The organism is Halostella limicola (assembly GCF_003675875.1).
GTDB lineage: Archaea > Halobacteriota > Halobacteria > Halobacteriales > Natronoarchaeaceae > Halostella > Halostella limicola.
The window spans coordinates 1-225,115 of sequence record NZ_RCDI01000001.1 but is presented as its reverse complement, the minus strand read 5'-3'; the positions used below and the strand labels follow the sequence as shown (position 1 = coordinate 225,115).

The following is a 225,115-nucleotide window of genomic DNA, read 5'->3' as shown; positions in this document are numbered from 1 at the left end:
GCGTTCGACGGGCCGCCGGCGGTGTCCGAGCGTCCGGCGTTCGCGGTCGAACGATCGTCGGTCGACCGAGCGGACCGCTCGTCCGTCTGTCGGTCCGTCCCGACCCAGTCCCGGACGGTTTCGCGCGCGCGGTTCACCTTGCCGGCGACGCCGCCCTCCGCGTCGGCGGACGACCGAGGGGCGTCTCGCGCCGCGGCGGCGCTCCGGGACGCACCGCTCGAACTCGCTCCGGCGGACTCGGCGTCGGCCGCGCCGGCGGAGGCCTCCGTTTCGGGTGCATCGCCCTCCGCACCGGCCGACCGGCCGGCGGGTTCGAACTGGAACTTGTTGCCGCCGCAGTCCGGACAGCCCGACAGCATCTCCTTGGAACCGTCGGCGAACGTCCGGCCGCAGTTCGTGCACTGGTGGGGCATTATCGGCGGGAGACGAGCGCGCTGATGAGCGTCTCGTCCTTGTGCAGCGTCTCGATCTGGTTCGCCGGACCGATGACCGTGAGCTTGTTCGTCGACTCGCGACCCATCAGCCGGTCGAGAAAGCTCGAATCGCTGGTCTGTGCGCGGGGGTAGGTCTCGATCTCGATGCCGTTGAAGCCGTCCGGACTGATCTCCGTCATCGTCACCTCGATGAGACGGCTCTCCTCGTCGGGGGAGAGCCCCTGTTCGAGGATGACGATGTTCCCTTCGTGGACGCCGTCCAGGATCATCCGGATCTTCTCCATGCTCGTCATACCCTCCATCCGCTCGCCGCTGATGAGGTCTATCTGAACGCCGTCGTCGTCCGGATCTTTGGTTTCCGGCATCGTATCACCCGAAGTACTCCGCGATCTTGTCGTACACTTCGTCCATGTTGTCGCCTTCCAGCGCCGAGAGCGGGATCGTCTCGTGCTGTGGGAAGGCGTTCTTGATCTTCTGCTCGCTGGAGTCGTCGAGGTCGGTCTTGTTCGCGAAGATGAGCACCGGGAGGTCCCGGCTCTCGATGATGCCGATGAGCATCGTGTTCACCTGCGTGAACGGGTCCTCCGTGGAGTCGAGCACGTAGATGACCCCGTCGACGTCCTCGCGGAGCCAGTGCATGGCCTCGGCGACGCCCTCCGTCGCCTCGCGGGAACGCCTAACGGCGTCCTCCTTCTCCATGTCGAACTCGGTGAACTCCTCGTAGTCGACCTTCGTCGTCACGCCCGGCGTGTCGACGATGTCTATCGTCACCGACTTGCCGTTGCGCTTGATCTCGACGTCTTCCTTTCGGCGCGCGCGTCGCGTCTCGTGCGGGATGTGGCTCTCCGGCCCGACCGCGTCGCCGGTCCAGTCCCGCGCGATGCGGTTCGCCAGCGTCGTCTTCCCCGCGTTGGGGGGCCCGTAGATACCGATCCGTTTCTGTTCGTCGTCCGCAAAAAGCCTCTCTGTAACCCGTGAGATACTTTCTCTGAGTCCGTTTATCAGTCCCATCCTATCTTCACGCACCCGTAGGTGCTTGTGCAGGTAACAACACCGGAAACACTTAAGGGTACGTCAGACATGTATTATCTCCGAAATAAGTACGGATCCCCCGATCGACGCTTCGGAGTCGTGTGATTACACTCGGCTTTCTTCGCTACCGATCAGGAAAAGTACCTGTTCCGTCCGCGGTCGCCGCGAGCTCGTCGCTGGGTCGCGGGTGATCGGGGGCGGACCCGACGCGGTCGAGACCCCGTATCGATAATCCGTGACATGCGGTGTCAATATATTGTTGATTTCGGTCGAGAAGCGTCGGCGTTCCACTGGAAACGTGGGGGTTGAGGCGTTCAGACGGGTCGGGTATCCCGCCGCAGTACGGCAGTTTTGAGAGTTGCTGTGTCGTTCGGACCTGAAGCATAGGGGTGGGACCAACCCTTCGACGTCGATAGCGAAGGGAAAGGGCCGAACCCGACTCCCCCGACAATCACCCGAACCCCCCCCCACCCCTTCGTTTCGGGTGGAACGCGGGAGAGGAGGGGAGGTGGGATCCCGTCTCTCTAGCATGCAGGGGTTTTATGATACAAGCGACTCAACCAAAACCGCACTAGCGGAAAACACTATTCTAGAAGAATGTGGTTTCGAAATAATACGTTAGGAACCGCTAGAGATCCGCTGGCCGGTACGGACGGCAGGCGATTCACTCCACTACCGGCACGACCCCCGCCCCCTCACTTGGCGAGTTCCACTTGAAACAGAGGGGTGGGGGTGTTGCTCGGGGTGCTCTTCGGAGACCACGTCCCGGGATTTGTGTTGCCAGTGAAACAACACTATACGCCGGGGCGCGTCGCGGATCGGCACAGCTTCGCTGATCCGAGATTCGGCCGACGCTTCCAGACGAAATAATCCCGCTGCTCGACGGTTTCCGCCAATCGTCCGCAGGAGGGGAGGCCGCTCTCACCCGCCGGTATCGAGCGCGGCGACCCAACGGTGAGCGAGCATTCCGACAGGACCGCACGGACAGAGTTCTCGCTCCGAAAGCGGCCTCTATCGCCCACGACGCGGCACGACCGCGATTACAGTTGTGCAGGATAGCACGACCGCGAACACACCCGGGACCACGCGAATCGACCGCTGACGTGACGCGTGCCCGATCGTCCTCCGTCGAGACACCGTCGTTTCCGGTCGACAGTCGTGTCCGTACAGCAACCTTCGTCGTCTAACTCCGGTACGCCCGCGAGACGCTGTGAACACCGTCAAGAAGCGGTTTCATTTCTCCAACACGTACGGAATTCTGGAGAAAGTACTCGGTGACTATATCCCCGAAATACGGTTCGTGAGGCGCTATAAATACGATTTCACTGATTTGCCGTTCGGATCGTGACCGGGAGGGAAGATTTTAAGACCCTGGTCTACCTCTGCTTCGTTTGCATCAACTGGACGGTCCACGGGGTCGGTTCGGCATCGGATCCGGCATCTGAGGCTATCACGTCGGAGACGTTCTCCTTCCGTGGCACGGGCTCCAGTCGAAACGATGGGGTGAATCAACGAAACAGATGTCCGACGAGAACACGGGAACGGGCGAACCGGCGGGACGCGTCGACGTAGACTCGTCTCGGGACTTCGACGTCGACCTGGACGACGTCGTGCTGGAGGACGACGAGGAGGAGAGCCAGGGCCTGTTCGACGATCTCCTGAGCGGCGAGCCCATCTTCGAGAACAAGGAGGTGCTGCGGCCGTCGTACACTCCGCACGAGCTCCCCCACCGGAAGGAACAGATCAACAAGATGGCGACGATACTCGTCGCCGCTCTCCGCGGTGAGACGCCGTCGAACATCCTGATCTACGGGAAGACCGGAACCGGTAAGACCGCGAGCGCGAAGTTCGTCAGTCAGGAACTGGAGAGCACGTCCCAGAAGTACAAGGTCCCCTGCGAAGTCGAGTACATCAACTGCGAGGTGACCGACACCCAGTACCGCGTGCTCGCCCAGCTGGCGAACAAGTTCATCGAGGAGAACGAGCGGCTCATCGACGAGTGGCTGGAAGACCTCCGGGAACTCCGCGAGGCGGCGGCCGACGACGCCGCGGCGCTCGCGGACGCGGAGTTCGACTCCCTCGAAGCCGTCGACGATCGCATCGCGGAACTGGAGGCGGACAAGGACGACTTCGAGACGGTCCCGATGACCGGGTGGCCGACCGACCGCGTGTACAGCGTCTTCTTCGACGCGGTCGACTACCACGAGCGCGTGGTCGTCATCATGCTCGACGAGATCGACAAGCTCGTCGAGAAGTCGGGCGACGACACCCTCTACAATCTCTCACGGATGAACTCGGAGCTCGCGAACTCGCGGGTGTCGATCATGGGCATCTCGAACGACCTGAAGTTCACCGACTTCCTCGACCCCCGCGTCAAGTCCAGCCTCGGCGAGGAGGAGATCGTCTTCCCGCCGTACGACGCGAACCAGCTGCGGGACATCCTCCAGCACCGTTCCGACGTCGCGTTCAAGGCGGACGCGCTCACCGACGACGTGATCCCGCTGTGTGCCGCGTTCGCCGCGCAGGAGCACGGCGACGCCCGCCGCGCGCTCGACCTGCTCCGCACCGCGGGCGAACTCGCCGAGCGCGACCAGGCCGAGGTCGTCGACGAGGACCACGTCCGCAAGGCCCAGGACAAGATCGAACTCGACCGCGTGGTCGAGGTGGTCCGCACCCTGCCGACGCAGTCGAAGATCGTCCTCTTCTCGATCATCCTCCTGGAGAAAAACGGCGTCCACAACGTCAACACCGGCGAGGTGTACAACATCTACAAGCGCCTCTGCGAGGAGATCGACGCCGACGTGCTCACCCAGCGCCGCGTCACCGACCTCATCAGCGAACTCGACATGCTTGGCATCGTCAACGCGGTCGTCGTCAGCAAGGGCCGCTACGGCCGCACCAAGGAGATCAGCCTCTCGGTCCCGATCGACGAGACCGAGGCCGTCCTCCTCAGCGACTCCCGCCTCGGCGACATCGAGGACGTCCAGCCGTTCGTGCAGGCCCGGTTCGACAACTAAAAAGCCCTTGCGCGTCGTTGGCGCGGCGCGCTGCGCCCTTTTTATATCCACCGGAGCGGCTTCGCCGCTCCGAGCCGCCCCTCACTCCGTTCGCGAAGACGCCAACGAACGCCGAAGGCGCTCGTTCCAGGCCGCCAGTCTGCGCGAGTCGCCGTGAGGCCGAAGGCCTCACGAGCCTTCACTCGCTTCGCTCGTGAAGACGCCGGCGGTCGCGGCGACACGCTCGGAGCGCCTGCCCTTCCCCGTCCGCTGGCGGCGCTCGTTTCACTCGCGCACGCCAGCGCGGCCGGTCGGTTGATCCGTTACGCGAACGCTTCCCAGACCCCTCTATTTCGTATGGAGATACCCACAAAACCGCGGGAAGAAGCGCCGCGTCCCCGTCCTACAGCTTCGCGAACTGGAGCCGAACCCATCCGAGCCACGGGATCCGGACCTCGGCGCGGCCCTGCACCCACTCGCTCTTGACGACGGTCGACCGGCCGGCCACCTGGTCGTAGTAGGGCGTGTCGTCGCCTTTCGTGATGAAGCCGTCGTGGGGGGCCGGGCAGTTCCGGACCTCCTCGCAGGTCTCCCCGCGGAGGTGGTCCTCGTCGGCCCGCTCCACCCAGCGCTCGTCCTCTTCGACGAACATGTGCGCCCGGTGTATTATCGGGACGCCGTCCTGCCCGTTCGGCTGGAAGACGATCACCTCGCCGTAACTGCCGAACGACCGGACGCCGTTCTCCTGGCCCTGCTGGTAGGTGACGACGCCGTCGACCGCGCCGTCGGCGGTGAACCGGTTCTCGTCAACGATGAACACCAGGTCGTTTTTCTCCATGTGCGGTTCCATGCTCCCGCTCTCGACGGCGACCAGCGGCGGCCAGATCCCGCTGACGGCGAACAGGATCAGGCCGACGACCGCCACCAGCGCGACCGTGCTCAGCAGGTCCCGGAGCGCGGCGACCCCCTCGTTGTCGCTCTTCAGGAACCACTCGACGGGGTTCTCGCCGGTGACGCGGTCCGCGCCGCCGGCGTCAGCAGGTGACCGCTCGGTCGGGGATCCGTCGTTGGCGTCAGCAGGTGACCGCTCGGGTGCGGCTTCGCCGTCGGGGCCCGTCGCGGAGCGCTCGGCCGCCGGCGCGTCGTCCCGCGTCGGTCCGTCGACGCCACCGCCGTCATCGTCTGGCGATCCGCGGTCGCCACCCGCGGTCCCGCGCTCGTCGTCTCCCGGCGGTCCGCGCTCTGGGGCGTCGCCGGAACCGGAGTCAGTCATCGTCACGGCATACTCCCCTGCGCGAAATCAACCTTCTGCTTGCCCCGACCCCGAACGGATAGTTCCGCTACGTTTTTGCACTCTGCACTGCTCGTGAGGGGTGTGCCACTGGAGGCCCCCGCCAGGATCGTCAGCGAACTCACGAGCCGGGGGTACAACGCCGACCGGGAGGCGGTGACGCTCATCGCCTCCGCCGACGACCCGGCTCGCGCGCTCGAACAGGTCGTCGACGCGGCGCCCGACGGCGCGCTCAGACTCTCGGTCGAACACGTGCGCGAGGTGCTCGACAGCGACCCGGACGCCGCGGGCGACCCCGCGACGATGAGCGACTCCGCCTCTACCCGGGCGGGGGCCGTCGATGCTCCGCCCGGTGCGGACGGCGAGACCGACGGCGCGACCGATCCTTCAGACCCCTCCGTTTCGACTGCAGGCCCGAACAGCGGCGGCGACTCAGCGGCGACAAATGCTCCATCCGAAACGACGGTATCGCCGGACGGGACCGTCGAACGGTCGCCCAGCGACCCCGACATCGCGAACGACATCACCGGCCGGAGCACCGGGACCGGCGAGTACGAGGACTTCGTCGCGGTGTTTCGCGACCGGTACGACCGCCTCGGCGAAAAGCTCCGCGGCCGCGTGAACCACCGCCCCGCGGAGGCCATCCAGTCGATGCCCGGCGGCAGCGAGGCGTCGATGGTCGGCATGGTCAGCGACATCCGCTCGACCGCCAGCGGCCACTGGCTGGTCGAACTCGAAGACCGGACCGGGACCTTCCCCTGTCTGGTGATGAAGGACCGCGACATCGCCGCCATGGTCGAGGAGCTGCTCTGCGACGAGGTGATCGCCGTCGAGGGGACGCTCGCGGACGACGCCGGCATCCTCTTCGTCGACTCGATGCACTTCCCCGACGTGCCGCGGACGTACTCGCCGAACACCGCCGACCGCCACGTGCAGGCGGCGCTCATCAGCGACGTCCACGTCGGCAGCCAGGAGTTCATGGCCGACGCCTGGCACCGCTTCACCGACTGGCTGCACACGCCCGAGGCCGAGAACGTCGAGTACCTCCTCATCGCGGGCGACATGGTCGAGGGCGTCGGCGTCTACCCCGACCAGGACGAGGAGCTCGACATCGTCGACATCTACGAGCAGTACGAGCGCTTCTCGGAGTACCTGAAGGAGGTGCCCGGCGACATGGAGATCGTCATGATCCCGGGGAACCACGACGCGGTCCGCCTCGCCGAGCCGCAGCCGGCCTTCGACGAGGAGCTCCGGAACATCATGAGTGCCCACGACGCTCGCTTCACGGGCAATCCCTCGACGGTCACTATCGAGGGCGTCTCAGTCCTCATGTACCACGGCGTCTCGCTGGACGAGATCATCGCCGAGCTCCCGGAGGACAAGGCGAGCTACGACGAGCCGCACAAGGCGATGTACCAGCTCCTCAAGAAGCGCCACGTCGCGCCGCAGTACGGGGGCCACCTCCGCCTCGCGCCCGAGGAGAAGGACTACCTCACCATCGACAGCGTCCCCGACGTCTTCCACACGGGTCACGTCCACAAGCTCGGCGTCGGCAAGTACCACAACGTTCTCTCGATCAACAGCGGCTGCTGGCAGGCCCAGACCGAGTTCCAGAAGTCCGTCAACATCGACCCCGACGCCGGCTACGCGCCCGTCGTCGACCTGGACACGCTGGAGCCGACGCTCCGGAAGTTCACCTGAAAGCCCTCGCGAGCGCTGCCAAGCGCTCGCGTCGCCCTTTCAATGTCCACCAACGAGCGCCTTCGGCGCTCGTTCCAGGCCGCTAGCTTGCGCGAGCGCCGTCGGTCGACGGCGCACGCTCTGAGTGCCTGCCCTTCCCCGTACGCTCGGCATAAACGCCGAGCGCGGCCGCCTCCCGATGTCAGTCATCGATCGGACTCTCTCAACTTTCTCGTCGCGGACCCACAACTATCGACCGCTCGACTCGAAACAGCCCCGTCTCCCCTGCGAGCTTCAGGGTTCCAGCCGGTACTTCTTCGTCGGGGTGCCGTCGAACTGCGGCCCCGGCCCCCGCTCGTCGAAGCCGACGCTTCGCGCGGCGGTGGCGACGTGCGGGACCGACTCGGGGGCGATCAGTTCGACCGACATCCCCTCCTGCTGTGCGAAGCGAACGGGTTCGGCGAGCAGTTGCTCGCAGGCCTCCTCGGTGCCGTCCACCTGCGTCACGTGCACGCAGTCCTCTCGCGCGTCGAAGCTGACGAACCCGAGCAGGCCGGGGTCCTCGTCATCCGCGTCGGCGTTCGGGTCGGTCTCTCGCTCCTCGGACTCGGCGACCCGCACCGTCCTGTCGTGGACGAGGTTCCGCATCACGTCGCTGGGGGAGTCGGCGATCGCCGCCATGTCGTCCGCGTCCGCCTCCACGGCGTCCCGTACTCGCATTACATCCATGCTATCGTTCCACATATTTAAATCCGCGGCGTGCGAGGGACGGCGGCGAGCGGCACACTTTCGGCGTGCGGGACGGTAGGGTCTGGCATGACCAGTCGACCCGACGGGCCGGACCGGTGCGACTTCTGCCGGCTCCCCGCCGCGGCGGACTCGGTCGAACTCGTCCACGAGGGGACGACCTACCGGTTCTGCTCGCGCGCCTGTCGCGACGCGATGCGGGACTCCGACCGGGTGTTCACCGAGTACCACGGCCACCGGCGGTTCTCGCCGGGCGTCTCCGCGCTCGACGCCGCGCTCCCCGAGGGGCTGCCGCGGAACTCCTTCGTCATGCTCTCCGGCCAGGCCGGTGCCCGCCACGAGGCGCTGGACGCCGAACTCGTGTGGCGGACGCTGCAGCGGGGCGAGCCCGCCGTCTTCGTCACGTTTCAGGAGCCGCCGATATCCGTCGTCGAGACCTTCCTCACGATGGAGTGGAACGTCCTCCCCTTCCTCGAGAGCGGCCGGCTCCGGATCCTCGACTGCTTCACCTACCGGATGGAGGACCGCGACCGCATGTTCCACCGGATGAGCCCGTGGAACCGCCACATCCACGAGGTCACCCGGCCGGCGACCGAAACCGTCCGCGACCCCAGCGACCTGAGCGAACTGGAGAACAAACTCGACAACTGCCTCGAGGCCGAGTCGATGGTCGACGAGGGCGTCGTCGTGGTCGACTCGCTGACCGAGTTCGGCACGCTCGTCCAGCCGGTTCAGGCGTACGACTTCGTCAAGGACGTCCGCGCCGACGTCTGCAAGGGCCGGTTCGTCCCGATCTTCGCCGGGGCGACCTACACTGGCGAGCCCGGGACCTTCCCCCACGACCTGGACTACATCGTCGACGGCGTCGTCGACCTGGAGCTCAACGCCGAGGTCGTGGACGACACGCTCGTCCGTCGCATTCGCATCCGCAAAATGAACGGCGCGCTGACCGTCGCGGAGTGGTACGCCTACGAGTTCGCCGGCGACAGCGGTCTCGTCGTGTTCGAGCCCGCCGAGGACGAGGCCGCCGCCGAGGAACCCTCGGACGAAGGCGAACCCCAACCACCGTCGGATGTCCCCGGAACCGGAGCGGACGCGTCGGACGGTCGTCCCGCCGAAGCCGACGCTTCGAACCGGGACGCGCCGGGCGCGGACGCGGCCGGGACCGACGCGGACGGCGGCAACGCCGACGCCGGCGACGAGTAGGATGATCTTCCTTCAAGGTTCTCGGAGATAGACAGGGTTATCTGCGCGGTGAGATATACGATACGCCATGAGCGTCGTTAGCACGAATTCACGGGTGGTAGGATGCGCGTAGTCGCGAAGTTCGGGGGTACCAGTCTCGGGAGCGGCGACCGGGTCAACCGCGCCGCCGACTCGATCGCCACGGCGGTAGAGGAGGGTCACGAGATCGCGGTCGTCGCCAGCGCCATGGGGTCGACGACGGACGAACTGCTCGACGAGATCACGTTCGAGACCGACGAGGCGGACCGCGCCCAGATCGTCAGCATGGGCGAACGCACCAGCGTCCGCATGCTCAAGGCGGCGCTGGCCGCCCGGGACATCGACGCTATCTTCCTCGAACCCGGGAGCGAGCGCTGGCCGGTCATCACCGACGCCGACGGCGAGGTCGACGTCGAGGAGACCACGCGCCGTGCGAAGGACCTCGCCGCGGATCTCGACGGCGTCGTCCCGGTCATCACCGGTTTCCTCGCCGAGGACCACGACGGCAACGTCACCACCCTCGGCCGCGGCGGCAGCGACACCACCGCCGTCATGCTCGGCAAGTACATGGACGCCGACGAGGTCGTCATCGTCACCGACGTCGAGGGCGTCATGACCGGCGACCCGCGCGTCGTCGAGGGCGCACGCAACGTCGGCGAGATAACCGTCGACGAGCTCCGCAACCTCTCGTTCCGCGGCGCCGAGGTCGTCGCCCCCAGCGCCCTCTCGTACAAGGGCGGCAACATGGGCGTCCGCGTCGTCCACTACCAGCACGGCGACCTGCTCACCGGCGGCACCCGCATCGAGGGCGAGTTCAAGAGCCTCGTCGACATGCGCGAGGAGCCGCTGGCCTGCCTCACGGTCGCCGGCCGCGCCATCCGCAACAGCCCCGGCATCCTGCAGCGCCTGTCGACCGCGCTCGGCGAGGCCGAGGTCAACGTCGACGCCGTCGCCAGCGGGATGGACTCCGTCACCTACTACGTCGACGAGAGCGCGTCCGAGAAGGCCGAGACGGTGCTCCACCGCGAGGTCGTCGACCAGGAGCCGCTCTCCAGCGTCACCGTCGAGGACGACCTCGCGGTCATCCGCGTCACCGGCGGCGAACTCCCGAACCGTCCGGGCATCATGCGGGAGATCGTCGACCCGATCGCCGAGGCCGGCATCAACCTCCACGACCTGATCACCAGCGCCACCTCCGTCGCCATCTTCGTCGAGTGGGACGACCGCGAGGAGGCGCTGGAGATCATGCAGTCCACGTTCTGAAAGCCCTCGCTCGGCCTCGACAGGCTCTCCTCGCGGACCTGCGGCCCGCTCGAGTGGTCCGAGGGAGCGAAACTCCCTCGCTACTCGCTGCGCCCTTTCGAGGTCCACCGTTAGAGCTCCGCTCTCCCGAGCCTTGCCTCGTCCCGCTCGGCAAGACGCCCTCGTGCTTCTAGCGCGACCCCTCCAAGTATCGGGTGTACGGACCCTCCCGACCACCAACAGTTATCCGCTCGCCCACCGTTTCCCGTCGAACATGCCCGACCGGCTGACGTCCGTTGAGACGGTCCGTGAGGAGGGATCGTGGCTGTTCACGATCCGCGACGAGTACGACGAACTGGACGAGGTGCTGTTGCTCCCCTGCGACGATGACGGCGAGGACGACGTGAAAGCCTGGATCAACCGCTGCACGCACGAGGCCCAGCGGTTCGACCGCGGGTTCGGCGCCGCCGTCCGCGACGGGCAGCTCGTCTGTCCCAAGCACGGGTCGATGTTCGACACCTGCTCCGGCGACTGCGACAACGGCGACGCCGCGGGGACGACGCTCCCGTCCGTCGATATCGCCGTGAACCGCGGGGCCGTCTACCTCGTCGACGACGACGCCTCGTTCGAGCGCGAGGGCGGCATCGACGACGGGGACGACGGCCCCGAGTCGACCTCGCACATCGGCTTCTGACCGGGCGGCGCTCCGACGCGTCCGATCCCTGACGGCCGGACCTGACGAGCGATGGATAGGTCTGTCCGTCACCGGCGCGGCGTCGCCGACGGACGACGCGTCTGGGCGCTGTCTCGCGAATTCCGCCGATTAGCTTGTTCACGGCGGCGGCCCTACGCCGTCCCATGGAAGCGTACAAGACCAAGATGGTCGAGCGGATCGAGTTACCGGACCGAGAGGAACGAGAGGCGAACCTCGAAGCGGCGGGGTACAACGTCTTCAACCTGGACGCGGAGGACGTGTACGTCGACCTCCTCACCGACAGCGGCACCGGGGCGATGAGCGACGAGCAGTGGGCCGCCCTCCTCCGCGGCGACGAGGCCTACGCCGGCAGCGAGAGCTTCGACGAACTCGCGGCCGCGGTCGAGGACGTGATGGGGTTCGAGAGGGTCGTCCCGACGCACCAGGGCCGCGGGGCCGAGAACGTCCTCTACGGCGCGCTGGTCGGAGAGGGCGACGTCGTCCTCAACAACACCCACTTCGACACGACCCGCGCACATATCGCCAATCAGGGCGCCGACCCCGTCGACTGCCCGGTCGAGGGCGCCCACGATCCCGACGAGGCCGCGCCGTTCAAGGGGAACTTCTCGGTCGAGCGCGCCCGCGAGCGGGTCGACCGCGTCGGCGCGGAGAACGTCCCGGCCGTCGTCCTCACGGTCACCAACAACTCGGCCGCCGGCCAGCCCGTCAGCGTCGAGAACACGCGTGGCGTCAGGGAGTTCGCTGACGAGATCGGCGCGACCTTCGTCATCGACGCCTGCCGGTTCGCCGAGAACGCCTACTTCGTCCGCGAGCGGGAACCCGGCTACGAGAACGAATCGATCGCCGATATCGCCCGCGAGCAACTGGGCTACGCCGACGCGCTCGTCATGAGCGGCAAGAAGGACGCGCTGGTCAACGTCGGCGGGTTCGTCGCCGTCCGCGGCGACGACCTGTTCGAGCGGGTCAAGCAGCGCGCCATCCTCTACGAGGGCTTCCCCACCTACGGCGGGATGGCCGGGCGAGACCTCGCCGCGATGGCGACCGGCCTCCGCGAGGCCGTCGAACTCCCCTACGTCCGTGACCGCGTCGAGCAGGTCCGCGACCTCGGCGCGCGCCTCCGCGAGGCGGGCGTACCGCTGTACTGGCCGCCCGGCGGGCACGCGGTGTACGTCGACGCCGGCGCGATGTTCTCGCACGTCCCGACCGACCGGTTCCCCGGGCAAGCGCTCGTCTGCGAACTGTACCGGGAGGGCGGCGTCCGGGCCGTCGAACTCGGCGAATTCGCCTTCCCCGGCGCTGACCGCCCCGATCTCGTCCGCCTCGCGCTCCCCCGGCGCACGTACCACCGCGAGCACCTCGACCACGTGGTCGACACGCTGGCGGCTGTCGCGGAGCGCGCGGACGCCGTCTCCGGGTTAGAAGTCGTCGACGAGCCGGAGATGGCGGAACTGCGGCACTTCTCCGCCCGCCTCCAGCCGGTTTAGATCGCCTCGCTCTCGTCCGACGGTTCCCCGAAAAAGCCCCGCAAGTCGTCGTAGCAGTCGAGACAGAGGAAGTGCGACGACGGGTCGACCGCTTCGCCGTCGCTCTCCACGAGTTCCGTCTCGACGGTCGCGTGCCGTGCCTGCATGTCGACGGTCGCCCCCCAGCGGCCGCAGTCGACGTCCGGCATCTACCCGAGCAGTCGCTCGGGGAGCGACCGGGACCCGCTCCGCTGACCGCCGCTCTGGTCGCCGCTCCCGCCGATGCGGCCGCGGATGCCACCGGACCCGCTCCCGCTGTCGCTCCCGCCGCCGAACTGCCGGACGAGTTCCTGCGGGAACTGACCGAGGTTGGCGGACACCTTCTCCTTGCGCCGTCGCTTGGCCTGACGGAGGATCATCCCCACCGCGAGAAACAGCGCGGCGTCTTTGAGTTCCGCCCGAAAGCGGCGCTTGTCCCCGCGGACGACGAGCGCCTTCAGCAGCGAGAGCCCCCCGATGGCGAAGTAGACTCTGGAATCCGTTCCCCCTCCCCTGAACACGTCTGTGACGGACATGGCGTCCGTTCTACCCCGTCCGGCGGGTTAACTGTTCGGCCAACCGGTCGCGCCGCCGACCGGTCGTGGTCCGGACGTTCGCGCCACTTCCCGCCCGACGGGCTCCCGGCGCCGACCGCTCACCGTCCCTTCTCCAGCCGCGACCCGATCTTCGCGGGGAGGCCCGCCTCCTCGACGGCGCGCCGGACCGCGCCGATGTCGTACTCGACGCGGTGCTCCTCGACGGTCAGCGCGTTCAGGTCGAGGACGGCGTAGGCCGCGCGCGGGTCGCCGTCCCGCGGTTGCCCGACGCTCCCGGGGTTCATCACGATCCCCTCCTCGTACTGCTCGTGGCCCTGCACGTGCGTGTGGCCCATGATCAGGACATCTTCCTCGTCGAGCAGTCGCGGCGAGAACTGGTCGGGGTAGGTGTACCGGTCCGGGTCGTCGGGGTGGCCGTGGACGATCTTCACCCGCCCGTCGCACTCGACGCGCTCGTCTGGGAGGCCGGCGAGCCACTCGATCTGGTCGTCCGACAGCGTCTCCCGCGCGTGTTCGATGCCCGCGCCGGCCATGCTGTTGAACCGGAACGCCGTCCCGGTCGCCACGGCCCGGTCGTGGTTGCCCTTCACGCAGGGCACGTCGCGATCGCGCACCGCGGCCACGCAGTCGGCGTGCCAGGGGTTGTAACCGACGACGTCGCCGGCGCAGAGGAGGCCGTCGACGGGGGGCATGTCGTCTAGCACCGCGTCGAGGGCGACGCGGTTGCCGTGGATGTCCGAAAGTACGCCCAGTCGCATACGGGGACCGACGCGTGCGGGGCCCTTCAGCGTTGTCCGGCGACGGGCGCCCCGAACCGCCCTACTCCTCGCCGTTGACGACCGCCGTCTCGAAGCCGTCAGTCGTGCGCGCCACCCCGGCCGCGCAGACGGCGTGCTCGAAGTCCAGGTCGAACGCCTCGCGGGCGGCCCCCCCGGCGTCCGTCGCCGCGAAGTCGAACGCCTCCGGCGAGTCCGTCTCGTACGTGGCGACGAGCGTCGGCTCCTCGACCCGCTCGACCAGCAGCGCGTCCTTCCGGACGGTGCCGACGTAGGACTCCTCGCCGACGACGCCCGCCACCCGCGGCGTGTCGTAGTCGTCCTTCTCGTAGTCCAGCGCGAGCAGGCTCTCGGCGAGCGCGTCCCGCGCCGGGTAGCCCAGTTCGATCTTCTCGGTGATCGGGTCGACGTGCGACCCGTTGCCGAGCACGGCGCTGTCCCCCGCGGTCCGCACGCAGTTGTACGAGATGTACGGGTTGTCCGTCTCCGGCGCGTCCTCGGTCGGGCCGACCGTCAGCGCGCCCTCGCGTTCGACGATTCGGCGGTTCGGGAACGATCGGGAAGAGACGCGGTACGCGCCTATCTCCGGGCCGACGACGACGAAGCGTCCGACGTACATACACGACAGTGTACAGAACTCGGGCAAAGAGGTGTCGATCCATGCACGTACTAGCTGAAAAGCGATAGTGAACCGCCAAGAGAAGCGATCTGACTCTTCACGACCGGGATTACGGATTCTCTGGAGGTTTCGCGCTGCATGAGCCTATATGAGAACGTCTGCACCCGATCATAATCGCGAAAATCCCCGCTAGTAACCGCTTTTCGAACGAAGATATCGGAACTAGGAACGGCGAAGCAGACCTCGCACGGCCGACGAGCGGCGTCGCAAAGACGGGGCAGACACGCCGTTCCGCCTTCTGGCAATTTCGGGGGCTTCACATTTCGGATACTCGTCCCTACGGGGTGGTTCTTCGACGCCGACAGCGACGCCTGATCGCAAGATGGGAACCGATTGTGAAAATTTCTATTCGTGATTCGGAGGGATTACCCTCTCGTTCGTCTTCCCAGCAAACCCTCGTTCCGCCGCTAAAATCCGTTATCGACCGTTTTACTCCTTTGCGGCTCTTTGGATCTCAGCTTTTCCTAGATCGATTCAGAACGATGCTGTTCTGTTTCCTAGCGGGGCTCGATCTGATCATGAACGCCGAGAGAATGGATGAGACGATTCATACCGCTCTCTCCGACCGCTTCGCGGCAAGATCCGATCGTGAAATCTCTCGATGCGTCAGTGTTCGCCTCATCCTCGTTCTGGGTCGGTTTGTATAGCGCCCGAAGGGCGGGCGCTGAGGTTCAAATACCGAAGCGTTACCAACGCTACCATGACCACCGAACAAGATTGCCTCGACGCACTTCGCGAGGCCGCACGGAAACTCGACGAATCACCAACGAAAGCGCAGTACGAGGATCTGGGACTGACGCCGTCCGCGTCGACCATCCTCCGGGTCGTCGGTGGCTGGAACGCGGCGAACGAGAAAGCCGGTCTGGAGACGACCTACTCCCGTGGACCGCGAGTTCAGGAGAAACCTGATGACGTCGACCTGCCGGAGGGAACAGATTGGGAGAAATTATCGCAGGACCAGCGGTGGCACTACAAGAACCGGGAGTGGAACACGGAACGGTCGTTGCGGCGGCGCGAGGCTCACAGAGCGTGGGCGAACGATATCCAGCGGAAACGCGGCGGCTGTGATCGGTGCGACGAATCGGACCCGGCATGCCTCGACTTCCACCACCGAGACGACGCCGAGAAGGAGATGAACGTCGCCAAGATGATCACGTACGGATACGGGAAGGACCGACTCCAAGAGGAGATCGAGAAGTGTACCGTCCTCTGTGCGAACTGCCACCGGAAGGAACACTACGACCGTCCGGCCGCCAGATCGTCGACGCAGCCGGAAGCGGACGAATAGCGGGACGAAAACTCGTTACTGTTTCTCGTCGCGAGCCGAGTTCGTAACACTCAAATATAGAAGCGGGTTACGAATGAGTAGAACGTCGGCGCACGATGCCGGCGGGATACATGTCAGTCCATTGGGGTAGTGGCCAATCCTGAAGCCTTCTGGGGGCTTCGACCCTGGTTCGAATCCAGGATGGACTACTTCTGTTAGGTTCGGTCTCTTAGGAACTTTCTGCAGTAACCGTCTTCGACGTACGGAAGATGAAGTCAATAGTACGAACCGTATGAGCGTAATTACTTAGTGTCCAGCATCACTTCGTGGCCGATTCTGACTAGTTCCGCGTACCGGTCGGCTACTTCTTCGAGAAATGCGTCGTTGCGAACGTCGGCTACGGAGTCGATGTCCCAACGCTTTGAGACGATTCGGAAGGTGTTCCGAGAGTGATTGACCTCGAACCCGGCGCGTTCGAATCGGTCGCTGGCGCTTCGAAGCCGATCAGTCAGCGATTCCTTGTCGACAGTATCGATATCTAGTCCACGAGTAGTTACGTCGATTGAGATCCGCACGTGGTTACACTCCAGCGGTTTCACGCGAAGAACGTAGCGCACTGTATCCGGGTGATCTGGGTGGAGCGACCGCATTCGCGGTTCGCGGAGGTCGAACCCACCCGGGAACAAATCATTGAGCGCAGTCGCGTGAGTTATCTCCTCAAAGGTCGGGAAAGCTTTCGACGCGATCGCCTCGTTGATATCGGGGAACGTGATGGTTCCATCCTCGTTCGGTTGAACCTGCTTTTCGTCGTAGTCGACAACCGTCGAAGCCACGAGGATCGGCGGGGTCTCCTCGCCTTCGGTGAGTCGAAACCGTTGCACTTCGACGCACTGCAGGTGTAGTCCCTCATCTCGCAGATATCGTGCATTGGTGGCGGTTCGATCGGTAATCTCTTCGGCCACGATGACCATCCGTTGATGCTGATTGAAGCCCTCTGGCTCCAGTCTCGTGCCGAAGTGAGTAATGAACGCGTCGAGCAAGGACTCGCTTCTGGACACCGACCCTTCTGCTCCGTCAGTCGAGCTACAATCCGTGCGATACTCCTGATACACGTCGTTCAACTCATCGTACGAGAACCATTGCAGGGCTTGCGCGTACTGCTGGGGCTGGCTGAGGATAGACCCTTCAGAGGCGCTCCCTGTCCCACTTTCTCCTCTCTTTAACTCGAAGACGACGATGTTGCCATACTTGTCAACGGCAAGGAGATCGAGTGTACCTGTCTCGACGCCTACCTGCTGGCCGACGATCAGGAGCTGCTCCTCCAGCAACAGGGACGGGACCTCGGCGAGTAATTCTTCGAGTTTTTCCTCTGACCGGAACGGATCAACATTACGCTTCGTCGGTGTGTCTCCCCCGAGTAACTCGTAAGCTCGCATATATGTTTGCTCGCAGTTGATTGAAGTAAAGATGACGGCTCTATCGGGAGAGCGCTCCGGTCCATGACAACTATATCCGTCATTTGAACCAGATCGCGTGCTTTGTGTTGGATTTCATCTTCCTTCGACGACCGCCCTTCTAGTCCCGACTGCGAAACGCCTCGTAGATGGCCGCGGCACGCTTCGGCCCGACGCCCTCGACGGTCATGAGTTCTTCCTCGGTCGCCGCGACGAGTTCCTCGACGGTCGGAAAGGCGTCGTACAGCGCCGCCGCGGTACCGGGGCCGACGCCCTCGATGCAGCCGTACATGCGCTTGGCGACGGGTTCGGCCCGGGACGGCACGGCGCCCGTCGATAGCGCCCGGGCCGACGGTTCCTCGGTGTGCTTGCGAGCGAACCGGACGGCCACGTCGACGAGTCGGTCGCCGTCGCCGCAGGGGATCACCGGCGTGCCGTACCGGGCGGTGATGGAGGCCATCGACCCGCGGACCGACGCGCCGGCGACGCCCGGGCGGCGGTCCTCCAGTTCGTCCAAGTGGCCCTCGACGAGGACGTAGGCGTGGTCGTACGCCGCGGCCATCTTCGCGACCTGTTCCTCGAGATCCGAGCCGCCGCGGTCGAGCACGGACCGGAGGTAGTCGTCCGCGGTCTTGCGCTCGAACGCCACGTCCCTGATGACGATGTCGCCGGCGTCCAGGCGGCGGACCGCAACCGACGCCACGTCGGCGTGGGCGCGGAGCGCCGCGGCGACGCCGGTCGGTTCCCGGTCGTCGACGACGACGGAGACGGACATTTGGTCGGCGTAGGGCGCGTGGAGTGAAGAGCGTCGCGCCCGGGGCGGCGGTCGGCTAGTCGGTCGCGGTGGTCGTCCCCCGCGACGGGTCGTAGTCGGCGCTGACCGGGGGCGAGACCGCGTGGATGACGACCGCACCGACGATGAAGATCGCGCCGAGGATCGCGACCGCGCCGGAGGTGGAGTACCACGTCGCGAGCACGCCGCTCCCGACGCGGAACGGGATGCCGGCGACGGACCGCAGCATCGCGACCGACGACAGGAGGGTGGCGCGGCCGACCGACTGCACCTGATCGTTGACGTAGCGCTGGTAGATCGGCGAGATCACGGAGTTCCCGCCCTTCATGACGAAGAACATGGGGAACGCGAGGACGGGAGCGAGCCCCGCGAGCACGTACATGACGGCGATGGTGAGGGGGATCAGGAGCATCGAGAGGCGGACGCCGAGGAGGTCCTCGACGACGCTCGCGTAGTCGCTCGCGACGGCCGAGACGACGGTGAACGCGGCGTACAGGACGCCGATGATGGCGGGCTCGGCGAGTCCCCACGCCTCGAGGGTCGGGCCGAAGCTGGCCTCGAGGCTGTCCTGGGCGATGGGCTGGATCCACATGTCCATCGTCAGGATCGCGCCGCTGAACAGCGCCAGGTAGACGATGAACGACCGGAGCCCGGGCGCGGTGAGCTGGTCGCGGATGACCGGGATGGCGTCGACGATCGTCATCCGCTCCCCCTCCTCCGCGCTCTCGGCGTCGTACGCCCGGTTCTTCGGGAGGCGGAGCACGAGCGCGAGACTGAGGAGCGCGACGGCGACGCCCGCGTAGAACGGGTAGTACCGGTTCGCGGCGTAGAGGAACCCGCCGGCGACGAGGCTGCCGGCGCTCACCCACTGCCCGATGGCCCTGCCGCGGCCCTTGACGCGCGTGAACTCGTTCTCGACATCGTGTTCCTTGAGGGTGTCGTAGAGCCACGCGTCACCGCTCCCGGAGACGAAGGTGCCGCCGAACGAGAGCATGACGAAGGTGAAGGTGAACCCGACGAAGTCTGTGGCGACCAGGTAGCTCGCGTTCGAGACCAACATCAACGCGGCGCCGACCGCGAGGCTGTTCCGGCGACCGATCCGGTCGCCGACGTAGCCAGTCGGGATCTCGGCGGTCACCACGACGACCGACTGGATCGTCGCGATGAGCCCGATCTGGGCGAAGCTCAGGCCGTTCCAGAGCAGAAAGAGCGTGTACACCGGGTAGTGAAAACCGGGTCGGGCGGTCGCCCGGTAGAGGTAGTACCGGAAGATGACCGCCGACTTCGAGAGCCGCGCCATTGTCAGTCTCGACAGAGTTTCCCCCGAACTACCATTAACTTGTTGTGAATGTGTCAATCACACGCGTACGGCGTCGCCGCTTCAGTCCTCTCGAACACGACGCCCGTCCGACCGGTCGGTAACCCCGGTGTAACGTGGTTGCGTTCGTATCGCCAAACGCACATATACGTTCGCCGCTGAATCAAGTAACGTAATGAAACTACAGTCGCCTGCCGACCAGCGGTCCGTATCGCCCGCGAACAGCGCCGTCGCCGCCGAGGTGTCCGCCTGATGTCCGCGGATGCACGAAGCGTCCTCGTCACGGGCGCGACCGGGAACCAGGGCGGTGCGGTCGTCGAACACCTCCTCGCCTCGGACGCCGAGTTCGACGTCCGCGGCCTGACGCGCGACGCGTCGGGCGACCGGGCACGGGAACTGGCTGACCGCGGGGTGACGATGGTCGAGGGCGATCTGAACGACAAGGAGTCCCTCCGCCCGCACGTCGCCGACGCCGACGCGGTCTTCGCCGTGACGAACTTCTGGACGCAGGGGTATGACGCCCAGGTCCAGCAGGGGAAGAACGTCGCGGAGGTCGCCGCCGACGAGGGCGTCGACCAGTTCGTGTTCAGCGGCGTCGGGAGCCACGAGAGGGACACCGGGATCCCGCATTTCGACTCTGCCTGGGATATCGAGCAGCACGCGCAGGACCTCGACCTCCCGATGACCGTCCTCCAGCCGGTGTTCTTCTTCCAGAACTTCGAGGCGTTCGCCGAGGACGTCGTCGACGACGGACAGATCGCCCTCCCGCTCGCAGAGGGGGTCTCGCTCCAGATGGTCGATGTCGACGATGTCGGCCGCGCCGCCGCCGTCGCCCTCGCGGACCCCGACGAGTTCGTCGGCGAGCGCTTCGAGCTCGCGGGCGACGAGCTGACGCTCGAGGAGACGGCCGACGTCCTCTCCGAGGTGACGGGCGTCGACGTCGACGCCTACCACGTCCCGATCGAGGACGCCTACGAGAGTTTCGGCGAGGAGTTCACCGTCATGTGCGAGTGGTTCAACGAGGTCGGCTACGACGCCGACGTCGACGCGCTGGAGGAGCGGTTCGGCTTCGAGTTCCGGACGCTCGAGGGCTACCTCCGCGAGAGCGGCTGGGAGGACAAGGACGGGATGGCCGCCGTGCCCGGCTGGGTCAAGGCGATGCAGTAAGCTCGCCGCCGGCCGTCGGCCCCCTATCGTTTTCCCGCACCGCGGTTCCGCGTTCCGTCGGTTTCGCGCCCGTCGCTCCCCGTCCATTCTCCCGGAGCGCCGGCCGTCGCGACACGCTCGTCCCGAACAGCGAAGGCCGTTCGTCCGAAGGTGAACGCATGGACCTCCCGGTCAGCGAACGGCGACTCCGCGAGGACATCGAGCGAAACGCCGAGTTCGGGGCCGTCGACGTCCCGGAGGGGCGCGGTCGGACCGTGCGGACCGGCACCGACGCCAACTGCCGCGCCCGCGATCACCTCGTCGAACGGCTGGAAGACGCCGGTCTGGACGTCCGCGTCGACGCCGTCGGGAACGTCGTCGGGCGCTGGTCGCCGCCCGGCACCGGCGACGCAGCCCCTGTCGCCGCCGGGAGCCACCTCGACTCCGTTCCGGAAGGCGGTATCTTCGACGGACCGCTGGGCGTGTACGCCGCGCTCGAAGCCGTCCGGGCGATACAGGACGCCGACTGCTCGCCGGAGCGCCCGGTCGAGGTGGTGTCGTTCACCGAGGAGGAGGGCGGCAGGTTCGCTTCGGGTCTGCTCGGCTCGTCGGTCGCCGCCGGTCGGCGATCCGCCGAGGACGCCCTCGAACTGCGCGACGACGGGGGAACCGCGCTGGGCGACGCGCTCGACGATATCGGCTACCGCGGCGACGGCCGCCTCGACGCGGCGGCGTGGGACGCCTGGCTGGAACTCCACGTCGAGCAGAGCCGGCGCCTCGAAGACGCCGGCGTCCCGGTCGGCGTCGTCACGACCGTCACCGGCATCACTCACTGCGAGGTGACCGTCGCGGGCGAGGCGAACCACGCCGGGTCCACGCCGATGGGCGACCGCACTGACTCGCTCGCGGCGGCCAGCGAGTTCGTCCTCGACGTCGAGCGCGCCGCGACGGACCGCGTCGCGGCCGACAGCCCCGCCGCCGTCGGGACCGTCGGCTCGCTCGACGTCTCGCCGAACGCGACGAACGTCGTCCCCGGACGGGTGGAGTTGGGACTCGACGTCCGGGACGTGGAGGCGGAATCGATGGACGCGATCGTCGGTCGGGCGCGGGACAGCCTCGCTCGCCTCGAACGCGAGCGCGGCGTCGAGACGGCACTCTCTCGGCCGTTCGACCTCGCGCCGACCCCGATGGACGACCGGTGTCGGGACGCGCTGCACGGGGCGGGCGACGACGCCGGTATCGAGACGCTGGACATGCACTCCGGCGCGGCCCACGACACGATGCACGTCGCCGACGTCACCGACGCCGGGATGCTGTTCGCGCCGTCGCGGGACGGCATCTCGCACAACCCCCTGGAGTGGACGGACTGGGCGGACTGCGCGGCCGCGACCACGGTGTTGGCGGGGGCGCTGGCGCGGCTCTCGGGGACCTGAGACGCCCCTACCGCTCCGCAGCGTCCACGACCGTCGACACCCGGGCGTTCTCCTTCAGGCGGATCCCCGCCCCGCCGACCGACAGCGGCACGCGGTCGAGTTCGGCGACGGTCAGCGTCGGGTGGAACGCGCCGCGCGCGAGCAGTTCGTCCCGCGTCTGGAGGGTGAGGCGCGCGTCGCCGGCGAAGGACTCGTTGTGCTCGATCAGGTACTGGCCGGCGTCTAAGTGCCACCACTGGTAGTCGTCGTCCTCGCTCCGCCAGGTCCGTTCGTGCGGTTCGAGGTCGGCCGCTTCGAGTTCCCCGCCGCCGAAGTCGACGCGGCCGGGGCTCTCGACTTCGTACACCTCGGCGACGGTCAGGTCGAGGCCGTCCTCGTGTACCTGCGTCTCCCGGTGGACGATGCCCTCGACGTGGCGCGCGAGATCGGTCCCTGCCATGCGGGCGACCTACGAACGCGCCGAGGAAAAGGTTAGCTCTCGCCTTCGAGCACGTTGGTCTGTTCCTGATACCGGTTCCGGATGGTCACTTCCGTCACCTGCGCGACCTCCGCCACCTCGCGCTGGGTCTGCTTCTCGTCGCAGTCCAGCGACGCGGTGTAGATGGCCGCGGCGGCGAAGCCCGTCGGGGACTTCCCGGAGTGAAGGCCCTCCTTCGCCGTCTCCTCGACGATCTCCCTGGCGCGGGTTCGGACCTTCTCGCTCACGTCGAGCTCCGAGCAGAACCGCGGCACGAACTGCTTGGGGTCGACCGGCTTCATCTCCAGGCCGAGCTCCTGGGAGATGTAGCGGTACGTGCGGCCGATCTCGCGACGGTCGACCCGGGAGACCTCGGTGATCTCCTCCAGGCTCCGCGCGATGCCCTCCTTGCGACAGGAGGCGTACAGCGTCGCGGTGGCGACGCCCTCGATCGAGCGGCCGCGGATGAGGTCCTCGTCCAGCGCGCGGCGGTACATCACGCTCGCGATCTCGCGGACGAACCGGGGGACGCCGAGCGCCGACGCCATCCGGTCGATCTCCGAGAGCGCCTGTTTCAGGTTGCGCTCGCCCGCGTCCCGCGTGCGGATCCGCCGCTGCCACTTGCGCAGCCGGTGGAGCTGTCCCCGCTTCTCCGAGTCGATAGAGCGGCCCTTGGCGTCCGTGTTGCGCCAGTCGATGTCGGTCGTGAGCCCCCGGTCGTGCATCGTCTTCGTCGTCGGCGCGCCGACCCGGGACTTCTCCTGGCGTTCCTTGTGACTGAACGCGCGCCACTCCGGCCCGTAGTCTATCGCCTCGTCGTCGACGACGAGCCCGCAGTCGGAGCAGACTAGCTCACCCCGGTCGGGGCTCTGTATGAACTGTTCAGTGCCGCACTCCGGGCACTCGGAGCCCTCCTCTTTACTCTCCGGTTCGATCTCCGCCCGACGGCCGGTTCGAGTAGTGTTCAGTCGTGACATTGTGTGCATCCGGGGGGTGACGGCGGCGACTGGCGATTTCGAGACCTCGAAAAACGCCGTCCGCGTCCGGCGGCCTCATCCCCCTCGTCCGCTTTTGCCTTACCGATCCCCAGCCTTTGTTATGAACCCGCTATGATCCCCTCGCTGACGGCAACGAAAGGTTACTCCCGACTGAGGGGAGAGCGCCGCACAGCGCGGTTTTCTCCCGGAGTTTAGTCTCCGCTAGGCGGCCGTAGGACCCCGTTTCCCCGACGGTCGTAACGCGTTTCTGTCAGTTACTGGCGGGCGCGTTCTACCAGGCAGTTGATAGAGCAGTAGTAGTGCTCGATGCGCTGGTTCTCCCCCTTGAACTCCATCGGCTTCACGACCACGACGTGCGTCTCGTCGTCCTCCGCGATCGCGTCGGTGCAGTTATTGCACTGTGTCATGGGTATGACCGTGTACGGGGCGGTAAGGGCCGTTTCGTGGATTCGATGCCTGTGAAACCATCACACTGTTGTTACTTGTTCATCCGTTATCTTTCTGACGACCGCGGTGAAAGTGACAATAGTCTAATCAGTCGTCGCGGCGATCGTACTCGCCGGCGCGGTCGAGTCGACCGCGGGCCTCCAGCACGGATGGCGTCCGGCAGACGCCGGGCGCGCCCGTCACCTGGGGGACGGTGCAGTTGTTGCAGTTCTCGCAGACCGCCCTCGCGCCGTCGCGGTCGAGCAAGCGAGCGCCGATCCGCGGTTCGGCGTAGAACGGGCGGCCGAGGCCAACGGCGTCGCAGGCGTCGCCGAGGAGGCGATCCATCTGCTCCCGCCCCCGTATCCCCCCCTCCCCGAGGACCGGCACGTCCACCCGGTCGCGGACCTCGCGGCAGAACTCGGCGTTCCAGGCCGGCTCGAAGTCGTACTGAAGCGACTGGAGGCGGTTGAGCGCGGCGACGACGCGCTTGCGCAGCGGCCCGCCGAACGCCGCGTCGTACCCCGACTGAAACCGCTCGTCCGACCACGCGCGTTCGGGGTACTCCCCGCGGACGATGCTCATGTCCCAGACGACCGACCCCTGCACGGGGACGACGGCGTCGTAGCCGACCGCTTCCAGCGTCTCCGCGATCCGGACCCCGTCCGAAAGCGAGAGTTTCCGCCGGACGACGGCGGGCGCGGCCGTCTCTGCGGGCACTTTCGTCATCAGCGGCACGTCGCCGACCCGCTCCCGGATCCGGTCGTGGACGACCGCCAGAAAGCGCGCCCTGTCACGGAGCGACCCGCCGAACTCGTCGTCGCGGCGGTTGTAAAACGGCGATAGGAACTGCTGGACGACGCCCATGTTCGCCCCCGCGAGGTGGATCCCGTCGTACCCCGCGTCGACCGCTCGCTCCACGGCGGCCGCGAAGTCCTCCGCGAGGTCGTACACCTCCTCGGTCGTCATGACGTGCGGGTCGTACTCCAGGAACCCGAGGCGGTCGAGCGCCCGGAGCGGCCGGGGGAGCGGCGACACCGCGAGCTGCTGCAGGTCGGGGTGTTCCGCCCGGTACTCTGCGTGCCACGTCTCCATGCTCCGCAGGCCGCCGTGCTCCAACTGGACGAAGATCCGCCCGCCGTGGTCGTGGATCGCGTCGGTGAGCGCCGACAGTCGGGAGACGAACTCGGGGTCGTGGACCCGCGTCATCCCCGGCGCGGCGCACCCGCCCTCGCCGCGGACGATGGTCGCGCCCTGACAGACCAGTCCGACGCCCGACTCCGCGGCCGGTTCGAGGTCTGCGATCAGCGTCTCGACGGCGTCCGGGCCGTTGCCGGCGCACTCCAGCAACGGCGCGCGGTAGAGCCGGTTGGGGACGGTGAGACCGCCGATATCGAACGGATCGTCGAGCCGCGGGGACATGCCCCCGAGTTCGGCCGCGGCGGACAAAAGCGTTCAGCCGCCCTCTACTTCTCGACGTCGAGGAGGGCGACGCGCTCGCACACGAGGTCGGCGAGCGTCGCGTCGGTCGCCGCCCGCTCGGCGTCCGTGACATCGAAGAACGCCTGCAGGCGCTCTTCGTCGGCGTGCTCGACGCCGACCGTGGGCGTCGGTTCGAGGTCGAGCGCCGCCCTGACCGCTTCCACCGCGCTCGCCTCGTCTCCGCCGGCGCCGCCCGCGTCGACCAGTACGACCGCGGCCCCTTCGCCCTCACCGACGCCCATCTCCAGTGCCTGGTTGATCTGCCGGCGGCCGGCGGCGTACAGCAGGATCTCGACGGCGCGGTCGCGAGCGACGTTCTCGCCGCGATCGATCGCCCGGTCCGCCAGCGCGACGGCGCGTTCGAGGTGCTCGCGCCCGGCGACGTAGCGGGCGTCGAACGCCTGCACCGAACAGCCGTGCTCGTCGCCGATCTCGCCGAGGCGCTCGACCAGCGCGTCGGTGTCCGCGACCGTCAGGGTTCCCTCGACGAGTTCCATCAGAAATCACCCAGGCTGGCCTGGCCGGCGTCTTCCTCCTCCGGATCGCCCGCGGATCCGGCGTCGGCTCCGCCGCTCGACTCCGCGATCCCGGGCGCCGCGTCCCCCTCGGCCTCCTCGATGCCCTCCATCGAGGCGTCCTCGCGGCCGGCGTTTTCGAGCACGTTCTCGGCGGTCTTCCGGCGACCTCGGAGGGCGCTCAGTACGACGGACTTGTCCGCTTCGCGGAGGTCGGCTCGCGTCTCGATGCCGGCCTCGTACAGCCGTCTGGCGCGCTTCCGACCGACGCTCCGCACGCCAGCCAGATCGAGCAGTTCCTCGCCGACGCCGTACTGGACGCGCTTGCGCGCCTCGCGGATTGCGGCCTCCTCGCCCACGTCGAGTTCGTTCGCCAGCTGCTCGGCGGCGTTGAGCAGCCACTCCGCGGTGTCGACCTTCCCGCGGATGTCGCCGGGACCGACGCCGTAGCGCTCGGTGATGCGGTCCTCGTCGATCTCGCTCGCCCAGTCCTCCAGCAGCTTCGCCGTCTTGAGCGCCGACAGCCAGTCCTCGAAGCGCTCGTCCTCGAACTCGCTGGGGGTCTTCCCGAGCAGCTCCGACTCGCGCTCGTAGCAGAGTTCGGTGTACTCCTCGCGGTCGCCCGAGCGGAGGTACAGTTCGTACATGTCCGGCGTGCGCGAGACGAGGTGGTAGAGGCCGAGCGCCGACGGTCGCCCCTCGACTGCTCGCAGGCCGTCGACGATCTCGGCGGCGCTCATCGGGTCGAGGTAGAGCCGCGAGACGGTGTGTCCGAGGTTGGTCGCCGTGAGCGTGCCGCCCTCCTCTTCAACGAACTCGTTGCGCTCCAGGTAGTCGAGGACGTTGTCGGTCACCGTCTCCAGTCGCCCCTCTTCCGTCGTCTGCGAGAAGTAGAGGGTCCCTTCGAGGAACGAGAGCAGGTCCTCGCGTGACGCGGCGAACCCGGTCGCGATCGTGGCGAGGACGTGCGTCCGCAGTGCCGGTTCCGCGGCGAGCTTCGACCGGACCGGTTCGGGGTCGGCGTACACGTAGCGGTCGAACAGCTCGTCGAGCTCGTCGTGGCTACTGGCGATCAGCACGGCCTCGCCGTACGGGTCCATCCCCGGTCGGCCCGCGCGGCCCATCATCTGGTGGACCTCCAGCACGTCGAGCGGCTGCATCCCCCCGGCCGTGCCGTCGTAGCGCCGCCAGTCGCGGACGACGACCCGGCGGCTCGGCGTGTTCACGCCCGCCGCGAGCGTCGGCGTCGCGCTGATCACCTTCAACAGGCGGTCGCGGAACGCGTCCTCGACCAGCGCCCGGTGGTCGCTCGCGAGGCCGGCGTGGTGGAACGCCGCCCCCTTCGCGACGGCGTCCGCCAGGTCGTCGCTCGTCTCCGTGTCGCTCACGTCCCGGATCTCCTCGGCGACGCCGGCGAGTTCGTCGCGCTCCTCGTCGGTGAGGTGCGGTTCGACGGTGTCGGCGAGCCGGCGCGCCGCCGCCTCCGCGTTCCGCCGGGAGTTGACGAACACCAGCGACGACCCGCCGTCCTCCAGCGTGTCGCGGACGACCGCGGCGGTCTGTTTCTCGCCGCTTCGAACGTCGAGTTCCCGCTGCGTGCCGTCGTCGAGGTGGAGCGCGTTCCCGTAGTGGACCCCCTTCTTCAGGTCGATGGGTCGCCACGTCGAGTCGACGAGTTCGGCGTCGAGCCACGCCGCGATGTCCGCGGCGTTGCCCACGGTCGCCGACAGCGCGACGGTCTGCAGCCCCGGGTTCAGCTTCCGGAGTTTCGCCAGCGTCACCTCCAGCGTCGGGCCGCGGTGGGCGTCGTCGATCAGGTGGACCTCGTCGGCGACGACGCAGGAGAGGTCCTCGATCCACCCCGCGCCGTTGCGGACGAGGGAGTCGACCTTCTCGCTCGTCGCGACGATGATGTCTTTCGTCGACAGCCACTCGCCGTCGCTCTCGTAGTTCCCCGTCGAGACGCCGACGGAGACGCCGTACTGTTCGAACTCCTCGAACTCCGCCTTCTTCTCGCTGGCGAGCGCCCGGAGCGGCACGATGTACAGCGCCTTCCCCCCGCGTTTCACCGCGGACAGCATCGCCAGCTCCGCGATGAGGGTCTTGCCGCTCGCCGTCGGGACGCTCGCCACCACGCTCTCGCCGTCGGTGACGCCCGCCTCGACCGCCTCGGCCTGCGGGGGGTACAGCTCCTCGATCCCCTGGTCCCGCAGGTGGTCCGTGACGCCGGGCGGGAGCCCCGACAGGTCCGCTGTCTTCATTGGCCCTTCGTAGGGGCGTCCCGCGGTTTAAACTGTCGTCTCGGGCGGTCAGTCGCGCCGGTTCCGCCGGGCGCGGTACCCGGCGGCCGCCGTCAGGGCGGCGACGGCCGCGCCGAGACCGAAGCCGTTCAGGGTCCCCGCGGTCGATTCGTCCTCCGTCGTAGTGGCGGGATCGTCGCCCGTCTCGGTGTCGTCGCTCGTCTCGGTGCCGTTGGTCGTCACTCCGGTCGAGGTTCCGACCGCAGTCGTCGCGGTAGTCGATGGTTCCGACTCGTTCGGCTCTGGTTCCTCGACGAGCGACAGCACCGCGTCGTTGTCCTCGTAGTCGGTCCCGGCGGCGACGACCCGCTCGCCGTCGCCCGCGGGGAGGGCCGACTGCCACCGTCGGTTCGCCGGCTCTTCGTCGCTCGCGGCCCACGACTCGGTCCCCGCGGGGTCCGTCCGGAACGCCCAGGGCTTCCTCGCGCACCCCGCCCACAGGTACCCGGCCGCGAGAACGCCGTCCGGGACGGCGGTCACGTCGTTGATCTCCACGGCACCGTCGAACTCCGAGCGCTCCCACTCGACGTTCCACTCCGAGTCGAGGCGCGCGAGCCACGTCTGGTTGGTCCCGGCGATCACGACGGCTCCGTCCTCGTGCCGGTCGATGGCGACGATCTCGCGGTCGAACGTCGCCGTCCGCTCGACCTCGATCCCGCCGTCGACGGCGACCTCCCAGAGCCAGCCGTCGTCCCGGTCGTCGGTATCGTCTTCGCCCGCGACCAGGACGCCGTCGCCGGTCGCCAGGCCCGCCTCGACCCGCCGGTTCTCGTAGCCGTCGAACGACCGCCGTTCCCGGACGTCGCCGTCGGGACCGATCGCCGATAGGTGCAGTGACCAGCGTTCGGACGACTGCGACCAGCGCCGTTCGGTCACACCCAGGGCGATCGATCCGTCGGAACCGGCGGCGACGAAGGCCGGGTAGCCGGCTACCTCGACGGTCTCCGTCCACTCTTCGCGGCCGTCCGCGTCGGTTCTGGTGACGAACTGCCGCTCGTATCCCTCGGCCGCGCCGGCGAGAACGTAGCCGCCGTCGCTCGCCGTCAGCGCCTCAACCGATCGGTCCCCGTCCGCGCCGTACTCTCGGTGCCAGTGCTCAGCGCCGTCACCGTCGATCCGGCGGAGCCAGCCGCGGTCGTCTGGTCCCGCTCCGGCGAGCGCGTAGCCGTCGCTCCGGACCACCGCGTCCGCCAACTCGACGTCCGCGTCCTCGCCGTACGTCCGGGACCAGACTACGCCGCCGTTCGGATCGCCCCGACCGACGCAGGCCTCGTCCGCGGCGCCGCTACCGCCGACTGCACCGCTCGCGGCGATCGCCGCCAGAATTCGTCTGCGGGAGATGGAGGGCATCACCCCTGCCGACTCGCGGGCCGACCATTAAAGTTCGCGTCGGGGTCGCGGGTCCGTCATCACTATGTGAACACCCCGCCAACTGTCCCGCATGAAGGTCGAATTCGACCGCGACACCTGCATCGGCATGTTCCAGTGCGTCGCCGAGTGGGACGGCTTCGAGGAGGACACCGACGCTGGCAAGGCGATCCTGGTCGACGGCGAGGAGGTCGAGGAGGACCTCGTCGTCCGCGAGGTGCCGGAGGACGAGGAACTCGATGCGAAGTTCGCCGCGCGGGCCTGCCCGGTCGACGCCATCGCGGTGTACGACGACGACGGGGAACAGATCGTCCCCTGAAGCCCGTTCTCGGTGGGGCTATCGACGTCCCCAGATAGCGGCCGCTAGCGGCCGCTTAACCGGAGAAAAACGCCGGATCACCGCGCGACGTTCCAGGGGTCCTCCGCGTCCTGTGGGTCGTCGCCGTCCTCGGGCGACTGGTCCGCGTCCGGGACGGAGTCGCCGATCAGTTCGGCCCACTCCGTGACGTGCGTGTTCGCGTCCTCACCCATGGTCGGTCACCTACGAGTGGGATCGACACGCCTTCGCATAATTCTTTTGTCACCCCGAGAAGGTGTCAGCGAACCGGCCGCTGGCCGCCGGTTTCCGCCGAAAAATGGCGAACCGGTTCGCGGGATCCGCGTCGCCGGGTTACGCGATCTCGTCGTACTGTTCGGAGAGCTTGTCCGCGGCCTCGCCGAGCTGCTCGCGCTCGTAAGCGGTCAGGTCCCAGTCGACGACCTCCTCGACGCCGTCGGCGCCGAGCTTGACGGGGACGCCGAAGGCGACGTCGTCGTGGCCGTACTCGCCGTCCAGCTTGACGGAGGCGGGGAGCACCTCGCCGGTGTCCCGGAGGACGGCCTCGACCATGTGGCCGACGCCGGTCGCGGGGCCCCACTCCGTCGCGCCCTTCTTCTCGATGACGTTCATCGCGCTCGTCTTGAGCTCCTCGAGGATCTCCTCCTTCTCGTCGTCGCTGAACTCGGGGTCGCGTCCGTTGACGCGGACCTTCGAGAAGACGGGGACCTGGGCGTCGCCGTGCTCGCCGAGGATCGTCGCCTCGACGTTCTGCACGGGCGCGTCGAAGCGCTCCGCGAGGACGTAGCGGAAGCGCGCGGAGTCGAGGCGGCCGCCGAAGCCGATCACCTTCTCCCGGGCGCGCTCGCTCGTCTCGTACAGGTGGCGGTTGAGCAGGTCGACGGGGTTCGACGTCGTGATCGTCACGAAGTCGTCGTTGTGCTCGGCGAGCGAGGAGCCGATGTCCTCCATGATCGGCGCGTTGTCGCCCGCGAGGTCGATGCGCGTCTGGCCGGGCTGGCGCGGGATGCCGGCGGTGATGACGACCACGTCGGAGCCCGCGGTGTCCTCGTAGCCGCCCTGACGGATGGTCGTGTTCGAGTCGTACGCGACGCCGTGGTTCGCGTCGGCGGCCTGCCCCACGGTGTCGTCCTCCTTGTCCGGGATGTCCACGAAGACGACCTCGTCGGCCACGTCGCGGAGCGCGATGTTGTACCCTGCGGCGGCGCCGACCGTTCCGGCCGCGCCGACCACGCTAACTTTCGTCATACCACGTAAAAAGAGGCCGTCGATACCCGTTAAATACTTCGAAACGCCGGACTACAGCGATGTTCGTCGCTCCGCGGTACGTCACCTGTCGAACCGTGTGGGTTCGCAGTCCTTTTCGACCCCGGCGCCGTGCTATCGGGTATGAGCGACTTCGACAAGGAAGCGGAGCGAGAGAAGCTCCGCGAGCAGTTCGAGGCGGAGGAAGCGGACCGGAAGCATACCCAACAGATGAGTGAACTCCTCCTGAAGGGCGCGACGATGACGAACGCCCACTGCGAGGAGTGCGGCGATCCGATCTTCCGGTACGACGGGCAGACGTTCTGCCCCACCTGTCAGGCGCCCGCGGAGGGGCAGGGCCAGCAAGCGGGCGGTCAGAGTGCGCCCCAAGGCGGCCAGCAGCCAGGGAATCAGGAGCAAGCAGACGCGACGGAGGAAGCGGCGGAGCCCGCCCGGGAACCGGAGAGCGAGCCCACCCCCGAGCGGGGAGACGCGCGCGCGGACGCCGCCGGTTCGTCGGAACCGCTCTCTCAGGGAGACGGCGTCGCCCAGCCCGGCGCTCCCCGGGCGGCCGGTAGCGAACCGCGGGCGACGCCCGACCGCACCGACCCGGACCGCGCCCCCTCCGACGACCGAGGTGGTTCCGGGGCGGTCGGCGGACCGGCAGCCGGGGACGGCGACGTGGGCGAGGCCGCGGCGGCGCTCCGGTCCACGCTGACGAAGTTCTCGCGGAAGGCGGCGGAGGCGGACGACCCGCGCCGCGCCCGCGAGTACCTCGCGGCCGCTCGTGAAGCCGCGGAAGCGCTCGACGCGCTCCCGTACTGACCGGATTACTCGGTGCCCGCCCACCGCCGCCCGACCGGTGACTCCGACGGATCGAATCCCCTGCCGTCCGTCTCGCGGTGTTGCGGCCGCCCGTACAGCTCCGCGTCTCGCGTCTCGTCGGGACTATCGTGTTGCGGGCGGCCGTACCGGGGGCCCTCGTCGAACTCAGCCCGGGGGTTCGCCATGTGTTGACACTCCTGGGATTCTCACGACTTAGTAGTACGGCCGTGAACGAACGGTAAACGGATCCTACCCCTCGTACTCGCTCCCCACGACCTCGCGGATCCGCTCTGCGGTCACCTCGCCGACGCCGTCGGCTTCCGTGAGGTCCTCCTCCCGGGCGGTCATCACCGCCTCGACAGTGGAGAACTCCTCCAGCAGCGACCGCGCCGTGACCGGCCCCACGTCGGCGATGGAGCTGACGACGTACTCCTGTTGCTCCGCGAGCGTCTTCGACTGCTTCTCGCCGTGGACGCTCACCTCGCGGTCGTCGGCCTGCTGCTCCCGACCGGCGATCACTTCGAGCAGGTCCGCGGTGTCGCCCTCGTCCTCGGTGCGGAGGACGCTCACCCCGAAGTCGACCGCGAGCGACGACAGCGCGCCGCGGATGGCGTTCGGGTGGACGTTGCGCTCGCCGTAGAGGTCGTCGCCCTCCAGCACGAGGACGCCCCGCGAGTAGTGGCGGGTCAGGTCGCCCACCTGCTCGAAGACGGAGCGCTCGTCGCCGCCGGTGAGCGTGTCGAGCAGGTCGCTCACCGTCTTGCGCTCGACGGCGACCCGGTCCGAGAGGACGTAGTCGCCGACCGCCAGCGTCTCCAGTCGCGTCTCGACGCCGTCGCGCTTCGAGAGGTTCCGCGCGATGTTCGAGTCGAGCTCGCGCTGGTCGACGACGACCTCCAGCGTCTCCTCGTCGCCCTTCGCGGTCGCGACGGTGGCCTCCGGGTCGTCGTCGGCTGCGGCTTCGTCCGCGGAGCCGTCGTCACTCTCGCCCGCGAAATCCCGCAGACCGGGTTGCGGGCCGCTCGACCCGCCGCCTCCAGCGTTCCCGCTGTCGCCGCCGTCCGACCCGCCGGCGGCCGCTCCGCCGTCGCTGGCCGCGTTCGCCCCGCCGGCCGGGTCCGCGAAGTCCGCCAGCTGCTGCTGGCTGTCGTCTAGCTCCTCCTCCAAGTCGTCGGCGACGCCTTTCAGCTTCCGGAGCTCGTCCTCCATCTCCGACTCCTTCCGGCGGGCGATCCAGAAGTACGCCTCGTCGCGGGTGTCCTCGGCCATCAGCACGACGACTTTCCCCTCCGTCTGCCGGCCAGTCCGGCCCTTGCGCTGGATGGAGCGGATGGCCGTCGGGACGGGCTCGTAGAACATGACCAGGTCGACCTCCGGCACGTCCAGCCCCTCCTCCGCGACGGAGGTAGAGACGAGTACCTCGAACTGGCCCGCCCGGAAGTCGTCGAGGGTCTTCTGCTGTTCCTTCTGAGTCATCCCGTCGCTTCCGTCCTTGTCGCCCTGCCCGACGAAGCGCCGGACGTCGAAGTGGTCACTCAGGAACTCCGTCAGCACCTCCGCGGTATCGCGGGACTCGGTGAACACGATGACGCGCTCGCCGTCGTCGATGCCCAGCGTCTCCGCGATGAGCATCCGGGCCTCCGAGAACTTCGGGTGGAGGTCGTCGTACTCCTCCGCCTTCCGCATCGCCTCGCGCACCTTCGGCTCGGAGACGAGGCGCTGGCTGGCCTTCGACGCGCCCGACGACCGGGCGGCCTGGCGCTGGCGCTCGAAGTAGCGCCGGAGCGCCTCGACGCTCTGGGTCTCGACGTACGTCACCGCAGTCCGGAGCTTCCGGATCTCGGCGTGGGCGGACATCCCCTGATACCCCTCGGACTGGTCGTTGTCGATCAGCTGCTGGAGCTCCGCCCGCATCTTCTTCAGGTCCGTCTCCGAGAGGTCGGCGCTCGACTTGCGGGTGACGCCGAGTTCCTTCAGCTTCTCCAGACGGTCCTCGATGACCTCGTTCAGGGCGTCCCGTATCTCCGTGATCGTGTCGGGGAGCTCGATCGTCTTCCAGTCGACGTCGGTCTCGTGGGTGTACTCGTCGACGTCGGCGTCGTCCTCGGTCATCACCTCCACCTCGCGGATACCGAGGTTCTCACAGACCGCGAGGATCTCCTCCTCGTCGCCGCCCGGCGAGGCGCTCATCCCCGTCACGAGCGGGTTCTCCGCGTCCTGGTGGTAGCGCTCGGCGATGTAGTTGTACGCGTAGTCGCCGGTCGCGCGGTGGCACTCGTCGAACGTGCAGTGGGTCACGTCCGCGAGCGAGACGCGGTTGCCGACGAGGTCGTTCTCGACGACCTGCGGGGTCGCGATGACGATCCGGGCGTCCTCCCACAGCTCGGCGCGGTCGTCCGGGCGGACCTCGCCCGTGAACACGACGATGTCGTCGTTCGGCATGTCGAGGGCGTCGCGGTAGAAGTCGGCGTGCTGCTGGACGAGCGGCTTCGTCGGCGCGAGAAACAGCGCCTTCCCCCCGACCTCGTCGAGCCGCCGCGCGGTCACGAGCAGGCTCACCGTCGTCTTGCCCAGCCCCGTCGGCAGGCAGACGAGCGTGTGGTCCTCCGCGGCGGTGCCGGCGAGGCGGATCTGGTAGAGGCGGCGCTCGATGAAGTTCGGCGTCAGCATCGGGTGATCGACGTACCCCGGTTCCTCGTCCGTGGCGGCCATTGGCGGCCATTACACCCCGCCGGCGTTAAGGGTTCGTAAAGCGCGGTGAAAGTGATCCGGGACCGGTCTTTTTGCTGTCGTCCGCCGATCCTCAGGTATGGCGGTCTACGAGTCCGACCTACCGGGCGTCGGGAAGAAGTTCGAGATAGACCTGAACGACGAGTCGCAACTCGTCGTCGTCATCCACAACACCGGGAAGCGGGAGCTGTTTCTCCGGCCGGAGCCGAACGCGGACTCGGAGAAACTGTTCGAGCTGTCGGACAAGCTCGCCCGGCAGGTCGGCACGATCATGGAGGGCGCGTACTTTCAGCCCATCCAGACCGACACCATCGAGACGGTCATCTCCGAGGACTCGCTGATAGAGTGGGTGAAACTGACCGACGACTCCCCCGTCGCCGGCCGGACGCTCCGCGACGCGCGGATCCGACAGGAGACCGGTGCGTCGATCATCGCCGTCCAGCGCGGCGACGAGACGATCACTAACCCCGCGCCCGACACGGAGCTCCGGCCCGACGACACCCTCGTCGCGGTCGGCTCCCGAGAAGAACACGACGAACTGCAGGCGTACGTCACCGGGTAGATGGCCGCCACGTCACTGCTGGAAGTGGGGATCATGCTGGCGGCCATCGCCATCGGCGGCTCCGTCGCTTCGCGGCTGGGCCAGTCGGTGATCCCCTTCTACGTCGTCACGGGCATCCTCGTCGGCCCCGAGGCGCTGGGTCGGCTCACCGCCTTGCACGTCAGCAGCGGCGAGTTCGTCGAGGTGCTGGCCGAACTCGGCATCGTCTTCCTCCTCTTTTTCCTCGGTCTGGAGTTCAGCCTGGACCGCCTGCTCGCGAACCGCCAGCGGATCACCGCCGCCGGGACGGTCGACCTCCTGATCAACTTCCCCGTCGGCGTCCTGATCGGCCTCGCGCTGGGGTGGTCGCTCACCGAGGCGATGTTCCTCGGCGGCATCGTCTACATCTCCTCCTCGGCGGTCATCACGAAGTCGCTCATCGACCTGGGGTGGATCGCCAACGACGAGAGCGACCCGATGCTCGGCACCCTCGTCTTCGAGGACCTCGCCATCGCCGTCTACCTCACGCTGATGTCCGCCGTCGTCCTCGACAGCGGCGACCTGGCTGACGTCCTCACCGACCTCGTCGTGGCGATGGGCTTCCTGCTCGCCCTCCTCGCCGTCGCCCACTACGGAACGTCGCTCGTCGAGCGCCTCGTCGCCGCCGAGACCCAGGAGCTCAGACTCCTGCGCTCGGCGGCCGTCACGGTCCTCGCGGGCGGTATCGCGCTCGAACTCGGCGTCAGCGAGGCCGTCGCCGCCTTCTTCGTCGGCATGGCCGTCGGGAGCACGTCGGACAGCGACGCGGTCGAGCACCTGCTGATGCCGATCCGGGACCTGTTCGCGGCCGTCTTCTTCTTCTGGATCGGTCTGGAGACGGACCCCGCCGCGCTCGTCGCCACCGCCGGCCTGCTCGCGCTCCTGGTCGCCCTGACGACGCCGACGAAACTCGTCAGCGGCTACCTCGGCGGCCGGTCGTACGACCTGGACGCCCGCCGGTCGTTCCGCGTCGGCGCGGGCATGGTCACCCGCGGCGAGTTCTCGCTGGTCATCGCCACGCTCGCCGCCGCGGGCGGGACGGAGGTGCTCCGCGACACGATCCCGTCGGTCACCGTCGGCTACGTGCTGGTGATGAGCGTCCTCGGGACGACGCTGATGCAGTACTCGGACGCGGTGTGGGACCGCCTCCCCGCGCCGTAGTCCGGCGGGAGCGTTCCCCACTCAGAGGACGAGAAACGCCGCCACCGCCGCCGCGATGGGGATCGTGATGTTGTCGTCGATGACGTACGTCGCGACGACCGGTTTGACGCCGTCTGCCAGCGTCGCCGCGAGCGCGGCCAGCGCCGCGGCGTGGACCGGTAGGAACGGGTACGCGAGCAGGAAGCAGGTGCCGAACATCGCCAGCAGCACCGGCCACCGCTTGATCGTCCGCAGCTCGCCGGAGCCGAGCAGGCCGCTGACCGGGTCGCCGAGCGTCAGCATCAGGATCGCCGGCACGGCGATCCGCGGTTCGAACACCAGTCCGACGAGGGTGCCGCCGAAGACGTACAGCGCGTAGCCAGCGACGTTGTCCTGTTCGTACTCCCGGGTGAGCTTGTCGTACACGACCCACTCCAGGCCGGCGAACAGCCGCATCGCTTCGAGCAGTATCGTCACGACGGTGCCCCCGATGAGCACCCACCGGACGTCCGTCCACGTGACGGCGTCGACGAAGATGTACGCGAGCGGTATCACCGCCCCGCTGGCGTGGACGAGTCGGCGCGCGACTTCGTTCGCCATTATTCCGCGCCGGCCGCGGCGAGCAACTCGTCGAAGGTCCGCTCGCCGTCGCGCAGTGCGGTCAGCGTCTCGGCGAGGTCCTCGACGGGAAGGCGGCTCTGCTCGGTCGTGTCGCGCTCGCGGACGGTCACGGTGCCCTCCTCCAGCGTCTCGTAGTCGACGGTGACGCAGAACGGCGTACCGACCTCGTCCTGACGGCGGTAGCGCCGGCCGATGGCGCCGGAGTCGTCGTAGGTCACCTCCAGGCCGGCCTCGCGCAGTTCGGCCGCGATCTCGCGGGCCTTCTCGGCCATGCCGTCCTTGTCCATCAGGGGGAAGACGCCCACGACCGTCGGCGCGACCTCGGGGTCGAGGTCGAGGTAGGTGCGCTCCTCGCCGTCGACCTCGTCCTCGCGGTAGGCGTGGGCCACGACCGTGTAGACGACGCGGCCGACGCCGAACGACGGCTCGACGACGTGGGGCGTGATGTGCTCGCCGGACTCGGTGACCTCCTCGACGGCGAAGCCGGTCTTCTCGACGGGCACCGTGTACTCCTCGCCGTCGACCTCGACGGTCACCTCGTCGGCGTCGAAGGCGGCGCGGTCGCGCTCGGCCGTCCGCTCCAGCGCGTCGGCCACGTCACCGGCATCGCCGCCGAACTCGGGGCCGAGGTAGCTCATGTCGGGGTCGACCGTCGCGCGCTCGACGCGTTTCGGCTCGTCGTACTGCTTGAACAGCGTGAACTCCTCGTCGGAGTGCTCGCCGTGCTTCGAGAGGTCGTAGTCGCTGCGGTAGGCGAAGCCGGCGAGCTCGAACCAGTCGCCGTCGATCTCGGCCTCGGCGTCCCAGCAGTCCGCGGCGTAGTGGGCGCGCTCGCCCGAGAGGTGCTGGCGGAAGCGGAACCGGTCCATGTCGACGCCGACGCGGTCGTACCAGGGCTTGGCGACGCCGAGGTAGTAGGCGACCCAGTCGTTCGTGAGAATGCCCTCGTCGACGGCCTCGCCGATCGTCGTCTCGACGTAGCCGCCGTCCTCCCTCTCCTGCTCGCTCGCGGGGTACAGCGTCACCTGGACGTCCTCGACCCGGTGCAGCGGCGGCTCGTCCTCCTCGGGGTCGATGAAGTGCTCCAGTTCGGCCTGCGTGAACTCACGCACGCGGATGATCGAGTTCCGCGGGCTGATCTCGTTGCGGTACGCCTTGCCGATCTGGGTGACGCCGAACGGGAGCTGGTTGCGGGCGTACTCCTTCAGGCGAGGGAACTCCACGAAGATGCCCTGCGCCGTCTCGGGGCGGAGATAGCCCGGCTGCGAGCTACCGGGACCGATGTTCGTCTCGAACATGAGGTTGAAGTCCTCGACCGGCTGGCCGGCGAGTTCCGTGCCGCAGTTCGGACAGACCAGGTCGTGTTCCGCGATCAGGTCCTCGACCTCGTCGAGCGGGTAGCTCTCCGCCTCCTCGATGGCCGTCCCGTCCTCGATCAGGTGGTCCGCGCGGTGGCTCTCGCCGCACTCCGGGCACTCGACGAGCATGTCGTCGAAGCCGTCGAGGTGCCCCGACGCCTCGAAGACGGGTTCGGGCATCACGGTCGGGGCGTCGATCTCCATGTGCCCCTCCTTGACCGCGAAGCGGTCGCGCCAGGCGTCCTCGACGTTGTCCTTCAGCGTCGCGCCCTGCGGGCCGTACGTGTAGAAGCCGGAGACGCCGCCGTACGCGCCGTTCGACTGGAAGAAAAAGCCTCGCCGCTTGGCGAGCTCAACGACGCGCTCCGAGACGTCCTCAGTCATAGAGCGCCTCCAGGAGGTCGACGTCGCGGACGATGCCCGCGAGGTCGTCGCCGCTGACGAGCGGGATCTGTTCGATGTCGTTGGTTATCATCAGCTGTGCCGCGTCGCGCGCGGTCTTTGGCTCGGTGACGGTCACCACGTCGCTGGTCATGAACTCCCGGACCGGTCCGGCGGGGATCTTCACGTTCCGGGTCGGCAGGTAGCGGTTGCCGACCGCCTTGATCCCCTCCCAGGCCCACTCGTCGTCCTGGTTGGCGATGCTGTCGCCGGTCTCGGCCTCGCCCTCCACGACGCGGGCGACGTCGAGGACGTCCACCTCGGTCAGGACGCCCGTCATGCTCCCCTCGTCGTCGAGCGCGACGGCGTACGGGACGTTGGCGTAGAAGATCTCCCGCTCGGCGACGGGCAGGGGGGTCTCCGCCCAGACGGCGTTGATGTCGCGCGAGGCGAGGTCGCCGACCTCCCGGTCGCCGTCGACGGCCTCCTCCGCGATGGCCCGGATCACGTCCGTCACGGTGACGATCCCTTCGAGCTGGCCGTCGACCACGGGGATTCGGCGCTCGCGTTCGGTGACCATCAGCCGGCTCACCTCCTCCAGGGAGGTGTCCTGCGTGGTCGTCGGGACCTCGTTCATCAGGAGGGCGAGCTGGTCCTCGTCGGGGTTCTCGATGAGCGACTCGCGGGAGACGAGCCCGCGGAACTGTTCGCCCTCGTCGGTCTCTTTGATCACCGGAACGGACGAGAACGACCGTTCCTGCAGGTACTCCAGCGCGTCGTCCCGGTTGCCCGGGAGCTCCACGGTCACGACCTCCGAGCGAGGGGTCATCGCGTCAGCGACGTTCATACCCGCGGGGTACGATCTCTCCCTTCTTGTACCCTACGAACGGTCCGTTAGAACGAAACTCCGGGACGAGCGCGTCAGGAGCGGTCCTCGTCGAGGTCGACGAGGCGGTCGGCCTCCGGGAAGAACTTCTCGTAGCCGTCGTGTCGGAAGGACCCGAGCTGTTCCCCGGACAGCGTCTGCGCGTGCGTGTACATCTCGTCCGCTTCCAGCGCCGTCCGGACGAGCCCGTCCGCTCTGCGGCGCAGGAAGTTCGCCGCGATCAGGATCGCCGTCTCGGTCTCGGGGTCGAGCAGCTGCGTCACGTGGAACACTCGGCCCTCCGCCTCGGCTCGGAACAGGTCGAACTGCGGGAACTCGCCGCGCTCGACCGCGGACCGGAACTCGTCGGCCAGGTTGTCCGGGACGACGTGGACCAGTCCCCAGCGGCCCTCCGGGCCGGCGTCCGGTGGTTCGGGCGCCGTGTCGGCCGTGATGACCGTCACGACGTCCCAGCCCTCTTCCTCTAGCTCCTCGCCCATCGCCTCCATGTCGTCGATGGTCCGGGCCCAGGCGTCCTTGTGGACGTCCGCGCTCGCTTCGAGCTCTTCGCCCGTGCCGGGCGGCTCGTTCAGCTCCGCGTCGTCGGCGGGGTCGTCGGCTTCTCGCATACTCGTTCGTGACGGTCGCCCGGTGTAAACCTTACCGGTACCGTCCGGGGTCACACCCCGACGCCGAAGACGAACTCCATCAGCATCGACGTGAGCAACACGGCGATGCTCCCGAGAAACAGGCGCGCCCCCGCGGACCACCGCTCGTCGGGTCGGACGGCGACTCCCGACGGCAGCGCGCGCCGCGTCGCGCGAGCGAACCGGGACTCGTCCTCGCCCTGGTGGTTGACGGTACCGTCGTCGTCGTCGTCCTTCCAGCCCGCTTTGGGCCGGAGCATGAACGTCCCGACGCCGAACAGCAAAAGCCCGACGAGAAACAGCCAGTACTTCACGCCGATCCACCCCCAGCCGAAGGGGAGACACACCGCGGCTCCGACGACCGCGAGCGCGGCCGCCAGCGCGACCGCGTACGCGACGCCGTCGACGGACCGGCGGAGCCACAGCGGGGCGTGACCGTCTGTCATCAGTCGCTCGTCTGCTCTCGGAAGGCGTCGGGCTCGGCGAACTCCTCGCGGTGGCGGTGACAGCGGCTCCGCCGCCCGCTCGCACTCACCTCGTGGGCGTCGGGGAACTCGCCGTCACAGATGCTGCCGAACTCCTCGGCGAGGTAGTCGCGGGCGCTCTCCTCGTCGCCGTCGGCGACCCGCGAGGCGGCCTCGCTGACGTGGGTCTCGACCTCTGCGGGCACGTCGAGGTCGCCGAACAGCTCCTCCGTGATCTCGTCGATGCTGGCGAAGCGGGTGTCCATGTCGAGGAACTCCTTGATCCGCTCCGTCGTCGTGCGCTCGGCGCGGACGCGCTCACGGAGCACCTCGCGGAACACCTCTATCGCCGTCCAGAGCTCCTCGTCGATGCCGCGGTACTTCTCGGGCCGGATCTTCATGGGACACCGCGTGGTGAACGGACAGCCGGTCGGCGGGTCCCGCGGGCTCGGCGGCGTGCCGCGGAGCGTGATCCGGTCTTTCTCCAGCGTCGGGTCCGGCTCCGGGATCGCCGACAGCAGCGAGTGGGTGTACGGGTTCGCCGGGTCGGTGAACAGCTCCTCGGTCTCGCCGAGCTCCATGATGTTCCCGAGGTACATGACCGCGACGCGGTCGCAGATGTGCCGGACCACCGAGAGGTCGTGAGCGATGAACAGGTAGGTGAGGCCGAACTCGTCCTGCAGGTCCTCGAGCAGGTTGAGGATCTTCGCCTGCACGGAGGCGTCCAGCGCCGAGACCGGCTCGTCGAGCACGACGAAGTCCGGCTCCAGCGCCAGCGCCCGGGCGATGCCGATCCGCTGCTGCTGGCCGCCGCTGAACTGGTGCGGATAGCGGTAGTAGTGCTCTTCCTGCAGACCGACGGTCTCGAGCAGGCTCCGCACCCGACGGCGGCGGAGCTGGGCCTTCGACTTGTGGACCGTCACCTCGACCTCGAGGTCGTCGCCGCGCTCCGCGACGTTGATCGTCAGCTCGGAGCTGTCGACCGCCGCGCTCTCGCGCAGGTGGACGATCTCGGCGTCGCGGGTCACCACGAGGTCGCTGTCCTCGTACTTCGCCTCCGAGACGTGACGTACCATCTCGCCCTCGACGGTCACGCTCTCGGCGTCGACGCCCTGCACGCCGACCTCGAAGGTCGGCCAGTCGTGGACGTCGAGCGGCTCGCGGACGATCTCGCCGATCGTCATCCGGTTGTTGAGACTGGAGTCCGGGTCCTGAAACACCATCTGGACGTTCTGTCGCCACTGCTTCAGCTCCTTGCCGTCCAGAGTGGTGATGTCCGTCCCGGCGTAGGTCACCTCGCCGGACGTCGCGGACTCCAGTTGCATCAGCGTCCGGCCGAGCGTCGTCTTCCCGCAGCCGCTCTCGCCGACGAGGCCGAGCGTCTCGCCCTTCTCGATGGAGAAGGAGACGCCGTCGACGGCCTTGACCGGCTTCCCGCCGAGCAGGCCGCCCTCGCTCCCGTAGTAGGTCTTGAGGTCGTTCACTTCGACGAGCGTCTCGCCGGTCCGGTCCGTTGCGGTCGTCTCCTGCTGTTCGTAGGCTGGCTTACTCATCGGTTCCCTCCCGGGGGGCGCCCCCCCGTCGTTCGTGTTCCGCGATCGCTTCCGTCCGACTCGCGTCCTCCGGGTAGAGCAGGCACGCGGCCGTGTGCTCCTCTTCGCCCGAGCCGGCGGGTACGTGTTCCGGGTGGACGTCGGTACACTCGTCGAACACCTTCGGGCACCGCGGCGCGAACCGACAGTACGACGCCGGTTCGTTCGGCGTCGGCACGTCGCCCTCGATGGTCGTCAGGCGATCGGCGTTCGGGTTGCGACCGGGGATGCTCTGCAACAGCCCCTGCGTGTAGGGGTGGGCCGGGTTCTCGAACATCTCGACCACGGGCGCTTTCTCGACGACCTCGCCCGCGTACATCACGTTCACCCGGTCCGCGACCTCGGCGATGACGCCCATGTCGTGGGTGATGAACATGATGCCGAGGTCCCGCTCCTCCTGCAGTTCGTCCAAGAGGTCCAGGATCTGGGCCTGGATCGTCACGTCGAGCGCCGTCGTCGGCTCGTCGCAGATGAGCACGTTGGGGTCGCAGGCCAGCGCCGTCGCGATGACGGCCCGCTGGCGCATCCCGCCGGAGAACTGGTGCGGGTACTCCTTGAGCCGACGGTTGGCGTCCGGGATGCCGACCGCTTCGAGCAGGTTGGCGGCCTCCTCGGTCGCCTCCTTCCCGCGGAGCCCCTGATGGAGTCGGAGCGACTCCTTGATCTGGTTCCCGACGGTGTAGACGGGGTTCAGGCTCGTCAGCGGGTCCTGAAACACCATCGCGATGTCCCCGCCGCGGATGCTGTGCACCGCGTCGTCGGGCGCGTTCGCCAGTTCGACGTAGCCGTCGTCGACGGTCACGCCGCTCCCGCTGCCGCTCGCCTCGGCGAGCGCGACGAAGCCGTCCTCGCCGTCGGGGATGGTCTCGCCGGGTTCGACCTGCACGGTCGCGTCGGGATACTCGCGCGCGAACCGCTCGACGGTGCTCGGCTCGGCGTACCGGATGCTGCTTCCGTCCATGACCATCCCGGGCGACTCGATGAGGCCCATGACGGAGCGCGCGGTGACGCTCTTGCCGGACCCGCTCTCGCCGACGATGCCGAGGGTCTCCCCCCGCTCGATGTCGAACGAGACGTTGTCGACGGCGCGGATCGTCTCCTTGTCGGTGAAGAAGGCCGTCTCGAGGCCATCGACCGAGAGGAGCGGGTACGCCGACTCCTGCACGGGGTCGTAGGCCGTCTGGCTCATGCTCCACCTCCTGCCGCGGCGCTCTCACCGCTCGCGCCGCTGCTCTCGCTCTGCGGGTCGATCGCGTCGCGAATGCCGTCGCCGAGGGCGTTAAAGCCCGTCACGACGATGACGATGAGGATGCCCGGGATCATCGAGATGTGCCAGGACGAGGTCGCGACGTACTCCTGTCCCATGTTGATCGCACGGCCCCACTCCGGCGTCGGCGGCGTGATGCCGAGGCCGAGGAACGACAGCGCGGACGTACCGATGATGATGCCGCCGAGGTTCATCGACGCGTAGATGAGGAGGTAGCCGACCACGTACGGGGCCATGTGCTTCTGCATGATCCGCCGCGGCGTCTGCCCGTAGCTCCGCGCTGCGTCGACCCACTCGCGCTCGACGACCTGGAACGACGGACCGCGCACGGCCCGCCACAGGCCGGGCCACCCCCAGCCCCCGAACAGGAGGGCGAGGAGGAACCCGCCGTTGTACACGTCCGCTATCCACGTCCCGCGCAACAGCACGGCCGCGCCGATGAGCACGAGCAGGCGCGGCATCGCCTGGATGGAGTCGGACAGCAGGACGCTGGCGAGGTCGATCGCGCCCTTGTAGTAGGCGCTGACCATCGCGAGCGCGAACGCGATGGCCGACGAGATGCCGATCGCGACGATGCCGATGAACAGCGAGACGCGCGACCCTAACGCGATGAAGGTGAACAGGTCCTTCCCGTTCTGTAGCGTGCCGAACGGGTGGAACCGGTCGTAGGAGTCGTAGCTGACCAGCCCGAAGTTGCTGTCCGCGTTCCCGAGCGACCGGGACTGGAGGTTGGCGTTACCGACGAGGGTCGTCTCCACCTCGCCGGTCTCCTTATCGAGGTACTCGAGTTCGTGGCTGTACGGCTTGTTGATGTTCTCGTCGAACGTCGTCGGCCCGAGCGTCGGAGCGAAAAGCGCCATCACGACGAACATCGTGATGATGACGAACCCGAACTGGCCCCATCGGTGCGTGCGCATCCGGTCGATGATGTCGTCGGTCGGGGTCCAGTCGGCGTAGCGGTAGTTCTCGCGGAACACGAGGTACGCCTTCCACAGCCACGCGAGCCAGACGAAGGCGTAGAGGTAGACGAGCGCGACGCGGATGAACCACGCCACGGCGGCCGGCAGGCCGAGGAAGGTACCGCTCCACTCCCAGTAGACGATCTCGAAGCCGCCGATCGCCATCTCGAACACCGGCCCGCCGGCGACGCGGTGCCCGCGGTTCGGGATCAGGTCACGGGAGAGCAGCGTCGGGATCTCGGCGAGGCGGTCGCCGGCGCTCGCGATCGCCGCGAACGCCGGTTCGAGCGCGCCGAGAAGGGGCACGCCGAGCACGTAGCCCGCGAGCGTGTCCCACGGCGGCAGCTCCATCGTCGCGCCGAACACCGCGCCGATCTGGAGCGCGAGCAGCACCGCGGCGACGGCGGCCCAGCGGATCGCGGGCTGCGGGTTCTCTCGGATGCGGTCCAGCAGCGGCGCGTCGTCGTCGTCGGCTGTCGTATGCTGGCTCATCGTTACTCACTCTCGTAACCCACTCGGGGGTCGATTATCGTGTACAGCAGGTCTTGCATGATGTTGATAAACACCAGTAGCAGAATGAAGACGTACATCAGCGACCCCGCGACGGGCAGATCGGCCTGTACCAGCGCCCGGAAGAACAGCTGTCCGATGCCGTTTATCGCCATCACCGTCTCGATGAGGACGGACCCGCCGAGCAGCAGGTTCGCCTCCGCGGTGATGACGGGAACGAGCGGGATCAGCGCGTTCCGGAACATGTGCTTCCACACCAGCGACCGGCCGGAGACGCCCTTGGCCTTCGCCATCTCGACGTAGTTCGAGTGTTTCGTCTCCAGCATCGCGGTCCGACCGATGCGCATCTCGTTGCCCATCGACGCGGAGCCGAGAACGATCGAGGCGGGCAGTATCTGCTTGGTCGCCGTCGCCCACTGGATCGGCTCGATCTGCCCGGCCTTGAGACCGCTCCAGGCCGCCTGGAACTCGTTCGTGCCGATGACCTGCGGCGTGTGGAGGATGAACCCCTTCCAGTCGAAGCCGAACAGCAGCGACTCCGAGTTAGAGAGGCCGATCATCAGGATCACGGCGAGCCAGAAGTTCGGCATGGCGCGCCAGACGATGCCGCCGAACGAGGCGGCGTAGTCGCCCGCGGTGTTCGGGTTCAGGCCGGCGTAGAAGCCCAGCGGGATCCCGATGAAAAGCGGGATAAGCACGGCCCAGAAGCCCATCCAGATCGTTCGCGGCGCCCGCGACAGGATCAGGTCGACTGTGTCCGTACCGGGCTGGAGAACCCAGGACTGTCCCAGTTCGAACCGGAACATGTCCCACATGAACTCGAGGTACTGCTGCCACAGCGGGTCGTTCAGTCCGAGCGATTCCCGCATGCGCGCCATGTCCGCGGCCGTTCCGCTGTCTCCGTACACCGCGGCGACGGGATCTATCGGCCCCATCCGGATTGCGATAAAGGTCAGCGACGTTCCGAACAGTATCACCGGGATCGACAGTATCAGTCGTTTCGCGAAGTAGGACCAGCGGCTCATGGCGTCTCACCGCTGTTCGCGCTGTCTCTATTCATCATTTAATTACGTGTAGGTGCATGCATTATTTGCGTTCCGCTTCTTCGGCGAACTCTGATGGGATCAGTCGTATACGAAAAAACCCGGGATACGGGGGTTACTCGCGGTCGTCGATGCTGATATTCGCGAACTTCTGGGACGCGGGACCGGCGCCGCCGAAGCGCGGCCGGTTGACCCACTGGTAGTCCATCCCTTCCGTGATCGGGTGGTAGATGTTCAGGAAGACGACGTCTTCCCAGTTGGCCTCCTCCATCGCGAGGTAGGCCTCGTTACGCGCTTCCTGACCGCCCTCGGGGTCGGGGTTGTCCTTGAACTGCTGCCAGGCGTCGGCGGCCTGCTGGGCGGCCTCGCTCTCCTCGGGGTCCCAGTCGACGTAGCTGATGGGCGCGCTGAGGGAGGTGTCCGTCTGCGGCGGGTTCAGCAGCTTCAGGAAGTTGTCCGGCGCGGGGTAGTCCATGCCCCAGCCGAGCGTGTACGCGGCGAGGTCGCCGTTGCGACCGCGCTCGATCAGCGTCGAGAACTGCGTCGGCTGGACGGAGAGGTCGATGTACGCGGAGGCCAGCTGGTCCCGGAGGATACTCGCGGTCTCCTCCCAGAACCCGCTCTCGTAGGTGGTGAACTCCAGCTCGTACATGTTGTCGTCGCCGTAGCCGGCCTCCTCCATGATCGACTGGGCCTCGCCGATGCGAGTCTCGTCGATGCCGTAGGGGTATTCCTCGGCGTGGGACTCGTAGTTCTCGACTCCGCCCGGGAAGATGCCCGGCGGGACGTAGTGGGGCGCGGTCTTACCGGGCTTTTTGAGGACCTCGTTGACGATCTGGTCTTGGTTCGTCACGTGGGCGAACGCCTGCCGGACCGGCTTGGGGACGTTCTGCTGGTTGAAGGCGATGTAGTAGGTGACGATCTCCTCCACCTGGTAGTACGAGACCGTGCGGCCGTTCTCGAGGGGTCCGTACGTACCGTAGTCTCGCCCCTTGCTGTCTCGGCTCTCGATCGAGACCTTGTCGGGGTCGTACTGCGCGTTCGGAATGACCGGGTGGTCCGCGTTCTCGTTGATGACCGTGTACGTGTACAGCGCGTTGGGGTCCTCCGCGATCCGGAAGTGGACCGAGGAGACGTACGGGCCTTCCTCGTGGTAGTCGTCGATCGGGCGGGCGTTGAGCACGGCCTCGCTACCGGAGTCCCAGTGGTCGAGGGTGAACGCGCCGGCGCCGACAGGGTTCTCCTGTGCGAACTCCTCGTAGGACATGTCGCCGTCGTAGCCCTCGATGTCGCCGACGATGCCCTCCGGATGGATGGCGAACGAGTCGTACGCGAGGATCTCGGCGATCGCGTGGAACGGGGAGTCGAGCGTGATGTTGACGGTCTTCTCGTCGGCGGCCTCGATGGCCATCGACCCGGGGACGTACGCGCCGTCGCTGTTGGTCTCGTGCTGGACGCCGAGGTCGCCGAGGAGGAAGCTCGCACGCCGGGAGTTGTCGGAGGCGGCGAGTCGCTCGAACGAGTAGACGACGTCGGAGGCGGTCACGTCGCCGTAGTCGCCGGTGAACGACACGTCGTCGCGGAGCGTCACGGTGATCTCCGACCCGCCGCCGGTGATCTCCAGCTCCTCCGCGAGGAGGTTCTCGACGGTCTGCGCGTCGCCGTTGGGGTAGTTCGTCAGGGCGTCGAACAGGTTGTGGGCCACGTAAATCGACGCCTCGTCGGTGAGCGCCACCGGGTCGAACGTCGTCATCGTGGAGTTGGTCCGACGGTACGTCTTGTCGCTCTGGACCTGTTCGCGCTCCGTCGTCTCCGTCTCGGGTTCGGTCGTACGGGTGTCGGTGTCGTCCTGTTCGCCTTCGTCGTCGTCGCCGCCACCGGAACAGCCGGCTAGCGCGACGGCGGCCGCGGCTCCGCCGGTCGTCTGCAGGAATCGCCGGCGGGTAGTGTTATTATCTGTCATCCCAACCCCCCCTTCTGGATGAATCAGTTTAAATTTTCCGTTATGAAACGCATTCACAGATGGCTTTTCGCCTGAGGGCGGGGGTTAATAACTACGATAGTACTCCTTGTTTACCCTTAATACGGGGAACGGTCCTGTCGTTCCGACGAGTTTATAACTGCGTGAACGATAATTATCGATATGGCGACGGATGCGTCAGGCCCGAACGACGGACTACGCGACGACGGCGAAGTTATCGCCGCCGTCGACGGCGACGGCACGGACCAGGAGTACGTCATCGCCGACATCAGCGAGGACGAGGCCTGGCTCTCGGTGCGAGTAGACGACGCCCCGACGCTTCCGGCCTGGCGATAGACGACCTTTTCCAACGACCGTTTTCCCGTTCGGATCGCCTTCCGCGACCGCTCACGGCAAAAAGATCGGTCAAAAACCCCGATCAGTCGCATGCTCGCGGCGCTACGCGCCGCACGAGTGGTCTAGAGGTCCCTACATCTCCCGCTATTCGCGGACGCTACCCCTTACCGCTGTTCGTCTATAGCGACGCCCTTTCCCGTCGCGGACGGACTCGGCCCGCACGGGGGCCTCGTCGTCTGCCCGGCCGCTTTCCGGCCGTATCGATCACGCCACGCGGGCGACCGCGGCCGCCCGCCTCACGATACGCACCTTTTTTGGTCCGGCCGCCGCTTCGACTGGGTATGCAATACCGCGACGTCGAAACCACGGGGGAGTATCTCGCTCGGCTCGACAACGGCGCCGACTGGCGCGGGGAGATCGAGTCGCTCGCCGCGGAGGTCGACGCCGACGCCGCCTGGTTCACCGCGATGGGCGCCGTCCAGGACGCGGAGATCTGGTTCTACGACCAGGACGAGTACGAGTACGAGCCCGTCGAGTTCGACGAACCGCTCGAAGTCGCCTCCTGCGTCGGGAACGTCGCCTGGTTAGACGGTGACCGGTTCGCCCACACACACGCTGTCCTCTCGCGGGACGACGGCGAGACGCTCGCGGGGCACCTGAACGCCGGGACGGTGTTCGCGGGCGAGGTGCATATGCGGACGTTCGACACGACGCTCGAACGGGAACACGACGAGACCACCGACCTGGACCTCTGGTTATAGATGCGGCCCGAAGACGAACGGTACTTCGAACGGCTCGAACGCGGCCTCGACGACGCCTTCGAGGTCGCCCGCGCGGCCCGCGAGCAGGGCCGCGACCCCGAGACCGAGGTCGAGATCCCGGTCGCGAAGGACATGGCCGACCGGGTCGAGAACATCCTCGGGATCGACGGCGTGGCCGAGCGCGTCCGCGAGCTCGAAGGGGAGATGAGCCGCGAGGAGGCCGCGCTCGAACTCGCGAAGGACTTCGCGGAGGGGCGGGTCGGCGACTACGAGACGAAGGCCGGCAAGGTCGAGGGCGCGGTCCGCACCGCCGTCGCTCTGCTCACCGAGGGCGTCGTCGCGGCGCCCATCGAGGGGATCGACCGGGTCGAACTCCTGGAGAACGACGACGGCACCGAGTTCGTCAACGTCTACTACGCCGGTCCGATCCGCTCCGCGGGCGGGACGGCGCAGGCGCTGTCCGTGCTGGTCGCCGACTACACCCGCGCGCTCATCGGCGTCGACGAGTACAGGGCCCGCGACGACGAGATCGAGCGCTACGCCGAGGAGGTGTCGCTGTACGACAGCGAGACGGGCCTCCAGTACTCGCCGAAGGACAAGGAGACGAAGTTCATCGCGAAGCACGTCCCCATCATGCTGGACGGGGAGGCGACCGGCGACGAGGAGGTCTCCGGCTTCCGCGACCTCGACCGCGTCGACACCAACAACCCCCGCGGCGGCATGTGTCTCGTCCTCGCCGAGGGGATCGCGCTCAAGGCCCCGAAGATCCAGCGCTACACCCGCAACCTCGACGAGGTCGACTGGCCCTGGCTCCAGGACCTCATCGACGGGACCATCGGCGAGGACGGCGGCGGGGAGAGCGACGACGGTGACGACGGCGACGAGGCGAGCGAGGGCGGGGACGAGGACGGCGAGACCGACGCGGACGGGGAGGCCGACGAACCGGACGGCCCGCCCCGCGTCGACGAGTCCTGGAAGTTCCTCCGCGATCTCATCGCCGGCCGCCCCGTCTTCTCGCACCCGAGCGAGACGGGGGGCTTTCGCCTGCGGTACGGCCGCGCCCGCAACCACGGGTTCGCGACGGCGGGCGTCCACCCCGCGACGATGCACCTCGTCGACGACTTCCTCGCGACCGGCACGCAGATCAAGACCGAGCGCCCCGGCAAGGCGGCGGGCGTCGTCCCCGTCGACTCCATCGAGGGGCCGACGGTCCGCCTCGCCAACGGCGACGTGCGTCGGATCGACGACCCCGAGGAGGCCCTCGAAATACGGAACGGCGTCGAGAAGATCCTCGACCTCGGCGAGTACCTCGTCAACTACGGCGAGTTCGTCGAGAACAACCACCCGCTCGCCCCCGCGTCCTACGCCGTCGAGTGGTGGATCCAGGAGTTCGAGGCGACCGACGCCGACGTGCAGGCGATGGCCGACTCCGTCCGCGTCGACCTCGACGACCCCGACCCCGAGGGGGCGATCGAGTGGGCGACCGAGTACGACGCGCCGCTGCACCCGAACTACACCTACCTCTGGCACGACCTCACCGTCGAGCAGTTCGCGGCGCTCGCCGACGCCGTCGCCGCCGGGGAGGTCGTCGACGGGGAGTTGCTGGTCGAGCACGACGACGCCACCCGCGAGGCGCTGGAGTCCCTGATCGTCGAGCACCGCCAGGGCTCCGACGCCATTGCAGTGCCCGAGTGGCTCCCGCTCGTCCGTTCGCTCGGGCTCACCGCCGATCTGGAGCGCACCTGGGACGACCTCTCGGCCGACGCCCGCGAGTGGCCCAACGCGATGAAGGCGGTCAATGAGGTCGCGCCGTTCGCTGTCCGCGAACGCGCGCCCACGCGGATCGGGAACCGGATGGGCCGCCCCGAGAAGTCCGAGTCCCGCGAACTCAGCCCCGCGGTCCACACCCTCTTCCCCATCGGCGAGGCAGGCGGCAGCCAGCGCGACGTCGCCGCCGCCGGGAGCCACGCCGAGAGCATGGAGGACACGCCCGGCGAGGTCGAGGTGGAGATCGGGAACCGGGAGTGTCCCGGCTGCGGGAACGAGACGTTCAGACCGAAATGCCCGGACTGCGGGGCCCACACCGAGCCCCACTACCGGTGTCCCGACTGCGAGCAGGACCTCGAACCCGACGAGGCGGGCCGGGTCCACTGCTCGCGCTGCGAGATCGACGGCACCTCCGTCGAGTCTCGCGTCATCGACGTCCACGCCGAGTACCGCGAGGCCCTCGAACGCGTCGGCGAGCGCGAGAACGCGTTCGACATCCTGAAAGGCGTGAAGGGGCTGTCGTCGACGAACAAGACTCCCGAGGCGATCGACAAGGGGATCCTCCGCTCCAAGCACGGCGTCTCCGCGTTCAAGGACGGCACCGTCCGCTACGACATGACGGACCTCCCGGTCACCGCGGTCCGCCCCGAGGAACTCGACGTCTCCGTCGACCAGTTCCGACAGCTCGGGTACGAGGAGGACATCCACGGCGACCCCCTCCGCCACGACGACCAGCTGGTCGAGCTGAAGGTGCAGGACGTCGTCCTCTCGGACGGCGCGGCCGAGCACCTTCTCAAGACCGCCGACTTCGTCGACGACCTGCTCTCCCAGTTCTACGGTCTCGACCCCTACTACGAACTGGACGAGCGCGACGACCTCGTCGGCGAGCTCGTCTTCGGGATGGCCCCGCACACCAGCGCGGCCGTCGTCGGGCGCGTCATCGGCTTCACCAGCGCGGCGGTCGGGTACGCACACCCGTTCTTCCACGCGTCGAAACGCCGGAACTGCTTCCACCCGGAGACGAAGGTCTGGTACGAGGACGAAGAGGGTGAGTGGTACTACAAGTCGATCCAGTCGCTCGTCGAAGACCGTCTCGACGATCCGGAGGAGGACGACTTCGGCACGCTCGTTCGGGAGTTAGACGGTGACGTGCACGTTCCGTCCGTGGACGAAGATGGAACGCTGCGTCGCAAGCGCGTCGAGGCCGTATCGAAACACCCGTCACCGGACCACCTCGTCGAGATCGAGACGCGGAGCGGGCGGGAGATCAGCCTGACGCCCGACCACGATGTCCACGTGTTCGACGGCGACGGCATCGCCTCCAAGCGAGCCTCGGAACTGTCTGAGGACGATTCGGTCGTAAAGCCGAGCCATCTGGATTCGATCGAACCGGCGGAGACGCCGCCCGTGTTCGATCTCCTCGCGGAGTGTCTGGAAGTCGGCGAGATAGAACCGGACCGCCTGATGGTTCACGGCCTCGGCAAGGACCGACTCTACGACCTCTTCGAAGAGGCATTCGCGGACCAGTGGGACGGTCAGTTCTACCCGCTGTACTCGACTGCGGAACGCCTTGGGATCAACAAAAAGACACTGAGTAACTACCTCTATCGTGAGAGTATTCCGGTAAGCGTCATCTCGGAATGTTTCGACTCGACGTCGGAACTGCTCGAATGGGTACCCGATGACGTCGAACTGGGGATGAAACGTGATTCGACGACGATCGATCGGCGGATCGAAGTGAACGAACGCGTCGCGACGCTTCTGGGCTACTACGCCGGCGAGGGATTCGCACGGGTTCAGGACACGCCGAAAGGCGCGATCCATCAGACGACCATCTGCGGGACGGAATCCGAAGCCAGACAGTTCTTTGAACACGTGATCGCGGAGGAGTTCGGCGTCGAACCGTACCGCGAGAATCACGCGAAGATAACGGCTTCGGGTCGGCTTCTACGGGTCTTCTTCGACACTACGCTCTCTGCCGGCGTCACTGCTGACTCGAAGCGTGTCCCGCAGTGTATCTTCGACGCGCCGGACGAGATCGTTGCCGCCTATCTGCGCGGGTACTTCAGCGGCGACGGCTCCGTCGCCTCGAACGCGCTGGAGGTGTCGGCGACCACTGTCAGCCGAGAGCTCAAAGAGGATCTCGTTGCATTACTGACTCGACTCGGGATCACGGCGCGCGTCGACGAACGCGACCCCGTTCGGCTCTGTGAGAAGTTCCCCGACTCCTACGAGATCGACGATGAGTCGCTGTCGGCGCGACGGTACGTGCTGCGTATCTCCACCGACGATGCTGTCGCGTACTCGAACCGCGTGGGGTTCCACCTCTCTCGCAAGTCCGACCTGCTGAAGGCACAAGTCGACGACATCGCCACGAGGGGCAGACGAGTGTTCGACGGCGGCGACGGCGACTACCTCGCCGAGCCGATCGCGTCGGTCGATGTCGTCGAGTCCGATGTCGATCACACCTACTGTCTCACGGTCGAGGACACACACTCGCTCGTCGCGAATGACTTGTCACAAAAGCAATGTGACGGCGACGAGGACTGCGTAATGCTCCTGCTCGACGGCCTGCTCAACTTCAGCAAGTCCTACCTCCCCGACCAGCGCGGCGGCCAGATGGACGCGCCCCTCGTCATGTCCTCGCGCATCGACCCCTCGGAGATCGACGACGAGGCGCACAACATGGATGTCGTCTCGCGGTACCCCAAGGAGTTCTACGAGGCGACCCGGGAGATGGCCGACCCCGAGGCGGTCGACGTCGAGATCGCGGAGGACACGCTCGGCACCGACGAGGAGTACGCCGGGTTCGAGCACACCCACGACACGACGGACCTCGCGATGGGGCCGGACCTGTCGGCGTACAAGACGCTCGGTTCGATGATGGACAAGATGGACGCCCAGCTGGAGCTGTCCCGGAAGCTCCGCGCCGTCGACGAGACCGACGTCGCGGAGCGCGTCATCGAGTTCCACTTCCTCCCGGACCTCATCGGGAACCTCCGGGCGTTCTCGCGCCAGGAGACGCGGTGTCTGGACTGCGGCGAGAAGTACCGGCGGGTGCCGCTCTCGGGCGACTGCCGGGAGTGCGGCGGCGACGTGACGCTCACCGTCCACGAGGGGTCGGTGAACAAGTACATGGACACCGCGATCCAGGTGGCCGAGGAGTACGGCACCCGCGACTACACGAAACAGCGGCTCGAGGTGCTGGAGAAGTCGCTAGAGAGCATCTTCGTCAACGACAAGAACAAGCAAACGGGCATCGCGGACTTCATGTAGTCGCCACGAGCGGGATTTTTGGTCCGGCGTTTCGCTCCGAGCGGTGGCCGAGCGTCGCGAGGCCGACCGACGCGGGGCCTCGTCAGTCCGTGAGGCTCGCCCCCTCGAAGTTGCGCGGCGGCAGTCGCAGGTCTTCGAGGCAGGGCAGGTGTTTCACGTTGTAGACGACCTTCATCTCGTCGCTGGTCGGCACGCCGTTGCAGGAGAGCCGGAGCCCGCGGTCCATCATCTCCGGCGGGAGGATGTGGTCGACGGGCATCGACAGTTCGCCCTCGACGACCGCGACGGCACAGTTCGCGCAGGCCCCGCCCCGACAGGAGTAGGGCCACGAGAACCCGCGGTTCTCGGCGGCTTCGAGGAGGGTCTCCCGGGGTTCCACCAGGAACCGGCCGTAGTCCGCCGAGTCGAGGTCCGCCGCGGACGCCTTCTCGAACAGGTCGTCGTCGTCGAGCCCCCACCCGTAGTCGTCGAGCACCTGGAAGTTGAGGTACTCGACGCGGGTCTTCTCGGGCTCGTCCGAGTCGTCGACGGCCTCGGTCCGGAAGTCGCGGTCGGCGGCCGACAGCTCCTCGTCCACGTTCCCCTCGGCGATCTCCTCGTACGCGGCCTTGACGAGCTGGAACTCCCTGACGGACCCGCCCTGGTCCGGGTGGGTCTCCTTCGCCCGGCGCCTGTAGGCCCGCCGTATCTCCTCCTCGTCGGCATCTGGGTCTACCGATAGAATCTCGTACGGGGACGACACGGCTATCGCTAGCCGGAAGGGAAGCAAAAGAGTTGCCCTCGCGGCGAGGACGCGGAGAACTCTCCGCCGGACCCGTCGCTTCGACCGCCGCTTTGGGGACGTTTATTACCGATCGACCGTGATGGTACGCGTATGCTTCACTCGAAGGGGCCGCTTCTGACGGTCGACGTCGGCGAGCAGAGCGCGGAGACGACCGACGTCGACGACGTGCTCTCGTCGTTCATCGGCGGCCGCGGCGTCGGGACGAAACTGGCGCACGACCGGATCCCGTTCGACGCCGACCCGCTCGGCCCGGAGAACGGCCTGTTCTTCGCGACCGGGCCGATGCAGACGTCGAACATGAGCTTCACCGGGCGGACGAACTGCACCACGCTCTCGCCGCTGACGGACGGCCTGCTCTCGTCGAACGCGGGCGGGTTCATGTCTCGCCACCTCGCGGACACGGGCTACTCGGCGGTCGAGATCACGGGCGAGAGCGACGAACTGGTGATCGTCCACGTCCGCGACGACGGGGTGGAGTTCGAGGAAGTCCCCGACCTGGCCGGCGCGACCGTGCCGCAGGTGACCGAGCACGTCGAGGGGCGCGACGAGGACCTGGACGCCGAGAACGTCGCCGCCATCGGTCCCGCGGGCGAGAACCTCGTCCGGTTCGCCGCCATCATGACCACCGAGAGGCGGGCGTTCGGCCGCGGCGGCCTCGGCGCGGTGTTCGGCGCGAAGAACGTGAAGGCGGTCACGTTCGCGGGCGACTCCCGGCCGGAGATCGAGGTCGACCCGGTCCAGATGGACGTCCACCGCGAGGCGGCGACGAGCGACCACATCATGAAGCGGCAGGGGACGACCAGCGTCACCGACTACGCGAACCAGGTCGAGGCGCTGCCGACGCGGTACTTCTCGGAGCTCTCCTTCGAGGGCGTCGAGAACGTCAACGGCGACCGCGTCGAGGAGAAGAAGTTCGAGAAGGGCACCTGCTCGGCCTGCGCGTTCGCCTGCAAGCTCCCGACCAGAGACGAGGAGCGAGGGATCGAGACCGAGGGACCGGAGTACGAGACGCTCATGGCGTTCGGCCCGAACGCGGGGATCGACGACATCGTCGACGTGATGCAGTCGAACGAGCTCTGTGACACCCTCGGGCTGGACACTATCTCCTGCGGCGACACGGTGTCCGCGTATCTCGCCGCGGAGGAGGAGTTCGGCAACGCGGAGCTCGTCCACGAACTCGTCGAGAAGATCGCCTACCGCGAGGGGGAGGGCGACCTGCTCGCGGAGGGAATCGACCGCGTCCACGAGGAGCTGGGCGTCGAGAACTGGTCGGTGAAGGGGATGGAGTTCCCCGCCCATGACGGCCGGACGCTGAACGGGCAGGGGCTCGGCTTCGCCACGTCGAACCGCGGCGCGGACCACATGTACGCAACGTTCTACGCCTACGAGTACCCGCTCGTCGACGCCGACTCGGCGTACGAGATGACGGGGTTAGACGACAAGCCGCCTGAACTCGTCCGCCAGGAGAACAAGCGCGCGCTGGAGGACTGCGGCGTCGTCTGTCGGTTCTCTCGCGACATGCTCGACGCGGAGCGGTTCGAGGCGCTGTTCGACGCCGACTTCGAGGACCTGCTCTCCGTCGGCGCGCGCGTCATCGACCTCGAACGCCACTTCAACAACCAGCGCGGCTTCGACCGGTCCGACGACCGACTCCCCTACGACATCGACGGCTTCGACGCCGCGCTCGACGAGTACTACGAGGTGCGCGGCTGGAACGACGACGGTACCGTCTCGGCGGCTGGCGGCTCCTCGGCCGCGCCCGCCGACGACTGAGCGTCGCTCCTACTCCGCTTCTTCGATGCCATAGAACGGGAACGCCCGCGAGCGGGACTCGAACCGGTCGAGCGCGAACGCGACCAGCGGAAACGGCGCCGATCCGCCGGTCGTGACCGCCCGGACCGCGGTCGCGGCGACGGGCGCGGTCATCACGCCCCGCCCGTGGAACCCCGTCGCGGCGACCAGCCCCTCGGGAGCGTCGGCGGGCGCGTCGACGATCGGCCGCGTGTCGGGCGTCGCGCCGTCGACCCCGGCCCAGTGGTCGACGATCCGGGCGTCCGCCGCGTCTCGGAGGAACCGCGGCAGCCGTTCGAGAACGCGATCGCGGAACGCGGGGTCGGCATCGTGGTTCGCTTCTGCGGAATCGACCTCGTGGGGTGCTTCTGCAGGGCTGCCGACGGCGACGGCCCCGCCGACGACGAGCAAGCCACCATCCGGCGTCGGCCGGAGGTAGACCCCGTCGCCGGGAACCCACCCCATCGGGAACTCGCCGTCGAGAGGGCGGCCGAGCGAGACGCGGACGCACTGAGTCCGATACGGGCGGATCGGCAGGCGAAGCACGTCGCGGAGGAGCGGCTCCGTCCGCCACCCCGCAGCGACGACGACGGTGGGAGCACGGCGTTCCCCGTCGTCGGTCGCCGCGCCGACGACCCGTCCGTCCTCGACGAGTACCTCGGAGACGGTTACGCCCGTCTCCACCGTCGCGCCGCGCTCCCGTGCGTCGGCCGCCAGCGCGGCGGTGAACGCGTCGGCGTCGAGAAAGCCCGTCTCGCCGTAGCGCACCGCGCCGGCGAACGCGGCGAGCGAGAGGCGAGGGTAGCGGTCCTCGACGCGCTCCGGGGCGAGGAAGGCGACCGGGACCTCGTCATCGGCGAGGCGGTCGACCCGCCGCCGCGCCTCGTCCTCCCGCGCCGGCGGCACGAGTTCGAGGCTGGGTCGCTCGACGAAGTCCGCGCCACCGTAGTCGCGGAAGAAGGCGTTCGCGTGCGCCGCGACGCTCGGCAGGTCGGAGTACGCCGGCGTCATCGTCACCTCGCCGGCGGCCCGCCCGGTCGCGCCGGCGGCGATCCGGTCGCGTTCGAGGAGCCGGACCTCGCGGTCCCGCGCCAGCGCTCGCGCGACCGCGCAGCCGATCACTCCGCCCCCCACGACCAGCGCGTCGGCGTCGCTCATCGTCTGCGCCACGGGCGCGGAGCGCCTTAACCGCGCCGGCGGGTCCGTCGGAACGCCCGCTTCCGCGACGCGCTCGCGAGTCAGGGATCTGACTGGCCGCCCCACGTTTATGCCCGCTGCCGTGGTGCGTCTATGTATGTCTGGAGGAGGGGAAACACCGAGCGCGGAGGGAGAAGCGGAAGCAGAAGAAGCAGTCAACCGACTCGACCTCGGTCAGGTCGTCTACGACGCGGACGGCGAGGAACTGGGGACGATCCGCGGTTTCGAGAAGGGCGGCTTCTTCGTCACCACCCGCGAGGGCATCGAGGGCCTGAGTATCGAACACGCCCGGTCCGGGCACGACTTCGGCGAGGCCGAACTGATGTGGCGCTGCACCGAGTGCGGCGAGATGGGCGAGATAGACGAGGGGCTGCCCGACGAGTGTCCCGGTTGCGGCGAGCCGAAGGAGGCGCTGATGTACTGGACGGAGGACTGATTACCGCGCGCCGAGACGGCCCGGTATGGACGTCGTCGTCTTCGGTGCCGGCAGCCTCGGCAGCCTCGTCGGCGGTCTCCTCGCGCAGGAGCACGAGGTGACGCTCGTCGGGCGCGACCCGCACGTCGCGGCCGTCGCCGCCGACGGGTTGACCGTCGAGGGCGAATTCGACTTTTCCGTAACGCCCGACGCGACCACTGACGGGTCCGGCCTGCGCGCGGACCTCGCGGTACTGACCGTCAAGGCGTACGACACGGCCGAGGCCGCCGGGACGCTCGCGACCGGCGAGTACGGCGCGGCGCTCTCGCTCCAGAACGGGATGGGCAACGAGGCGACGCTCGACGAGCGCCTCGACTGCCCCGTGCTCGCCGGCACCGCGACCTACGGCGCGGTCCTCCGCGACCCGGGCCGCGTCGAGTGCACCGGCGTCGGCGAGATAGCGCTCGGTCCCTACGAGGGGGGCGACTCGGCAGCCGCGGCCCGCGTCGCCCGCGCCTTCCGTCGGGCCGACCTGACCGTCGCCGTCGCGGACGACATGCCCCGTCGCCTCTGGGAGAAGCTGGCCGTCAACGCCGGCATCAACGCCGTCACGGCGCTCTCGCGGGTCGAGAACGGCGCCGTGCTCTCCGGCCCGGCGAACGACCTCGCGCGGACGGCGGCGCGCGAGACGGCCCGCGTCGCCCGCGTCGCCGACGTGACGCTGTCGAACCGCGCCGCGGTCGCCGCCGTCGAGGACGTCGCCGCCGGGACCGCCGACAACGACTCCTCGATGCTCCAGGACGTCCGCGGGGGCCGGCGGACGGAGGTCGACGCGATCAACGGGTACGTCACCGACCGGGCCGCCGAGTTCGACCTCGACACCCCCGTGAACCGGACGCTGATCGCGCTCCTCCGGGCCTGGGAGCGGGGCCGGGGGCTGCGGTAGCCCGACCGCGCCCCCGGTCTCAGGCGCGGGCGACGACCCACAGCGCGGCGAGGCCGCCGACCGCCAGCGCGAACCAGTAGCTCGCGAGCCGGTAGATGGTCGCGACCGCCAGCGCGTCGGCGGCGGACAGCGCCGTCAGCGCGACGACGAGGCCGACCAGCGCGCCCTCCACCGCGGCGAGACCGCCCGGCGTCGGCACCATGCCCGCGAGCGTGCTCGCCGGGACGACGAAGAAGACGAGCAACAGGGGTATCGGCAGGTCGAGCGTCAGGCCCGCGAAGTACAGCGGGAGCGCGAAGAACACCCAGCCGAGGTAGGCGAACCCGGTCGCCCAGGCGAGCGCCCGCGGCGAGGCGGCGATCAGCTCGACCGACTCGTAGAACCGCCGGATCCGGTCGCGGACGCTCTCGACGGTGAACCGGTCGGTTCGCCGGGACAGCGGCGCGACGACCCGCAGGACCCCGCGCTCGACCGCGGTCCGGTACTGCCACCCGCCGACCACGAGCGCGGGGATGCCGACGGCGAGCGCGCCGAGGCCGAACGCGAGGTCCTCGGCGGCCTCGGTGAGCTGCGACCGCAGGAGCAGGTAGCCGAGGCCGACTGCCGCGAAGTTGAAGAAGGGCAGGAGGTTGAGCAGGTCCGCGGTGACGACGCTCGCGAGGCTCTGCTCGTAGCTCGCCTCCGTGTCCTGCGAGAGGACGTAGGCGATGAAGGGCTCGCCGCCCGCCTGCCCGAGCGGCGTCACGTAGTTGGCGAACGTCGCCGCGAAGTAGGTGACGACGAGCTTCCGGTACGGGACGTCGATGCCGCCGACGCGGAGGACGATCTGCCACGCCTTCCCCCACGCGGCGAGGCAGGCCGTCGTCGAGAGGCAGGCCGCGCCGAGCCACCGCAGTTCTGCGTTCCGGAGGTGGGTGAGCGTCCGCTCCAGCCCGACCGCGACGCCGAGGAGGTAGACGAGGATCGCCGCGACGACGAACCCGACGGCTATCTTGCCGACCGTCCGGCGGTCGAACATGTTTCGCAGGTCGGTCGCGCCGGCGTCGCCGGCCGCGGCGGGGGCGTCGTCGCTCACGTCAGTCGATGTAACCCAGGTCCTGCAGTCGGTCCTTCGCGTCCTCGCTCATGTCGTCTAACACGTCCTCGTCTGTGCCGGCGGCGTCGCCCTCCCAGGGGCCGCCGACCCGCTCCTCGAAGCGCGAGAGCGCCGCCGCCACCTCGGCGACGGCCTCGTCGTCCCCGCCGGCGAGGTTCTCCGTCTCGCCCGGGTCCGAATCGAGGCGGTACGCCTCGTCCGGGATGCGCTCGTTCCGGATGTACTTCGCGTCCGGCCTGCGCGCGGCCCGCATCCGCGAGTAGAACCGGGAATCGCGGTCGACCGTGATCCCGGCGGCGCTCGCTTTCTGCTCCAGTTGCTTCAGCTCGACGACGGGCCGGGAGTACTCCACGAAGGCGAACTCGCCCTCGTCGAACTCGCGGTGGTCGTCCGAGAGCAGCGACCGGCGGTCGTCGAGCGACACCGCGTCGGGGTCCTCGGGGTCGACGCCCGCGTGGTCCAGCACGGTGTGATAGAGGTCGAGCAGTTCGACCTGACGCTCGTAGCGCTCGGCGTCTAGATCCGGGTGCTTCACCATGAGGGGGACGTTCACCAGCGGGTCGTAGATGCAGAACTCGTGGCCGTAGAGGTCGTGCTCGCCGTGGAGTTCGCCGTGGTCGGCGCAGACGACGACGAGCGTGTCCTCCCAGCGCCCCGCCTCGCGGAGCGAGTCGAACAGCCGGCTGAGCTGAGCGTCGATGTGGCGGATCTCGGCGTCGTACAGGCCGCGGATGTCGTCGAACTCCTCGTCGGAGATGTCGCGGGCCCCGCAGTTGTACTCCTTGGAGTTCTGACAGACAGCGGTCGAGTCGACGCCGGGCGCGAACTCCTCCTTGTACTCCTCGGGCGGGTGGTACGGGAGGTGCGCGTCCATCAGGTTGATGAACGCGAAGAAGTTCTCGTCCTCGTCGACCCCGTCGACGAACTCCCGCGTCCGGTCTATCACCTGCGGCGTCTTCGAGTCCGACCCCTCGCCGCTGGCGAAGTACTCGTGGAACTTGTTGCCGACGCTGACCAGCCAGTCGGCGGCCTTCCGCAGGCGCTCGTCGTCGTTCATCGTCTTCCAGGCCTTCGCGAGCGGGCCGCTCATGAACTCGCCGGGCATCACCTGGAAGAAGTTGTCCTGGTCGTCGAAGCCATCCGTGAGGTGGGTGTACGGCGTGATCCAGGCGTTCGAGGAGTAACAGGCGCTCGCGTGCGTCTCCGAGAGGCTCTCCGCGAGCGTCGTCGCCCCTTCGAGGTACGGGTTCTCCTGGTTCGCGCCGTGTTCGTTCGGGTACAGGCCGGTGAACAGCGACGCGTGAACCGGGAGCGTCCACGGCGCCGGCGCGACGGCCTGCTCGAAGACGGCGGCGTCCTCGGCAAACGCTTCGAGTCCGGGCGTCGTCGGCCGGTCGTAGCCGTAGACGGAGAGGTGGTCCTTCCGGACTGTGTCCATCACGACGAAGAGAACGTCGCGCCCCGACGCGTCCGCGTTGGTCATGTCTATCGGGGGTAGCCGGAGCGTTAAAAAGACTGCTTATCGCACGCCCGCGCCGCTCGCCGGCCTCAGAACGGGGCCTGCGGGCCTTCGTCGGCCGCGCCGTCCTCGTCGTCGTCGACCGTCTCGCCGGGGAACGACGGCTCCATGCCGCCGCCACCGCCCATGCCGCCACCGCCGCCGGTGTCCGCGTGGACCGTTTCGATCTCGGGGATCTCCTTGACCATACGGCTCTTGATGGCCTGAATGGTCATCGGGGAGATACCGCAGCCCGAACACGCGCCGCCGAGCTGGATGGAGACCTCTCCGGTCTCGCGGTCGATGTTCTGGATGGCGGCGCTGCCGCCGTGCATCTGGATCTGCGGGAAGTTCCGACGAAGGAAGTTCGACACCCGCTCTTCCAGGTCGTCGCCGTCCTCTTGGGCGTCAGTACTCATGGATACGGGTTGGGGGCCAGCACCCTTGAACCTTTTGTGCTACTGGTTCGTTCGCCCCGTTCGACTCACTCGAAGCCGAACGTCTCCCGGATCTCCGCCTCGATCTCGTCGACGTAGATGTCGAGCACCTCACGGAGCTTCTCGTCGTCGACGACGATCCCGCGGACGCGCTCCTCCGGGTTCTCGGGCAGGTCGACGCGGAACTCGCCGTCGCCCTCGTAGAACGGCTCGCTCTCGTTGAGGATCTGCTGGTCGATCGCGTGGATCAGCTCCGAGTCGTACGTCTCGTTCATCGTCTCGAAGGCGTCCTTGTACGCCCGCTGGAGCTCCGTGAAGTAGTGGACGTACTTGTCCTCGAACTTCTCGGGGTCGAAATCGGCCATGTCCGACCGAATGGACCGCCCCGACAAAAGTCGGGCGATCCCCTCGCTGATAGCTCAAACGGCGATTTTACCCTACGATGGCCTCATGTGGTCGGTTCGCGTTGGTTCTCGCATGCCCGATCCCTGCTCGCGCAGACGATACCTCCGACTGGCCGCCGCGGCCGGGACGCTCGGCGTCGCCGGCTGCTCGCAACGGCTGTCCGCCGGCCGTTCCGGACCGACGGGAACCGGTACCACGACCACCACGACCCCCGCGACCGACAAGGTCGACGATTGGCAGTTCGACCCCGACGAGGCGGCCCGGTCCGGTAGCACCGGTGGATCCTCGGGGAGCGTGACGTACACCAGCGCTCAGACGGAGTCGGTCGAGATGTCCGCCGACGCGAGCGACGACGTCGGCCTCACCGCCGGCGGCGCGATGGACGCGAACAACTTCCGGGACAACGTCGACGAGGGGTACCTGCCGATCCCGTTGGACCTCTCCTACGAGGGCCTGTTCAACCAGTACTACTTCGACACCGGTAGCGACCGGGCCTGTACGTCGCTTTTCTGCCCGTCGTACAGCACGGCCGTCTCGCCCGACCCGCTCTCCGGCGAGACGGAGCGGTACCTCACTGTCGGGCTGAACTCCGGCATCACCGACTTCGAGCGCAAGACGCTCAACCTCGTCGTCGTCCTCGACATCTCCGGGTCGATGAGCTCGCCGTTCGACCGCTACTACTACGACCGCTTCGGCAACCGCCACGAGGTCGAGAACTACACGGAGCGGCCCAAGATAGACGTCGCGACGGACGTCGTCGCCTCGATGACGGAGCACCTCCGCGGCGACGACCGACTCGGCGTCGTGCTGTTCAACGACGAGTCCTACGTCGCGAAGCCCATGCGCGAGGTCCGCGAGACGGACATGGACGCTATCCGCGACCACGTGCAGGAACTGCGGGCCGATGGCGGGACGAACTTCTCCGCGGGCGCGGAGTCCGGCACCGACCTCCTCGCGGAGTACGCCGACGCCGACCAGTCCGAGTACGAGACGCGGATGCTGTTTCTCACGGACGCGATGCCGAACCGCGGGACGACCCGCGAAGGTGGCCTGGTCGACATCGCCGAGGAGAACGCCGCCGAAAACGTCTACAGCACCTTCGTCGGTATCGGCGTCGACTTCAACACGGAGCTCGTGGACTCGCTCACCGCCGTCCGCGGGGCGAACTACTACTCCGTCCACTCCGCCGACCAGTTCGAACGACGCATCGACGAGGAGTTCGAGTACATGGTCACCCCGCTCGTGTTCGACCTCTCGCTCGAACTCGACGCCGACGGGTACGACGTCGAGCAGGTGTACGGAACGTCCGCCGCCGGGGACGCTACCGACTCGCTCATCCGCGCGAACACGCTGTTTCCGTCGCCGACGGAGGGGGGCCGCACCCGCGGCGGCGTCATCCTCGCGAAGGTCCGTCGGACCGGCGGCGACCCCGAACTCCGGCTGACGGCGAGTTACGAGACCCGGACCGGCGAGCGCCGAGAGCGGACGCGGACGGTCGAGTTCCCGAGCGTCACCGCGCGACACTACGACAACTCCGGGATCCGCAAGGCCGTGCTGCTCTCGCGGTACGCCGACCTCCTCCGGTCGTGGATGGTCGACGAGCGCACCGGCGAGTACGGCCCCGAGGACGTCGAGCCGCCCGCGGACGACTACCTCGGGCGCTGGGAGCGCCAGTCCGACCCGCTCACGGTCTCCGAGACCTACCGCGAGCGGTTCGCCGCGTTCGCCGACCACCTCGAACGAGAGATGGCGGCGCTCGGCGACGACGAACTGGAGCGCGAACTCGAACTGCTGCGCGAACTCGCCGACCGCGAGGCGAACGCCGCGTTCGCGCGCCGGCTCTCGGCGGCGTCGTCCGACGCTCGGTAGCGGTCGCCGTTCCGATGCGCCAAACTCGGGCGAATCTCCCGCAGCCCGTCCATTCTCTATAGCGAACAACGATTTATTCGGTCGGATCGGCGACACTTCTCCCTCGGCTGCCGTCGTTTTCCACGACTTCGCGCCGGGGTGTCGCGACGGATCGGCGCGACCGCGAGGTGTTCGACGCCGCACCGCGGGAACTCGACGCGACCGAAGCCGAACTCCGAGAGCCGATCGGTACCGCGACGCCGATCTCCCCGGCCCGCGACGCGTTCGGCGTCTGGCTCCGAGACGCGACCTACGGACTCCGCACGGAACCCCGTTCGTCGCCGGCCCGCTACCACGTACCTCGGCTGGACTGGTTCGCGAGCCAGATCTCAGTCCCCGCGAGTGCGCGTAGTATATCAGTCAGACCGCTATCGCCGGGAAACCGATCGACCCCGCGATCCGAAACGGTCCCGGGCCGTGCTCACACGCCCGAGTTTCCGGTCTCGATCTTCGGCGGTGACGTGCCGCGCGGACCCACTCTTCCCGTCGTCGACCCCTGGGTTCGACGCCCGATCGTCCGTATCCGACGGCCCCGGTCGTCGAGTCCGTCCGTCGCGGACACGGTTCGGGAAAGCGGTGCGAGCTCACGGAGTCCCAGTACTGATTAGCAGCACCTGTGGTGCCGACATCCGCCCCGGTTCTGTGAGCAGTCCAGTCTTGGGGTATCACCGCAGTCTGCGTCGCCGTCTAGCGAGCCACGGACGCCGAACGGTGGGAGTGACGCTCTGCGGCCAACCCGCTATCGGCCGCGCTACTGGAATTCTGTATAGCGTTAATTGATTCATTATATAAGAGGGCCAGCCACCACCGTCGATTGCGAGGCCTCGCAGAGTCCTTCCGGTCAGTTCCCGCCGGTGGGCCGTTCCCGTTTGCGGGTGCTGACTAGCTGATCGGACCGGCTGCTCCTCGATTTCCGACGAATCGCCTCGGCAAGCGTTCGAACGAGAGACTGCTCGCCCGGGAGATTACGTCTGTCCGTGCCTTTATTCCCTAACTGCGTCACGTGTCCCGAAACGCCATCCGTCGCGCGCGCCTTCGCGCGGGCACGGTCGACTGTCCGCTCTGCGGGCGCCAGATCGCGTTCCCCGCCGACCATCTGGTCGTCTACGGTGCCGAACCGCCAACCGTCGAGAACGCCGACGCGGTCGAGTGTCCGGCGTGCGAGGGCGTCACGTTTCTCGTCGACGGCGATCGATAGCGCGCTCGGGGATTCACGAGCTCGAACCCCTCGAACTTCCGGGGTGGGATCAGGGTCCGGCCCGACGCGTCCCTCGTCAACCGCGGTTAGCTATAGCGACGGGCAGTTGGGGCCGAACACCGTTCTCGGCCCGGTAGTAAAACCTCGGACTCCGGCCGCTCCCCCTGGGGTTGTACCGTCAACATACACTCCGTTCTAGTCGAGGTTCGGTGACTACGCCAGTCTCGCTGATCGAAGGCGGCTCTCGGGAGCCGCTATCGCCGATCATGTGGTGAAGAGCGTCGATATCGGTCTCGATAAATCTCATATGGCGATACGAAAGAAGACGAAACGAGACGCGATCCGCTGTCCACGGAAAGGGGAGAAATCGCCGGGTTGCGTCGTTCAGTCTCGGAGGGCGCCCCCGATCGCACCGGCGATGGCGCTGTCGAGCGCGAACAGGAGCGAGAGAAAGAGGACGACGACCGTCAGCCCCGCGCCGCCGACGACTGCGTTGACCGGTTCCGTGACGGTCAGGCTGAGCAGCGACGTCCCCACGAAGACGAAGACGGCGATGATGAGGCCGCCGATGGCCCCGGCCAGCAGGCCGTGCCACGCGCCGCTCCCGAGGCCGCCGCCGGCGAGGTAGCCGGCGAGGAAGCCGCCGACGAGGCCGCCGCCGATCTGGCCGATGATGGGGAGCGCGAGGCCGACGGTCGCGATCACGAGACCGACGAGGAAGCCGACTCCGACGGCTCGCCAGTCGGTCATCGGTCGGTCACCCCGGTCGCCCTGCTGTCTGTCGCCGAACGCGGTCGGTAGGATGGCATCACCGCGCCTAGGTGCGGCGAACGTATTGTTATTGAGCGAGTAGTCCCGCTAAGGCCGGACTACGAGAGCTGTTCACCGACGATCTCGTCGACGCGCTCGACGAACTCTTCCCGCGTCCCGTCGGGGATGGTCGCGCCCGCGGCGACGTTGTGACCGCCGCCGTCCCCGCCGACCGCGCGGGACGCCTCCGTCATCGCGGTCGAGAGGTCGAGGCCGCGCCGGGTCATCCCCGGCGTCCCGCGCGCGGAGACCTTCACCTCGCCCTCCTCCTTCTCGGCGAAGGCGACGATCGGCCGGCCGCGGTCGATGCCCTCCGTACCGACGGCCATGCCGGCGACGATGCCGACGATGGTCTCGCGGATCTCGCTCCCGGCGTCGAACCACTGAACGTGCTCCTCGCGGGTGACGCCCTCGTCTTGCACCCACTGGAGCCCCTCCGAGAGGTTCCGCCGGTGGTTCGAGAGGAGGGTCTGCGCCCGGTCGAGCGCTCCGTCGCGGTCGCCCAGACAGACCGCGAGGCCGACGTCGGCCCGCTCGTAGCGGGCGGTCGCGTTGAGCAGCGTGGAGAACTCGCTCGCGTCGCGGAGTTCGGTGCCCGCGGGTTCGGCCGTGAGGGTGTACGTCGTCCCGAACAGGGCGTCGATCTTGTTCGGGCGGACCCCCTTGTCGATGGCGTGCTGGAGCAGGGCGTTCGTGAGCGTCTGTTTCTCGTCGCGACTCAGGTCCACCCAGCAGCGCCAGTCGCCCCCCGATTTCAACTCCAGACCGAGGTCGTCGAGAAAGCGGAGGGCCCCGTTCCGGTCGTTGGAGATGCCGGGGATCCGAACGTCGGTCGCGTACTCCAGTAGCTTCGGGAGCGGACGGGTCTGCTTCCCGTAGAGCGCGAGGTCGGTACCGGTCTCCAGGGCGCCGGCGGCCTCGCCCTCCGTGACGATCTTCCGGTTCGCACCGACGAGTTCGCCGTCGCTCGCCTGCATGTCGCCGACCGCGCCGACGACGGCGAGGGCGGCGAGGTCGCGGTTGTCCCCGTCCGCGGGCTCCAGCGCGCGGGCAAGGACGTAACTCGCCCCCGCGCCGGAGAGCTCCGACGACCCGTCGAGGCCGAACAGGAGGGGGTTCAGGTGGAACTCGGTGTCGACGTCGGCGGGCCGGTGGTGGTCGGCGATCACGGGCGTGAAGTCGCCGGCGGCCTCGTGCTCGGCGATGATCCCGAGTTGACCGCTCCCGAAGTCGGTGAACAGGACGGTGTCGTAGTCGGTGGCGGCGATGCTCGCGATCTCTTCATCGTCGAGCTGCTTGCTGAACACCGTCTCGAAGGGGATCCCGGCCCGCTCAAGCGCGCTCGCGGCGACGGCCGCGCTCGTCAGGCCGTCGGCGTCGATGTGCGAGGCGAGCAGCACCTCGTCGGCGGCGCGCAGTCGCTCCGCGCAGGCGGCGGCGCGGTCGGCCATCTCCGGGACGGGAGCGTTCATCGCCATCGGGTTGGAGCCCCCTCTGGGTTAAACCTGCGGTCCGCTCACTCGCGGTAGGACGGGGCCGCCCGCTCGACGACTGCGGTCGCGAGCGCCTCGAACGCGGCCCTGTCCGGCACCGCGTCGACGCCGATCCCGCGGTTCTCCGCGGTCTCCCTGGTCGGCTCGCCGATGGCGCCGACCACGGCGTCGTTCAGGCCCTCGACCGCTTCCTCGCGGACCCCGCGCTCCGCGGCGGCGTCGAGGAAGTGCTCGACGGTGAGCGAGGAGGTGAAGAGGGCGGCGTCGAGGTCGCCCGCCGCGCCGAGTTCGGCGGACTCGCCGCTCCCCTCGGGTCTGACGAGGCGGTACAGTACCGTCTCGTGCACGTCCGCGCCGGCGTCCGCGAGGCCGTCCGTGAGTACGTCGCTCCCGTGGTCGCTCCGGGCGACCTCGACGCGCTCGCCCGCGACCTCGTCCTCCAGCGCGGCGACGAGGCCGGACGAGGAGTACTCCTCGGGGACGACGTCGACCGTCCACCCGGCCTCGCGCATGGCGCGGGCGGTGCGCTCGCCGATGGCGACGATGGTCGCGTCGCCCGGCGTCCACCCCTCGTCGGCGACGAGTTCGACCCCGGTCTTGCTGGTCATGACGACGTAGGGCGCGTCCTCGGGCGTCGCGCCGGTCGGCTCGACGGCGAGCATCGGGTCCGGCACCGGGTCGGCGCCCAGCGACTCCAGGAGTTCGACGGCCTCGTCGATGCGCTCGTCGCCGGGGCGGAAGACGGCGGCGCGCACGTCGCGGGTCACGCGCCGTCCCCCCGCAGTGCCGCCTCGGCGTCACTGTCCTCGCCGCCTCGGCCGCGCAGGAACTCGACCACGCGGTCGCGGGACGCGGCCACCTCGCCGATGACCGTGATGGCGGGCGGTTCGATCCCCGCCTCGTCGCGGGCGTCGACGATGGTGTCCAGGGTGCCGGTCGCGACGCGCATGTCCGGCCAGGTACCGCGCTCGACCAGGGCGACGGGGGTCTCGGGACCCTTGCCGGCGTCGCGGAGCGCGCGGGCGTAGTCGGGGAGCCTCCCGACGCCCATCAGGACGACGATGGTGCCGCCGGTGTCCGCCAGTGCCTCCCAGTCGACGGCCGACTCCTCCTTGGTCGGGTCCTCGTGGCCCGTGACGAACGAGACGCTGGAGGCGTGGTCGCGGTGCGTGACGGGGATGCCCGCGACGCCCGCCGCCCCGACGGCGGAGGTGACGCCCGGGACGACCTCGAACGGGACGCCGTTCTCCGCGAGGTGTTCCATCTCCTCGCCGCCGCGGCCGAAGACGAACGGGTCGCCGCCCTTCAGGCGGACCACGTCCTCGCCCGCCTCGGCGAGGTCGACGAGGCGCTGGTTGATCTCCGACTGCGGCGTGCGCTCGCCGCCGGCGCGCTTGCCGACGTCCTCGCGCTTCGCCTCGGGGATGTTCTCGATGATCTCCGGGCCGGGGAGCTTGTCGTGGAGGACGACGTCGGCCTCGTCGATCAGGCGCGCGGCCTTGACGGTCAGCAGTTCCGGGTCGCCGGGGCCGCTCCCGACGAGGTAGACGGTGCCCGTCATTCCTCCTGGATCTCCCGCTTCGCCTCGGTCTCCTCCTCGCTCTCCCGGCGCGCCGCGGCGATCAGGTCGGCCGCGCCGCGGTCGGCCAGATCGCGGGCGAACTCCCGCGCGGCGCGGGCGTGGTCCTGCACCGGCAGGTCGCGGGTCGCCGTCACGCTCTCCTCGCCCTCGCGGTCGAACACCTGCACGGCGGTGTGGACGTACTCGCCCTGGATGACGGCGTGGACGCCGATCGGGGCGACGCAGCCGCCGCCCAGCTCCGAGAGGACGGAGCGCTCGACCGTCGTCTCGACGCGGGTCCGCGGGTGGTCGAGCACCGTGTGGAGGTCCTCGGCGACGTCGCCGTCCAGCGCCGTGACCGCGAGCGCGCCCTGGCCGGGCGCGGGGACGAACTCGTCGGTCGGCAGCCGCTGGTACTCGACGTGGTGGGCTAGACCGCTACGTTCGAGGCCGGCCTCGGCGAGGACGATGGCGTCGTACTCGACCTCGACCTCGCGCTCCAGCGCGCGGCGCTCGATCTCGGAGAGGTCGTTGAACCACTCCTCGACTCCCTGTTCGTACGGGAACTGGTAGTCGTCGTTTCCGGCGTTGCCCTTGCGTTCCTTCTCCTCCTCCGTCCGCTCCTCGTGTTCGCGCTGGAGGCTCGGCGCGAGCAGTTTCTCTATCCGGGTGTCGACGTTGCCTCGCAGGGGTTCGACCGTCAGGTCCGACCGGGCGTTGCGGATCTGCGCCCCGCGGCGGAGGCTGGACGTGCCGACGGTCGCGCCCTCGGGCAGTTCCTCCAGCCGCCGGCCGTCCGGCGTCACCAGCGCGTCGCCCGGCGCCGCGCGCTCGGGGACGCCGGCGACGATCAGGCCGTCCGGCTGCTCGGTCGGCATGTCCTTCATCGAGTGGACGGCGGCGTCGACCTCGCCCTCGACGATCTGCTCGTCCAGCGCCCGGACGAACGCGCCGGTCTTGCCGAGTCGGTGGATGAGCTCGTCGCTCACCCTGTCGCCCTCGGTCTCCACCTCCACCAGTTCCGCGTCGAGCCGGCGGTCCGAAAGCGCCGACTTCACCGTCGCCGCCTGCCGCATCGCGAGGTCGGAGCCCCGCGTTGCCAGGCGGATCGTCCCGTTCTTGCTCATACCCCCCTCTCGGCGTTCCTCCTTGAAACCCCCTTCGTCACGCGGTCCTCGCAGGTGACAGGACGCCTCGCGGGGAAACAGCGCTCCGCCGACCGGTCAGGGGACCCCGACGTGCTGGTGTCGCCTGTACAGGTAGTACGCCGACAGCGGGACGGCGAACGCGAAGGCCGTCGACAGCGCGCCGACGACGCCGACCAGCGCGTACAGCACGGGGTCCGGGTCCCACCCGACGCCGGCGTCCGCCACCGCCCCCGCGTCGAGGTACAGCGCGACGGGGTAGGCGGCGGTGAGGAGCGTGCCAGCCGTCCCGAACAGGAGCATCCCGAGCAGCATCGGCGCGAACGCGAACGGCATCCCGCCGCCCGGCATCGGCATCGCCGCCGGTCCGAACTCGCCGGCGCCGAGCAACGCCCAGGCGATCATCCACCCGACGAAGGCGGTGACGAACAGGCCGAACAGCGGCACTATCGCGACGACGTACCACCAGTTCGAGTCGACGCGCGGACGAGCCGAGAGGGACGCGGAGGGATCGCGGGCGGCCATACCCGAACCGACGCGGTTCCGGTCCATAAAACGACGGCCAGCGCGAGCGCGCGGCGCTCCGTCGCGCCGCGTGCGAGCGTTCCGGGAAGGGCAGGCGAGCGGAGTAACGAGCGTACGGCGGCGGAGCCGCCGTTTCTCCGCGCGAGCGGAGCGAGCGCGGCCTTTTTTGGACGAGATTTTTTGGCCGAGCGGTCGCCGAAGGCGACCCGAGGCGAAAAAAGGTCGTCTAGAAGTCCACGTTCGTCTCCATCCCCTCGGTCGCGTCGTCGAGGCCGTCCTCCTGAACGTCCTCCGTCATGCGGGTCGCGAGGTCGCTGTCGGCGAGGATGCTGTCGAACTCGTCGCGGTAGCGGTCGTTGGCCTGCCGGGACTCGGTCTGGGCCTCGACGACGCGGCGGTAGCGCCGGACCGTCGACTCGCTGACGTCGAACTCGTCCGCGAGGTCGCTCGTGGCGGGGTCGTCTGTGAGTCGCCCCCGGAAGTCGTCCAGGTCGAACGGGGCGTCGCGGTCGCGCTCGCGGACGAGATGCAGGTCCATCCGGGCGCGGAAGACCGTCTTGCGCGAGGCGTCCAGTTCGCGGGCGATGTCGGCGTCGCTGGCCTCGTCGTAGAAGAGCTCGACGAGGTCACAGAGGTCGTCGTCGGAGAGGTCGGTGCCGAACGCGTAGCGCTCGCGCATGCTGTCGACGACGCTCTCCAGGCGCTCGCGCCGCCCCTCCCCCTGGTCGGTGAGCGACCCCCGGGTCTCCTCCTGGGACTCGGTCACCGTGTCCTCGTCGGTGACGTCCATGAAGATGTCGCGGAGCTCCTCCGTCTTTTCGTCCATTGGAAGGACGTTGATTCGTCCGCTACATAAAAGCTTGTTGACGACAGATAGTCGTCAACCCGGAAACCGGACGAGGTAAACCAGTGCGTTCTTTGTGGGGCCGCCGCGACGAAGGGGTATGAGCACTGACACCGATTCGGTCGACCTGGTCGACGACCTCACGGTGGGGTACATCGCGCAGGCGGCGCTGATCGCCGCGTTCGTCGGCGCGGGGGCGTACGTCTCGTTCCCGATACCGTTCTCGACGGTCCCGGTGACGCTGCAGGTGCTCGGCGTCTTCCTCGCCGGCATCGTGCTGGGGCCGGTGTGGGGCGTCGTCTCCCTGCTGCTGTACCTGACCGTCGGGGCGATCGGCGTTCCCGTGTTCGCCGGCGGCGGCGCGGGGCTGGGGACGCTGTTCGGGCCGACGGCCGGGTACCTCTGGTCGTACCCGATCGCGGCCGGCCTCATCGGCGCGGTCGTCCACCGCGGCACCGACCTGCGCGACCCCGCAGACGCCTCGCTGCCGGTGCTGGTCGGCGCGCTGGTCGCCGGCACGGTGGTCATCTACGCGCTCGGCGTCGCCGGTCTCGTCGCTATCGCCGGCTACGGGATCGAGGGCGCCGTCAGCGCCGGCGCGCTGGTGTTCGTCCCCGGCGAGGTCCTGAAGATCGTGGTCGCGGCGGCGGTCGCCAAAAGCGGCGCGCTGCCGACGCGATGATCGCGGTTCGGGACCTGATCCACCGTTACGGCGCCGAGACGGCGGTCGACGGCGTCTCGCTGACGATCGACGGCGGCGAGTTCGTCGTGCTCGCCGGCGCGAACGGGAGCGGGAAGACGACGCTGGTGCGGCACTTCAACGGCCTGCTGACGCCCGACGAGGGCGAGGTACTGGTCGACGGCGTGCCAGCGGAAGCGGACCTCGTCGCCGCGCGCACCCGCGTGGCAATGGTGTTTCAGAACCCGCGGGACTGCTTCGTCGCGGCGACCGTGGGCGCGGACGTGGCCTTCGGCCCGGAGAACCTCGGGCTGGATCGTGCGGCGATCGACCGCCGGGTCGCGGACGCCCTGGCCGCGGTCGACATGGACGGCCGCGGGGACGACCGCATCGACGAACTCTCCGGCGGCGAGCAGGAACGGGTCGCCGTCGCGGGGGCGCTGGCGATGGCGCCCGACCACCTCGTGTTGGACGAGCCGTTCACCGGGCTGGACGAGCCGGCCAGGACCTCGCTGCTGGAGCGTCTGGACGCGCTCCACGCCGAGGGGACGAGCGTCGTCGTCGTCACGCACGACCTGCGGGACGTGCGATCGCTGGCGGACCGCGTGGTCGCGCTGGCGGACGGCCGGGTGGTCGTCGACGCCGCCCCGGACGAGGCCGCCGCCGAACTGTCCGCACACGGCGTCCGCGTGCCATGGTGACCTACGAGCCCGGCTCGTCGCTCGCCCACGGGTTCGATCCGCGGGCGAAGCTCGCCTTCCAGATCGGGATCGCCGCGGCGGCGTTCAGTCGAGGGTCGCTCCGCGGGCTCGCCGCGGTGGCGCTCGTCGCGCTGGCGGCGCTCGCGGCGGCGCGGCTCTCGCCGGTGCGCGCGCTGGTCGCCTTCCGCTTCCCGCTCCTGCTGCTGGCACTCTCGCCCGCGATCGCGGCGGTCCGTCTCGGCCCGCCGTGGGTCGACCCGGCGGCGGCCGCCGAGGCGGCGTTCGCGAGCGCCCGCGTCGTCCCGGTCCTGCTCGTCAGCGCCGCCTACGTTCGCACGACGCCGGTCCGGGAGTCCCGGGCGGCGCTCCAGCGCGTCGTCCCCGGCAAGGCGGGACGGGTGCTGGGCGCGGGGACGGCGATCACCGTTCGCTTTTTCCCCGTCCTGCTCGCGGACCTGCGGCGGATCCGGGAGGCGATGGCCGCACGTCTCGGCGAGGAGCGCCCGCTGCGCGACCGGATGCGGATCGTCGCGACCGCGGGCGTGGCGCGGGCGTTCACCCGCGCCGACCGGCTCTCGCTGGCGCTCCGGGCCCGGTGTTTCGCCTGGAACCCGACGCTGCCCGCGCTCCGGTTCCGCCGGCGGGACGCCGCCCTCTGTCTGGTCGCCGGGGCACTGGCCCTTTCTCCACTGATATAAACTATCTTCGGGTTCTAGATTTGACGGGGACGTGACGGGGGTGACGGGCGGAGAGCGGTAACAAGATTTAAGCGGCCAGTCTCCGCGTGATCGTACATGACATTCGTGGCCCAGGCGGAGGACGCGGTCACGCGGGAGACCTTCTGGACCATCAGCGAGGTCGGCGAGGTCGTGTTCTACTACCTCGCTGCCGTCGCAATCCTGATGTTCCTGTACGGGGTCTACGCCCGCTTCGCCCGCTACGCCCGCGGCACCGAGGACTGGTTCGAACGACTGAACGACCTGCCGGGGCGGGTCGTCGCGGCGACAAAGATCGTCTTCTCTAACCAGAAGCAGTTCGACAGGGACCTCTACGGCGGTCTGATGCACGCGTTCATCTTCTGGGGCTTCCTGACGCTCCTGATCGGGACGACGATCCTCGGGATCGACATGGACGTCGCCCGGAAGATCGGCGACTCGTTCTGGACGGGCGATTTCTACCTGGCGTACTCGCTGACGATGGACGCGATGGGCCTCCTGTTCGTCGTCGGCGTCGGGATGGCGGTCTACCGCCGCTACTGGGTCCGCAACGAGCGCCTCTGGGGCAAGCACACGGGCCGCGAGGACGACTTCTTCATCTGGACGCTGTTTCTCCTCGGCGTCGGCGGCTACGTCGCCGAGGGCCTGCGCATCGTCGGCACCGGCTTCCCCGAGTTCGAGACGGTGAGCTTCGTCGGCTGGTTCGTCGCCGACGTGTTCGTCCTCGCCGGGATGAACGAGTCGATGGCGACCGACCTGTACTGGTGGGCCTGGTGGTCCCACGCCGTCCTCGCGCTGGCGTTCGTCGCGTCGGTGCCCTACGCGAAGCCGTTCCACATGATCTCCTCGTACGCGAACGTCGTCACGCGCGACGAGAAGGCGGGCAAGCGCCTGCCGGGCGTCCCCGACGACGCCAGTCCCGAGGAGATCGGCTACAGCGACGTCGAGGACTTCTCCTGGAAGGAGGTCCTCGACCAGGACGCCTGCACGAAGTGCGGGCGCTGCTCGTCGGTCTGTCCGGCGAAGGCCTCTGACCGCCCGCTCGACCCGCGCGACGTGATCCTCGACCTGAAGTCCTACCGCGAGGCCGTCGAGGCCGGCGAGACCGAGGAGAAGCCCATCGTCGCCGACGGCGGCGCGAGCGTCATCGACAGCTCGACGATGGAGTCCTGCATGGCCTGCATGGCCTGCATGGACGCCTGCCCGGTCGAGATCGAGCACCTGAAGCAGTTCACCGGGATGAACCGTCGCCTGACCGAGTCCGGCGAGATGGACGCCAACGTCCAGGACGCGATGATGAACGTGTTCCAGCAGGGCAACACGTTCGGCGACCCCGACCGCAAGCGCCCCGACTGGGCCGAGGACCTCGACTTCGAGGTGCCGGACGCCCGCGACGAGCCGGTCGAGTACGTCTGGTACGTCGGCGACTATCCGAGCTACGACGAGCGCAACCAGCGCATCGCCCGCGCGCTCGCGACCGTCTTCGAGCACGCCGGCGTCGACTACGGCATCCTCTACGAGGACGAGCAGACCGCCGGCAACGACGTCCGACGCGTCGGCGAGGAGGGCCTCTACGAGATGCTCGTCGAGGACAACGCCGCCGCCATCCAGGACTGCGAGTTCGATAAGATCGTGACGACGGACCCGCACGCGTTCAACACGTTCATGAACGAGTATCCGGAGTTCGACGCCTGCGAGTGGGAGGCCGACGACGTGTTCCACTACACGCAGGTCGTCGACGAGCTCGCGAGCCGCGGTGCGCTCGACCTGAACGGGTCGGAACTGGACTACACCGTCACCTACCACGACCCCTGTCACCTCGGCCGGTACAACGACGTGTTCGAGGCGCCCCGCGACCTCGTCCGCGCGACGGGCGCGGACCTCTACGAGATGCCGCGCAACCGCTCTGACTCGTTCTGCTGCGGCGGCGGCGGGGGCGGCCTCTGGATGGACTTCGACGAGGACCCCAAGCCCAGCGAGGAACGCCTGCGCGAGGCGCTCGAAGACACCGACGCCGGCGGCGCGGTCGAGAAGTTCGTCGTCGCCTGTCCGATGTGCGCGACGATGTACGAGGACGGCCGCAAGACCGGCGGCTTCGAGGACGAGATCGAGGTCGTCGGCCTGACCGAACTGCTCGCCGAGGCGATCGGGCAGGAGGAGCGCGTCGCCGCGGCGGCGTGAGGACGTAGCGTTCGCTCGAAGACCCATCTCCGCGGCGACGGCGCGTCGCCGCCGTCACCGGAGCGGGCACCGACCGACGCACCGGTTTGACTCGGACTACCACACCTGCCCAATCTTTACTATCGCACTTTCTGAACGACTCGTATGGGCGATCTGGACAGGGAGAACCGGGAACTGTGGGACTCCTGGAGCGACGACCACCAGGCGATGTGGAACGCGGAGACGGACGAGGGCGACCTCCCGCCGGTGTATTCTCCCCTGCCCGACGCCGAATCGCTGGCGGACTGGCAGGCCGAACGACTCCCGGGGCGCGGGAACCTGGACTTCGTCGAACTCGGCTGTGGCGGCGGCCAGGGAACGGTGGGCGCCGCCAGCGAAGGGGTCGGGACCGCCGTCGGCGTCGACTTTTCGTCCCGACAGCTCCAGCACGCGAGGCGGTTGCGGAACCTGTACGGCGTCGAGGCCGAGTTCGTCGCCGGCGACGTCTCGGACGTGCCCCTGGCCGACGACGCCTTCGACCTGGCGCACTCGGGGTTCGTCTACTTCATGGTCGAGGATATCGAGGCGGCGTTCGGGGAGGCCCGACGCGTGCTCCGGGAGGGCGGCCTGTTCGCGTTGGACGTCCCACATCCGGTCCACGAGCTGTTCGATCCGGACACGCTGGCGTTCGAGCGGAGCTACCACTCCACCGGCCCCCGCCGGGACAAGAACGACGAGGTGCTACACGAGGACATCGTCGTCTTCGATCGAACGGTCGGCGAACTCCACAACGCGCTCGTCGACGCCGGCTTCGCGGTCAAGGACGTCTGGGAGTGGCCCCAGAGCGACGACCCGGAGGACTACGACGACGACGCGGAGAGCACGTCGCCGGAACTGAAGGCGATGGTGCCCCGAACGCTGGGGTTCTGGGCGGTCGCGGAGTAATCGTCGGCGGGCCGCCGTCGCTGTGAGCCGACGGCCGCGAACGCCGCTCACTCGAACGCCGCTTCCCACTCGTCGCGCAGGACGCCGAAGTACACCATGTCGACGTACTCGCCGTTCACGTTCTCGGCCTCGCGCATCACGCCCTCCTCCCGCATCCCGCACTTCTGGAGGACGCGCTTGGACGGCTCGTTCGTCGCCAGCGCCCGGCCGCGGACGCGGTGGAGGCGGAGCTCCTCGAAGGCGTAGCGCACCAGCAGACGGGCCGCCTCTGTCATGACGCCGTCGCCGTGAACGTCCGGCGTGAGCCAGTAGGCGATCTCGGCGTGGCCGTCCTCGATGTCGAACAGCGAGACCGTGCCGAGGATGTCGCCGTCGCGGGGACCGTCGCTCTCGGCGTCCTCGAAGCGCCGCGCGCCGTCGTCGACGCAGACGGCGAGTTCGACGGTGTCGTCCTCGGAGATGTGTTCCTCGAAGTGCTCGCGGGTCGTCTCCGCGTTCGTCGGCGAGGCGCTCGTGAGCGGGCGGCGGACCCGCGGGTCGTCGATGTTGTCGCGGATGAACCCCAGGTCTTCCTCCTCCACCGTTCGGAGGGTGACGCGCTCGCCGCGGAGGAAGGCGGCGCCGGGCATCACCGCACCCCCGTCCGCTCCCACTCGTCCTCCAGCAGGCCGTAGAAGTGGGTGTCGACGTACTCGCCGCCGACGAACTTCTCGTCGCGCTGGACGCCCTCCTCCGTGAAGCCGAGCGTCTCCAGGAGGGCGCGGGAGGCGGTGTCGGTCGCCAGCGCCCGGGCGCGGACGCGGTGGAGGCGGCGCTCGTCGAACGCGTAGTCGAGCAGGAGCGCGACGGCCTCCGTCGCGTACCCCTCGCCCTGCGCGTCGGGGCTGGCCCAGTAGGCGATCTCGGCGTGGCCCGCCGAGTCGTCGACGTGGAACAGCATGACGTAGCCGACGGGGTCGCCGTCGACGCAGGCGAGCAGGGCGACGTCGTCGCCGTCGTACATGTCCTCGAAACGCTCGCGCTGCCGTTCGAGGTTCGACGGTCGGTCGAACGTCATCGGGCGGCGGATCGCCGGATCGTTGCTGTGGTCCCGCAGGAACTCCAGGTCCTCCTCCTCGACGGTCCGGAGGTTCACGCGGTCGCCGGAGAGAAACGTTCCGCCTGGCATGCTTCCGACGATTCCCCCCGAGGAAATAGTTCTACCGTCGGTGTGGTACGGGTTCGCAAGCTTTGCCGCGGCCGGCCGATCAGAAGAAGGCGGTGACGTACTCGCCGAGGTAGATCCAGGTGAACGCGAGCCACGTCTGGAAGACGACGCTTCCCAGCGCCGAGAGCGCGACGAACTCGCGGTCGCCCATCCCCGCGAACCCGGCGGGAACGGTGAGCATCCCGCGGGTGAAAAGCAGGGCGTTGCTCACCGGAACGACGACGCGGCCCCAGCGGTCGAACCAGCACTCGAACCGGTCGATCGACGACTCTCGCACGCGGAACCACGGCCTGTCGAGGAGGAACCGCCGCCCGTATCGCTTCGCCAGCGCGAACAGCGCCCACTGGCCGACGGTCGCGCCCGCGGCCGCGACGAGCACGACGGCGACCGCCTCTGCGGTCGAGTCCGCGAGCAGGGTGATGCCGGCGGGGACAAGCGCCTCGCTCGGCGCGAAGTAAAGCAACATTGCGCCCTCCAGTATCAGGATGGCGAAAAGCGCCAGCAGACCGTAGCGGTCCAGCCACTGGCGAGCGAGTTCCTCGTCGCCGAGGAAGACGAGGACGATCCCGATCAGGGCGGCGACGGCGACGCCGGCGGCGAGCGCGAGCGGACCGTAGTCCGCGATCAGTCGCCGGACGCGGCCGTCTTCGACGGCGGTGGCTCCCGACTCCATTCGTCTACCCAGACCACCAGACCGCTAATATGCCTTGCGACACCAGCGCGCGGGTGTCCCGACCCGGGGGCCTTTTAGTGCCGGACCACAACGGACGCCCATGACCCGAAGCCGACGCCCGCGACGCCTCCGGCAGGACGGCGTCCGCGACCTCGTCAGCGAGACCGACCTCGCGCCCGACGACCTGATAGCGCCGGTGTTCGTCGACGCGACGGTCGACGAGCGCCTCCCCATCGAGTCGATGCCCGGCCACGAGCGCGTACCCGTGGACGAGGCCGTCGACCGCGTGGAGGAACTGCTCGCCACCGGCATCGAGTCGGTGATACTGTTCGGCGTCCCGGAGTCGAAGGACGACCGCGGCAGCCGCGCCTGGGCCGAGGACGGCGTCGTCCAGGCGGCGACACACCGGATCACCGAGGCGACCGACGCGTACGTGATCACGGACGTCTGTCTCTGCGAGTACACCGAGCACGGGCACTGCGGGGTGCTCGAGGACCACGCCGAGGACGACCCCGACGTGACCGTCCGCAACGACGAGACGCTCGACCTGCTGGCGGAGACGGCCGTCTCCCACGCCGAGGCCGGCGCGGACATGGTCGCGCCGAGCAGCATGACCGACGGGATGGTCGGGGCCATCCGCGACGGCCTCGACGCCGCCGGCCACGAGCACGTGCCGATCATGAGCTACGCCGTGAAGTACGAGAGCGCCTTCTACGGCCCGTTCCGCGACGCCGCCGACGGCGCGCCCGCCTTCGGCGACCGACGCCACTACCAGATGGACCCGGCGAACCGCCGCGAGGCGATGCGCGAGGCGGCGTTGGACGTCGAGGAGGGCGCAGACGCGCTGATGGTCAAGCCCGCGCTCCCGTACCTCGACGTGGTCCGGGACGTGCGTGAGGAGTTCGACCACCCGGTCGCCGCGTACAACGTCTCCGGCGAGTACGCCATGATCCACGCCGCCGCCGAGAAGGGCTGGCTGGACCTCGAAGCGACCGCGGTCGAGTCGCTGCTGTCGATCAAGCGTGCGGGCGCGGACCTCATCCTCACGTACTTCGCGGAGGACGTGGCGGACGCGCTCTGAGCGGCCGACCGTCCGTCCACCCCGCCGCCGTCCCGGACCGACCGTTCGTTTTCTCGGTCGCCGAACACGTGTGTGCGTTCGTTCGCACGACGCGCGGACGCTTTCGCCCGACCGTTCACCGCGCCCGCGCCGCGGCGCCGACCGTTCGTCCACGCAACAGTCAGGAACCCATGCGTCTCACGGTGGATGCCGAAAAACGGCCCGAACGCCCCGATCACCGCAGTGGACGAACGTCCGAAATACCCGATCACGACCGTCCAGTTCCTCGTCGCTCAACTACCTTATATGCGTAATATCGAGTATTACTCCGGACACCCGTCGAATTAGGGGTTCGGGAATAAATCATACGTCAACGAGAACCATTATATGGTTCTCGGTATTGGCGTTATCTCGTGAGCTGGAATACGAACATGGCGCTCAGACTCGAAATAGAAAACGTTCGTCGCAAAATAGATCCGGTGTCGTTCGATCCGGAGGTGACGCTCGCGTGACGACCGCGCCGCTGCAGGTCGACCCGCAGGTGATCGCCGACGGCGTGAACCTGGTGTGGGTGCTGGTCGCTACCTTCCTGATCTTCTTCATGCACGCCGGCTTCGCCATGCTGGAGGCGGGCCAGGTGCGCTCGAAGAACGTCGCGAACCAGCTGACGAAGAACCTCCTCACGTGGAGTATCGGCGTCGTCGCGTTCTTCTTCGTCGGCGCGGGCGTCTCGGCGCTCGTCGGGAGCGTCACCGGCACCGCCGAGTTCGGCGGGATCCTCTCGACGACCTCGCCGGACTCCGTGAACGCGTGGGTCGACTGGCTGTTCGGCGCGGTGTTCGCGATGACGGCGGCGACCATCGTCAGCGGGGCGGTGGCCGGCCGCGCGAAGCTCCGCGCGTACGTCAGCTACACGCTGCTGCTGGCCGCGGTCATCTACCCGGTCGTCACCGGCTTCACGTGGGCCGGCGGCTTCCTCGCGGAGCTCGGCTTCGCCGACTTCGCGGGCGGGATGATCGTCCACGGGATGGGCGGCATCGCCGGCCTCACCGCCGCCTGGGTCCTCGGGCCGCGGATGGACCGCTACAACCCCGACGGCACCGTGAACGTCATCCCCGGTCACTCGATGACGTTCGCGGCGCTCGGGACGCTCATCCTCGCGTTCGGCTGGTACGGCTTCAACGTCGGCACCGCAGCGACGGTGTTCGCCGTCGAGGACGGCTCGCTGGTGCTCGGCGCCTACGAGACGGTCGGCCGCGTCGCCCTGAACACCACCCTCGGCATGGCGGCCGGCGCCATCGGCGCGGGCGCGGTGTCGCTGTACAAGACCGGGAAGGTCGACACGCTGTACGTCGCGAACGGGCTGCTCGCCGGCCTCGTCGGCGTGACGGCGTCCGCGAACGTCGTCACCTGGTACGGCGGCCTCCTCTCCGGCCTCGTCGCCGGCGCGCAGCTGCCGATCGTCTTCCGCTTCGTCGAGAAGCGCCTGAAGATCGACGACGTCTGCGCGGTGTTCCCCGTCCACGGCTCCGCGGGCGTCGTCGGCGCGCTCATGCTGCCGTTCTTCCACGTCGAGGGCTTCGCGGTCGACCTGCTCGTCTCGCAGGTCGTCGGCGTCGCCGTCATCGCGATCTGGACGATCGCGGCGACCGGGGCGGTGTTCGGCCTGTTCAAGGCCGTCGGCCAGGCCCGCGTCTCCCCGGACCACGAGCGCGAGGGCCTCGACGTCTCCGAGCACGGCGTCGACACCTACCCCGAGTTCGGCAAGCCGGACGTCGCGACCGACGGCGGTCCCGAAGTCGTTCGCACGGACGGCGGCGCCCCCAACGACGGAGCCATCAAGATGGTCACGGCCATCGTCCGCCCGGACCGCCTCGGCGACGTGAAGGAGTCGCTCGCGGAGGTGGGCGCGCCCTCGCTGACGGTCACGAACGTCTCCGGCCGCGGCAGCCAGCCCGCCAAGACGGGTCAGTGGCGCGGCGAGGAGTACACGGTCGACCTCCACCAGAAGGTGAAAGTCGAGTGCGTCGTCGCGGACATCCCCGCCGACGACGTGGTCGAGGCGATCCGCGACGGCGCGGCGACGGGCGAGCCCGGCGACGGCAAGATCTTCGTGATGCCCGTCGAGGACGCCCTGCAGGTGCGCACCGGCAACAGGGGGCCCGACGCGGTGTAGGGCCGGGCGTCACCGCCGAGACGCCGGCCCGCGCGGAGCCGCGATCCGCGCCGCTATCACCGAGGTGCCCCCTTCGCCGCTTTCTCTCCGTCCGTTCCGGCCTCCGCAGTTGCCCGGCCGACCGCCGTTTCGCCGGAACGCGGGCTGGCTCGCCGACCTCGTTACTTCTTTGACCGCCCCGTCCGAAACGCCGGGCATGAACCACGACGAGTCCCGCGACCTCTACGACCGCGCGCTCTCGGTCATTCCCGGCGGCGTCAACTCCTCCGTCCGGGCGGCGATCGAACCGTACCCGCCGTTCGCCCAGCGCGGGGACGGCGGCCACCTGATCGACGCCGACGGCAACCGCTACGTGGACTGGGTGATGGGGCTCGGCCCGCTGCTGTACGGCCACGACACCCCCGAACCGGTGCAAGCGGCGGTCCAGTCCCACGCCAGCGAGGGGCCGATGTACGGCATGCCGACGGAGATCGAGGTCGAGCACGCCGAGTTCGTCGCCCGCCACGTCCCCAGCGTCGAGATGATCCGGTTCGTCAACAGCGGCACCGAGGCGACCGTCTCCGCCGTCCGCCTCGCCCGCGGCTACACGGGCCGGAACAAGATCGTCGTCATGCAGGGCGGCTACCACGGCGCGCAGGAGTCGACGCTCGTCGAGGGCGACGCCGACCACCCCCGCCCCTCCACCGCCGGCATCCCGCAGTCGTTCTCCCAGCACACGCTCCCCGTCCCGTTCAACGACGAGGAGGCCGTCCACGAGGTGTTCGAGGAGCACGGCGACGACATCGCCACCGTCCTCGTCGAGCCGATCCTCGCGAACAAGGGCATCGTGATGCCGGAGGACGGCTACCACGAGACGCTCCGGGACCTCACCGAGGACCACGGCTCCCTGCTGATCTTCGACGAGGTGATCACGGGCTTCCGCGTCGGCGGTCTCCAGTGCGCCCAGGGCAAGTTCGGCGTCACGCCCGACGTCACCACGTTCGGCAAGATAATCGGCGGCGGCTACCCCGTTGGCGCGATCGGCGGCAAGTCGGAGATCATCGAGCACTTCACCCCCTCCGGCGACGTGTTCCAGGCCGGCACCTTCTCCGGACACCCCGTGACGATGGCCGCCGGCCTCGAAACGCTGCGCTACGCCGCCGAGAACGACGTGTACCAGCACGTCAACGCGCTCGGCGACAAGCTCCGGCGCGGGCTGACCGAGATCGTCGCCGACCAGGCCCCTGAGTACACCGTCGCCGGCACCGACAGCATCTTCAAGGTGCTGTTCACCCGGGATGCCCCCCGCGACCTGTCCGGCCAGTGCGAGGCCGGCTGTCGCCAGCGCCCCGAGAGCCCGCGCTACGACCACTGCCCGAAGAACGGCGCGGACGTGGCGAACTGCGAGACCGACCGCTGGCGGCGCGTGTTCTGGCCGAAGATGAAGGAGCAGGGCGTGTTCCTCAGCCAGAACCAGTTCGAGTCGCAGTTCATCAGCTACGCCCACACGGAGGAGGACGTGGAGAAGACGCTCGAAGCGTACAAGGAAGCGCTGTAGCGGCGGAACCTGTCGGCTCGGCCGGGGCGAGCGCGCTCGTCACGTCCGCCGAGCGCGCGAGCCTACGGGGAAGGGCAAGCCGTCGGCTGTGGAGCCGCTGAAAGGGGACGGAGTCGTGGGAGTGTACGGCGTCGAAGCCGCCGTTTCACCGCGAACGAGCGAAGCTTTGACGAGCCTCCGCTCACGTTGTTCGCAGAGACTCCGGGCGCGACCGTCAGGGAGCGCCCGGAATTTTTTGATCGACATTTTTTGCGCGAGTGGTCGCCGAAGGCGACCCGAGCGTCAAAAAAGGTCGCGTTATTCGGGCTTCAGCCCGCCGTCCTGCACGCGCATGACGGCCTCGCCGTCGGCGAGGTTGGGGGCGTCCACGAGTCGGACGATCCGCTTGTCGCCCTTGGACTTGCGGAGGTAGATGCGGAACGTCGACTTGTGGCCGAGGATGTTCCCGCCGATGGGCTGGGTCGGGTCGCCGAAGAACGAGTCGGGGTTCGAGGCGACCTGGTTCGTCACGACGACCGCGACGTTGTGCAGGTTACCGACCTTGTCGAGGTCGTGGAGGTGCTTGTTGAGCTTCTGCTGGCGCTCGGCGAGCTCGCCGCGGCCGACGTACTCGGCGCGGAAGTGGGCCGTCAGCGAGTCGACGCAGAGCAGGCGGATGGGGTACTCGTCGTCCTGCGTCTCGTTGGCGAGCTCCTGAGCCTTCTCGGCCAGCAGCATCTGGTGGTTGGAGTTGAACGCCTTCGCGACGTGGATCTTGTCGAGGACGCTCTCGATGAGCTCGTCCATCGCCTCGTCGTCGTCGGGGCCGCCCTCGATCTCGCGGTCCTCCATGAACGCTTCGAGCGCCTCGTCCGGGAGGCCGCGGACCATGTCGTCGATCCGCTCGGGGCGGAACGTGTCCTCGCTGTCGATGAACATCGCGGCGCCGCGGAGGCCGCCGTACTCCTTGGGGAGCTGGACGTTAACCGCCAGCTGGTGGGTGACCTGAGACTTGCCGGAGCCGAACTCACCGTACACCTCGGTGATCGACTGGGTCTCGACGCCGCCGCCGAGGAGGTCGTCGACCTCGTCGATCTGCCAGCTCAGCTTGCCGATCTGCTCGCGGCGCTCCAGTACGTCCGCGCCGGTCTCGAAGCCGCCGATGTCGGCGGCCTCGCGGGCGGCCTGCACGATGTCGGCGGCGGTGCTCTCGCCGACGTCGGCGGTGTTCGACAGTTCGCCGGGGCTCGCGACGGCGAGGCCCTGGAAGGAGTCGAAGCCCGAGTCTCGGAGTTTCTCTGCGGTGGCCGGTCCGACGCCGGGGAGCGTCTCGAGGTCTGCGTCTGTTGCCATACCTACCTCTAAACTACCCCTGCTACATAAACCCCGGTTAACAGGAGAGTGAAAGTGAAAGTGCAAGAGTGCGTCGGGGTGACACGGCACGAAGTGAAAGGGTTTAGGAAGGAAAAGCGCGGTCCGCGGGGGATGCGCCCGGGGGCGTCAGGGGGACCTCAGCCCCACGGGTGCTCACCGTCCCGGCTCGGCCAGAGGGGGTACCAGTACTCCTTGTCGGCTTCGACTTCGAGTTCGCCGTCGAGGACGCTCTCCAGTTTGAACTCCGCGCCGTTGTCGCGCTCGTTGCCGGGGCGGGGGGCGAAGGGGTAGTACGCGCCGCGGCGGAACGAGTAGATCCAGTAGACGGGGTCGCCGTTCTTCTCGAACCCGAAGACGGCGGCGAGCAGGCGGGAGCCGTAGTCGCGCTCGATGAACGTGTCCGCCGCGAAGTGCATGCTCGTCACGAGGTCCTCGTAGTCGTCGTCGCGGAGGACGACCCACTGGTAGCCGTGGTCGTCCTCGTGGAGTTCGGCGGTGGTGCCGGTCTCCTCCTCGCCCGCTTCGAGGATGTCGATCACCTCCTCGACCGTGCGCTCGAAGTCCGTGCTGTCGACGCCGGCGAAACACAGCGCCGCCTCTTCGACGGCGCCGTACCCCAGATCCGCCCGCATCGTCAGGTACGCGGTGCTCATCCCGAACAGGTCCTCCGGGTCGGCGTCCCGGGTCGCGTCCCTCTCGGCGCGGATCCCCAGTATCTCCCGGATCCCGTCGAGCAGTCCCATACCGTCCACTCCGTGCGCCCCGTCCTTAGTCAGTTCCCATCGCGCGTCCGCCGAGATAGATATGATAACCGTTATTTACTGCTATCGTATATGAACGCCGACTGGTATGACTCTCTCTCCCCATCTCGTCGGCGACCTCTTCGAGGCGGTCCAGCGGCGGGGCGTGTTCGATGACTCGAAGACGTTCGTCGACACCGTGCCGCTCGAAGACCCGGAGACGATCCGGCGGCGGTTCCGCGAGCGGCGCACTGACGCGGACTTCGACCTCGACACGTTCGTCGACAGGCACTTCGCGGTCGACGGCGACCGCGACCCGCCGGACCTGCCGGCGGACCGGACGATGGAGGAACACGTCCGCCTGCTCTGGGACCACCTGACCTACGACCCGGCGGAGCACTCCGGCAGTTCGCTCATCTCGCTCTCGGACGCGTACGTGACCCCCGGCGGCCGCTTCCGCGAGCTCTACTACTGGGACAGCTACTTCACCGCCGAAGGCCTCGCCGTCTCCGACCGGTACGATCTGGTCGAGAGCGTCCTCGACAACTTCGCGTCGCTGGTCGACCGCTTCGGCTTCGTGCCGACGGCGAACCGGGAGTACTACACCTCGCGGTCGCAGCCGCCGCTGTTCTACCGCACCGTCGACGTGCTCGCCCGCCGGCGCGGCGCGGACGCGGTCCGGCCGTACCTCGACTCGCTGGCGCTCGAACACCGCTTCTGGATGGACGGCGAGGACGACCTCGACCCGTGGAGCGCCCACCGGCGGACGGTCCGGCTGGACGGCGCAGTCCTCAACCGCTACTGGGACGACCTGGCCGCGCCGCGGAAGGAGGCCTACCGCGAGGACGTCGCGGTGGCGGACATGGCCGACCGCCCCTACGCCGAGGTGTACCGCGACATCCGCGCTGCCTGCGAGTCCGGGTGGGACTTCAGCAGCCGCTGGTTCGACCCCGGCGCGGGCATCGAGAGCATCCACGCGACGGAGCTCGTCCCGGTCGACCTGAACGCGTTCCTGTACGGGATGGAGCGGCGGCTGGCCGTCTGGTTCGCCGAGACCGGCCACCCCGGCGCGGCGGCGGAGTACGACGCCCGGGCCGCGGCGCGCCGGCGGGCGCTCGACGAGCGCTGCTGGGACGCCGACCGCGGCTTCTACTTCGACTACCGGTGGACGACGCGCGAGCGCACGGACCGGTGGACGCTGGCCGCGGTCGCGCCGCTGTTCGTCGGAGCGGCGTCGGACGAGCAGGCCGCCGCCGTCGCCGAGCGCCTCCGCGAGCGGTTCCTCGCCGAGGGCGGGCTGACGACCACGCTCACCGAGAGCGGCGAGCAGTGGGACGCTCCCAACGGGTGGGCGCCGCTGCACTGGATGGCCGTCGTCGGCTTAGAGCGGTACGGCCACGACGACCTCGCCGCCGAAGTGGCCGACCGCTGGCTGGCGACGAACCGGATGCAGTTCGATCGCTCCGGGAAGATGCTGGAGAAGTACGACGTCCGCGACCCGACCGCCGAGGCCGGCGGCGGGGAGTACGAGCTACAGGACGGCTTCGGGTGGACGAACGGCGTCGCGCTCGCCCTGATTGACCGGTATCGTAGCAGCTGAAATGATTCACGCGTCGAACGGCACCCGGAGTGCCGTCCGAGTGTGTCGTTGCGTCCGATTTCTACCGTATCAGTAGCCCTCCATCTGCCGTTCGAGGTCGCGCAGGCGCTCGACGCGCTTCTCCGTCGGCGGGTGCGTGCTGAACAGCCGCGAGATCATGCCCTTGGAGATGGGGATGATGAAGAAGGCGTTCATCTCCGCCTCGTCGCGCATGTCCCGCGTCGGTATGTTGTCCATCTCGCCGGAGATCTTCAGCAGGGCGTTCGCCAGCGCCGACGGCCGGCCGGTGATCGTCGCGCCCCCGCGGTCGGCCGCGTACTCGCGGTAGCGCGAGAGCGCGCGGATGAGGATGTAGCTGATGATCCACACCAGCAGGGAGACGCCGATAGCGACGATGACGCCGCCGCCACCCCCGCCGCGGCGGCGACCGCCGCCGAAGAAGGCCCCCCAGCGGACGACGATGAAGGCGATAGTCGAGAGGAAGGAGGCGAGCGTCATCACCATCATGTCCCGGTTCTTGATGTGGGCGAGCTCGTGGGCGATGACGCCCTCCAGCTCGTCCTGGTTCAGCGTCCGCATGAGCCCCGACGTCACGCAGACCGCGGCCTTGCGCTGGGACCGACCGGTCGCGAAGGCGTTCGGTACCTTGTCGTCGGCCACGGCCACCTTCGGCTTCGGCAGGTCGGCCTGCTGCGAGAGGCGCGAGACCGCCGCGTGAAGCTCCGGATACTCCTCTTCCGACACCTCTTTCGCTCCCATGCTCCACAGCGTCAGCGTGTCGCTGAAGAAGTACTGGACGAATGAGAACCCGCCGAAGATCACCGCCATCATGAGGATGCCGCCGCCGATGTACTGGACGATCACCGCGGCGAAGACGATGTACAGCGCGAACAGCATGAACATCGTGAAGAACATCCGCAGACGGAGTCCCCAGTCCGTTTTCCACTGCATACGCCTCCCTACGTCGCCTATCTCCTAAAGGGTCGCGCTACGGGAATCGTCACCGCGGCCCGTCCGTCCGGCGCTTGCCGCCTGCCGTGGGTACAACTCCGAGGAGCCCGATACATCGCGTATGACCGACACCGCACTCGTGACGGGCGGCCTGGGACGCTCCGGGCGCTGGATCGTCGACCGCCTCGCCGACGACGGGTGGAGCGTCGTCTGCGTCGACCTCGACCACCCCGGCTGGGAGATCGACCCGAGGGAGGGCGTCGACTTCCGCGCCGCCGACCTGACGGAGCGCGCCGAGGCGTACGAACTGGTCGCCGAGGTCGTCCCGGACGCGGTCGTCCACTGGGCGGCGCTGCCCGCGCCGGAGCGCCACGCCGGCGGCCGCGTCTTCGAGACGAACGCGATGGCGACGTACAACACGCTGGTCGCGGCCGGGCGGGCCGACGCACGGGTGGTCTGGGCGTCCAGCGAGAGCGCGTACGGCAACGCGTTCCGCGAGGAGCCGGAACTGCCCGAGGCGCTGCCGCTCACCGAGGACGAACCGCTCCGCCCGGAGGACCCGTACGGCGCGTCGAAGGTCGCCGGCGAGGAGATCGCGAAGACGGTCGTCCGGAGGTACGGGGTCAGCGTGGCCTCGCTCCGCCCGTCGTGGATCCAGTACCCCGGCGAGTACGTCTGCCGCGACCGCGAGGACCTCGGTGACGACCGCCCGCTCTCGGCGGTCGACCTCGCCGCGGGCGTCGGCAACTACTGGTCGTACGTGGACGTTCGCGACGTGGTCGGCATGGTCTCGGCGGCGCTCGACGCCGATCTCGACGGGCACGAGGCGTTCAACCTCGCCGCGGCGGACAGTTACCTCGGGTACCCGACCGCCGACGCCGTCGAGGCGTTCTTCGGCGACCTGCCCGACGAGTGCGATCTGGACGGGGAACAGTCGGCGCTCTCCACCGCGAAGGCGGCCGACCTGCTCGGCTGGGAACCGGAGCACGACTGGCGCGAGGCGGCGGACGCCGAGGTCGAGGGGCCGACGCTGTACGAGTAGCGGGCGTTCGCCGCGCGGCCGCGGCTCCGGCGACCCGGCCGCGTTGCGAACAAGCGGTTTAAAAGCGAGAACGCCCTACGAGGCCGTAATGAGTGAATCACGTGCGTTCTGCCCGCGCTGTGGCGACCCCGTCGCCGAGCGCGAGGGGTTACGGCCGGGGGAGGCCCGGAGCGACCCCAACCTCTGCGACGCGTGCTACTTCGAGGACTTCGACCTCGTGGACGCGCCCGACCGAATCGAGGTGCAGGTCTGCTCGCAGTGCGGCGCGGTCCACCGCGGCAACCGCTGGGTCGACGTCGACGCCCGCGACTACACGGACGTCGCCATCGACGAGGTGAGCGGGTCGCTCGCGGTTCACGTCGACGCCCGCGACGTGACGTGGCAGGTCGACCCCGAGCAGGTCGACCAGAACACGATCCGGATGCACTGTTACTTCACGGGGATCGTCCGCGAGACGCCCCTCGAGGAGCAGGTCGTCGTCCCGGTGAAGATCTCGCGGGGCACCTGCGACCGCTGCGGTCGCATCGCGGGCGACTACTACGCCAGCATCGTCCAGATCCGCGCCGTCGACAGGGAGCCGACCGCCCGAGAGACCGAACGCGCCGAGGAGATCGCCCACGAGATCGTCGCGGAGATGGAGGCGACCGGCGACCGGAACGCCTTCGTCACGGAGACGTCGGAGACGGACGACGGCCTGAACATGAAGGTGTCGACCAACAAGATCGGCCAGAAGATCGCCCGGAAGGTGGTCGAGGAGTTCGGCGGCACGTTCGGCGACTACGAGACGCTTGTCACCGAGGACGAGGACGGCAACGAGGTGTACCGCGTCACCTTCGCCGTCCGCCTGCCCCCGTTCACGCCGGGCGACGTCATCGACACCGACGACGACGGCGGCCCCGTCCTCGTCCGGAGCGTGCAGGGCAACCTGAAGGGCCAGCGGGTCACCACCGGCGAGCCCTACGAGGCGTCGTTCGAGGAGGGCGACGCGCCCGACGCCCGCAAGCTCGGCACGGTCGACGACGCTCAGGAGACGACGCTCGTGGCCGTCGAGGACGAGCGCGCCGTGCAGGTGCTGGACCCCGAGACCTACCGGACCGAGACGATCGCGCGGCCCATCTACCTCGACCCCGACGCGGAGACGGTGCCGGTGCTGAAGAGCCGTGCCGGCCTCCACGTCCTCCCCGACCCCGAGAGCGTCGGCCGAGAGGACGGATGACGCGCGGTGACGAGAGCGACGGCGAGCGGGAGGGCGAGACCGCGTCCGACCTCGCCGCGGTCGTCGAGAAGGCCCGCGCGGAGACCGCCATCGCGGAACTCCGCGAGGAGGGCGTCTACGACGAGTCGCGCAAGGTCCGCGAGTACGGCACCACCGCGGTGGCGCTTCCGGTCACCGACCCGCCCGAGGAGACCGACGTGCGCGAGGTCGTCCGGCAGGTCGACCCCGACCTCCGCGCGCCCGACCTCGAAACCCTCCTGCGCGAGCGCGGGTGGACCGACGAGGAGATCGACCGCGCGCCGGGGTCGTGGGCCGTCATCGGCACCGTGATCCTCGTCACCTTCGGGGACTGCCCGCGCGAGGGGGAGGTCGGCGAGGCGCTGCTCGAACTCCACGGCGGGGCCGACACCGTCCTGGCGAACGAGGGCGTCAGCGGCGAGCAGCGCGAGCCCTCGGTCCGGGTCGTCGCCGGCGAGGGCGACACGGAGACGGTCCACACCGAGCACGGCGTCCGCTACGCGCTGGACCTCGCCGAGGTGATGTTCAGCCCCGGCAACAAGGCCGAGCGCGCCCGGATGGGCGAGGTGGTCGGCGAGGGCGAGCGCGTCTTCGACATGTTCGCCGGCGTCGGCTACTTCACGCTCCCGATGGCGAAGGCCGGCGCGCGCGTCACCGCCACCGAGATCAACCCTACGGCGTTTCGCTACCTGACGGAGAACGCGGTCCTCAACGACGTGCAGGACAACGTGAGCGCGTACCGTTCGGACTGCCGGGACGTGGAGGTGTCCGCGGAGCGCGTGGTGATGGGGTACTACGACGCGCACGAGTACCTCGACGCCGCGCTCGACGCGCTGGAACCGGACGGCGTCGTCCACGTGCACGAGGCCTGCCCCGAGGAACTGCTGTGGGAGCGCCCGGTCGACCGCCTCGAATCGGCCGCCGCGGCGAAGGGTCGAACCGTCGAGGTGCTCGACCGCCGCCGGGTCAAGGGCCACAGCGAGGGCGTCGCGCACGTCGTCGTGGACGCGCGGGTGGACTGATCCGGACGCGGGGGATCGTCGGTCCGCCTCGCCGTCTTCCGGCAGGCAAAGCCCTACGGCGCTGGACCTGTCACTGATTCGCATGCGCTACTTCGACTGCGGCACGCTGATAGACGGCTTTTCCGACGACCCGATCTCCGACGCCCGGGTGCTGGTCGAGGACGGGACGGTCTCGGCGGTCGGCCCCCGGGAGGAGGTCTCGGTCCCGGACGACGCGGAGCGAGTCGACTGCACCGGCGAGGTGGTCGTCCCCGGCCTCGTGGACGCGCACGTCCACCTGCAGGGGTCGCGGTCGATGAACCCGATGGACTGGGTCACGGAGAGCACGGCGCTCGGGACGGCGCGGGCGACGGCCGACCTGCGGTCGCTCCTGTCGGCGGGCTTTACCGCGGTCCGGGACGTCGGCAGCACGACCGGCCTCGCGCTCCGCGACGCCGTCGACGAGGGGGCGATCCCGGGGCCGCGTATCTACACCTCCGGGCAGGCCATCTCCCAGACCGCGGGCCACGGCGACGTCCACTTCCTCCCGCCGGAGTGGGTCGAGGACGGCGACGGCATCTCGACGCTCGCCGACGGCCCCGCCGAGTGCCGGAAGGAGGCCCGGCGGCGGTTCCGCGAGGGCGTCGACTGCCTGAAGATCATGACGACCGGCGGCGTCCTCTCCGAGAAGGACGCCCCCGACCAGAGCCAGTTCACCGACGCCGAGATCAGCGCGATGACGGAGGAGGCCCACCGCGTCGGCGTCCCCGTCGCCAGCCACGCCCAGGGCGCGCCCGGCATCAAGAGTGCCCTGCGCAACGGCGTCGACACGATCGAGCACGGGTTCTACCTCGACGAGGAGGCGATCGACCTGTTCCGCGAGACGGGCGCGACGTTCGTCCCGACGCTGTCGATCATGCACCGCATCGTGAACAACGGAGCGGACCACGGCGTCCCCGAGTACGGGCTGGAGAAGTCCCGCGAGGCGAGCGAGGCGCACTACGACGCCGTCCGGCGCGCCTACGAGGTCGGCATCCCGATCGCCGCCGGCACGGACTTCATCGGCCCCGACCTCGTTCCGCACGGCGAGAACGCCCTGGAGCTGGAGCTGTTCGTCGACGAGGTCGGCATGACCGAGATGGACGCGATCAAGGCGGCGACGGGCGTCGCGGGCCGCACCGTCGCCGACGACGCCGTCGGCGGGCTCGCCGAGGGCAAGTACGCAGACCTCGTCGCGCTGGAGGCCGACCCGCTCGACGACGTCTCTGCGGTGCGCGATATCGCCGCGGTGTACCGCGGCGGCGAGCGCGTCGCGCTCTGATCAGACCCAGCGCGGCCGGATCCCGCCGTGATAGAGCAGGTGTGCGCCGGTCGCCGCCATCGCGACCCCGACCAGCCGGACTCGCCGCTTCGACCCCTCGCGGGGGCGGAACTCGACGTCCAGAGCCGCGTCGTAGCCTGCGCGGCCGAGACGCAGCATGAGGCCGGGAGCCGCGGCGTGGACCAGACCGACCGCGACGAGCGTCAGACCAGCGAGGCGACTGTACCCCGCGCTCGCGTCGTCCGTCATGGGTACCGATCGGCCCGCGGGGAACAAACCTTTCATGTTTCCGCGCGCGAACTGAGGGGTATGGACCGCCAACAGATACTCTCGCTCCTGCTCGTCGTCCTGATGATCGGGTCGTCGGTCGCCTACGCCGCGGCGATGATCTGACCAGCGCCGACTACTCCACGTCCCACACGTCCGAGATGGGGCTTTTCTTCTCCGAGCGGCCGCTCGACCCGCCGGACCCGCCCGACTCGCCGACGGACGACGAGCCGCCCGACGCAGAGGACCCGCTCGACCGGCGGCCGGACGACCGCGCCCCTCGACCGGCTCCGGAGCCGCTCCCCCCGCCGGCAGCGTCGGGGTCGAACGCGGGGAGGTCGGGCGTCGACAGCAGGTCGACCTGCTCGCGGAACCAGTCCGGCATGTCGGTGCGGGCGCGGTCGAACAGGTCCAGCAGCGAGGTGTCGGCGAGGTAGGTCGCGCCGTAGTCGTCCGGCGCGCGGACGACCCGGCCGCAGGCCTGGATGACGGTGCGCAGGGCGGTGCGGTAGTACCACGTCCACTGGTCGTCCTCCAGTCGGTGGGCGACCCGGGAGTCGTTCGTGTTCGGGTAGGGGGCTTTGCAGAGCACCTGCCAGCGCGCGAGGTCGCCCTCCAGGTCCAGCGCCTCCTCCATCTTCACCGAGAGGAACACGTCGGGGTCGTCGGTCGCCTTCCACGTCTCGAGGGCGGCGTCGCGCCCGTCGCGGTCGTGCGAGCGGACGCGCCCGGCGACGCCGAAGTCCGCGAGCAGGTCGCGCAGGCGCTCCTGGATGGCGTAGGAGTGGCAGTGGACGATCCCCTTCTCGTCGCCGTGCTCCTGCATGATGCGGACGAGGGTGCGGGCGACCTCGGGGAGCGTCTCGTCGCGCTCGGCGTAGGTCATCTTCCCCCGCGTCACGTCGTACAGCGGTCGGTTCTCGACGGGGAACGTGTGGCCCACGTCGACCAGCGCGACGTTCTCGGGGTCGAGGCCGACCTGCCGGCAGAAGGCGGCCTTGTTGAGGATCGTCGCCGAGAGGAGCGCGAAGCGGTTGCCCCGGTCCCAGACGGTGTGTTTGAGGTACTTCTCCGGGTTCATCGGCTTGACCGTGAATGGGCCGCCCTCGCCCTCGTCCGCGCCGGCGGGCGGGTCCTGCTGGTCGACCAGCCACTCCGTCGCGCTCCCCGGGTCGCGGTAGTCCTCCACGAACCACTTCAGCTCGGAGATGGTCTCCTGCAGGCGGTCGCGGGTGCGGGCCTCGTCCGGCGTGAGCTCGGGCTTCGCGAGCAGTTCGTCCTTCCGGCGCTCGCAGGTGCCGACCAGCGCGTCGGCGTACTCGGCGGCGCGCTCGACGGAGTCGATCACCGGCACGCGCAGGTCGTCCCAGATGGGGACCGAACGGGGGTCGAGTTCGACGGTGGCGTACATCTCGGCCCACTCGGCCAGCCCGTGGGCCTCGTCGATCACGCAGACGTCGCGCTTGCGGAACACGTCGGAGCCGGCGGTCTGCATGAAGTACGCGAGCGTCATCGCGGCGATGCGGCGGTTCGACGCGATGGCACGGTCCGAGAAGTACGGACAGCGGTGCTTCACGGAGCAGTCGTACCCCGACTCCCGGACGCAGGGTGCCTGATTGACGGGGGTGTGCTCCTCGTTCGGCAGGATGCAGGTGTAGTTGCCCTTGCCGCGGATCACGTTCAGGTCGTCAAGCAGGGGGTCTTCGGCCACGTCGTCGAGTTGAGACACCTGCGGCGTCGTGTAGTAGGCGTCGGTGGCGTCGCTCGGCGAGGCGTCGTCGGTCCGGCGGGCGCACCCGGCGATGGCGCGGGCGAGCAGGGACTTGCCGCTCCCGGTCGGCGCGCGCACGAGGACGACGTCGTTGCCCGCCGCGAAGGCGTCGCGGATGTCGTCGAGCGCGGCCTTCTGGTTGCCGCGGTAGGAGGGCGCGGGGAACTCGTCGTGGATCCGCTCGGGGTTCACTGTCGGTGGACGGTGGGCAGGTCCCCTAAACCTAACTACTCGCGACCGGGCAGCGCCGCGACGTCCGCGGCGGTCGGGTCCTCGGGGAGGTCCTCGATGCAGTCGAAACAGAGGAAGTGCTCGGTGCCGTCGGCGTCGAACTCCAGGGTGACGCCGCCGGTCTCGTCGCCGCCGAACGACCAGAGGTTGGCGATGCCGCCCGCGATCTTCACCGGGCGACCGCAGCCGTCGCAGGGGTCCGTCGTCATGTCGCGTACTCGTCGTTCGCGCGGGAAAGCGGTTTCCCCGACGCGCTTTTGCTCGCAGCCCCCGAACCGGCGACCATGGAGGTCAACTGCGAGGGCTGTGCCGGCTGCTGTCTGGACTGGCGGGCGCTCGCCGACGCCGACCTCGACCACGAGCGCCGCGGCCCCTACGAGCCGGTCGACGGCGAGTACAACCTCGTCGCGCTCACCCGCGACGAGGTGCGGGCGTTCCTCGACGCGGGGCTCGGCGACGCCCTGCGGCCCCGGCTGTGGTACGACGGGGAGCGCGGGGGCGCGGACGGCGCGGAGGCCGACGACCCGGACGACGCGAGCGACGCCGGCGTCCGCATCGACGGCGCGCCGGTCGCCGCCGTCCGCGGCCGCCCCGTCTTCTTCGTGGGGCTCCGCCGCGCGCCGAAACCCGTCGCGCCGTTCGGCCGCGAGTCGGAGACGTGGCTCCCGACGTGCGTCTTCCTCGACCCGGCGACGCTCCAGTGCCGGCTGCACGACTCGGAGCGCTACCCCAGCGAGTGCGCGGAGTTCCCCGGGCACAACCTGAAGCTCGACGTGGAGACGGAGTGCGAGCGCGTCGAACGCGAGTTCGGCGGCGACCGGTTGCTCGACGACGAACCGCCGGGGGGCATGACGGGGCCGCTGTTCGGCCCGCAGGCGCTCGGGCAGAAGGTGTTCGTCCACCCGGACCCGGACCGGCTGGACGGCGCGGTCGACCGCATGCGCGAGGGCGACCTCACCGCGGAGGACCGGGCCGAGTTCGCCGCCGTCGCCGCGGCGTCGACGCCCGGAACGACGTCGGTGAACGACGACGCCTACGAGCGGGCGTACGAGGCGGCGCTCGGCGCGGACTCGTGGGTCGGCCGGGCCGTCGACGACTGGCGGGCGCGCGCCGGCGACCCCGGCGAGCGAGCGCCGGACGCACCGCTCGGCGACCGGATCGAGGGCGAGCGCGGCGCTCCCGACACCCCGGGCTGGTGACCGCTTGGAGCGTCGCTCGCTCGCCGGCCGCGGGGCCGGCGAGGTCGCGAGACCGGAGAAATGAGCGGCGCTACTGCTCTTTGATCTGCTCGAACTGGTTCAGCAGGTCCTCCGTGGACTCCCCCGAGTCGTACTCGACGGAGCCGTGGTAGACGGTCCGCTCGTCGTCGAAGTCGGCGTCGACCTCGCTGTTTTTCTGTTCGCGCCGCTCGTGTTCGTCCTCATCATAGGCACCCATTGACATGGCACTTACCTACATGGTAGGAAACTGTCGTATTTCAATGTAACGGTCGTTCAGGATCGAGAAGCGCTACCATCCGGTTCGGCGGGGCGAAGGCAAGAGGTAAATCGCAGGCCTCCCTAGCGCGAAACGTGGCACGTCCGCTCCGATTTCGCCGTTCTCCCGAGCGCTGGACCGCGTCTCGGGTTCACGACCAGTTGTTCACCGACCTCGACCAGAACCTCGGAGCGACGTCCGTCGATCCGCGCTTCCGTCCCGCCGGCGACTGGGAGACCCGCCGGTTCGAGATGGACAACGGCGACCTCGCCCTGTTCATCTGGGACGACGACGCCGCGTACTGGATGGGCAACACCGAGACGCCGAGCGCGCTCTGGCGGACGGACAAGTTCGGCTGGGGGGAGGTCCCCTACCAGGTCGCCCGGTGGTGCCAGCGGGAACTGCTCGCGGAGCTCCACGAGGGGTCGCCGTGGCTGGAGCCGTACCCGCACCTCTCCTGGTTCTTCCTGCCGGTGTTCATGTCGAAGGACGGCCGGCACACGACGCGGGAGTTCTTCCGCAACCACGCCGCCGGCTTCCCCGACGCCGACCGCGACGACGGGCTTGGCTTCTACGAGCGGTTCCTCTCGACGGGGGTCCTCGACGACCACCGCGACGAGATGGCCGGCAAGCTCGGCACCAGCGAGCAGTTCGACCTCGTGCGGATGAGCTCCGCGATGGCGGAGTTCACCGCCGCGAAGCTGCTCACCGACGCCGGCTACGAGGTCACGCCGGAGATCGAGGTGACGACCGGCCACTCGCTGGACTTCCGGGCAGCCCGCGACGATCACCACTCGCTCGTCGAGGTGACCCGCCCCCGGCCGCCGACCCAGCGCGCCGCGAGCACCGCCGTCGCCGCGGTCCGAGAGACGGCCGAGACCAAGACGAGCGGACAGCTCAGCGAGCACGGCGGCGGCGCGGTCTTCTTCGTCGACTGTTCCAGCTTCCGCGACGACCAGTGGCTGGCCGTCCGCGGCGAGCAGCCCGAGGTCCGGCACCGCCCCGCGGTCGTCTACCGCGTCCGCCCCGACGGGCACGCGGAGGGCTACTCCAAGGGGTCCGTTCCGATCGACCTCGACGGCGTCATCGAGTGGGTGTAGGCCGTCGTTTCCTCACCGGTATCCGCCGTGACCAGCGGCGCAGGTGATCGGCGTGACCGGCGGCACAGGTGTCCGACGCGACCGTGCGGTGACCGGCGCGACCGTACGCGACCGGAGGTCGTAGTTTTTTACCCGCGCGGTCCGCGTCGTCGCGTATGAAAAACTCCGGCGGCACGGCGGAGGCGAAGCGCAGGGCCGGCGAGCGGGCGGCCGAGGCGGTCGAGGACGGGATGGTCGTGGGCCTCGGCACGGGGTCGACGGCGGCCCACGCCATCCGGGCGCTCGGCGACGCCGTCGACGCCGGCCTCGACGTGCAGGGGGTGCCCACGTCGTTCCAGTCGCGCCAGCTAGCGATCGAGGAAGGGGTCCCGCTCGTCGAACTGGACGAGGTCGAGACTGTTCACGTCGCGATCGACGGGGCCGACCAGTTCGCCGGCGGCGACCTGGTCAAGGGCGGCGGCGCGGCCCACGCCCGCGAGAAGGTCGTCGACGCGACCGCGGAGCGGCTGGTGATCGTCGCCGACCCGTCGAAGGCGGCGACGACGCTCGACCATCCGGTCCCCGTGGAGGTGCTCCCCGACGCCCGCCCGCTGGTCGCGGGGCGGGCCGCGGACCTCGGGGGCGACCCGACGCTGCGGACCGCCGAGCGGAAGGACGGGCCGGTCGTCACCGACAACGGCAACCTCGTGCTCGACTGCGACTTCGGCGCTATCGACGACCCCGCGGCGCTTGCCGCGCGGCTGTCGGCGCTACCGGGCGTCGTGGAGCACGGGCTGTTCGTCGGCCTCGCGGACGAGATACTCGTCGGTCGCGAGGACGGCGTCGACGCGAAAAAACCCTGACCCGCCGCGACGGCGGTCAGGTCGAAAACGGGAGGACCCGATTACAGGTCGCGCGGCTGGACCGTCTTCCGGTCGTTGGCCTCGGCGCGGTCCGCGGCGTCGGCGAGGAGTTCGTCGACTTCCTCGTCGAGTGCCTCGTAGAAGTCGGAGGCAACGTTCTTGTCGTCGAGCGCTTCCTTGACGGCGGCTTTGACAATGAGGTCTGCCATACGAATTGGGGTTGCCCGGCACCCTTTATAAGATTTCTCAAATCGCCCGGCGAGCGGGCCTGAGTCGGGCGTACAGGGTGCGATCGTGTCGCAGAGAGAAGATGAAAATCAGGAAGCTTTAAGTGAATCGGATTTATGGCGGGGCGGATTCGGGAGCGACAGGCAGGAGTACTTCCAGCGCGGAGTCCGGCGCATGCGAGAGTTACTGGAAGCCGTCGCCGCCGGCGACCTGTCGCCCGCGGAGGCGGAAGCGGAGTTGCGCGGCTACGCGACGGGCGAGGCAGGGCGGTTCGACGCCGCCCGCGAGCAGCGCCGCGGCGTGCCGGAAGCGGTGTTCGGCGAGGGGAAGACGCCGGACGAGGTGGCCGAACTCGTCGCCACGGCCGTCGAGACGACGGGCCGCGGGATCGCGACGCGCGTCGACGACGAGCAGGTCGCGGCGGTCCGCGACCGCCTCGCGGAGCGTCACCCGGACGCCGACGTGGAGCACCGCGAGCGCTCGGCCGTCCTCCTCGCTCACGCCCCCGGGTTCGAACCGCCGGACGTCGACGCCACCGTCTGCCTCGTCACGGGCGGCACCGCCGACCGCGGTCCCGCCGGCGAAGCGGCGGCCATCGCGGGCGAGATGGGCGCGACCGTCGACCTGATCGAGGACGTGGGCGTGGCGAGCATCGTCCGCATGCTCGACCACGTCGACGAGATCCGGGAGGCGGACGTCGCCGTCGTGGCGGCCGGCCGCGAGGGCGCGCTGCCGACCGTCGTCGCGGGGCTGGTGGACACGCCCGTCATCGGCCTCCCCGTCGCCAGCGGCTACGGCCACGGTGACGAGGGCGAGGCGGCGCTCTCGGGGATGCTCCAGTCCTGCACCGTCCTGTCGACGGTGAACGTGGACGCAGGCTTCGTCGCGGGGGCGCAGGCGGGACTGATCGCTCGCGCCATCGGGGGATCTGACGAAATAAAAAACGATAGTTGACGAGTAGCGAGTTTTCGATATCGGTATACGACGGTAGCTAACGGGTTTCGTAAAAAGTAGTTTTGCTTTCCCGAAATCGGAACCGAATTTGGAAAGAGTATTTATTGGTGGGCGCCTTACGTCAAGACACCGGCAACTCGCTTGCCGGATGACACCAATGCCCACGTGTGATCACTGCGACGCCCACGTGTCAGAGCGGTTTGCACGTGTGTTCGCAGACGAGCACGGGCGCATCTTCGCCTGTCCGAGCTGCTCGGCGAACGCAGGAATCGCCGAGGCGGCACGGCAACGCGCTCGAGGCTCGTGAACGGCCACTGGGACCGATAGCGGACGACCACCACGCGAAGCCTTCCTCTTCCGCGCCGCTTTTGACCGTCGTCGCCCACCTCTCGCCAGTGACTCACTACGTGTACGTCCTGGAGTGCGCCGACGGGAGCCTCTACACGGGGTACACGACCGACGTCGAGCGCCGCGTCCGCGAGCACGACGCCGGCGAGGGCGCGAAGTACACCCGCGGTCGGACACCCGTCGAACTCGTTCACGCGGAGGTGTTCGAGACGCGGTCGGCGGCGATGTCCCGCGAGCACGAGATCAAGCAGCTCTCGCGGGCGGAGAAAGAGCGGCTGGTCGGGTTAGCGTAGGAGAACCTGCAGATCGTTCGCGGCCGTAACGACGGTCCCGTCCGCCGCCTCAGTCGTCGGGGTCGGCGGTCTCGTCCTCACCGTCCGCCGACGGGGCGACGAACTCGCCCGTGTTCGGGTCGTAGTACTCCCGCCCGAAGAACCCCCGCAGTGCCATCGTCGTACCGACGTAGGACGCGACGACGAGCAGGACGAATCCGAGGACGACGTTCCACACCATGCGACCACCTCCGAGGGGCGAGACAAAAACGTTGCCCGTCGTCGCTGGTCCCGCCGCGCCCTCCGTCTCCCGCCTCGGCCGGTCAGTCGCCCGCCGACGCCTCGGTCCCCGCGACGACCGGCGCCGACCCGGCGTGTCCGGCGACGAGACGGCCCAGTTTCTCGACGCGCTCGCGCAGGTCCTCGTCGACGAACGCGCGGCCGTCGACGGCGTCGGCGTCCGCGACGAACTGGTCGTACGCGCTCTCGATGCCGACCTGGTGGGGGAGCACCCAGCCGTGGACGCCGCGGATCGTGATCCGCATGTGGTCGAGGGTGCTCCCGTACGACCCGCCGCCGCAGACGGTGAGCAGGCCGGTGACGGTGTCCTCGAACTCGTCGTAGGAGCAGTAGTCGTGGAAGTTCCGGAAGGCGGCGGAGTAGGAGTTGTGGTACGTCGGCGACCCGATCAGGAGCCCGTCCGCCTCGCGGACCTTCCGCTTGACGAGTTCGCTGTCGCCCGGTTCGTCTAGGTCCGGGTCGTACAGTGGCAGGTCGTACTCCCGGAGGTCCAGCAGTTCGGCGTCCGCGCCCGCGCGCTCGGCGGCCCGGAGCGCGTACCGGAGCGCGGTTCGCGTGTAGCTCTCGTCGCGCAGGCTGCCCGAGACGGCGACGATAGCGGGTGACTCTGACATCGTCGGATCTAGGTCGTGAACGCGTAAAACCGCACTGCAGGGTCACCCTGTCGACGCGGCCCCGCGGCGGAGTATAAGACGCGCCGGACCGAACGTCTATTGTGGGTAACGATGACAATCAACACACTTCTGGTGGCGGTGGGCGAACAGGACGAGACGGACACCGACGCGGTGATCGACGCTGTGCGGACGCTCGGCGCGCCGGAGACGCGGGTCGTCCTCGCGCACGCGTTCGACGAGGGCGCCTACGAGGACGCGGTCGAGGAGCTGGGCGGGAACCCGAACCGCGAGCGCGGCGAGGGATGGACCGCCCCGTCGGCCGGCGAGTGGCACGTGACGGCCTTCGGCGGGTCGCCAGCGGTGACTCGGGACGAGTCCGTCGACGGATCGGCCGACGAGGGGCCGCCGATATCGACCGACGATGAGCGGATCGCCCCGGACAGCGTCGCGGCGCAGTACGAGAGCATCAGGGCGATCGGGAACGCGTTAGAGGCCGACGGCCGACCGTACGAGATCCGCGGCCGCGTCGGCGACCCCGTGGAGACGGTTCTCGACGCGGCGAGCGAGGTCGACGCCGACGCCATCGCGGTCAACCCGCGCGACCGCTCGGCGGTCCAGCAGGCGCTGTTCGGCAGCGTTTCGAAGGAGATAATCGAGCGCGCGGACCGCCCCGTCGTCGTGGTGTAGCCGCCGGGTTTTTCGCGGTCGGGGGCGTTGTGGCGGGTATGGAGACGCCGATCACGTTCGGGACCGACGGGTGGCGCACCACCCTCGACGAGTTCACCGCGCCGCGGGTGCGGATGGTCGGACAGGCGGTCGCGACCTACCTCGACGACGAGGGCCGGGGCGACGACCCGGTCGTCGTCGGCTACGACGCCCGAGAGAGCTCCCGCGGGTTCGCCGAGGAGCTGGCCCGCGTCCTCGCCGCGAACGGCCACGACGTGTTGCTCCCCGAGCGCGACCGCCCGACGCCGCTGGTCGCCTGGGCCATCGTCGACCGCGACCTCGCGGGCGCGCTCATGGTGACGGCGTCGCACAACCCGCCGGAGTACAACGGGGTGAAGTTCATCCCGGACGACGGCGCGCCCGCGCTCCCCGCGGTCACGGACGCCATCGAGGAGCGCCTCGCCGAGCCGACCGCGCTCCCCGCCGACGAGCACGGGAGCGTGCGGGAGGTGGACCTCACCGAGTCTCACTTCGAGCACGCGCTGGACCTCGTCGACGCGGACGTCTCCGACCTCACGGTCGTGTACGACGCCATCCACGGGAGCGGCCGCGGCACGACCGACGCCCTGCTGGAGCGGGCCGGCGCGACCGTCGAGCGCCGCCGCTGCGAGCGAGACACGGACTTCGGCGGCGGGTCGCCGGAGCCGAGCGAGGAGCACCTCCAACCGCTCGTCGAGGCCGTCCGCGAGGCCGACGCGGACCTCGGCATCGCGAACGACGGCGACGCGGACCGGCTCGCGGTCGTCACGCCGGAGCGCGGCTTCCTCGACGAGAACCTCTTCTTCGCGGCGCTGTACGACCACTTGCTCGACGGCGACTCGGGGCCGGCCGTCCGGAGCGTCTCGACGACGTTCCTGATCGACCGCGTCGCGGAGGCCCACGGCGAGGAGGTCGTCGAGACGCCGGTCGGCTTCAAGTGGGTCGCCGAGGCGATGGCCGAGCACGACGCGCTCGTCGGCGGCGAGGAGAGCGGCGGGTTCACCGTCCGCGGCCATATCCGCGAGAAAGACGGCGTGCTGATGGCGCTGTTCGCCGCCGCCGCGGAGGCGGAGGAACCCATCGACGACCGCGTCGACCGCCTGCTCGACGAGCACGGCGAGATCCACCAGGGGAAGATCAGCGTCGACTGCCCGGACGAAGAGAAGGAGCGCGTCATCGCCGACCTGGAGGGCGTCATCCCGGACGAGGTCGCCGGGGCCGCCGTCGAGGACGTCGTCACAGTCGACGGCTTCAAACTGCTCCTCGACGACGGGTCGTGGACGCTCGTCCGCCCGAGCGGCACGGAGCCGAAACTGCGCGTGTACGCCGAGGCCGGGAGCGAGGAGCGCGTCGAGGCGCTGCTCGCCGAGGGCCGAGAACTGGTGGAGCCGCTGGTCTGAACGCCCGAACTTAACTCGCCGGGCTCCCACGACCCCGTATGGTCTCACAGGAGACGAAGATCTCCCTCGCGTTCGTCGCCCTCGGCGTCGTTCTCTGGTACGTCACGTTCAACGTCGTCGACGAGTCCCTGTGGGCGTGGATCGTGCTCATCGCGGTCGGCGTGCTCGCCCCGTCCGTCATCAACGAGCGCCGCCGCGACGATTCGCGAAGCGGGTAGGCATCGGTCAGTCGCGCGTTCCGCGCATCCGCTCCCCGTCGTCGTCCGCCGGTTCGATCTCGAACCCCAGCGACTCGTAGAACGGGCGCACGCCGGGGTCGAAGACGGCGGTGAGGTGCTCCGCGCGCTCGGCCGCGGACTCGACGAGCGCGGTCCCGATCCCCTGCCCGCGGCGGGCGCGGCGGACGGCGACCGCTTCGACGTGCGCGCCGTTCTCCCGTCGGTCGAGGACGAGCGCGCCGACGACGTTGCCGTCGGCGACCGCGACGAGGGCGTCGCCGCGGTCGATAGCGCCCGCCACGTCGCCCGGTTCGAGCATCGCCGCGTCGACGACCTGCCGGACGTCGACGTGCTCGTCCGGACGGGCCTCGCGCACGGCGACGCCGGCGCTCCGCCGGTCGGCGTCGGTCATCCGCCCTTGATCAGCCTGACGACGGTGACGCGGTCGGTCTCGACCGGCTGATCCTCCGGGACGGGGCGGCCGTCGACCATCACCGACACCTCGTGGGGCGACAGGTCGATCTCCGCGAGCAGGTCGGCGTACGTGGGGTCGTCCACGGAGACCTCGTGTGTCTCCTCGCCGGCGACCTCGACGGTGACGTCCATGGCGGGTCGTTGCCGTCGGCGGGCCGTAAGCGTGTCGTCGGCGCCCTCACGGCGGCTCGGAGACGGCCGACGACGCCCTCGCGCCCGGCCGGCCCCGGCGACGCCGGTAGTCACCGGCGACCAGGCCGAAGAGCGAGCCGAGCCCGAGCAGGAACACGAGCAGTCCGATCAGTCCGCCGACGTACGGGGCCTGCGTCGCCACCGCGACGACGACGAGGCCGAGGACGAGCGCGAGCCAGCGGTTCCGGACGTCCGCGGCGGACAGCAGCACGACCCCGACGAGGAACGCGCCGTAGACGCTCCCGATCCACGCGAGGAGGAGAAACAGGAACAGCCACGCGAGCGCGATCGGGATCCCGACGATCGTGATCGCGAACAGGAGGAACAGCACCGGCGCGGCGACCAGCGCGAGGACGCCGATACCGCCGGCCCGCAGCGGGTTGTCGACGCCGTACTCGCCGAGGCGGGTCGAGAACGTCGGCAGGACGAAAAGCAGTATCGCGCCGAGCAGCAGGTTGACGAGGAAGCCGAACACCGTCCCGGCCCACTCGAAGTTCGGCACCTGCGGCCCCGGTGAGATATCGTCGTCGCGGACCGTCTCCCCGCGGACCGCCGAGCCCTCCGCCGCGGTGAGGTTGCCGTCGTAGCGCAGGTCGCCCTCGACGACGGCCGTCGAGCCGAGCGCGACCGTGTCCGCGGCGACTTCCGCGGAGCCGACGGTGCCGTCGATGGTGACCGTGCCGGCGGCAGCCGCGAGCTGCCCGCCGACCGACGCGTTCTCCTCGACCACGACGGTCCCGCCGAACGCGGAGACGTCGCCGCCCACATCGCCCGCGATCCGGACGTTGCCGGCGAACGCGGAGACGTCGCCGCCCACCTCCCCCTCGATTATCACGTTGCCGGAGAACGCGCTCAGGTCTCCGGTGACGGTGCCGCGGACGATCACGTTGCCGCCGCTGGCGGTGAGGTCGCCGTCGACCGTCTCCCCCTCGCCGACGACCACGGTGCCGCCGGTGCGGGTCTCCTGTGCCGCGACGATGCCGGGGACCGTCGCGAGGACGGCGATCAGCGCCAGCGCGACGGCGAGATACCGCGATCGGCGTTCGTCGTTCATGTATTTCCGGACGACGATGGAGTATAAAAATGTGGACCACGGCCCGCAGGAAAGTGGGGATCGCGCTCCCGGCGGTCGCCCAGCGAGCGTCTCGGGGGCTTTATCATCGTCAGGTTCCTTGACGCGGATATGAGTACGCCGGACGCCGAGGCCGATCCCGCGCCGGGGCGAAACGAGATCTGGATCGAGAAGTACCGGCCGCAGTCGCTCGACGCGGTCGTCGGACAGGAGGAGATCACGGAGCGGCTGAAGAGCTACATCGCGAAGGACGACCTGCCGAACCTCCTGTTCTCGGGGGAAGCCGGCATCGGCAAGACCACCTCTGCGGTGAACATCGCCCGCGAGGTGTACGGCGACGACTGGCAGGAGAACTTCCTCGAACTCAACGCCTCGGACGAGCGCGGCATCGACGTCGTCCGCGGGCGGATCAAGGACTTCGCGCGTGCGAGCTTCGGCGACTACGACTACCGCATCATCTTCCTCGACGAGGCGGACTCGCTGACCAGCGACGCCCAGTCCGCGCTCCGCCGGACGATGGAGCAGTTCTCCGGCAACACCCGCTTCATCCTCTCGTGTAACTACTCCAGTCAGATCATCGATCCGATCCAGTCCCGCTGCGCGGTGTTTCGCTTCTCGCCGCTGTCGGACGAGGCCGTCGAGGAGCAGGTTCGCCGCATCGCCGAGAACGAGGGCATCGAGGTGACCCAGGACGGCATCGACGCCATCGCCTACGCCGCGGACGGCGACATGCGGAAGGCGATAAACGCCCTGCAGGCCGCGGCCGTCATGGGCGAGACCGTCGACGAGGACGCCGTCTTCACTATCACCAGCACCGCCCGTCCCGAGGAGGTCAAGGGGATGGTGACGAAGGCGCTGGACGGCGACTTCATCGCCGCGCGGTCGACGCTCGACGAACTCCTCACCGAGAAGGGGATCGCCGGCGGCGACGTCATCGACCAGCTCCACCGCTCCGTCTGGGAGTTCGACCTGGACGACGAGGCCGCCGTCCGCGTGATGGACCGCGTCGGCGAGGCCGACTACCGCATCACCGAGGGCGCGAACGAGCGCGTCCAGTTAGAGGCGCTGCTGGCGTCGCTGGCGCTCGAGGACTAGTAAACACTGAAACTGTTCGCGCGTCGACCGGCACCCGGGGAACCGGTCGAGTGTGACGTTGCGTTCGGTTTCCGCTCTAGGCCGAGGCGACGGCGAACTCGAAGCGCGCGCCGCCGTCCTCGCTGTCGGTCACGGCCACGTCCCAGCCGTGGGCCTCCGCGATCTGTTCGACGATCGGCAGGCCGTAGCCGGTACCGTTCTCGCGGGTCGTGTACCCGGACTCGAACACGCGCTCGCGCTCGTCGGCCGGAATGCCGGGCCCGTCGTCGGCGACGAAGAAGCCGCGCGAGCCGTCGGCGTCGCCCTCCGTCTCGCCGACCCTGACGGTGACGGGGGCGTCGGCGTGCTCCACGCTGTTGCGGAACAGGTTGCTCAGCAGGTCGGCGAGGCGGTCGGGGTCCGCGTCGACGACGAGGTCGGTCTCGACGGCGAGCGCGGAGTCGCCGGTGTCGACAGCCGACCACGCGTCCGCGGCGGCTGACCGGAGTTCGACGAGTTCCGCGTCGCCGACGATGTCGCCTCGCCGGGCGAGCGAGAGGAGCTCGTCGATCATCCGGCTCATCCGGTCGTGGGCCTCCGCGACCTGTTCGAAGTGCTCGGGGTCGTCCGTGTCCCGCGCGAGGTCGAGGAAGCCCTCGGCGACGTTCAGCGGGTTGCGAAGGTCGTGGCTGACGATGCTGGCGAACTCGTCGAGGCGCTCGTTCTGCCGGCGGAGCTCCCGCTCCCGGCGCTTCTGGTCGGTGATGTCCGTGTAGATGGAGTACCCCTGGACGCTCCGCTCGCCCACCTCGAGGGGGACGACGTGCAGGAGGAAGTCGCGGACACCGTCTGCGGTCTTCCGGCGCGAGGTGACCTGGAGGCGCTCGCCGGCGAGCAGCGCCTCGTTGAGGTCGGCCGCCTCGCCGTCCCGGTCCGGCGGGACGATGTAGTCGTCGACGTCCTCGCCGACGACCTCGTCGGCGTCGTAGCCAAACACCTCCTCGAACCGCCCGTTGACGTCGGTGACGATCGGCGCGCCGTCCTCGAACTCGTAGCTGACGACGGCGTCGGGGACGTTCTCGAACAGCGCGGCGAGGCGGTCCCGCTCCGTGACGAGTTCCGCCTCGTGCTCGCGCAGCGCCGCCTCGGCGCGGATCCGCTTCAGGGTCTCCTCGACGTGCGCGAGGAGCAACTCGGCGAGTTCGCGGTCGCGCTCGTCGAACGCGCCGACCCCCTTCGCGGCCGCCTGGAACAGTCCGTCCTCGCCGAACGGCACCGAGAGCACCGAGCGGTACGTCTCGACGGCGGCCTGCGCGTCCGGATCGTCCCGGAGGTCGTCGATCAGGAGCGACTCGTCGCGGCGGTAGGTCCGGCCGGCGACGCCCTCCTCGACGGGGATTCGGGTGAACCCCTCCTCGGCCATCCCGTCCGACACGGACTTCGGGACGAAGTGGCCGTCCTCGACGATGTCGATGCCGCAGATGTCGAACGCCAGCACGCGCTCGGCGGCCTCGACGGTCCGGTCGAACAGCTCCTGCTCGGTCCGGCAGGCGACGATGTCCGCCGCGCTGGCGTGCAACTGCTCGATCTTCTCGCGGCTGGACTCGGTCTGCAGCGCCCACGCGGCTTGGTCGACGACGGCGGCCACGTCGGGGTCCTCGGGGTCGTACCTGACGTAGCCCGCGACCCCGTCCGTCGTCACCGACGCGGGGTCGTCGTCGCTCCACGCGACGATGGGGACCGCGACGTCGTGGTGGCGACAGCCGTCCACGAAGCGCCCGTCCGCGACGAGACAGTCCGCGGCCGGCCGGTCCGGAACGTCGCCCGGCGCGACGACGTCGGCGGAGAGGTCCGGGTGGGCCGCGACCGCCGCCGCTATCTCGGACCGGCGGGCGGGGTCGGAGGCGACGAACAGAAGGGTCAACGGCCGTGACATCGTAGATCAGTGGCGCAGCGTTCGGTTACGCGAAACTGGCACGGCGAAGGGATAACCGTTCTGGTTGATCGGACCGCTGGAAGGCGGTATCAGCCGTTCGCGGCGAGTATTGCGTAGTTGAGAACGGCGGCGAACGTGACCCAGAGCAGGTATGGCACGAGCAGGGCGGCGGCGCGGCGGTCGACTCGCGCGAACGCCCGCACGGTCGCGACGACCAGCACCCAGAGCGCGACGATGATCCCGAACGCGAGCCCGAGACTCTCCAGGGTGAAAAAGGCGGGAGTCCACGCGAGGTTGAACGCGAACTGGAGTGCGAACAGGCCGAGCGCGACTTGGACGGCGGGCCGGTCGGTCCCGCGCCGCCAGACGAGGTACAGCGCGACGCCGAGCAGCGCGAACAGGACCGGCCAGACGATCCCGAAGGCGGCGCCCGGCGGGTAGAACCACGGCTTCTCCAGCGACCGGAACCACGCCGAGTTCGGCCCGCCGAGCAGTGCCGGCGCCGCGCCGAGGGCGTTGACCAGGACGACGCACGCGACGAGGCCGGGAACGTCGTCGCGGGTGAGCGAGCGGCCGGCGTCGGTGCGGGTCTGCATGCGGGTACCCACGGACCCGGCCGGCAAAATCGTTCCGTCGGGGAGCGGGGGGAAACGATCCCCGCCGAGGGGCTACACGCCCCCCTTTCCTCGCCCGATTCGGCGGTTGCGGAACTGTTATACGGGCTGCGGGGCCACATTCCTGTATCATGAGCGAGCTCGAAGAGGAGTACCGCCTCGAGTATTTCGAGGCGAACGACTTCGTCCGGAGGGAGTGTACGGAGTGCGGGGCTCACTTCTGGACGCGCGACGACGACCGCACCACCTGCGGCGAACCGCCCTGCGAGGACTACGGGTTCATCGACAACCCCGGGTTCGACGAGGAGCACAGCTTAGAGGAGATGCGCGAGGCGTTCCTCTCCTTCTTCGAGGAGCACGACCACGAGCGCATCGACCCGTACCCCGTCGCCGCGAACCGCTGGCGCGACGACGTGCTCCTGACCCAGGCGTCGATCTACGACTTCCAGCCGCTGGTCACGAGCGGGCAGACGCCGCCGCCGGCGAACCCGCTGACGATCAGCCAGCCCTGCATCCGGATGCAGGACATCGACAACGTCGGGAAGACGGGCCGGCACACGATGGCGTTCGAGATGATGGCCCACCACGCGTTCAACACGCGCGAGGACGTCGACCCCGACGAGTACGCCTACCACGGCGAGGTGTACTGGAAGGACCAGACCGTCGAGTACTGCGACGAGTTCTTCGAGTCGATGGGCGCGAACGTAGAGGAGATCACCTACATCGAGGACCCCTGGGTCGGCGGCGGCAACGCCGGGCCGGCCATCGAGGTCATCTACCGCGGGGCCGAGCTCGCCACGCTCGTCTTCATGTCGATGGAGCAGGACCCCGACGGCGAGTACGAGATGAAGGACGGCAACCGGTACTCGAAGATGGACACGTACATCGTCGACACCGGCTACGGGCTGGAGCGCTGGACGTGGGTGAGCCAGGGGACGCCGACGGTGTACGAGGCCGTCTACCCCGACATGATCGCCTTCCTGAAGGACAACGCGGGGATCGAACACACCGAGGAGGAGGAGGCTGTCATCCACCACTCGGCCAAGCTCGCCGGCCACATGGACATCGACGAGGCCGAGGACATGGAGGCCGCCCGCGACGCGATCGCCGAGCAGATCGGCGTCTCCGCGGCCGAGCTCGAGGAGCTGATGGAGCCGCTGGAGGACATCTACGCGATCGCCGACCACTGCCGCACCCTCGCGTACATGCTCGGCGACGAGATCGTCCCCTCGAACGTCGGCACGGGCTATCTCGCCCGGATGGTCCTGCGCCGGACGAAGCGGCTGGTCGACGGCGTCGGCGTCGACGCGCCGCTCGACGAGCTCGTCGACATGCAGGCCGAGCGCCTGGGCTACGAGAACCGCGACACGATCCGCGACATCGTCCGCACCGAGGTCGAGAAGTACCGCGAGACGCTGGAGCGGGGCTCCCGCCGCGTCGAGCAGCTCGCCGAGGAGTACAGCCGGCGCGACGAGCCGATCCCGACCGACGAGCTGATCGAGCTGTACGACTCCCACGGCATCCAGCCGGACATGGTCGAGGAGATCGCCGCCGAGAAGGGCGCGACGGTGGAGACGCCGGACGACTTCTACGGCCTCGTCGCCGAGCGCCACGACACCGCCGGCGGCGCGGTCGAGGACGAGGAGGAGGACGAGCGCCTCGCCGACCTCCCCGAGACCGACCGCCTCTACTACGAGGACCAGCAGGGCACCGAGTTCGAGGCCGTCGTGCTCGACGTGTTCGAGCGCGAGGACGGCTACGACGTCGTCCTTGACCAGACGATGTTCTACCCCGAGGGCGGGGGTCAGCCCGCCGACACGGGGACGCTCTCCTCTGACGATGCGACCGCCGAGGTGACCGACGTCCAGATCGAGGACGGCGTCGTCCTCCACCGCACCGACGAGGACCCCGGGAAGGGCGACTTCGTCCGCGGGCAGATCGACGTCGGGCGGCGTCGCCAGCTCATGCGCCACCACACGGCGACCCACGTCGTCATCCACGCCGCGCGGCAGGTGCTCGGCGACCACATCCGGCAGGCCGGCGCGCAGAAGGGCGTCGACTCCTCGCGGATCGACGTCAACCACTACGACCGCATCTCCCGCGAGGAGGTGAAGGAGATAGAGCGGGTGGCCAACGAGCTCGTGATGGAGAACACCTCCGTCACCCAGGAGTGGCCCCACCGCAACGAGGCCGAGGCGGAGCACGGTTTCGACCTGTATCAGGGCGGCATCCCGCCGGGGACGAACATCCGCCTCATCCACGTCGCCGAGGACGTGCAGGCCTGCGGCGGGACGCACGTGAACCGGACCGGCGACATCGGCACGATCAAGATCCTCTCGACCGAGCGCGTGCAGGACGGCGTCGAGCGGCTCACCTTCGCCGCGGGCGAGGCCGCCATCGACGGCACGCAGGAGACGGAGGACGCCCTCCACGAGGCCGCCGAGGTCCTCGACGTCTCGCCGCAGGAGGTGCCCGAGACGGCCGAGCGGTTCTTCACGGAGTGGAAGGAGCGCGGCAAGCGGATCGAGGACCTCAAGGAAGAACTCGCCGCGGCCCGCGCCGGCGGCGGCGGGGGCGGCGACGAGGTGGACGTGGGCGACGCGACCGCCGTCGTCCAGCGCCTCGACGCCGACATGGACGAGTTGCGCGCCACCGCGAACGCGCTGGTCGAGGAGGGGACGATCGCCGTCCTCGGCAGCGGCGAGGACGGGGCGCAGTTCGTCGTCGCCGTGCCCGACGGCGTGAACGTCAACGCCGGCGACGTCGTCGGCGAACTCGCCCGCAAGGTCGGCGGCGGCGGGGGCGGCCCGCCGGACTTCGCGCAGGGCGGCGGCCCGGACGCCGACAAGCTCGACGACGCCCTCGACGACGCGCCCGACGTGCTCCGGCAAGTGAGGAACGCCTGATGGGCCCGGAGGAGTACGCGTCGCTGGTCGGTCGCCTGGCAGACGAGGTGCTGGCCGCGCTGCGCGGCGCGGAGGGACCGGACGAGCAGGAGGACGCCCTCTGGTCGGCGGTCGGCGGCTTCGTCCCGGAGATGGAGCGCGAGGTCTGCGAGGACGTGCTCGCCCACGCCGACGCGACCCCGATGGCGGACCTCGTCGAGGAGGTCGCCGCCGTGCGGGACTCCGACGACGACGAGCGCGTCCGTGCGGAGGCGTTCACCGTCCTCCTGCAGGACGTCAACGCCCGCGTCGCGGCGCGGGACGGCTACGACCCCGAGTGACCGTTCTCAGGCCGGCGCGTCGCCGGCCACGTCGACCCGCGCGCCCCGCTCGTCGAGTCCGAGCACCGCGACCGCCGCTCGTCCGACCGCCGCCGCCCGTTCTTCCGGCGCGTACACGCCGAGTCGCCACTGGATGCGCTGGGCGGCCTGGAGCCCTTGGACCAGCGCGGACTGCTCGTGGAGGCGGCGAACGTCGCCGTTGACGACGACGCGTGTCGACGACTCGGGCATGCTCGGTCGGCCGGGACTGTCGAGGATGACGGCGCGCTCGGGGACGTTCGCCTCGTCGGCGATCTCGGCTTCGAGGTCGCGGACCCGTTCGTGGCCCGCGCCGACGACGGCGTCGGGAACCGCGTCGAGTTCGGCCCACACCGCCCGCTTGTAGAGGTCCCGGGTGGCGAGGCGGGCGGCGGCGTCGGCCGTCTCGTCGTGCCGGCGGAGCTCGGCCATCAGTTCGTCGTCGGTCATGCGGGCGAACCGCTCGGCGCCGAGGTCCGTCTCGTCGAGCAGGCGCTCGCAGACGCGTTCGAGCATCGCGCCCGCGATGCGGGAGACGTGATGGCGGTACACGGTCGCGTTCATCAGCGCCCGCGCGACGAGCGTGCTCTCGGCCGTGGCGACGTTGCCCTCGGCGAGCGCGAGGTCGCCGTCGACGAGCGTGAGCGAGCGCACCAGCCGGCCGTGGTCGATCGTGCCGTAGGGGACGCCGGTGTGGTGGGCGTCCCGCACGAGGTAGTCCATCCGGTCCACGTCGAGTTCGCCCGAGACGATCTGGCCGAGTTCGCCGTCGCCGGCGACGAGATCCGCCACGGCGTCCGTGTCGAGGCCGTGGGACTCCAGCACGGCGGCGAGTTCCCCGTCGCCGATCAGGTCGTGGACCTCGTCGTGGTGGCGGCCGAGGCGACGCCGGATGATCCCCTCGGTCTGGTGGCCGTACGGCCCGTGGCCCACGTCGTGCAGCAGCGCCGCGGCCCGCACCGCCTCGGCGCGGGAGTCGCTGACGTCTAGCTGGTCCAGCGCGCGACCGGCGAGGTGGTAGACGCCGAGGCTGTGCTCGAAGCGCGTGTGGTTCGCGGAGGGGTAGACCAGGCGGACGGTGGAGAGCTGTTTGACGTGGCGGAGCCGCTGGACCGCCTCCGCGTCCAGCAGGTCCTGCGCGACGCCCTCGACGTCGACGTAGTCGTGGACGCTGTCCTTGATCGCGTTCATGCACGCCCCGTGACGGCGAGGCGACAAAAACGGGTCGGGTCGCCGACCGTTTTATTACGCGCCCCTGACTGGTCGAACGCGTGCACCCGAAACGGCTCGCGGACCTCCTGTTCCTCTACGCCGGCGCGCTGAACGTCGCGCAGTACGCGGTCGCGAACGGCCTCCAGTTCGTTGCCGGGTCCGCGTGGCAGCTCCTCACCGGCCTGTTCTTCTGCCTGTACGCCGGCTACCGGTGGGTCGCTCTGGACGACGACGCGGGACCGACGGAGTACGGCCCGCTGATCTACTTCCTCGTGGCCCTCTGTGCGGTGCTGACGGTGCTCACGCTCGGGGTTGCCGTCGGCTGACTGCGGTCGTCGGTATCCGACCGACTCGCTCCGCGGCGATGCGACAGCGGGGCGGTTAAGGCGGCGGCGCGCCCACGTCCGCGTGATGCCGACCGCGAACAACGACGGGACCGCGCTGTACTACGAGACGGAGGGAGACGGCGAGACGGTCGCGTTCGTCGGCGACGTGGGCTACGGGGCGTGGCTCTGGGGCTGGCAGCACGCCGCCGTGGCCGGGCCGTTCGAGGCGCTCGTCTGGGACCTGCGCGGGACGGGCCGCTCTGACGCGCCGCCGGGACCGTACGACGTGGCGACGCTCGCCGCCGACCTGGAGGCGGTGCTGTCGGACGCCGGCGCGAGGAACGCCCACCTCGTCGGCGCGGGTCTCGGTGGACTGGTCGCGCTGGAGTACGCCCGCCGCTACTCGCGGGCGGAGACGCTGACGCTCGCGGGCACGGCGGCGAGCGGCGACGAGTTCGCGGACCTGGAGGAACACCTCTTCGCCGACCCCGCTGACCCGGCCGCGCTGCGCGAGTCGCTTCGGGCGGGGTTCACGACTGACTTCCGCGAGGCGCAACCGGACGTGCTCGACGGCATCATGGAGTGGCGGCAATCGGACGACGCCGGACCGGACGCTTGGCGCGCGCAGGCCGCCGCCGTCGAGGGCTACGACGCCGACCCGCTGTACGAGATACCGATCCCGGCGCTGGTGCTGGCGGGCGAGGACGACCCCGTCGTGCCCCGATCGGCGGCCGAGCGACTGGCCACGGACCTGCCGAAGGGCGAGTTCGAGGCGTTCGCGGGTCGCCACCTCTTCTTCGTCGAGCGGTCGCGCCCGGTGAACGACCGCCTGCAGGGGTTCCTGCTCGACCACGCGGACGCGGATCTGGAGTGACGCCGACCCCCGGAGAAGCGGCCGCCCCGCCCGTCACGGACCCCGGCAGAATTACCGCGGGGGCGTAACGCACTTCCCCCTATAGGTATTGGAGATAACTGATGAGTCGACCGCGCATCGCCGTGTTAAACGCCGCGCACGACCCCGAGCACAACCGTCGAAACTTCCGGCGGGAGCTCGACGCCGACGTCACCGAGTTCGACGTTGTCGCCCAGGAGTTCCCGGAGACGTTCGACTTCGACGGCTGTCTGGTCACGGGGTCGCGCGCGTCGGTCTACTGGGACGAGGAGTGGATCGAACCCACGAAGGAGTGGGTTCGGACCGCCATCGACCGCGGCCTCCCGTTCCTCGGCGTCTGTTGGGGGCACCAGCTCCTCGCGGACGCGCTCGGCGGGCGCGTCGAACCGATGGGCGAGTACGAGATCGGCTACCGGACCGTCGAGCGGACCGACGACTCCGAACTGCTCGACGGCCTCGACGACGAGTTCACGGTGTTCACGACGCACTCCGACGCCGTCGTCGAACTGCCGCCGGGGGCGGAGGCGATCGCCGAGAACGACTACTCGCTCCACGGCTTCCGCAAGGACCGCGTCTTCGGCGTGCAGTTCCACCCCGAGTACGACATGGAGACCGCCGAGTACGTGACGAAGGGGAAGGACCTGCCGGAACAGCGCATCCAGAAGGTGGTAGAGGGCATCAACGAGGAGAACTACGCCGCCGCCTGCGAGGCGAAGGCGCTGTTCGACAACTTCGTCGAGTTCGTGCAGGATGTCCGCGCCGCCGACCCCGCGGCCGCGGACTGATAGACTGCTGTAACTGTTTCCGGTGTTCGGCGACCCGGGTCGTCGAAACACCGAAACGACCGACAACTGACCTCCGAACGAACATTTTTGTTCGGTGAGGGAAAACGCGAACCCGATGAGTGTCCCGTCCGCACTCGACCCGCTCCGAAAGCCCGAATACACCGGCGAGAATCGGTGTACGCCGTGTACGATCGTCAACGGCGTCATCGCCGTCGCCGTGAGCGGCGCCGTCGCGTGGGCGGTCGCGTCCGCGGCGGGCGCGGCGGCGGGCGTCGCGACCGGTGGCGCCGCGCTCCTCCTGTGTGCGGGCGCCATCTATCTCCGGGGCTATCTCGTCCCGGGCACGCCGACGCTGACGAAGCGGTACCTCCCGGACCGCGTGCTCGCGTGGTTCGACAAGGCACCGGGCGAAGCCGGACCTGCCGGAGCGGCGGACGCCGACGCCGGGTTCGACGTCGACCCGGAGGCGGCGCTCGCGGACGCCGGGGCGATCGAACCCTGCGAGACCGTCGACGACCTCTGTCTGACCGACGGCTTCCGCGCGGCGTGGCGCGACGAGATGGACGGGGACGTGACGGCGGACGACGCGGTCGACGCGCTGGGGCTCCGGCGACAGGACTGCACGCTTGAGTCGTTCGGCGACGCGTACCGCCTCGAACGGGGCGGAACGCGCCTCGCGCAGTGGCCGTCGAAGGCCGCGCTGACGGCGGACGTTGCCGGAGCTCGCGCGCTCGACGGCGCGTACGACGACTGGTCCCGGCTGAGTTCCGCGAGCCGGGGCAAGCTCCTCTCCGCGCTCCGCCTCTTCGTCGAGACCTGTCCGGTCTGCGACGGCCCGGTCGAACTGGGCGAGGAGACCGTCGAGTCCTGCTGTCGCTCCTACGAGGTCGTTGCGGTGACCTGCGGCGACTGCGGCGCCCGACTGCTGGAGGAGCGCTGGGACGGGTAGGAGCAAGAATTGCGGAGCGTTTTTTATCGCCCGCCCGCGAGGGTAACCCATGCTCGATTATGTAGGTCTCGAAGCGGAGCTCGGCGAGGAAGAGCGCATGATCCGGGACACGGCCCGGGAGTTCGTCGAGGACCGCGTCGAGCCCGACATCGGCGACCACTTCGAGGCGGGGACCTTCCCCGAGGAGCTCATCCCGGAGATGGGCGAACTCGGCTTCTACGCGCCGAACCTGGCGGGGTACGGCTCCCCGAACGTGAGCGAGACGGCGTACGGCCTGCTCATGCAGGAACTGGAGGCGGGCGACTCCGGCATCCGCTCGATGGCGAGCGTTCAGGGCGCGCTCGTCATGTACCCCATCCACGCGTTCGGGAGCGAGGAGCAGAAGGAGCGCTGGCTTCCTGACCTCGGCCGCGGCGAGGCCGTCGGCTGCTTCGGTCTGACCGAACCCGAGCACGGCTCGAACCCGTCGGGGATGGAGACCCGCGCGGAGCGCGACGCGGGCGAGTACGTCCTCAACGGGTCGAAGACGTGGATCACCAACTCGCCCATCGCGGACGTTGCGGTCGTCTGGGCGCGGGACAAGTCCGCCGAGGACGACCCGGTCCGCGGGTTCCTCGTCGAGACCGACCGCGACGGCGTCACGACGAACAAGATCGACGACAAGCTGTCGATGCGGGCCTCGGTCACCGGCGAGATCGGGCTGAACGACGTGTACGTCCCCGAGGAGAACGTCCTGCCGGGCGTCTCCGGGATGAAGGGGCCGCTCTCCTGTCTCACGCAGGCCCGGTACGGCATCGCGTGGGGCGCGATCGGCGCGGCCCGGGACTGCTTCGAGACCGCCCGCCAGTACGCGACCGACCGCGAGCAGTTCGGCGGGCCCATCGCGCGCTTCCAGATCCAACAGCAGAAGCTCGCCGAGATGGCCACGCAGATCACGACGGCCCAGCTGCTCGCCCACCGCCTCGCCGACCTCAAGGAGCGCGGCGATCTCCGCCCGCAGCACGTCTCGATGGCCAAGCGCAACAACGTCCGCATGGCCCGCGAGCAGTCGAAGGTCGCCCGCGAGATGCTCGGCGGGAACGGCATCACGACGGACTACTCGCCGATGCGCCACATGGCGAACATGGAGACGGTGTACACCTACGAGGGGACCCACGACATCCACACGCTGATCCTCGGCGAAGACCTCACCGGGATCCCCGCCTACGAGTAGTGCGCCAGCAGCTACGAGTAACGCGGTAATCCCGGTGACGCAGGGATCCCCCGCCTACGAGCAGGAGATCGCAGCGTCCTCGGACGGGCAGCGGAGCCACGGGCGAGAGCTGTGCCGGTCCCGTTCTTCCGGAACCGACGGCCTCTTTTGTTGACCCGACCGACTTCGACGTGAAACCGCGACGAGCGGTAGGTGACTCGATGCAGTGGCGATACAGGGAGACAGTCCTCGTACTGAGCACGCTAGCGTTTTTCGCGACGATGGCCGCCCGGCTGGTGATCAGCCCGGTTGTGCCGGCGATCACCGACGAGTTCGCCGTGTCGAACGGCGTCATCGGCGTCGGCCTCACCGGGATGTGGATGGCGTACTTCGCGTCGCAGTTCCCCAGCGGCGTGCTCGCCGACCGCTTCGGGGAGCGGTCGATCATCCTGATCGCGGTGGGCGGGACGGCGGTCACGAGCCTGCTCATCGCCGCCGCCCCGCTTTTCGCCGTCTTCGTCGTCGCGACCGTACTGCTCGGCGGCGTCGCCGGACTCCACTACAGCGTCGCGACGACGCTGCTGGCTCGGACGTACGACGACATCGGCACCGCCATCGGCTTCCACAACTCCGGCGGTCCGGCGGCCGGGCTGGTCGCGCCCGTGCTGGCCGCGTGGGTCGGGGTCCGGTACGGCTGGCGGCCCGCGGTGGCGCTCGGGGCGGTCATCGCGGTGCCCATCTTCGTCCTGTTCGCCTGGCGGGTCCGGCCGACCGAGCCGCGTCGCCCCGACCAGCCCATGCGGGACCGGTTCGAACTCGGCCCCGTCGTGGAACTTCTCTCGCGCCCGAAGATCGCCTTCACGGTCTGTCTCGCGATCGCCGGCGCGTTCGTCTGGCAGGCGACCTCGTCGTTCCTCCCGACGTTTCTGGTGGAGTACCGCGGCCAGTCGCAGACGACCGCGGGGGCCGTCTTCTCGGCGTACTTCGTCGTGCAGGCGGTCACGCAGGTCGGCGTCGGCGCGGCGTCGGACCGGATCGGTCGCGAGCCCGCCACCGCGGGCTGTATGGTCCTCGCGGTCGCCGGCTTCGGGCTGCTGATCGCGGTCCCCGGCTTCCTCGCCGTCGCGGCCGCAGTCCTGCTGTTCGGGACCGGACTCGGCTGGGGCGGCGCGCTCATCCCGCGATTCATGGACGCGCTCTCGGAGGAGGAGCAGGGGGCGGGCTTCGGCCTCGTCCGGACCGCCTACGGCGTCGTCGGGTCGCTCGGCTCCGTCGTCACCGGCCTGCTCGCCGACTACTTCGGGTGGGCCGTCTCCTTCGGCGTGCTCACCGTCCTGCTGGCGCTCGTGTTCGCCGCGCTCGTCGCCAACTGGGCGCTGGACCTGGGGTACTGAGGATCGAGCGGACGGGAAACGCTGAAGTGGTCCGCCGACGGAATCCAGTATCGTCTTCTTCCCGGCCGTAGCTGCGGCACCGCGCGGTGCTGCGGCCGGCCGTCGCACGACACGTGACGGGAAACCCATGACAGGAACGACGACGGACGGGCGATCCGTCCACGACGCACTGGCACAGCGCTACGACGACTACGCCGTGCACCGCCTGCTCCACGACGTACCGCCCCACGAGACGTACGAGGTGACGGTCGACGGCCGCCGCGCGGTCTGCAAGGTGGCGACCGACCCCCGCGGCGACCCAGCCACGGAGGCGCGCGTGATGGCGTTCGTCGGGCGTGAGACGACCGTTCCCGTGCCGACGGTGCTCGCACTCGGCGACGGCTACTTCGTCGCGGAGTGGTGCCCGGACGTGCCCCGGGCGGCGAACGCGGACGAGACGAAAGCCCGCGCGATGGGCGTCGGTCTCGCGACCCTCCACCGGGAAACCGCCGACGCGGTCGACGCGTACGGTCGGTTCGAACCAGCCGACGCGTCGGCGACGCGACGATGCGGCGACTGCGACGGACTCGTCGGGACCGCCCCGGTGATCGCCGAGAAAGCGGACTGGCGGGCGGTCGCTCTCGATCGGTTGGCGGACCGGCGGGCGTATCTGGAGTCGGTCGGACACGCGGACGTCGCTGACGCCGTCGCCGGGTATCTCCAGTCGCACCCCGACGCGTTCGACGGCGCGAGCGACCCGGTGCTCTGCCACGGCAACTACCTGCCGGACCACGTCGGCGTGGACGGCGGCGAGATCGCGCGCGTCATCGATTTCGAACACGCTCTCTGCGGCCCGGCGGAGTACGACTGCTGGCGAACGCTGCTCCCGCTTTCTCGGAACGAGAGCGGCGAAGTTGAAGCGTTTCGCGAGGGCTACGAGTCGGTGCGGCCCCTCTCGGACGGCTTCGACCGACAGCGGGACCTCTACTCGGTCCTGCTCGCCGTTTCGTATCTGAAAGCGCTGTACCTCCAGGACCAGCACGACGCCGCCCGCACGCGCCGGATCGCCGAACAGTTGCGCGAGCACGCGTTCGAGACGCTCGACGCGCTGGAGCGGCGGTGACCTACGCCTCCCCGGTACCTTCGACCAGTGCGACCGCCAGCTCCCTCGCCGCGGACAGCGGCAGGGCGGTCGTGACGCCTTCGGGCGTCGACTCGTCCCACGACTCGTACGCCTCCCGCGTCGGGAACGCGTGGACGTAGGGACACGTCTGCCCGTACGCGACCGCGGGCGACCGGTCGTCCGGGTTCTCCGGGTCGGCCGCGACGCCGAACGACAGCACCGCGCTCGGCGGGTCGGCCGCGACGCCGTCGGCGGTCACTCGCGCCGTCACCTCGCCGCCGCCGGGCACCGCCGACTCGACGGTCACGGGCTCGTCGACCAGCGCGTGCACCACGAACGCGTCGAGGACGCAGGTGAACCGGTACGACTGCGTCGGCGTCCGGGCGAGGTGCTTGCCGTCGGCGTCGTGACAGAGGTCACGGACCCGCGGGGGCCACCACTCTTCCTCGTCGAGCGCGTCGTGGATGCCCTCGACCCAGTCGCCGAACGTCGTCGGCGGCGCTGTGCCGAACAGGTCGCCCAGCGCGCGCCCGACGTCGTCCGGAACGGGCCTGTCGACGACCGGCCCGTCGTCGGCGTCCGCACTCTCCCCTCGCGGCTGCCCGCGTTCGTCTCGGTCCGCGTCGAGCCCGCCGTCGGTCGACCGCTCGGGAGTCGTCCCTTTCTCGGTCTGTTCCGTCGTGTCGCAGCAGTTGCAGTCCGCCACGACTTTACTTTGATGCCCGAAGCTATTATGCTGTGGAGTCCAAAGTATCGAACCGACTTCGAATGTCCGAAGCGACACCGGAAGACCGAACGGACGACCCGCCGACCTGCTACTGCCCGCTGACGGGCGTCGTCGAGACGCTCTCGGGGAAGTACGCGATGCAGCTCGTCTGCGTCGTCGGCGCGCTCGAACCGGTCCGGTTCGGGACGATCGAGGAGTACCTGGAGGGGGCGAGCACCTCGACGCTCTCCGCGCGCCTCGACGAACTGGCCGACGAGGGGATCGTCGCGCGGACGCAGTACGACGAGATCCCGCCGCGGGTGGAGTACGAACTCACCGACGACGGCCGGGAACTCCAGGAGCGCCTGGAGCCGGTGCTGGAGTGGGCGGAAGAGCGAGAGCGGGAGCGGGAGAGCGGCGACTGAACGGCGACTACGCGGTCGAGTTCGCGTCTATCGCCGCGCGAGCGACGACGGCCGCGCCGAACAGCAGCGCCGCGTACGCGACCGGCATGTAGAAGCCGCCGTGGTGGGGCGCGAACAGGTGGAAGGCGCCGATCGCGAGCGGCACACCGCCCGTCAACGCGGTTCGCTCCGGATCGCCGCGCGTCTCCGCCGTCGGCAAGAGGAGCGCGTAGGCCAGGAAGCCGGCGGCGAACAGCCACGCCGGGATCCCGAGTTCGGCCGGCTCGCCCCGGAACAGGTCCTGTCCGGCGTGGACGAACGCCGCAGCGACCGCCGCGGACTCCAGGCGGTTCACGCGCTCGTCACCGCCGTTCGAAATCGCCGGCCGAGGTCGGAGCTGTGCGGTCGCATGTCAGTCGAACCGACCGGTCTCGGCGTCGCACTCCTCACACCGGGTGACGACGGCGTCGCGGTCGTCGCTCATCTCGACCCGCTGGGGCGTCGGCTCGCCGCAGGCCCCGCACTCCCGGATGATCTCCGTGTCGCCGGCCTCCTGGGGTGCGCCCATCGCCAGTGCGACGACGCGCTCGTCCCCGCCATCAGACTCCGAATCCCCATCGGAGACGCGGTTGACCCCACGCTGGTACTCGCCTGGACCGAACCTGACGAGTTCGCCGGGGCCGACCTCGACGTCGCCCTCGGCGGTGGTGAACGTCACCGTCCCCTCCTGGACGTAGAACACCTCCTCCTGCTGATCGTGGGCGTGGTACCCGTACGCGAAGCTCTCGCCCGGCGCGAGTTCGTAGTAGTTCAGCGCCATGTCCGCCATCCCCAGCGCGTCGGTGAGCGGTCGGATCACGTCCGCCGGCCCCATCCGGGACTCCATCTCGTCGAGGGACTGCCGTTTCATACGTGAGCCGTGGACGCGGGCGACGAAAAAGCCCCGCGGACCGCGGCGGTCGGCGTGGCGGTGCCGGACCGCTCGACTCGTCGACCCGTCCGAGGCGAGGGATTAATACGCCGACGGGGCGGAGGTGTCGTCATGGCGATAGACCCCCAGTTCGACGAGAACCGCGACGTAGTCGACGAGCACGAGGGCCACGACGTGTGGGGACCCGTCGAGGAACCGGAGAAACTGGGCATCCACGGCACGCACGTCGCCGTCGACTTCGACATCTGTCTCGCCGACGGGGCCTGCCTCGAAGACTGCCCGGTCGACGTGTTCGAGTGGGTCGACACGCCGGGTCACCCCGAGAGCGAGATCAAGGCCGACCCCGCCAACGAGGCCCAGTGCATCGACTGCATGCTCTGCGTCGACGTCTGTCCCGTCGACGCCATCGACGTCGACGCGAGCCGCTCGGCGTGAGCGCCGCGGCTATCCGGTAGATCGGTCGAAAACGGTTCTCCGGCCAAACCCTCACTCCGCTCGGTCGACGTCGACCTTCTCCTGCAACTCCTCCAGCGCATCGGACTCGGAGAGCTCCTCGAGGCGGTCCCGGAAGTGGTCCTCGCAGAGCCCGACCCGGACGCCGTCCGACTCGGCGGCGAAGGCGGCCTCCCGGTCGCAGTAGTGGCACTTCATGATGTCGTATAAGGCGCGCACCCGTTTGAAGGCTACGTTACGCCAGTCTCGCGTCGAGCGTCCGGAAGTCGGACTCGGACAGGCCGGCGACCCCGAGGGTGTGGTCGTGGGCGTCGCTCCCGCCGGTCGCGAGCAGGTCGTGGTCCGCGATGGCGCGCTCGATGGGCCGGACGTCGACGGCGCGGTCGTACGGGTAGAACCGCTCGACGGCGTCGAGGTCTTCGGTCAGTGCCAGCGCCGCCGTCGGGTCGGGGTAGCGCAGGGGATGGGCGAGCCCGACCACGCCGCAGGCCGCCGAGAGGAGTTCGCGCCCGCGGTCGAACGGGGTCACGTCACGCGCCACGAAGCAGTCGCAGTCGTCGCCGATCAGGTCGTCGAACGCGCCCTCGTAGCCGTACTCGGTGTCCGGATTCGCGTCGACGGCGCGGGCGATGTGGGGCCTGCCGATGCCCTCCTCGACGTCGACGTCCAGGCGCACGCCGAGGCGGTCCTCGACGTTCTCGACGATGGCGCGGCCGCGCTCGATGCGGTCGCGCTGGAGGCGGTCCAGTTCCTCGTCGAGGGCTGGCGTGGCGGAGACGCCGTAACCGAGCAGGTCGACCCGCTGATCGCCGGCCTCGACGCGGAGCTCGATGCCGCGAACCAGCGTCACTCCGTCGCGCACCGTCACCGGCGCGTCGAGGTCGGGGTGGACGCGGTCGTGGTCGGTTATCGCCACGACGCTGACGCCGGCCTCGCGCGCGGCGGCCGGCACCTCCGAGAGCGTCAGTTCGCCGTCGGAGCGCGTCGTGTGCACGTGCAGATCCGCGTAGACCATACGGTCGGTATCGCCCCGACCGGCAAAGCCCTGACCATGTCGAGCCATACTAGGACAAATAATGAAGGAAAGGAGTACCCCCCACTGCAAGGTCGTATATGGACAATGTTTATAATTATCTTTCATCCATTACAGGGTACGATGCTCAACGGCGAGACCACCGACCTGATCGACGAGAGCGAGTTCCCGATGACCAGCGAGCAGTTCGTCGAGCGCTACGGGGACCACGAGTTCGAACTGCCGAACGGCTCCGAGACCCTCCGCGAGGTCATCCAGCGCACCGACTCGGAGACGTACCAGTCCCCCGACGACGCCCGCCTCTCGCTGTACAACTCGCTCAGCAGCAAGGCCATCGGTCGCAAGGGCTACAGCGACCGCGACCCCACGCCGCCGGGCAGCCCGTACGGCCCGGACCAGATCTCGTTCTAGACGCCCGTTTTTCTCGTCGGGTGCCCTCGCGAGCCGCCGGCTCGCTGCGGGCATCCTCCTCGAAAAACGCTCCACCGGGAGAGCGAAGCTCTCCCGGGCCTCTCCTCGCTACGCCCGGAGAGAGGCCAAGAAAGGCGGCGAGCGCCGCTGGTGCTCGCGGTGACCCGCGTTCGCGCGGATGCTCCCGCTTCGTCGCCGCACGCTTCTCCGCTTACCGCCTCGGCTCACTCTTTTGCCGGCTCCGTCCCTAGACGACGGGCATGGCCGACGACCCCGCGGTTTCGCTCGCTGGCGTCCGCAAGACGTACCGGGTCGGCGAACCCGTCCACGCGCTCGACGGGGTCGACCTCGCGCTGGCGAGGGGATCCTACACCGCCGTGATGGGCCCGAGCGGCTCCGGGAAGAGCACGCTGATGAACCTCGTCGGCTGCCTCGACGCGCCGACCGAGGGGACGGTGACCGTCGACGGCACCGACGTGACGGCGCTGTCGGAGCGCGAGCGCACGGCGCTACGGGGCGACGAGATCGGGTTCGTGTTCCAGACGTTCAACCTCATGCCGCGGCTCACCGCGCGCGAGAACGTCGCGCTCCCGCTGATCTTCCAGGGCGTCGACGCCGCGGAGCGCGGCGAGCGGGCGGACGCCATCCTCGACCGGGTCGGCCTCGGTGACCGCGGCGACCACCGTCCGAACGAGCTCTCGGGGGGCCAGCGCCAGCGGGTCGCCATCGCCCGCGCGCTCGTGACGGACCCGACGCTCGTCCTCGCGGACGAGCCGACCGGCAACCTCGACACGGAGACGGGCGCGACCATCATGGACCTGCTCGACGAGGTCAACGCCGAGGGCAACACCGTCCTCGTCGTCACCCACGAGCCCCACATCGCCGAGCGGGCCGAGCGCATCGTCCACCTGCTCGACGGCCGCGTCGAGCGGATCGAGGAGGTCGCCGGCGTGGCGGGCGCGGCCGACGACGCCGCGGGGGACGGGTCCGACGGCGACCGCGCGGACGACGGGGTGACCGGATGAGGCTCCGCGAGAGCCTCCGCCTCTCGTGGCGGTCGATCCGCGGGCACAAGCTCCGGTCCACGCTCACGACGCTCGGGGTCGTCATCGGCATCGCGGCGGTCATCACGTTCGTCACGCTCGGCGTGAGCCTCGAAGCAGGCATCCTCGGCGACGTCGACACGGGCCAGACGAACCGCATCTACGTCTGGGGCAGCCCGGTCGACGAGGGCGGCGGCCCCGGCGAGGGCGCGGAGCTGATCTTCACCCAGCGCGACGTGACCGAACTCCGGAACCAGTCCGACGTGGCCGCGGCCTACCCGTGGACGCCGCTGCCCTCGGAGTCGATACGACACGGGAACGAGACGCTCCCCATGCGTGAGGGGGTGGTCGCCACCGGCACCGAGTACCTCGAAGCGGAGGACCTCGCAGACGGCCGCCGGTTCGAGGCGGGCGAGCGGGAGGCCGTCCTCAACCCCGCGGCGGCGAACCGCTTCGAGGAGAACGTCTCGCTCGGCGACACCGTCGCCGTCTCCGTTCCGGGGGCGGGCGAGGTGAACGCGACCGTCGTCGGCCTCCTCGACACCTCCGAGGGCCAGGGACCGTTCGAGGGGTTCGGCGAGGACCCGCGGGTGTACCTGCCCGCCGACCCCTACTACCTCGACCTCGCGAGCGAGGCGACCGACGACCCGCGGTACCTCTCGGTCGTCGTCGAGGCGGAGGACCCCCGCGACGTCGACGCCGCCCGCGACAGCGCCCGCGAGTACCTCACCAGCAACGCCTCCGACGCCAGCGACTACCTCGGCGGGGACCTCGAACTGACGATGCAGACCGGCGGCGAGCTCCTCGAACAGATCCAGGACATCCTCGACCAGGTGACGGCGTTCGTCACCGGCATCGCCGTCATCTCGCTGGTCGTCGGCGCGATCGGCATCGCCAACATCATGCTCGTCAGCGTCACCGAGCGCACCCGCGAGATCGGGATCATGAAGGCCGTCGGCGCGCAGAACCGCGACGTGCTGACGCTGTTTCTCACGGAGGCCGTCATCCTCGGCGTCATCGGCGCGATAGGGGGCACGCTGCTCGGGGCGGTCGGCGGGTGGGCCGCCGCGGAGTACGCCGACCTCCCGCTGACGTACCCGCTGGAGTGGTTCGGCATCGCCGTCGGCGTCGGCATCCTCGTCGGCGTCGTCTCGGGGCTGTACCCGGCGTGGCGGGCGGCCCGGACCGATCCGATCGACGCGCTGCGGTACGAGTAGGTCGGACCCGCACCGCTTTTCCCGCCCCACATCGTCGCCTCGGACATGTTCGGAACGAGCGGCATCCGGGGCCGAGTCGGCGAGGACGTGACGGCGGATCTGGCGCTCTCCGTGGGACGCGCGCTGTCGGTCGAGGCCGACCGCGTCGTCGTGGGACGGGACGCCCGCGAGAGCGGCGCGTTTCTGGCGGACGCGCTGACCGCCGGGCTCCGCGAGTGCGGCACCGACGTGGTCGACCTTGGGCGGGCGGCGACGCCGACCGTCGCCCGCGCGGTGGCGTGGCGGGACGCCGACGCCGGCGTCGCCGTGACGGCCTCGCACAACCCGGCGCAGGACAACGGGATCAAGCTCTGGTCGCCCAGCGGCCAGGCGTTCGACGAGGCGAAGCGCGAGGCGATGACCGAGCGCATCGAGGCGGGCGAGGGCGACCCGAAGGCCTGGGACGCCGTCGGCGACGAGGCGGCGTGGGCGGGGGCGTTCGACCGGCACGTCGAGACGCTCGCCGGCGCCGTGACCGTCGACGACCCGCCGAGCGTCGCCGTCGACCTCGGCAACGGGATGGGCGGCGTCACCGTCGAGGCGCTCTCCCGCCTCGGCTGCGACGTGGAGACGCTCAACGCGCAGGAGGACGGCCGCTTCCCCGGCCGGCCGAGCGAGCCGACCGCCGAGAACTGCGCGTCGCTGTGCGCGCTGGTCGAGCGCACCGACGCGGACCTGGGCATCGCCCACGACGGCGACGCGGACAGGATGCAGGCCGTCACCGGCGACGGCGAGTTCGTGGCCGGCGACGTGCTGCTGGCGCTGTTCGGCCGCGCGGCGGCGGGCGAGGGCGACCGGGTCGCCGCGCCGCTGAACACCAGCCTCGCCGTGGACGACGCGCTCGACGAGGTCGGCGCGTCGCTGTCGCGGACCCGCGTCGGCGACGTGTTCGTCGCGGAGGAGGCGACCGCGCCGGACGTCGCCTTCGGCGGCGAGGAGAGCGGCGCGTGGATCTGGCCCGACGAGACGCTCTGCCCGGACGGCCCGCTCGCGGCGTGCAAGCTGGTCGAACTGGTGAGCGAGCGCGGCCCGCTCTCCGAACTGGCCGCGTCGGTCGACGCGTACCCCATCCGCCGCGACAGCGTCGAGACCGACGAGAAGCGCGCGGTGATGCAGCGCGTCCACGAGGCCGTCCTCGCGGAGTACGACGACGTGCAGACGATAGACGGCGTCCGCGTCGACCTCGGCGACGCCTGGTTCCTCGTCCGCGCGAGCGGCACGCAGCCGCTCGTCCGGATCACCGCCGAGGCGCGCGACGAGGCCCGCGCCGACGCCGTCTTCGAGGAGGCCGCGGCGCTCGTCGACGACGCCGCCCGGTAGGGGGTCGGCGTCGCCCCGCTGAGCCCGCCGGCCGGCGCGCGGGGCCATCGCTTTTGTCCTCCGCCGGGACAGGCTAGGGTATGGCACTCACAGCAGTCGTCGCCGGCGTCGGGCCGGGGCTTGGCGAATCGCTCGCGCGGAAGTTCGCCGGGGAAGGGTGCGAGGTCGGCCTCCTCGCCCGCTCCGACGAGTACCTCGGCGAACTCGCCGCCGAACTGCACACCGAGACGCCCGGGGACGCCGTCGCCGTCCCGACGGACGTCACCGACGAGTCGCAGGTCGAGAGCGCGTTCGAGCGCGTCCGCGACGAGTTCGGCCCCGTCGACGTCCTTGTCAACCACGCCGGCGGCGGCGGGTGGAGCGGCTTCCGCGAGTCGTCGCCCGAGGAGTTCGAGGACGCGTGGCGCACCTGCGCCTACGGGGCCTTCCTCTGCTCGAAGCAGGCCGTGCCGGACATGGTGGAGGGCGACGGGGGAACGGTCATCTTCACCGGGGCCACCTCCGCCGTCCGCGGCCGCGGCGGCGCGGCGGGGTTCAGCAGCGGGAAGTTCGCCGCCCGCGGCCTCGCGGAGTCGATGGCGCGCGAACTCGGCCCGGAGGGCGTCCACGTCGCTCACGTCGTCGTCGACGGGCAGATCCTCACGCCGGACGCGGACCCCGAGGCGAACGGCCGCGCCGAGGACTCCTACCTCGACCCCGACGCGGTCGCGGCGTCGTACTGGGACCTCGTGGAGCAGGACCGCACCGCCTGGACGCTCGAACTCGACCTCCGCCCGTACGTCGAGGAGTTCTGACCGCCGCGTCGCCGTTCGGTCGCGGTCGTCCGCGGCGGCGCGACCGGCCTCGTGCCGGCACTTTTGCCGCTGTCTCCCGTACGATCGGTATGGCCTCAGAGTCCGTCCTCGAAGACGAGCGGCTCAGCGTCGCGCTCGCCTGGCTGTTCGTCGGGTTCCTCCTGTTCGCCGTGGTCGAGAGCCTGCTCTCCGGCGAACCGCTGTGGGCCGGCTTCGCGGCCGTGGTCGCCGCCGTGGCGCTCGCGCCGCCGGCGTACGCGCGCTCGGCCCGGACGATGGCTCCGCCGGAACTGCTCGGCCTCGCGGCGCTTCCCGTCGTCGTGCGGTCGGCCGGGCTCTACACGCAGATCGCCGGCTACGCCGCCGTCACGACGCTCGCCCTGCTGTTCGCGGTCGAACTCGACGTGTTCACCGAGGTCGAGATGACGGCCCACTTCGCGGTGGCGTTCGTCGTCGTGACGACGCTCGCCGTCGCGGGCGGCTGGACGGTCGTGCGGTACTTCTCCGACGTCTACCTCGGGACCGCCTTCTTCGCCGACGTGCCCGACATGATGTGGGACCTCGTGACCGCGGCCGCCGTCGGTCTCGTCGCCGGCGGCGTCTTCGAACTGTACTTCCGCCGGCACAGCCCGGCGGCGGAGATCGCCCGCGACGGGCGGGAGGAACTGCAGTGAAACTCCGCGACGCGCTCGGGCTGACCGACTCGTCGCTCTGGCTCGCGGTCCGGGCGATGCAGGTCCTGCTCGTCGGCGTCGCGGGCTACGCGATCGTCACGTTCGACCTCGGCCTCCTCGCGAACGCCGTCCTGCCGCTGCTGGTGACGCTCACGCCCGAGTTCGTGGAGTGGCGCTACGACCACACCATGAGTCCCGGTCTCGGGCTGTGGATCGCCGCGGCGGCGTTTCTCCACACGGTCGGCGCGCTCGGCCCGTACAGGTGGATCGGCTGGTACGACCAGGTCACGCACACCCTGTCGGCGACGCTCGTCGCGGGCGTCGGCTACGCCCTCGTCGAGGCGCTCGACGAGTCCTCCAGCGCCGTCGACTTCCCGCCGAAGTTCCGGTTCGTGTTCATCGTGCTGTTCGTGGTCGCGTTCGGCGTCGTCTGGGAGATCGCGGAGTTCGCCTCGGGCGGACTGGCGAGTCTCTTCGGCGGGCAGGCCGTGCTCGCCCAGTACGGGATGCGCGACATCGTCCTCGACCTCGTGTTCAACGGCCTCGGCGCGGTCGCGGTGGCGCTCTGGGGGACGGGCTACTTCGACGGCGTCGCCACTGTTCTCTCGCGGGGCGTCGCCGGCGTGTTCGGTCGGCAGGGAGAGGACGGCTGATCAGAGCCGTTCGAGCACGGCCTGCGGGTCGTACGACAGCGCGAGCGAGCGGGACCGCCCGCGCCCCTCGACGTCGGTGTACTCGGCGTCGATCAGGCCGAGGTTGTCGAGCTTGTTGATGATCTCCGAGTAGCGCGTGTAGCCCAGGTCGGTCCGGTCGTTGAACGCCTCGTACACGTCGCCGGCCTGTTCGCCCTCGTTCTCGGCGATGACGCGGACGAGTTCGGTCTCGGTCTCGCTCAGGTTCTCCAGGCTCCGCGAGAGGTGGACGAACTTCGACTTGTCGTAGGCCTCCTCGACGTCCTCGACGGTGACGGTCTTGCTCGCGCGCATCTCGGCGTTCAGGCCGGCCCGTCGCAGCAGGTCGATCCCGACGCGGAGGTCGCCGCTCTCGGCCGTGAGTTCGGCCACGCGGTCGAGCACCGAGGGCGCGATCACGTCGTCGTGGAACCCGCGCTCGACGCGCTCGCCGAGGATGTCGGCGATCTCCCCCTCGCCGTAGACGGGGAAGTAGATCTCCTCGGGGCGGAACACGCTCTGGACGCGCCCGTCGAGCTCGTCGATCACGTCGAGGTCGGGGTCCGAGGAGATGACGATGACGCCGATGCGCGCGCCGCTGTGCTCCTCGTGGGCGCGCAGCAGCGAGTACAGCGTGTCCGAGGCCTCCGTCTCGTAGAAGAGGTAGTTCACGTCGTCGAGCGCGACGACGAGCACCTCCTCCTCCTCGACCAGCTTCTCGGTGATCTGGCCGAACAGCTTCTTGAAGGAGATGCCGCTGGACGGTGGCTCGTAGTCGAACATCGCCTCGAACAGCTGCGAGAACACCGAGTACCGGGTCGCGTTGACCTGGCAGTTCACGCGCGTCGTCCGGACGCCCGGCTTGCCGGAGAGCTCGCCGAACATCTTCTGGATCGCCGTGGTCTTGCCAGTCCCGGGCGGTCCGCGGACCATCGCGTTCAGGGGCCGCGACCCGCGGACCGCCGGACGCAGGCAGTGTTTGAGGCTGTCGACCTGAGTCTCCCGGTGCTTGAACGTCTCCGGAACGTAGTCTATCTCGAAGACGTGCTCGTTCCGGAACACCGATTCGTCCCAGGACAACATCCCCTCCTCGGGGTCGTCGGCCATCACTTTCACCACGCTCTCCGAGGTACTTAGTCTTTCGGCAGACGAGCGTCATACCCGCTGCTGTCGGGCGTTTCGGGCGGTCGCGGTCGCCGCCGACCCGGACTGCCGGAGCGGTCTAGCGACGGACGGAGATCCGGGTGCGGAAGCCGGGCGCGGCGGGCAGTTTCGGTCGGCCCCGGGTCAGGGACCCATGATCCGCTCTTCCACGTCGTCGCGCGTCGCGGAGTGGTCGTGCTTGTCCTGTCGGTGCTGTTGGGCGTCCTGAACGACGTTCTCCATGTCGTTGCCCTGCGTGCTGTACTCGCAGTTCGCGTCCGGGCAGTCGTAGTTGTACGGCATGTGTTTCCCCCGTCCGACCGAAGTACCGGCGGCGAGTTAATGATTGGTCGAGCCCTCGGTCGGTCGTCAGGTCGGGAGAGTGAGTCGCTGCCCGTCGCTCAGAACTTCTCCAGCAGCCCGTCGTAGAACGCCGCCTCGTGGTCGGCGGCGCTGGCGTCCGCGTCGCCGTCGGCCTCCGTCGCCAGCTTCTCGACGATGAGTTCCGGCGTCGAGCGCGCGAGGTGGTCCTTGACGGGCGAGCGGTTCACCTGCAGTTCCCCGTCTTTCAGCCCCCGCGCCTCGATGCCGTCGACGGTCACCTCGAAGTCGGCGGCGTCGCGGATCTCGCCGGCGAGGTGGGAGACGAAGACGCCGGTCGCCCCGTTCTCGTGGAGCGCTTCGAGGATGCCAGCGATGATCTTCGCGCTCGCGCCGGGCTCGGTGATGCTCTCCAGCTCGTCGACGAGGACGAGCGACCCCTCGCCGCCGGTGGCGAGGTCGGCGAACTCCCGGACGGTGCTCTCGAACGCCCCGGCGTCTAACGTCCCCTGCGTCTTCGCGTGGTAGTGGAGCTCCTCCACGCGGGCTACCCGCGCGTCGTCCGCGGGGACGGGCAGGCCCATGTGCGCCAGCACGACCACCGTCGCCACGAGGTCGAGCGTGGACGTCTTCCCGCCGCTGTTGACGCCGGACAGCAACGCGACGCCGTCGACGCCGTAGTCGACGGGATCGACCTCCTCGTGAGGGACGTCGAGCAGCGGCGAGCGGCCGCCCTCTATCTCGAAGCCGCCCGCGGGCGTCTCGGGCGCCGCGGCTTCCTCCCGTTCGAGGACCGCGCCGCCGTCCGCGGCGGGGTCGGCGACGGTCGGCATCGTGCAATCGAAGTCGTCCGCGAAGCGCGCGACGGCGAGTTCCACGTCGAGTTCCAGCGCGGCGCGGACCAGCTCCTCGGCCGGCTCCCGGAGGTCGGCGAGGTCGCTCGCGAGTTCCCGCTTCAGGCGGGTCGCCCGCCGGTCCTTCGCTGCGGTGAGGTCGTCGCGCAGGCGGGAGACGGCCTCCTCGTTGCGCTCGACGGGGAAGGCGGGCTCGTCGGGGAACGCCCGCCGGGCCACCTCCGCCTCGCCGGTGTCGAGGTCGAGCGCCTCGACGACGTTGTCGCGGGCGGCGTCGACCGCCGCGGCGTACTCGTCCGCCAGTTCGCGCGAGAGCAGGGAGTCGACGCCCGCGCCCTGCTCGACGAGCGAGAGGAGGTCGGACCCCTCGACGGTCACGTCGCGCTCCCGGATCGACTCGCGCAGGCGGTCGTTGGCGACGCTCTCGCCGGTGCCGACCGCGGCGTCGAGGTCGTCGACCGCGGCGGTCAGCCGGTCGAGCTCGTCGTCGCCGACGACGGTGCCGTCCTCGGCGAGCCTGGAGAGCGCGTCCTCCAGCGCGTCCAGATCGCAGGGGGCGTCGAGGTCCGCGGCGCGGTGGACCGCGGCGGCGGCCCGGAGTCGGTCGCGGTTCGTCGCGAAGAAGTTCAGCACGCGCTCGGGCACCACGTCCGCCGGGTTCTCCAGCGCCGTCGGTTCGACGCGCACGTCACCCTCCACGTCGACGCCCGCGAACTCCTCGTCCAGCGCGATCACGGTGGCGTACCCGCGGGCGAGCTCCGCCAGGTCGCGGGCGTCCTCGACGATCTCGACGCTGAGTTCGGGGACCGTCGACTGCGCCTCGCTGTACCGCTCGGCGTCCTTCGTGGCGAGACAGCGGTCGCGGACGCGCACGTCGCCGGGGCGTTCGAGCGGCTCGACGCCAGCCAGCGCCTCGATCACCGCCGTCGACGGGTCCCGTTCCGTCGCGTCGGCGACGAACTCGCGCACCTCCTCGATGCGCGAGGCCGACGCACTCGGGTAGAACGTCTCCAGCCGCTTTGCGGCGTAGTCGGTGACGGTGCGCTCCTCCAGTAGCGCGAGCACGTCCTCGTACACCTCGCGGGCCCTGTCGGTCGCGAGGAAGCCGCCGGGGTCGTCGTGCTCCATCCGGATCGCCGACCTGGCGATCCGAGCGGCCCGGCCCTCGCTGACGCCCGGCGCGTCCGCAAGCGCGGCGACGTCGCCGTCCCGCAGGGCCCGCTCGGCGTCGTCCAGTTCGGCGAGCGCCTCCGCCGTCTTCTCGCCGACGCCTGGGATCGCCTCGAACTCCATCTACCCTCCAATTCGGAGGGGAGGAGAAAAATCTCCCGCCCGAACGGCGCCGGGTGCGATCGGATCTCACACCCTCGTTTCCGGTGGAAACGCCCCCGAATCGGGCTCCGATCTCCTGATAAATGTTGGCGAACTGACCGGAAACCCCTCCGTTTCCGGTGGAGAACGGCCCGAAACGCCGGAATTTCCCGTTCGGACCGGTGACAAACGTTGGCGAACTGACCGGAAACCCCCTCGCTTCGGGTGGAGAGCGGGGGCGACCGGCGGTCGAGTTCTAGCCCTCGTGCCGGCCGCGCCGCGGTCAACGTACTTTTGCCCGCAGGCCGGTAATCCGAGATCGATGACCACTTTGGACGAGAAACTCGCGGCGCTGCGCGACGACCTCGCCGACCGCGACAGCGTGCTCGTGGCGTTCAGCGGCGGCGTCGACTCGGGCGTCGTCGCGGCGGTCGCCGAGGACGTCCTCGGCGACGACGCCGTCGCCTGCACCGCGAAAAGCGAGACGCTGCCGGAGGCCGAACTGGACGACGCGAAGCGCGTCGCCGACGAGATCGGCATCCGGCACGAGATCGTCGAGTTCAGCGAACTCGACAGCGAGGCGTTCGTCGAGAACGACGGCGACCGCTGCTACCACTGCCGGTCGATGCGCCTCGGCGAGATGTTCGACGCCGCCGACCGCCTCGGCATCGAGGTCGTCTGCGACGGCACGAACGCCGGCGACCCCGGCGAGGGCCACCGCCCCGGCCTGCAGGCCGTCGACGAACTCGACGCCTACTCGCCGCTGCTGGCGAACGGCATCGACAAGGAGGAGGTCCGCGAGATCGCGGACCGCTACGACCTCTCGGTCGCGGACAAGCCGTCGATGGCGTGTCTCTCCTCGCGGATCCCCACCGGGCTGGAGGTCACGGAGGAGCGCCTCTCCCGGATCGAGAAGGCGGAGACGATACTCCGACAGTGGGGGTTCTCGCAGTTCCGCGTCCGCGACCACGACGGTCTCGCGCGCATCGAGATCGCCCCCGAGGAGATGGAGGCGGCGCTGAACCCCGACTTCGTCGAGGCGGCCCGCGAGCACATCGCCGACCTCGGCTTCGAGCACGTCACGCTCGACCTCCACGGCTACCGGACGGGCAGCGTCAGCCCCGACGGCGAGGACGAACCGGTCGTCGAGGACGTGTTCGCCGACGACGCGCCCGGCGCGGACCTCGACGCCGACTACCCGCGTGCGGAGTGATCGCCCTCGCCGCCCGTACCGGTCGTCGAGAGACGGTCCGTCGAGTCGGTTGACGATCGTCCACATCTCCGCGCTCGTCCTTCCGCAGATCTCCGGTATTCGTCCAGAAAGTTCGGTCTGCTCCGCGAGTATTGACTGTTCCTCTACGTACGTAAGATAGGCGCTGGTAGGGTCCCGTGATGGACGCTGACGACCCACCGACGGCATGGGAACGCGAGGTACACGAGACGCGGACCGGGACGTTCGTCGACCACGTGCACGTCTCCGGCGACGTGCGGGTGCGGATCGCGCCGCCGACGGACGCGAGCGACGGACACGCGATCACCGCGACGCTGTTTCCGCACACGGACCTGGAGGAGACGTACGACGTCCGGCGGGTCGCCGCGCGGGAGCGAGCCGAGCGCATCGCCCGCCAGTTCGCGGACCTGTTCGACGGCGTGTACGGCGGTCCCGGCGGCGGCGACGGGTCGCGCCCGCTCGAAGACGCCGTCGCGTACGCGCTCGAACGGACCCGGCCCTCGGGCGCGGTCGACGTGGATCTGCCGGCTCGCGAGCGGTGATCGCGAAGGCGATCCGGAAACTCGAATGTTTCGATCGTTGTGTAATAGGTTTACTAACGATGCGGCAGATGGTAGATAACTGGATGAAATTACAAGGATCTTCTCAGATATGGTCTGTTCCTAAGAAAGGTATTTACGTGTCCTCCTGCAAGGTACACCTGCCGGAGGTGATGTGTGAACACAACACGCGCCTGTCGGAATCGAACTGAAACTGCTCCCGTGCGAACGCCGCTGCGTCCCGAGAGAGACGGATGCCTGTCCGACTTGCGGCGTCGGAGCGGGCTGATCGCCGCGCTCGATTCGTCCTGCCCCGAACCGCGGCGGTGCCCCATCTCCGACGACGTTCGCCGGTACCGTCGTGCCTGACTGCCCTGCTGAGTCGGAGGCGTGAATCACCCGTAGTTGCCAACCACGCGTCCTGTCTCGGACCGCCCGCTCTCCGACTGCACTTTTCGCGAGTATCTCACGCGCTACCGCCCGGACGCTTCTCCGCTGATCACTTTTCCGCCGGTCGCTTCCCCGTCGGTCGCTTCCTGCCGCTCGAACGTAGCCCGCCGTCAGTCTCGCTCGTGGTGCGTCCGCGCCGGCTCGACCAGCTCCGGCGCGGCGTCGCAGGGTGCGGGCTGTCGCCGCACCGGGTGGCGGTCGCCCGCTGCGTCGCTCTCAGTCATCGCTCGGGAGCGGCGTCCCGTCCGGCGCGGTCGGCGCGGGGCTCTCGCCGTCGGCGAACGGGTACCACGACTGCTTGGCGTCGTGCAGGCAGGGGTCCTCGTAGTCCGTCTCCGCCGGTTCCGCGAGTTCGATGATCGTCTCGTGGCCCGTCGCGTCGACCCACTCGCGGAACGTCTGCCCGTCCTCCCGGAGCGCGGCGAACGCGGCGACGAGGTTGGCGATCATGCCGGGCACCTCGTCGGCGGGGACGCGCTGGCGCACCCACTCGATGAACGACGGCTCCGCGCCGACGCCGCCGCCGACGCCGACGTCCATCGCCTCGACCATCTCGCCGTCCTTCCGGGCGCGCATCCCCTGCAGGCCGATGTCGGCGGTCATCGCCTGCCCGCAGTCGGCCGTGCAGCCCGAGAAGTGGATCTTCAGCTGGCTGACGTCGTCGGGTATCTCGACGTTGTCCCGGAGCCAGCGGAGCATCTCGGCGGTGCGGACCTTCGTCTCGGTGAGCGCGAGCGAGCAGAACTCCGTGCCGGTGCAGGCGACCGCACCGCGCTCGAACACGTTCGGCTCGGGCGGCAGGTCGTCGAGCAGCGGCTCGGCGAGCAGGGCCTCCACCTCGCTCTCTGGAACGTCCATGAGAAGCGGGTTCTGCCGCCGGGTGAGCCGCACCTCGCCGGAGCCGTACTCGCCGGCCAGATCGGCGAGTTCGAGCGCCTCTGCGGCGGTGACGCGGCCGACGGGCACGCACAGGCCGACGTAGTACCGGCCGTCGCGCTGCTCGTGGACGCCGACGTGGTCGTGCTTGCCGCGCTCGGTCTTGCGGCCGGCGTTGTACGTGTACCCCTCGCGGAGGTCCGTGCCCGCGCGTTCGAGGTCGAAGTCGGTCCGCTCGTCGAGGGCCTCGCGGATGGCGTCGGTTCCCCAGTCGTCGACGAAGAAGCGCGCGCGGTTCTTCGAGCGGTTCTCGCGGTTCCCCTCCTCGTGGTACAGCTCGACGAACTCGCGGACGACCGCCTTCGCGTTCTCCGGACGGACGAAGACGTCGAGCGAGCGGGCGCGCCGCGGTTCGCGGCCGCCGAGGCCGCCCCCGCCCCGGACGTTGAAGCCCCGGACCTCCTCGCCCCGCTCGTCGGCGTCACCCAGCTTCCGCGCGGGTTCGAGCGCCACGTCGTTGATGCTGTCCTGCGCGCAGCCCTCGCGACAGCCCGTCACGCTGATGTTGAACTTCCGCGGCATGTTCGAGAGGGCGTCGTCGCCGCGGATCTCCGCCTGTATCTCGTCGAGCAGCTCGCGCGTCGGCAGGTACTCGTTCGCGTCCTTGCCGGCGACGGGACAGCCGGAGACGTTGCGCATGGTGTCGCCGCCCGCGGAGCGCGAGGAGACGCCGACGGCCTCCAGCTTCTCCCACACTTTCGGCACGTCCTCCAGTTTGAGCCAGTGCAACTGGACCGACTGGCGGGTCGTGAAGTCGACGAAGCCGTTCCCCCACTCGGGGTTCTCGGCCGGCCCCGTCGCGTAGTCGCGGGCGACCTCGCCGATAGCGCGTAGCTGGTCGGGTTCGAGGACGCCCCCGCAGTTGGTCAGCCGCAGCATGAAGTAGCTCTCCTGGCCAGAGCGCTGGTGGAAGACGCCCCAGAACTTGAACCTGGAGAACCACTTGTCGCGCTCGTCCTCGGGGACCGAGTCCCACCCCCGCTCAGCGAACTCCTCGATCTTCTCGCGGACCTCGTCGCCGTAGCACCCTTCCTTCCACTCCTCTTTCTTATGCGCCACGGCCGATCACCCCCGAGCGACCGCCGCTCATTCTGTCTGGACAAATGTCTAATACACTGCTATATTTAGACTCGTTCATTGTTTAATCACGATATAATATACTCTATCATCCACTAAAGTACTAATCGTTGAACATTTCCAAAATAACCCGCGTCGCGACGACAGCCGGTCGGAGTTTAGCCGTCTTAATGGTGTTCTAGGACGACGGACGTTCGAAAGAGAGCGGGTCGCGAGGGCGGGATCTGGGGATCCGTCAATCCGACTCGACCGGCCCGTCGGTGTCCCCGCATCGGAGCGCGCGCAGCGCCGCGGGCGTGTCGACGCTCAGGAACGCCGCCGGCCACGACCACGCCCACGAGGTCAGTCACCGACGCGCTCCGGGTCGCGCGTCATTCGGGAACCCTCACCGCACGGGAGGCCGCACGCTCCCCCGCTTCCAGCCGCACCGCGCACTGCTTGAAGTTCGGCTCGTCGGAGCGCGGGTCGGTCGCCGGTAGGGTGAGTTCGTTCACAGCGGGGTGGTGGATCGGGAGCCAGACGACGCCGTCTGGAACACCCTCGTCGAGTTCGACGGCGGCCTCGACGCTCCCGCGCCGCGACGCGACGGTGACAGGGGGTTCGTCGGCGTCACTGCCTTCGCCATCACCGTCGCCCGCCTCCACGCCGAACGCCCGCGCCGTCGCGGGGTTCAGTCTTGCCGCCGGCGAGCCGGTAGCGCGGGCGCGGACGCCGGTGTTGTACGCGTCGGGCTTCCGTCCGGTGGTAAGCGTCAGCGGGAAGTCGTCGTCCGGGGGTTCGGGGAGGCCGCCGTGGCGGCCCGTCGAGAAGCGGGCCCGTTCGGAGTCCGTCTCGAACGACCAGTCGTCGCCGTCGCGGTAGCGGTAGCCACCTTCGCTCGTCGCGTCCGGTGCAGGCCAGCGGACCGCGCCCGCCGCGTCCAGACGGTCGTAGGTGATGCCGGACACGTCGGCGGGCGTGCCGGCGGTGAGCGCGGCGAGTTCGTCGAAGGTCGCCTCGGGGTCTGTCGGCGGCCCGTCGAGCAGCCCCGGAGCGACGCGGTCGGCCACCGCGCCGACGATGTCGAGGTCCGACCGGACCCCGCTCGGCGTCTCAGTCGCCGCCCGGACGCGGGAGACGCGGCGCTCCATGTTCGTGACCGTCCCCTCCGTCTCGCCCCACGTCGACGCCGGGAGCACCACGTCGGCGTGCTCGACCGTCTCCGAGCGGAAGGCGTCCTGGACGATCAGGAAGGCATCCGAGAGCGCGTCGCGCGCCTTCCCCCCGTCCGGCATCCCGGCGGCGGGGTTTGTCGCGACGGTCCAGCAGACGTCGACGGCCCCCTCGGCCATCGCGTCGACGACTCCGACCGGGCCGGGGCCGGGGTCGTCCGGGAGCGCGTCGACCGGCACGTCCCAGGCGTCGGCGACGGTCTGACGGGCCTCGGGGTCGTCGAACGGGCGGTGGCCCGGCCAGGTACCCTTCGACGAGCAGACGCGCGTCCCCATCGAGTTCGCCTGCCCGGTGAGCGAGAACGGGCCGGAGCCGGGGCCGAGGTTGCCCGTGGCGAGACAGCAGTCGATCAGCGCGCCGGCCGTCGCGGTCCCCTGGACGCTCTGGTTGACGCCCATCCCCCAGTAGACGAGCGCGTCGCGGTCGAACGCCGCGGCGAGGCGGTCGACCGTCTCGAGCGGAACGCCGGCGGTCTCCGCGGCCGCGGCGGGGTCCGGTAGCGACGCGGCGAGGTCGCCGAACCCCGCGGTCGCCTCGTCGACGAACGCCTCGTCCACGCGGTCGGTCTCGACGATCCGGGCGAGCACGGTCCGGGCCAGCGCGAGGTCGGTGCCCGGATCGGGGCTCACGTGGCGGTCCGCGACTTCCGCCGTCTCGCTCTCGACCGGGTCGACGACGACCAGTTCGGACCCCGCCTCGTCCGCCGAGTCCGCGATCCAGCGGAACATGACGGGGTGGGCGGCGGCGGGGTTCGCGCCCCAGACCACGTGGCTCTCCGCCGCCGGGATATCGTCGTACGTCGGCGGCGGCGCGTCGCTCCCGAACGCGTCGTAGTAGGCCGTCACCGCGCTCGCCATGCAGAGCGTGGTGTTGGCGTCGTAGCGTCGGGTGCCGATCCCCCCTCGGGCGAGTTTGCCGAGCGCGTACGCGGCCTCGTTGGTCTGCTGGCCGCTCCCCAGGACGGCGACCGAGTGCGGGTCGCGGTCGGCGGCGGCCGCGATTGCCTCGCTCGCGACCGACAGCGCCACGTCCCACGTCGTCGCGACGAGTTCGCCGCCGCGCCGGACCTGCGGCTGGGTCAACCACTCGGCGTCGGGGTCGGCCGTCTCCTCGACCCCGCGCTGGCAGGCGAGTCCCCGGTTCACCGGGTGGGCGGGGTCGCCCCCGACGACGTCGAGCCCGTAGCCCCGGTCGACGGCCTGCTGGACGTGGCCGCACCCGACCGCGCAGCGGACGCAGGTGGTCGGCACCTGCTCGGTCACCGGCGCCCACCTCCGGTATGCTTCCGAACAGAGAGATCCCCTCTCCGTGCGATCACTCCTGGTCTATTTCTCGAAACGTACGAGTACATCTTAGCGGGAAATACGAACGATAGAGCAGTTTAAAACGCTGTTCGTTGTGGAACGACGAGTTATCGAGCGGATCGGTAGCCGAACGGTCAGTGTTCAAGGGGATATTACCCGGTTAGACGGACAGGGCCCGGCAGAGCCGGGGAGATGTGGACGGGCGTCCAGCGAAAAGCGACGCGAAGAGACCGCGCGAACGCGCTGCGGCGGCGGGCCGTCAGCGCCCGACCCAGCGCAGCAACAGGAGCGTCCCCTCGAACAGGACGACCATCGTCCCGGCGACCATGATGGGCGCCATCCCGGTGGGGTCGGGGCTGAACAGGAACGCGATGCCGAGGAAGGCGCCCCAGAAGTAGAGGCGGCGGGCCGCGAGCCACCGCCGCGTCGTGATCCCCATCATGATGGCGAGCATGATGAAAAGCGGGATCTGGAAGACGACTGCCAGCGTCCCCATCATCATGAGGATCAGGTTGAACGTGTCCTGGAGCGCGAACGCGATGTCCGCGGTCTGCTCGGAGTAGTAGAGGAAGTACGTGAACAGCGCGGGGAGGATCAGGAAGTACGCGAAGGAGACGCCGACGATGGCGAGGACGAGGCTCGTCGGCACGGCCGCGAGGTAGTACCGGCGCTCCTGCGGGTACAGCCCCGGCCGCATGAACAGGTACGTCTCGTAGACGAACACGGGGAGCGCGAGGACGACCCCGGCGAGGCTGGCGAGTTTCAGCTCGGCCAGCTTCAGTTCGAGCGGGCCGTACACGTGCGGCGGCGCGCACTGCTGTGCGCCCGGGCACTCGGCGACCGTCCCCGGGTGGACGTTGTACCAGATGGTGGTGATGAAGTCCTGCGCGAAGGGGAAGGCGGCGGAGGTGACGATGGCGGCGACGAAGGCGACGACGGCGAGGCGCTTGACCATCTCCTCGATGTGGACGGCGAGCGGGAGCTCCTCGTCGTCCGGCGGCTCCGTCCACTCCTCGTCGTCGTCGACGCCGGTCTCGCCGCCGCCGTGGGCCGGCGCTCCCGGCGGGGTCGACGCGCCCGGCGGGGTCGTCCCGTCGACGTCGTCGGCCGGGTCGACGGGCGCGTCACCCGTTCTCGTCTCGGCGGTGGGCGGCTGGAGCGACTCGTCCGGGCGGTCCTCCGTCGCGGGAGCCTCGTGGTCGGGCACCTCCTGCGGCTCCGGCTCCGGTGACTCCCACGTCTCGTCGGGGTCGTTTTTCGTCAGCCCAGAATCGTCCTCCGACTCGTCCGGCATTCGTCAGAAGGTAGGCGCGCGGCGTCTTATAGGCCTTTTCTTACCGTTCACGGGCAGAGAAGAAGATTGATAACCGCGTCCCGGTAATCCCCCGACGACTAATGAGTTCGGCCATCGACGAGGACACCGCCCGCGCCGTCAACTCCGGTCGCGAGACGATCGGCGCCGTGCTGTCGTCCGCGCAGTCGCACCTCCAGAAGGTGTTCATGGTGTTCGTCATCGGTCTGGTCGGCACTATCTACGCCCTGCGGACGTTCGTCTGGGACTTCCTCCAGTCGAACACCACCTCGCAGCTCGGCGGCACGGTCGCCGACGGGCAGGTGGACTTCATCGTCCGGACGCCGTTCGACGTGATCCTGTTGCAGGTGAAGATCGGCCTGCTCGTCGGCGTCCTGCTCGCGATCCCGTTCCTGCTGTACTACTCCCGGGACGCGCTGGCCGAGCGCGGGTACGACTCCGTCGTCCCGGTCACCCGCGCCCGCGTCGCCGGCTTCATCACCCTCTCCCTGCTCCTGTTCGCCGGCGGCGTCGTGTACGCCTACGCCGTCTTCTTCCCGTTCATGTTCGAGTTCCTCGCGGTCAACGCCGTCCGCGCGGAGATCAAACCCAGCTACGGGATCGTCCTCTACACGCAGTTCCTGCTCCTGCTGACCGCGTCGTTCGGGCTCGCCGCGCAGCTCCCGCTCGCGATGAGCGTCCTCTCGTACGCCGAGATCGTCCCGTACGAGACGTTCCGCGACAAGTGGCGGTACGCGATCCTCGGCATCTTCGCGTTCGGCGCGCTGTTTTCCCCGCCCGACCCCTTCACCCAGATAATGTGGGCGGCGCCGCTCATCGTCCTCTACGTCCTCAGCCTCGGCCTCGCGAAGATCGTGACGAACGCCCGCCGGATCGGCGCGGCCCCCGACGCCGTCGAGGAGGGGTCGATGGGCCGCTCCGTCGCCGCGTTGGTCGGCATCGCCGCCGCGACGGTCGTCGGCACGCTCGCAGCGGTCCGCGGCGGGGGCGTCGGCTACGCGAACCGGGAGATCTTGCCGGCCGTCGAGCGCTCCGTCGTGCCGGTGCTCAACGAGTCGCTCCTCCCGCTGATACCGTTCGGGCCGGAGAGCGTGACGACGCGGCCGCTGACGGCGCCAACCGGGATCCTCGACCAGCTACTCGTCGCCGTCGAGGTGGGCGTGATCGTCGCCCTCCTCCTCGTGCTCGCCTACACCGTCAGGGTGCTCCGCCAGCCCGTCGCGCCGCGGGTCGACCCCGTCTCCGGCGCGCCGGACCCCGCCGAGATCGACCTCGGCCCCCTCGACGCCGACGGCGTCCGCGCCGCGCCCGACGAGGTGTTCGCCGCGATGACCGAGGACGAGGCGCTGGCCCGCGCCCGCGAGGCGATGGACGCCGACGAGCCGGACAAGGCCGAGGCGATCCTCGACCGGTTCGACGAGGTCGACGCGAAGGCCGAGGCCGAGGAGGACGGCGCCGAGGCCGAGGAGGTCGCTACGCCGGCCGGCGGCGAGACGCCCGAGGACGACCCCGTCACCAGCACCACCGCCGGCATGGTCGACGCGTTCACCGAGGACGAGACGACCGAGGAGGACATCGGCGGCTACTTCTACGACATCCGGTTCATCCTGGAGAGCCTCACGTCGAAGATGTTCCGCATCGTCGCGGTGTTCATGGCCGTGCTCGCCGGCTCCTTCCTCTGGCTCTACCGCGGCGGCATCGGCCAGATTCGGGAGGACTTCCTCCGGAAGATGCCGCCCGAGGTCATCGGCGAGGTCCAGAACCCCGTCATCGCGATGCACCCGGTCGAGGCGCTCATCTTCGAGGTGAAGGTCAGCACCATCCTCGGCGCGATCGCCGTCCTCCCGATGGTCGCGTACTACGCCTGGCCCGCCGCGGCAGAGCGCGGATTCGTCAGCGGCGACCGCCGCGTGTTCGGCCTCTGGGGCGTCGCCATCCTCGCCGGTGTCGTCGGCGGGAGCGCGGTCGGCTACCTCTGGGTCGCACCGACGATCATCTCGTATCTCGTCGCCGACGCCCAGCAGGCCGGCATGATCATCTCCTACCGCCTGAAGAACTTCTTCTGGCTCATCTTCCTCACCACGGCGGGGATCGGCATCCTCGGCGACATCCTCGTCAGCCAGCTCATGTTCCACTACGGCGGCATCGTCTCCTTCGAGTCGATGTACGAGCGCTGGCGGATCGTCACCATCCTCATCTTCGCGCTCGCCGGCGTGCTCACCCCCTCCGGCGTGCTCACGATGTTCATCGTCGCCATCCCCGTCGCTCTGGTCTACCTGCTCGGGCTCGGGATCCTCTGGGTGGTCACGCTGCCGCGGCGCGCCCGGGGTCGGACGGCCTGACGCGGGTCGGTCGTCGCGTGACTCGCCGGCGCCGCTCCGTCCGCGGCGCTTGCTCCCCTTCCGCGTTCGGAACGTTAACGGGGCGTCCCGATAGCACTCGGATATGCCCAAGATAAGCGTCGAGATCCCCGAGGAACTCCTCGCGGACCTCGATCGGCACGTCGGCGACGACGGCAAGTACGTCAACCGGAGCGAGGCGGTCCGGGCGTCGATCCGGAAGAACCTGGACATCTTGGACGAGATCGACGAGCGCCACGGCCGCCTGGACGACGACGGCGAGTGACCGGCGCCCCAGCGCCTACCCGTGCGACCGTCGTACGCCGCACATGGGCAGCGACGGCCTGATCGAACTGGACGAGGAGTGCTGGACGGCGCTCGCGAAGTACAACCTCCTGCTGAGCACGCTGTTCGCGGCGCTGCTGCTCGTGACGCGGGCAGTCGCACCGGAGCAGACGGTCCTCATCGTCCAGAACGGTGTCTTCGCGCTCGCCTTCGGCGGCGTGCAGACGTACTGCTGGATATCCCGGTAGCCGGCGACCGCTGGAACCGGCGGTGACTACCGAACTGAGTTACGACAGCCCCTCTCAGTCGACGCGCTTCGCGAAGCCGAACCGGGGCTTCACGTCGGTCACTTCGATCTCTACCTCCTCGCCCACGTCGCCCTCGCGGACGAACAGCGTGTAGTCGTCGACCTTGGCGACGCCGTCGCCCTCGCTCCCCTCGTCGACGATCTCGACGGTCAGGCGGTCGCCCTCGCGGACGGGCGCGGTCAGACGGCCCTTGGCGATGAGGTACACCTCGGAGGACTCGTCGCGGGAGGCGTCGGGGCTGGTCGTGCGGACGTACTCGAACTCCTCCTCGATGTCGTCGCGCAGGTCGTCCAGGTCCCGGCCCTCGAACACCTTCACGGCGAAGTCGCCGCCGCTGTCGAGCAGTTCCAGCGCCGTCTCGAACGCCTGCCGGGCGAGGTGGACCGAGCGGGCGTGATCGAGGCCGTACTCGCCGGTCATGTTCGGCGCGAGGTCCGAGAGGACCACGTCGGCTTCGCCGGCGATCTCGACGACCTCTTCGCGGGTCTCCTCCTCGGTCATGTCCCCGCGGACGGTCTCGACGCGCGCGCCGTGGTCGTCCTCCAGCGGGTCGATGCGCTGGCGGTCGACGCCGATGACGGTGCCGCCCTCGCCGGCCATCTCCGCGGCGACCTGCATCCAGCCGCCGGGCGCGGCCCCGAGGTCGACGACCGTGTTGCCGGGGCCGATCAGCCCCTCCAGCTCGTCGAGCTGCTTCAGCTTGTAGGCCGCGCGAGTGCGGTAGCCCTCCTGTTTCGCCCTGTTGTAGTACTCGTCCTTACCCGCCATCGGTACCACCCGAGATCCCTCGACGGACTCCCGCTCGTCGGTCGCGGGAGGAAAGCGTCGGTTGCATGTCCGATCGGAGGCGGCCGACGCTGATAGGCGTGACGCACCTGTTCGGCGGCCCGCCCTCGGTACCGGGCGGCTGCGACCCGCCTCAGCGCGGATCGAGTCCGACGCCGTCGGCGAGCAGTTCGTGCGACCGGAGCGCGTCCCCGTGGTCGCCGACGACGTGCTGGATCATCACCTCGTCGACGCCGACGCGGTCCGCGAGCTGGTCGAGCAGCCCGGCGAGCGTGTCCGGGCTCCCGGAGATCGCCCGCGGCCACTCGCCCGCGTCGAGCGTCGCGGGCGTCGGCTCGGGGACGCCGCCGAGTTCGTCGACGGCCTCCTCGACGGACGGCCTCGTCCCGACCTCCCCGCGCTGCATCCGCGCGAACGACGCCTCGGCGACCGCTCGGAGCCGTGCCGCCTCCTCGTCGGTCTCGGCACAGACCGCGTTCACCGCGACCATCCCCTCAGGTTCGTCGACGCCGCCGGAGAGCGGCGACGCCCGGAAGCGATCGCGGTACGCCTCGAAGGAGCGCGTCGCCAGCCCCGGGCGGATGAACGCCGCGAAGCAGTAGCGCAGCCCGAGTTCGCCCGCGAGGGCAGCGCTCGACGGGCTCGATCCCAGCACCCACGGCGTCGGCGGGTCCTCGCCGGAGCGCGGGATCGTCAGGTCGGCGTAGGCGTGGTCGTCGGGGTAGTCGTCGTAGAGGTGGTTGACGACGGCCTCGATCTTCTCGGCGTGGTCCTCGTCGGGGTTCCGGACGCGCCGCTCGGTCCCGAGGGCGCGGTCGGCGGCCGGCGACCCGTTCGCCCGTCCCAGCCCGGCGTCGACGCGGCCCGGCGCGAGCGCGTCCAGCGCGCCGAACTGCTCGGCGACCTTGAACGGGCTGTAGTGGTTGAGCAGCACTGCCCCGGAACCGATCCGGATCGAGTCGGTCTCGGCGGCGAGGTGCCCGAGCAGCACCTCGGGCGTCGTGCCCGCGATGGTGTCCGCCATGCCGTGGTGCTCGGCCACCCAGAACCGCTCGAACCCGAGCCGCTCGGCCCGCCGCGCGGCCTCGACGGTGTTCGCGTAGGCGTCGGTCGCGGTGCCGTCGGCGGGGACCGGGGAGAGATCGACAGCGGAGAGTTTCATGCCTACGCTCGGGCTCTGCGAGAAATAACGGTTCGGCTACCGGAACGGCCTCGGCCGCGTCGGCGCCCGGGCTCTTTCGCGCCGGACGCTCAGTGCGTCTCGCTCACGCGAACCGCTCGGGCTCGATCCGCGCGAGCCGCATCGCGTTGCCCGTCACGCCGAGGCTCATCCCCATGTCGCCGACGACGACCGCCAGCGCGACGCTCACGAGCCCCAGCGGCACGCCGAGCGCGAGCAGGGCCTTCACGCCGAGGCTGGCCCAGACGTTCTGCCGGATGACGCCGTTGGCGGTCCGCGAGAGGTCGACGAGGTAGGGGAGCTTCCCGACGTCGTCGCCCATCAGCGCGATGTCGGCCGTCTCGATGGCGGTGTCGGTGCCCGCCGCGCCCATCGCGACGCCGACCTCGGCGGTCGCCAGCGCGGGGGCGTCGTTGATGCCGTCGCCGACCATCGCCACGTCGCCGTACTCGGCCTGTAGCTCCCGCACGGCCGCGACCTTCTCGTCGGGCAGGAGCTCGGCGCGGTACTCGTCGACGCCGACCTGCTCGGCGATGGCACGGGCAGTGCCCTCGTTGTCGCCGGTCAGCATCACGACGCGATCGACGCCGAGTTCCCGCAGGCGCTGGACGGCCCGCTCCGAGGCCGGCCGCACCTCGTCGGCGATCGCGATAGCGCCGAGCAGTTCCGTCTCCGTGCCGACGAGGACGACCGTCTTCCCCTCGCGCTCCAGATCGGCGAGGACGTCCGCGGCGAACCCCGCGTCGCCGCCCCCGACGGCGGCCCCGGTCACGGTGCCGCCGTCGGACCGCGGACCCGACGGGCTTCCGGTCGCACCGCTGCCGGGGCCGCCGTCGGTTTCGCGACGGGCCCGCGAGAGGTCGAAGCCCAGATCCTCGAACAGGGCAGGCTTGCCCGCGTAGTAGGTCTCGCCGTCGAACTCGGCGCGGACGCCCTTGCCGGTCAGGCTCTCGAACGCCGACGGGTCCGGGACGTCCGCCGCGCCGGCCTCCTCGGCGCGGGCCAGGATCGCATCGGCGATCGGGTGCTCGCTCCGGCGCTCGACCGCGGCGGCGCGGCGGAGCAGCGTCGCCTCGTCCGCGTCGCCGACCGGGACGACGTCGGTGACGGCGAGTTCGCCCCGCGTGAGCGTGCCGGTCTTGTCGAGGGCGACGGCGTCGACGTCGCCCATCGCCTCCAGGTGGTTGCCCCCCTTGATGAGGACGCCGTTTTTCGCGGCGCTGGTGACGCCGGAGACGACAGAGACGGGCGTCGAGATGACGAACGCGCAGGGGCAGGCGATGACGAGCAGGGTGAGCCCGCGAACGAACCACGTCCCCCAGTCGCCGGCGAAGGTGAACCCGTACCCGGCCGCGCCGACCGTGACGGGGTCGGCGATGAGCAGCGGCGGCACGGCGGCGGTCAGGACCGCCAGCGCGACGACGACCGGCGTGTAGTAGCCCGCGAAGCGGTCGACGAACTGCTCGGTCTCGGTCTTCTCGGCCTGCGCCCCCTGCACCATCTCGATGATGCGCGAGAGCGTCGAGTCGCCGGCCGTCGAGGTGACCGCGACCTCCAGGTACCCCTCCCGGTTGATCGCGCCGGCGTACACCTCGTCGCCGTCGGTCTTGTCGACCGGGACGCTCTCGCCGGTGATCGGCGACTGGTCGACCGCGCTCTCGCCCTCGACGACTGTCCCGTCGAGCGGGATCTTCTCGCCCGGCCGGACGACGACGACCTCGTCGACCGCCACGTCCTCCGCGGGGACGGTTCGCTCCGCCCCGTCGCGCTTGACCGTCGCCTCGTCGGGCGAGAGCTCCATCAGTTCGCGCAGGGAGTCCCGTGCCCTGTCCATCGCGTAGTCCTCGAGCAGTTCGGCGATGCTGAACAGGACGGCCAGCGTCGCCGCCTCGACGAAGTAGCCGATTGCGGTGGCCGCGAGGATGGCCGTCCCCATCAGCAGGTCGATGTCGAGGCTTCGGTTCCGCGCCGAGTAGTAGCCGCCGCGGACGACGGGGGCGCCGCTGGCGGCGACGGCCCCGAGGAACAGCGCGTCGGCGACGTGGATCGGAGCGCCGAGGACGCTCGCCACCGCGGCGTTCTGGCCGGTGAGGACGAACTCGAGGAGGAGGCCCACCGAGACGAGCGCCGCCCCGACCCACGTCTTCTTCGCGCGGGGGCTCGTCCAGATCTCAGACGGCGGCGCGACGTCCGCCCCCTCGGACGAGTCGTCGGTGTCGCCCGCGGAGCCGCCGCCTTCGACCTCGTAGCCGGCGGCCTCGATCGCCGCGACGACGTCGGCCTCGCTGGCCCGGTCGGGGTCGTAGGTGACGGCGGCCGTGCCGGTAGTCGGCTGGAGCGTCGCGTCGACGACCCCGTCGACGCGGCCCAGGCTCTTGTCGACTTTCTGTGCGCAGGACGGGCAGTCCATCTCGGGGACGGCGAGGCGGACGGTCGGTTCCCGCCGTCCGTCGTCCTCGGCCGCTCGTCCCGCGGCGTTCGCGTCGTCGTTCATCGCCCGAAGATAGGGTCGGCGACTCGATAAGACTTCGTTGGAATATTCCAACTGCCGCTACAACCGGGTCGACGCGTCGTCCGCGAACCGCGCCTCGGCGACGTAGCGCTTCGCCAGGCGTTCCTCCGCCCGTCGCAGCCGATAGGTGAGCGTCGACCGCGGGACGTCGAGGTGGTCGGCGAGGGCACCGACGTCGACCTCGCGGGGGGACTCGTAGTAGCCGTGCTCGACGGCGGCCCGGAGCGCTGCCACCTGCTCGGGGGAGAGGTCGTCCGGGCTCCCGTCGCCCTCGCCGGGGGTCGCCGACGCGTCCGTCGTCCGCAGCATCTCCATCCGGGCGCAGTCCCCGACCGCGGCGTCGAGGTCGTCGAAGAACGCCGCGACGTCGCCGTCGCCGGAGTGGATGACCCGCCAGGTGTAGTGTCGCCCCTCGTGGCGCGTCTCGAACAGCACGCCGTCGCCGAGGTGGTCGCGGGCGATGTGGGGAACGGACGCGCAGTCGGGGGTGCGCTCCCAGGCGGAGTAGAGCACGAGCGTGTCGGCCGTGCGGTCGAGGACTTCCGTGGTCTGCGTGGCCCCGCAGTCATCGGTGGCGAGGCAGTCCGCGTAGTAGTCGCCGTTGAGAAACGCGTCCTCGATGTCTTCCAGCGCGTCGGGTGCGCCGGCGACGTGGTCGACGCGCCAGAGGCTCTCGTCGGTGGCGTGCAGCGAGAGCGAGCGGACCCGGGCGTCCGGGTGGTCGGCGAGCGCGTCCGCCACCCGGTTGCGCCCGGGTTCGTACTCCAGAGCGAAGACGAGTTCGCGCATGTGCCCCCCTTGGGGGCCGACGCGGAAAGCGGCGGCGACCCGTGCGAGCCGTCGCCGTGGACGGACGACCACGACCCCGGCCGCGCGATCTATAATTGATCCACTATCTTCGACTGCTCGATCGCCTTACCGCCCGCTGTCGGCGTTGTTCGCGGGCGACGGAAATTAAAAACGACTGTCACCTACCGGAGCCCGTATAAAGCGTTTCGTGCTCCAAGGACACCCTCATTCCGCAGTCACCGCTAATCACAGCAATGAGCGAAGTAATCAGAAAACACGATTTTCGGTCGGACTCCCTCCTCTCTCCCGCCGAAGCCGTGTGCACGACGATCGCGGAGGCCCTCGCCGACGCCGAGGGCGTTTCGCCGCTCGACATCGACCCTCTGTACGAGAGCGTCGACGTCGACGCGCTGGGGCGATTTCTGGACACCGTCGACCCCGACGACGACGTCTCGGTCGCGTTCACCCACGGCGAGTGGGCCGTGACGGTGCACGCCGACGGCCGCGTGGTCGTCGACGGGACGTGACGTCGGTCGTCGCGTCCGCCCGCCGTCGCCTCCCGCTCTCGATTTCCGCCGCGTCCGCGCGCACGCGGAACGCGTGCCTTTTTATGGTGGGCCGCCAAACCTCGACTCAATAATGTTCAAGGCGATAGTTAGCGCGGAGACGCTCCGGACGGCGCTCGACTCCGTGAGCGTGCTGGTGGACGAGTGCAAGATCCACCTGAACGAGGACGGCATCGAGATCCGGGCCGTCGACCCGGCGAACGTCGGGATGGTCGACCTCTCCCTCTCGGCCGACGCGTTCGAGTCCTACGAGGCCGACGGCGGCCTCATCGGCGTCAACCTCTCGCGGCTCGAAGACATCGCGGGCATGGCCGACTCGGGCCAACTCGTCGAGCTCGAACTCGACGAGGAGACGCGCAAGCTCCACATCCAGATCGACGGGCTGGAGTACACGCTCGCGCTCATCGACCCCGACTCCATCCGGCAGGAACCGGACATCCCCGACCTCGATCTGGCCGCCGAGATCGTCATCGAGGGCGCGGACATCGACCGCTCGGTCACCGCCGCCGACATGGTCTCGGACCACATCGCGCTCGGCGTCGACGAGACGGACGAGCTGTTCTACGTCGACGCGGAGGGCGACACCGACGACGTCCACCTCGAACTCGACCAGAGCGACCTCATCGACCTACAGGTCGGTCCCGCCCACTCGCTGTTCAGCCTCGACTACCTGAAGGACATGAACAAGGCGATCGACAAGGACGCCGAGGTGACGCTCGAACTCGGCGAGGAGTTCCCCGTCAAGCTCCACTTCGACATCGCCGAGGGCAACGGGCAGGTGACGTTCATGCTCGCGCCGCGCATCCAGAGCGACTGATCTCGACTGCGTCCCTGACTACGTCCGACGGTCGATGACGCGTTTCGCGGCCGTCGCCTTCTCCTTCCAACCGTACCCCTCCTCGTAGACGTGGCGCTTGCTGTTGACGAGTTCCTCCGGGGAGGCCTCCTCGAACCCGCCGCGGGCCCAGGTGCCGCTCTCGTGGAGCCACTCGATCACCTTCTCTCTCGTCTCGCGCCAGGAGAAGCCGACCATCTCGTAGTAGGCGATCATCGCGAAGACGGCGTTGTCGTGACAGCCCGGGACGCTCCCCTGCCGGTAGATGGTGCGCAAGGGGTCGCGGTCGGGCTGGCTGAGGTGCTCGCGGCGCTGCTCCGGGCTGGTGAGCGCGAGGTCGCCGTCCTCGGCGCGGACGCGGTTGGCGGCGTCGTCGCCGTCCCCCTCGTCGCTCCCGACCTCGTAGACGCGGTACTCGTCGCGCAGCAGCGACAGCGCCGCCGCGCGGAGCGCGCCCCAGTCGCCGTCGACCGCGTCGCGGAGGGCGGCCTCCGGCCGGGGCTCCGCCGACAGCGCGGCGACGATGTCGACGTACGCTCTCTCGATCTCCGCCCACGACGTGCCGGCGAAGCGGCAGTCCGTCTCGTGGAGGTTGTTCGTGGTCCGGCAGTCGGGGCAGGGGTAGTCGAAGTACGGCGCCACGGACTCTCATAGGCGAACGCGCCGACTTAGTTCGTGCGATCGGGGTCCGCCGGGGACGAGGGCGGGACGGACGCGATCCGGATCAGGGCGACGACGACCGGCACGAGGAGGGCCGCACCGACCACGAACGGCGTCCAGTACGCCGCCGCCGCGTACAGCGCGGCCATCACCGGCGGCCCGACGGTGCGGCCGAGGCTGCCGGCCCCCTGCGTGACGCCGAAGGCGCTCCCCTGTCTGTCGGCCCCGGTCGCCGTCGAGACGAGCGTCGTCAGCCCGACCGAGAGTAGCCCGTTGCCGAACGAGAGCAGCGGGAGCGCGACGAGCAGGGCGACGAGCTCCGGCGCGACGACGGCGTTCGCTGGGACGACCGCGCGGCCGATCTGGGGCGTGAAGGGGAGCCCGGCGAGGGCGACGAGGAGGACGGCCGCGCCGGCGGTCGCGACGACCGAGACGGGGACCCGCTTCGCGAGGCGGCCGACGATCACGCCCTGGTTCAGGATGCCGAAGACGCCAACGTACGCGAGCAGCCCGGCCGCCTGCGTCGCGGAGTAGCCGTACACGTCAGCGACGTACGGGATGAACATCACCTGCACGCCCGAGAAGGCCAGCGACACGAGGAAGTACGCGAGCACGAACGGACGGAGCCGCACGGCGTCGGCGTCCGCCTCGGTCGGCGCGACGACCCGCCGAACGCGTCGCGGCCACGACAGCGGCAGCCGCGGCGCCGGCTTCGGCGCGCCCGTCTCGCGGAGGAAGCGGACCGCGAACCCGGCGGCGAGGAGGCTGCTCGCGGCGGCCGCGAAGCTCGGGAGGGAGAACCGGGTCGCCGGCACCGCGGCGGGGAGGACGCTCCGTGCCAGGCCGACGGCGGCGTCGCTCGCGAACAGCCCGCCGACCGCGGGACCGAACACGAAGCCGAGGCCGAACGCCGCGCCGACGAGGCCGAGCGCCCCGGCCCGGTCCTCCGGCGGCGTCACGTCCGCGATGTACGCCTGGGCCGCCGCGATGTTCCCGCCCATCGCCCCGGCGAGCATCCGAGCGGCGAACAGGACCGCGAGGCTGCCGCCGACGCCGAACGCCGTCCAGGCGACTGCGCTCCCGAGCAGCGACAGCACGAGGACGGGGCGGCGGCCGCGCGCGTCGCTCAGCCGGCCCAGCACCGGCGCGAACCCGAACTGCAGCAGCGAGTACGACGCGGCCAGCAGGCCGATGTACACGTCGCTCACCCCGAAGCTCCGGACGTAGAACGGCAGGATGGGGATGACGATGCCGAACCCGAGCAGGTCCAGGAAGACGACGAACACGACCGTCCCAACCCCGCGGCGGTCGGCGGCGTCCGGGTTCACTGACACGGTGCTCTCCACGGCGGCGACGACGGTAAGCGTACGCACCGAACGTGCGGTATCGCGGCGCTTCCGCGGTGCTCGTCCCTCGGTCGACGGGTAAGAGCCGCTTACCCGCGACCGGGCGTTTTATCGGTACCCGCGCGGAATGGGTCGCCGATGAAACGGTTCCACGCCCGGTACCCATTCCTCGACGCCGCCCGGGAGGCGGTGGACGCCGCGGCGGTCGATCTGGCCGATCTCGTCGCCCGCGAGGACCCGGCCGCGGTCGACCGCGCCGTGGGTCGCGTCGAGGCCGCCCTCTCCGGCGACACGACCGGCGACCCCCACCGCCGGCCGCGGGTCGAACTCCTCTCGTACCCCGTCGCGCGGGTGCTCGTCTCGCTCGTCGACGACCCCGTCCTCACCCGCAAGTACGCCCGCGCCGAGGCCGTCACCGCCCACCGGCGGTTCACGAGCGACTTCGAGGGCGACCGGCTGCGGAGCGCGAGCGGCGAGCGGATGGCGCTCGACCGCCTCCTCGGCGAGTTCGACCTCGACGGCGCCGTCGCCGAGACCGACGGCGGCTACCGCGTCGCCGTCGGCGACTACCTGCGCCTGTCGGGCGACCTGCCCGGCGACCGGTGGCGACTGGCCACCCGCGCCCTCGCCGACGGGGCCGTGCCAGTCGACCGGGAGGAGCTCCACCTGCTCCTCCGGCAGGCCGTCGAGGAGCGGGTGAGCGCGGGCCTGCCGCTGTCGGTCCCCGGCGCCATCGCGACCGAACTCGGCGACGCCGTCGAGGCCGTCGAGGACCTCCTCGCGGACCTGGAGCTCTCCGGCGACATCGACACGGTCGCCCCCGACCTGTTCCCGCCCTGCGTGGCGAACCTGCTGGAGCGGAGCCGCGAGGGCGCGGCTCTGCCCGAGCACTCGCGGTTCGTCCTGACCTCCTTCTTGACGGCGATCGGGATGGACGAGGAGGAGATAGCGTCGTTCTGCGGCGCGGACGAGTCCTACCGGACGGACCGTATCGCGACCGCCGACGGCGGCACCGAGTACCCGCCGCCGAGCTGCGAGACGATGGCCGCCTACGGCGACTGCGTGAACAAGGACGAGGTCTGCGAGACGATACCGCACCCGCTGAAGTACTACGAGAAGCGCCTCGACGCGGCCGAGGCCGCGCCGGACCCGGGAGAATAGCCGGCGGTTCAGGCGCCGTTCGCGCCGTCGGACTCGACCTGTTCGGCGTCGGACTGGAAGTCGGCCCGCGCGAGGCCGTAGCCGACCGCGAACATGAGTAGGATGAACGCGAAGATGACGCCGACGAGCACCTTCCCCCCTTCTGTCGTCAGGTCGCCGTTCGTCGTGTAGCTGACCCCGACGAACATCATCGCGCCGATCATTATCGCAACGGACCCGGCCGAGACGGCGATCTCGACCAGCGTCTGTCGTTCCATACCTCGCCCCTGACTCGCGGCGGGCAAAAGCGCTTCGAAGGCCGGTCGAGCACGCCCTACTCGGCGAACAGGTCGTCGACGAGCCGGGTGAACCGGTCGACCATGCGCTCCGGCAGCGAGGGCGAGACGGCGTCGAGGAGTCGCGCGGTCTCCGTCGGCCGCGCGAGGACGAGCGTCACCCGCCCGCGGTCGTCGCGCTCCTTCCGGACGACGCCCTGCTCGACGAGGTGGTCGAGATGCCACTCCAGCGTGCTCCGGGCAACGCCCAGGTCGTCGGCCACGGCCGCCGGCCGCTGGGGGCCGGAGACGATGAGGGACGCGAGCACGTCTCGCGCCGTCTCCCGCCGACACAGCGAGAGCGCGCCGCGCTCCCACTCGTCGGTCTCCGGCGGGAAGTAGTGGGTCCGCCCGTACAGCCGCTCGCGGTCGAGGCGACCGGCGTCGAGCAGCCGGCCGACGTGGTACTGGACCTGACCGGGGGCGAGATCGAGCGCCCGGACCAGCTCGTTGAAGTGGACGCCGGGGTCCTCGCCGATCCGCCGTTCGATGCGGGCTCGCGTCTCGCTCACGCTTCCTCCCCCCGGACGTCGGGCGCGGTCGTTCGCGCGCGGTACACGGCGGCGATCACCAGCGCGACCATCAGCACGTCCAGCGCGTGCTCGGAGAGGTGGTGGGACGCGTCGGGGACGACGCCGGCCATCGTCAGCGCGGCGACGGCCGTCCGGGCGACGAGCGTGGCGACGGCTAGCGCGACGAGCAGGTACGAGGCCGACCGCCGCCGCGCGAACGCCGCCAGCCCGAGGCCGAGGACGACGGCGGACCCGAGGCCGGCGAGCGTCAGGACGGCGACCAGCGCCGGATCGCCCGCGGTCGGCGAGGCGTGGAGCGCTCTCATGGCCCCGGCTACGATCCTCGCGGGCGTTAGCGTTGCGCTTGCCTGCCGGGTTCGCCGGACTTGCCGAATCGGTCGCGGCCGGCGACCCCTCCGCGCGCGGTCGTGTCGATCCACGTACGTGAAACACTTACCCGTACAGAACCCCAAGAACGGGCACGGGACCGCACCAACGCGCCGGATACCGGCGTTTCGGCATCCCGAAGATAACCCATGACGCACACCGAAAACACAGCCGCGTCATCGAAAGCGACGCTCGACGTTCCCCGCGGCGCGGAACTCGACGAGCGGTCGCTGCGAGCGCGCACCGAACAGATGTCGGTCGCCGCCTTCGGCACCGAGCTCTACGAGGTCGAGAGCGAGAGCGGCAACACGTACCACGTCAACCTCCCGGCCGGGCGCTGCACCTGCCCGGACCACGGCATCCGCGGCGAGCGGTGCAAACACCTCCGCCGCGTCGCTATCGAGGTCAACGAGGGGCGCGTGCCGCCGCCCGGGAAGGTCGTCGACGACTGCGCCGTCTGCGGCGAGACCGCCTTCGTCGACCGCGACGCGACGGACCCGACGCTCTGCGAGGACCACGCCGTCCGACTGGGCGACCGCATGATCGACCGCGAGACGGGCGACTTCCTGACGGTCGTCGCCGTCTCCGGGAGGCGCGCCGACGAGGTGGCCGTCGAGAACTCCGTCTACACCGTCGCGGAGTACCCGTCGAACCGCGACTACGACGGCGACGACCCCGTGATCGGCGTCGTCTACCCGCAGTCCGTGGAGATCGGTGAGGACGGCCCGACGCCCGAGGCGCTCCGCGTCTACTCGTTCCCGCGCTCTCGCCTGGAGCGGGTCGACTAGTCGAGCATCTCGGCCGCCTCCTCTACCGACACGTCGCCGCGTTTCACGGCTTCGAGCACGTCCAGCACCCGCTGGTCGGGGCCCGGGTCCTCGCCCACCTCGTCGAGCGTCACCTTCTCCGACTCGCCGGTGAACTCGGCGAAGTCCGTCCCGTCCGACAGCGCCGTCTCCAGTTTCACCCGGTAGTTCCCGCCGTCCGTCCGGTAGAGGTCGCCGGGGTGGAAGAAGTACCAGTCCTCGCGGTCGAACCGCACCCCGACGCGCGGTTTCGCCCCGAAGTTCTGCGAGAAGTACACGAGCGCCTCGACCTCCTCGCCGGTGAGGTAGATGGGGTCGCCGGCGCTGGACTTCGCCTCGACGGCGTAGAACGTCTCGCCGTCGCCCGCCAGCACGTCCGGGAGCTCCCGCTCCGTCGCGCTCCCGCTGGCCGGGGCGCGCATCACGGCGAAGCCCGCCTCGTCGAGCTTGTTCACGAGCTCTCGCTCCCGCCGGTCGCCCTTCGCGTTCGACATCGACCGACGGTCTCTTCCCCACCCGCTTAAATGAGTTGACCTAGTCGCCGTCCGCGGTCAGCGCCGACTCCTCGTCGTCGAACAGCTGTTCGAGGAGGCGGCCCTGGCCGAGCCGCAGGTGGCGGTTGACGGTCGGCTGAGACACCCCGAGCATCTCGGCGACGTCCTCGCCCGTGCTCTCCCGCGGCCACTCGAAGAACCCGCTGAAGTAGGCGGTCCGCAGCACCTCCAGCTGCCTGTCCGTCAGGTTCTCGAACAGCGACCGCACGAGGTCCCGACGGGTGTGGGTCGCCCGCTGGACGTCGCGGCGGGCGGCGAGCTCGACGCTCGGATACGCGTCCCGGAGCATCCCGATGAACTCCCGGACGTCGGTCGTCGTCGGCACGTCGACGACCACCTCCATGCCGTCGGCGTCCGCGCGCATCGACCGCGGGCTGCCGCCGTGGCGGACGAGCCGCGACGCGATCAGGTCGCGGGAGACGGTCGCCTCGAAGAGGCAGCGGTCGTCGCCCTCGCTGATGAGCCGGCTCTCCTCGACGGAGACTAGGTCGTCGAGCACGCGCTGTACCGCGTCGGCGTCCGCGCCGGTCGTCGAGAAGAACAGCCGCGTCTCGTCGGACGCGTGCGTGCCCATCCCCTCGTACTCGACCTCGCAGTCGGCCGCCCGCGCGATCCGCGACAGGAGGGCGTCCGAGGCGTCGAGCCGCAGCGTGAGCTCCAGGTGGGCGTCGGCGTACAGCGCCTGCCGGGTCTTCACCGCGGTGATGGAGTTCGCGATGCTCTCGCCGAGCTCTGCGAACACTTCACACTCCAGATCGCCGAAGGCGTTGGGCTCGTCGGCGTACACCGTGAGGACCCCGTACGAGTACTCGTCGACCGAGAGCGGGACGGCGACGATCGAGTGGAAGTTCCGGGAAAGCGCGTCCTTTCGCCAGGGCTCCTCTTTCAGCCGGTCGACGACGTTCCGGACGACCGCCGGTTCCTCCGTCGTCGCCGCGCCGACCGAGGGCTCCGGCGAGGGGTCGTCGAGGTCCAGCAACACCGCCTCCAGATACTCCTTGTCGCCGCCGGCTCTCGCCCGCGGCCGGAGTTCGCTCCCGGCGACGTCCGGGCCGCCGATCCACGCGAACTCGATGTCCTCGCTCGCGACGAGCCGCTCGCAGACGGTCCGCTCTATCTCCTCCTGGCTCTCCGCGCCGATGAGCGACTGGTCGATCGACCGGATGATCTCGTTGATCTGGATCTGGCGCCGGAGCCGCCGGTTCTGCGCCTCCAGTTCCTCGTCGCGCTCCCGGAGGCTCTCCTCGCTCTCCAGGCGGTCGAACGCGGCCTCCGTCGTCGCGGCGAGCGTCTCGACGTGCCGCCGCGTCCCCTCGTCTATCGGCTCCGCGGCCGCGACGACGACGACGCCGTGGTCCCCGAGCGGCACCAGCAGCGCCTCGTCAACCTCGTCGTCGAACAGGGTGGACCCGTCGAACGAGGCTGGGTCGTCGACGACCGTCTGCGTGTTCGTGACGAACGAGTCCCAGAGCGGGGAGTCCATGTCGCCGGCCGTCACCACTTCCTCGCCGCAGCAGACGCTCGTGAAGGCGCTGCTGCAGGAGACCCGTTCGAGCCCCGTCGCCTCGCCGTCGAACAGGTAGATGCCGACGCCCGCCACGTCGACGACGTCCTCGGCGGCGTCGACCACCAGTTCGGCCACCTCTGGGGCCGCCTCGGTGTTGAGCAGGCCGCGGGCGGTGTCGTGGAGCGAGCGGAGCGCCAGTTCGCGCTCCTTCTGTTCGGTGATGTCCTGCACCGACCCCCGGAGCTTGACGACCTCGCCGTCATCGAAGACGGGCTCACCGATGGCGCGCACCCACCGGGTGTCCGTCCCCGTCGCGGAGAGGCGGACCTCCATGTCGTACCCCTCGCCCGTCTCGATCGCGTCGTGGAACTTCCGCTCGATGAAGTCCCTGTCGTCGTCGTGGTAGAGTTCGAGCGTCGACCCGAGGTCTATCTCCGTGCCCGACGACACGCCGTGGATCCGGTACAGCTCGTCGTCCCACGTCATCTCCGGTGGGTCGCTCCGCAAGTCGAGCTCCCAGCCGCCGAACTTCGCGATGCGTCCCGCCTGCTGCAGGAGGTTCTTCGTCCGTTCCAGCTCCGCCTCGCGCTCCTTGCGCTCCGTGATATCCTGCACGGCGCCGTAGAGCCGCCGCACCTCGCCGTCCTCGGCGACCGGCTCGCCGGCCGTCCGGACCCACCGCTCGTTCCCCGCGGCGGTGATCAGCCGCGCCTCGCGGTCCCACGCCTCGCCGCGTTCTATCGCCCGCTCGACGGCCTCGCGCTGCTCGTCGCGGTCGTCCGGGTGGTAGTACTCGAGGGCCTTCTCCACCAGCAGCGGTCCGTCCCTCGACAGCTCGAAGATGTCGAACATCTTCTCGGTCCACTCCGTCAGACGGTTCTCCGGTTCGTCCGTCACGTCGACCGTCCAGCCGCCCACTTCCGCGATCCGCTGGGACTGTTCGAGCAGTTCGGACGTCCGCTCCAGCTTGTGCTCGCGCCGCTTCCGGTCGGTGATGTCCTGCACCGACCCGCGGAGTTCGACGACCTCGTCGCCGTCGACTATCGGTTCGCCGATCGACCGGACCCACCGCTCCTCGCCCGACCGGGTGATGATCCGTGCCTCGACGTCGTAGCTCTCGCCCGACTCGGTGGCCGTCCGGACGGCGTCTTCGATGGCGTCCCTGTCGTCGGGGTGATAGAGGTTCAGCGCCTCGTCGAGCGCGACGTCCGTGCCGGGCGGGACGTCGAATATCTCGTACAGCTCGTCCGTCCACGCCACGGTCGGCCGGTCCTCCCTGACGTCCAGCTCCCAGCCCCCGACGGCGGCCAGCCGCTGCGCCTGTTCGAGCAGGTCCTTGGTCCGCTCCAGTTCGCGCTCCTGCTCCTTGCGCTTCGAGACGTCCTCGATCGCGGCGACCAGCCCCGCGACCTCGCCGTCGGAGTCGCGCAACGGCGCGGCCGAGAGGCTGACGTCGACGAGCGTCCCGTCTCTGGTCCGCCGCTTGGTCTCCATTCCCGTGACGACCTCGCCGGCATCGATCCGCTCGCGCACCTCGGCGAACTCGTTCTCCCTGTCGTCCGGGACGATGGGGAGCCGGACGCCCTGTACCTCGTCAGCGCTCCAGCCGAAGATGCGCTCGGCGGCGGGGTTCCAGAGGTCGACGTTGCCTTCCAGATCCGTCGAGACAAGCGCCGCCGGCGACGCCCCGACGATGGCGCCGAGGCGCTCGTTCGCCTCACGGAGCTGCCGCTCGCGCCGCTTCCGTTTCGTGATGTCGCGGACGATACCTGCTGTCCCGGCGAACTCCCCGTCGTCGTCCGGCAGCAGCGCAACGTGGTTCTCCGTCTCGACCGCGCCGCCGTCGGCGGTCTGGAGGTCCATCTCGAACGCCCGGTAGAAGGCGTCGTCGTCGGCGCGTAACTCGCGGGTCAGCTCGCGCGCTTCGGCGAGGTCCTCGTCGGTCATCGCCGTCGAGACGTGCTCGCCGATCATGTCGTCCGGTTCGTAGCCGGTGAGCGGTTCGATCGCGTCGTTGACGAATTCGAAGTACCCCTCCCCGTCGAGGGCGTACACCGGGTCGCCGACCGCCTGGATGATCGTCTCGTACCGTTCGAGTTCTCGCTCGCGCTCCTTGCGCTCCGAGACGTCGCGGCCGACGCCGACGAGCACCGGGTTCCCGTCGGGGTCGCGGAGCGCCGTCCCGATGAACTCGTAGGGGATCCGCTCCCCGTCGTTCGTCACCAGTTCCGTCTCGACGCGCTCGCTCCCCGTCTCGAACGCCGTCGCGGTCGCCTCCCAGATCCGCTCGCGGTCGGACTCCTCGAAGAACTCCGCGGCGTTCATCTCGGCCACCGCCTCGTCGTCGTACCCCGTCACCTCGGTGAAGCTCTCGTTCCAGCGGCGGAAGTGCCCCTCGGCGTCGAGCACGTAGAACACGTCGTCGATGGCGTCCAGGATCTCGTCGGTGTACTCCCTGTGGCGTTCGAGTTCGCGCTCGCGCTCGCGCAGCCTGCGCTCTTTCTCCTTCCGGTCCGTGACGTCCTCCTGGAACCCGACGAAGTGGGTCACTTCGCCCGCCTCGTCCTCGACCGGCGCCACGCTCACCCGGTTCCAGAACGCCGTTCCGTCCTTCCGGTAGTTGCGGAGCTCGACCGATTCGGACTCGTCGGCCTCGATCGCCTCGCGCAGCCGTTCGACCGGCGCGTCCGCCGTCTCCTCGCCCTGCAGGAACCGGCAGTCGCGCCCCAGCGCCTCCTCCTCGGCGTAGCCGGTCACCCGTTCGAACCCCTCGTTCGCGTAGACGATCGGGTTGTCGCCGTCCTCGCCCTCCGTGATGGTGATGCCGATCGGGGCGGCCTCGATCGCCCTGTCCTTGAGTTCGAGTTCGCGCTCGCGCTCCCTGCGCTCCGTGATGTCGCGACCGATCCCGACTAGGATCGGCTCCCCCTCCGGATCCGTGACCGGGGTCGCGACGAACTCGTGCGGGACGCGCTCACCGTCCTTGGTCCGGTAGGACGCTTCGATGCGGGTACGCCCGGTCTCGAACGCCGTCTCGACCGCCTCCGCGACCCGTTCCCGATCGGGGTCGTCGAAGAAGTCGGCGGCGTGCATCCCCTCTATCTCCTCGTCCGTGTACCCGGTGACCCCGTTCAGTCGCTCGTTCCAGCGCCGGACGTTCCCCTCGGCGTCGAGCACGTAGAACACGTCGTCGACGGCGTCGAGGACGTGGTCGGTGTACTCCCGGTAGCGCTCCAGTTCGCGCTCGCGCTCCCTGCGCTCGGTGACGTCGGTGTAGACGGCGTACCCCTCGTCGGGCGGTCCCGTCCGGTCCCCGTTGATGGGGACGAACCGGAACAGGAAGTTGCCGGTCCCGTCGGCCGTCTCCCGCACCACTTCCCGGTCGATGGCGTTCTCCTCCTTTCGGATCTCTCGGCGCATCTCCCGCGACTCCTCGAGTTTGCCCTCCGGCACGACGAGGTCGATGATCGACTCGCCCTCGATCGCCTCACCGTCGTAGCCGAACACCTCTTCGAACCGCTCGTTGACCTCCCGGACCAGCACGTCGTCGTCCGTCAGGTCCACGTGGGCCACGCAGTCGGTCGTGTTCTCGAACAGCGACGACGCGCGCTCGCGCTCGGCCCGGAGGAGCCGTCGCTGCCGCCGGAGCGCCCGCTCCCGCGCCCGGAGGGTGTTCACGAGCGCGTCGACCGCCTCGTACAGGCGGCCGACCTCGTCGTCCCGGTCGATGGACAGGTCGACGTCGTAGTCCCCGGCCCGGATCTGCTCTACTTTCCGCGTCAGGGTCGCGATGGCGCTCTCCGGGTCACCCTTGACGACCATACCGACAAGTCCGAACAACAGCATCCCGGCGACCGCGGGAAACGGCTCTCCCGGCTGCATCGCCTGTGTGAGCCCCACGCCGACGTCCACCGTCGACGGGATCTCTGGCGGAGTCATTGCCGACGGTACGGACTGTACGATAATTACTTCCGGGGCCGCTCAGGCCCTCAACGGGTGATGTCCCTAATCGTTATTGCGCCCACGCGGGGGTGGGGTTATACATATAGAAAGTAACGGCATTGCACGTCCGGTCGTCGTCGTGGACGACATGGAACGAACTACGCTCGCTCGCGACGAGGGCGCGGTGACGCGCGTCGTGAAGGCGGTCGCCGACGCGGTCGGTACCTCCCCGAACGAGTTGCCGCCGCTGTATCGGACCGTCGACCCGGACGCGCTCGAAACGGTTTTGGACGCTCCGGGCGCGTGCGCCCGGTTCGAGTACGCGGGCCACGTCGTCGAAGTGCGAGGCGACGGGACCGTTTCCGTCGCCGAGGCGGGCTCGCAGGGGTAATGGTCGGGACCGACACCGCACGCGGCACGGACGGCGCGCCCGGCCTCGGCGCCCGATGCGCCGGGAGGAACCCGTGAGACGAGCCACCGGGCTGGAGCGGCTGGTCCCGGATCCAGACGCTTCGGCGTCGCCGGTCACCGTACTCTGCGTCGACGGCGACGAGAGCGGCCTCGCCGATATCGAAGCCGCTCTCGGCGACGACGAGTTCACCCCGGTCACGGGAACCTCGGCCGCTGCGCTCTGTCACGTCGGTGAGGTGGATTGCGTCGTCAGCGGTGACGAACTGGGGGACGTGACGGCCACGGAGTTCCTCGACGACCTCCGCGAACGCGACCCGGAGGTCCCGTTTCTGCTCCACGCGAACGACCCCGCCCCGGCGCTCACCGAGGCGGTGCTCGACGACGAGCGAACCGACTTCCTGTCGCGGGACGCTCCGGCGGCCGACGCCCTCCTGCGGCGCCGCATCCGGGGGATGGTTGAACCCCGCCGGGCGACGAGGGCGCTGCAGCGACTTCTCGTCGGCGTACAGGCGGCCCGCGACGGCATCGCGGTCGCCGGTCCGGACGGCGACTTCCGGTTCGTCAACCGGGTGTACGCGACGCGGCTCGGCTACCACCCCGACGAACTGGTCGGGCGGCCGTGGCGCGACGCGTACGCGGACGATGCGGTCGAACACATCGAGTCGGCGGCGCTCCCGTCTATCGAGTCGGGCTGGCGGTGGACCGGCCGCTGCGCGGAGCGCCGGAGGGGCGGCGAGACGACGCCGACGCGGACCTGCATCGTCGGGCTCGACGACGGGAGCCTGGTGTTCACCGCGTACGGCGCCGACGACGGCGGTGAGTAGCGACTCCGCGTCGGTACGCTGAATGCGAACTGCGGGCCGGGAAGCGTTCTCGTCCGCCGGCGCTCCGAGCCGGCGAACCGGCCGCTTACGTTCCGTGCTGCCAGGAGTCCATGTACTCGCGCTGCTCGCCCGTCAGCTCGTCGTACTCGACGCCCTCCGCGTCGAGCTTGATCTCGGCGACCTCGCGGTCGAGCTCGTCGGGCACCTCGTGGACGCCGGCGTCGTACGCGTCGCCGTTCTCTAGGAGTTCCTGCACGGCGACGGCCTGAACGCCGAAGCTCTGGTCCATGACCTCGACGGGGTGGCCGAGCGCGATGGGGCTGGCGAGGTTGACGAGCCGACCCTCGGCGAGGACGTTGAGGCGGGTGCCGTCCTCCAGTTCGTACTCGTGGACGCCGTCGCGGGCCTCGCGTTCGTCGACGGCGAGGTCCGAGAGCGCGTCGAGGTCGATCTCGATGTCGAAGTGGCCGGCGTTAGCGAGCAGGACGCCGTCTTTCATCTTCGGGAAGTGGTCCTCCGTGACCACGTCGCGGTTGCCGGTCGTCGTGATGAACACGTCGCCGACCTCGGCGGCCTCGGCCATCGGCATCACGTCGTAGCCCTCCATGTGCGCCTCCAGCGCGCGGCGGGGCTCGACCTCGGTGACGATGACGTTCGCGTTCTGGCCGGCGGCCTTCTTCGCGACGCCCTTGCCGCAGTAGCCGTAGCCCGCGACGACGACGTTCTTGCCGGCCCACGAGAGGTTCGTCGTCATGGCGATGTTCGCCAGCGAGGACTCGCCGGTGCCGTGGACGTTGTCGAACAGGCGCTTCATCGGCGTGTCGTTGACGGCGAAGACGGGGTACTCGAGCGCCCCGTCCTCGTCCATCGCGCGGAGGCGGTGGACGCCCGTGGTCGTCTCCTCGCACCCGCCGACGATGGAGTCGATGAGCTCGGGGTAGTCCTCGTGGATCGCGGCGACCAGGTCCATCCCGTCGTCGACCGTGACGGTCGGCTCGTGGTCGATGACCGCCTCGATGGCGGCGTAGTACTCCTCGTCGTCGACCTCGCGCTTGGCGTAGCTCGTGATGTTGTCGTGGGCGTCGAGCGCCGCGCTCACGTCGTCGTGGGTCGACAGCGGATTGCAGCCGGTGATGGCGACCTCCGCGCCGCCCTCGGCGAACAGCTCGACGAGCGTCGCGGTCTTCGCCTCGACGTGCATCGCCATGCCGATGCGCTCGCCCGCGAACGGCTGCTCGTCGACGTACTCCTCGCGGAGCGCGTCGAGGATCGGCATGTGCTGGCGCGCCCAGTCCATCTTGCGTCGGCCGTCCTCGCGAGCGGTCGCTACGTCGTCGAGTTGCTCGCTGATAGGGGGGTAGCCCTCTGTCATGTACGCCAAGAGGGCGACCGGCGGGAAAACGCTACCGAACCTTCTCGGTCTCGGCTGCGACGAGTCTCGCCAGTGACCGGGTGAGGGGGTGGAAAAGGGGGTGGGGTGTGGAGGTGGGGTGAGCGGGGACCGGCGTCAGGGGTGAGCCGGGTCGCAGGGGGTGGGGTAGAGCGACCCGGACGTGGGGTGGATGGGGGGGTGTGAGTTACCGCTTAGTGACCGTTGGCGTTCCCGTTACCGTTGCCGGGACCGCCCTCTTCCTCGTCGTCACCGTCTTCTTCTTCCTCTTCGCCGTCGTCGGCGTCGTCGCCGTCGTTACCGGCGTGCTCGGGCGGACCCTGGTCGCCGTCGTTGCCCCTGTCTTCGGGCGCGCCGCGACGGTCGTCGGTCTCGTTGTCGTCACCGCCGGGGCCGGCGTGAGCCGGCGGGCCAGCGTGGTCGGGCGCGTTACCCGGGTTGTTCGAGACCACGAAGTCCGCGATCAGGAGCCCGCGCGGGCCCGTCTGGTTCGTGTCGTTCAGACTCTCGATGAAGGCGTTCACCTGCAGCCCGAACGCGTCGGTGCCGTTCTCCGTCTCGTTGGTTTCGTTCGTCTCGTTGACCGTCTCGTTGGTCTCGTTGAGCTCGTCGGAGTCGTTGACCGTCTCGTTGTCGTCGACGGTCTCGTTGTCGTCGGACTCGTTGAGTTCCTCGGAGTCGTTGACGGTCTCGTTGTCGTCCGTCTCGTTCAGTGCGGAAACGGAGTACGACGCGTCTGCGCTCGCGGTCGAGGCGTCCGCCGCGGCGACTGCCGGCCCGAAGGCCGACAGCACCAGCACGACGACGCCGACCAGTGCGAAGAGTCTGTTGCGGTTCATCACGACCCAGACATGACCCCTGTTGAGAATAAACCCCCCCTCCCGTTCAGTCCGTTCACCCTTCGTTCGACCGGTCGATAGACAGGTTCAGAAACCGTTAGAACGTTCAAAAACTCCTCTGCGAGTTCAACTGCCGTCGTCAGAGACTCGAGCGAGACAGGGGTTATTTCCGCAACGAGGGTGCGCGAACCCGATCCCGACCCTGTCGACGAGCCGGACCCGCCGGTCCCGTCGCCCCGACCTACTCGCTCGCGCGCTCGACGGCCTCGGCGGCGTGCCGCTCGGCGCGTTCCCTGACTGCGTCCTCGTCGAGCGTCAGCACCTCGCGGTCGCGCATCAGCACGCGGCCGTCGCAGACGGTGTGGCGGACGTCGCTCCCGGTCGCGGCGTAGGCGAGGTGACTCACGAGGTCGTGGTGCGGCGTGAGATGGGGCGCGGAGAGGTCGAGCACCGCGAGGTCGGCGTTCGCGCCGGGTTCGATCCGGCCGCCGTCGACGCCGAGGGCGGCCGCGCCGCCGCGGGTCGCCATCTCCACGACGGCCTCGGCGGGGACGGCGCTGGCGTCGTCCGCGGCGAGTTTCCCGACCATCGCGGCGTCGCGCATCTCGTCGAACAGGTCGAGGTCGTTGTTCGACGCCGCGCCGTCAGTGCCGAGCGCGACCGTCACGCCCGCGTCGAGCATGCGCTGGACCGGCGCGATCCCGCTCGCGAGCTTCATGTTCGACGCCGGGCAGTGGACGACCGCGCTGCCGCGCTCGGCGAGCAGGTCGATCTCCGACTCGTCGACGTGGACGCCGTGGGCGAGGAAGTCCTCGCCGGTCAGCATCTCCCGGTCGTCGGCGTAGGCGAGCGGGCGCTCGCCGCGCTCGTCGACGATGGGGTCGACCTCGTCCTCGGTCTCGTTCGCGTGGAAGTGCAGCGGGATCCCGCGCTCGCGGGCTTTGCCGACGTACTCGACGAGGTACTCGTCGGCGACGGTCGTGAGGCTATGGGGCATCACGGCCGTCGACACTCGCCCGTCGGCCGCGCCGTCGTACTCCGCGGCGACCTCCAGACACTCCTCGAAGTCGGCGACTGCGGCGTCCTCGTCCTTCCCGACCGTGACGACGCCGTGGCCCACTCTGGCCCGAAGTCCCGCCTCGTCGACGGCGTCGACGATCTCCGGCACCTCGAAGTACATGTCCGCGAACGCCGTCGTGCCCGACTTGATCATCTCGACGAGGCCGAGCTCCGCGCCGGCGCGGACGTCCTCGGCGGTCAGCGCGCCCTCGACCGGCCAGATGTCCTCCCGCAGCCAGGCGTCGAGCGGCTTGTCGTCGGCGTACCCCCGCAGCAGCGTCATGGCGACGTGCGTATGGGCGTTCACGAGGCCGGGGATCACCAGCCCGTCGCTCGCGTCGAGGCGCTCGTCCGGGTCGGCGTCGACGTCCTCGCCGACCGCGACGATGTCGCCGCTGTCGTCGTCCACGAGGACGTCCGCGCGCGTCACCGTCAGGTCGGGGTGCAGCACCTGTCCGCCCGCTATCAGGGTCGTCGTCATGCTCGCCACGTTTCCCGGCCTCCCGCGTCAATGTGTCGGGACGCGTTCGTCCGGCCCGCCGCGCCCGAACGACCGACGTTTATCCCCCGCGCCGCCCTCAGGGGCGGTATGTCCCTCCAGTGGCTTCGGGTCGCCGCCCGCGAACACCGGTCGTACGTCCTCTTCTCGATCGTTCTCTTCGCCCTGGGGACGGTCGGCGGGGTCGCCATCGCCGAGCGGGGGATCGACCTGTTCGCCAGGGTCGGTCTCGGTTCCGGGCAGAGCGTGTTCCCGTCCGACCCGTCCGTGTCGTTCCTGCTCGTCAACAACACGCGGGCGTTCGTCGTCTTCCTGCTCGGCGCGCTCACGCTCGGGCTGATCACCGCCGTCGGTCTGCTCGGTAACGGGATCTTGCTCGGGTACGTCGGCGCCGTCGCCGCCGCACAGGAGGGGCTCGGGTTCGTCGTCCTCGCCATCGCGCCCCACGGCGTCCTCGAACTTCCGGCGCTGTTCGCCGCCAGCGCGGTCGCCTTCCGCCTCGTCGCGCGGACGGCAGCCCGCGTCGCCGGCCGCCGGTCGTCGGTCATGACGCGCGACGAGTGGCGCCGGACCCTCGGGTTCGTCGCCGCCGCGTGGCTCGTCCTCGCGGTCGCCGCGTTCGTCGAGATCTACGTCACCTTCGCGCTCGTCGAGGCCGCGTACGCCTAACCGAAAACCAGTTCCTCGCGGGTCCCGTCGGACCGCCCATGCGCATCGCCGTGCCCAACAAGGGCCGTCTGCACGACCCGTCCATCGAGCTGCTCGAACGCGCCGGCCTCCACGTCGTCGACGGCGCGGACCGGAAGCTGTACGCCGACACCGTCGACCCCGACGTGACCCTGCTGTTCGCCCGGGCCGCCGACATCCCGGAGTACGTCAGCGACGGTGCGGCGGACGTGGGCATCACCGGACTCGACCAGGTCCGCGAGGCCGACCCCGACAACGTGGTCGAACTGCTCGACCTGGAGTTCGGCCGCTGTCGCCTCGTCCTCGCCGCGCCGCGGGACGGCGGCATCGACTCGGTCGACGACCTGGAGGGCGGCACCGTCGCCACGGAGTTCCCGAACGTCGCGCGGACGTACTTCGAGACGACCGGCGTCTCGCCCGACATCGTCGAAGTCACCGGCGCGACGGAGCTCACTCCGCACGTCGACATGGCCGACGCCATCATCGACATCACCTCCACGGGGACGACGCTGAAGGTGAACAACCTCGCCATCATCGACGAGGTGCTCCAGAGCTCGGTCCACCTGATCGCCCGCGACGACGTGCTCGACGACCCGAAGGTCGAGCAGGCCGAGACGGCGTTCCAGTCCGTCCTCTCCGCGGACGGCAAGCGCTACCTGATGATGAACGTGCCGCGCGACGGCTTAGACGACGTGCGCGACGTGATCCCCGGGCTCGGCGGCCCGACCGTGATGGACATCGCCGACGAGAACGGCGACGAGAAGGTGGCCGTCCACGCGGTGGTCGACGAGCGCGACGTGTTCGAGACGATCACGAAGGTGAAAGAGCAGGGCGCGAGCGGCATCCTCGTCACCGAGATCGAGCGTCTGGTGGAGTAACGCGAGGTCAGGCGGGCGCGGTGCCGAGCAGCGCGATCAGGTTGTACACCGTGATCCCGAGGATGACGGTCACGGTGTAGTGAGCGAGAGCGACGAGCCCCGCAAGCCGGTTCCCGAGTCGGTACGCGCCCCGGATGGCGAAGAAGTCGGCGAGCAGCGTCACCGCGATGGTGACCGCGGGTCCGTACCGCTGGAGCAGGATCGAGACGATCGCCGGGACGACGCCGACCAGCAGCGCGCGCCGCGCTCGCACGTCGCCCAGCACGTACCGCGCGGCGATGTGGGCGGTGAGCGAGTAGAACGCGACGGCGGCGAGAAACGTGCCGAGGACGGCGACCGGCGTTCCGGCGGTCGGGTCCAACTGCGCGAGAGCGTTCATACCGGGCGTTACGACCCCGCCGAGTTGTGCGTGCCGATGTTACTCCAGCAGGCCGAGGTCCTCGAGCCGGGAGACGATCTTGTCGACCGCGTGCTCGGCGTCCTCGGGCTTCTTGCCGCCGGTGATGACGAGCTTCCCGCTGCCGAACAGGAGCGCGACGACCTCCGGCTCGTCGAGGCGGTAGACGAGACCGGGGAACTGCTCGGGCTCGTACTCGATGTTCTCCAGCCCGAGCCCGATGGCGATCGCGTTCAGGTTCAGGTTCCGCCCGAGGTCGGCGCTCGTGACGATGTTCTGGACGACGATCTCCGGGTCCTCGTTGACGTTGATCTCCAGTTCGCGGAGCTTGTCGAAGACGATCCGCAGGCTCTCGTGGACGTCGTCGGTCGACTTCGCGCCGGTACAGACGATCTTGCCCGAGCGGAAGATCAGCGCGGCAGACTTCGGGTCCTGGGTGCGGTAGACGAGTCCGGGGAACTGCTCGGGGTCGTAGTCGGCCCCCTCCAGGTCCATCGCAACGCTCTGGAGATCCAGTTCCTGTCCGATTCCCGTCGAGGCCACCACGTTTTCAATATTGATGGTTTCCTTGGGATCAGCCATATATCGACTTAAAAGACGTATTTAAGGTTTATAAAGGTTGGTGCCGAAAGCTGACAGGTATCCTATGAGACACGCCGCGGACGCCGCTTAAACCGTCGGCGGCGACGAACCAACACGCTGATTGTTCCGCCTCTCGGACGCTCTCGCGTGTACGTTCTGGAACTCGGCGGCGAAGACGACGCGTTCGCGGCGCGGGAGGCGGCCAGCGCGGCGACCGGCGTCTCCGTCGTCGGCCCCGGACTCGCGACGGCGTCGGCGCTCGCCCCCGACCGTGTGCGGACGCTCGCCTACACCCACCGCGCGTGCGAGGTGCTCGGGCGGTCGGACGCGTCGGTCGCCGGCGCTCGCGCCCTCCTCTCGGCGTCGTCGCTCGACCGGGACGGCACGGTCGCCGTCCGCGCCCGCGACGTTCGGGGGAGCTCGGGCGTCGACACGCAGGCCGTGGAGCGGGAACTCGGCGGCGTCCTCGTCGACCGCGGGTTCGACGTGGACCTCGACGACCCCGACCACGAGCTCCGCGCCCTCTTCGCCCGCGGCGAGCCGTCCGGCGACGCCGACGCCGAGGCGGCCGACGTCTGCTACCTCGGGTGGCTAACCGCCGAGAGCGTTCGGGACTACGGCGACCGCACGCCGACGAACCGGCCGTTCTTCCAGCCCGGGAGCATGGACCCGCTGCTCGCGCGCGCTCTCGCGAACGTCGCCGGGGCCGCCCCCGGCCGCACCGTCCTCGACCCGATGTGTGGCACCGGCGGCGTCCTCATCGAGGCGGGCCTCGTCGGCGCGCGCGTCCTCGGGAACGACGCCCAGCGGCGCATGGTCCGGGGAAGCCGGGAGAACCTGCGCGCGTTCCTCGGCGACGGCGCCGAGTTCGGGATCGTCCGCGGCGACGCGACTCGCCTGCCGTTCCCCGACGGCTCGGTCGACGCCGACGAGCGTAGCTCGTCGAGCCCACGGTCGTGGACCGTGGACGGGGTCGTCTTCGACGCTCCCTACGGTCGCCAGTCGAAGATCGCCACCCACGATCTGGACGACCTGGTGGCCGGCGCGCTATCGGAGGCGCGGCGGCTCGCGCCCCGGACGGTCATGGTCGCGGACCGCTCGTGGGCCGGCGTCGCCCGCGACGCGGGCTGGGAGATAGAGTCGTCGTTCGAGCGCCGCGTCCACCGGTCGCTGACGCGGCACGTGCTGGTGTTAGAGTAGGCGGTCGCGCAGTTCGCGGCGACCGGCGACGGCGACGCCGACGAGGAGTCCGGCGAGCCAGGACGCGAGAACGACGTCGCGGTCGGCCGTCAGCTGGTTCGAGCCCGCGACGCTGAGCAGTACCAGCGTCGCGAACCAGCTCACCAGCGAGAACGACCATATCTGACCGTACGGGACCGGAATTCGGTCCGTCGCGGCGAGAATACCGACGGCGAGTCCGGGCGCGAACACCAGAGGTCCCGCCACCCAGGCTGGCTGTCCGGCGGCGAGGAGATGGGATCCGACGACTCCCATCGGCAGTGAGAGCAGGAGCGTCGCCCCGACGACGACTCCGACCCGTTCCAGTCGGTCGGGGAGCGATACGTCATCCGACCCGGTCGTGGCGATACCGTCCGTCATTCGCTGCCTCTCGGGCGTGACAGCCGACGGGGGTACTGGCGGCCTGCTTTCGGCATAGTTCGCCTTCGCAGATGTTTCTGATAAGTGTGGTGGCGGTGAAACGAACAGGCGACGTCGCGAGTCGCGGGAGGGGTCGTCGCGCACCCGCCTCGGCCGCCCCGCGGCACTGCATCAGGTCACGGGGCGTCTGGCCGTGGTCTGGTACAAAAAGGTGTAGACCGCCCGATGACCAACCGATGACCGCTTACCGCCCTATCTCCGCGAGCAAGTGCGAGATGTGCAGCCTGTCGTTCGTCCCCTCGGCCAGATCCATATCGATCTCGCCGGCGAGGCGGTGGAGCTCGGCGAGGCGGTCGCCGCCGTAGCGCGAGCGGGCGACTCGGAGGACGTCGTCGAGCACCTCCTCGCCGCTGAACCCCTCGTCGACGAGCAGGTCGTCCAGCGTGCTCCGGGCGTCGGTGAACTCACCGGCTTCGGCGTCGTCCAGCATCTCCTTCACCCGGTCGTCCGCGCCGACCTCGCCGAGCGTCTCGTAGGCGGCGTTCATCGTGACCTCGCCCTCGGCCTCGCTGGTGGTCTGGGCGGCGAGGATCGCGCGCCGGAGGTCGCCGTCGGCGTAGCCGGCGACGTACTCCAGTCCGTCGGCGTCGTAGTCGACGCCCTCGCTCTCGACGATGCCTTCGAGGACGGCGACGACCTCGTCGTCGGTCGGCGCGCGCATCGGGACGGGGAAGCAGCGCGACCGGATCGGCGGGATGAGCTTGGTCGGCTGCCGGGTCGTGATGACGAACTGCGTCGTCTTGTGGTGGCGCTCCATCACGCGGCGAAGCGCCTGCTGGAAGTCGACGCGGATGCCCTCGGCGTTGTCGAGGGCGACCGTCTTGTACGTCCCGGAGACGGGGGCGTAGCTCGCGGACTCCTTGAGGACGTGGTTGATCATGTCCCGCTTCGCCATGCCGCTCCGGCCGTCGAGGAACGAGGCGAAGCGCGGGTCGTTCTTGATCTCCTTTTTCGTCCGGTCGAAGAAGTCCGCGACGTTGATCTCGACGAGGTCGTTGTCGGGGTCGTCGTGGACCTCGCGGGCGAGCGCCCGCACGGCGGCGGTCTTGCCGCTGCCCTTCGGCCCGTGGACGACGAGGTTCAGCGGCTCGTCGACCGCCTTCTGCAGGTACTCGCGCACGTCGTCCTGCGGCAGGTCGGCGAGGTCGGGGGCGTAGGTGTCGGTCCACAGCGGCGCGTCCATCACCACCCGGTAGTCCCGTCAGGGGTAAGAATCGGTCGGTTCCGGGCCGTTGGGATCGCCCGCGCGTCGGCGCGGACTCGTCGATCGCCCGCCTCCGCCGACCGAATTCCGAACGAGTTTACAGGAGCGGAGCCGAGGGTACGCCAATGACGATGCGCGTTACCTTTCTCGGGACCAGCGGGGCAGTGCCGACGACGGAGCGCAACCCCAGCAGCCTGATGGTCAACCGGGAGGGGGACCGGCTGCTGTTCGACGTCGCCGAGGGGACCCAGCGCCAGATGATGCGTTTCGGGACGGGCTTTGCCATCTCTCATCTCTTCATCACGCACCTCCACGGCGACCACGTGCTGGGACTTCCCGGCCTGATCCAGACCCTCGACTTCAACGACCGGGAGGACCCGCTCGCCATCCACGTGCCGAAGGGGACGCGCTCCGGGGTGAAGGACCTGCTCTACGCGGCCAACACTCGTCCGTCGTTTCGGGTCCGGATCAACGAGGTCGGCGACGGCGACGTCGCGCTCTCCCAGTCCGACTACGAGGTGCGCGCCTTCGAGGTGGACCACCGCACGACGGCGCTCGGATACGCGCTCGTCGAGGACGACCGCAAGGGCCGGTTCGACCGCGAGAAGGCCGAGGAACTCGGCGTCCCCGTCGGGCCGAAGTTCTCGCGACTGCACGACGGCGACCCCGTCGAACTGGATGACGGGACTGTCGTGCGCCCGGAGCAGGTCGTCGGTGACCCCCGCCCAGGCCGCAAGGTGGTCTACACGGGCGACACCCGGCCGACCGCGACGACCGTCGAGGTCGCCGAAGACGCCGACCTGCTGATCCACGAGGCGACGTTCGCCGAGGACCGCGCCGAGCGCGCCGGCCAGACCGGCCACTCGACCGCCAGACAGGCCGGCGAGATCGCCTCGCGGGCGAACGCGAAACGCCTCGCGATGACCCACATCTCCACGCGGTACGCCAACGACGTCTCCGACCACGAGGCGCAGGCCCGGGATGCCTTCGACGGCGAGGCGTTCGTCCCGGACGACGGCCGGACCGTCGAGATCCCTTACCCCGGCGGGGAGTAGCCGCCGCCCGGTTCTTTATAGTCGTCCCTCCCCTACCCGGCGGTGTGAGTACCCGCACGAGTGCTCTGGACACGGTCGTATTCGGCGTCGACGTGCAGAGCGGCGACGTCCGCGGCGACGCTCCCTCCTACGCGCTGGTCGTCTTCGACGGCGACTCGATCGACCGCGACGTGGTGACCTACCGGAAGCTCCGTCGCCTCATCGAGAGCGAGGAGCCCGACATCGTCGCGACCGACAACATGTACGAACTCGCAGAGGACAAGGACGCGCTCGTGCATTTCCTGGGAGCGCTCCCGGACGGCACGCGGCTCGTTCAGGTCACTGGCGCGGAGCAGCCGGAGCCGCTCTCCCGGGTCGCCAGCCGGCACGGCGTCCCGTACGGGAAGGACCCGATGAAAGAGGCGGAGGCCGCGGCCCGCCTCGCCGCCCGCAACGTCGGGCAGGAGGTGTCCGCGTTCACGGACACGACCGAGGTGAAGGTGTCCCGCGGCCGCTCGACCGGCAAGGGCGGATGGAGCCAGGACCGCTACACCCGCCGGATCCACGGCGCGGTCCGCAGTCGCGCCCGCGAGGTCGAGTCCGAACTCGACGACGCGGGCCTGGAGTACGAGATGGACGTCACGGAGAAGTACGGCGGGTACTCGAACGCCGTCTTCCGCGTGAAGGCCCGACCTCAGGACATCCCCGTCTCGCGCGGCCGCAACGGCGACACCCGGACCGAGATCGAGCGCGTGCGCCGCGACGGCATCGAGTTCCGCCCGCTCGCCAAGCGCCGCGACCACGTCCTCGTCGGCATCGACCCCGGCACGACCACCGCCGTCGGCGTCGTCGACCTCGACGGCAACGTCCTCGACGTGCTGTCGACCCGGACGGCCGACACCGCCGAGGTGATCGAGTGGATCGTCGAGCGCGGCCGGCCGATCCTCGTCGCCGCGGACGTGACGCCGATGCCCGAGACCGTCGAGAAGATCCGCCGGAGCTTCGACGCCGCGGCGTGGGCGCCCGTCTCCGACCTCCCGGTCGACGAGAAGCAACACCGCACCCGCGAGGTCGGCTACGACAACGACCACGAGCGCGACGCGGTCGCCGCGGCGCTGTTCGCGTTCGACGACCATCGGGACCAGTTCGAGCGCATCGCCCGGAAGGTGCCGCCGCGGATGGACCGCGGCGAGATCACCGCCCGCGTCCTCGCCGGCGAGGAGTCCGTCGAGACCGTCATCGACGACCTCACCGAGACCGACGAGGACGAGGAGGAGACCACCGAGCACACCCCGCGCGAGCTCACCGACGACGAGAAGCGCATCCGCGACCTCGAACGGCAGGTCGAACGCCTCCAGGACCACGTCGAGGACCTGAACGACACCGTCGAGGAGAAAGACGCCCGCATCGACGAACTGGAGGGGAAACTCGACGCCGCCCGGAGCGAGGAACGCCGCGAGGTCCGCAAGGACCGCGAGGTGACTCGCCTCGAACGCGAGACCGAGCGCCTCGAACGCGAACTCGAAACAGAGCGCCAGCGCAACGAGGAGCTTCAGGGGAAGCTCGACCGGCTCAAGGAGCTGTGGAAGCTCGACCACTCGAACTTCTCCGACGTGGCCGCCGAGAAGAAGAACCTCGTCCCGGTCAAGCCCGTCGAGAAGTTCACCAAGGGCGCGCTCGAAGCCGCCGACGAGGCGTACGGCCTCGCCGAGGACGACGTGGTCTACCTGCGCGACGCCAGCGGCGCGGGCCGGAGCACTGCCGAGAAGCTCGCCGAGGTGAACCCCCGCGTCGTCCTCAAGAGCGGCGGCGACCTCTCCGACGTCGCCGACGAGATCCTGTTCGAGCACGAGATCCCGGTCGGCCCGGCCGACGACGTGACCATGCAGGAGGTCGACGAGCTCGCGGTCGCACGCGAGAACGAGGTCGAGGCCGTCATCGACGACTGGGAGGACCGCGCGGAGGAGCGGCGCAAGGAGCGCAAGGCCGAGGAGCTCGACCGCCTCATCAGCGAGCACCGGGCGGACCGCGGCGAGTCCGACTAGCGACCTTCTTCCCGCTCGGGTGAACACCGTAGGCTCTAAACCCTCGCTCCGACTCCGTGGCGGTATGGACACGTACGACCTGATCACCCGGAACGCGGCCGAGGTGGTCACGGAGGACGAGGTGGAGGCGATGGCCGAGGACCCCGAGGGCAAGCGGGCGTACGTCGGCTACGAGCCCTCCGGCGTCCTCCACATCGGTCACATGCTGACCGCGAACAAGCTCATCGACCTGCAGGAGGCGGGCTTCGAGGTCACCGTCCTGCTCGCGGACGTGCACGCCTACCTCAACGACAAGGGCACGTTCGAGGAGATCCGCGAGACGGCCGAGAGGATGCAGGAGCAGTTCATCGCGTACGGCCTCGACGAGGACCGGACGGACTTCGTCTACGGCTCCTCGTACCAGACGGACGAGGACTACGAACTGGACCTCCACGCCCTGCAGGTGGAGACGACGCTGAACCGCGCCCAGCGCGCGATGGCCGAGATCCAGAGCGGCGAGACGGCGAAGGTGAGCCACGTCGTCTACCCGCTAATGCAGGCGCTGGACATCGAGTACCTCGACGTCGACCTCGCGGTCGGCGGGCTGGACCAGCGGAAGGTCCACATGCTCGCGCGGGAGAACCTCCCGGAACTGGGCTACGACTCGCCGACGAGCCTCCACACGCCCATCCTCGCCGACCTGACGACGGGCGAGGGGAAGATGTCGAGCAGCGAGGGCGTCACCATCTCGATGGAGGACTCCGCCGAGGACCTGGAGGAGAAGGTCAACTCGGCGTACTGCCCCCCGACGCGCGACCCGGAGCCCGACGACGAGGGCAACGAGCGCGAGAACCCCGTCCTCCAGATCTTCGAGTACCACGTGTTCCCGCGCTTCGAGGAGGTCGTCGTGGAGCGCCCCGACGAGTACGGCGGCGATCTGGAGTACGAAGACTACGAGACGCTCGCGGACGACCTGGAGAGCGGCGAACTCCACCCGGCGGACGCGAAGTCGGCGCTGGCAGACTACCTCGACCGCCTGATCGAGCCGGGCCGCGACAAACTGCGGTCCTGACGCCGTCACTCGACCGCTAACTCCCCGCCGCACTCCGGACAGACGAGCGGGTCGCCCTCCTCGTCCGGGATGCGCATCTCGTCGTGCCCGCAGTCCGGGCAGGCGACGTCGCCGACGCCCGGGATCCGGGCGATCCGCACGTCTTCGGTCTCCTTCGGCGCGCCGAGCGCGAACGCGACGACCGGGTCGTCGCCCTCGTTGCCGCCGGTCTGGAACTCGCCGGGGGCGAACCGGACCGCCTCGCTCTCGCCCACCGTGACCTTGCCGTCTCTCGTCCGGAACGTCGCCTCCCCCTCGACGACGAGGAATATCTCCTCCTGGTCCGCGTGGGCGTGGAGCGCGCCGCTGAACCGCTCGCCGGGTTCGAGGACGTACCGCGCGACGGCGACGTTCGACGCGTTCAGCGGTTCGGTCAGGCCGCGGCGGTCGTGCGTCCGGTTCTCCGGGTCGAACGTGCTCGGCTCCACGTCGTCGATCGAGACCTTCTCCATGCGACCGGGTTCGACGGAGGCGATCAAAAGCGTTCGCCGCTGGCGAGGAAAAGGAGCCTTCAGGTGCTCGTTCCGGCCGTCCTACATCATCCCGCCCATGCCGAACGACGAGAGCAGGTTGCTGACGAGCGCTTTCACCGTGAGGCCGAAGCCGAAAAGCACCAGCGCCATCCCCGCGGCGACGACGGGGTCAGCCCACGCGATGAGGCCGAGGCCGCCGAGGATGACGACGATACCGAGGACGCCGATCGCGCCGAGTTTCTCGAGCATAGCCACCCTGACGGCGGTCGGGACTTAAAAGACGGCGATATTTCTCCGGGAGGTCCAGCGGGTTTAAAAGCCTCCCGCGCCTTGTAACGCCTATGAGCGACAACGAGGGACGCAAAGACCTCCGCATGCCAGACGACGACGAGGTGTTCGCGACAGTAACCAACATGCTCGGCGCGAACCGCGTCAAGGTCCGCTGCGCGGACGGGACGGAGCGAACGGCCCGGATCCCGGGCAAGATGCAAAAGCGGATCTGGATCCGCGAGGACGACGTCGTGCTCGTCGAGCCGTGGGACTGGCAGGACGAGAAGGCCGACATCACCTGGCGCTACGAGAAGCAGGAAGCCGACCAGCTCCGGGAAGAAGGCCACATCCAGTAATTTTCACTATGTCGACGCCGCGCCCCCATAACCGACCAGCGGGCGATCCGGCGACGGCGGTGCCACGATGACCGGCGAGTTCGAACTGGTCGACCAGGACAACGCCGACGCGCCGGGCGACGAGTGGGAGGAACTCGACGTCTCCGACACGGAGGCCGACGAGATCGCCCGCGAGCGCGACCGCGAGTTCGACGAGTTCCGCAAGAAGATCAAAAACAGCGAGCGCTTCAAGGTCGAGGCGTCGGTGTTCGACGACGCGACCTTCGCCGCCCTCTACAAGCTCGTGCAGGACGGCTACGTGGACGCACTCGGCGGCCCCGTCTCCACCGGCAAGGAGGCGAACGTCTACGCCGCGCTGGGCAGCGGCGGCGAGGTCGCGATCAAGGTGTACCGGATCAACGCCAGCGACTTCCGGGACATGCGGGACTACCTCGTCGGCGACCCCCGCATCGACGACCTCGGCGGCGACAAGAAGCGGGTCGTGCTCGCGTGGACGAAAAAGGAGTTCGCCAACCTCAAGCGCGCCCAGAAGGCCGGCGTCCGCGTCCCCGACCCCATCGCCGTCGAGCGCAACGCCCTCGTGATGGAGTTTCTCGGCCACGACGGCGAGCGCGCGAAGCGCCTCGGCGAGGTCCACGTCGAGAACCCCCAGACGGCGTACGAGGTGCTCCGGGAGTACGTCCGCCGCCTCTACGACGCCGGCCTCGTCCACGGCGACCTCTCGGAGTACAACGTCGTCGTCTACGACGGCCACCTCGTCGTCATCGACGTCGGGCAGGCCGTCACTATCCACCACCCGAACGCCGAGGACTTCCTCGAACGCGACTGCGAGAACGTCGCGAACTTCTTCGCCCGGCAGGGCCTCGACGTCTCCGGCGAGGACCTGCTCGCGTACGTCCGGAAGAACGCGGACCCCCGCGGGAACTAAGGACCTCGAAACGCTTTTTTGCGGGCATCGACTACGCTAACGCGATGCGTTCCGCTCCCGTCTCGGCTTGGCGCTGGCGTCGGCTCCGGGGAGCGGACAGTGTCGGCGGCGCGGCCGGCGCGGCGTAACCCGTCGCCCGGGCGGCCGGCGCTCACTCGCTTTCTCTCGCGCACCGCCGTCCGACCAGCCTTGCAGCTACGACCTCACCACAGCATGACAGCCGACGCCACAGTGACGCCGTACGACGTCGAGGGGGAACTCGACTACGAGAAGCTCCTCGACCGCTTCGGCGCCGACGAACTGACCGACGACCAGATCGATCGCTTCCCCGACCCGCCTCACCCGCTGGTGCGCCGTCGGGTGTTCTACGCGGAGCGGGACCTCGACCCGTTCCTCGCCGCCGCGGAGCGTGGCGAGACGCACTCGATAGTGACGGGACTGGGGCCGTCCGGCCCCCTCCACATCGGGCACGTCTTCCCCTTTTACTTCGCGAAGCACCTGCAGGAGCGGACGGGCGCGCACGTGTACGTCCCCGTCTCGGACGACGAGAAGTACTTCACCAGGGGCCTCTCGTTCGACGAGGTCCGCGGGCATCTCCGGGAGAACCTGCGAGACCTGCTCGCGGTCGGGTTCGACCCCGACCGGACGCGGATCGTGATAGACACCGCCGACGCCGGCGCGCTCTACCCGCACGCCGCGTCGTTCGCGAGCGACATCACGCAGGCGACGGTCGACGCCACCTACGGCGAGCCGGGGAACGTCGGGACCTCGTTCTACCCGGCGATGCAGGCGACGCACCTGCTCCTGCCGCAACTCGTCCACGGCGAGCACCCGACGCTCGTCCCCATCGCCGTCGACCAGGACCCCCACGTCCGGGTGTGTCGCGACGTGGCCGCGAAGGAGAAGTACGACGTGCGAAAGCCTGGCGCGTTGCTCTCGAAGTTCCTCCCCGGACTGACGGGCCCGGGGAAGATGAGCAGCTCCGACGACGCGCCGTCGATCTACCTCACCGACGACCACGAGACGGTCGAGCGCAAGGTCGAGAGACACGCCTACTCCGGCGGGCGCGAAAGCCTCGCCGAGCACCGCGAGCACGGCGGGGACCCGGAGGTCGACGTCGCCTTCCGGTACCTCCGCGCCTTCTTCGAGGACGACGACGCCGAGGTGGCGCGGCTGGCCCGCGAGTACCGCTCCGGCGAGTTGCTCTCCGGGGAGATGAAAGCGCACGCTATCGACCGCATCGCCGAGTTCCTCGACGCGCATCAGCGCCGCCGCGAGGCGCTCGGCGACCTCCGTGACGAACTCGAACCGTACCGGCTGACGGCGGACGAACGCGAGCGGCTACGCCCGGACCCGCTGGGGTAGCGTTCAAGTGCGGCCGCGCCGAGCGGTCGCGCATGGACGACGACATCCGCTCCCCGGAGGAGGCCTTCTCCCTGCTCGCGAACGAGACGCGGTTCGGGATCCTGCGGGCGCTCTGGGACGCCGAGGACGACGCCCTCTCGTTCTCGGAGCTGCGGGAACGCTCCGGCGTGAGCGACAGCGGCCAGTTCAACTACCACCTCGGCAAGCTCGTCGGCGCGTTCGTCCGGGAGACGGAGGGCGGGTACGCGCTCCGCTACGCCGGCTATCAGGCGATCGGGGCGGTACTGGCGGGGGCGTACACCCGCGAGACGACCGTCGACCCCGTCCCGGTCGACGGCGCCTGTCCCGAGTGCGGCGGCCCGCTCGAAGCGTCGTACCGCGAGGAGCGCGCCCGGATCGGCTGCGCGAACTGCGGCGCCGCGATCACCGAGTACGACGTGCCGCCGGGGATCGTCGACGCGTACGAGCCCGAAGAGCTGCCGCACGTGTTCGACCGCTGGGTGCGGACGCAGATGCCCCAGCACCTCGCCGGGTTCTGTCCGCGCTGTCTCGGCCGGCTCCGAACCGCGCTCGCGCCCGACCTGTCGGCGGAGGACGACCCGCCGGCCGTGACCCACGAGTGCGACCGGTGCGTCTTCTCCTCGTACTCCGTCGTCGGCGCGGTGGTGCTCGACCACCCTGCGGTGGTCGCGTTTCACTACGACCACGGCGTCGACCTCCGGGAGACGCCGCTGTGGGAACTCGACTGGATCGTCTCCAGCCGGCACGAGCTCGTCTCGACGGACCCGCCTCGTGCGCGCGTGTACGTCCGCTACGGCGACGAGGAGCTCGCCGTGGACGTGGACGCCGACGGCGACGTGACCGACGTGAAGCGGCGTCCGGCGTAGCGCCGCCGTCTACCGGTCGGATATCGAACAGAAGATCGCATCTGTTTCGCGCGAAACAGAAATGTAGTTCTGATTATGTTTATGCGGCGCGCCGCCGACCCGTCTCGTATGCGATCGCTTCTCCGAAACGGGAACTTCGCGCGGCTGTTCGCCGGCCGGCTCGTGACCAACGCCGGCGACAGCGTCTACTTCGTCGCCGCGATGTGGCTGGTGTACGACCTCACGGACGACCCTCTGTACTCCGGGATCGCGGGTTTCCTGACGATGGGCCCGGCGGCGCTGCAGTTCCTGTTCGGGCCGCTTGTCGACCGCTGGGACCTCCGGCGGGTGCTCGTCGGCACGCAGGCGGCACAGGGGGTGCTCGTGCTCGTCGTCCCGCTGGCGGCCGCGCTCGACGCGCTCTCGGTGTGGCTAGTTCTCGCGGTGATGCCGGTGCTGTCCCTGCTGAACCAGTTCGTCTACCCGGCGCAGGCGGCGGCGCTCCCCCGGATCCTCGACGACGACGAACTCGTCCGGGCGAACTCGGCGTTCTCGCTGGCCTATCAGGGGGCGGACGCGGTGTTCAACGCCGTCGGCGGGGTGCTCGTGGCGCTCGCCGGCGCGGTCACGCTGTTTCTCGCCGACGTCGTCACGTTCGCCGTCGCCGCGGCGCTGTTCGCCACCCTGTCGATGCCGCCCGTGGACGACGGGACGAGTGACGGCGGAACGACCGACGAGGGAGTCGCCGCGACGGAGAACGGGGATACCGCCGTCGCGGACGGCGGGGAGGGTCCCGCCGGTGACGAGTCGGCGTACCTCGCCGATCTCCGCGAGGGCGTCGCGGTGCTTCGGGGGTCCGTCCTCGCGTTCGTCGTCGCCGGGGCGGCGTTCGTCAACTTCGCTGCCGGCGCGACGTTCGCCACGCTCCCGGCGTTCGCGGACACGGTCGGCGGCGCGGGGGCGTACGGCGTCCTCGCCGCGGCGTTCGCCGCGGGCAACTTCGTCGGCGCGCTCGTCGCCTCGGCGCTGGAGGACTACCCGTTCGGCCGGCTCTCGGTCGCCTGCTTCGCCGTCTCCGGCGCGCTGTGGTCCGGGGCGGTCGCCGCCGGCCCGTTTCCCGTCACGGCCGCGCTGTTCGGTCTGGCGTTCGTCCCCGTCGGCGTGGTGAACGTCCTCCTCGCGGCGCTTGTACAGGCGGGCGTCCCTGACGGACTGGTCGGCCGGGTGAGCAGTGTCCTCGGGAGCGCCTCGATGGTCGCCACGCCGGTCGGCGCGCTCGTCGGCGGCGCCCTCGCAGGCGTCGTCGGGCCCGCGCCGGTCGTCGGCGCCGGCGGCGCGTTCATGGCGGCGCTCGCGGCGTACTGGGTCGCCGTCCCCTCGCTCCGTCGCCTGCCAGCAGTCGACGAGGTGTCGATCGACCCCGGCGCGACCGCCTGAGAGCCGCGGGGCCGAACCCTTAAACCGCCACATCGCCTACTCCTCTGCATGCAGCACGTGAAGATTCCGCAGGACCGCATCGGCGTGCTCATCGGCGAGGGCGGCGAGACGATGCGAGAGATCGAGAACCGCGCCGAGGTACGACTCGACATCGACTCCGAGAACGGCTCGGTCAGCATCGACAAGACGGGCGACCCCATTCTGGGGCTGAAGGGGCCGGACATCGTCAGAGCCATCGGTCGCGGCTTCAAGCCGGAGGTGGCGATGACCCTGCTCGACGACGAGATGATGATGTTCGACCTCGTCGACATCGACGCGGCGGCCCGCAACAAGACCGACCTGAAGCGCAAGAAGGGCCGCCTCATCGGCGAGAACGGCCGGACCCGCGAGCTGATGGAGGAGCTCACCGGCGCATCGGTCGTCATCTACGGGTCGACGCTGGGTGTGATCGGCAACCCCCAGCAGGTCGAGATCGTCCGCGAAGCCGCCGAGATGATCCTCGACGGCGCGCCCCACGGGTCGGTGTACTCGTTCCTCGAGCGCAAGCACAACGAGCTCAAGCGTCAGGGGATGGAGTACCACCAGTTCCCCGGATAGGGTCACTTAAACCCTCCTCTCGGCGGGGCTTGTGACGGCATGCCACGGCCCCCTGTGCGGTGGTCTCCGGGAACAGTACCGGTACTTTTATATAGAATCACAATCAACCTATTGCTTGATTATGGCGCAGCAGATGGGCAACCAGCCGCTTATTGTACTTTCGGAGGACAGCCAGCGTACCTCCGGGAAAGACGCACAGTCGATGAACATCACCGCCGGGCAGGCGGTCTCCGAGGCCGTCCGAACGACGCTCGGCCCGAAGGGGATGGACAAGATGCTCGTGGACTCCACGGGCGACGTCGTCGTCACGAACGACGGCGTGACCATCCTCAAGGAGATGGACATCGAGCACCCGGCGGCCAACATGATCGTCGAGGTCGCCGAGACGCAGGAGGACGAGGTCGGCGACGGCACGACGAGCGCCGTCGTCGTCTCCGGCGAACTCCTCAGCCAGGCAGAGGACCTGCTGGACCAGGACATCCACGCCACCACGCTGGCCCAGGGGTACCGTCAGGCCGCCGAGGAGGCAAAGGAGATCCTCGAGGACATCGCCATCGACGTCTCGGAGGACGACACCGAGATCCTCACGCAGATCGCCGCCACGGCGATGACCGGCAAGGGCGCGGAGTCCGCGAAGGACCTGCTCGCCGAACTCGTCGTCGACGCCGTCCGCTCCGTGGCCGACGACGACGGCATCGACACTGACAACATCAAGGTCGAGAAGGTCGTCGGCGGCTCCATCGAGAACTCGGAGCTCGTCGAGGGCGTCATCGTCGACAAGGAGCGCGTCCACGAGAACATGCCCTACTTCGTGGAGGACGCCAACGTCGCCGTCCTCGACGACGCGCTCGAAGTCGCGGAGACCGAGATCGACGCCGAGGTCAACGTCACCGACCCCGACCAGCTCCAGCAGTTCCTCGACCAGGAGGAGGAGCAGCTCAAGGAGATGGTCGACCAGCTCGCCGACGTCGGCGCCGACGTCGTCTTCGCGCAGGACGGCATCGACGACATGGCCCAGCACTACCTCGCGCAGGAAGGCATCATCGCCGTCCGCCGCGTGAAGTCCAGCGACGCCGACAAGCTCGCCCGCTCGACGGGCGCCCGCGTCGTCGGTAACCTCGACGACATCGAGGAGGACGACCTCGGCTTCGCCGGCAGCGTCGCACAGAAGGACATCGGCGGTGACCAGCGCATCTTCGTCGAGGACGTCGAAGAGGCCAAGTCCGTCAGCCTCATCCTCCGCGGCGGCACCGAGCACGTCGTCGACGAGGTCGAGCGCGCCATCGAGGACTCGCTCGGCGTCGTCCGCGTCACCCTCGAGGACGGGCAGGTCCTGCCCGGCGGCGGCGCGCCCGAGACGGAGCTCGCCCTGCAGCTGCGCCAGTTCGCCGACTCCGTCGGCGGCCGCGAGCAGCTCGCCGTCGAGGCGTTCGCCGACGCGCTGGAGATCAACCCGCGCACCCTCGCCGAGAACGCCGGCCTCGACCCCATCGACTCCCTCGTGGACCTGCGCAGCCAGCACGACGGCGGCGCCACGGCCGCGGGCCTCGACGCCTACACCGGCGACATCATCGACATGGAGGAGGAGGGCGTCGTCGAACCCCTCCGCGTGAAGACCCAGGCCATCGAGTCCGCCACCGAGGCGGCCGTGATGATCCTCCGCATCGACGACGTCATCGCCGCGGGCGACCTCTCCGGCGGTCAGGTCGACCCCGACGACGGCGGTGACGAAGGTCCCGGCGGTGCCGGCGGCCCCGGCGGTATGGGCGGCGGCATGGGCGGTATGGGCGGCATGGGCGGCGCGATGTAAGCGCCGGTCACGAGTAGCCGCACCCACCCCCACCGCTTCCCGTCTCGCACCGCTCGCCGATCGACGATCCGTTCTTTTATCGCGTATCACCGCACAGCGACGGCTCTCGTCGGCGATCTGCGCCTGTTCCGGACCCCCGTCGTTTCGGTTCAACTAAGTATTGCCGCGTGAAACCGTCGGTCATGGACACGCTGCTGCTAAACAGCGACGCGGTCGACGAGAACGCGCGGATGGACGCGGTGATCCGGGCGGTCGAGGACGCGTTCGGGGCGTACCAGCGCGGCGACGTACAGATGCCGGCGAAGTCCTACATCGAACTGGAGCGGTACAACGGGGACTTCCGGTCGATGCCCGCCTACATGGACGCCGGCGACTGGGACGCCGCGGGCGTCAAGTGGGTGAACGTCCACCCCGACAACCCCGAGGACCACGACCTGCCGACCGTCATGGGGACGATGATCTACTCCGACCCCGAGACGGCGTACCCGCTCGCCGTGATGGACGGGACGACGCTGACGATGAAGCGGACCGGCGCGGCCGCCGCCGTCGCGACCGATCACCTCGCCGTCGAGGACGCGACGACGCTCGGCATCGTCGGGGCCGGCGTCCAGTCGTACACCCAGCTGGAGGCCATCGCCGAGGTGCGACCCATCGACGAGGTCGTCGTCGCCGACAAGGACGCTGACCGGATCGACGCCTTCCGCGCGGAGTTCGAGGACCGTTTCACCGTCCGCGAGGGCTCCATCGCCGAGGCGGCGTCCTGCGACGTGCTGTCGACGGTGACGCCCGTCCGCGACCCCATCGTCTCGCTGTCGGACCTGGGCGAACACACCCACGTCAACGCGATGGGCGCCGACGCCGAGGGCAAGCAGGAGCTCGACGACGAGGTGTTGCTCTCCGCGAAGCTCGTCATCGACGACCACGAGCAGTGCACCCACTCCGGCGAGGTCAACGTCCCGTGGGGCGAGGGGACGATCGGCGACGACGACATCCACGGCGAGATCGGCGAGATCGTCGCCGGCGAGAAGGAGGGCCGCACCGCGGACGACGGGGTCACCGTCTTCGACTCGACGGGACTCGCGATCCAGGACGTCGCCGCCGCCCGCGTCGTCTACGAGGAGGCGAAGGAGGCGGGCAACGGCCACCCCTTCGACATCGTCCAGGCGTAGGGCGCGCCGTTCCGCCGACCGGAGCCCGACTCCCGTGACCGCTCGCTGTCAGATGCCCAGCCACTCGTCGTTTCGGACCTCGTACCCGTTCGACCGGCAGAACTTCGCCGCCTCCCGGCGCACCGCTCGGGACCCCGGGAGCTTCTCCTTGTCGCGGATCCGCTCGACGACCCAGTCGCTGATGACCCTGACCCCCTCGTCGTCGTCGTCCGCGTCGATCGCTTTGAGCTCCCGAAGCGTCTTCTCGTAGGCGTCGCGCTGGGACCCGCGCAGCTCCGCGTTCGGAAGCGTCTCGACGGCCTCGACGATCCGTTTCATGGCCGCGGCGATCGTCGGCCGCTGCACCCGCTCGCGAACGGCGGCAGGGGCGTCGAAGGTCTCGGCGTGCGCGTCCGGGAGCAGTTCCCCGACGTCGTAGGTCCCCTCGCTCGATTCCACCTCCCGGTCGCCGACCGCCGCGACGACGTCGGCTCCCGTCGCCGGGAACTCCACCGCTTCGAGTTCGGACTCGAAGTCGCCGAGCTCCCGCTCGTCGACCGGCGGCTCCGTCTCGTCGCCGCGCTCCAGGTCCGCGGCGAGGTCGCGTTTCCGCTGGCGTTTCTCCTCGTCTTGCGCTTGCTTCTCTCGGCCCGCTTTGTCGTCTGCCATTTATACACAAAGGAGGTCTACGCGGATAACCCTGTGGTGAGAGCACCGGCGAACCGGAGGCGTCCGGAACGCCGGACACTGAAGTCGCTGGAGTCCGTTCGGAACGGGCGTGAGCGCGTCGAACGCCGCCGCGACGGAGGAGGGGACGACCGAACTCACCATCGCCGCCCACTCGGGCGACGACGCCCTCCGCGGCGAGGCCGAGCGCTGCAAGCTCTCCCGCTCGCTGCTCGCGGCCCTCGGCGTCAGCGTCGGCGAGCAGGTCCGCCTCGGCCCCCGGGGGACGTGCGGGACCTTCGACTGCGGGCTCTTCACGGTCGCCGGCGCCTGCGACCGGCGGGCGACGGCGCTGGTGGACGACGCCGGCCTCGACAGGCTCGGCATCAGGGACGGCACCGAGGGGGTCGCGCTCCCCTTCGCGGTCCATCCCGAGTACGACACCCGCGAGGCCGCCGCCGACGCGGACGAGTACGTCGAGACCCTCCGCGAGCGCGCCCGCGCCGACCTGGTCGCCTGCGCGCCGCACGGCGGCTGGATCGAGCACCCGACCGACGAGCAGGCCGCCCGCGTCGCGGACGCCCTCGGCGCGACGGAGTGGTCCTGCGCCGGCTACAACGACGTCGGCGGCGCGTACGACCGCTGGCACGTCACCTCGACGGCGCTTCACCCGCGGTCGTTCCCGAAGCTCGGACGCATCGTTGACCGCGGGTTCGCCCACGCGGTGAGCTTCCACGGCTTCTCCGGGAGCGGCGTCGCCGTCGGCGGCGGCGCGCCGGCGTCGCTGAAGGTCGAGGTTCGCGACGCGATCGCCGCCGAGACCGGCCACGACGCCTACCTCGCCGACGCGGACGGCGCGTACGCCGGCGACTCGCCGGAGAACGTCGTCAACCGGCTCACGGCGGCGGGCAACGGCGTCCAGATCGAGCAGTCCCCCGCCGTCCGCGGGGACTGGGCGGCGGTGGCCGACGCCGTCGCGAGCGTCTACGCGGACCAAGTCTGAGACACGGGCAGGGGGTGGTCCGTCGCCCGCCGCGACGACCGCGCCACTGTCGGATGAAAAGGTATAGGACGCCGACCCGCGGAATCGTACACAAACAGATGAGCGACGAGCAATACGACCACGCGGCGGTGGAGTCCCGCTGGCAGGCGGCGTGGGACGACGCGGACGTGTACCGGACGCCGGACGACGCCGAGGACCCGACGTACGTCCTCGGCATGTACCCGTACCCGTCCGGCAAGCTCCACATGGGCCACGTCCGGAACTACACGATCACGGACGCGTACGCCCGCTACCGCCGGATGCGCGGCGACGAGGTGCTCCACCCGATGGGGTGGGACGCGTTCGGCCTGCCGGCCGAGAACGCCGCGAAGGAGCGGGACACGAACCCGCGCGACTGGACCTTCGACTGCATCGACACGATGAAGGGCCAGATGGAGTCGATGGGCTTCGGCTACGACTGGGAGCGGGAGATAGCCACCTGCACGCCGGAGTACTACAAGTGGAACCAGTGGCTGTTCGCCCGCTTCCGGGAGGCCGGGCTGGTCGACCGCCGCGACGCCGAGGTCAACTGGTGTCCCAACTGCGAGACCGTCCTCGCGGACGAGCAGGTCGAGGGCGACGCGGAGCTGTGCTGGCGCTGTGACACCCCCGTCGAGCAGCGCGAACTGGACCAGTGGTTCCTGAAGATCACGGAGTACGCCGACGAACTGATCGACTATATCGACGAGCTGGAGGGGTGGCCGGACTCCGTCCGCCAGATGCAGCGCAACTGGATCGGCCGGCAGTACGGCACCCGCCTGCCGTTCGCCATCGGCGACGCCGACGACCCCGAGCGCCACGGAACGGTAGAGGCGTTCACGACGCGGGCCGACACCGTCCACGGCGCGACCTTCTTCGCGCTGGCCCCGGACCACCCCATCGCCGAGGAACTGGTCGAGGAAGACGACGACGTCCACGAGTTCGTCCACCACGAGGCCGACCCCGACGGCGACGAGCCCAACGGCGTCGAGACGGATCTCGTCGCGACCAACCCCGTGACGGGCGAGGAGATCCCCGTCTTCGTCGCGGACTTCGTCCTCTCGGACGTCGGGACCGGCGCGCTGATGGGCGTCCCCGGCCACGACGACCGCGACCACGCCTTCGCGTCGAAGATGGGCGTCGACATCGTGCCCGTGATCGCCCCCGAACCGGCGGACGGCGAGGATCCCGAAGCGCCGGACGTCTCCGAGGGGGCGTTCACCGACGACGGCGTGCTCGTCAACTCCGGCGAGTACTCCGGGCTGGACAGCGAGACGGCCCGCGAGCGCATCACCGCGGACACGGAGGGCGCCGAGGAAGCGACCCAGTACCGCCTGCGCGACTGGGGCATCTCCCGGCAGCGCTACTGGGGCACGCCGATCCCGATCGTCCACTGCGACGACTGCGGTCCGGTGTCGGTCCCCGATGAGGACCTGCCGGTGGAACTGCCGGAGTTCGTCAACACGACCGGGAACCCGCTGGACGCCGCCGAGGAGTGGAAGCGGACGACCTGTCCCGACTGCGGCGCGGACGCCGTCCGCGAGACGGATACGATGGACACGTTCGTCGACTCCTCGTGGTACTTCCTGCGGTACGTCTCCCCGGACCTCGACGACGCGCCGTTCGAACTGGAGCGGGCGAACGACTGGATGCCGGTCGACCAGTACGTCGGCGGCATCGAGCACGCCGTGATGCACCTGCTGTACTCGCGGTTCTTCACGAAGGTGCTGGCCGACGAGGAGGGACTGGAGCACCGCGAGCCGTTCACGAACCTGCTGGCCCAGGGGATGGTCCAGTTGGAGGGCGAGAAGATGTCCAAGTCGAAGGGCAACGTCGTCTCCCCGCAGCGCATCGTCGAGGAGTACGGCGCGGACACCGCTCGCCTGTTCATCATGCAGGCGGCCCAGCCCGAGCGCGCCTTCGACTGGAGCGAGGAGGGCGTCCGCTCGACCAACCGGTTCCTGACCCGGCTGAAGGGTCTGGTCGAGGAGTTCGACCCCGATGACGTCGACGGCGACCGCGACCCCGTCGCGGAGTACGTCGCCGACGAGATCGACGCGGCCGTCGCCGTCGCCACCGACGAGTACGACGACCTGACGTTCAACGTCGCGCTCCGGGAGGCGCAGGAACTGGTCGCGACGCTGCGGCAGTACCGCGACTTCGCGGACCCGCACGCCGAGACGTTCGAGCGCGGCCTCGACGTCGCGGTCCGCCTGCTGGCCCCGGTCGTCCCCCACCTGGCCGAGGAGCTGTACGACGAACTCGGCGGGGACGGCTTCGTCGCGGAGGCCGCGTGGCCGAGCGCCGACGTCGACCGGGACACCGTCCGGAAGCGCCGCAACCTGGTGGAGAACACCCGCGAGGACGTCCGCCAGATCGTCGAGGTGGCCGGCATCGAGGACCCCGAGCGGATCGACATCGTCGTCACGCCCGACTGGAAGTTCGAGGCACTCGGGATCGCAGTCGAGAGCGACGCCGAGAACCTCATCTCGGAGCTGATGCAGGAGTCCGAGATCCGTGAGCAGGGCGACGCCGCCGCGTCCTACGGGCAGGACCTGCAGGAGGAGCGGGAGGCGCTGTCGATGACGCTGTCCCCCGACGAGGAGCACGCGGCTCTCGTGGCCGCCGCGTGGCTGGTCGAGCGCGAGTTCGACGCCCCGGTCCGGGTCGTCCGGGCCGAAGAGGCCGACGACGAGACGGCGCGGAAGGCCGAGCCCGGTCGCCCCGCCATCGACATCGAGGAGTAGTCGATCACCGCTCTTTGCGCATCTGCAGGGCGAGCGCGGCGCCGACGAGCGCCGCGGCCCCGGCGAGAACGGCCGTCAGAACCCGCGAAGCGCCGCTGACGGAGGTCTGAAACCAGGAGAGGACGGTGACCGTCACCGCGATCGCGGCCAGCGACGCCCGCTCGGTCTCCGTGTACCGGCGCGCGATGTCGGTGTCCATGCGGACGTCTCCGCCGCGGAATACAATAAAAGTGACCGAACCGTCACTCGATCCGGATCCGGCGTCCCCCCTCGTCGCCCCGCTTCGGCAGGGTGATCGTCAGCACGCCGTTGGCGTACGTCGCCGATACGGACTCCTCGTCGACCTCGCCGGGGAGCCGGACGGTGCGGCTGACCGAGCGCTGTCGTCGCTCGCGGCGGTGGTACTGCATCCCGTCCTCCTCGTCTTCCGTCTCTACCTCCTCGGCGGTGCTCGCCTCGATGCTGAGACGGTCGTCGGACACCGTGAGCTCTATCTCGTCGGTGCCGTACCCCGGCAGGTCCGCCGTCACCACGTACTCGTCGTCGTCCTCCATCACGTCGACTGGGACGCTCCGCAGGTCAGTGCCGGCGCCGGCACCGCGGAGCAGCCCCTCCTCGGCCTGTTTACTCATCCTGTCGAGCATCTCCTGAAAATCGTCGAACGGATTGGGTTGCATGATTGTCCCCCCGGGCGGTACCGCGTGCCCTGTGCGACGCTAGCACGCTCGCGGGCTTAAACCTCGCGCCGCCGCGGGCCGCCGGCGGTCGGGATCAGAGGCTCGCGAGGCCGTCGTCGAGCAGGTCGCCGAGCACCTCGCGGGCGTGCCCGTCCGAGTCGACGCCCTCGTAGACGTCGTGCACCTCGCCGTCCGCGAGGACGAACGTGGTGCGCTCGGTGACGCCGCCGGAGCGCCGGTCGACGTCGAACGCGTCCGCCACCTCGCCGTCCGGGTCGGCGAGCAGGTCGAAGTCGAGGCCCTCGTCGTCGGCGAACTCGCGGTGGTCCGCGACGGTGTCGGCCGAGACGCCGTACACGTCGACGCCGGCGTCGCGGTAGCTCTCCAGTTCCGCCTGGAACTGCCGCGCCTCCGTCGAACAGCCGGGCGTGCCGTCCTTCGGGTAGAAGTAGACGACGGTCGGCGACGCGAAGTCGGGCCGGACCGTCTCGCCGTCCTGGTTGGGAGCCGCTACCTCGGGGGCGTCGTCGCCGTGCGCGAGTGGCATACAGACCCTCCCGCGCCGGCGGCCAAAAACCTTCAGTACAGCACGTGCTCGCTGTCGTAGGAGCCGAGGCGGCGGACCCACCCCTCCTCGGCGATGGCTTCGAGCACCTCCAGGGCCTCCTGCGTGCGCTGCTCGTACAGGCCCGCGGCGACGTCGATGTGGAAGACGTAGTCGCCGAGGCGCTCGCCGCTGGGACGGGACTCCACCCGCGTGAGGTTGATGTCGCGCTCGGCGAACGGTTCGAGCAGTTCCAGCAGGAGGCCGGGGTAGTTGGCGTTCGGGTAGACGATGAGGGAGCTCTTGCCGCCGGCCTCCGAGCGGTCGCTCATCGGCGCGAGGACGAAGAAGCGGGTCGCGTTGGAGGTGCGGTCCTGAATGTCCTCTGCGAGCACCTGCAGGTCCTCGCCCGCGTTGTCGGGGTGACCGATGGCGGCGACGGTCGGGTCCTCCCGGGCGCGCTGGACGCCGCGGGCCGTGCTCGCGACGGCCTCCAGTTTCGCGGAGGGGTACTCCCGCTCCAGGTAGTCCCGACACTGGGCGAGCGCCTGCGAGTGGCTGGCGACGACGGAGAACTCCGAGCCCTGCGCGAGCAGGCCGTGGCGGATCGGCGTGACGATCTCCCTGACGACCGCGACCTCGTTGTCGGCGAGCGCGTCGAGCGTCTCCGTGACGCTCCCCTCGATGCTGTTCTCGATGGGCACGACACCGCGGGGGTACTTCCCGCTCGCGACGGCCCCGACGATGCCGGCGACCGACTCGCGGAACTCCACCGCGTCGGCGACGGCGCTCGCTGCGCGGTGTGAGTACGTCCCTTCCGGCCCGAGGGTGACTGCTTTCATCGCTCGTTCATGCTCGCCTCACCGTCAAAAGGACTCTGGTGTCCGCAACGGACTCCCTCGCGTCGGCCGGAGACGGCCCGACGCGCTCAGACGAACGCCTCCAGATCGAGCGTCGAGAACTCGTGGGTGAGCCGGACCGCATCGCCGTCCTGGTCGTACTCGGCGACGCCCGCGTCCGCCATCTTGGGGACGTGGGTGTGGTAGAGGTTCATGTAGACGGACTTCACCTCCTCCTCGGGAACCGCGGCGACGCTCCGCGCGTCGTGTTCCATCCGGGCGACCTCGTCCGCGAGGTCGGCGAGCGCCATCGGGTTCCGGTACCGCTGGAGGCAGTAGAGCGCGTACCGGCGGCGCTCGCGCGACAGGACCTCGAAGAGCGCGTCCGTCTCTACCGCGCCGTCCGCGACGTTCCGCGCTTTCTGGTTCATGCAAAGGAAATCGGTTGCGCGCCCCATCCCGATACCGCCAAAGCATTTTGGTACCGGCGCTCGCGGAGACGCGACAGCGAAGACGGCCCGCTGCCGGACGGAAATCCGGAGAACGACCCCCAACAGGGAGTGATACGCCGACGCGGCGAGCCGAGCGCAACGTTCCTGTTACTCGGTTAATCAAAACAACGCGAGAACGTGAAAAAGGTGCGTCTTACGTATCCGTAAACGCTACCTGTTACCATGTCTACGCTGCCGGTCGACGAATTCTTCGACGCCGTCGCGGACGTCCAGCGGTGGCGGTTGCTCGTTCGCCTCATGGAGCACAACCCGCAGGACCCCGGAGAGATCACGAGCGAGCCGTGGGAGATGACGGAGGCGGAGCGGGAACTGGTCAAGATGCACCACGTTCACCTCCCCAAACTCGAGGAATACGGGTTCGTCGAGTGGCACAGGGACGAAAACGAGGTCGTCAAAGGGCCCCGGTTCGACGAGATCCGGCCGCTGCTCGAACTCATCGAGGCGAACCGGTCAAAGGTTCCCACCGGCTGGGTGTAACCTCCGGTATAGCGGACGTACAGGGCGGACGAGGCATCGCCGACGTCGACAGTCGCGGAATCGATCGGCTCCTTTTCAGCGGCTTCGCGAGCGATCCACCGCGTTGCCGCTGTCGGTGCGGGAATATAGCTGCCTCGGACTGCCGCAGTAAGTGTTCACTAGCGCGAAACTGCCACCGAAGGTGGCAGCCGACGTGCATCGTCGTGGTTGGGCCGTGACGATGCACGCCGCTTGTGTGTATCCGCTGTCTACTCAAATACCTTGTGTGATTATTTGAGTGAATTCGGGATTCGGTGCGGAAAGCCGCTATCGGGTGGTACGCCGCGTCGATGCCAGCGGTTTGGTGAGGGAGGAGTATCGGTATACAAATCCTTTTCCCCTTCACGGCCCTCTGTCGACGTGTTCGGACCTCCGAATGCGTGGTTGGGCCATGTCAGAGCAAAATCCTACATCAGAGGCGGTTAGTTTACTGCAGGAGCTGGGCCTGCAAGAGTACGAAGCGCGCTGTTTTATGGCGCTGACGCAGCTATCGCGGGGAACCGCGAAGGACGTCCACGAGCTGTCGGGCGTCCCGCGGACGCGCGTCTACGACGCCTTGCGCGTGCTGGAGTCGCAGGGGCTGGTCGAAGTCCAGCACACGAGCCCTCAGCGGTACCGTTCCGTCGGGATCGACGAGGCGACGGAGACCCTCCGGAACCGGTACACGTCCCGCATCGAGACGCTGGAGACGCATCTCGAGGACGCCGAATCCCGCGAGGCGGACCCCGAAGACGAGGAGCTACAGGAGGTGTGGTCCCTGATGGGCCACGACGCGATCGAGTCGCGGACGCACGACCTCCTCGAAGAGGCGGACTCCGAAGTCGCTCTGCTCGTCGTGGACGAGGACCTCCTCGACGACGAGTTGTTCGACCAGCTGCGCTCGGCGATGGACCGGAACGTGACCGTCGTCCTCGGCGGGCTGACTCAGGCTATCGCCGACCGACTCCGGTCGGAACTCCCCGCCGCGAGCGTGTTCGAGACCAGCCTCGACTGGCTGGTCGGGGAGGACGACGAACCCGAGGTCGCCATCAGCCGGATCATGCTCGTCGACCGGGAGACGCTCCTCGTCGGGTCGTTCTACCCGGCGCGCGGCGGGGAGACCCACGAGCAGGCGATCTTCGCCCGCGGCCTCGAAAACGGGATGGTGGTGCTCATCCGCCGACTGCTCTCCTCCGGCCTCTCCGGGATACACAACCCGACGCAGTGAGGCGACGAGTCGGGCGATCCCGCGTTCGACCGCTTGCGGCCACGCTCTGACCGATCCAGGCTGTCGTTACCGGCCGTTCTCGAAGGGTCTGCCGCGTCGGCCGCCTCGGCACGGACGGCGAACCTTCCGTCGTCGAAATACCCGCGATCGTACACTTACGGCCGTCCTCTAGTCGTATCCTGAACTACGACTAAGGACGTCGCGCCCGTCGAACCGGACATGCTCGACTCGGCAGCAGAGAGCGGACGGGGGGAGATAGACGTCGAGGTATCGACGAGCGAGCGCGACCGGAAATCCGTCGTGAAGACGCCGCTTTTCAGGCTGGGCCGCGCCCTGTTCGGCGGCATCCTCGCGTTCATGGCGATCGACAACTTCCGGAACCTCGACGAGCGTATCGGGTACGCCGAGGCGAAGGGGGTCCCGTTCCCCAACGTGTCCGTGCCCGCGGGCAGCGCCAACCTCCTCCTGGGCGGCGTCGGGATCGCGCTCTGGCGCATGCCGGCGACGGCCGCCGCCGCCGTGGCGTCGTTTTTCCTCACGACGACGCCGCTGATGCACGACTTCTGGGCCGTCGACGACCCCGAGCAGCAACAGCAGGAGACCTTCCAGTTCCTGAAAAACGCCGCGCTCCTCGGCGCGGCGCTCGCCTTCCTCCGCGTCGGGCGGCGGGAGGAGGCGGCGAAGCGCCGGTCCTGACCCGGCCGCGCGGACGCACTGCCCGGTAGACCGCTTCGTACCGCTTTTCGGACCGTTCCTCACGAATTAGGGCGTGGCGCTCGTCGCTAGGGACGCATGAGCCACGTAGACGCGACCACGGAGTCCGGCGGCGACGGAGCGGAGCGCGGCGAAGCGAACACCGGATCGGGCCTCTCGACGGCGATGGGGTCCGTCCGGCGGGCCGCCCGGTCTGGGACCCTGTTCGGCACGGTCGGCGCCGTCAGCCTCCTGCAGGGCGTCCGGCGCCTCCGCCGCGGCGAGGTCGGGGGCGGCCTCGCTCGCCTCATCGCCGGCGGGGCGTTCGTCGCGGCGGCGCGCGCCCAGCGCGGGTCGTCCGGCGGGAGCGAGGCGTTCGGCGGCGACCGGGGCACCGGGATCGACCAGACGGACGTGGTCGACACCGGCGTCGACCTCGGCGATGCGGCCGAGGGAGAGTCGGGCGACGACTCCGGCGCGTCCGGCGACGAAGCCGCCGAAGTCGCGGGGTCGTCCGCCGACGTGGAGGACGTCGCGGGGGCCGACACGGACGACGTTCCGCGCGCGAGCGGCGACGAGGCGGCCGACGTGGCCGGATCGTCCGCCGACATCGAGGACGCCGGGAAGTCCGGGACCGAACTGGACAGCGGCGCGGACGACGGCGGCGTCGACCAGACGGACGTAGTGGACACCGGCGTCGGCGAGGGCGACGAAGGGGAAGAAGACGAGAGGGAGTAGGACCCACGGAAAACGAGGAGTTGAGGGGCTGTGTAGCGGCGACAGAAGGCGGGAAAGAGCGGGTTACTGTTTCCCGGTGGGACGGAGCCTCACCGGTTCAACGTGTGGATCGCGTGTCCCAGCGCGTTCTCGCAGGCCTCCATCACGGCCTCGGCGAGCGTCGGGTGGGTGTGGATCGTCGCGGCGACGTCCTCTAGCGTCGCGCCCATCTCGATCGCGAGGCCGAGTTCGGCGATCAGTTCGGACGCCTCGGGGCCGACGATCTGCGCGCCGAGCAGGAAGCCGCTCCCCTCGTCGGCGACGACGCGGACGAACCCCTCGCTGTCGCCGGTCGTCAGGGCGCGGCCGCTGGCGCGGAACGGGAACTCGCCGACTGCGGGATCGAAGCCCTCCTCTTCGGCCTCTTCCTCGGTGAGGCCGACGGTGGCGATCTCGGGATCGGTGAACACCGCGGCGGGGACGGCCTGGTAGTCCAGCGCGGCCGGTTCGCCGGCAATGACCTCCGCGGCGACCTGCCCCTCCTTGCTCCCCTTGTGGGCGAGCATCGGTTCGCCGGCGACGTCGCCGACGGCGTAGACGTGGCTCTTGTTCGTCCGGGCGCGGTCGTCGGTCTCGATGAAGCCGTCGTCGTTCGTCTCGACGCCCGCCGCCTCCAGGTTGAGCGTGTCGGTGACGGGTCGCCGGCCGACGGCGACCATCACCTTGTCGGCGTCGAACTCCGCGGTCGCGCCGCCGTCGGCCTCCGCGGCGGCCTCCTCCTCGACGGCCTCCGTCGAGACGCGGATGCCGTCGTCGGTCTCCTCCCACCCGGTCGCGGTCTGACCGAAGTGGAAGTCGATGCCGAGCTCCTCGGCGCGCTTCTTCACCGGGCGCGCGAGGTCGGACTCGTAGCCCGGGAGCGCGGAGTCGAGCATCTCGACGACGGTGACCTCCGTGCCGAGCTTCGCGAAGACGGTCGAGAGCTCCATGCCGATGTAGCCCGCGCCGACGACGACCATGCGCTCGGGGAGTTCGTCCAGCGCGAGCGCCTGCCGCGAGTCGAGGACGGGCTCGTCGTCGAAGGAGAACCCCGGGATCTCGATCGGCGTCGACCCGGTCGCGATGATCGCGTGCTCGAACTCGATGGTCTCGCTGCCCTGGCCCTCGCCGCCGTGGGCGACGCGGACGCTGTTCTCGTCGGCGAACTCCGCGCGCCCCTCGATGAGGTTGACCCCATTGGCCTTGTTCAGCTTCTCGACGCCGCCGGTGAGCTGGTCGACGACGCCGTCCTTCCAGTCGACCATCGCCGAGAGGTCGACCGCGGGGTCGGCGTGGATCCCCATCTCCTCGGCGTTGCCCGCCTCGTGGGCCACGTCGGCGGCCGTGATCATCGCCTTCGACGGGATGCAGCCGTAGTTGAGGCAGGTCCCGCCGTAGGCGTCTTTCTCGACGAGCGTCACGTCGAGGTCTAACTGGCCGGCGCGGATGGCGGCGACGTAGCCGCCGGGCCCAGCGCCGATGACCAGCACGTCAGTTCCGGTTGCGATGTCTCCGACGACCATTATTCTAGCAACAGAAGCTCCGGGTTCTTCAGGTATTCTTTCACGCGATTGGTGAATCGCGCGGCGTCCGCGCCGTCGACGATGCGGTGGTCGGCCGACAGGGACAGCGGCAGGGTGTGTCGCGCGACCACCTCGCCGTCCTCGACGACCGGGCGCTGCTTGATCGCCCCGAGCGCGAGGATGGCGACCTCGGGGTGGTTGATGATCGGCGTCGCGTACTCGCCGCCGATGCCGCCGATGTTCGTGACGGTGAACGTGCCGCCCTGCATCTCCTCGCGGGCGATCGAGCGGTCGCGCGCCTTCTGGACCAGCTCGTTCATCTCCGAGGCGATCTGGAGCAGGCCCTTCTCGTCGACGTCGTCGACGACCGGCACCATCAGGCCGGCGTCGGTCGCCGTCGCCACGCCGACGTTGTAGTAGTTCTTCTTGACGATCTCCTCGTTCTCCTCGTCGAGGCTGGCGTTGACGACCGGGAACTCCTTCAGCGCCGCCGTGACGGCCTTCATGATCAGCGGCATGTAGGTGAGCTTGATCCCCCGGTCCTCCGCCTTCTCCTTGAGGCGGCCGCGGGTCTCGACGAGGTCGGTCACGACCACCTGGTCGTGGTGGGTGATGTGGGGCGCGGTGAACTTCGAGCGCTCCATCGCGTCGCCGATCGTCTTGCGGATGCCGCGGTACGGCTCGCGCTCCTCGCGCTCGGCCGGCTCCGCGCGCTTCGCGAGCGCCTCGGTGTCCGCGGCCTGGGCCTCCTGCTGGGCCTGCGCGTACTCGCGGACCGCCTCCGGCGTGACGAACGGCTCGCCGTCGCGCTCCTCGGTGGCGGGGACGGCGTTCAGGTCGACGCCCTCCTCCTCGGCGATGCGCCGCGTCGCGGGCGCGGCCAGCGTCCGGTCGCGGTCGGCGGACTCGACCTGCCGGCCGCCGGCGGCCGCCCCGCTCGCCTCGGCGGTCGCGCCGGCGCCGCCTGCCGCTCCGTCGCCGCTCTGTGCGCCCTCGGCGCCTTTCGACCCGGCTGCCGATCCGCCGGCGTCGGCTCCGCTCGCCTCCGTCGCGGCGGCGGGTTCGGACCCGCCCTCCGCGGCGGCGCGCACGTCGTGCTCGGTGACGCGGCCGCTCGGGCCGCTCCCGTCGACCGCGCCGATGTCGACGCCGAGTTCGCGGGCGAGTCGCCGGGCGCTCGGCGCGGCGAACACGCGGCCCTCGGGGGTCGCCGTCTCCTCGTCGGCGGCGACGGCCGTCTCGGCGCCCTTGTCCCCGGCGGGCTCCGCCTCGGCCTCTGGCTCGCCCGACGCGGCCCTGGCGGCCTCTCCTTCGGTCTCCTCCTCGACGGGTTCGCCCTCCACGTCGAACGTGATGATCACGTTCCCGACGGGGACCATCTCGCCCTCGTCGGCGAGGATCTCGCGGACGGTGCCGTCGACCGGCGCGGGCACCTCCACGACCGCCTTGTCGGTCTCCACCTCGGCGACCGGCTGGTCCTCGGTGACGGCGTCGCCCTCGTCGACGAGCCATCGGACGATCTCACCTTCGCTGACGCCTTCGCCGACGTCCGGAAGCTTGAATTCGCGTACCATAGTGTAGTAGCCTTCGCGTACCTCCTTAGAACTCGACCGCGTCGCGGATGCCGTCCTTGATCCGCGCCGGCTCCGGCAGGTAGTAGTCTTCGAGCGCGTACAGCGGGAAGGGGGTGTCGAAGCCCGTGATCCGCTCGACCGGCGCCTCCTGGTACAGCAGCGACTCCTCCTGAATGATGCTCGTGATCTCCGCGCCGAGTCCGCCCGTCTTGGGCGCCTCGTGGACCACGGCGGCGCGGCCGGTCTTCTCGAACGAGTCGACGATGGCGTCGCGGTCGAGCGGCGACAGCGTGCGCAGGTCGACCACCTCGACGTCGATCTCGCCTTCCAGGTCCTCGGCGGCCTCCAGCGTCGGACGCGTCATCGCGCCCCACGTGAACACCGAGACGTCGCTCCCCTCCCGGCGGACGGCGGCCTCGCCGAGGGGCACCTCGTAGGACTCCTCGGGGACCTCGCCGCGGAACGCGCGGTAGATGAGCTTCGGTTCGAGGAAGATGACGGGGTCGGGGTCGCGGATGGCCGCGGTCAGCATCCCCTTCGTGTCGTACGGCGTCGAGGGGATGGCGACCTTGAGGCCGGGCTGGTGGACGAAGAAGGCCTCCGTCGACTCGGAGTGGTGCTCGGGCGCGCGGATGCCGCCGCCGTACGGCGCGCGGATCACCATCGGACAGGTGTACCGGCCGCGGCTCCGCGTGCGCAGGCGCGCCGCGTGGGAGACGATCTGGTCGAACCCGGGGTAGATGAAGCCCAGGAACTGGATCTCCGGCACCGGGCGCAGGCCGTACGCGGCCATCCCGATGGCGGTGCCGACGATGCCGGACTCCGCGAGCGGCGTGTCGATGACGCGGTGCTCGCCGAACTCGTCGTACAGCCCCTCGGTGGCGCGGAACACTCCGCCGTTCTTCCCGACGTCCTCGCCCATCACGAGCACGTCGTCGTCCCGTTCCATCTCCGTCTCCAGTCCGTCTCTGACCGCCTGTACGAGCGTCAGGTCTTGAGATTCTGCTGCCATAGTTACTCCTCCAGTAGGGCGTCGTCGCCGTGCGTTTCGCGGATCCGCTGGAAGTACTCCAGTTGCTCCTGGAGCCGCTTCGGCATGTCCGCGTAGACGTGCGCGAAGATCTCCTCCGGGTCCGGCCGTTCGACCGACTCCGCCGCGTCGATGGCGTCGGCGACGTCCTCCTCGATGCCGGTCTCGATCGCGTCGATGCGCTCGTCGTCGAGCCGTCCCGTCTCCTTCAGGAACGTCTCCATCCGGGGGATCGGGTCCTTCTGCTTCCAGCGCTCGACCTCCTCCTCGTCGCGGTAGACGGAGGGGTCGTCGGCGGTGGTGTGCGCGCCGAAGCGATACTGCACCGCCTCGATGAGCGTCGGGCGCAACTCGCCGGCCCCGGGGTCTTTCGTCCGCTCGACGGCCTCGCGGGTGACCTTGTACACGGCCAGCGGGTCCATCCCGTCGACCTGCACGCCCTCGAAGCCGTAGGCGTGGGCCTTCTGGGCGATCGTCTCGCTCGCCGTCTGCCGTTCGCGGGGCACCGAGATGGCCCACTGGTTGTTGTTACAGAAGAAGACCGTCGGCGTGTCGAACACGCCGGCGAAGTTCAGTCCCTCGTGGAAGTCGCCCTCGCTGGTCGCGCCGTCGCCGAAGTAACAGAGGAACGCCCGGTCCTCGCCTTTCAGCTTCGACGCCCACGACGCGCCGGTCGCGTGCGGGATCTGCGTCGCGATGGGGACGGCCGAGGTGAAGACGTTCAGGTCCTCGGGGATGTGCATCCCCTCCTCGCTCCCCATCCAGTACAGCAGGGTCTGCTTCAGCGAGAGGCCGCGAACCAGCGCCGCGCCGTGCTCGCGGTAACTGGGGAACAGCCAGTCATCCTCGTCGAGCGCGTGGGCGCTCCCGATCTGCGCGCCCTCCTGTCCGGACAGCGGGGGGTACGTACCCATCCGCCCCTGCCGCTGCAGGCTGACGGCCCGCTGGTCGAACCGCCGGGCGAGCCGCATCTCCCGGTACATCTCGACCAGTTCCTCGTCGGAGAGGTCTGGCACCTCCGCGTCGTCGAGTACCCTCCCGGCGTCGTCCAGCACCTGTACGCGGTCCTGGGGATCGTGCTGTAGCGTACTCACGGTCGGACCCACCTTGGCATATCTGCATGGACAATCGCTCGGGTTATATGATTTTCGTAAATAATTTACTATCAACTCCATTCTTGCCAGGCCATCGCAAGCTCGTGGGGAAGAACCCGGAGACGTGAAACGAACGAACGAAATAGTCGAGTATTAATTAAAAACTGGAACCGATCGATCCGATCAGGGCGGATCGGTGGACGATCGGTCGGGAGCGGTCGCGGGACCGCCGTCGGATCCGCGGCGGTTTCCTCGGCCGTCGCGGCCTCACCCGACCGTTCGGGCCTCGGCGCGCGCCTCCGAGACGCTCTTGCCCTCCCGCAGCAGGGCGTCGACGAACAGCTCCCCGGCCTTGTACGAGGAGCGGACCATCGGCCCGCTGGCGCAGTAGAGGAAGTCGAGTTCGTCCTCGGCGACGCGCCGCCACGTCTCGTACTTGTCCGGATGGACGTATGACTTCACCGGCAGGTGGTCCCGCGAGGGCCGGAGGTACTGCCCCAGCGTGACGATGTCCACGTCGGCCTCGCGGAGGTCGGCGAGCGTCCGGTACACCTCGTGGTCGTACTCGCCGTGGCCGAGCATGACCGAGGTCTTGGTGTAGATGTCGGACTCCCGGCCGACCTGTTCGAGCACGCGGAGGCTCTGATCGTATCCCGCGCGGGGGTCACGCACCGTCCCCTGGAGGCGCTCGACGGTCTCGACGTTGTGGGCGATGACGTCCGGACCGGCGTCGATTATCTTCCGGACGAGGTCGGGGTCGCCCTGGAAGTCGGGGATCAGCACCTCGACGAGGATGCCGGGGTGGCGCCGTTTTATCTCCCGGATCGTCTCGGCGAAGTGGCCCGCGCCCTGGTCGGGGAGGTCGTCGCGGTCGACCGAGGTCAACACGACGTAGTCGAGGCCGATCTCCGCGACGGCGCCGGCGACGTTGGCCGGTTCGTCCGGGTCGAGCGGCTGGCCGCCGCCGGTGTCGACGTCGCAGAAGCCGCAGTTGCGCGTACAGGAGTCGCCCATCAGCATGAACGTCGCCGTGCCGCCGCCGTCGCCGCCGCGGCCGCTCCAGCACTCGCCCATGTTCGGGCAGTTCGCCTCCTCGCAGACCGTGTGCAGGTCGCGGTCCCGCAGCGACTCCTTGATCCCGGTGAACTCCTGTCCCGCCGGCGGTTGTATCTTCAACCAGTCGGGCTTCCGCAGGCGACTCATGGTCGATCCTGAAGTTCCATACGGTGAAAAACGTGGTGTATTCCCCAACGCCCGATCGGCCAGCCGTGCGACTGCGCCGATTTTTCGACACCGAAAGTATGAAAGTATTCGCGGTCGCCGGCTTGTACTATCAAAAACTATGTGGGATACGTCTCCGGACGATATCACCGATGGACGGATCTCCCGGGCCCTCGTCCTTCTCGCCGCCCCGCTCGTGGTCCAGAACTTCGTGCAAGTCGTCCAACAGGTCGTCGACACCTTCTGGGTCGGCCGCATCGGTGAGGACGCCGTCGCGGCCGTGGGACTGAACTACCCCGTGACGGCGATGCTCACCTCCGTCGCCATCATGGCGCCGCTCGTCGGCACGCAGGTCATCGTCTCGCAGCGCGTCGGCGCCGAGGAGTACACCGGCGCGCGCCGGATCGCCGTCCACGGGATCGCCGTCGGCGTCGCGCTGGCGCTCGTCGTGACGGCCGCAGCGGTCGCCGGCGCCGAGACGATCGTCGACCTCCTCGGTGCGGGTGACGACGTCGCGCCCCTGGCCGTGACCTACCTCGCCACCTACGCCTTCGCGCTCGTGCCGATGGCCGCGAGCGACGTGCTCGAAGGCGGTTTCGTCGGCTGGGGCGACTCCCGCGCGGCGCTGTACGTCAACGTCGTCGCGGTGGTCGTCAACGTCGGCCTCGACCCGATCCTCATCTTCGGTCTGGGGCCGATCGACGGCTACGGCATCCGGGGGGCGGCGCTCGCCACCGTCGCCGGTTACACCGCGGGGTTCGTCCTCGCGCTGGCGATGGCGCTCGGCCTCCGCGACAGCTTCACGCTGACCCGCGAGGCGGTGGCGTTCAGGGTCGACGAGTTCCGCGAACTGCTCGACGTGGGCGCGCCGTCGTCCGCCCGTCGCCTCGCGCAGGACGGCGTCAGGGTCGTCATCGTCGGCATCGTCGCGACCGTCGGCGGCGCGGCGGGGCTGGCGGCCTACACCGTCGGCGCGCGCGTCGCGAGCGTCGCGTTCATCCCCGCCACCGGGCTGAGTCAGGCCGCCCAGAGCGTCGTCGGCCAGAACCTCGGGGCCGAGCAGCCCGACCGCGCGCGCCGGACGACCTGGGTCGGCGTCGGCATCGCCGCCGCGGCGCTCACGGCCGTCGGCGCGATCCAGTGGCTGTTCCCCGCGTCGCTCACGCAGGTGTTCGTCCCCGACGTCTCCGAGGCGGCGCTCGGTCTCACCGTCGACTACCTTCGGATCCTGGCGTACGGGTACTGGGCCATCGGCGCGACGTACGTCCTGCGCGCCGGGTTCAACGGGGCGCGGCGGACCCGGACGAGCATGGTCGCCTCGCTGCTGCAGTACTGGGCCCTGCGCCTCCCGATCGCCGTCGCCGGCGTCGTCCTGCTCGACATGGGGGTTCACGCCGTCTTCTGGGCCGTGACGCTCTCGAACGTCGCGGCCGCGGTCGGCCTCGGCGCGTACTACCGCTACAGCGTCGAGTCCGGGATGTTCGACCGCGCCGCGGCGCAGGCGGTCGCGGACGACTGAACGCCGCGGCCGACCGCGTTCTTCCTCGCCGTCCCTCGGTTCCGCTCGTCCCCGCTATCCTCCGAGAAGGAAACGCATTTGACCCCCGGACCCCCCGAACCACACGATGGAAGTCGCCGAGACGGTCCCGGAGTTCGCCGACGCGTTCGCGTTCGAGGAGTTCAACGAGATGCAGCGCGAGGCCTGGGAACCGATCCTCGACGGCGACGAGAACGTGGTCGTCAGCGCGCCGACCGGCAGCGGCAAGACCGCGCTCGCGGAGCTCGCCATCTGCAAGGCGCTCCGCGACGGCGGCACCGCCCTGTTCATCGCGCCGATGCGCGCCCTGACCAACGAGAAGGAGAGCGAGTGGGAGGGGTTCGAGGACCTCGGCTACTCCGTCTACGTCGTCACCGGCGAGCGCGACCTGAACCCCCGGCGCGCCCGCCACGCCGACATCCTCGTGATGACGCCGGAGAAGGCCGACTCCGCGACCCGGAAGCACGACACCCCGCGCTACTCCTTCATCACGGACGTGGACTGCTGCGTCATCGACGAGGTGCACCTGCTCGACTCCGACCGCCGCGGGAGCGTCCTGGAGGTGACCGTCTCCCGCCTCCGCCGGCTCTGCGACCCGCGGATCGTCGCGCTGTCGGCGACGATGCCCAACATCGACGACGTTGCGGCGTGGCTCGACGCGCCGGCAGAGACGACCTTCGACTTCGACGACGACTACCGCCCCGTCGACCTGACGGCGGGGGTGAAGACGTACACGCACGGCGACAACCCCTTCGAGGACAAGTACCGGCGGCTCTACCGCGCGCTCGACCTCGCCGAACCGCACATCCGCGACGGCGGGCAGGCGCTCGTGTTCGTCTCCTCGCGGCAGGACACCGTACAGGCGGCGAAGAAGTCCCGCGACGAGATCGCCGAACGGGACGTCCCGGTCGGCGCGCGCGGCGACTACGACTTCCACACCGAGACGAAGCGCCTGGAGAACGAGACGCTCCGGAAGTCCGTCCTCGACGGCGTCGCCTTCCACCATGCCGGCCTCTCGAAGAACGACAAGGACCTCGTCGAGCAGTGGTTCAAGGAGGACAGGATCCAGCTGCTGTTCTCCACGTCGACGCTCGCGTGGGGCGTGAACCTCCCCGCGCGCTGCGTCGTCATCCGGGACACGAAGCTCCACGACCCGCTCGAAGGCGAGGTGGACATGAGCCCCCTCGACGTGCTCCAGATGCTCGGCCGCGCCGGGCGACCGGGCTACGACGACGAGGGGTTCGGCTGGGTCGTCTGCGACCGCTCGGATGCGGACAAGTACCGCCGGCTGCTGCGGGACGGCAAGGAGATCGAGTCCCGCCTCGCGGAAGACTTAGACGCGCACCTCAACGCCGAGATCGCGATGGGCACCATCCAGGACCTCGACGACGTGATGACGTGGCTGGAGACGACGTTCTACTACGTCCGCGCCCAGAGCAAGCCGACGGAGTACGACTTCGAGAACCTCCGCGAGCGGGTGCGCGGCGAACTCGAACGCCTCGTCGACCGCGGCTTCGTCGAGACCGACGAGAACCTCGGCGTGGAGGCGACGGGGCTGGGCGTGCTCGCCTCGAAGTACTACCTCCGGCTCGCCACCGCCGAGCGGTTCCACGCCCTCACGGAGCGCGAGTCGATCACGACCGACGCCGTCCTCCAGACCGTCGCGGGCGCGACGGAGTTCGACAGCGTCAGCGCGCGCCAGTCGGAGCGCGACGCGGTCGACGCGGTGCTGACGGGGCAGAACGCCGGCGACCTCGACCCCGGCCCGCGGAAGGTGCTCGCCATCCTCCGCTCGTCGATGACGGGGTCGACGCCGGCCGACCTGCGCAGCGACGCGTGGGTGATCCGCCAGAACGCCGTCCGCCTGCTGTCCGCGCTGCGGGCCTTCCTCGAGCGCTTCGCCGACCCCCACGCCGCCAACCTCGCCCGCCGGGTCGAGGCCCGCGTCGAGAACGGCGTCGGCGACGCCGCCGCGGGCCTCACCGCGGTCGACGGCGTCGGGGCCGGCCGCGCGAGCAAGCTCGCGAAGGAGGGCATCGAGACGCCCGGCGATATCGTCGCCGCCGGCGTCGACGGCCTCGCCGCCGCGGGCCTCTCGGAGGGTGTCGCCGAGCGCGTCGTCGAGAGCGCGGGCGAGTTGCCGGCCGTCTCGATCGAGTGGGGCGACTTCCCCGAGACCGTCGCGCGCGGCGAGAACGAGATGCGCGAGGTGACGGTCGGCAACGCGGGCGGGGCGGCCCGGGCCGGCCTCCGCGTCACCGTCAACGGGGTCGAGATGACGACGACGGAGGGCTACCTCGACGACGAACTCACCGTCCCCGTCGGCGTGTTCGGCGGGAGCGACGACGAGATGGAGTTCACCGTCAGCGTCGCGTTCCCGGACCTGCCGACGGTGCCCGTCGAGGAGCGCCGGACGGTCCGCGTCGAGTGACGGCGGGCCGCGCTCGGCGGCGACACTGGGGGCGATCTGCGCTTTTTTGTCGGGTGCGAACGACCCGACGGTATGGTCATCCGGACGCTCGCTGCCCGCGGTGCCCTCCCAGTGCGCGAGTACGGCGCGCTCTTCCTGTTGCTGCTCGCGTCGATGCTTCTGGAGACCGCCGCCGCAGCGAGCGTAGGCGCTCTCCGCGACCTGATGCCGGTCCCCCTCGACCCGCGACTGGTGGGTGCGGCGGTGTACGCGTCGCTCGGCGTGGCGACCCTCGCCGCTGCCTACGCCGCGGTCCGTCGCCTTCGAGACTCGGCCGACGGACTCGAACGCCACGAACTCGTCCAGATTGGCGGGGCGACGGCGCTGTTCCTGCTCGTCGTCGGGTACGTCTTGCACGGGGCGATGGACCTCCCGGCGCTCCCCGGCGACGTCGTCACGTCGCTCCTCCGCGGCGCGGTGGCGATGGCGCTGCCGGCGTTCGTCTACGCCGAAGCGCGGGGGTTCGACGTGCGCGCCGGGGTGCCGGACCCGAGTGCGGTTTTCCTTGCCGGAGCGACGGCCCTCTCGTCCGCGCTCGCCGGGCTGGGAGTGATCGCGGTGTTCGCGGCCACCGCCGATCCGCTCCTCGTCTCCCTCGACCGTGGGGTCGCCCCCTCGTCGATACCGGCGTCCGTGCTGCTGTGGCGCGTGGTCGTCCCCGGCGCACTCGTCGGGGCCGGGTCGGGGGTGCTGTACCACGGCGCGGTGCAGGAGAGCCTCCGCGAATGCGCGGGCCCGCCCGTCGCGGTTGCGGTGGTCGCGGCGCTCGTCGGCGTCACGACGTGGGTCTCCGGGGAGATCGGCCGAACCACGGCCGTCGCAACATCGGCCACCGGCGCAGGATCGGCGCTGACGACCGCCGCGGCGGTCCTCCTCGTCTCGCTTCCGGCCGCGTTCCTCGTCGGGCGGGGCGTCCGGCGCCTCCCGCGGGTGGTCGACGTCGAGGTGACGCCGCTCGTCGCGGCGGCGGTCGCCGTCCTCGTCGTCGGGGTCGCGGTGCTCGGCGCGTCCGTTGTCCGGTCGTACCCGGAGGCGTTCGTGGCCAACGTCGTCGGCCTCACGGTCGTCGCGGCCGCCGCCGGAGTGGGCTACGAGCGGTCGCGATCGGTGTGGGTGCCCGCCGCCGGGTTCGCCTCGTACCTGATCGTCGTCGACGGGGACCTCGCGCTGTACCTCGTGCGGGTCCTCGGCTGACTGTCGGTCGCGACGCTCCGCGGATGGCGTCTGTCGCCGGCGAGCGCGGCGGTTCCCCGCCGCGGTCTCGCCGGTGCGAGGGGCGTCACTCCGTCCGCGAGAGCAGTTCCTCACGCAGCTCCTCGGCCCCGTCGGCCACCGCGTCCGCCTCCGAGAGGTCCATCTCGGCGTTCGTCTCGGTCCGGTAGCCGATCGCGGTCATCCCGGCCGCCTTGGCGGACTTTACGCCGTTCTTCGAGTCCTCGACCGCGATGCAGTCCGCGGGGTCGACGCCGACCTCCCTCGCGGCGTGCTCGTACACGTCCGGTTCGGGCTTGCTGTCGGCGTCGACGTCGTCGGCGCTGATCACGGCGTCGAACTCGCCGTCGATGCCGAACCGCTCGGTGACCATCCCGATCCACTCGTGGGGCGAGGACGACACCACCGCGACCCGCAGGCCGCGGTCGTGCAGGGCCGCGAGCAGGTCGCGAAAGCCCGGCATCAGGTCGACCTTCTCCGCGTAGATATCCCCGGCCGCGGACTCGTAGTACTCCAGCCACTCCTCGCGGCCGACCGAGACCTCGTAGCGCTCGTCGAGGTAGTCGTATATCTCCCGGTAGTTGATCCCGGTGATCTCGTCCTCCGAGACCTCCTGGCCCTCGACCGCGGCGGGCAGGATCTCCTCGGTCTCGAGCTCGACCCAGAAGTCCTCGGAGTTGACGATCACGCCGTCCATGTCGAACAGCACAGCCTTCGGAGACACGACCTGACCGACGGCGCGCACCGCCAATAGTGCTGTCCCTCGGGTTTAAGTACCGAACCGCGGCCACCCCGGTCCATGTCCGCGACGGACTCCACCGACCCGATCCGCGTGCTGGCCGGCGACTGCACGGTCGTCTTCGACGGCGACCGCCGCGAGGAACACCGCGGCCGCGTCACCGTGGTCGTCAAGCCCGACAACACCGTGCTGGTCCACGACGCCGACGGCTACCAGCCCGTGGCGTGGCTCACCCGGGCGGACGCCGTCGCCTGCTCGCGCGACGAGGGGTTCGCGGTCGACGCCCGCGCCGGCGACCAGCGCCTCCGGGTCGTCGCCCACGCCGAGGACGGGTTCGCGCGCTACCCCGCCAGCGAGGCCGGAACACCCGTCGGCGAGTGCCCCGACTGCGACGGGACGCTGGTCCGGACCGGCGGCGCCGTCTCGTGTCTCGGCTGCGGCGCGCGCCACGGCCTCCCGGCGGGCGCGACGGTCACCGACGAGCGCTGCGACTGCGGTCGCCCCCGCCTTCGGGTCGAGCGCGGTCAGCCGTTCGACGTCTGCCTCGACCGCGAGTGCGACCCGCTCGAAGACGCCGTGAAGGCGGCGTTCGACCGCGCCTGGGACTGCCCGGACTGCGGCGACGACCTGCGGATCCTGCGCCGCGGCGGCCTGCTCGCCGGCTGCGACGCCTACCCCGACTGCGAGGCGAGCTTCTCGCTCCCCGGGGGGACGGTCGTCGGCGAGTGCACCTGCGGCCTGCCGCTGTTTGACACCGGCGGCCGGCGCTGTCTCGACGGGACCTGCGAGGCGCGGTGAGCGCTGGGCGGTCTGTTCGCCCGCCTCTCGGACCTCGCTGGTCGTGTCCCCGCTCGCCCGTTCCGAGATCCTCGCTGCGCTCGGGTCTCGCGGGTCTCGCGCTCGCTACCGCAGGCCCTTTGCCCCCGCGACGCCGACCCCCTGCCATGGACGGACATCTGCAGGACGGCGTCGTCCGCGTCGGCGGCGACGCGCGCCAGCGGTTCTACGACTCCCGGGGCTACGGTCGGCCGCTCGGCGGGAACGAGATAGCGCTCTCGCGCGTCGAGGCGGCCCACCTCCTGTTCCGGGGCGACCTCGACGCCGTCGACGGCGCGAGCTTCCGCAAGTTCCTCGCGGCGGTTGACGACCCGCGCTTCGGCGTGCGCTTTCTGGTGTACGCCGACCTCCGGGAGCGGGGCTTCTACCTCTCGCCGGCCCGCGAGGACTGGGTGCCGGACCCCGGCGACGCCGACTTCCACGTCTACCCCCGCGGCAAGGGGCCCGGCGACGGCGAGGTCGCCTACCGGGTGCGGGCCGTGGGCGAGCGGGCGTCCGTCCCGGCAGCGGCGCTCGGCGACTGCGTGCTCGCCATCGTCGACGAGGAGAGCGAGATAACGTACTTCGAGACGGGCCGGCCGGACGTGGGCGGCACCAGCGGGGTCGACCTCCCGGAGGGCGTCCCCGTCGACCTGCTCTCGGACCGCGTCGTCTGCTGGGAGGCGCCGGCTCGCCTCCACGAGCATGGGTTCTACGGCCAGCCGCTCGCCGGCCGGGACGGGGACCGCGAGGCGCTCCAGCTGTCGCTCGTCGAGGCGGCGTACCTCGCTGACCGCGGTGCCTTGGATCTCACCCGCGAAGCCGTCCGCGAGCGCGGCCGGGCCGTCGAAGGCGAACGGTTCGACCGCCGCCTCCGGGCGTACGCGGACCTGCGGGACCGCGGCGTCGTCCCCAAGACCGGCTTCAAGTTCGGCGCGGACTTCCGGACGTACGCCGACGTCGAGAGCGTCGACGACCTGGGCCACTCCGAACGGCTCGTCCGCGTCCTCCCGTCGGAGTACGCGTTCGCCCCGCGGGACCTGGCGCTCGACGTGCGCCTCGCCCACGGCGTCCGCAAGACGATGACGTTCGCGCAGGTCGGCGACGGCGATTCGGTGCGGTGGCTGTCGGTCGAGCGACTGACGCCGTAGGTCGGGACCCGGCATGCACCGTCCCGGTTCGTGCTCCGGACGCGTCGGTACGTCGCCGTCCCGAAGCCCCGAAAACGAACCCCTTTTGCACGTGTCGCCGCGATGCTACGGTAATGACTGACGAGACTCGCGACGCCGACGAGGAGGCCCGCCCGGACGGGGGCCGAACGGAGGCCGCCGGCGCGGACACGGAGGCGTCGAAGACGCCTCGAGCAGACGGTGGAACCGTCGACGGCGTGGCTCTCGACCCCTGGGGGTCCTCCAACGTCTCCGACTACCGCAAGCTGTTCGAGGAGTTCGGCATCGAGGAGTTCGACGAGGTGCTCCCCAAGGTGCCCGACCCGCACTACCTGATGCGCCGCGGGGTCATCTTCGGCCACCGCGACTACCGCCCCGTGGCGGACGCGATGCGCGACGGCGAGCCGTTCGCCGCGCTCTCCGGGTTCATGCCGACCGGCGACCCGCACATCGGCCACAAGCTCGTCTTCGACGAGATCATCTGGCATCAGGAGCAGGGGGGCGATGCGCACGCGCTCATCGCCGACCTCGAAGCGCACAGCGCCCGCGGCCTGTCGTGGGCGGAGATCGACGAGCACGCCCGGGACTACGTCCTCTCACTGCTGGCGCTCGGCTTCGACCCCGAGGACGGGACGCTGTACCGCCAGTCCAGCAATCGCGAGGTGCAGGACCTCGCCTTCGAGCTGGGGAGCGAGGCGCGCTTCTCGGAGTTCCAGGGGATCTACGGCTTCGACGGCGAGACCGACGTCTCGCACATGCAGAGCGTCGTCACGCAGATGGCCGACATCCTCTACCCCCAACTGGACGAGCCGAAGCCGACCGTCATCCCGGTCGGCCCGGACCAGGACCCGCACGTCCGCCTCGCTCGCGACCTCGCCGCCCGGATGCGCTTCTTCAAGGTGACTGAGGCGTTCGCGAGCTTCGAGGCCGACGACGCCGAGCGCGTCCTCCTCCGGCGGGCGTACGACGCCCGCGAGGAGTACGCCGAGGACCCCGACCGGCCGCGCTGCGGCGAGGCCGCCGACTGGCTCTTAGAGGAGGTCGCGCCCTCCGACGCCCGCGACTCCGCGGTCGAGAAGCTGTCGGAGGCCGGCAAGGAGCCGCTCCGCCCCCGGACGCGCTTTTTCGCCCGGCAGGCAACCGACGAGGCGTTCGACGCGCTGATCGAGGCCGTCGACGGCGAGAAGCGCGTCTACGAGGGCCACGTCGACTCGTTCGAGCTCGACCGCGAGGCGGCGGAGGAACTGGCGCGCGAGGTCGAGATCGACAACGGCGGCTACGGCTTCGTGCCGCCCTCCTCGATCTACCACCGATTCATGACTGGCCTCACCGGCGGGAAGATGTCCTCCTCGATCCCCGCCAGCCACATCTCGCTGCTGGACGACCCCGAGGACGGCTACGACAAGGTGAAGGCGGCGACGACCGGCGGCCGCGAGACCGCCGAGGAGCAGCGCGAACTCGGCGGCAAGGCCGACGAGTGTCCCGTCTACGAGCTGTACGCCTACCTGCTCGCCGGCGAGGACGACGAGTTCGCGAAGGAGGTGTACGACGAGTGCGTCACCGGCGAGCGCCTCTGCGGCGGCTGCAAGGAACAGGCCGCGGAGCTGATGGAGGAGTTCCTCGAAGACCACCAGGAGAAACGCGAGGAGTGGGAAGAGAAACTGGATGAGGTCGACATCGACCTCGACTCCGCCCGAAAGCGGGCGTAAGGCGCTCTCGCGGCTACCGTTCTCCCGCCGGCGTCACCGCTCCAGCGACAGGTACGGGATCGTCGCCCGCTCGTCGGCGGTGTAGGCGAGCGCCTCGGACTGGTCGACGCCCTCCGGCGTCACGAGGTCGATGACGTTCGGGTTGGCGTCGTCGTCGCGGCCGCCGCCGAAGGCGTAGTCGGCGCGGTCGGCGTCGACTGTCCGGATGCGCCCCGGGCCCCACCCGTCCTGTCCGAGCAGGAGCGGCGAGAGCTCCGCGAGGCTCCCGACCGCGGCCTTCGGCACCTCGATCTTGACGGCGTCGACCGACTGGTACCCGGTGACCGACACGTCGTCGGAGACGGTGCTCCCGTCGGCGGCCTCGACGCGCGGCGGCTCGAACCCCTCGACGACGAGGCGGCGCTGGTACGGGGCCTCGAAGGACGCCCGCACGCCCTCCCGCGCGTCGGTCGTCCCGCCGTCGGCAGCCGGGTCGCGGAAGTACACCTGGAATGTCTGGAGCGATAACTCGTCGCCGCCCCACGGGTTCGTCAGGTCGCCTGCGAGGCGGTAGAGGAACTGGTAGGCGTCGTCGGTCTCGTAGACCTCGAACGACGCGACGTCGAACGCGCCGTCGACGAACTCGGCGGCCGTCGGGTAGGTGTACGACCCGGGACCGTGGTCGTCGCCCGCGGGGTCGTCCCACGCGGCGACTTCCTCGCCGAGGTCGACGTACGCGACCGTCGACCGCCGGACGGTCGTCCCGACATCGCTCACGTCGTCGCCGTCGGTGGCCGCGACGACCGTTATCGTCGCCTCGCCGTCGCCGACCGTCACGTCGAGCGAGAACTCGCCGTCCGTCGGTTCGGCGCGGACGGTGCCGGTCGCCGTCTTCGCGACGACCTCCGCGCCGTCGGTTGTGCCGGTCACCGTGACGGTCCGCTCCGAGACGACCTCGCCGGGGAACTCGACCGAGAGCGAAGGGCCCTCGGGGCGCTCACCCCCGGCGTAGCGCTCGCGGACGAGCGCCGGCGTCTCGACCGGCTCCCCGACGTCCAGCGCGTGCGCGAGGCGGACGTACTGCGCCATGCTCCAGACCAGCGGCGTCGCGGACCCGGTGCCCTCGCCGAACTCCCAGCCGTAGTCGGTGGGGTCCTCCCGGTCCCACACCTGCTCGGGGATCATCCGCCCGGAGTTCGCGAACCCGGCCATCGTTTCGAGGAGCGAACCGGGGTCGAGGTCGGTGCCGGCGTCGCCGGCCCGGAGCTCGTACTCTGCGCGTTCGCCGGTGAAGATGGGCCAGAGGCGACCCTTCCCCTCGTTGTCGAGCGACCAGGGCGCGCCCGCGGGGTGCTCGTCGCCCTCGCCCTGCTCGCCGTAGCCGTCGCCGTTGTAGCGGTACCAGGCTGGGCCGTGCGGCGTCTCGACGCGGATGGCGTCGTCGACGACGGACAGCGAGTTCCGCACCACCTCGTCGTCAGCGGACTTGACGCCGAGCCGGACGAGTTCGAGGAACCCGGCATCGACGATGTTCCGTTCGTCGAGGGTCGGTCCGCCGTTCGCCAGGCTCCGCTCGTCGTCGTCGTTCGGGTCGCCGTCGCCGGTGACGCGGACGTAGTACGGCGTCTCGCCGTGCTCGTCGGTGCCGGCCTCGGTCGCCGTCCAGTCCTCGACGCGCTCCGTCCAGTCGTCGGCCAGCGCGAGGTACGCGAGCGCGTCGGCGCGCTCGCCCTCGCCGTCGGCGAGCTTCGCGGCGGCGGCCAGCCCGGCGATCTCGGCAGCGATGGTGGAGGGCGAGTAGCCGGACTCCTCCTCCCAGCGCTCCTGACCGGAGTCCGGGCCGTTCGCGACGACGTAGTCTGCGGAGCGGCGGACGTTCTCGTAGCCGTAGCCCGCCTCCTCGAAGCCGTAGCCGTGGCGTTCCTTCAGCTGGTACGCCATCACCTGCGGGAACGAGACGTTGTCCATCTGCTCGCCGCCCCAGCGCGTCCGGCCGTCGAGGAACGTGTTCTGGGGGAGGAAGCCGTCGTCGTCCTGCTGGTAGCCGTACAGGTACTCGACGGCGTCGGCCGCGCTCTCCACGTCGCCCATCGCCTCCAGCGCGGTGAACGACTGGTAGAGGTCGCGCGACCAGACGTAGTTGTAGCCGTAGTCGCTCGGCTCGTTCGCCTCGACCGCCTCTCCCCACGGGACGGAGGGGCTGGCGATCCCCGCGCCGGCGAACGTCTTGTCCTCGACGGCCTTCACGACCATCGCGGCGAAGCGGTACTGCTCGCGCAGGTCGGGGTCGCCGCGCACGGCGTCGGGGACGTCGAGCGAATCGAGGTACTCGCGCCACGTTCGGGCGTACGCCGCCCGGATCCCGCCGAACCCCTTCCGGTGGGCGTCCCCGGCGGCGGCGAGCGCCGCCTCCGTGTCCCCCGCCTCGGCGAATCCGAGCGACACCGTGTCGTCGACCGCGCTCGCGCCCTCGCCGAGGCGGCCCAGCAGCGCGACGTTGCCCGACGCGTCCTCGTAGCTGTCGGCGGGAGCGCCGTCGGCCAGCAGCGCGCCGACCGCGTCGCCGCCGGCCACGTCGACGCTCGCCCAGTCGAACCCGCGCCGGGCGGTCATCGCCGCCGCGATGTCGTACGACTCCCCGTCCTCGTCGAGGACGACGGCGTCGTCGTTCTCGCCCTTGTCGTGGGCCACCAGCGCGTTCCCGCCGCCGTCGTCGACCACGCTCGCCGCGTCGCCCCGCCCGCTGTTCGATAGCGCGGTGTCGGCGACGGCGTACACGTCGTACGTCTCGGGACCGCGGCTCCGGAACCGCACGTCCGCGAGCAGGGCGTCGTTCTCCGGGTCGGCCGCGTACTCGACGGTGAGCTCCCAGCGCCGGTCTGCGTCGCTGACCGTCTGCTCGAAGACGAGCGCGTCCTCCCGCGCGGGTTCGGTGGTCCGCTCGATCGTCGACTCGGCGGTCCGGTCGGCCTCGAAGGTCCGGGCGACGTACCCCGAGTCCGGCTGGGCGACCACGAACTCCAGGGTCCGGAGGTTCATCAGGTCGACGCGGGGGAAGCGCGCGCCCGTCAGCGCGCCCTCGGAGAGCGTGAACCAGACCCGCGAGGGGTCGTCCGCGCCGTGGTCCCGGACGGTGCCCGCCCCGTACTGCTCGCCGGTGGTCCAGTACGCGTCCTCGCCCTCTGCGTCCGGCGGTCGGGCCGCGGCGGGGACGCCGACGAGCGACGCCCCGACGCCCGCGCCGAGCGCCTTCATCACGCTTCGTCTGCGTATCTGTGGTGTGATATTATCTCGCACTTTTCGAGCCACGTTTACTCACACCATAGTAACGATCCTTATAATCGGGAGTAGACGCCGGTTACGAACGAGGGACGAAGCGAGACGACCCCGCCGAGTCGGGCGGGAGCCGACCCGAGCCGGGTCGCCGAAACCGATTTGCCGGTCGGCAGCGACGCTCCCCGCGTGCACACCGTCATCGTCGGTGGCGGCGTCGTCGGCCTCGCCAGTGCGTACTACCTCGCGGACCGCGGCGCGTCCGTCACCGTCTGCGAGGCCGGGTCGATCGGCGGCGGCAGCACCGGCCGGTCCGCCGGCGGCGTCCGCGCGCAGTTCTCGACGCCCGTGAACGTCGACCTCTCGCGGGAGAGCGTCCGCGTCTGGGAGTCCTTCGAAGCGGAGTTCGGCGTCGACATCGGCTACCGGCAGTCCGGCTACCTCTTCCTCGCCCGCGACGGGGCGACCGCGGACGCCTTCCGCGAGCAGGTGACGATGCAGAACGACCGTGGCGTCCCGAGCGAGTTGCTCTCGCCCGCCGACCTCCGCGAGCGCTGGCCCGCGATCGACGCCGACCAGTTCGTCGCCGCCACCTACTGTTCGGAGGACGGCTTCGCCGACCCACATCTCGCGCTCCAGGGGTTCTCGACCGCCGCCAGCGAGGCCGGCGCGGAGATACGGACGAACGCGCCGGTGACGGGGATCGACGCGGACGGCGCGGCGGACGCCGGCGTCACCGTCCGGACGCCCGACGCCCGGATCGACGCCGACTACGTCGTTAACGCGGCGGGAGCGTGGGCCGGCCGCGTCGCCGAACTGGCCGGGCTGGATCTCCCGGTCTCCCCCCGCCGGCGGCAGCTCGCCGTCGTGGAGCCGGCCCGTGCCGTCCCCGGCACCGACCCGCTCACGATCGACCTCGACAGGGGGTCGTACTTCCGGCCGGAGCGCGACGGCCGGGCGCTCGTCGGCGGCCACTTCGACGACGCGGACCCCGACGTTGACCCCGACCGCTACGACGACTCGATGGACCTCGACTGGGCCGCCACGGCGGTCGAGTGCGCCGCGGACTACGCCGACTACTTCGGCCCGGAGACGGGCGTCGTCCGCGGGTGGGCGGGCCTCTACGCCGTCACGCCCGACCACCACCCCGTCATGGAGGAGAGCGCGCCCGGCGTCGTCACCGCCGCCGGCTTCTCGGGCCACGGCTTCCAGCACGCGCCCGCGACGGGGCAGATCGTCGCGGACCTCTGTCTCGACGGGGAGACCTCGCTCGTCGACGTCTCGGCGCTGTCGAGCGACCGGTTCGAGGACGGCGACCTCGTCGACGAGCGCAACGTGGCGTGAGGCGGCCGCGCGACGCGTCGTCGGCGCGCCCGCGGCGGGGTCGCGCGACCGCGCTCGCAACGTTTTTAACGCGGGTGTGACGATCTACCACCATGGCATCCGAACCCCACAGCCGGTGTCTCGCCCGCCAGCCGTGCGTCCGTCCGGGGTTCGGCTTCTTCTTCGCGGGATAGCTCGGGTGGCGGACTCCGCGACGCCGGTACACGGCCGCCGCGGACGAAACCACCGGTCCCGAACCGGAATCGGTAACTGACGACGCCGAAGTACACCAACCAACGAATGCAATTACCGGAATCTCAGGTCGCGGTGTTAGAGACCGCGAGCGCGAACGAGGCACAGACGATAGAGCGACTGGCCGACGAGACGGGGCTCGCCCCGGAGTCGGTGACGGGCGCGGCCTTCGAACTGGCGGACCGCGGCCTCGTCGCCGTCGAGGAGTCGACCGATGAGTCCGTCTCCCTCACAGACGAGGGCGCGAGCTACGTCGACGAGGGTCTTCCCGAGGTGCGCCTCTACGAGGCGGCGCTCGACGCGGGCGCGGACGCCGGGGCGGTCGAGATGGGCCGCGTCATCGGTCAGTCCGGCCTGGAGGGGGCCGCTGTCGACATCGCGCTGTCGAACTACGCCCGCAAGGGGTACGGCAGCATCGAGGGCGGCGAGATCACGGCCGACCCGGACGCGGACCCCGACGGCGACTCCGAGGCTGCGGCGCTGGCGGCGCTCGCCGACGGCGAATCGGTCGCCGACGGCGACGCGCTGGACCAGCTGGAGCGACGGGATCTGGTCGAGCGCAGCGAGTCGACCGTCCGCGCCGTGACGCTCACCGACGACGGCGTCACCGCGCTGATGGAGGGGGTCGAGACCGCCGAGACGGTCGGCCAGATCACGCCGGAACTGCTGACGAGCGGCGAGTGGGAGGACGTCGAGTTCGCCGAGTACAACGTCGAAGCCGACGCCGAGGAGATCTCGGGCGGCAAGGAGCACATCCTCCGCCAGACGGCGAACCGCGTGAAGGACGTGCTCGTCGGAATGGGCTTCGAGGAGATGGAGGGCCCCCACGCCGACGCCGAGTTCTGGATCAACGACTGCCTGTTCATGCCCCAGGACCATCCGGCGCGGACCCACTGGGACCAGTTCGCGCTGGAGAACCCGTCCGAGATCCGGGGGCTCCCCGACGACCTCGTCGAGCGCGTCCGCGACGCCCACCTGAACGGCGTCGGCGAGGACGGCGAGGGCTACCACTCGCCGTGGACCGAGGAGGTCGCGCGGGGGATCGACCTGCGCGGCCACACCACGTCGCTGTCGATGCGCTACCTCTCCGGGTACGCGCAGGGCGACCTCGAACCGCCCCAGCGGTTCTTCAGCGTCGAGAAGGTGTACCGCAACGACACCCTCGACCCGACGCACCTGCTGGAGTTCTTCCAGATCGAGGGGTGGGTGATGGCCGAGGACCTCTCGGTGCGGGACCTGATGGGGACGTTCACGGAGTTCTACGAGCAGTTCGGCATCACCGACCTGGAGTTCAAGCCCCACTACAACCCCTACACCGAGCCGTCGTTCGAGCTGTTCGGGACGCACCCCACGACGGGCGAACTCGTCGAGGTGGGCAACAGCGGGATGTTCCGCGAGGAGGTGCTCCGGCCGCTCGGCGTCGACTGCGACGTGATGGCCTGGGGCCTCTCGCTGGAGCGCCTGCTGATGCTGATGTACGGCTTCGAAGACATCCGCGACGTGCACGGTACGCTCGCCGACCTCGAACTGCTGCGGAACACGGAGGTGATCCACTGATGCCAGTCGTCGACGTCGACCCCGAGGAACTGCGCGACCTGACCGGCCACGACGAGAAGGGCGACGAGGAGCTGAAGGAGGACCTGTTCGGCCTCGGCCTGGAGTTCGAGGGCCGCACGGAGGACGGCGAGTTCCAGCTGGAGTTCGCCCCCGACCGCCTCGACCGCCTCTCGGTCGAGGGGATCGCCCGCTCGCTTCGCTACCACTACGGCGACGACCGCGGCGTCTACGTCCCCAACACCAACGACGCCGACTGGACCATCGAGGTCGAGGACGTCCCCGATGAACGCCCCTACGTCACCGGCGCGGTGGTCCGCGGGGTCGACCTCGACGAGGAGGCCCTCGAATCGCTGATCCAGCTGCAGGAGAAGCTCCACGCGACGATGGGCCGCAAGCGCGCGAAGGGCGCCATCGGCATCCACGACCTGACGATGCTGAAGGGCGCGCCGGCACAGGAGGGCCGGGGCAAGTCGATCCGTTACACCGGGATCGACCCGGACGGCGACCGGTTCGTCCCGCTCGACAGCAACAGCGAGATGACGCCCGCGGACGTGCTCACCGACCACCCGACCGGCGAGACGTACGCCGACCTGGTCGGCGAGTACGAGCGCTACCCCGCCATCTACGACGACATCGGCCTGTTCTCGTTCCCGCCGGTGATCAACGGGAAGCGGACCGAGGTGACGACGGACTCCCGCGAGCTGTTCGTCGAGATGACCGGCACCGACCAGTGGACCATCGATCGGATGCTCTCCATCGTCTGCTACGCGCTCGACGCCCGCGGCGCGACGGTCGAGGAGGTCGCCGTCGAGTACCCCGACAGGGAACTCGTCCGCCCCGACCTCTCCACCCGGGAGAAGTCCGTCGCCCACGAGCGCGTCGAGAGCATCATCGGCGTCGACTTCGACCCCGAGGAGGTCGTCGACCTGTTCGAGCGCTCCGGGCTGAACGCCGAGACCGACGACGACGACTCGCTCGTCTACGAGGTGGAGGTCCCCTCCTACCGCGTCGACGTGCTCCACCCGCTCGACCTGGTCGACGACGTGGGCCGGGCGTACGGCTTCAACGACCTCGAACCGCGCTACCCCGACGTGGGGACGGTGGGCGGCCGCCACGATCGCTCGCAGCTGGAGGACGCCGTCCGGAACCAGCTCGTCGGACTGGGCTTCGAGGACCTGCTGAACTTCCACATGATCAGCGAGGCGGAGAACTTCGACCGGATGAACGTCGCCCCCGACGACGACGCCGTCGGCGCGGCCGACCCGGCGACCATCCGCGAGCCCTACAGCGAGGACTACACGATGCTTCGCACCTGGGCGCTCCCCTCCCTGCTGATGGTGCTGGAGAACAACACCCACCGGTCGTACCCGCAGGACCTCGCGGAGATCGGTCTCGCCGCGCACGTGGACGACGCCGAGAACACCGGGGTCGCCGAACGCCGCACCGTCGCCGCCGTTCTCGCCCGCCACGACGCTTCCTACGAGGACGCCAAGGCGCGCCTGCAGGCGATCGCCCGGAACTTCGACGTCGACCTCGAAACCCCGCCGACCGAGCACCCGACGTTCGTCGACGGCCGCACCGCCGACGTGGTCATCGACGGCGAGACGGTCGGCGTCGTCGGCGAGGTTCACCCTGCCGTGCTCGTCGAGCACGACCTGGAGCTACCGGTGGTCGGGTTCGAGTTCCGGATGGACGCGCTGGAGTAATCGCCGCTCTCGTTTTCTACGCCGATCTCAGAGGTCCGCGCCGACCGCCTCCTCGACGGAGTCGAACCCGTCCTCCGCGAGCAGGTCGAGCAGGCCCTCGTTGATCTCCCGTGCGAGAGACGGGCCCTCGTACACGAGGCCGGTGTACAGTTGAACGAGCGAAGCCCCGGACCGGATCTTCCGGTAGGCGCCCTCGGCGCTGGAGACGCCGCCGACGCCGACGACGGGGACGCCGACGCGCTCGGCGACGAACCGGACCATCCGCGTCGCCTCGTTCTCGATGGGCTTGCCCGAGAGCCCGCCTTCCTCTGTGGCGTGGGGGCTCCGCAGCGACGCGGGCCGGTCGGTCGTCGTGTTCGTCGCCACGACGCCGTCCAGGTCGAGGTCGCCGACGATCTCCAGGGCGTCCTCCACCGCCGGCTCCGGCAGGTCCGGCGAGAGCTTCACCAGCAGGGGGGACGCGCCCGCGTCGACGAGTTCGCCGAGGATGGCCTCCATCGAGTCGCGGTTCTGCAGTTCGCGGAAGCCCTCGGAGTTGGGGCAGGAGACGTTCACCACGAAGAAGTCGCCGCCGTCGGCCACCCGCTCGTAGGTCTCTCGGTAGTCCGCCGGGGCGTCCTCTCCGTCGACGTGCTCCGTCTTTGCGATGTTGACGCCGACGGGGACGGGGACGTCGGTCCGAGCCAGGCGATCGCCGACGGCCGCGGCGCCCTCGTTGTTCAGCCCCATGCGGTTGACGAGCGCTTCGTCGTCGCGGAGGCGGAACATCCGCGGACGAGGGTTCCCGTCCTGCGGTTCGGCGGTGACGCCGCCGACCTCTACGTGGCCGAAGCCGAGGCCGGCGAGGGCTCCCGGCGCCTCCGCGTTCTTGTCGAAGCCGGCGGCCACGCCGACCGGGTTCGGAAACCGCTCGCCGAACGCCGTCACCGCGAGGCGGTCGTCGTCGACGGCGTACCGCTCGGCGAGACTCCTCGCCATCGGAGTGCCCTGAACGGCCGCCAGCCCGCCGTGGACGAGCCCGTGGGCCGTCTCGGGCGGGAGGCGAAACAGAACGGGTTTCGCTACGTCGTACAGGTCCATTACCAGTACCGTGGGGGAAGAACTCGTAAAAGCTTCGCGAAGCGGTCGCTTTCGGTGCGAGAAGTCGCCGCGACGGTACCGGACCGCGTTAGAACTCGTGTTCGACCTCGTCTTTGTCTGCTTTCTGAATGATGATCTTGTCCTCGCGGACGCGGACGAACACTTCGTCCCCGATCTCCATGCCAGCCACCGCCAGCTCGTCCTCGTGCAGGTTGATGTGGACGTTGTGGTACTCGCCGTTTTCGTCTTTCGCACCACTCGGGCTGAGCTTCTTTTTCCGTACCATCGCGGTATTCTATCTCGACAGTCGCCACACGATATACTTAAGTGTTTTCTACAGGCCCGGGACCTGCCGTTCCCGCACGTCGCTCCCCTCGTTCGATCGGCGCGCGCGAAGTCACAGGGGAGTGATATCGCCGGTTCACCCGCGGTTTTCTCCCCGTTTCCGGCGATCCTCTACCACCCCTTTATAAAGATGAGGGCTTCAACCCCCTTCCCTCGGGGATATATTTATAATGAGGCATGTGCTGATTTGACACGGAGGCAAAACCATGGTACGTGAAGACGGTAAGCGAAATTTCGCGCTCCGAGACAGTGACGAAGAATCGAGCGTATTCTCCGGGAATACGCCGCGGCAGGCGGCGCTGAAAGCCGCACGCCGGCTCGAACCCGCATCCAGCGAGGACGCCGCGGACGAAACGGAGCTCCGGCTCCGCGAGAAGGGCACCGACAAGGTCCACATCTACGACGGATGGGCCTGGGAGGAGGAAGCGCCCGACGACAAGCCGGACTGGATGCCCCAGGAGATCACGGAGGCGAACGTCTCGAAGAAGGGCATCGAACACCTCGACGAGTGACTTCGTCGTCGAACCGTTTTTTCACACGTGCGCGCACGTAAGAGACCAAACTGCTTTGAGTCTCGAAAGCCGACTCCGACGTGCGCGGTGACACCCGGTCCGACCGAGCGTACGATGCGTGGGATGACCGACCGGCCTCCTGCCGTGCGACACTTCCGCCTTTCAGCGACTGCCGTCGAGTTCGGTTCCGGAGTGCAAAACCGTGGCACGCCAACGGCTTCCGATGCGGAAACGGTTCGACGGCCTTTTATGTACCCCGGCCATCGGAATGGAACGTGAACGCGGGGCGACGAACCGCTCCGCCCTACGCCACTTCGGTGGCTCCCTCCGGCCTCGACGCACGGAGGCAGGAACGCCGAGCATCCGTTCCCCGGTCGTCGTTCGACGTTTGGACGAACTTAGAAACGACGGGCTTATGTGGGAAAGGTACATCGATGATGATACGTCGCTCCCCTCCACGGGGACCCATCACCGCCACTAGGATCGAATCGCGTCCCGTCGGACCGCTCCGGCGCCGGTACCGATTCGATGCCTTTATGTGGGAAAGGTGCTTGGTTGAAGACGCGAAAGACACAACGCGATTGGCGGGGCGTTCAAACCGTCCCGTCGTCTGGACTTCCGTCGAGCGCTCGTCGCTCGCCGTGAGGGTTCGAAGGGGTTAAGTACTCCTTCGACCATACACTGAAGTCCGAAGGAAATGAGGATTCCACCCCTGCGGTCCGCCGTACACGATGGAATCTGATGTTAGCCTTGGTAGTTCGGTGCCACCCGGCCGTTCAGACGGTCCGGTGGTCACCGAATTACGGACCACGCAATAGGTGTACACTTTCACGAGTGTACCCGCCAGACCCCCCAGCCCCTGTGGCTGGGAGCATTCCGGTTGATCCTGCCGGAGGCCATTGCTATCGGGGTCCGATTTAGCCATGCTAGTCGCACGAGCTTAGACTCGTGGCGAATAGCTCCGTAACACGTGGCCAAACTACCCTACGGAGGAGGATAACCTCGGGAAACTGAGGCTAATACTCCATACAGCTCTCTGCCTTGAATGGCTTGAGCTGGAAACGCTCCGGCGTCGTAGGATGTGGCTGCGGCCGATTAGGTAGACGGTGGGGTAACGGCCCACCGTGCCGATAATCGGTACGGGTTGTGAGAGCAAGAGCCCGGAGACGGTATCTGAGACAAGATACCGGGCCCTACGGGGCGCAGCAGGCGCGAAACCTTTACACTGCACGCCAGTGCGATAAGGGGACCCCGAGTGCGAGGGCATATAGCCCTCGCTTTTGCACACCGTAAGGTGGTGCGCGAATAAGGACTGGGCAAGACCGGTGCCAGCCGCCGCGGTAATACCGGCAGTCCGAGTGATGGCCGCTATTATTGGGCCTAAAGCGTCCGTAGCCGGCCAGGCAAGTTCGTCGGGAAATCCACCCGCTCAACGGGTGGGCGTCCGGCGAAAACTGCCTGGCTTGGGACCGGAAGACTCGAGGGGTACGTCCAGGGTAGGAGTGAAATCCTGTAATCCTGGACGGACCGCCGGTGGCGAAAGCGCCTCGAGAAGACGGATCCGACGGTGAGGGACGAAAGCTTGGGTCACGAACCGGATTAGATACCCGGGTAGTCCAAGCTGTAAACGATGCTCGCTAGGTGTGGCACAGGCTACGAGCCTGTGCTGTGCCGTAGGGAAGCCGAGAAGCGAGCCGCCTGGGAAGTACGTCTGCAAGGATGAAACTTAAAGGAATTGGCGGGGGAGCACTACAACCGGAGGAGCCTGCGGTTTAATTGGACTCAACGCCGGACATCTCACCAGCTCCGACAGTAGCAGTGACAGTCAGTGTGATGAGCTTACCAGAGCTACTGAGAGGAGGTGCATGGCCGCCGTCAGCTCGTACCGTGAGGCGTCCTGTTAAGTCAGGCAACGAGCGAGACCCGCATCCTTAATTGCCAGC

Annotated in this window: 214 protein-coding genes, 1 tRNA gene and 1 rRNA gene (1 of these 216 cut by a window edge); 105 read left to right on the top strand and 111 right to left on the bottom strand. The window is 69.4% G+C overall.

Annotation, left to right across the window (positions count from 1 at the left end):
- The 3 genes in view from D8670_RS02325 to D8670_RS02315 are tightly spaced (at most 4 nt apart) and all read right to left on the bottom strand, a layout consistent with a single transcriptional unit that may run on beyond the window.
- Positions 1-413, bottom strand: partial view of a Zn-ribbon domain-containing protein gene (locus D8670_RS02325; RefSeq protein WP_121816494.1) — the 5' portion only. 370 nt of this gene lie to the left of the window's left edge; only the first 413 of its 783 coding nucleotides appear in the window; the start codon lies at positions 411-413; the stop codon falls past the left edge of the window.
- Positions 413-799 carry a DUF2073 domain-containing protein gene (locus tag D8670_RS02320; RefSeq protein WP_121816493.1) on the bottom strand — a complete coding sequence of 129 codons (387 nt, stop codon included), beginning with the start codon at positions 797-799 and terminating at the stop codon, positions 413-415. The genes D8670_RS02325 and D8670_RS02320 overlap by 1 nt, the downstream gene beginning before the upstream one ends.
- 4 nt (positions 800-803) lie before the next feature.
- Complete coding sequence (locus tag D8670_RS02315; protein ID WP_121816492.1) at positions 804-1,445, bottom strand: Era-like GTP-binding protein; 642 nt, start codon at positions 1,443-1,445, stop codon at positions 804-806.
- A gap of 1,541 nt (positions 1,446-2,986) precedes the next feature.
- On the opposite strand from D8670_RS02315, the gene D8670_RS02310 reads away from it, so the two are divergent.
- Entirely contained in the window at positions 2,987-4,483 is a 1,497-nt protein-coding gene (locus D8670_RS02310) for a Cdc6/Cdc18 family protein (protein WP_121816491.1), read from the top strand.
- A 382-nt stretch (positions 4,484-4,865) separates the two neighbouring features.
- Here D8670_RS02310 and D8670_RS02305 read toward each other — a convergent pair whose 3' ends face one another.
- Complete coding sequence (locus tag D8670_RS02305; protein ID WP_121816490.1) at positions 4,866-5,735, bottom strand: S26 family signal peptidase; 870 nt, start codon at positions 5,733-5,735, stop codon at positions 4,866-4,868.
- A gap of 102 nt (positions 5,736-5,837) precedes the next feature.
- Here D8670_RS02305 and D8670_RS02300 point away from each other — a divergent pair, with 102 nt between their 5' ends.
- Positions 5,838-7,454, top strand: coding sequence for a DNA-directed DNA polymerase II small subunit (locus tag D8670_RS02300; protein ID WP_121816489.1), 1,617 nt, complete (start codon positions 5,838-5,840; stop codon positions 7,452-7,454).
- Between the two features lie 273 nt (positions 7,455-7,727).
- Here D8670_RS02300 and D8670_RS02295 read toward each other — a convergent pair whose 3' ends face one another.
- Entirely contained in the window at positions 7,728-8,153 is a 426-nt protein-coding gene (locus tag D8670_RS02295) for a hypothetical protein (RefSeq protein WP_121816488.1), read from the bottom strand.
- Between the two features lie 96 nt (positions 8,154-8,249).
- On the opposite strand from D8670_RS02295, the gene D8670_RS02290 reads away from it, so the two are divergent.
- From D8670_RS02290 to D8670_RS02275, 4 genes are all read left to right on the top strand, one after another.
- A complete protein-coding gene (locus tag D8670_RS02290; protein ID WP_121816487.1) occupies positions 8,250-9,386 on the top strand; it encodes an ATPase domain-containing protein in 1,137 nt (378 codons plus the stop codon).
- 102 nt (positions 9,387-9,488) lie between these two features.
- Positions 9,489-10,667 carry an aspartate kinase gene (locus tag D8670_RS02285; RefSeq protein WP_121816486.1) on the top strand — a complete coding sequence of 393 codons (1,179 nt, stop codon included), beginning with the start codon at positions 9,489-9,491 and terminating at the stop codon, positions 10,665-10,667.
- Positions 10,668-10,920: 253 nt separating this feature from the next.
- Positions 10,921-11,340 carry a Rieske (2Fe-2S) protein gene (locus D8670_RS02280; protein WP_121816485.1) on the top strand — a complete coding sequence of 140 codons (420 nt, stop codon included), beginning with the start codon at positions 10,921-10,923 and terminating at the stop codon, positions 11,338-11,340.
- Between the two features lie 164 nt (positions 11,341-11,504).
- On the top strand, positions 11,505-12,845 hold the full coding sequence (locus D8670_RS02275) for a tryptophanase (RefSeq protein WP_121816484.1): 1,341 nt from the start codon (positions 11,505-11,507) through the stop codon (positions 12,843-12,845).
- On the opposite strand, the gene D8670_RS02270 is transcribed toward D8670_RS02275, so the two are convergent.
- From D8670_RS02270 to D8670_RS02255, 4 genes are all read right to left on the bottom strand, one after another.
- Positions 12,842-13,033 carry a hypothetical protein gene (locus D8670_RS02270; RefSeq protein WP_121816483.1) on the bottom strand — a complete coding sequence of 64 codons (192 nt, stop codon included), beginning with the start codon at positions 13,031-13,033 and terminating at the stop codon, positions 12,842-12,844. The two genes, D8670_RS02275 and D8670_RS02270, sit on opposite strands and share 4 nt — an antisense overlap.
- Positions 13,034-13,399 (bottom strand): hypothetical protein, encoded by a 366-nt coding sequence (locus tag D8670_RS02265; protein WP_121816482.1) that lies wholly within the window; start codon positions 13,397-13,399, stop codon positions 13,034-13,036. It abuts the gene before it with no gap.
- Positions 13,400-13,518: 119 nt separating this feature from the next.
- Entirely contained in the window at positions 13,519-14,178 is a 660-nt protein-coding gene (locus D8670_RS02260) for a metallophosphoesterase family protein (protein WP_121816481.1), read from the bottom strand.
- 61 nt (positions 14,179-14,239) lie between these two features.
- A complete protein-coding gene (locus D8670_RS02255) occupies positions 14,240-14,815 on the bottom strand; it encodes an IMP cyclohydrolase (protein ID WP_121816480.1) in 576 nt (191 codons plus the stop codon).
- Positions 14,816-15,575: 760 nt separating this feature from the next.
- On the opposite strand from D8670_RS02255, the gene D8670_RS02250 reads away from it, so the two are divergent.
- Positions 15,576-16,163, top strand: a complete 588-nt coding sequence (locus D8670_RS02250) for a homing endonuclease associated repeat-containing protein (RefSeq protein WP_121816479.1) — start codon at positions 15,576-15,578, stop codon at positions 16,161-16,163.
- 115 nt (positions 16,164-16,278) lie between these two features.
- Positions 16,279-16,351, top strand: a tRNA-Gln gene (locus tag D8670_RS02245).
- Between the two features lie 93 nt (positions 16,352-16,444).
- Here the strand turns inward: D8670_RS02245 and D8670_RS02240 are convergent.
- From D8670_RS02240 to D8670_RS02230, 3 genes are all read right to left on the bottom strand, one after another.
- On the bottom strand, positions 16,445-17,578 hold the full coding sequence (locus tag D8670_RS02240; protein WP_121816478.1) for an endonuclease NucS: 1,134 nt from the start codon (positions 17,576-17,578) through the stop codon (positions 16,445-16,447).
- 139 nt (positions 17,579-17,717) lie between these two features.
- On the bottom strand, positions 17,718-18,371 hold the full coding sequence (locus D8670_RS02235) for an ERCC4 domain-containing protein (RefSeq protein ID WP_121816477.1): 654 nt from the start codon (positions 18,369-18,371) through the stop codon (positions 17,718-17,720).
- A 55-nt stretch (positions 18,372-18,426) separates the two neighbouring features.
- Positions 18,427-19,689: an MFS transporter gene (locus D8670_RS02230; protein WP_121816476.1), complete on the bottom strand. Its 1,263-nt coding sequence runs from the start codon at positions 19,687-19,689 to the stop codon at positions 18,427-18,429.
- Between the two features lie 270 nt (positions 19,690-19,959).
- Here D8670_RS02230 and D8670_RS02225 point away from each other — a divergent pair, with 270 nt between their 5' ends.
- Together D8670_RS02225 and D8670_RS02220 are read left to right on the top strand one after the other, a co-directional pair.
- Entirely contained in the window at positions 19,960-20,874 is a 915-nt protein-coding gene (locus tag D8670_RS02225; RefSeq protein WP_121816475.1) for an NmrA/HSCARG family protein, read from the top strand.
- 158 nt (positions 20,875-21,032) lie between these two features.
- Positions 21,033-22,286: a M20 family metallo-hydrolase gene (locus D8670_RS02220; RefSeq protein WP_121816474.1), complete on the top strand. Its 1,254-nt coding sequence runs from the start codon at positions 21,033-21,035 to the stop codon at positions 22,284-22,286.
- A 7-nt stretch (positions 22,287-22,293) separates the two neighbouring features.
- Here D8670_RS02220 and D8670_RS02215 read toward each other — a convergent pair whose 3' ends face one another.
- From D8670_RS02215 to D8670_RS02190, 7 genes are all read right to left on the bottom strand, one after another.
- Positions 22,294-22,725 (bottom strand): dCTP deaminase/dUTPase family protein, encoded by a 432-nt coding sequence (locus D8670_RS02215; RefSeq protein WP_121816473.1) that lies wholly within the window; start codon positions 22,723-22,725, stop codon positions 22,294-22,296.
- A gap of 32 nt (positions 22,726-22,757) precedes the next feature.
- The gene (locus tag D8670_RS02210; RefSeq protein WP_121817538.1) at positions 22,758-23,720 is read right to left on the bottom strand and encodes a transcription initiation factor IIB; all 963 of its coding nucleotides are present in this window, start codon (positions 23,718-23,720) and stop codon (positions 22,758-22,760) included.
- 275 nt (positions 23,721-23,995) lie between these two features.
- Positions 23,996-24,148: a hypothetical protein gene (locus D8670_RS20560; RefSeq protein ID WP_162994123.1), complete on the bottom strand. Its 153-nt coding sequence runs from the start codon at positions 24,146-24,148 to the stop codon at positions 23,996-23,998.
- Between the two features lie 127 nt (positions 24,149-24,275).
- Entirely contained in the window at positions 24,276-25,589 is a 1,314-nt protein-coding gene (locus D8670_RS02205; protein ID WP_121816472.1) for an oxidoreductase, read from the bottom strand.
- A 44-nt stretch (positions 25,590-25,633) separates the two neighbouring features.
- On the bottom strand, positions 25,634-26,146 hold the full coding sequence (gene cgi121, locus D8670_RS02200; RefSeq protein WP_121816471.1) for a KEOPS complex subunit Cgi121: 513 nt from the start codon (positions 26,144-26,146) through the stop codon (positions 25,634-25,636).
- Complete coding sequence (locus D8670_RS02195) at positions 26,146-28,425, bottom strand: ATP-dependent DNA helicase (RefSeq protein WP_121816470.1); 2,280 nt, start codon at positions 28,423-28,425, stop codon at positions 26,146-26,148. The genes cgi121 and D8670_RS02195 overlap by 1 nt, the downstream gene beginning before the upstream one ends.
- A gap of 48 nt (positions 28,426-28,473) precedes the next feature.
- The gene (locus D8670_RS02190) at positions 28,474-29,814 is read right to left on the bottom strand and encodes a hypothetical protein (protein WP_121816469.1); all 1,341 of its coding nucleotides are present in this window, start codon (positions 29,812-29,814) and stop codon (positions 28,474-28,476) included.
- A 91-nt stretch (positions 29,815-29,905) separates the two neighbouring features.
- Between D8670_RS02190 and D8670_RS02185 the strand changes: the two genes are divergently transcribed.
- Positions 29,906-30,151, top strand: coding sequence for a ferredoxin (locus tag D8670_RS02185; protein ID WP_121816468.1), 246 nt, complete (start codon positions 29,906-29,908; stop codon positions 30,149-30,151).
- 77 nt (positions 30,152-30,228) lie between these two features.
- Here D8670_RS02185 and D8670_RS21610 read toward each other — a convergent pair whose 3' ends face one another.
- Together D8670_RS21610 and mdh are read right to left on the bottom strand one after the other, a co-directional pair.
- A complete protein-coding gene (locus D8670_RS21610; protein WP_255458906.1) occupies positions 30,229-30,363 on the bottom strand; it encodes a hypothetical protein in 135 nt (44 codons plus the stop codon).
- Between the two features lie 139 nt (positions 30,364-30,502).
- Positions 30,503-31,417, bottom strand: a complete 915-nt coding sequence (gene mdh, locus D8670_RS02180) for a malate dehydrogenase (RefSeq protein ID WP_121816467.1) — start codon at positions 31,415-31,417, stop codon at positions 30,503-30,505.
- A gap of 141 nt (positions 31,418-31,558) precedes the next feature.
- On the opposite strand from mdh, the gene D8670_RS02175 reads away from it, so the two are divergent.
- Positions 31,559-32,239: an Sjogren's syndrome/scleroderma autoantigen 1 family protein gene (locus D8670_RS02175; protein WP_121816466.1), complete on the top strand. Its 681-nt coding sequence runs from the start codon at positions 31,559-31,561 to the stop codon at positions 32,237-32,239.
- Positions 32,240-32,244: 5 nt separating this feature from the next.
- Here the strand turns inward: D8670_RS02175 and D8670_RS02170 are convergent, their stop codons facing one another.
- A complete protein-coding gene (locus D8670_RS02170) occupies positions 32,245-32,424 on the bottom strand; it encodes a hypothetical protein (protein WP_121816465.1) in 180 nt (59 codons plus the stop codon).
- A 64-nt stretch (positions 32,425-32,488) separates the two neighbouring features.
- Positions 32,489-34,951: a DEAD/DEAH box helicase gene (locus D8670_RS02165; RefSeq protein WP_121816464.1), complete on the bottom strand. Its 2,463-nt coding sequence runs from the start codon at positions 34,949-34,951 to the stop codon at positions 32,489-32,491.
- A 97-nt stretch (positions 34,952-35,048) separates the two neighbouring features.
- Here D8670_RS02165 and D8670_RS02160 point away from each other — a divergent pair, with 97 nt between their 5' ends.
- On the top strand, positions 35,049-35,531 hold the full coding sequence (locus D8670_RS02160) for a cation:proton antiporter regulatory subunit (protein WP_121816463.1): 483 nt from the start codon (positions 35,049-35,051) through the stop codon (positions 35,529-35,531).
- Positions 35,532-36,710, top strand: a complete 1,179-nt coding sequence (locus D8670_RS02155) for a cation:proton antiporter (protein WP_121816462.1) — start codon at positions 35,532-35,534, stop codon at positions 36,708-36,710.
- A gap of 21 nt (positions 36,711-36,731) precedes the next feature.
- On the opposite strand, the gene D8670_RS02150 is transcribed toward D8670_RS02155, so the two are convergent.
- From D8670_RS02150 to D8670_RS02105, 10 genes are all read right to left on the bottom strand, one after another.
- Positions 36,732-37,289: a diacylglycerol/polyprenol kinase family protein gene (locus D8670_RS02150; RefSeq protein ID WP_121816461.1), complete on the bottom strand. Its 558-nt coding sequence runs from the start codon at positions 37,287-37,289 to the stop codon at positions 36,732-36,734.
- The gene (glyS, locus tag D8670_RS02145) at positions 37,289-39,052 is read right to left on the bottom strand and encodes a glycine--tRNA ligase (RefSeq protein WP_121816460.1); all 1,764 of its coding nucleotides are present in this window, start codon (positions 39,050-39,052) and stop codon (positions 37,289-37,291) included. The genes D8670_RS02150 and glyS overlap by 1 nt, the downstream gene beginning before the upstream one ends.
- Positions 39,045-39,896, bottom strand: a complete 852-nt coding sequence (locus D8670_RS02140; RefSeq protein WP_121816459.1) for a CBS domain-containing protein — start codon at positions 39,894-39,896, stop codon at positions 39,045-39,047. The genes glyS and D8670_RS02140 overlap by 8 nt, the downstream gene beginning before the upstream one ends.
- A gap of 74 nt (positions 39,897-39,970) precedes the next feature.
- Positions 39,971-40,543 (bottom strand): DUF7529 family protein, encoded by a 573-nt coding sequence (locus D8670_RS02135; protein ID WP_162994122.1) that lies wholly within the window; start codon positions 40,541-40,543, stop codon positions 39,971-39,973.
- 50 nt (positions 40,544-40,593) lie between these two features.
- The gene (locus D8670_RS02130) at positions 40,594-41,007 is read right to left on the bottom strand and encodes a DUF7555 family protein (RefSeq protein ID WP_121816458.1); all 414 of its coding nucleotides are present in this window, start codon (positions 41,005-41,007) and stop codon (positions 40,594-40,596) included.
- Positions 41,007-42,578 (bottom strand): ABC transporter ATP-binding protein, encoded by a 1,572-nt coding sequence (locus tag D8670_RS02125; RefSeq protein WP_121816457.1) that lies wholly within the window; start codon positions 42,576-42,578, stop codon positions 41,007-41,009. Before D8670_RS02125 ends, D8670_RS02130 begins: the two co-directional genes overlap by 1 nt.
- Positions 42,571-43,806 carry an ABC transporter ATP-binding protein gene (locus tag D8670_RS02120; RefSeq protein WP_121816456.1) on the bottom strand — a complete coding sequence of 412 codons (1,236 nt, stop codon included), beginning with the start codon at positions 43,804-43,806 and terminating at the stop codon, positions 42,571-42,573. Before D8670_RS02120 ends, D8670_RS02125 begins: the two co-directional genes overlap by 8 nt.
- Positions 43,803-45,335 (bottom strand): ABC transporter permease, encoded by a 1,533-nt coding sequence (locus D8670_RS02115; RefSeq protein WP_121816455.1) that lies wholly within the window; start codon positions 45,333-45,335, stop codon positions 43,803-43,805. Before D8670_RS02115 ends, D8670_RS02120 begins: the two co-directional genes overlap by 4 nt.
- 2 nt (positions 45,336-45,337) lie before the next feature.
- Positions 45,338-46,378, bottom strand: coding sequence for an ABC transporter permease (locus tag D8670_RS02110; protein WP_121816454.1), 1,041 nt, complete (start codon positions 46,376-46,378; stop codon positions 45,338-45,340).
- Positions 46,379-46,511: 133 nt separating this feature from the next.
- Positions 46,512-48,359, bottom strand: coding sequence for an ABC transporter substrate-binding protein (locus D8670_RS02105; protein WP_121816453.1), 1,848 nt, complete (start codon positions 48,357-48,359; stop codon positions 46,512-46,514).
- 180 nt (positions 48,360-48,539) lie between these two features.
- On the opposite strand from D8670_RS02105, the gene D8670_RS20555 reads away from it, so the two are divergent.
- From D8670_RS20555 to D8670_RS02095, 3 genes are all read left to right on the top strand, one after another.
- On the top strand, positions 48,540-48,713 hold the full coding sequence (locus tag D8670_RS20555) for a DUF7556 family protein (RefSeq protein ID WP_162994121.1): 174 nt from the start codon (positions 48,540-48,542) through the stop codon (positions 48,711-48,713).
- 341 nt (positions 48,714-49,054) lie between these two features.
- Positions 49,055-49,474 carry a PPC domain-containing DNA-binding protein gene (locus D8670_RS02100; RefSeq protein ID WP_121816452.1) on the top strand — a complete coding sequence of 140 codons (420 nt, stop codon included), beginning with the start codon at positions 49,055-49,057 and terminating at the stop codon, positions 49,472-49,474.
- Complete coding sequence (locus D8670_RS02095; RefSeq protein ID WP_121816451.1) at positions 49,475-54,517, top strand: DNA polymerase II large subunit; 5,043 nt, start codon at positions 49,475-49,477, stop codon at positions 54,515-54,517.
- 82 nt (positions 54,518-54,599) lie between these two features.
- Here D8670_RS02095 and fer read toward each other — a convergent pair whose 3' ends face one another.
- Positions 54,600-55,259, bottom strand: a complete 660-nt coding sequence (fer, locus tag D8670_RS02090) for a ferredoxin Fer (protein WP_121816450.1) — start codon at positions 55,257-55,259, stop codon at positions 54,600-54,602.
- A 132-nt stretch (positions 55,260-55,391) separates the two neighbouring features.
- Between fer and D8670_RS02085 the strand changes: the two genes are divergently transcribed.
- Complete coding sequence (locus D8670_RS02085; RefSeq protein ID WP_121816449.1) at positions 55,392-57,074, top strand: aldehyde ferredoxin oxidoreductase family protein; 1,683 nt, start codon at positions 55,392-55,394, stop codon at positions 57,072-57,074.
- A gap of 9 nt (positions 57,075-57,083) precedes the next feature.
- Here D8670_RS02085 and D8670_RS02080 read toward each other — a convergent pair whose 3' ends face one another.
- Entirely contained in the window at positions 57,084-58,250 is a 1,167-nt protein-coding gene (locus D8670_RS02080) for an NAD(P)/FAD-dependent oxidoreductase (protein WP_121816448.1), read from the bottom strand.
- A gap of 136 nt (positions 58,251-58,386) precedes the next feature.
- On the opposite strand from D8670_RS02080, the gene D8670_RS02075 reads away from it, so the two are divergent.
- Both D8670_RS02075 and D8670_RS02070 read left to right on the top strand, forming a co-directional pair.
- Positions 58,387-58,725: a DUF7130 family rubredoxin-like protein gene (locus tag D8670_RS02075; protein ID WP_121816447.1), complete on the top strand. Its 339-nt coding sequence runs from the start codon at positions 58,387-58,389 to the stop codon at positions 58,723-58,725.
- Positions 58,726-58,750: 25 nt separating this feature from the next.
- A complete protein-coding gene (locus tag D8670_RS02070; RefSeq protein WP_121816446.1) occupies positions 58,751-59,650 on the top strand; it encodes a ketopantoate reductase family protein in 900 nt (299 codons plus the stop codon).
- A gap of 19 nt (positions 59,651-59,669) precedes the next feature.
- Here the strand turns inward: D8670_RS02070 and D8670_RS02065 are convergent, their stop codons facing one another.
- The 4 genes from D8670_RS02065 to D8670_RS02050 all read right to left on the bottom strand — a co-directional run bounded on the left by D8670_RS02065 (position 59,670) and on the right by D8670_RS02050 (position 63,046).
- Positions 59,670-60,725 (bottom strand): lysylphosphatidylglycerol synthase transmembrane domain-containing protein, encoded by a 1,056-nt coding sequence (locus tag D8670_RS02065; protein WP_233752177.1) that lies wholly within the window; start codon positions 60,723-60,725, stop codon positions 59,670-59,672.
- Position 60,726: 1 nt separating this feature from the next.
- Positions 60,727-62,229 (bottom strand): sulfatase, encoded by a 1,503-nt coding sequence (locus D8670_RS02060; protein ID WP_121816445.1) that lies wholly within the window; start codon positions 62,227-62,229, stop codon positions 60,727-60,729.
- Between the two features lie 65 nt (positions 62,230-62,294).
- The gene (locus tag D8670_RS02055; protein WP_121816444.1) at positions 62,295-62,663 is read right to left on the bottom strand and encodes a NifU family protein; all 369 of its coding nucleotides are present in this window, start codon (positions 62,661-62,663) and stop codon (positions 62,295-62,297) included.
- Between the two features lie 65 nt (positions 62,664-62,728).
- The gene (locus tag D8670_RS02050) at positions 62,729-63,046 is read right to left on the bottom strand and encodes a DUF5783 family protein (RefSeq protein WP_121816443.1); all 318 of its coding nucleotides are present in this window, start codon (positions 63,044-63,046) and stop codon (positions 62,729-62,731) included.
- A 112-nt stretch (positions 63,047-63,158) separates the two neighbouring features.
- Here D8670_RS02050 and D8670_RS02045 point away from each other — a divergent pair, with 112 nt between their 5' ends.
- Together D8670_RS02045 and D8670_RS02040 are read left to right on the top strand one after the other, a co-directional pair.
- Positions 63,159-64,955 (top strand): vWA domain-containing protein, encoded by a 1,797-nt coding sequence (locus tag D8670_RS02045; RefSeq protein WP_121816442.1) that lies wholly within the window; start codon positions 63,159-63,161, stop codon positions 64,953-64,955.
- A 1,042-nt stretch (positions 64,956-65,997) separates the two neighbouring features.
- Entirely contained in the window at positions 65,998-66,192 is a 195-nt protein-coding gene (locus tag D8670_RS02040; protein WP_121816441.1) for a hypothetical protein, read from the top strand.
- Between the two features lie 384 nt (positions 66,193-66,576).
- Here the strand turns inward: D8670_RS02040 and D8670_RS02035 are convergent, their stop codons facing one another.
- From D8670_RS02035 to D8670_RS02005, 7 genes are all read right to left on the bottom strand, one after another.
- Positions 66,577-66,942 (bottom strand): DUF5518 domain-containing protein, encoded by a 366-nt coding sequence (locus D8670_RS02035; protein WP_121816440.1) that lies wholly within the window; start codon positions 66,940-66,942, stop codon positions 66,577-66,579.
- A gap of 119 nt (positions 66,943-67,061) precedes the next feature.
- Entirely contained in the window at positions 67,062-68,474 is a 1,413-nt protein-coding gene (locus tag D8670_RS02030) for a RecJ family nuclease (RefSeq protein ID WP_121817535.1), read from the bottom strand.
- A gap of 44 nt (positions 68,475-68,518) precedes the next feature.
- On the bottom strand, positions 68,519-69,262 hold the full coding sequence (locus tag D8670_RS02025; protein WP_121816439.1) for a uroporphyrinogen-III synthase: 744 nt from the start codon (positions 69,260-69,262) through the stop codon (positions 68,519-68,521).
- Complete coding sequence (cobA, locus tag D8670_RS02020; RefSeq protein WP_121816438.1) at positions 69,259-70,056, bottom strand: uroporphyrinogen-III C-methyltransferase; 798 nt, start codon at positions 70,054-70,056, stop codon at positions 69,259-69,261. Before cobA ends, D8670_RS02025 begins: the two co-directional genes overlap by 4 nt.
- On the bottom strand, positions 70,053-71,183 hold the full coding sequence (gene hemC, locus D8670_RS02015; protein ID WP_121816437.1) for a hydroxymethylbilane synthase: 1,131 nt from the start codon (positions 71,181-71,183) through the stop codon (positions 70,053-70,055). The genes cobA and hemC overlap by 4 nt, the downstream gene beginning before the upstream one ends.
- A gap of 96 nt (positions 71,184-71,279) precedes the next feature.
- Positions 71,280-71,726 (bottom strand): hypothetical protein, encoded by a 447-nt coding sequence (locus D8670_RS02010; RefSeq protein ID WP_162994120.1) that lies wholly within the window; start codon positions 71,724-71,726, stop codon positions 71,280-71,282.
- Between the two features lie 226 nt (positions 71,727-71,952).
- Positions 71,953-72,552: a conditioned medium-induced protein 4 gene (locus tag D8670_RS02005; protein ID WP_121816435.1), complete on the bottom strand. Its 600-nt coding sequence runs from the start codon at positions 72,550-72,552 to the stop codon at positions 71,953-71,955.
- 118 nt (positions 72,553-72,670) lie between these two features.
- Between D8670_RS02005 and D8670_RS02000 the strand changes: the two genes are divergently transcribed.
- The 5 genes from D8670_RS02000 to D8670_RS01980 all read left to right on the top strand — a co-directional run bounded on the left by D8670_RS02000 (position 72,671) and on the right by D8670_RS01980 (position 77,771).
- Complete coding sequence (locus D8670_RS02000; RefSeq protein ID WP_121816434.1) at positions 72,671-73,252, top strand: biotin transporter BioY; 582 nt, start codon at positions 72,671-72,673, stop codon at positions 73,250-73,252.
- Positions 73,249-73,950, top strand: a complete 702-nt coding sequence (locus D8670_RS01995) for an energy-coupling factor ABC transporter ATP-binding protein (protein ID WP_121816433.1) — start codon at positions 73,249-73,251, stop codon at positions 73,948-73,950. Before D8670_RS02000 ends, D8670_RS01995 begins: the two co-directional genes overlap by 4 nt.
- Complete coding sequence (locus D8670_RS01990) at positions 73,944-74,648, top strand: energy-coupling factor transporter transmembrane component T family protein (protein WP_121816432.1); 705 nt, start codon at positions 73,944-73,946, stop codon at positions 74,646-74,648. The genes D8670_RS01995 and D8670_RS01990 overlap by 7 nt, the downstream gene beginning before the upstream one ends.
- A 96-nt stretch (positions 74,649-74,744) precedes the next feature.
- Positions 74,745-76,847, top strand: coding sequence for a heterodisulfide reductase-related iron-sulfur binding cluster (locus D8670_RS01985; protein ID WP_121816431.1), 2,103 nt, complete (start codon positions 74,745-74,747; stop codon positions 76,845-76,847).
- 144 nt (positions 76,848-76,991) lie between these two features.
- The gene (locus D8670_RS01980; protein ID WP_121816430.1) at positions 76,992-77,771 is read left to right on the top strand and encodes a class I SAM-dependent methyltransferase; all 780 of its coding nucleotides are present in this window, start codon (positions 76,992-76,994) and stop codon (positions 77,769-77,771) included.
- 47 nt (positions 77,772-77,818) lie between these two features.
- On the opposite strand, the gene D8670_RS01975 is transcribed toward D8670_RS01980, so the two are convergent.
- The 3 genes from D8670_RS01975 to D8670_RS01965 all read right to left on the bottom strand — a co-directional run bounded on the left by D8670_RS01975 (position 77,819) and on the right by D8670_RS01965 (position 79,651).
- The gene (locus tag D8670_RS01975; protein WP_233752176.1) at positions 77,819-78,424 is read right to left on the bottom strand and encodes a GNAT family N-acetyltransferase; all 606 of its coding nucleotides are present in this window, start codon (positions 78,422-78,424) and stop codon (positions 77,819-77,821) included.
- Positions 78,400-78,939 (bottom strand): GNAT family N-acetyltransferase, encoded by a 540-nt coding sequence (locus D8670_RS01970; protein WP_121816429.1) that lies wholly within the window; start codon positions 78,937-78,939, stop codon positions 78,400-78,402. Before D8670_RS01970 ends, D8670_RS01975 begins: the two co-directional genes overlap by 25 nt.
- Before the next feature lie 79 nt (positions 78,940-79,018).
- Positions 79,019-79,651 (bottom strand): DedA family protein, encoded by a 633-nt coding sequence (locus tag D8670_RS01965; protein ID WP_121816428.1) that lies wholly within the window; start codon positions 79,649-79,651, stop codon positions 79,019-79,021.
- A gap of 100 nt (positions 79,652-79,751) precedes the next feature.
- On the opposite strand from D8670_RS01965, the gene hemB reads away from it, so the two are divergent.
- The 3 genes from hemB (at position 79,752) to hemL (ending at position 84,424) form a co-directional block, all read left to right on the top strand.
- Entirely contained in the window at positions 79,752-80,732 is a 981-nt protein-coding gene (gene hemB / locus D8670_RS01960; RefSeq protein ID WP_121816427.1) for a porphobilinogen synthase, read from the top strand.
- Between the two features lie 487 nt (positions 80,733-81,219).
- The gene (locus D8670_RS01955) at positions 81,220-82,887 is read left to right on the top strand and encodes an ammonium transporter (RefSeq protein WP_205596898.1); all 1,668 of its coding nucleotides are present in this window, start codon (positions 81,220-81,222) and stop codon (positions 82,885-82,887) included.
- A gap of 196 nt (positions 82,888-83,083) precedes the next feature.
- Positions 83,084-84,424 carry a glutamate-1-semialdehyde 2,1-aminomutase gene (hemL, locus tag D8670_RS01950; RefSeq protein ID WP_121816426.1) on the top strand — a complete coding sequence of 447 codons (1,341 nt, stop codon included), beginning with the start codon at positions 83,084-83,086 and terminating at the stop codon, positions 84,422-84,424.
- A gap of 297 nt (positions 84,425-84,721) precedes the next feature.
- Here hemL and radA read toward each other — a convergent pair whose 3' ends face one another.
- Both radA and pspAB read right to left on the bottom strand, forming a co-directional pair.
- Positions 84,722-85,756 (bottom strand): DNA repair and recombination protein RadA, encoded by a 1,035-nt coding sequence (gene radA, locus D8670_RS01945; protein WP_121816425.1) that lies wholly within the window; start codon positions 85,754-85,756, stop codon positions 84,722-84,724.
- 158 nt (positions 85,757-85,914) lie between these two features.
- On the bottom strand, positions 85,915-86,520 hold the full coding sequence (pspAB, locus tag D8670_RS01940) for a PspA-associated protein PspAB (protein WP_121816424.1): 606 nt from the start codon (positions 86,518-86,520) through the stop codon (positions 85,915-85,917).
- 106 nt (positions 86,521-86,626) lie between these two features.
- On the opposite strand from pspAB, the gene treF reads away from it, so the two are divergent.
- The gene (gene treF / locus D8670_RS01935) at positions 86,627-88,117 is read left to right on the top strand and encodes an alpha,alpha-trehalase TreF (protein ID WP_121816423.1); all 1,491 of its coding nucleotides are present in this window, start codon (positions 86,627-86,629) and stop codon (positions 88,115-88,117) included.
- A gap of 69 nt (positions 88,118-88,186) precedes the next feature.
- Here the strand turns inward: treF and htpX are convergent, their stop codons facing one another.
- Complete coding sequence (htpX, locus tag D8670_RS01930; protein ID WP_121816422.1) at positions 88,187-89,068, bottom strand: zinc metalloprotease HtpX; 882 nt, start codon at positions 89,066-89,068, stop codon at positions 88,187-88,189.
- 121 nt (positions 89,069-89,189) lie between these two features.
- Here htpX and D8670_RS01925 point away from each other — a divergent pair, with 121 nt between their 5' ends.
- The 4 genes from D8670_RS01925 to D8670_RS01910 all read left to right on the top strand — a co-directional run bounded on the left by D8670_RS01925 (position 89,190) and on the right by D8670_RS01910 (position 93,666).
- Positions 89,190-90,110 carry an NAD-dependent epimerase/dehydratase family protein gene (locus D8670_RS01925; RefSeq protein ID WP_121816421.1) on the top strand — a complete coding sequence of 307 codons (921 nt, stop codon included), beginning with the start codon at positions 89,190-89,192 and terminating at the stop codon, positions 90,108-90,110.
- A gap of 88 nt (positions 90,111-90,198) precedes the next feature.
- Positions 90,199-91,326, top strand: coding sequence for a 60S ribosomal export protein NMD3 (locus D8670_RS01920; protein ID WP_121816420.1), 1,128 nt, complete (start codon positions 90,199-90,201; stop codon positions 91,324-91,326).
- Positions 91,323-92,366, top strand: coding sequence for a class I SAM-dependent methyltransferase (locus D8670_RS01915; protein ID WP_121816419.1), 1,044 nt, complete (start codon positions 91,323-91,325; stop codon positions 92,364-92,366). The genes D8670_RS01920 and D8670_RS01915 overlap by 4 nt, the downstream gene beginning before the upstream one ends.
- 82 nt (positions 92,367-92,448) lie before the next feature.
- Positions 92,449-93,666, top strand: coding sequence for a metal-dependent hydrolase family protein (locus D8670_RS01910; protein ID WP_121816418.1), 1,218 nt, complete (start codon positions 92,449-92,451; stop codon positions 93,664-93,666).
- On the opposite strand, the gene D8670_RS01905 is transcribed toward D8670_RS01910, so the two are convergent.
- The 3 genes from D8670_RS01905 to D8670_RS01895 all read right to left on the bottom strand — a co-directional run bounded on the left by D8670_RS01905 (position 93,667) and on the right by D8670_RS01895 (position 96,144).
- The gene (locus tag D8670_RS01905; RefSeq protein WP_121816417.1) at positions 93,667-93,915 is read right to left on the bottom strand and encodes a hypothetical protein; all 249 of its coding nucleotides are present in this window, start codon (positions 93,913-93,915) and stop codon (positions 93,667-93,669) included.
- 154 nt (positions 93,916-94,069) lie between these two features.
- Entirely contained in the window at positions 94,070-95,896 is a 1,827-nt protein-coding gene (locus D8670_RS01900; RefSeq protein ID WP_121816416.1) for an ATP-dependent DNA helicase, read from the bottom strand.
- 35 nt (positions 95,897-95,931) lie between these two features.
- Positions 95,932-96,144 carry a DUF7561 family protein gene (locus D8670_RS01895; RefSeq protein ID WP_121816415.1) on the bottom strand — a complete coding sequence of 71 codons (213 nt, stop codon included), beginning with the start codon at positions 96,142-96,144 and terminating at the stop codon, positions 95,932-95,934.
- 75 nt (positions 96,145-96,219) lie between these two features.
- On the opposite strand from D8670_RS01895, the gene D8670_RS01890 reads away from it, so the two are divergent.
- The gene (locus tag D8670_RS01890; protein ID WP_121816414.1) at positions 96,220-97,134 is read left to right on the top strand and encodes a YkgJ family cysteine cluster protein; all 915 of its coding nucleotides are present in this window, start codon (positions 96,220-96,222) and stop codon (positions 97,132-97,134) included.
- 70 nt (positions 97,135-97,204) lie between these two features.
- Here D8670_RS01890 and D8670_RS20550 read toward each other — a convergent pair whose 3' ends face one another.
- Entirely contained in the window at positions 97,205-97,378 is a 174-nt protein-coding gene (locus D8670_RS20550; RefSeq protein ID WP_233752175.1) for a DUF5786 family protein, read from the bottom strand.
- Between the two features lie 128 nt (positions 97,379-97,506).
- Here D8670_RS20550 and D8670_RS01885 point away from each other — a divergent pair, with 128 nt between their 5' ends.
- Together D8670_RS01885 and rpiA are read left to right on the top strand one after the other, a co-directional pair.
- Positions 97,507-98,511 carry a DUF5784 family protein gene (locus D8670_RS01885; protein WP_121816413.1) on the top strand — a complete coding sequence of 335 codons (1,005 nt, stop codon included), beginning with the start codon at positions 97,507-97,509 and terminating at the stop codon, positions 98,509-98,511.
- Positions 98,512-98,666: 155 nt separating this feature from the next.
- Positions 98,667-99,353 (top strand): ribose-5-phosphate isomerase RpiA, encoded by a 687-nt coding sequence (gene rpiA / locus D8670_RS01880; RefSeq protein WP_121816412.1) that lies wholly within the window; start codon positions 98,667-98,669, stop codon positions 99,351-99,353.
- A 41-nt stretch (positions 99,354-99,394) separates the two neighbouring features.
- Here rpiA and D8670_RS01875 read toward each other — a convergent pair whose 3' ends face one another.
- Positions 99,395-99,562, bottom strand: coding sequence for a DUF1931 family protein (locus D8670_RS01875; RefSeq protein WP_121816411.1), 168 nt, complete (start codon positions 99,560-99,562; stop codon positions 99,395-99,397).
- A gap of 193 nt (positions 99,563-99,755) precedes the next feature.
- Here D8670_RS01875 and larB point away from each other — a divergent pair, with 193 nt between their 5' ends.
- The 3 genes from larB (at position 99,756) to D8670_RS01865 (ending at position 101,176) form a co-directional block, all read left to right on the top strand.
- On the top strand, positions 99,756-100,535 hold the full coding sequence (gene larB / locus D8670_RS01870) for a nickel pincer cofactor biosynthesis protein LarB (RefSeq protein ID WP_121816410.1): 780 nt from the start codon (positions 99,756-99,758) through the stop codon (positions 100,533-100,535).
- A 157-nt stretch (positions 100,536-100,692) separates the two neighbouring features.
- Positions 100,693-100,842 carry a DUF7563 family protein gene (locus D8670_RS21900; RefSeq protein WP_449272246.1) on the top strand — a complete coding sequence of 50 codons (150 nt, stop codon included), beginning with the start codon at positions 100,693-100,695 and terminating at the stop codon, positions 100,840-100,842.
- 88 nt (positions 100,843-100,930) lie between these two features.
- Positions 100,931-101,176: a GIY-YIG nuclease family protein gene (locus D8670_RS01865; protein WP_121816409.1), complete on the top strand. Its 246-nt coding sequence runs from the start codon at positions 100,931-100,933 to the stop codon at positions 101,174-101,176.
- Positions 101,177-101,225: 49 nt separating this feature from the next.
- On the opposite strand, the gene D8670_RS20545 is transcribed toward D8670_RS01865, so the two are convergent.
- Entirely contained in the window at positions 101,226-101,396 is a 171-nt protein-coding gene (locus D8670_RS20545; RefSeq protein ID WP_162994119.1) for a hypothetical protein, read from the bottom strand.
- Between the two features lie 82 nt (positions 101,397-101,478).
- Positions 101,479-102,069 (bottom strand): NADPH-dependent FMN reductase, encoded by a 591-nt coding sequence (locus D8670_RS01860; RefSeq protein WP_121816408.1) that lies wholly within the window; start codon positions 102,067-102,069, stop codon positions 101,479-101,481.
- A 111-nt stretch (positions 102,070-102,180) separates the two neighbouring features.
- Here D8670_RS01860 and D8670_RS01855 point away from each other — a divergent pair, with 111 nt between their 5' ends.
- The 3 genes from D8670_RS01855 to D8670_RS01845 are packed head-to-tail and all read left to right on the top strand — an operon-like array spanning position 102,181 to position 104,392.
- Positions 102,181-102,756, top strand: a complete 576-nt coding sequence (locus D8670_RS01855) for a universal stress protein (protein ID WP_121816407.1) — start codon at positions 102,181-102,183, stop codon at positions 102,754-102,756.
- Between the two features lie 38 nt (positions 102,757-102,794).
- The gene (locus D8670_RS01850) at positions 102,795-104,174 is read left to right on the top strand and encodes a phosphoglucomutase/phosphomannomutase family protein (protein ID WP_121816406.1); all 1,380 of its coding nucleotides are present in this window, start codon (positions 102,795-102,797) and stop codon (positions 104,172-104,174) included.
- 38 nt (positions 104,175-104,212) lie between these two features.
- Positions 104,213-104,392 carry a DUF7987 family protein gene (locus tag D8670_RS01845; RefSeq protein WP_121816405.1) on the top strand — a complete coding sequence of 60 codons (180 nt, stop codon included), beginning with the start codon at positions 104,213-104,215 and terminating at the stop codon, positions 104,390-104,392.
- 7 nt (positions 104,393-104,399) lie between these two features.
- Here the strand turns inward: D8670_RS01845 and D8670_RS01840 are convergent, their stop codons facing one another.
- Genes D8670_RS01840 through D8670_RS01830 form a run of 3 tightly spaced genes read right to left on the bottom strand, consistent with a single transcriptional unit; the run spans position 104,400 to position 106,112 of the window.
- A complete protein-coding gene (locus D8670_RS01840) occupies positions 104,400-104,804 on the bottom strand; it encodes a GNAT family N-acetyltransferase (protein ID WP_121816404.1) in 405 nt (134 codons plus the stop codon).
- Positions 104,801-104,998 (bottom strand): ubiquitin-like small modifier protein SAMP2, encoded by a 198-nt coding sequence (samp2, locus tag D8670_RS01835; protein WP_121816403.1) that lies wholly within the window; start codon positions 104,996-104,998, stop codon positions 104,801-104,803. The genes D8670_RS01840 and samp2 overlap by 4 nt, the downstream gene beginning before the upstream one ends.
- A 46-nt stretch (positions 104,999-105,044) precedes the next feature.
- Positions 105,045-106,112, bottom strand: a complete 1,068-nt coding sequence (locus tag D8670_RS01830) for a bactofilin family protein (RefSeq protein WP_121816402.1) — start codon at positions 106,110-106,112, stop codon at positions 105,045-105,047.
- Positions 106,113-106,241: 129 nt separating this feature from the next.
- On the opposite strand from D8670_RS01830, the gene D8670_RS01825 reads away from it, so the two are divergent.
- A complete protein-coding gene (locus D8670_RS01825) occupies positions 106,242-107,225 on the top strand; it encodes a replication factor C small subunit (RefSeq protein ID WP_121816401.1) in 984 nt (327 codons plus the stop codon).
- A 76-nt stretch (positions 107,226-107,301) separates the two neighbouring features.
- On the opposite strand, the gene D8670_RS01820 is transcribed toward D8670_RS01825, so the two are convergent.
- Positions 107,302-109,140, bottom strand: a complete 1,839-nt coding sequence (locus D8670_RS01820; protein ID WP_121816400.1) for an ATP-binding protein — start codon at positions 109,138-109,140, stop codon at positions 107,302-107,304.
- A gap of 89 nt (positions 109,141-109,229) precedes the next feature.
- Positions 109,230-109,736, bottom strand: a complete 507-nt coding sequence (locus D8670_RS01815) for a TspO/MBR family protein (protein ID WP_121816399.1) — start codon at positions 109,734-109,736, stop codon at positions 109,230-109,232.
- A 149-nt stretch (positions 109,737-109,885) separates the two neighbouring features.
- Between D8670_RS01815 and alaS the strand changes: the two genes are divergently transcribed.
- Positions 109,886-112,660 (top strand): alanine--tRNA ligase, encoded by a 2,775-nt coding sequence (gene alaS / locus D8670_RS01810; protein WP_121816398.1) that lies wholly within the window; start codon positions 109,886-109,888, stop codon positions 112,658-112,660.
- Positions 112,660-112,980: a hypothetical protein gene (locus D8670_RS01805; protein ID WP_121816397.1), complete on the top strand. Its 321-nt coding sequence runs from the start codon at positions 112,660-112,662 to the stop codon at positions 112,978-112,980. The genes alaS and D8670_RS01805 overlap by 1 nt, the downstream gene beginning before the upstream one ends.
- Positions 112,981-112,986: 6 nt before the next feature.
- Here the strand turns inward: D8670_RS01805 and D8670_RS01800 are convergent, their stop codons facing one another.
- Positions 112,987-114,189: an HD domain-containing protein gene (locus D8670_RS01800; RefSeq protein WP_121816396.1), complete on the bottom strand. Its 1,203-nt coding sequence runs from the start codon at positions 114,187-114,189 to the stop codon at positions 112,987-112,989.
- A gap of 80 nt (positions 114,190-114,269) precedes the next feature.
- Here D8670_RS01800 and D8670_RS01795 point away from each other — a divergent pair, with 80 nt between their 5' ends.
- The 7 genes from D8670_RS01795 to D8670_RS01765 all read left to right on the top strand — a co-directional run bounded on the left by D8670_RS01795 (position 114,270) and on the right by D8670_RS01765 (position 120,850).
- Entirely contained in the window at positions 114,270-114,536 is a 267-nt protein-coding gene (locus D8670_RS01795) for a hypothetical protein (protein ID WP_121816395.1), read from the top strand.
- 85 nt (positions 114,537-114,621) lie between these two features.
- The gene (locus D8670_RS01790) at positions 114,622-115,410 is read left to right on the top strand and encodes an alpha/beta fold hydrolase (RefSeq protein ID WP_121816394.1); all 789 of its coding nucleotides are present in this window, start codon (positions 114,622-114,624) and stop codon (positions 115,408-115,410) included.
- 101 nt (positions 115,411-115,511) lie between these two features.
- A complete protein-coding gene (locus D8670_RS01785; RefSeq protein WP_121816393.1) occupies positions 115,512-116,213 on the top strand; it encodes a type 1 glutamine amidotransferase in 702 nt (233 codons plus the stop codon).
- A 115-nt stretch (positions 116,214-116,328) separates the two neighbouring features.
- Positions 116,329-117,162 carry a DUF8054 domain-containing protein gene (locus tag D8670_RS01780; RefSeq protein ID WP_121816392.1) on the top strand — a complete coding sequence of 278 codons (834 nt, stop codon included), beginning with the start codon at positions 116,329-116,331 and terminating at the stop codon, positions 117,160-117,162.
- 49 nt (positions 117,163-117,211) lie between these two features.
- On the top strand, positions 117,212-118,375 hold the full coding sequence (locus D8670_RS01775; protein WP_121816391.1) for an acyl-CoA dehydrogenase family protein: 1,164 nt from the start codon (positions 117,212-117,214) through the stop codon (positions 118,373-118,375).
- Positions 118,376-118,575: 200 nt separating this feature from the next.
- A complete protein-coding gene (locus D8670_RS01770) occupies positions 118,576-119,748 on the top strand; it encodes an MFS transporter (RefSeq protein WP_121816390.1) in 1,173 nt (390 codons plus the stop codon).
- A gap of 127 nt (positions 119,749-119,875) precedes the next feature.
- Positions 119,876-120,850: a phosphotransferase gene (locus tag D8670_RS01765; RefSeq protein ID WP_121816389.1), complete on the top strand. Its 975-nt coding sequence runs from the start codon at positions 119,876-119,878 to the stop codon at positions 120,848-120,850.
- 1 nt (position 120,851) lies between these two features.
- Here D8670_RS01765 and merB read toward each other — a convergent pair whose 3' ends face one another.
- Entirely contained in the window at positions 120,852-121,556 is a 705-nt protein-coding gene (gene merB / locus D8670_RS01760) for an organomercurial lyase (protein WP_121816388.1), read from the bottom strand.
- Between the two features lie 62 nt (positions 121,557-121,618).
- On the opposite strand from merB, the gene D8670_RS01755 reads away from it, so the two are divergent.
- Positions 121,619-121,981 carry a winged helix-turn-helix transcriptional regulator gene (locus tag D8670_RS01755; protein WP_121816387.1) on the top strand — a complete coding sequence of 121 codons (363 nt, stop codon included), beginning with the start codon at positions 121,619-121,621 and terminating at the stop codon, positions 121,979-121,981.
- Positions 121,982-121,988: 7 nt separating this feature from the next.
- Here D8670_RS01755 and D8670_RS01750 read toward each other — a convergent pair whose 3' ends face one another.
- The gene (locus tag D8670_RS01750) at positions 121,989-122,315 is read right to left on the bottom strand and encodes a hypothetical protein (protein WP_121816386.1); all 327 of its coding nucleotides are present in this window, start codon (positions 122,313-122,315) and stop codon (positions 121,989-121,991) included.
- A 57-nt stretch (positions 122,316-122,372) separates the two neighbouring features.
- Entirely contained in the window at positions 122,373-122,870 is a 498-nt protein-coding gene (locus tag D8670_RS01745; protein WP_121816385.1) for a cupin domain-containing protein, read from the bottom strand.
- Positions 122,871-123,002: 132 nt separating this feature from the next.
- Here D8670_RS01745 and D8670_RS01740 point away from each other — a divergent pair, with 132 nt between their 5' ends.
- Entirely contained in the window at positions 123,003-123,326 is a 324-nt protein-coding gene (locus tag D8670_RS01740) for a 4Fe-4S dicluster domain-containing protein (protein ID WP_121816384.1), read from the top strand.
- Between the two features lie 51 nt (positions 123,327-123,377).
- Here D8670_RS01740 and D8670_RS20540 read toward each other — a convergent pair whose 3' ends face one another.
- Together D8670_RS20540 and D8670_RS01735 are read right to left on the bottom strand one after the other, a co-directional pair.
- Positions 123,378-123,542, bottom strand: coding sequence for a DUF6757 family protein (locus D8670_RS20540; protein ID WP_162994118.1), 165 nt, complete (start codon positions 123,540-123,542; stop codon positions 123,378-123,380).
- Positions 123,543-123,579: 37 nt separating this feature from the next.
- Positions 123,580-124,359 carry a PHP domain-containing protein gene (locus D8670_RS01735; protein ID WP_121816383.1) on the bottom strand — a complete coding sequence of 260 codons (780 nt, stop codon included), beginning with the start codon at positions 124,357-124,359 and terminating at the stop codon, positions 123,580-123,582.
- A gap of 141 nt (positions 124,360-124,500) precedes the next feature.
- Here D8670_RS01735 and D8670_RS01730 point away from each other — a divergent pair, with 141 nt between their 5' ends.
- From D8670_RS01730 to D8670_RS01700, 7 genes are all read left to right on the top strand, one after another.
- Entirely contained in the window at positions 124,501-124,788 is a 288-nt protein-coding gene (locus tag D8670_RS01730; protein WP_121816382.1) for a DUF5789 family protein, read from the top strand.
- A 260-nt stretch (positions 124,789-125,048) separates the two neighbouring features.
- Positions 125,049-125,813 carry an ABC transporter ATP-binding protein gene (locus tag D8670_RS01725; RefSeq protein ID WP_121816381.1) on the top strand — a complete coding sequence of 255 codons (765 nt, stop codon included), beginning with the start codon at positions 125,049-125,051 and terminating at the stop codon, positions 125,811-125,813.
- On the top strand, positions 125,810-127,048 hold the full coding sequence (locus D8670_RS01720; RefSeq protein WP_121816380.1) for an ABC transporter permease: 1,239 nt from the start codon (positions 125,810-125,812) through the stop codon (positions 127,046-127,048). The genes D8670_RS01725 and D8670_RS01720 overlap by 4 nt, the downstream gene beginning before the upstream one ends.
- A 45-nt stretch (positions 127,049-127,093) precedes the next feature.
- Positions 127,094-128,407, top strand: coding sequence for a phosphoglucosamine mutase (gene glmM, locus D8670_RS01715; RefSeq protein WP_121816379.1), 1,314 nt, complete (start codon positions 127,094-127,096; stop codon positions 128,405-128,407).
- 80 nt (positions 128,408-128,487) lie between these two features.
- The gene (locus D8670_RS01710; RefSeq protein WP_121816378.1) at positions 128,488-129,201 is read left to right on the top strand and encodes an SDR family NAD(P)-dependent oxidoreductase; all 714 of its coding nucleotides are present in this window, start codon (positions 128,488-128,490) and stop codon (positions 129,199-129,201) included.
- 89 nt (positions 129,202-129,290) lie between these two features.
- Positions 129,291-129,875, top strand: a complete 585-nt coding sequence (locus D8670_RS01705; RefSeq protein ID WP_121816377.1) for a hypothetical protein — start codon at positions 129,291-129,293, stop codon at positions 129,873-129,875.
- Positions 129,872-130,528, top strand: coding sequence for a DUF2238 domain-containing protein (locus tag D8670_RS01700; protein ID WP_121816376.1), 657 nt, complete (start codon positions 129,872-129,874; stop codon positions 130,526-130,528). The genes D8670_RS01705 and D8670_RS01700 overlap by 4 nt, the downstream gene beginning before the upstream one ends.
- Here D8670_RS01700 and D8670_RS01695 read toward each other — a convergent pair whose 3' ends face one another.
- The 3 genes from D8670_RS01695 to D8670_RS01685 form a co-directional block, all read right to left on the bottom strand.
- Positions 130,529-131,653: an ORC1-type DNA replication protein gene (locus D8670_RS01695; protein ID WP_121816375.1), complete on the bottom strand. Its 1,125-nt coding sequence runs from the start codon at positions 131,651-131,653 to the stop codon at positions 130,529-130,531.
- 180 nt (positions 131,654-131,833) lie between these two features.
- The gene (locus D8670_RS01690) at positions 131,834-131,992 is read right to left on the bottom strand and encodes a DUF1059 domain-containing protein (RefSeq protein ID WP_121816374.1); all 159 of its coding nucleotides are present in this window, start codon (positions 131,990-131,992) and stop codon (positions 131,834-131,836) included.
- Positions 131,993-132,090: 98 nt separating this feature from the next.
- The gene (locus D8670_RS01685) at positions 132,091-134,157 is read right to left on the bottom strand and encodes a MutS-related protein (RefSeq protein WP_121816373.1); all 2,067 of its coding nucleotides are present in this window, start codon (positions 134,155-134,157) and stop codon (positions 132,091-132,093) included.
- A 340-nt stretch (positions 134,158-134,497) separates the two neighbouring features.
- Here D8670_RS01685 and larE point away from each other — a divergent pair, with 340 nt between their 5' ends.
- Together larE and D8670_RS01675 are read left to right on the top strand one after the other, a co-directional pair.
- Complete coding sequence (gene larE, locus D8670_RS01680; protein WP_121816372.1) at positions 134,498-135,388, top strand: ATP-dependent sacrificial sulfur transferase LarE; 891 nt, start codon at positions 134,498-134,500, stop codon at positions 135,386-135,388.
- A gap of 179 nt (positions 135,389-135,567) precedes the next feature.
- A complete protein-coding gene (locus D8670_RS01675; RefSeq protein ID WP_193569254.1) occupies positions 135,568-135,948 on the top strand; it encodes a hypothetical protein in 381 nt (126 codons plus the stop codon).
- Between the two features lie 663 nt (positions 135,949-136,611).
- On the opposite strand, the gene D8670_RS01670 is transcribed toward D8670_RS01675, so the two are convergent.
- The 3 genes from D8670_RS01670 to D8670_RS01660 form a co-directional block, all read right to left on the bottom strand.
- The gene (locus D8670_RS01670; protein WP_121816370.1) at positions 136,612-138,390 is read right to left on the bottom strand and encodes a nitrite/sulfite reductase; all 1,779 of its coding nucleotides are present in this window, start codon (positions 138,388-138,390) and stop codon (positions 136,612-136,614) included.
- A gap of 389 nt (positions 138,391-138,779) precedes the next feature.
- A complete protein-coding gene (nasA, locus tag D8670_RS01665; RefSeq protein WP_121816369.1) occupies positions 138,780-140,882 on the bottom strand; it encodes an assimilatory nitrate reductase NasA in 2,103 nt (700 codons plus the stop codon).
- 301 nt (positions 140,883-141,183) lie between these two features.
- Positions 141,184-142,218 (bottom strand): twin-arginine translocase subunit TatC, encoded by a 1,035-nt coding sequence (locus D8670_RS01660; RefSeq protein ID WP_121816368.1) that lies wholly within the window; start codon positions 142,216-142,218, stop codon positions 141,184-141,186.
- 101 nt (positions 142,219-142,319) lie between these two features.
- Between D8670_RS01660 and tatC the strand changes: the two genes are divergently transcribed.
- From tatC to D8670_RS01645, 3 genes are all read left to right on the top strand, one after another.
- Positions 142,320-144,578, top strand: coding sequence for a twin-arginine translocase subunit TatC (tatC, locus tag D8670_RS01655; RefSeq protein ID WP_121816367.1), 2,259 nt, complete (start codon positions 142,320-142,322; stop codon positions 144,576-144,578).
- A gap of 103 nt (positions 144,579-144,681) precedes the next feature.
- Entirely contained in the window at positions 144,682-144,861 is a 180-nt protein-coding gene (locus tag D8670_RS01650) for a ribbon-helix-helix domain-containing protein (protein ID WP_121816366.1), read from the top strand.
- 43 nt (positions 144,862-144,904) lie between these two features.
- On the top strand, positions 144,905-145,108 hold the full coding sequence (locus D8670_RS01645) for a hypothetical protein (RefSeq protein WP_121816365.1): 204 nt from the start codon (positions 144,905-144,907) through the stop codon (positions 145,106-145,108).
- Between the two features lie 54 nt (positions 145,109-145,162).
- Here the strand turns inward: D8670_RS01645 and D8670_RS01640 are convergent, their stop codons facing one another.
- From D8670_RS01640 to D8670_RS01625, 4 genes are all read right to left on the bottom strand, one after another.
- A complete protein-coding gene (locus D8670_RS01640; RefSeq protein WP_121816364.1) occupies positions 145,163-145,936 on the bottom strand; it encodes an RlmE family RNA methyltransferase in 774 nt (257 codons plus the stop codon).
- Between the two features lie 151 nt (positions 145,937-146,087).
- A complete protein-coding gene (locus D8670_RS01635; RefSeq protein WP_121816363.1) occupies positions 146,088-147,116 on the bottom strand; it encodes an LLM class flavin-dependent oxidoreductase in 1,029 nt (342 codons plus the stop codon).
- Between the two features lie 103 nt (positions 147,117-147,219).
- A complete protein-coding gene (locus D8670_RS01630) occupies positions 147,220-149,628 on the bottom strand; it encodes a heavy metal translocating P-type ATPase (protein WP_121816362.1) in 2,409 nt (802 codons plus the stop codon).
- Between the two features lie 57 nt (positions 149,629-149,685).
- Entirely contained in the window at positions 149,686-150,435 is a 750-nt protein-coding gene (locus D8670_RS01625) for a helix-turn-helix domain-containing protein (RefSeq protein WP_121816361.1), read from the bottom strand.
- 254 nt (positions 150,436-150,689) lie between these two features.
- On the opposite strand from D8670_RS01625, the gene D8670_RS01620 reads away from it, so the two are divergent.
- A complete protein-coding gene (locus D8670_RS01620; protein ID WP_162994117.1) occupies positions 150,690-150,962 on the top strand; it encodes a HalOD1 output domain-containing protein in 273 nt (90 codons plus the stop codon).
- Positions 150,963-151,074: 112 nt separating this feature from the next.
- On the top strand, positions 151,075-151,818 hold the full coding sequence (locus tag D8670_RS01615) for a DNA polymerase sliding clamp (protein WP_121816359.1): 744 nt from the start codon (positions 151,075-151,077) through the stop codon (positions 151,816-151,818).
- Positions 151,819-151,836: 18 nt separating this feature from the next.
- On the opposite strand, the gene D8670_RS01610 is transcribed toward D8670_RS01615, so the two are convergent.
- A complete protein-coding gene (locus D8670_RS01610; protein ID WP_121816358.1) occupies positions 151,837-152,478 on the bottom strand; it encodes a DUF7474 family protein in 642 nt (213 codons plus the stop codon).
- A gap of 26 nt (positions 152,479-152,504) precedes the next feature.
- Positions 152,505-153,869: an MFS transporter gene (locus D8670_RS01605; RefSeq protein WP_310732501.1), complete on the bottom strand. Its 1,365-nt coding sequence runs from the start codon at positions 153,867-153,869 to the stop codon at positions 152,505-152,507.
- A gap of 111 nt (positions 153,870-153,980) precedes the next feature.
- Between D8670_RS01605 and D8670_RS01600 the strand changes: the two genes are divergently transcribed.
- Entirely contained in the window at positions 153,981-155,003 is a 1,023-nt protein-coding gene (locus D8670_RS01600; protein WP_121816356.1) for a DNA primase large subunit PriL, read from the top strand.
- A gap of 8 nt (positions 155,004-155,011) precedes the next feature.
- On the opposite strand, the gene D8670_RS01595 is transcribed toward D8670_RS01600, so the two are convergent.
- The 3 genes from D8670_RS01595 to D8670_RS01585 are packed head-to-tail and all read right to left on the bottom strand — an operon-like array spanning position 155,012 to position 156,155.
- Entirely contained in the window at positions 155,012-155,260 is a 249-nt protein-coding gene (locus D8670_RS01595; protein ID WP_121816355.1) for a DUF7472 family protein, read from the bottom strand.
- A gap of 56 nt (positions 155,261-155,316) precedes the next feature.
- The gene (locus D8670_RS01590) at positions 155,317-155,829 is read right to left on the bottom strand and encodes a winged helix-turn-helix transcriptional regulator (protein ID WP_121816354.1); all 513 of its coding nucleotides are present in this window, start codon (positions 155,827-155,829) and stop codon (positions 155,317-155,319) included.
- Positions 155,826-156,155: a DUF7471 family protein gene (locus D8670_RS01585; RefSeq protein ID WP_121816353.1), complete on the bottom strand. Its 330-nt coding sequence runs from the start codon at positions 156,153-156,155 to the stop codon at positions 155,826-155,828. Before D8670_RS01585 ends, D8670_RS01590 begins: the two co-directional genes overlap by 4 nt.
- A gap of 210 nt (positions 156,156-156,365) precedes the next feature.
- Between D8670_RS01585 and D8670_RS01580 the strand changes: the two genes are divergently transcribed.
- Complete coding sequence (locus D8670_RS01580; protein ID WP_121816352.1) at positions 156,366-157,004, top strand: SWIM zinc finger family protein; 639 nt, start codon at positions 156,366-156,368, stop codon at positions 157,002-157,004.
- Here D8670_RS01580 and hjc read toward each other — a convergent pair.
- Both hjc and D8670_RS01570 read right to left on the bottom strand, forming a co-directional pair.
- Positions 157,001-157,516, bottom strand: a complete 516-nt coding sequence (gene hjc, locus D8670_RS01575; protein WP_121816351.1) for a Holliday junction resolvase Hjc — start codon at positions 157,514-157,516, stop codon at positions 157,001-157,003. The two genes, D8670_RS01580 and hjc, sit on opposite strands and share 4 nt — an antisense overlap.
- A 40-nt stretch (positions 157,517-157,556) precedes the next feature.
- The gene (locus tag D8670_RS01570) at positions 157,557-163,022 is read right to left on the bottom strand and encodes a PAS domain S-box protein (protein ID WP_121816350.1); all 5,466 of its coding nucleotides are present in this window, start codon (positions 163,020-163,022) and stop codon (positions 157,557-157,559) included.
- Positions 163,023-163,173: 151 nt separating this feature from the next.
- Between D8670_RS01570 and D8670_RS01565 the strand changes: the two genes are divergently transcribed.
- Together D8670_RS01565 and D8670_RS01560 are read left to right on the top strand one after the other, a co-directional pair.
- Entirely contained in the window at positions 163,174-163,416 is a 243-nt protein-coding gene (locus D8670_RS01565) for a HalOD1 output domain-containing protein (RefSeq protein ID WP_121817532.1), read from the top strand.
- 73 nt (positions 163,417-163,489) lie between these two features.
- Positions 163,490-164,260 (top strand): PAS domain-containing protein, encoded by a 771-nt coding sequence (locus D8670_RS01560; protein WP_162994116.1) that lies wholly within the window; start codon positions 163,490-163,492, stop codon positions 164,258-164,260.
- 85 nt (positions 164,261-164,345) lie between these two features.
- Here D8670_RS01560 and D8670_RS01555 read toward each other — a convergent pair whose 3' ends face one another.
- The 3 genes from D8670_RS01555 to D8670_RS01545 all read right to left on the bottom strand — a co-directional run bounded on the left by D8670_RS01555 (position 164,346) and on the right by D8670_RS01545 (position 168,029).
- Positions 164,346-165,632 (bottom strand): adenosylhomocysteinase, encoded by a 1,287-nt coding sequence (locus tag D8670_RS01555; RefSeq protein ID WP_121816348.1) that lies wholly within the window; start codon positions 165,630-165,632, stop codon positions 164,346-164,348.
- Between the two features lie 212 nt (positions 165,633-165,844).
- A complete protein-coding gene (locus D8670_RS01550) occupies positions 165,845-166,489 on the bottom strand; it encodes a hypothetical protein (RefSeq protein WP_121816347.1) in 645 nt (214 codons plus the stop codon).
- Positions 166,490-166,730: 241 nt separating this feature from the next.
- Positions 166,731-168,029: an amidohydrolase gene (locus D8670_RS01545; protein ID WP_121816346.1), complete on the bottom strand. Its 1,299-nt coding sequence runs from the start codon at positions 168,027-168,029 to the stop codon at positions 166,731-166,733.
- 108 nt (positions 168,030-168,137) lie between these two features.
- Between D8670_RS01545 and D8670_RS01540 the strand changes: the two genes are divergently transcribed.
- Positions 168,138-168,716 (top strand): stage II sporulation protein M, encoded by a 579-nt coding sequence (locus D8670_RS01540; RefSeq protein ID WP_162994115.1) that lies wholly within the window; start codon positions 168,138-168,140, stop codon positions 168,714-168,716.
- A 38-nt stretch (positions 168,717-168,754) separates the two neighbouring features.
- Entirely contained in the window at positions 168,755-169,612 is an 858-nt protein-coding gene (gene hisG / locus D8670_RS01535) for an ATP phosphoribosyltransferase (RefSeq protein WP_121816344.1), read from the top strand.
- 7 nt (positions 169,613-169,619) lie between these two features.
- On the opposite strand, the gene D8670_RS01530 is transcribed toward hisG, so the two are convergent.
- A complete protein-coding gene (locus tag D8670_RS01530; RefSeq protein WP_121816343.1) occupies positions 169,620-169,991 on the bottom strand; it encodes a DUF7473 family protein in 372 nt (123 codons plus the stop codon).
- Between the two features lie 39 nt (positions 169,992-170,030).
- Positions 170,031-170,591: a TATA-box-binding protein gene (locus D8670_RS01525; protein ID WP_121816342.1), complete on the bottom strand. Its 561-nt coding sequence runs from the start codon at positions 170,589-170,591 to the stop codon at positions 170,031-170,033.
- Between the two features lie 147 nt (positions 170,592-170,738).
- Between D8670_RS01525 and D8670_RS01520 the strand changes: the two genes are divergently transcribed.
- Complete coding sequence (locus D8670_RS01520) at positions 170,739-171,791, top strand: methyltransferase domain-containing protein (RefSeq protein ID WP_121816341.1); 1,053 nt, start codon at positions 170,739-170,741, stop codon at positions 171,789-171,791.
- On the opposite strand, the gene D8670_RS01515 is transcribed toward D8670_RS01520, so the two are convergent.
- Together D8670_RS01515 and D8670_RS01510 are read right to left on the bottom strand one after the other, a co-directional pair.
- The gene (locus D8670_RS01515) at positions 171,783-172,190 is read right to left on the bottom strand and encodes a hypothetical protein (protein WP_121816340.1); all 408 of its coding nucleotides are present in this window, start codon (positions 172,188-172,190) and stop codon (positions 171,783-171,785) included. The two genes, D8670_RS01520 and D8670_RS01515, sit on opposite strands and share 9 nt — an antisense overlap.
- A 244-nt stretch (positions 172,191-172,434) precedes the next feature.
- The gene (locus D8670_RS01510; protein ID WP_121816339.1) at positions 172,435-173,433 is read right to left on the bottom strand and encodes an AAA family ATPase; all 999 of its coding nucleotides are present in this window, start codon (positions 173,431-173,433) and stop codon (positions 172,435-172,437) included.
- Between the two features lie 146 nt (positions 173,434-173,579).
- Between D8670_RS01510 and rnz the strand changes: the two genes are divergently transcribed.
- The 3 genes from rnz (at position 173,580) to D8670_RS01495 (ending at position 177,584) form a co-directional block, all read left to right on the top strand.
- The gene (rnz, locus tag D8670_RS01505) at positions 173,580-174,509 is read left to right on the top strand and encodes a ribonuclease Z (RefSeq protein WP_121816338.1); all 930 of its coding nucleotides are present in this window, start codon (positions 173,580-173,582) and stop codon (positions 174,507-174,509) included.
- Positions 174,510-174,553: 44 nt separating this feature from the next.
- Positions 174,554-176,533, top strand: a complete 1,980-nt coding sequence (locus D8670_RS01500; protein WP_121816337.1) for a DUF460 domain-containing protein — start codon at positions 174,554-174,556, stop codon at positions 176,531-176,533.
- Positions 176,534-176,597: 64 nt separating this feature from the next.
- Positions 176,598-177,584, top strand: coding sequence for a tyrosine--tRNA ligase (locus D8670_RS01495; RefSeq protein ID WP_121816336.1), 987 nt, complete (start codon positions 176,598-176,600; stop codon positions 177,582-177,584).
- A gap of 5 nt (positions 177,585-177,589) precedes the next feature.
- Here the strand turns inward: D8670_RS01495 and D8670_RS01490 are convergent, their stop codons facing one another.
- Both D8670_RS01490 and D8670_RS01485 read right to left on the bottom strand, forming a co-directional pair.
- Positions 177,590-178,075, bottom strand: coding sequence for a cupin domain-containing protein (locus D8670_RS01490; protein WP_121816335.1), 486 nt, complete (start codon positions 178,073-178,075; stop codon positions 177,590-177,592).
- Between the two features lie 81 nt (positions 178,076-178,156).
- Positions 178,157-178,345, bottom strand: a complete 189-nt coding sequence (locus D8670_RS01485) for a DUF7470 family protein (RefSeq protein ID WP_121816334.1) — start codon at positions 178,343-178,345, stop codon at positions 178,157-178,159.
- Between the two features lie 92 nt (positions 178,346-178,437).
- Between D8670_RS01485 and eif1A the strand changes: the two genes are divergently transcribed.
- From eif1A to D8670_RS01445, 8 genes are all read left to right on the top strand, one after another.
- Positions 178,438-178,722, top strand: coding sequence for a translation initiation factor eIF-1A (gene eif1A, locus D8670_RS01480; RefSeq protein WP_121816333.1), 285 nt, complete (start codon positions 178,438-178,440; stop codon positions 178,720-178,722).
- Between the two features lie 67 nt (positions 178,723-178,789).
- Complete coding sequence (gene rio1 / locus D8670_RS01475) at positions 178,790-179,650, top strand: serine/threonine-protein kinase Rio1 (RefSeq protein WP_121816332.1); 861 nt, start codon at positions 178,790-178,792, stop codon at positions 179,648-179,650.
- 213 nt (positions 179,651-179,863) lie between these two features.
- Positions 179,864-181,015: a tryptophan--tRNA ligase gene (locus tag D8670_RS01470; RefSeq protein ID WP_121816331.1), complete on the top strand. Its 1,152-nt coding sequence runs from the start codon at positions 179,864-179,866 to the stop codon at positions 181,013-181,015.
- Positions 181,016-181,047: 32 nt separating this feature from the next.
- Complete coding sequence (locus D8670_RS01465) at positions 181,048-181,902, top strand: DUF7351 domain-containing protein (RefSeq protein WP_121816330.1); 855 nt, start codon at positions 181,048-181,050, stop codon at positions 181,900-181,902.
- 108 nt (positions 181,903-182,010) lie between these two features.
- Positions 182,011-183,318 (top strand): MFS transporter, encoded by a 1,308-nt coding sequence (locus D8670_RS01460; protein WP_121816329.1) that lies wholly within the window; start codon positions 182,011-182,013, stop codon positions 183,316-183,318.
- Positions 183,319-183,366: 48 nt separating this feature from the next.
- Complete coding sequence (locus tag D8670_RS01455) at positions 183,367-183,915, top strand: KH domain-containing protein (protein ID WP_121816328.1); 549 nt, start codon at positions 183,367-183,369, stop codon at positions 183,913-183,915.
- A 121-nt stretch (positions 183,916-184,036) separates the two neighbouring features.
- On the top strand, positions 184,037-185,725 hold the full coding sequence (gene thsA / locus D8670_RS01450; RefSeq protein WP_193569253.1) for a thermosome subunit alpha: 1,689 nt from the start codon (positions 184,037-184,039) through the stop codon (positions 185,723-185,725).
- Positions 185,726-185,907: 182 nt separating this feature from the next.
- On the top strand, positions 185,908-186,894 hold the full coding sequence (locus tag D8670_RS01445; protein WP_121816327.1) for an ornithine cyclodeaminase family protein: 987 nt from the start codon (positions 185,908-185,910) through the stop codon (positions 186,892-186,894).
- Positions 186,895-186,942: 48 nt separating this feature from the next.
- Here the strand turns inward: D8670_RS01445 and D8670_RS01440 are convergent, their stop codons facing one another.
- On the bottom strand, positions 186,943-187,542 hold the full coding sequence (locus D8670_RS01440; RefSeq protein WP_121816326.1) for a DUF5789 family protein: 600 nt from the start codon (positions 187,540-187,542) through the stop codon (positions 186,943-186,945).
- A gap of 109 nt (positions 187,543-187,651) precedes the next feature.
- On the opposite strand from D8670_RS01440, the gene D8670_RS01435 reads away from it, so the two are divergent.
- Together D8670_RS01435 and leuS are read left to right on the top strand one after the other, a co-directional pair.
- Positions 187,652-188,542, top strand: coding sequence for a poly-gamma-glutamate hydrolase family protein (locus D8670_RS01435; protein ID WP_121816325.1), 891 nt, complete (start codon positions 187,652-187,654; stop codon positions 188,540-188,542).
- 98 nt (positions 188,543-188,640) lie between these two features.
- Positions 188,641-191,307, top strand: coding sequence for a leucine--tRNA ligase (gene leuS / locus D8670_RS01430; RefSeq protein ID WP_121816324.1), 2,667 nt, complete (start codon positions 188,641-188,643; stop codon positions 191,305-191,307).
- A gap of 4 nt (positions 191,308-191,311) precedes the next feature.
- On the opposite strand, the gene D8670_RS01425 is transcribed toward leuS, so the two are convergent.
- From D8670_RS01425 to D8670_RS01405, 5 genes are all read right to left on the bottom strand, one after another.
- On the bottom strand, positions 191,312-191,506 hold the full coding sequence (locus tag D8670_RS01425) for a hypothetical protein (RefSeq protein WP_121816323.1): 195 nt from the start codon (positions 191,504-191,506) through the stop codon (positions 191,312-191,314).
- Positions 191,507-191,549: 43 nt separating this feature from the next.
- Positions 191,550-191,984: an Hsp20/alpha crystallin family protein gene (locus D8670_RS01420; protein WP_121816322.1), complete on the bottom strand. Its 435-nt coding sequence runs from the start codon at positions 191,982-191,984 to the stop codon at positions 191,550-191,552.
- A 94-nt stretch (positions 191,985-192,078) separates the two neighbouring features.
- On the bottom strand, positions 192,079-192,531 hold the full coding sequence (locus tag D8670_RS01415) for a peroxiredoxin (RefSeq protein WP_121816321.1): 453 nt from the start codon (positions 192,529-192,531) through the stop codon (positions 192,079-192,081).
- 32 nt (positions 192,532-192,563) lie between these two features.
- Positions 192,564-193,370 carry a prephenate dehydratase gene (gene pheA / locus D8670_RS01410; protein ID WP_121816320.1) on the bottom strand — a complete coding sequence of 269 codons (807 nt, stop codon included), beginning with the start codon at positions 193,368-193,370 and terminating at the stop codon, positions 192,564-192,566.
- An 86-nt stretch (positions 193,371-193,456) separates the two neighbouring features.
- Positions 193,457-193,798 carry a DUF7344 domain-containing protein gene (locus D8670_RS01405; RefSeq protein WP_121816319.1) on the bottom strand — a complete coding sequence of 114 codons (342 nt, stop codon included), beginning with the start codon at positions 193,796-193,798 and terminating at the stop codon, positions 193,457-193,459.
- 243 nt (positions 193,799-194,041) lie between these two features.
- Between D8670_RS01405 and D8670_RS01400 the strand changes: the two genes are divergently transcribed.
- From D8670_RS01400 to D8670_RS01385, 4 genes are all read left to right on the top strand, one after another.
- A complete protein-coding gene (locus D8670_RS01400) occupies positions 194,042-194,356 on the top strand; it encodes a DUF7344 domain-containing protein (protein ID WP_121816318.1) in 315 nt (104 codons plus the stop codon).
- 430 nt (positions 194,357-194,786) lie between these two features.
- Positions 194,787-195,602 carry a TrmB family transcriptional regulator gene (locus tag D8670_RS01395; RefSeq protein WP_121816317.1) on the top strand — a complete coding sequence of 272 codons (816 nt, stop codon included), beginning with the start codon at positions 194,787-194,789 and terminating at the stop codon, positions 195,600-195,602.
- A gap of 219 nt (positions 195,603-195,821) precedes the next feature.
- The gene (locus D8670_RS01390) at positions 195,822-196,298 is read left to right on the top strand and encodes a DoxX family membrane protein (RefSeq protein ID WP_121816316.1); all 477 of its coding nucleotides are present in this window, start codon (positions 195,822-195,824) and stop codon (positions 196,296-196,298) included.
- A 96-nt stretch (positions 196,299-196,394) separates the two neighbouring features.
- On the top strand, positions 196,395-197,033 hold the full coding sequence (locus D8670_RS01385; protein WP_121816315.1) for a hypothetical protein: 639 nt from the start codon (positions 196,395-196,397) through the stop codon (positions 197,031-197,033).
- Positions 197,034-197,122: 89 nt separating this feature from the next.
- Here the strand turns inward: D8670_RS01385 and lpdA are convergent, their stop codons facing one another.
- The 5 genes from lpdA to lipA all read right to left on the bottom strand — a co-directional run bounded on the left by lpdA (position 197,123) and on the right by lipA (position 203,475).
- Positions 197,123-198,574, bottom strand: a complete 1,452-nt coding sequence (gene lpdA, locus D8670_RS01380; protein WP_121816314.1) for a dihydrolipoyl dehydrogenase — start codon at positions 198,572-198,574, stop codon at positions 197,123-197,125.
- On the bottom strand, positions 198,574-200,148 hold the full coding sequence (locus D8670_RS01375) for a dihydrolipoamide acetyltransferase family protein (protein WP_121816313.1): 1,575 nt from the start codon (positions 200,146-200,148) through the stop codon (positions 198,574-198,576). Before D8670_RS01375 ends, lpdA begins: the two co-directional genes overlap by 1 nt.
- Positions 200,149-200,173: 25 nt before the next feature.
- Positions 200,174-201,160, bottom strand: coding sequence for an alpha-ketoacid dehydrogenase subunit beta (locus D8670_RS01370; protein ID WP_121816312.1), 987 nt, complete (start codon positions 201,158-201,160; stop codon positions 200,174-200,176).
- Between the two features lie 2 nt (positions 201,161-201,162).
- Positions 201,163-202,272 (bottom strand): pyruvate dehydrogenase (acetyl-transferring) E1 component subunit alpha, encoded by a 1,110-nt coding sequence (gene pdhA, locus D8670_RS01365; RefSeq protein WP_121817530.1) that lies wholly within the window; start codon positions 202,270-202,272, stop codon positions 201,163-201,165.
- A gap of 267 nt (positions 202,273-202,539) precedes the next feature.
- Positions 202,540-203,475, bottom strand: a complete 936-nt coding sequence (lipA, locus tag D8670_RS01360; protein WP_121816311.1) for a lipoyl synthase — start codon at positions 203,473-203,475, stop codon at positions 202,540-202,542.
- A gap of 139 nt (positions 203,476-203,614) precedes the next feature.
- Between lipA and D8670_RS01355 the strand changes: the two genes are divergently transcribed.
- The 3 genes from D8670_RS01355 to D8670_RS01345 all read left to right on the top strand — a co-directional run bounded on the left by D8670_RS01355 (position 203,615) and on the right by D8670_RS01345 (position 208,694).
- The gene (locus D8670_RS01355; protein ID WP_121816310.1) at positions 203,615-205,012 is read left to right on the top strand and encodes an MATE family efflux transporter; all 1,398 of its coding nucleotides are present in this window, start codon (positions 203,615-203,617) and stop codon (positions 205,010-205,012) included.
- Between the two features lie 106 nt (positions 205,013-205,118).
- A complete protein-coding gene (locus tag D8670_RS01350) occupies positions 205,119-207,461 on the top strand; it encodes a DEAD/DEAH box helicase (protein ID WP_121816309.1) in 2,343 nt (780 codons plus the stop codon).
- A 72-nt stretch (positions 207,462-207,533) separates the two neighbouring features.
- Complete coding sequence (locus D8670_RS01345; RefSeq protein WP_121816308.1) at positions 207,534-208,694, top strand: hypothetical protein; 1,161 nt, start codon at positions 207,534-207,536, stop codon at positions 208,692-208,694.
- Positions 208,695-208,779: 85 nt separating this feature from the next.
- Here the strand turns inward: D8670_RS01345 and D8670_RS01340 are convergent, their stop codons facing one another.
- Entirely contained in the window at positions 208,780-209,436 is a 657-nt protein-coding gene (locus D8670_RS01340; protein ID WP_259370040.1) for an HAD family hydrolase, read from the bottom strand.
- Between the two features lie 75 nt (positions 209,437-209,511).
- On the opposite strand from D8670_RS01340, the gene D8670_RS01335 reads away from it, so the two are divergent.
- The 3 genes from D8670_RS01335 to D8670_RS01325 all read left to right on the top strand — a co-directional run bounded on the left by D8670_RS01335 (position 209,512) and on the right by D8670_RS01325 (position 213,145).
- Positions 209,512-210,249, top strand: coding sequence for an endonuclease NucS domain-containing protein (locus tag D8670_RS01335; RefSeq protein ID WP_121816307.1), 738 nt, complete (start codon positions 209,512-209,514; stop codon positions 210,247-210,249).
- Positions 210,250-210,395: 146 nt separating this feature from the next.
- Positions 210,396-211,418 (top strand): tRNA-intron lyase, encoded by a 1,023-nt coding sequence (endA, locus tag D8670_RS01330; RefSeq protein ID WP_121816306.1) that lies wholly within the window; start codon positions 210,396-210,398, stop codon positions 211,416-211,418.
- A 113-nt stretch (positions 211,419-211,531) separates the two neighbouring features.
- Positions 211,532-213,145, top strand: a complete 1,614-nt coding sequence (locus tag D8670_RS01325) for a tryptophan--tRNA ligase (protein ID WP_121816305.1) — start codon at positions 211,532-211,534, stop codon at positions 213,143-213,145.
- A gap of 33 nt (positions 213,146-213,178) precedes the next feature.
- Here D8670_RS01325 and D8670_RS01320 read toward each other — a convergent pair whose 3' ends face one another.
- The gene (locus D8670_RS01320; protein ID WP_121816304.1) at positions 213,179-216,379 is read right to left on the bottom strand and encodes a glucodextranase DOMON-like domain-containing protein; all 3,201 of its coding nucleotides are present in this window, start codon (positions 216,377-216,379) and stop codon (positions 213,179-213,181) included.
- A gap of 207 nt (positions 216,380-216,586) precedes the next feature.
- Here D8670_RS01320 and D8670_RS01315 point away from each other — a divergent pair, with 207 nt between their 5' ends.
- From D8670_RS01315 to pheT, 3 genes are all read left to right on the top strand, one after another.
- Positions 216,587-217,741 (top strand): NAD(P)/FAD-dependent oxidoreductase, encoded by a 1,155-nt coding sequence (locus D8670_RS01315; protein WP_121816303.1) that lies wholly within the window; start codon positions 216,587-216,589, stop codon positions 217,739-217,741.
- Between the two features lie 279 nt (positions 217,742-218,020).
- Positions 218,021-219,529 (top strand): phenylalanine--tRNA ligase subunit alpha, encoded by a 1,509-nt coding sequence (gene pheS / locus D8670_RS01310; protein ID WP_121816302.1) that lies wholly within the window; start codon positions 218,021-218,023, stop codon positions 219,527-219,529.
- A complete protein-coding gene (gene pheT / locus D8670_RS01305) occupies positions 219,529-221,235 on the top strand; it encodes a phenylalanine--tRNA ligase subunit beta (RefSeq protein WP_121816301.1) in 1,707 nt (568 codons plus the stop codon). The genes pheS and pheT overlap by 1 nt, the downstream gene beginning before the upstream one ends.
- Before the next feature lie 27 nt (positions 221,236-221,262).
- On the opposite strand, the gene D8670_RS01300 is transcribed toward pheT, so the two are convergent.
- Together D8670_RS01300 and D8670_RS01295 are read right to left on the bottom strand one after the other, a co-directional pair.
- A complete protein-coding gene (locus tag D8670_RS01300) occupies positions 221,263-222,315 on the bottom strand; it encodes a quinone-dependent dihydroorotate dehydrogenase (protein WP_121816300.1) in 1,053 nt (350 codons plus the stop codon).
- A gap of 88 nt (positions 222,316-222,403) precedes the next feature.
- Positions 222,404-222,601 carry a hypothetical protein gene (locus D8670_RS01295; protein ID WP_121816299.1) on the bottom strand — a complete coding sequence of 66 codons (198 nt, stop codon included), beginning with the start codon at positions 222,599-222,601 and terminating at the stop codon, positions 222,404-222,406.
- Between the two features lie 265 nt (positions 222,602-222,866).
- Between D8670_RS01295 and D8670_RS01290 the strand changes: the two genes are divergently transcribed.
- Together D8670_RS01290 and D8670_RS01285 are read left to right on the top strand one after the other, a co-directional pair.
- Positions 222,867-223,172 carry a non-histone chromosomal MC1 family protein gene (locus D8670_RS01290; RefSeq protein WP_121816298.1) on the top strand — a complete coding sequence of 102 codons (306 nt, stop codon included), beginning with the start codon at positions 222,867-222,869 and terminating at the stop codon, positions 223,170-223,172.
- 873 nt (positions 223,173-224,045) lie between these two features.
- Positions 224,046-225,115 (top strand): 16S ribosomal RNA (locus D8670_RS01285); the annotation flags it as partial.

Bases quoted from the DNA above. Each gene is read 5' to 3' on its own strand.
- D8670_RS02320 (WP_121816493.1), bottom strand. From the start codon at position 799: ATGCCGGAAACCAAAGATCCGGACGACGACGGCGTTCAGATAGACCTC.
- D8670_RS02315 (WP_121816492.1), bottom strand. From the start codon at position 1,445: ATGGGACTGATAAACGGACTCAGAGAAAGTATCTCACGGGTTACAGAG.
- D8670_RS02310 (WP_121816491.1), top strand. From the start codon at position 2,987: ATGTCCGACGAGAACACGGGAACGGGCGAACCGGCGGGACGCGTCGAC.
- D8670_RS02305 (WP_121816490.1), bottom strand. From the start codon at position 5,735: ATGACTGACTCCGGTTCCGGCGACGCCCCAGAGCGCGGACCGCCGGGA.
- D8670_RS02295 (WP_121816488.1), bottom strand. From the start codon at position 8,153: ATGCGAGTACGGGACGCCGTGGAGGCGGACGCGGACGACATGGCGGCG.
- D8670_RS02290 (WP_121816487.1), top strand. From the start codon at position 8,250: ATGACCAGTCGACCCGACGGGCCGGACCGGTGCGACTTCTGCCGGCTC.
- D8670_RS02285 (WP_121816486.1), top strand. From the start codon at position 9,489: ATGCGCGTAGTCGCGAAGTTCGGGGGTACCAGTCTCGGGAGCGGCGAC.
- D8670_RS02280 (WP_121816485.1), top strand. From the start codon at position 10,921: ATGCCCGACCGGCTGACGTCCGTTGAGACGGTCCGTGAGGAGGGATCG.
- D8670_RS02275 (WP_121816484.1), top strand. From the start codon at position 11,505: ATGGAAGCGTACAAGACCAAGATGGTCGAGCGGATCGAGTTACCGGAC.
- D8670_RS02270 (WP_121816483.1), bottom strand. From the start codon at position 13,033: ATGCCGGACGTCGACTGCGGCCGCTGGGGGGCGACCGTCGACATGCAG.
- D8670_RS02265 (WP_121816482.1), bottom strand. From the start codon at position 13,399: ATGTCCGTCACAGACGTGTTCAGGGGAGGGGGAACGGATTCCAGAGTC.
- D8670_RS02260 (WP_121816481.1), bottom strand. From the start codon at position 14,178: ATGCGACTGGGCGTACTTTCGGACATCCACGGCAACCGCGTCGCCCTC.
- D8670_RS02255 (WP_121816480.1), bottom strand. From the start codon at position 14,815: ATGTACGTCGGACGCTTCGTCGTCGTCGGCCCGGAGATAGGCGCGTAC.
- D8670_RS02250 (WP_121816479.1), top strand. From the start codon at position 15,576: ATGACCACCGAACAAGATTGCCTCGACGCACTTCGCGAGGCCGCACGG.
- D8670_RS02240 (WP_121816478.1), bottom strand. From the start codon at position 17,578: ATGCGAGCTTACGAGTTACTCGGGGGAGACACACCGACGAAGCGTAAT.
- D8670_RS02235 (WP_121816477.1), bottom strand. From the start codon at position 18,371: ATGTCCGTCTCCGTCGTCGTCGACGACCGGGAACCGACCGGCGTCGCC.
- D8670_RS02230 (WP_121816476.1), bottom strand. From the start codon at position 19,689: ATGGCGCGGCTCTCGAAGTCGGCGGTCATCTTCCGGTACTACCTCTAC.
- D8670_RS02225 (WP_121816475.1), top strand. From the start codon at position 19,960: ATGTCCGCGGATGCACGAAGCGTCCTCGTCACGGGCGCGACCGGGAAC.
- D8670_RS02220 (WP_121816474.1), top strand. From the start codon at position 21,033: ATGGACCTCCCGGTCAGCGAACGGCGACTCCGCGAGGACATCGAGCGA.
- D8670_RS02215 (WP_121816473.1), bottom strand. From the start codon at position 22,725: ATGGCAGGGACCGATCTCGCGCGCCACGTCGAGGGCATCGTCCACCGG.
- D8670_RS02210 (WP_121817538.1), bottom strand. From the start codon at position 23,720: ATGTCACGACTGAACACTACTCGAACCGGCCGTCGGGCGGAGATCGAA.
- D8670_RS20560 (WP_162994123.1), bottom strand. From the start codon at position 24,148: ATGACACAGTGCAATAACTGCACCGACGCGATCGCGGAGGACGACGAG.
- D8670_RS02205 (WP_121816472.1), bottom strand. From the start codon at position 25,589: ATGTCCCCGCGGCTCGACGATCCGTTCGATATCGGCGGTCTCACCGTC.
- cgi121 (WP_121816471.1), bottom strand. From the start codon at position 26,146: ATGGAACTCGTCGAGGGAACCCTGACGGTCGCGGACACCGACGCGCTG.
- D8670_RS02195 (WP_121816470.1), bottom strand. From the start codon at position 28,425: ATGAAGACAGCGGACCTGTCGGGGCTCCCGCCCGGCGTCACGGACCAC.
- D8670_RS02190 (WP_121816469.1), bottom strand. From the start codon at position 29,814: ATGCCCTCCATCTCCCGCAGACGAATTCTGGCGGCGATCGCCGCGAGC.
- D8670_RS02185 (WP_121816468.1), top strand. From the start codon at position 29,906: ATGAAGGTCGAATTCGACCGCGACACCTGCATCGGCATGTTCCAGTGC.
- D8670_RS21610 (WP_255458906.1), bottom strand. From the start codon at position 30,363: ATGGGTGAGGACGCGAACACGCACGTCACGGAGTGGGCCGAACTGATC.
- mdh (WP_121816467.1), bottom strand. From the start codon at position 31,417: ATGACGAAAGTTAGCGTGGTCGGCGCGGCCGGAACGGTCGGCGCCGCC.
- D8670_RS02175 (WP_121816466.1), top strand. From the start codon at position 31,559: ATGAGCGACTTCGACAAGGAAGCGGAGCGAGAGAAGCTCCGCGAGCAG.
- D8670_RS02170 (WP_121816465.1), bottom strand. From the start codon at position 32,424: ATGGCGAACCCCCGGGCTGAGTTCGACGAGGGCCCCCGGTACGGCCGC.
- D8670_RS02165 (WP_121816464.1), bottom strand. From the start codon at position 34,951: ATGGCCGCCACGGACGAGGAACCGGGGTACGTCGATCACCCGATGCTG.
- D8670_RS02160 (WP_121816463.1), top strand. From the start codon at position 35,049: ATGGCGGTCTACGAGTCCGACCTACCGGGCGTCGGGAAGAAGTTCGAG.
- D8670_RS02155 (WP_121816462.1), top strand. From the start codon at position 35,532: ATGGCCGCCACGTCACTGCTGGAAGTGGGGATCATGCTGGCGGCCATC.
- D8670_RS02150 (WP_121816461.1), bottom strand. From the start codon at position 37,289: ATGGCGAACGAAGTCGCGCGCCGACTCGTCCACGCCAGCGGGGCGGTG.
- glyS (WP_121816460.1), bottom strand. From the start codon at position 39,052: ATGACTGAGGACGTCTCGGAGCGCGTCGTTGAGCTCGCCAAGCGGCGA.
- D8670_RS02140 (WP_121816459.1), bottom strand. From the start codon at position 39,896: ATGAACGTCGCTGACGCGATGACCCCTCGCTCGGAGGTCGTGACCGTG.
- D8670_RS02135 (WP_162994122.1), bottom strand. From the start codon at position 40,543: ATGCGAGAAGCCGACGACCCCGCCGACGACGCGGAGCTGAACGAGCCG.
- D8670_RS02130 (WP_121816458.1), bottom strand. From the start codon at position 41,007: ATGACAGACGGTCACGCCCCGCTGTGGCTCCGCCGGTCCGTCGACGGC.
- D8670_RS02125 (WP_121816457.1), bottom strand. From the start codon at position 42,578: ATGAGTAAGCCAGCCTACGAACAGCAGGAGACGACCGCAACGGACCGG.
- D8670_RS02120 (WP_121816456.1), bottom strand. From the start codon at position 43,806: ATGAGCCAGACGGCCTACGACCCCGTGCAGGAGTCGGCGTACCCGCTC.
- D8670_RS02115 (WP_121816455.1), bottom strand. From the start codon at position 45,335: ATGAGCCAGCATACGACAGCCGACGACGACGACGCGCCGCTGCTGGAC.
- D8670_RS02110 (WP_121816454.1), bottom strand. From the start codon at position 46,378: ATGAGCCGCTGGTCCTACTTCGCGAAACGACTGATACTGTCGATCCCG.
- D8670_RS02105 (WP_121816453.1), bottom strand. From the start codon at position 48,359: ATGACAGATAATAACACTACCCGCCGGCGATTCCTGCAGACGACCGGC.
- D8670_RS20555 (WP_162994121.1), top strand. From the start codon at position 48,540: ATGGCGACGGATGCGTCAGGCCCGAACGACGGACTACGCGACGACGGC.
- D8670_RS02100 (WP_121816452.1), top strand. From the start codon at position 49,055: ATGCAATACCGCGACGTCGAAACCACGGGGGAGTATCTCGCTCGGCTC.
- D8670_RS02095 (WP_121816451.1), top strand. From the start codon at position 49,475: ATGCGGCCCGAAGACGAACGGTACTTCGAACGGCTCGAACGCGGCCTC.
- D8670_RS02085 (WP_121816449.1), top strand. From the start codon at position 55,392: ATGCTTCACTCGAAGGGGCCGCTTCTGACGGTCGACGTCGGCGAGCAG.
- D8670_RS02080 (WP_121816448.1), bottom strand. From the start codon at position 58,250: ATGAGCGACGCCGACGCGCTGGTCGTGGGGGGCGGAGTGATCGGCTGC.
- D8670_RS02075 (WP_121816447.1), top strand. From the start codon at position 58,387: ATGTCTGGAGGAGGGGAAACACCGAGCGCGGAGGGAGAAGCGGAAGCA.
- D8670_RS02070 (WP_121816446.1), top strand. From the start codon at position 58,751: ATGGACGTCGTCGTCTTCGGTGCCGGCAGCCTCGGCAGCCTCGTCGGC.
- D8670_RS02060 (WP_121816445.1), bottom strand. From the start codon at position 62,229: ATGACCAACGCGGACGCGTCGGGGCGCGACGTTCTCTTCGTCGTGATG.
- D8670_RS02055 (WP_121816444.1), bottom strand. From the start codon at position 62,663: ATGAGTACTGACGCCCAAGAGGACGGCGACGACCTGGAAGAGCGGGTG.
- D8670_RS02050 (WP_121816443.1), bottom strand. From the start codon at position 63,046: ATGGCCGATTTCGACCCCGAGAAGTTCGAGGACAAGTACGTCCACTAC.
- D8670_RS02045 (WP_121816442.1), top strand. From the start codon at position 63,159: ATGCCCGATCCCTGCTCGCGCAGACGATACCTCCGACTGGCCGCCGCG.
- D8670_RS02035 (WP_121816440.1), bottom strand. From the start codon at position 66,942: ATGACCGACTGGCGAGCCGTCGGAGTCGGCTTCCTCGTCGGTCTCGTG.
- D8670_RS02030 (WP_121817535.1), bottom strand. From the start codon at position 68,474: ATGAACGCTCCCGTCCCGGAGATGGCCGACCGCGCCGCCGCCTGCGCG.
- cobA (WP_121816438.1), bottom strand. From the start codon at position 70,056: ATGACGGGCACCGTCTACCTCGTCGGGAGCGGCCCCGGCGACCCGGAA.
- hemC (WP_121816437.1), bottom strand. From the start codon at position 71,183: ATGAGCAAGAACGGGACGATCCGCCTGGCAACGCGGGGCTCCGACCTC.
- D8670_RS02010 (WP_162994120.1), bottom strand. From the start codon at position 71,726: ATGGCCGCCCGCGATCCCTCCGCGTCCCTCTCGGCTCGTCCGCGCGTC.
- D8670_RS02005 (WP_121816435.1), bottom strand. From the start codon at position 72,552: ATGGACGAAAAGACGGAGGAGCTCCGCGACATCTTCATGGACGTCACC.
- D8670_RS02000 (WP_121816434.1), top strand. From the start codon at position 72,671: ATGAGCACTGACACCGATTCGGTCGACCTGGTCGACGACCTCACGGTG.
- D8670_RS01995 (WP_121816433.1), top strand. From the start codon at position 73,249: ATGATCGCGGTTCGGGACCTGATCCACCGTTACGGCGCCGAGACGGCG.
- D8670_RS01990 (WP_121816432.1), top strand. From the start codon at position 73,944: ATGGTGACCTACGAGCCCGGCTCGTCGCTCGCCCACGGGTTCGATCCG.
- D8670_RS01985 (WP_121816431.1), top strand. From the start codon at position 74,745: ATGACATTCGTGGCCCAGGCGGAGGACGCGGTCACGCGGGAGACCTTC.
- D8670_RS01980 (WP_121816430.1), top strand. From the start codon at position 76,992: ATGGGCGATCTGGACAGGGAGAACCGGGAACTGTGGGACTCCTGGAGC.
- D8670_RS01970 (WP_121816429.1), bottom strand. From the start codon at position 78,939: ATGCCAGGCGGAACGTTTCTCTCCGGCGACCGCGTGAACCTCCGGACC.
- D8670_RS01965 (WP_121816428.1), bottom strand. From the start codon at position 79,651: ATGGAGTCGGGAGCCACCGCCGTCGAAGACGGCCGCGTCCGGCGACTG.
- hemB (WP_121816427.1), top strand. From the start codon at position 79,752: ATGACCCGAAGCCGACGCCCGCGACGCCTCCGGCAGGACGGCGTCCGC.
- hemL (WP_121816426.1), top strand. From the start codon at position 83,084: ATGAACCACGACGAGTCCCGCGACCTCTACGACCGCGCGCTCTCGGTC.
- radA (WP_121816425.1), bottom strand. From the start codon at position 85,756: ATGGCAACAGACGCAGACCTCGAGACGCTCCCCGGCGTCGGACCGGCC.
- pspAB (WP_121816424.1), bottom strand. From the start codon at position 86,520: ATGGGACTGCTCGACGGGATCCGGGAGATACTGGGGATCCGCGCCGAG.
- treF (WP_121816423.1), top strand. From the start codon at position 86,627: ATGACTCTCTCTCCCCATCTCGTCGGCGACCTCTTCGAGGCGGTCCAG.
- htpX (WP_121816422.1), bottom strand. From the start codon at position 89,068: ATGCAGTGGAAAACGGACTGGGGACTCCGTCTGCGGATGTTCTTCACG.
- D8670_RS01925 (WP_121816421.1), top strand. From the start codon at position 89,190: ATGACCGACACCGCACTCGTGACGGGCGGCCTGGGACGCTCCGGGCGC.
- D8670_RS01920 (WP_121816420.1), top strand. From the start codon at position 90,199: ATGAGTGAATCACGTGCGTTCTGCCCGCGCTGTGGCGACCCCGTCGCC.
- D8670_RS01915 (WP_121816419.1), top strand. From the start codon at position 91,323: ATGACGCGCGGTGACGAGAGCGACGGCGAGCGGGAGGGCGAGACCGCG.
- D8670_RS01910 (WP_121816418.1), top strand. From the start codon at position 92,449: ATGCGCTACTTCGACTGCGGCACGCTGATAGACGGCTTTTCCGACGAC.
- D8670_RS01905 (WP_121816417.1), bottom strand. From the start codon at position 93,915: ATGACGGACGACGCGAGCGCGGGGTACAGTCGCCTCGCTGGTCTGACG.
- D8670_RS01895 (WP_121816415.1), bottom strand. From the start codon at position 96,144: ATGACGACGGACCCCTGCGACGGCTGCGGTCGCCCGGTGAAGATCGCG.
- D8670_RS01890 (WP_121816414.1), top strand. From the start codon at position 96,220: ATGGAGGTCAACTGCGAGGGCTGTGCCGGCTGCTGTCTGGACTGGCGG.
- D8670_RS20550 (WP_233752175.1), bottom strand. From the start codon at position 97,378: ATGTCAATGGGTGCCTATGATGAGGACGAACACGAGCGGCGCGAACAG.
- rpiA (WP_121816412.1), top strand. From the start codon at position 98,667: ATGAAAAACTCCGGCGGCACGGCGGAGGCGAAGCGCAGGGCCGGCGAG.
- D8670_RS01875 (WP_121816411.1), bottom strand. From the start codon at position 99,562: ATGGCAGACCTCATTGTCAAAGCCGCCGTCAAGGAAGCGCTCGACGAC.
- larB (WP_121816410.1), top strand. From the start codon at position 99,756: ATGCGAGAGTTACTGGAAGCCGTCGCCGCCGGCGACCTGTCGCCCGCG.
- D8670_RS21900 (WP_449272246.1), top strand. From the start codon at position 100,693: ATGCCCACGTGTGATCACTGCGACGCCCACGTGTCAGAGCGGTTTGCA.
- D8670_RS20545 (WP_162994119.1), bottom strand. From the start codon at position 101,396: ATGGTGTGGAACGTCGTCCTCGGATTCGTCCTGCTCGTCGTCGCGTCC.
- D8670_RS01860 (WP_121816408.1), bottom strand. From the start codon at position 102,069: ATGTCAGAGTCACCCGCTATCGTCGCCGTCTCGGGCAGCCTGCGCGAC.
- D8670_RS01855 (WP_121816407.1), top strand. From the start codon at position 102,181: ATGACAATCAACACACTTCTGGTGGCGGTGGGCGAACAGGACGAGACG.
- D8670_RS01850 (WP_121816406.1), top strand. From the start codon at position 102,795: ATGGAGACGCCGATCACGTTCGGGACCGACGGGTGGCGCACCACCCTC.
- D8670_RS01845 (WP_121816405.1), top strand. From the start codon at position 104,213: ATGGTCTCACAGGAGACGAAGATCTCCCTCGCGTTCGTCGCCCTCGGC.
- D8670_RS01840 (WP_121816404.1), bottom strand. From the start codon at position 104,804: ATGACCGACGCCGACCGGCGGAGCGCCGGCGTCGCCGTGCGCGAGGCC.
- samp2 (WP_121816403.1), bottom strand. From the start codon at position 104,998: ATGGACGTCACCGTCGAGGTCGCCGGCGAGGAGACACACGAGGTCTCC.
- D8670_RS01830 (WP_121816402.1), bottom strand. From the start codon at position 106,112: ATGAACGACGAACGCCGATCGCGGTATCTCGCCGTCGCGCTGGCGCTG.
- D8670_RS01825 (WP_121816401.1), top strand. From the start codon at position 106,242: ATGAGTACGCCGGACGCCGAGGCCGATCCCGCGCCGGGGCGAAACGAG.
- D8670_RS01820 (WP_121816400.1), bottom strand. From the start codon at position 109,140: ATGTCACGGCCGTTGACCCTTCTGTTCGTCGCCTCCGACCCCGCCCGC.
- D8670_RS01815 (WP_121816399.1), bottom strand. From the start codon at position 109,736: ATGCAGACCCGCACCGACGCCGGCCGCTCGCTCACCCGCGACGACGTT.
- alaS (WP_121816398.1), top strand. From the start codon at position 109,886: ATGAGCGAGCTCGAAGAGGAGTACCGCCTCGAGTATTTCGAGGCGAAC.
- D8670_RS01805 (WP_121816397.1), top strand. From the start codon at position 112,660: ATGGGCCCGGAGGAGTACGCGTCGCTGGTCGGTCGCCTGGCAGACGAG.
- D8670_RS01800 (WP_121816396.1), bottom strand. From the start codon at position 114,189: ATGAACGCGATCAAGGACAGCGTCCACGACTACGTCGACGTCGAGGGC.
- D8670_RS01790 (WP_121816394.1), top strand. From the start codon at position 114,622: ATGCCGACCGCGAACAACGACGGGACCGCGCTGTACTACGAGACGGAG.
- D8670_RS01785 (WP_121816393.1), top strand. From the start codon at position 115,512: ATGAGTCGACCGCGCATCGCCGTGTTAAACGCCGCGCACGACCCCGAG.
- D8670_RS01780 (WP_121816392.1), top strand. From the start codon at position 116,329: ATGAGTGTCCCGTCCGCACTCGACCCGCTCCGAAAGCCCGAATACACC.
- D8670_RS01775 (WP_121816391.1), top strand. From the start codon at position 117,212: ATGCTCGATTATGTAGGTCTCGAAGCGGAGCTCGGCGAGGAAGAGCGC.
- D8670_RS01770 (WP_121816390.1), top strand. From the start codon at position 118,576: ATGCAGTGGCGATACAGGGAGACAGTCCTCGTACTGAGCACGCTAGCG.
- D8670_RS01765 (WP_121816389.1), top strand. From the start codon at position 119,876: ATGACAGGAACGACGACGGACGGGCGATCCGTCCACGACGCACTGGCA.
- D8670_RS01755 (WP_121816387.1), top strand. From the start codon at position 121,619: ATGTCCGAAGCGACACCGGAAGACCGAACGGACGACCCGCCGACCTGC.
- D8670_RS01745 (WP_121816385.1), bottom strand. From the start codon at position 122,870: ATGAAACGGCAGTCCCTCGACGAGATGGAGTCCCGGATGGGGCCGGCG.
- D8670_RS01740 (WP_121816384.1), top strand. From the start codon at position 123,003: ATGGCGATAGACCCCCAGTTCGACGAGAACCGCGACGTAGTCGACGAG.
- D8670_RS20540 (WP_162994118.1), bottom strand. From the start codon at position 123,542: ATGAAGTGCCACTACTGCGACCGGGAGGCCGCCTTCGCCGCCGAGTCG.
- D8670_RS01735 (WP_121816383.1), bottom strand. From the start codon at position 124,359: ATGGTCTACGCGGATCTGCACGTGCACACGACGCGCTCCGACGGCGAA.
- D8670_RS01730 (WP_121816382.1), top strand. From the start codon at position 124,501: ATGCTCAACGGCGAGACCACCGACCTGATCGACGAGAGCGAGTTCCCG.
- D8670_RS01725 (WP_121816381.1), top strand. From the start codon at position 125,049: ATGGCCGACGACCCCGCGGTTTCGCTCGCTGGCGTCCGCAAGACGTAC.
- D8670_RS01720 (WP_121816380.1), top strand. From the start codon at position 125,810: ATGAGGCTCCGCGAGAGCCTCCGCCTCTCGTGGCGGTCGATCCGCGGG.
- glmM (WP_121816379.1), top strand. From the start codon at position 127,094: ATGTTCGGAACGAGCGGCATCCGGGGCCGAGTCGGCGAGGACGTGACG.
- D8670_RS01710 (WP_121816378.1), top strand. From the start codon at position 128,488: ATGGCACTCACAGCAGTCGTCGCCGGCGTCGGGCCGGGGCTTGGCGAA.
- D8670_RS01705 (WP_121816377.1), top strand. From the start codon at position 129,291: ATGGCCTCAGAGTCCGTCCTCGAAGACGAGCGGCTCAGCGTCGCGCTC.
- D8670_RS01695 (WP_121816375.1), bottom strand. From the start codon at position 131,653: ATGGCCGACGACCCCGAGGAGGGGATGTTGTCCTGGGACGAATCGGTG.
- D8670_RS01690 (WP_121816374.1), bottom strand. From the start codon at position 131,992: ATGCCGTACAACTACGACTGCCCGGACGCGAACTGCGAGTACAGCACG.
- D8670_RS01685 (WP_121816373.1), bottom strand. From the start codon at position 134,157: ATGGAGTTCGAGGCGATCCCAGGCGTCGGCGAGAAGACGGCGGAGGCG.
- larE (WP_121816372.1), top strand. From the start codon at position 134,498: ATGACCACTTTGGACGAGAAACTCGCGGCGCTGCGCGACGACCTCGCC.
- D8670_RS01675 (WP_193569254.1), top strand. From the start codon at position 135,568: ATGGACGCTGACGACCCACCGACGGCATGGGAACGCGAGGTACACGAG.
- D8670_RS01660 (WP_121816368.1), bottom strand. From the start codon at position 142,218: ATGCCGGACGAGTCGGAGGACGATTCTGGGCTGACGAAAAACGACCCC.
- tatC (WP_121816367.1), top strand. From the start codon at position 142,320: ATGAGTTCGGCCATCGACGAGGACACCGCCCGCGCCGTCAACTCCGGT.
- D8670_RS01650 (WP_121816366.1), top strand. From the start codon at position 144,682: ATGCCCAAGATAAGCGTCGAGATCCCCGAGGAACTCCTCGCGGACCTC.
- D8670_RS01645 (WP_121816365.1), top strand. From the start codon at position 144,905: ATGGGCAGCGACGGCCTGATCGAACTGGACGAGGAGTGCTGGACGGCG.
- D8670_RS01640 (WP_121816364.1), bottom strand. From the start codon at position 145,936: ATGGCGGGTAAGGACGAGTACTACAACAGGGCGAAACAGGAGGGCTAC.
- D8670_RS01635 (WP_121816363.1), bottom strand. From the start codon at position 147,116: ATGAAACTCTCCGCTGTCGATCTCTCCCCGGTCCCCGCCGACGGCACC.
- D8670_RS01630 (WP_121816362.1), bottom strand. From the start codon at position 149,628: ATGAACGACGACGCGAACGCCGCGGGACGAGCGGCCGAGGACGACGGA.
- D8670_RS01625 (WP_121816361.1), bottom strand. From the start codon at position 150,435: ATGCGCGAACTCGTCTTCGCTCTGGAGTACGAACCCGGGCGCAACCGG.
- D8670_RS01620 (WP_162994117.1), top strand. From the start codon at position 150,690: ATGAGCGAAGTAATCAGAAAACACGATTTTCGGTCGGACTCCCTCCTC.
- D8670_RS01615 (WP_121816359.1), top strand. From the start codon at position 151,075: ATGTTCAAGGCGATAGTTAGCGCGGAGACGCTCCGGACGGCGCTCGAC.
- D8670_RS01600 (WP_121816356.1), top strand. From the start codon at position 153,981: ATGAAACGGTTCCACGCCCGGTACCCATTCCTCGACGCCGCCCGGGAG.
- D8670_RS01595 (WP_121816355.1), bottom strand. From the start codon at position 155,260: ATGGAACGACAGACGCTGGTCGAGATCGCCGTCTCGGCCGGGTCCGTT.
- D8670_RS01585 (WP_121816353.1), bottom strand. From the start codon at position 156,155: ATGAGAGCGCTCCACGCCTCGCCGACCGCGGGCGATCCGGCGCTGGTC.
- D8670_RS01580 (WP_121816352.1), top strand. From the start codon at position 156,366: ATGACGCACACCGAAAACACAGCCGCGTCATCGAAAGCGACGCTCGAC.
- hjc (WP_121816351.1), bottom strand. From the start codon at position 157,516: ATGTCGAACGCGAAGGGCGACCGGCGGGAGCGAGAGCTCGTGAACAAG.
- D8670_RS01570 (WP_121816350.1), bottom strand. From the start codon at position 163,022: ATGACTCCGCCAGAGATCCCGTCGACGGTGGACGTCGGCGTGGGGCTC.
- D8670_RS01565 (WP_121817532.1), top strand. From the start codon at position 163,174: ATGGAACGAACTACGCTCGCTCGCGACGAGGGCGCGGTGACGCGCGTC.
- D8670_RS01555 (WP_121816348.1), bottom strand. From the start codon at position 165,632: ATGACAGAGGGCTACCCCCCTATCAGCGAGCAACTCGACGACGTAGCG.
- D8670_RS01550 (WP_121816347.1), bottom strand. From the start codon at position 166,489: ATGAACCGCAACAGACTCTTCGCACTGGTCGGCGTCGTCGTGCTGGTG.
- D8670_RS01545 (WP_121816346.1), bottom strand. From the start codon at position 168,029: ATGACGACGACCCTGATAGCGGGCGGACAGGTGCTGCACCCCGACCTG.
- D8670_RS01540 (WP_162994115.1), top strand. From the start codon at position 168,138: ATGTCCCTCCAGTGGCTTCGGGTCGCCGCCCGCGAACACCGGTCGTAC.
- hisG (WP_121816344.1), top strand. From the start codon at position 168,755: ATGCGCATCGCCGTGCCCAACAAGGGCCGTCTGCACGACCCGTCCATC.
- D8670_RS01530 (WP_121816343.1), bottom strand. From the start codon at position 169,991: ATGAACGCTCTCGCGCAGTTGGACCCGACCGCCGGAACGCCGGTCGCC.
- D8670_RS01525 (WP_121816342.1), bottom strand. From the start codon at position 170,591: ATGGCTGATCCCAAGGAAACCATCAATATTGAAAACGTGGTGGCCTCG.
- D8670_RS01515 (WP_121816340.1), bottom strand. From the start codon at position 172,190: ATGACGGACGGTATCGCCACGACCGGGTCGGATGACGTATCGCTCCCC.
- D8670_RS01510 (WP_121816339.1), bottom strand. From the start codon at position 173,433: ATGGACGCGCCGCTGTGGACCGACACCTACGCCCCCGACCTCGCCGAC.
- rnz (WP_121816338.1), top strand. From the start codon at position 173,580: ATGACGATGCGCGTTACCTTTCTCGGGACCAGCGGGGCAGTGCCGACG.
- D8670_RS01495 (WP_121816336.1), top strand. From the start codon at position 176,598: ATGGACACGTACGACCTGATCACCCGGAACGCGGCCGAGGTGGTCACG.
- D8670_RS01490 (WP_121816335.1), bottom strand. From the start codon at position 178,075: ATGGAGAAGGTCTCGATCGACGACGTGGAGCCGAGCACGTTCGACCCG.
- D8670_RS01485 (WP_121816334.1), bottom strand. From the start codon at position 178,345: ATGCTCGAGAAACTCGGCGCGATCGGCGTCCTCGGTATCGTCGTCATC.
- eif1A (WP_121816333.1), top strand. From the start codon at position 178,438: ATGAGCGACAACGAGGGACGCAAAGACCTCCGCATGCCAGACGACGAC.
- rio1 (WP_121816332.1), top strand. From the start codon at position 178,790: ATGACCGGCGAGTTCGAACTGGTCGACCAGGACAACGCCGACGCGCCG.
- D8670_RS01470 (WP_121816331.1), top strand. From the start codon at position 179,864: ATGACAGCCGACGCCACAGTGACGCCGTACGACGTCGAGGGGGAACTC.
- D8670_RS01465 (WP_121816330.1), top strand. From the start codon at position 181,048: ATGGACGACGACATCCGCTCCCCGGAGGAGGCCTTCTCCCTGCTCGCG.
- D8670_RS01460 (WP_121816329.1), top strand. From the start codon at position 182,011: ATGCGATCGCTTCTCCGAAACGGGAACTTCGCGCGGCTGTTCGCCGGC.
- D8670_RS01455 (WP_121816328.1), top strand. From the start codon at position 183,367: ATGCAGCACGTGAAGATTCCGCAGGACCGCATCGGCGTGCTCATCGGC.
- thsA (WP_193569253.1), top strand. From the start codon at position 184,037: ATGGCGCAGCAGATGGGCAACCAGCCGCTTATTGTACTTTCGGAGGAC.
- D8670_RS01445 (WP_121816327.1), top strand. From the start codon at position 185,908: ATGGACACGCTGCTGCTAAACAGCGACGCGGTCGACGAGAACGCGCGG.
- D8670_RS01440 (WP_121816326.1), bottom strand. From the start codon at position 187,542: ATGGCAGACGACAAAGCGGGCCGAGAGAAGCAAGCGCAAGACGAGGAG.
- leuS (WP_121816324.1), top strand. From the start codon at position 188,641: ATGAGCGACGAGCAATACGACCACGCGGCGGTGGAGTCCCGCTGGCAG.
- D8670_RS01425 (WP_121816323.1), bottom strand. From the start codon at position 191,506: ATGGACACCGACATCGCGCGCCGGTACACGGAGACCGAGCGGGCGTCG.
- D8670_RS01420 (WP_121816322.1), bottom strand. From the start codon at position 191,984: ATGCAACCCAATCCGTTCGACGATTTTCAGGAGATGCTCGACAGGATG.
- D8670_RS01415 (WP_121816321.1), bottom strand. From the start codon at position 192,531: ATGCCACTCGCGCACGGCGACGACGCCCCCGAGGTAGCGGCTCCCAAC.
- pheA (WP_121816320.1), bottom strand. From the start codon at position 193,370: ATGAAAGCAGTCACCCTCGGGCCGGAAGGGACGTACTCACACCGCGCA.
- D8670_RS01405 (WP_121816319.1), bottom strand. From the start codon at position 193,798: ATGAACCAGAAAGCGCGGAACGTCGCGGACGGCGCGGTAGAGACGGAC.
- D8670_RS01400 (WP_121816318.1), top strand. From the start codon at position 194,042: ATGTCTACGCTGCCGGTCGACGAATTCTTCGACGCCGTCGCGGACGTC.
- D8670_RS01395 (WP_121816317.1), top strand. From the start codon at position 194,787: ATGTCAGAGCAAAATCCTACATCAGAGGCGGTTAGTTTACTGCAGGAG.
- D8670_RS01390 (WP_121816316.1), top strand. From the start codon at position 195,822: ATGCTCGACTCGGCAGCAGAGAGCGGACGGGGGGAGATAGACGTCGAG.
- D8670_RS01385 (WP_121816315.1), top strand. From the start codon at position 196,395: ATGAGCCACGTAGACGCGACCACGGAGTCCGGCGGCGACGGAGCGGAG.
- lpdA (WP_121816314.1), bottom strand. From the start codon at position 198,574: ATGGTCGTCGGAGACATCGCAACCGGAACTGACGTGCTGGTCATCGGC.
- D8670_RS01375 (WP_121816313.1), bottom strand. From the start codon at position 200,148: ATGGTACGCGAATTCAAGCTTCCGGACGTCGGCGAAGGCGTCAGCGAA.
- D8670_RS01370 (WP_121816312.1), bottom strand. From the start codon at position 201,160: ATGGCAGCAGAATCTCAAGACCTGACGCTCGTACAGGCGGTCAGAGAC.
- lipA (WP_121816311.1), bottom strand. From the start codon at position 203,475: ATGAGTCGCCTGCGGAAGCCCGACTGGTTGAAGATACAACCGCCGGCG.
- D8670_RS01355 (WP_121816310.1), top strand. From the start codon at position 203,615: ATGTGGGATACGTCTCCGGACGATATCACCGATGGACGGATCTCCCGG.
- D8670_RS01350 (WP_121816309.1), top strand. From the start codon at position 205,119: ATGGAAGTCGCCGAGACGGTCCCGGAGTTCGCCGACGCGTTCGCGTTC.
- D8670_RS01345 (WP_121816308.1), top strand. From the start codon at position 207,534: ATGGTCATCCGGACGCTCGCTGCCCGCGGTGCCCTCCCAGTGCGCGAG.
- D8670_RS01335 (WP_121816307.1), top strand. From the start codon at position 209,512: ATGTCCGCGACGGACTCCACCGACCCGATCCGCGTGCTGGCCGGCGAC.
- endA (WP_121816306.1), top strand. From the start codon at position 210,396: ATGGACGGACATCTGCAGGACGGCGTCGTCCGCGTCGGCGGCGACGCG.
- D8670_RS01325 (WP_121816305.1), top strand. From the start codon at position 211,532: ATGACTGACGAGACTCGCGACGCCGACGAGGAGGCCCGCCCGGACGGG.
- D8670_RS01320 (WP_121816304.1), bottom strand. From the start codon at position 216,379: ATGAAGGCGCTCGGCGCGGGCGTCGGGGCGTCGCTCGTCGGCGTCCCC.
- pheS (WP_121816302.1), top strand. From the start codon at position 218,021: ATGCAATTACCGGAATCTCAGGTCGCGGTGTTAGAGACCGCGAGCGCG.
- pheT (WP_121816301.1), top strand. From the start codon at position 219,529: ATGCCAGTCGTCGACGTCGACCCCGAGGAACTGCGCGACCTGACCGGC.
- D8670_RS01300 (WP_121816300.1), bottom strand. From the start codon at position 222,315: ATGGACCTGTACGACGTAGCGAAACCCGTTCTGTTTCGCCTCCCGCCC.
- D8670_RS01295 (WP_121816299.1), bottom strand. From the start codon at position 222,601: ATGGTACGGAAAAAGAAGCTCAGCCCGAGTGGTGCGAAAGACGAAAAC.
- D8670_RS01290 (WP_121816298.1), top strand. From the start codon at position 222,867: ATGGTACGTGAAGACGGTAAGCGAAATTTCGCGCTCCGAGACAGTGAC.